Source organism: Dactylosporangium sp. NPDC050688 (assembly GCF_040654515.1).
GTDB lineage: Bacteria > Actinomycetota > Actinomycetes > Mycobacteriales > Micromonosporaceae > Dactylosporangium.
On the sequence record NZ_JBFAIC010000012.1, the window covers coordinates 1 to 165407 of the forward strand.

Consider the following 165407-nt stretch of genomic DNA (forward strand, 5'->3'; position numbering starts at 1 on the left):
CGCCGGCTAACGTACGAAACGCTCGATCGACTCCAGGCGGCCGGGAAGCTGGCAGCGACCGCTCCGGCCCGGGCCGGAGGCACGTCAACGCCGGCAGCGCGCGCGGTGCACGAAGGCGGGCGGGAGGTTCGACCACACCATCGGCGTGCGCTCCAGCGTCTGGAAACCGCGCCGAGGTCGGCGGTGAAGTCCCGCGCCGGCACGGTCCACGCCGGCGCCCGCTTGTCCGAGGTTGGCAATCTGTTGTTGACCGACCTCGACATGAACACCGAGTCGGTGCGATTTCGTGGCAAGGGTGCGAAGGACCGGCGGCTGCGGTTCGGGCCGAAGACCGCCCGGGCCTTGAGTAAGTACCTGCGGGCCCGGGCGAAGCAGAGCACCGGCCGCGCGGCCGAGGACACCGCAGCCACCCTCACGTAGTCGCCGGGGCCCGTGCCGACCCGCTTGCACGGTCGCGGATCGTGTTTTCCGCTGTCATGACGCCAATTGGGATTGCCGCCCACCTCACTCTTTGCGGGTGGTTTCGCGGTGGTCGGGTCGACGAACCGTTGAACGTGGTCCGACGGAAGGAGTAGCACCCGAGGAGCAGCACGGAGGAGCAGGCATGAGTACCGCAACCTTTACGCGCGCAGACGCCGACATCGAGCGGGACGTGATCGAGGAACTGCGGTGGGATTCCCGCCTGCAGCCCAATGCCATAGCGGTCGGGGTGCACCACGGCGTGGTGACATTGGCCGGATGGGTCGACAGCTATCAGAAGAAGTTGGCCGCCGAGCGCGCGGTGCACCGGATCCGCGGGGTGAAGGCGGTCGCCAACGACATCGAGGTCCGGTTGCCGATCTCGGCGCAGCTGCCGGATTCCGAGATCGCCGCGTCAGCCGTCCGCGCGTTGGAGTGGGACGCGTTCATCCCGATCGAGCGCGTCGAGGTGACGGTGTCCAGAGGCTGGGTCACGCTGCGTGGCGAGGTCGAATGGGAGCATCAGCGCAGGGCCGCGCAACGCGCCGTGGACACGCTACCCGGTGTGCGCGGAGTGACCAATCTGCTCTCGGTACGTCCGCGCCCTCGTGTGCAGCCATCACCGAGAGACCTGCGCACGCGGATCGAGGAGGCACTGGTACGCAGCGCCGAGACCGACGCTGAGCACGTGAACGTCGACGTGCAGAACGACAAGGTCGTGCTCACCGGTCAGGTCCGTTCGTGGGCCGAGCGGGAGGAAGCCGAACGCGTCGCCTGGTCGGCGCCGGGCGTGACCGCCGTCGAGAACCGCATCGTCATCGCCCCGTGAGGTGGATCGCCGCAGTCGCGGTCGTGGGCCGCGATGCAGACCGCGACGCATCGAGTCCGGCAGGGTCGGTGGCGCATGACGACATTTGTCGAAGCGCCGACCCCTGCGGTCGTCCGGGACCAGGGAAGCGGATTTACCTGCGTCCGGACAAACGTTTGGGAACGCCAGCACTCGCGCTCGGAAAGGAAACCGATCACGATGACACTCGCACCTTTCTCGTCCTGGCAGCGCCGCGGCGGGCCGCTGGCTGGCACGCTGGCGTACCGCTGGAATCCGCGCCGCGAGGTGGACGAGCTCAACAGCAGGTTCGGTCAACTCATCCAGTCGCTCATCAGCGGTGAAGCCGGGATCGGCGGATCGGCCGGCTGGTCGCCGCCGGTCGACGTGGAGGAGACCGAGGACGCCTATGTCGTCGACGTCGACCTGCCCAACGTGAGCCCGGAGGACGTCAACCTCGAGATGCGCGGGGAGGAGCTGCGGATCTCCGGCGCGTTCCAGGAGCGCAGCCGGGGTGGCGTCGTGCGCCGCCAGGGGCGTCAGACCGGTGAGTTCGAGTACATGATCGACCTGCCCAGCGACATCGACAGCGACCAGGTGCAGGCCGCCTACAGCAACGGCGTGCTCACGGTGACGGTTCCGAAGGCCAGGAACGCGCAGCCGCGCCGGATCGAGATCCAGGCGCAGGGCGACCAGCAGGGCAACCAGCGACTGAGCCAGCAGCAGACAGGCCAGTCCGCCACGGGACAGCAGCAGGCGGCGCAGCGGGGCACCCAGCGGTCCGGATCGCAGCAGTCCGGCGGCCCGCAGCGAGGCGGGCAGGATTCAGGCCAGCGGAGCTGACCGGGCCGTGCCGCCGACGTACACCGACATGGTGTGAAAGCACGGCGCGAGGGCACCCCGGCCGACGTGGCGCGACCTCACGCAGGCCGGGGTGCTCACGGGCCGCAGCCGGGCCGACGCGCCCGTCAGCGGCCTCAAATCCGCCGCAGCGAGCCGTGTCCGCGCGGCGGATGGGCCAGAGCATCAGCCATCTGCGTCGGAGGAAAGCGCTCTACTGCAAGCACGGCAGGCTTTCGGCGACGCACCAGTCCCATCCCCGAGAAGGAGCCGGTCATGGCCAGAGCTGTAGGTATCGATCTCGGCACGACCAATTCGGTGATCGCCGCGTTCGAGGGTGGCCAGCCGACCGTCGTGCCGAATGCGGAGGGCAGCCGGACCACGCCGTCGGTCGTCGCGTACACCGACACCGGTGAGCGGCTCGTCGGTCAGCTCGCCAGGCGGCAGTCGGTGCTGAACCCCAAGGGCACCGTGTACTCCGCGAAGCGGTTCATCGGCCGGAAGTTCGACGAGATCACCGAAGAGGCCAGGACGGTCACGTACGACGTCGTGCCCGGGCCCGACGGGATGGTCCGGTTCGACATCCGCGGTAAGCAGGTTTCGCCGGAGGAGGTCTCCGCACAGATCCTGCGCAAGCTCGCCGATGACGCCGCGAAGTACCTCGGCGAGAAGGTCACCGAAGCCGTCGTCACCGTCCCGGCCTACTTCAACGACGCCCAGCGGCAGGCCACCAAGGACGCCGGCCGGATCGCCGGCCTCGAAGTGCTGCGGATCATCAACGAGCCCACCGCGGCCGCCCTCGCCTACGGCCTGGACAAGAAGGGCCACGAGACGGTCCTCGTCTTCGACCTGGGTGGCGGCACGTTCGACGTGAGCATCCTCGACGTCGGCGACGGCGTGGTCGAGGTCCGGGCCACGTCCGGTGACACGCACCTCGGCGGCGACAACTTCGACCACCGCCTGGTCGACCACCTCGCCGATACGTTCCGCAAGGAGCAGGGCATCGACCTGCGTCAGGACCCGCAGGCGCTGCAGCGGCTCACCGAGGCCGCCGAGCGGGCGAAGATCGAGCTGTCGTCGGTGACGCAGGCCCAGGTGAACCTGCCGTTCATCACCGCCGACGCGTCCGGCCCGAAGCACCTCACGACGACGGTCACCCGCTCGACGTTCGAGGAGCTCACCCACGACCTGCTGGAGCGTACCAACGGCCCGGTGCGCCAAGCGATGAGCGATGCCGGCGTCAAGGCCGACGACCTCGACGAGGTGATCCTCGTCGGCGGCGCGACCCGGATGCCGGCTGTGCAGGCGCTGGTGCGCCGGCTCACCGGTGGCAAGGACCCCAACATGACAGTGAACCCGGACGAGGTCGTCGCGCTCGGCGCCGCGATCCAGGCCGGGGTGCTCAAGGGCGACGTCCGTGACGTCGTGCTGCTCGACGTCACCCCGCTGTCGCTGGGAGTGGAGACCCTCGGCGGGCTGATGACGAAGATCATCGACCGGAACACGACGATCCCGACCCGCCGCACCGAGACGTTCTCCACAGCGCAGGACAACCAGCCCGCCGTTGACGTGGTGGTGTTGCAGGGCGAGCGGGAACGCGCCGCGGACAATCGGGTCCTGGGCCGGATGCGGCTGGAGAACATCCGCCCAGCTCCGCGCGGCGAACCACAGATCGAGGTCACCTACGACATCGACGCCAACGGCATCCTCAACGTGTCCGCACGCGACAAGGACACCGGCGCCGAGCAGAAGATCACCGTCACCGAGAGCGGCACGCTGGACAAGGGCGAGGTCGAGCGGATGGTGCGCGAGGCCGAGCAGCACCGCGCCGCGGACCAGCGGGCGCGTCAGGAGATCGACGCCCGCAACGACCTCGACAGTGTCGCGCACCAGGTGCGGCGCAGCCTCGACGAACTCGGTGACCAGGTCCCCGAACATGAGCGGGCCCGCGCCGACCTGCTCGTGCAGGAAGCCCGGCAGGCCGTCGACGGGCAGGCGCCGATGGATCAGGTGCAGAACCTCACCAACGACCTCCGGCAGATCCTGTTCGCGCTGCAGTCCGCCGCGCAGCAACCGGCCGGTGGGGGACAGCCCACGGGCCAGGAAGCAGGGCAGGCCGCTGGGCGGTCCGGCGGGTCGGCTCCGGCCGATGACGTCATCGACGCCGACTTCAGCGGAGGGTGAGCCATGGCCGAGCCCAACGGCGAGAGGATCCACGCCGCCACCGATGACCCGGCCCCAGAGGCGAACCGGCCCGGGACCGAGGCGGCGGACCGGCCGGAGGACCCGGTGCTCGCCGAGGTGCGGGAGCGGGCGCAGCGGGCGATCGCCGACGCCGACAACGCCCGCAAGCGGGCCGAGCGGACGGCCGCCGAGCGGGTCACCGCCGAGCGGCAGCGGGTCGCCGCGGCGTGGCTGCCCGTGCTGGACAACCTCGACCTCGCGCTGCGCCACGCCGGCGCGGACCCCGAGGCGATCGTGCAGGGCGTGGCACAGGTCAGGGAACAGGCTGCGGACGTCCTGGCCCGGCTCGGCTTCGGCCCGGTCGGTGCGGTCGGTGAGCCGTTCGACCCGGCCCGGCACGAGGCGGCCGAAGCGGTCGAGGAGCCGGACGTACCGGCCGGCACGATCGTGCGGGTCATCCGCCCGGGCTACGGCGGCGACACGTTCCTGCTGCGCCCGGCCGTCGTGGCCGTGGCCCGCGCCGGCGGCGGGGGTGCCGAGGGGGCAGACCCGGAGCGGGGCTCCGATGGTGGCTGACCGGCGCGACTTCTACGAGGTCCTCGGCGTCCCGCGGACTGCGGCGGCGGAGGACATCCAGCGCGCGTACCGCACGCTGGCCCGCCGCAACCATCCGGACGTCAACAAGGAGCCGGGCGCCGAGGACCGGTTCAAAGACATCACCGAGGCCTACGACGTGCTCTCGGATCCGAAGAGCCGCCGCAAGTACGACCGGTTCGGCGCCCAGTGGCGGCAGGTGCCCGACGACGTCGAGCAGCGCGCCGGGGCCCGGCAGCGTGCGTCGGCCGGCGCCGGGTTCGCCGGTCAGGGCGCCGGCTTCGGCGGTCGGAGCGGCATCGGCGAGGAAGTCGACCTCGAGGACCTGCTCGGCAGCATCTTCGGCGGGGGACAGCGCCGTGGCGGCGACCGTTTCGGACGTGGGCCGGTGCCCGGCGCCGACACCGAGGCCGAGATCACCATCAGTGTCGAGGACGCCTACCACGGCGGCCGGCGCAGGATCACGCTACCCGGCGCCACCGGTGGCCGCGCCCGCGAGTACGAGGTGAACATCCCGGCCGGGGTCACCGAGGGGCAGCGGATCCGGCTCGCGGGCCAAGGTTCCGGCGGCGCCCGCGGCGGCCCGCCCGGCGACCTGTACCTGGTGGTACACATCGCGCCGCACGCCCGGTACAAGGTCAGCGGCCGCAACATCACAGTGGAGACCCCGGTGGCGCCGTGGGAGGCGGCGCTGGGCGCCACGGTGCCGGTCGAGACGCCCGGCGGCGCCGTGCGGGTCGAGGTCCCGCCAGGCACGTCGTCCGGGCGGCGGCTGCGGCTGCGCGGCCGGGGCCTGCCGAACCCGCGCGGCGCCCCCGGCGACTTCTACGCCGAGATCAGGATGATGGTGCCGGCACAGCTGAGCGACGCCGAACGGCGACTGTTCGAGGAACTCGCGACGGTGTCGTCGTACAACCCGCGAGGTGACCGATGACCTACGCCCTGATGTGCCGCCCCTACCTGTCCACGGACGCGTTCGCCGCCGCCGCCGGCCTGCACCCGGACCTGATCTCCCGGCTGGTCGCGCTCGGCCTGCTGGAACCACACGTCGACGAGCTCGGCCGCCGCTGGTTCGCCCAGACGCAACTCAACCGGCTCGCCCGGATCCGCCGGCTGCACGCCGGACTGCCGCTGAACTACGCGGCGGTCGGCATCGTGCTCGACCTGCTCACCCGCATCGACGAACTTGAGGCGCAACTCAGGAGGCGGACATGGACCTGAACCGACTCACCGAGAAGTCCCAGCAGGCGCTGCACGACGCCCAGACGAAAGCGATGCGGCACGGCCACATCGAAGTCGACGGCGAGCACCTGCTGCTCGGCCTGCTCGACCAGCCCGACGGTGTCACGGTGCGGCTGCTCACCGGCCTGGGCGTCGACATCGAACAGCTGCGCGAACGCGTCGAACGCGACCTGCGGCGCCGGCCGAGCGTGACCGGGCCCGGCGCGCAGCCCGGCCAGGTGACGGTCACCCGCCGGCTCGCCGCGGACCTCGACGCCGCCGAACGTGAGGCCGGCCGGCTCAAGGACGAGTACATCTCCGTCGAGCACCTGCTCCTGGCGCTCGTCGACGAGGGTGCCTCCACCGACGCCGGCCGGGCCCTGCACGACCTCGGTGTCACCCGGGAGCGGCTGCTCAACCAGCTCACCCAGCTGCGCGGGGCGCAGCGGGTCACCTCCGCGAACCCGGAGGTCGCCTACGAGGCCCTCACCAAGTACGGCCGGGACCTCGTCGCCGACGCCCGCGCCGGCCGGCTCGACCCCGTCATCGGGCGGGACGAGGAGATCCGCCGCGTCGTGCAGATCGTGTCGCGTAAGACGAAGAACAACCCCGTCCTCATCGGCGACCCGGGTGTGGGCAAGACTGCGATCGTCGAGGGCCTCGCCCAGCGGATCGTCAACAACGACGTGCCGGAAGGGCTGCGCGACAAGACGGTCTTCGCGCTGGACATGGGCTCCCTGGTGGCCGGGGCGAAGTACCGCGGCGAGTTCGAGGAGCGGCTCAAGGCCGTGCTCGCCGAGGTGACCGCCGCACAGGGCCGGATCCTGCTGTTCGTCGACGAACTGCACACCGTGCTGGGCGCCGGCGCCGCAGAGGGGTCGATGGACGCCGGGAACATGCTCAAGCCGATGCTCGCCCGCGGCGAGCTGCGCATGATCGGGGCGACCACCCTCGACGAGTACCGCAAGCACATCGAGAAGGACGCCGCGTTCGAACGCCGGGTCCAGCCCATTCTGGTGCCGGAACCCAGCCCGGACGACGCGGTCACCATCCTCCGCGGGCTGCGGGAACGCCTCGAGGTGTTCCACGGCGTACGAATCCAGGACGGCGCCCTCATCGCCGCGGTCCAGCTGTCCCACCGGTACATCGCCGACCGGTTCCTGCCGGACAAGGCCATCGACCTCGTCGACGAGGCCTGCGCGATGCTGCGCACCGAGATCGACTCACAGCCGGCCGAACTCGACGCGGCCGCCCGGCGCCTGCTGCGGCTGGAGATGGAGGAGACCGCACTGTCCAAGGAGGACGACCCGGCCAGCACCGCCCGGCTGGACCAGATCCGGCGGGAGATCACCGACCTGCGCGGGGAGGTCGATGCGATGCGCGCCCAGTGGAACGCCGAACGCCAGGCGATCCGCAAGGTGCAGAGCCTGCGCGAGGAGACCGAGCGGATCCGGCGGGAGGCAGAGGCGGCCGAACGGGGCTACGACCTGGATCGCGCCGCGGAGCTGCGCCTGGGCAGGCTTCCGGAGCTGGAGCGGCGGCTGCGCGCCGAGGAGGAGCGGCTCACCGCCAAGCAGAGCGGGCACCGGCTGCTGCGCGAGGTCGTCACGCCCGACGAGATCGCCGGGATCGTGGCGCGCTGGACCGGCATCCCCGTCAGCCGGCTGCTGGAGGGGGAGCGGGACAAGCTGCTGCGCCTGGAGGACATCCTGCACGAGCGCGTCATCGGCCAGGACGAGGCCGTCCAGGTCGTCGCGGACGCTGTCATCCGCGCCCGCTCCGGAATCAAGGACCCGCGCCGCCCGATCGGCTCGTTCCTGTTCCTGGGCCCCACCGGCGTCGGCAAGACCGAGCTGGCCAAGACCCTCGCCGCGGCGCTGTTCGACACCGAGGACAACTTGGTCCGGCTCGACATGAGCGAGTACCAGGAACGGCACACCGTCTCCCGGCTCGTCGGCGCGCCGCCCGGCTACGTCGGCTACGAGGAGGGGGGACAGCTGACCGAGGCGGTGCGCCGCAAGCCCTACTCGGTGCTGCTGCTCGACGAGATCGAGAAGGCGCACACCGACGTGTTCAACATCCTGCTGCAGCTGCTCGACGACGGACGGCTCACCGACGCGCAGGGGCGCACTGTCGACTTCCGCAACACGGTCGTCATCATGACGAGCAACCTCGGATCGCAGCACCTCCTGCAGGGCGTCACCCCGGATGGACAGCTGACCGACCAGGCCCGCGCCGCGGTCATGACGGCGCTGCGCGAATACTTCCGCCCGGAGTTCCTCAACCGCATCGACGAGACGGTGCTGTTCAAGCCGTTGACCCTGCCGGAGATCGAGCGGATCGTCGACCTGCTGCTCGACGACCTCCGCGCCCGCCTTGCGGACCGGCGGATCACCGTCGAGGTCACCGAGGCGACCCGGCGCTTCATCGCAGAGGCCGGGTTCGACCCGGTGTTCGGCGCCCGCCCGCTGCGCCGCTTCCTGCAGCGCGAGGTCGAAACCCGCATCGCCCGCACCCTGCTGACCGGCGACGTCCTCGACGGCGCGACCATTACCGTCGACCGAGGGCCCGACGGGATCGACATCGACTGGACCAACGAGCCGGCAACGACCCCGGCGGCCGCCTGACCGTCCGGCTCGCGGCCTGATGAGCAGCGAGGATTCTGGACCGCCACCTGATGCCGCAACACGAGCAGTTCGACGTCCTTCGCGCCGCCGTCCCGGGCGAGCTGGGTCAGCATCTGCAGGATCTGACGTAGGAGCAGGTACACCAGCGAGGCTGCCACGCCCTGGATCATCCCCCTACCCCGTCTCGCAGACTTCAGCCGTACCCGAGAATCGGCAGGTCACAGCCTATGGATGGGGTTCTCGGCACCCACACGGTTGCGGGTCGGGCGTGGGTGCAGTCCTACGTCAGCGACTCGTGGAAGACGCAGCCGAGCCGGGCGCCGTGGCCGACCGAGATGACCCCCTCGTCGGTCGCCTCCTGCGCGCGGATTAGGCAGCCCGCGTAGCCGCCGGGCCCGGCCAGGGTTTCGCCGGCCACGAAGACGCCCCAATTCAGCACGAGGTTGCGGGCAGGGCCGTCGGCCGGATACTCCTCGACGCTCGGCCTGACCCGCTGCTGGAGGATGTACGGGCCGCCGACGGCGCGCTCGACGTGCGCCAGCCACTCGGCGGGATCGGTCTGCCAGCCCAGCAGGACGCCCTGCCCGCCGTGCAGGTTGGTGGGTTTGAGGACCAGCTCGTCCTGCCGGGCGCGGGCGTAGGCGACGAGGTTGACGCCGGAACCGCCGGGATCGGTCGAGTGTTGCCTCATGTACCGAGTCCACGGCAGGAACCGGTCGACGCAGTCGAGCTCGTCGACGCTGAAGTGCTGCCGATGTTGGTTGTCGGACAGCACGGCGAGGGTTCCTTTGCTGCCGTACAGTTCCGCGTCCAGGCCGCTGCACATCTCGACCTCGCGGGCGGCGACAGCCCGAACCACCGGCGTCAGCTCGTCGCCGAGGTCCGGGTAGGAGAAGTCGCCGAGCATGAACTGCCGCAGGATACCGTCGACGCGGCGGCCGTCGATGTACGGGTGGCCACCGCGATACGTCAGCTCGGCCGGGTGGCAGGCGCGGCCAAGCACGCCTTCGGCCTCCAGCAGCGTCGTGAGCCCTTGCAGGGTGCCGCCGCCGGCGGGGATATTCTTGGCGAGGTCGACGACGGCGAACAGCGGGTCCGGGGTGTCGCGGGCGCTGCGGCAGGTGGCGACGAGCGTGCGGGCCAGAGCCGCGACCGGGTCCTGAAACTGCAGCCCGCGGGCCTCGACATGGGCTCGCAGCGGCTCCTGCCGCAGCAGTGCCCGGTTCACCCGGGCCACCTCGAGGCCGCCGAGTGCGGTCGTAACGTTGAGCTCGAGCAGGCGGAAGTGTTCGCCGTCGTGGTACAGGTCGGCCCGGGCGTAGGGCAGCAGCGGCCCGGCCGCCGCGGCCGATGCGATGAGGGCGGCGTCGCGGTCCTCGAACCCGACGCCCCGCGCCATCGCCGCGACGCTGCCGTCGAACAGGCGCTCCGGCAGCGACCTGGCGAGAGCAAGCACCGTCTGCAGGTCACGCGTCACGGTGCGGACCTCGGTGGCGCTGAGGTACGCGGGCGCGGCGAGCAGCCGGTCGGTGAACGCCGTGTCGAGGATCGGATCCTCGCCCGGCGCCGGCAGCTGCGTGCGCGGCCCGGGCAGGAAATGCGTAGCCATGGATGAGATCCTCTCCGATTCACAGGTGCGTCACTGGGTTGCCTCACAGAGCGAGCCTCGCCCTGGTGGCGGCGAGCGCGTCCAATCCGACCGGGGCGGCCACCCACGGCCGGGCGAGGTGGTCGCCCGCCAGCCGCGGCACCAGGTGGACGTGCAGGTGGAAGACATCCTGCCAGCCTGCGGCGCCGTTGGCCTGGAACAGCGTCAGGCCGTCGGGGCGCAGCACGTTGCGCAGGCGGCGCGCCATCCGGTGGACGGTGCGCATCACCGCCACCGCGTCCTCCTCGTCGGCATCCCACAGGTCGGTGCAGTGTCGGCGCGGGATGACCAGCGTGTGCCCGTCCATGACCGCCGTGATGTCCAGGAACGCGACGGTGTGGTCGTCCTGGAACAGCACTGCGGCGGGGTGTCGACCGTCGGCGATGGCGCAGAACACGCAGTTGCGCACCGGTGCGTCCATGTCAAGACCGTCCGGCGAGCAGTTCCGCGGACAGTTGGCGCAGGCTCGCGGCGGTCCGGGACAGCGGGTAGTGGGCGCTGTTGGCGAAGCCGGCCTCGGCCAGTTCGTCGAGCGAGGCTGGGGCGCGGCGCAGCCGCTGGAGGGCGGCGGCGAGCGCGGCCGGGTCGGCGAAGTCTACCGCGACGGCGCTGTCACCGAGGATCTCAATCAGGCCGGGCACCGGCTGGTAGGCCACCGGCAGCCCGCACGCCTGCGCCTCGATCGCGACCAGCCCGAACGCCTCCAGCTTCAGGGAGGGCACGATCAGCAGGTCGTACCGCGTGAACTCCTGCCACAGCAGGTGTCGTGGCAGCCATCCGAGGTGGTGGACACCGACGAGGCCGGCGGTCTCGGCGAGCCGGGTGAACTGCTCCGGCGGCGCGGCCACGCTGAGCTGGACCCCGGCGACGCCGGCCGTCGCAGCGATGATTCGCGAGGTGATCTTCTCGCCGCTGAGGCGGCCCGCGTACAGCACGCGCAGGACGTCCGGGCGGCGGGGAGCCCGCCGCGGCCGGTGGGTCAGCAGGTGGTCGGGGACGCCCCAGGGGATGTGCACCAGGCGCCCGGCCGCCGGCGCGAGCCGCCGCAGCCGGTCAGCCATCGCCAGGGCCGGCACGACGACCGCGTCCGCCGCGGCCACGGTGTCGCGCAAGACCTGCGCCTGGGTCCGATCCTCGGCCGCGACCAGCAGGTCGGTGCCATGCACGAGCGCGATCGTCGCGGCGTGCGGCAGGGCGCTCAGCAGCGCCGGGGTGGCCCCGAACGTCAGATGCTGCAGGTGTACGACGTGGTAGTCCTCCATTGTGAAGGCCGCCCCAATCGACGCCTCCAGCTTCTGCACGTAGGACCGGAACGCGGGGCCAGACAGCGCCTTGTCGGCCGCCGGGAGCAGCCGGACGCCTGAGGTGTCGCTCGAGGTGGAGTCAGCGGCGGTGGCCGGCGGCAGCATGAATACGTCCGCCGGGACGAGCGGCGGCGCGCCGAGGTACAAGTCGCGCAGCAATTCGACGCTGCCTCCGGGGCTGTCGCACGGCAGGTCGATGCCGGTGAGGATCTTCACTGGAACTCCTCGTGCAGCCGGGAGACGTCGATGCCGTCGCTGCCGACGTACTTGCGGCCCATCGTCTGGTAGCTCTCGATCTCGCCGTGGACGCGCAGGAACACGAGCTTGCCGAACGTCATCCGGGGGTAGACCCGCACGGGCCGGATTGTGCGCATCTCGAGCGTCCAGCGGATCGCGTGCCCGACGTGCCCCAGCGGCGCCGAGACGTGCACCCAAACGCCGAGGGTGCCGATCGTCCGGTCGCCGTTGATCAGCTGCGCGTACCGCTCCGACAGCGTGCGTTCGTGGGTGACGCCGAGGTAGAGCGTGTCCGGCAGCAGGATCAGCCCTTCGGCCGGGATGACCTGCTCGGGTAGCTCGGAGGGGGTCGCGGCGTCCAACTCCGTCCGGCACACCCGGATGGCGTCGCCGAGGCGCCAGTCGTAGGCGTTGGGCGACAGCCGGCGCGGGTCGAACGGGTCGATCGTGATGTCACCGCGCCGCACCGCCTGGAGGATCTCCGGGCCGGTGAGGATCACTGCCACACCGCCTTGTCCCGCCAGTAGCGCGACTCCTGCGGGCCGATGGCGCCCTGGTACTTGCCGCTGTACAGGTCGATCTCACCGAACGACGTGAAGAACATGATCTGGCCGATCCGCATGCCGGGGTACACGCGCAGCGGCCGGATCGCGGACAGCATGAGCGTCCACTGGCCGTGGAACCCGATGTCGCCGATCGGCGCGGTGATCTCGACGAAGAGCCCGAGCCGGCCGACGGAGGAACGGCCGAAGAGCAGGGGAACGTAGTGGTCGGAGCCCACCTCCTCAACCGTGTGCCCCAGGTAGAGCTCGCCGGGCTGCAGCACGAACCCGTCCGGCTCGATCTTGTTCACCTCAGTCGGGTTGGGCCGGTAGGCGTCGATGACGTCCCCGCTGTAGGTGAGCAGGGTCTCGCCGAGGCATATGTTGTAGCTGTTGGGATTCACCTGGTCCGGGCTGAACGGCGAGATGACGATTCGGCCGTTATGCGCGGACGCGACGATCTCCGGGCCTGTCAGGATCACGCGACCACCTCAGGCGCCGGCATAGGTGCGGAAGAACTCGGCCGACTGCGGCCAGTGCGTCTGCTGCCAGGTGCGCAGGTCCTGGTTGCTGGCGCCGGTGGGAACGGCGATCAGGCGCTCGTCGAACCAGCGCACGAGGTGGTCGCATCGGTCCCGGAACTCCTGGCGGGTGTCGCCGGTCACCACGACCTGGCCGACGCCCTGGATGGTGGTGGTCGTGTCCGGCACGACGGAGCCGAACGGCAGCTCGAGCCGCACGTGTTCGATCCCCGGCAGCTGCCGGATCTGCTCCGGCGACGGGTACCCGACGAGCACGCCCGGGCGGGTCGCCAGGAAGGTCGAGCCGACCACCCCAGGGCGGACTGCCGGTTTGATCATTGGGTCGGTGCCGAGGGCGCACAGCACGGACGCCTCGCCGAGGTCCACGCCGAACTTGCACTGCACGACCTCGTGGGTGAGGCCGCCGCCGCGCCGTGCCGCGCACTCCCCGAACACGACCGTTCCCGTGGCCGCCTGGTGGAACAGTTCCAGGTGGAACACGCCGTCGACCAGCCCGAGGGCGGGCAGCGCCCGCTCCAGCAGCGGGGCCACCAGACGGTAGACCGGCTCGTCGGCGACGGGGTCGAACCGTTCGCCTCGCATGACCGCGTCCTCGGTGACGATGCTGAGGCAGGGTGCGGAGTAGGCGCCGACGCAGAAGAACTGGATGATGCCGCCGAAGCAGACGCCTTCGACCACCCACTCATCGCCAGCGATGAACTCCTCCAGCACGAACGTGCGCGTGGGCAGCCTGCGGCGGCGGTACTCCGCGCAGGTGGCGAGGAACTCCTCCGTACTGCGCACGACGGAGGTGTTCCTGGTGCCGCCGCCGGCGATCGGTTTGAGCACCGCGACGTCGAACCCGGTGAAGGCGTCCGGGTCCGGCGCGTAGACGTCCTCGACGACGCGCGACCGGGCGACGGTGACACCGGCCGCCGCGACGATCTGCTTCTGCAGCCACTTGTCGCGGAAGTTGACTGCCGTACGCGGTGCCGGGCCCCGGATGCCGAGAATGTTCGCCAGTGCCGCCGCAGCCACGAGGCCGTGTTCGGAGTTGGTCTGCACGCAGCGGTAGTCGCGGTCGGCCGCGCCGGCCCGGTGCAAGCTGAACAGCAGGCTCTCCAGGTTGTCCGGGTCCTCGGCGAAGATGAGCTCAGCACTGTCCGGGATCGGAGCGTGGCTCCAGTCGTTGACGAACAGCCCCCAGTTGTTCTGCGGGCTGTGCAGCACGACGGGCGTGATGCCGTTGCGCAGGAAGGCGCGGATCGCATACGGGTCGGCGCCGATCAGCAGCGCAGACGGTTCGTTACCGGACATGTACACCCCCGTTGTCGATGGTTCAGAGCTGTCAAACAGGTCGCGGGTGGCCGGTGGTCAGCCACGCCGCAAGCAGCCGCTCGCATTCGCCTATGGACGCCAGCGCGACGGACTCATCACCGGCGTGCGCGAGTTCCGGGTCGCCGGGCCCGAGGTTGACGGCCGGCACGCCGATCGCGGCGAAGCGGGCCACGTCGGTCCACCCGTACTTGGGACGCACCGGCACCGCGGTGGCCGCGATGAACTCCTGCACGATCGGTTCGCCGAGCGCCGGGGCGGCGGCCGGTGCGGCGCGCACGAGCGTGACCTCGTACTCGCCGAAAATCTCCCGGATCCGGTGCAGCGCCGCCTCCGGCGTCTTGTCCGGGGCGAATCGGTAGTTGAGGCGGACCACGCAGCGGTCGGGTACGACGTTGTTGGTGCCGCCGCCGGTGATGCCGACCGCGAGGATGCCTTCGCGGTACCGCAGGCCGTCGACGGTGACGGGGATCGGCTCGTGCTCGGTGAGCCGCTGCAGGATCGGCAGGCTGCCGTGGATGGCGTTGTCGCCCAGCCACGCGCGGGCCGAGTGGGCGGCGCGGCCGGTGACCTCGACATCCACCCATAGGGAGCCCTGGCAGCCGGCCTCGAGCGTGAGGTCCGTCGGCTCCAATAGCACGGCCAGGTCACCGGCGAGTCGTCCGGGTGCGCGGTCGATCAGGCGCTCCAGCCCGCTGGGAACCCCGGCGACCTCCTCGTTGTCATAGAACACGTAGGTCAGATCGCGGCGCGGGTCGGTCACCGTCGCGGCCAGCCGCAGCAGCACGGCGACGCCGGACTTCATGTCGGAGGTGCCGCGGCCGTGCAGCCGGCCGTCGCACAGCCGGGCCGGGACGGAGCCAGGGACGGTGTCGAGGTGGCCAGCGAGTACGACGCGCTGCGCCCGGCCGAGCTCGGTGGCCGCGACGACGGTGTCGCCGTCGCGATGCAGCCGCAAGTGCGGCAGCCGCCGCAGCGCCGACTCGACGGCGTCGGCCAGCGCCCGCTCCTCGCCGCTGACCGAGGGGATGCCGACCAGCCGGGCGGTGAGGGCAGCGGCGTCCAGACCGAGGTCCAGATCGGGCTTGCCGGTGGAGATGGTCACGCCCCGGCCGCCAGGTCGTACTCGCGGACCAGTTCGTTCAGCGCGACCTTGTCCAGCGACTCGCCCTCCTGCAGGCGCCGCAGCACCAGTATGCACGGCATGGCGAAGTCACCGCCCGCGGACCGCTGCAGCCGGGACGAGCCCACGCTGACGGACCACGCGGGCAGCTCGCCGCGCGGCAGTTCCTCGCCGGTGGCGCGGTCGAAGACCCGGGTCGAGGCGGTCAGGATGGCGCCGGCGCCGAGCTTGGCGCCGCGCCGCACGCGGGCGCCCTCCACCACGATGCTGCGCGAGCCGATGAACGCGTCGTCCTCGACCACCACCGGCGCGGCGCTCTCGGGCTCCAGGACGCCGCCGAGTCCGGCGCCGCCGGGGTCCCCGGGTTCTCCTGGCTGTCGAAGGAGTTCCTGGCCGCCGAGGCGCGGACGGCGGGCTTCGGCCCGGTCACGACGTCGCACTTCGTCTACGACCGCCCCATCTCCGGCCCTCGGAACCGGGCAATCATGATCGCCGCCGTGGGCGCGGCCGCCGCGCCGCGGGGCATCCAAGGACGGGACACCCGTGCTGGTCTCCGTTGACCGGATCGCCGACCTCATGACGGACGCGCTGCGCCACCGCGGCTTCACCGCGCCCGACGCCGAGCTGATCGTCGAGGACTATCTGGGTGCGGAGCTGGAAGGCCGCCGCACCCACGGCGTCGGCAGGTTCGTCGTCATCGACCGTTACCTCGACGCACGGGCCGCCGCACCGGCAGTCGTGCACGATCTCGCCGCGGTGGCCGTGGTCGACGGCAACCGCGGCATGGGTCAGCTGGTGTGCCGCGAGGCGACGTCGATCGCGATCGGCAAGGCGCGCGTGTACGGCGTCGGCGTCGTCACAGCCCGCAACTTCACCCGCTTCTCCCGGCTGAAGATCTACGCCGAGCAGGTCGCCCGGGCCGGGCTGATCGCCGTCGCGGTCAACTGCGGCGGGGCGCCGCCGCTCGTGCCGGCCCCCAACACGACCCGCAGGGTCGTCGGCACCAACCCGATCGCCTTCGCGTTCCCGCGTACCGGCGGGCTGTGCTCCTTCGACTTCGCAACCTCCGAACACGCCTGGGGCCACGTCCGGCAGGCCGTCATCGACGGGACGGCCGTGCCGCCCGGATTTCTGGACGAGGAGGGCCGTCCGGTCACAGACCCGGCCCGCGCGGCCAGCATCCGTCCCGCCGGCGGCGGCAAGGGCTTCGCGCTGGGCTTCGCCATCGAGGTTCTCGCCGGGGTCCTGGCCGGCGCCGAGCTGGGCGTCGACCAGGCCAGCCACCTCGATCTGGGGTTCGTCGTCATCGCGCTGGACCCGGCCGCGTTCGGCGTGGACACCGAGGCGGTGATGGCGAGCGTCCGACGGCTGAGCGACCAGGTGGCGTCCGCGCCGCCGGTCGCCGCGGACGGCCCGGTGCCCCGAGCGCCGGGTGACGGCTCCAAGGCCGCCGCGGCCGCCGCCCGCTCCGGCGGGGTGCTCGACCTGCGGCCCGTGGTGCTGGACAAGCTGCTGGAGATGGCAGCGGGCCGGGTCGCCGTTGACGACCTGCCCAAACTCGTTCCGGCCGACCGGCGCGGGCCGCGGGTCGATCGTGGCTGACCGGCCGGATCACCTCGTCGCCCTGTCCGGGACGCGCTGGGCAGTGTGGCGTGACGTCGCGCTGCGCAGCGCGGGCTTTCCCGCCGCCCGTATCGACGGGCTCTGCGACCCGGCGCTGGCCGCGGCCGCCGACAGCGGCGACGACGCCCTGGAGGCAGACTTCGCCCGGGCGACGGACGCGCTCGCGCGGTCGTTGCGCGCCATCGCCGGTGAACCCCGGTTCCGCGAGGCGGTGGCCTGGCAGAACCCCGACCTGGTCCGCACCTGCCTGGACCGGCAGACGTGGGACGGGCCGCGCAACGCCCGCCGCCGCGGCCATGAGCAGACCGTCGCCACCTACTTCCAGCGGTACTGCCTGAAGAACGACACCATCGGCTTCTTCGGGCCCGTCGGCTGGGCCACCGCCGCCGGCGACGGCCTAGGGCTGCAGGTGCGACCCGGCGCCGCGCTGGTGCGCGGCACCACCGTCTACTTCGAGGCGTGGGCGGTGCAGGAGCTGGCCCGCACCCTCGCCGACGACCCCGCGGTTGCCGGCTGGCTGCGGCCGCGCCGCCATACCGCCGACGTACTGATCGGCGACGAGCTGCACCGTCCCGCCGCCCCGCCGGTGCGGCTGGACGCCGGCGAGGCGGAGATCCTGCGGCGCAGCGACGGGTTGGTCACCCTGACCGAGTTGACGCGCCGGCTGACGGGTCCCCTGTTCGCGGACGAGGCCGAGGTACGCAAGGCGGTGACCCGGCTGCGCGACGCGGGTCACCTGACCCTCGGCTTCGACTGCCCGGTGCAGACCTGGCCGGAACGGGACCTGCGCCGGCAGCTCGACCGCATCGGCGACCCCCGGGTTCGAGCGGCCGCGACAGCGCCCCTGGACGGGCTCGTCGCCGCCCGCGACCGGCTGGCCGCCGCAGCGGGCGACGCCGAGCAGGTCATGCGGCACACCACCGCGCTCGAGGAGACGTTCCGCCGGGCCACCGGGCAGGCGACGACCCGCAATCACGGCCGCACCTACGCGGGGCGGACCCTCGTCTACCCCGACGCGTTGCGCGACGTCGACGTCCGGATCGGGGCGCCGCTGCTGGACGCCCTGGCCGGCCCGCTGGGCCTGGTGCTGGACAGCGGCCGGTGGCTGGCGCGCACGGTGGGCGAACGCTACCGCGACGCGTTCACCCGCCTGCACGAGGCCGACGGCACGCCGCTGGCCGCCCTGGTCGGCAGACTGTTTCCCGACCTGACCTCGGTGTCGCGCGAAATGCAGCCCGTCGTCGCTGGCGTGGTCGCCGACTTTCAGCGCCGCTGGCAGCACATCCTGCGGGTTCCGGCCGGCGTCCGGCGACACGCGGTGCGCACCGAAGACGTCGCGGCGGCCTCCGCCGAGCAGTTCGCGGCCGGGCCAGCGCTGTGGAGCGCGGCGCGCACGCACTCGCCGGACCTGATGCTCGCGGCCGCGGACGAGGCGGCCGTTGACCGCGGCGACTTCCTGCTGGTGCTCGGCGAGATCCACCTCGCGTGCACCACTGTGGAGAGCCGGCTCTTCGTCGAGCAGCACCCCGAACCAGCCCGGCTCCTGGCCGCCGCCGAAGCCGACCACGGCGACCGGCGCATCTACGGGATCGAGCCGATGACCTCGCGTTACGTCACGTCGCGGGTCAGCCCGCCGTCGGGGGCTGTTGTCGCCGCGGTACACGTACTGGTCGTGGTCACAGGACCCGGACTCGATCGTCCCGCCTGCGCCCACCCTGCCGGCGGCCTCGCTGGTCGTAGACCGCGACGACGGCTGCCCCGGCGGCCTGGTGGTGCGGTCGCTGCGCACCGGGCAGCGGTTCGACCTGCTGGAGGTCGTCGGTGAGCTGCTGACCGAGGCGGTGGTCAACGCGTTCAAGCCGCTGCCGCCGGGCTCGCACCAGCCCCGGATCACGATCGACCGGCTCGTCCTGTGCCGGGAGGCGTGGACGTTCGACGCGGCCGACACGGCGTGGGCCTTCGCCGCCGACGAGCGCCGCCGGTACGCCGCAGCCCGGCGATGGCGCATCGAGCACGGCCTGCCGGAGCGGCTCTTCTGCAAGGTGCCGACCGAGAAAAAGCCGTTCGCCCTGGACTTCCGCAGCCTGCCTCTGGTCAACCTGCTGGCCAAGACAGTCCGGCAGACCGCCGGGGCCGGTCCGGGCACGTTCACCGTCTCCGAGATGCTGCCGGAGTCCGACGGCCTCTGGCTGACCGACGGCAGCGGCAACCGGTACACCAGCGAACTGCGATTCGTGGCCGTCGACACCGAACAGTCCCTCGCCGCACACCATCGGAGCGACCCATGCAGCCCACCGTCATCGATGCACCGCTGACCGCCGAAAAGGTGGACGCCTTCTGGGAGGACGGCTACCTGCTGGTGCCCGGCGTCCTGAGCCGGGAGGAAGCCGCGCACTACGGCGGCCTGATCCTGGACCTGATGCCCCGGGACCTGCACGTACCGGATCACTGGGAGGCCAACGACGGCCGGTTCAAGCCCTTCTACACCCGCGGCAACGACCGGTTCGACGGACCTGAGTTCATCCCGCTGTTCCAGCACGAGCGGCTGTACCGCGTCATGGCGCAGCTGCTCCGGTCGCCCCGACTGTTCGTGCGGGACGGCTCCGTCGCGATCACTATGCGCACTGACACACCGCACGATTCTGAGCTCAGCCAGCCGCTGCACCTCGACCCGGCGACGCCCGGCAATCGCGACGAGTTCCTCTTCACTCTGCCCGAGGTGGAGATCGGCGGGTGCTACTACTTCACCGACGTCGAGGTCGGCGGCGGTGGCATCCACGTGGTGCCCGGAGGGCACCGGGCAGTGGAGCGGGAGGCGCGGGCCGTGCCGCGCGGGCGTCAGCGCTTCAACCGCTGGCGGGAGTTCGCGCACCTGTTCCCCGAGACCGTCGAGGTGCCCGGCAACGCCGGCGACTTCGTGCTGATGCACCACCTGATGCCGCATGCCGCGTCGTACAACCGCCGGTCCCGGACCCGCCTTGCGCAGTTCTTCCGATACTGCCGCGACGACCAGCCGTACGTCATCGGGGAGCGACCGGGTGACCAGGCGGCGAACCGGGTTTACGGCGACCTGCAGCTGGCCGCGATGACCCCGCTGGGCCGCAAGCTGCTCGGCGTCGACCCCTGGTGACCCGCCCGATCCGCACAGAAAGGACCGCAGCGTGACGGCTGACGACCTGGCCGAGATCTTCGGCGAGATTTACGAGCGCGACGACTGGACCCTGGTCGACGCCGACGACGCCGTGTCCCGGTCGGGGCTCGGCTCAAACCTCGAACAGACACAGACCCTGCGCCGCGAGCTGCCGCCGCTCCTGCGCGAACTCGGCGTCCGCAGCATGCTCGACATCCCCTGCGGCGACATGTTCTGGATGTCCCGGGTGGACCCCGGCGTCGACGCCTACATCGGCGCGGACGTCGTGCCGGCCGTCGTGGAGCGCAACCGGCGGCTCTTTGCCGGGCCGGGCCGCGAGTTCAGGGTCATCGACCTCGTCCGCGACGACCTCCCCCTGGTCGACCTGATCTTCTCCCGCGACTGCCTGGTGCATCTGAGCAATGACCACGCTAAGCTGGCGCTAGCCAACGTCAGGCGCAGCGGCGCGGAATATCTCGCCGCCACAACCTTCACCGAACGCACCTGGAACCGCGACATCGCGGCCGGTGACTGGCGCCCGATCAATCTTTGCAAACCGCCGTTTAATTTGCCGGATCCGATCCGTCTGCTCAACGAGCGATGCACCGAGGTGTATTTTGTCGAACGGGATGGCAAAACGATCGAGCTTCGTTTCCCGGACAAGTCGATAGCGGTCTGGCGAATCGCCGACATCTGAGCAATGAAATGAGGCAGACGACGACGATGCCCCTGAATTCAGCTGGATTCGCGCAAACCGTGCGTGGTCTGCCGACGGCGTTCTGGTGGCTGTGGATCACCACGCTGATCAACCGTGTCGGCGGGTTCGTCTCGGTCTTCCTCATGCTCTACCTGACCCTGGACCGCGGGTTCACCGCCTCGACCGCCGGCCTGGTCATCGCGCTGTGCGGGCTGGGCGGCACGGCGGGCAACTTGCTCGGCGGCGTGCTGACCGACCGCGTCGGCCGGCGCCCAGTGCTGATGGGCGCGCAGCTGCTCAACGCCGCCACCACGCTGCTGCTCGGCTTCGTCGAGCCCAAGGCGGCGATCGTCGTCGTCGCCTTCTTCGCCTGCCTCACCGCCAACGCTTCGAAGCCGGCGATGATGGCGATCGTCGCCGACATTATCCCGGAGCAGGATCGCGGCCGGGCCTTCTCGCTCAACTTCTGGGCGATCAACATCGGGTTCGGCGTCGGCGCCACGGTGGCCGGTCTCGCCGCCGAGTGGGACTATCTCGTGCTCTTCGTCGCCGAGGCGGTGGCGACGGTGATCTGCGGGGTCGTGGTCTACTGGAAGGTGCCGGAGACCCGGCCGGTCGCCCTCCCGGCCGAGGAGGGCACCGCCGCGCCGGCGCGCATCGGCATCTTCCGCGTCCTGGCCGACGGCCGCTTCGTGGCGCTGCTGTGCACCACCGCCGCGCTCTGCCTGCTGTACCAGCAGGCCAGCACGACCCTGCCGGTGACCATGGCCCGCACGGGGCTGACCCCCGCGCAGTTCGGGCTCGTCATCGGTGTCAACGGGCTGCTCGTCGTGGTGCTGCAGATCCCGGTCACCCGGATCGTCGCCACCGCGAACCGTTCGGTGCTGCTGGCACTGGCGTCGCTGCTCAGCGGGTGGGGATTCGGCCTGGTGGTCTTCGCGCACACAACGTGGTTCTACGCGGTCACGGTCGCGGTCTGGACGGTCGGTGAGTGCGTGCTCGCCCCGGTCGCGGTCGAGATGGCCACGAGGTTCGCCCCCGACACCGCCCGCGGCCGGTATCTCGGCCTGTACTCGATCGCGACGTCGTCGCTGCCTGCGATGGTGGGCCCGGCGCTGGGCGGGCTACTTCTGGACCGCCTGGGCGCCGACCCGTTCTGGCTCGGCTGCGGCCTTGTGGGCACCGTCGCCGCCGTCGCCTACGTGCTGCTGACGCGGACGCCGGCCGGTGCGCCGCAGGCCGAGCCTGCGCCCGCGCTGAGCGGGTCGCCGGTCCCGGACTGACCGCACCGTCAGCCGTGCGCACCGTCGTGCCGGATCCGCTCCAGCTCCACGGCCTCGTACAGGGCCCGGATGTTGGCGCTGCCGAAGGTCTGTGCCCCGAGCCGCTCGATGACCTCGAAGAACAGCGTCCGCCGCGGATGGGTTGACCGGGTGAAGATCTGCAGCAGCTGCCCCTGCTCGTCCTCGTCGATCAGCAGGTCCCACTCGCGCAACTCGGCAACGGTGCGGACTTGGGCGTGACCCGCTGGGTGAGCAGCTCGTAGTACGACCCGGGCGCCCGCAGGAACCGCACGCCGCGGTCGGTGAGCGTCCGGACGGCACTGACCGCGTCGTCGGAGGCGAACGCGACGTGCTGGATCCCGTCGCCGCCGTGCTGCTTGAGGAAGTCGTCGATCTGCCCCGGAACGGCGTCCGGCTCAGGCGCGATGATGGTGAAGGTGACCAGCCCCGACGGGCTCTGCACGACCCTGGACCGCATCGCCTGCGGCCCGACAGTGATGAACTCCTGGAAGATCTCGCGGAAGCCCAGCGCGTCGCGGTAGAACGCCACAGCCGCGTCGAGCCGCGAGCTGGCCAGGCACACTGCGAAGTGGTCGACCCGCGTCAGCCCTGGCCCGGCGGCCTCGGGGGTCTGATCGTCGTGCAGCAGCGCCGCGGCCACCCCGGTCACGTCCCGGGCGGTCGCATCGTCCACATAGGAATGCACGACGTCGCCGAAGGCGGCGACGCAGAGCCCGGCGCGCGACCCGCGCAACGAGTCGAGCGCCGGTGCGGGCCGGGCGCCGGCGGCCAACGACGCGGCGTGTGCGGCGTCGGCATCAGGTGTACGCAGCGCGATGTGCGCCACCCCGGTCCCGTGCAGGCTCACGTACAGCTGCGCCGGGTGCTCGTCGAGGAATCCCTGAGTCAGGACGAGCCCGATCCGTCCCTGCCGCAGCGCCGCACTGGCCCAACCACCCGCATCGCATCTGGCGGTCGCCACCTGTCGGAAACCGAACCCATCCGTCCATTCCTGGACGCTGCGCTTCAAGTCGTCCACGTAAATCTCGACAAACGCCGTTTCCATACCGCCCCCGTCGTCAGTCCGGCATTTACCATTTATCCAAGTATATAGCCGTGGTGGCATCTGTCGACCTTGTCGCCGGCGGCGAATTCCTGAAGCAGCCCTCGGCCACCCACCCGTGCGCGGGTCTGCAAGCGTGTTTCCGGATAGGAGGTGTGGTGGAGGCTGAGGAGTCGTTCCATGCCTATGTGTCGGGTCGTTTGGCGGCGTTGTCGCGGATGGCGGACCTGCTGTGCGGTGATCGGCACACCGCGGAGGACCTGGTGCAGGTGACTTTGGTCAGCGAGTTGGGCGAGCAGATGCCACCCGCCCGGCTGCCCGAGGATCTCTGGCGGCGCGGGCGACGGCAACGACACCGGGGAAAGGTCATCGCCGCCGTGGTCGCGGCACTGTTGTGCGCAACCGTGGCCGTCGTGCCCGGCCTGCACCTCGAGCCCCAACCGGCCGAGGGCGCCCGACCATCCCCCGCAGCGTCGAGATCCCATATCCCTGGCAGGCGACGGTCGACATGGCGCCGCCCGGCCCGGCCACGGTGCTGTTCGGCGGCGACAGTTGGGGGCTGACCAGCGACCCCTACCCCTTCGAGGAAGAGGGCGGCAAGCTCGCCGTCGTCGGCCGCAACGGCGCCTACCGCATGCTGCGCTATCCGGACGATGGACTGCGTGCCGGGCACGATGTGCGGCTGTCTCCGGACGGCAACCTCGTCAGCTCCGTCGACATTGCGCAGGACCTGCTGCGCGAGGGGCGGTTCGGCGGCTCGGTGCCAGCGCCGGCGGCGCTGCCGGCCCGCTGGTCGGTGATCGCACAGGGAGCGCTGTGCCTACTGGTGCCGGTGCTGCTGGCGACAGCCGTCGTCGTCCTGATGGTCCGTGCCGTCCGTCGGCGCCGCGTCGCAGCCCGGGTATAGCCGAAACCGCTGGCCGGGCAGGAGCTGCCCGGCCGGCGGCGGCGCGCACATCGGCATGTGTGCGCGCCGGAGACCTGATGACACCAGCTACGCAACGTAGCCACGGCGGGAATCTGTTCGATCGTGCTGGGGCCGAACATGACCGTTCCGGCGGTGCTGTTCTCGTCCGTCACTCGGCACGAGTGGGTGTGATGGACCGCTGGATGGTGTCGAGTCAATGGTCAATCACTCGTTTGGGGGTTCGGGCAGTGTGGATCCACGGCGTAAGTCTTGACGATGCAGCCTTGGCGGGACAGGGCATGCGCTGCCGGAGTTGGCACCCTATCGGCTGGTGTCGCGGGTTCGTTCGGGGCGGCCCGGCACGAGGCGGCACAGCATCGCCGCGACGGCGCCGGTGACCGCGCCGACGATCGTCCCGGTGACGAGGCTGGACACCGCGGCGGCGGTGCGGACGATGCCGCTCTGCACCGTGGGGTCGACGTCGGTGAGGTTCCCGCCGAGGGGCGGGGTGTTCCCGTCGAAGGCGGTGTCCCACAGCAGTTGATGGCCCGCGGCGAGGAACACGCCGTAGAGCGCGCCGATGACCAGGACGGTCACGAACGGGTGCGCCGGCCGCTTGAACAGCACTGCGGCGATCCAGCACAGCGGTGGCAGGAAGACGAACATTCCGTTGACGAAGCTGCCTTCCTCGATGACGCCGAGGTCGTGCAGCGCGACCCGGGGAGCGGCCAGTGCGGCCAGGCCGACCAGCACCAGCCAGGAGAACCCGAGCGCGCGGCGCGGCCGGCTCATCGCGCGGCCTCGGCGACGGCGGCCGCGCGGGCCGTGTCGCGGGTGAAGCGCAGCAGTGCGGTGAAGGCGAGCGCGGCGGTGGCCGCGCCGCCGGCGAGGCGCACCCAGTGCCCGGCGACGAACTCCTCGGCGACCTGCCGCAGGTACTCCGGGGAGTGGGTACCGACCGGGTCGACGAACATGATCTCGTTGCGCGGCCAGAAGAACACCACGGAGAACGCGAACTCGCAGGCGATGAAGACGCCGGCCGCGCCGGTGACCCACCACCGCAGCCGCGGGTCGCGCCACGTGAGCAGCACCGCGGCGAGGCTGCTGAGCACCACCGTGGCGCCCAGCGGCGGGAAGTAGTCGCTCGGGCCGCCCGCGACCATGAACTCGCGGGCTCGCTCCAGCGAGGCCGGGGCGTCGCCGAAGATGTTCGGGTAGAGCATCACCGTCTCGGCAGCAACGCCGCCGAACGACAGCATCGCCGTCCACACGAGCACCACCAGCACGATCCAGGTCACTTTGGTACGCGACACGTTCGAGACCTCCTGCGTCGGTGCGCGCCGTCCCAGGCGCGGTCCATGTGGTCGTCAACCATGCTGCGGTCCGTGAGCGTTGCCGTCTGCCGCCTGCAGGAGCGGACCGGAGTCGCTTCCTGGCGTACGCGGCGCCGGGGACCTGACGCTCCACGGCGACAGCGCAAGCACGGCGCGCCGTTCTACGCTGCTGGTGTGCGTAGCCGACCTAGCCGCACCGATGCGTTGCTCGGTGTCGCCACCTTCTGCCTGGTCGCGGCGGCCGTGGTCACCGACGGCGGGCCGCCCGGCCGGGCTGTGCTCGCCTACGGCTTCGCGGTCGGCTTCGGCGCGCTGCTGCTGTGCAGCCGCCAGTGGCCGGTCCCCGCGCTGCTGGCCACCGCGGCCGGCATCGTCGTGTACTACTCGCTGGATCTCCCGGCGATCGGCCTGGCAGCTCCGACGGCCGCCGTGCTGTACACGGCGGCGGAGTGCGGCAGGGTGTTGCCGGCCGCGGTCGTCGGCGGCGGCCTGCTGGCGCTGTCGGTGGGCATGCGGCTGGTCGAGGGCGACGACGTCTCGATCGTCGTGGGCTTCGACCTCGGCTCCGAGGCCGCGCTGATGCTCGCCGTCATCACCCTCGGCGACGCGGTCCGCAGCCGCAGGTCGCTGCGGGCCGAGATGGCCCGGCAGGCCGCCGCCGCCGCCGAGGACCGTCGCCGGGAGGCCGCCCGGCAGGTCGAGGCCGAGCGGCTGCGCATCGCCAGGGAGGTGCACGACACCCTCGGCCACACAATGTCGGTCATCACCCTGCAGTCGGCGGTGGCACAGGAAGCCCTCACCGACGACAAGCCCGATCAGGCCAGGACCGCCCTCGCCGCGATCAGCTCAGCCGGCGGCAGCGCGATGGCCGAGCTACGCGCCACCCTGCAGACCCTCCGCCACGACTCCGGCACCCGCGAACCCGCACCGGGCTTCGACCAGCTGCACACCCTCGTCGACGGCGTGCGCCACAGCGGCCTACCCGTCGAACTGCGCGTCACCGGCCACGTCGACGCGTTGCCCGCCGTCGTGGCCACGACCGCCTACCGGATCGTCCAGGAAGCGCTCACCAACACCCTGCGGCACGCACACGCCAGCCAGGTGCACGTCACCGTCCAGGCGACAGGACCCCGGCTGTCGCTCGAGATCGTGGACGACGGCCGAGGCGCACCGCCCGGCGCACCGCTGGACACCGGCGGCGACGGGTTGCGTGGGATGTCCGAACGGGTCTCCCTGCTCGGCGGTACCGTCGAAGCCGGCAACAGCGAGCACGGCGGGTTCCGCGTGCACGCACGCCTGCCGCTGGCCGGGAGCCGGGCATGACGGACATCCGGGTGGTCATTGTCGACGACCAGCACCTCGTCCGCGCCGGGCTCCGCGCGCTGCTCGACCGCGCGCCGGACATCACCGTCGTCGGCGAGGCCGGTGACGGTGCAACGGGTCTGGACACCGTCCGCGCCGAGCGACCCGACCTGGTGCTCATGGACGTGCGAATGCCCGGCACGGACGGCATCGAGGCCGCCCGGCGCATCCTGACCGACCCGCAGCTCACCGACGTCCAGGTCGTCATGCTGACCACCTTCGACGACGACGAGTACCTCTTCGAGGCCATCCGCGCCGGCGCGGCCGGCTTCCTTCTCAAGGACACCCCGCCCGACGCCCTGCGTCACGCCGTCCGCACCGTGGCCGGCGGCGACGCACTGCTTTCCCCCGCCGTCACCCGGCGCGTCCTGGCCGCCGCGGCCCGCTCCCCCATAGCGGACCCCCGACGGCTCGCCGGGCTCACCGAACGCGAACGCGACGTCCTGACACAGGTCGGCACCGGACGATCGAACGCGGAGATCGGCGCCGAACTGCACCTCAGCCCGGACACCGCCCGCACCTACGTCAGTCGCCTGCTGACCAAGCTCGACGCCCGCGACCGCGCCCAACTCGTGGTCATCGCCTACGAAACTGGACTCGTCACCCCCGGAAGCACCTGAACCGGACATGCCATGCGCCTGCACAGCACCCGAAGTCGGCGTCCGTTCACCAGCCCACTGGCGACGTCGACCACCTGGCAGCCGGCAGAGCCAGCGTCCGGCTCACCAGAGCCGCCACTGTGCGCGCCATGTTCTCTGGCTGCCCGATTTGCCGGCCAGGGATGGACCGGCGGCGATCCGCTGCTACTCGACGAAGTCCGGGCCGAGGCTGCGGGCGGTGGCCCGAGTCATCTCGCTGACCACGAAGCCCGACGCAGCGATACCGGTGGTGGTGCCATGCGGGCCGAATTCCAGGTGAGCTTCCCCCGGCAGACGGTCGAGCCGGTGGCCGCGCAGGTGGACCGAGACCGCACCCGGCGCCTCTGGCACGACGGCGGTCACCCGGAGCCGGTGGTACACCGACCGCCAGACCGGCATGCCGACCCTGAGGACCAGCACCGCGACCAGCGTCGAGCCGTAGGCGGACCACCAGAAGACCCGGGCCGGCGCGGACGCGGTGAAGTCGGCGCCGGTCCACGGCTGATGCGGCAGCACGAGACCGACACCCAGATACGCGTACAGGTCGATGAGATGCCAGGTCTCGTACCGACCGTCCCGCACCAGGGCCGAGAGACCCGTGGGCCGGCTGGAAACGCACTATCCGCAGGGCGGTGGCACGCGTGACGCGGTCGGGAGTTGACCTCACGCCTCGAAACACAGACCGCATCTGAGCTTCGCGTTTACTTACGCCTGAGTAAAGGACAGATTGATCGGATGGTAGTCGAGGAGTCGGGCGATTCCGTCGACGGCTCGGGAGATCGGGGTGAACGAGCTGACGTTGCGGAACTGGGTGAACGCGTATCGGCAGGCGCACGCCGGCGAGGAGCCGCCGTTGACGATTTCCGAGCGGGCGCGACTGCGGGAACTGGAGAAGGAGAACCGGGAACTCAAGCTGCTGGAGCGTGAGTTCCTGGGAACGTCCCTTCGCTGCTCTTGCTGGGGCGGTGTCAGGGTCGGGCGGTGTCAGGCAGGTGTTCGACGTGTCGCCTGGTACCGGTGCTGTGCTGCGGTGAGTTCCGCTTCGGCTTCGGCACGGTCTCGCCAGCCGCGGACGTCGGTGTGTTTTCCCGGTTCCAGGTCCTTGTAGATCTCGAAGAAATGGCCGATCTCGCTCAACAAGAATTTGGGCAGGTCGGCGAGTGCGCTGATCGCCTGCCACCGGGGGTCGGCAGCCGGCACGCACAGCAGTTTCGCGTCCGGGCCGTGCTCGTCGTGCATCCAGAACAGCCCGATCGGCCGCACCCGAACGCTGCAGCCGGGGAAGGTGGGCGCGTCCAGCAGTACCATCGCGTCGATCGGGTCGCCGTCCTCGGCGAGGGTGTCGAGGATGTAGCCGTAGTCGGCCGGGTATGCGGTGGCGGTGAACAGGGTCCGGTCGAGCCGGATCCGTCCCCGCTCGTGATCCATCTCGTACTTGTTGCGCGACCCGGCCGGGATCTCCACAACCATGTCGACGTCCATGGGACACCTCCACTCGGCGAACGCACTCACACGGTGGTGCTGGCTGCAGCCACAGCCACCTGTCGGCGTCCCTGCGCCAGCGCGCGTGACGCCCTGACCCGGACACCCCAACGCGGTCCGGCTGCCCCCGGCTCGCCGCGGCGAGCAGGGGCCGCTGATCCCAGGCGTGCCCGCCTGCGCCGAGTGGCGGCCGGCCAGCACGGGATCGGCGATGTGGCCACGGTCGCCTCGTCGTCCGGGACCCCGGTGCTGGCGCATGCCTCCGACCGTTGCCGCTCAGCGGGCCCTCCTCGTCGCCCGCTTGCGGGGCGGCGTCAACAGGTCGGCGATCGCCGCGATCGCGGACGGCACGAGGCGGTAGTACGCCCAGACGCCGCGCTTCTCGCGCTCGAGCAGGCCGGCCTCCGTGAGGATCCGAAGGTGATGACTCACGGTCGGCTGGGAGAGGCCAAGCGGCGCGGTGAGGTCGCTCACGGACGCCTCGCCGTCCGGAGCGGACTGGATCAGACTGAGCAGTCGCAGCCGGGCGGGGTCGGCGAATGCCTTCAGCACTCCCGCGAGCTGCTCGGCATCGGCACGGTCAATCGGCTCGCCAGCAAGTGGCGAGGTAGCAGGCATAGTAGTTTTCGCAGTTCCCACGCCTTCCATCGTTCCACCAACACCGTCGATAGGCCGGTGGAACGGGACCATTACCCCGGTCGCGACGTGCTCCGCCGGTCGCGTGACCGCCGCCGTCAGCCGTTGGTACCCGGTGGGGCCTGTCACCCGGTGGTATCCGCTGGCAGGTGACCTGGGCTCGCGGCCTCGGTCCTGACCAGCATGGATGACGTTTCAGCGAGCGCAAGGTTGGCGTCCGAGGAGAACCCGCGGTCGACCACGGTGATCGCCCGGTCCAGCCGTCATCCCGCAGGTCGTCCTGTACTTGCGGGATGACGGTCGCGTCGGCGGTATTGCCCGGCCATAGCCAGCAGCGCACCGGGATGCCCTCGCGGGTGACGGTCAGGCCGATGACGACCTGCGGCAGATCCGGGTGGGTGGTCCTTGTTCTTACCGAACCGGCGCAGCGTCGACACGGTCGCGGCCTCGGGGTCGTCTTGGTCGTCGCTGCGTCAGGCGGCGCGTTGTTGCAGGCGGCTGGCTGCGTGGGTGATCATGGCGACGCCGCGTTGCAGTTCGATTGCTGGGTCGACCTCGGTGCCGGTGGCGTGTCTGGCGGTGACGATGCCGTCGATGACCCATTGCCGGACCAGGGTGGACCAGGCGACGCCCTGGGCTGATGCGAGTGCGACCGGTTCCTCGAGCACGTCGGTGGGCAGGCGCAGGGATCGGCTTACCATCACCTCGGGGATGACTTCGATTGGTTCGGCAATTGGGCGGCCGGGATGCGGCTCTGCCTCCCGGCCGCTGGGTCTCGATGGGCCTGTCGCCGTTTTGGGTGCCGCAGTACAATCCGCGCCGATGGATGAGCTGACGGAAATGCATATACGGCTGCGCCGGATCTTTCGCGGTGAGGAACAGTACTGCTTGGGTCGCCCGGCCGAGCAGGCCCGGCAGTTCCGGCTCGCGGAACTGCTGCCGATCACCATCGAGCACGCCGTGCGCAATTCCGCCGGCGACCTGCCCCGCGGCCCGGTCGACCTACTGGTGAGCCTGTCGGGCTTCTCGCCGGAGACCACGATCCTGGCGTTCGAGTTGCTCAAGCCCAAGCGACTGATGATCATCGGGTCGGAATCCACGCGGGCGAGCATCGACGTGATCCTCGAAAAGATCGACCTGCCGGTATCACGGACGTATATCGAGGACTGCGATCCCACCAATCCCATGGGCATTTATCAGGCGGTGCAGAAGGCCGCCCGGATGGTGCCTCGGCAAGCCGGCCCAGGCCAGGTGATCATCGACATCACCGGTGGCAAGAAAGTGATGAGCGCCAGTGCGGCGCTCGCCGCAGCCCAGTTGGACCTGCCACTGTGCTACGTCGACAGCACCTTCGATCCGGAGCTGCGGCAGTCGCAGCCCGGGACCGAACGGCTGGTGATCGTGCCCAACCCGACGGCCCTGTTTGGCGACCGTGAGCTCGACGACGCGCGCATCGCCTTCCGGCACGGCGCCTACGCGGCGGCGCACGACCGGTTCACCAAGGTCGCCGACGCGGCCTATGAGCCCGCGCACGCCCGGTTCCTCCGCGACCTGTCAGCCGTGTACCGGGCCTGGTGCGACCTCGACTTCTCGTCCCTGCGCGAGCATGCCGCCGTGCTCCGGACCCGGCTGACCGACCCGGGGCATCGGCCCGACGGCGGCGTCGTGAGCCGCCTGCACGAGCAGCTGGACTTCGTCGAGTCGCTCGTCCGGCTGCACGAACGCAAGGCCGAAGGTCCACCGACGATGCTCAACTTCTACCTGCTCGGCGAGCACTACCACGGGATCGACCGCTTCGACTTCGCAGCGCTGCTGTACTACCGCACGATCGAGAGCGCCTTCGCCAACCGCCTGGTCCGGCGGGCGCCGGGGCTCGTCACCGGCAAGCCGGACTACTCGCTGCTGTCGCCGGACGTCGCGCAGCTCACCGCGCGGTATACAACGGTCGCGGAGCGGGTGCACGGCCGTCCCTTCGCGGCCCTGCCGCACGAGATCGGGCTCACTGACGCGGCGCTGCTGCTGTTAGCGCTCGACGACCCGATGCTCGACCTGCTGCAGATGGGGCGCCCGTCCGGGTTCAAACGGCTCACCGGGCTCGTCGGCGCACGCAACCACTCGGTGCTGGCCCACGGCACCACCAGTGTCAACCCCAAGCTCGCCCGGAGCCTGGGTGATTTCGCGTTGCTGGCCATCGGCGCGTTCTGGGAGCTGGAGGCCGACGGCGGCGTGGTCGAGGAGCGTATTGACCGGCTCCGCTTTCTGGTGGAGGCGTGAGCGCTCCGCTCGGCCTGCCGCCGCGGTGGGTCGACGAACTGCGTCGGCAGCGGATGACAGGGCTTCCAGAGTATCTGTACCTGAGCGAGCTGCGCGGAGGCGTCACCCTGCCGCCGGGTACGTCCCTGCGGGACGTCGAGGCCGACCTCAATGAGGGCGCCTGGCTGGTTGCCGACCAGCGGCGGCAGCAGCGCTATCGCCTCGGCGGCGCCCGGTTCGAGGTCGCCCTCCGGCGGCGACCGGCCGAGCAGAGCCGTGAGCCGCTCGCGGTCGCCTACGAGGTGCGGCCCATCGCCGAGGTCCCGCCGAGCGTCCGGCTGCGGGCGACCTGCGCGTTCGTGAGCGTCTTCGACGAGGTCCCGTGCGACCTGCAGGAGGTGCTGGCCCGGCTACACGCGGCCGACAAGGCGGTCGACGATCTCTCGCGCGGCCGGCAGCCGCTGTCCGTGCAGCGGCACGGGCGGCTGCGTGCGGCGGTGACCCGCGCCTACGGGCAGCTCGGCACGCTGCTGACGGTGCTGGAGGAGCGCGCGGACCGGCAGCCCGACATGACCGGCGGCGGCGTGGTGCTGCCGGGCGACCGGATCCGCGTCGAGCTCGACGCCGCAGCGCCCGGCCTGTACCGGCGCCGTGTCACCGTCACCGCCGACGGCCTCACCGACGAGCACCGCACGTCCGTCGGCCGCGTCAACGGGCGCGTCCTGGACCTCGAGCCGATCCCCGGCTGGGAGGTGCCGCCCGGGACCCGTGTGGAGGTGACGGCGGCCGCCCGGTTCGCGATGCGGCAGAACGCGGATGCGCTGCAGCGCTTTCAGCGCGACCACATCGAGGGCAACTGGGAGGACCTGGCTACCCTGCTGTGCGACCCGGGCCGGCTACGGACACCCGAGCAGATTCCGGAGCCGCCGCGGTACTTCTGCGACACGGACCCGGAGGCCGAGCCACTGAACGGGGCACAGCGCGACGCGGTCGCCCGCGCCCTGGCCACTCCGCACGCCCACCTCATCCAGGGCCCGCCCGGCACCGGCAAGACCACCGTGATCAGCGAGCTGGTCCAGCAGCTGATCGCCCGTGGCGAGCGGGTGCTGCTGCTGGCGCCGAGCCACGTCGCCGTCGACGAGGTCTTGATGCGCGTCGGTGCCAAACCGGGAGTGCGGGCCCTGCGCATCACGTGGTCCGCGGACAAGGTCGGCGCCGGCCTGCACCCGTACCTCTTCGACCACGTCGGCCGGGACCTGGCCCGCCTGGGCCTGCGCGACGGCGCGGTCCGCCGGGCCCGCTGGGGGCACCGGCTGGGCGAGATCGACCGGGACACGGCCGCACTGCGGGAGCTGCGCGCCGCGGCTGTGGACCTGGGCGATCGGCTCGCCGCCGAACGGTCGGCGCTAGACGCGCTGCGGCGGGCGCGGGCCTCGGCCGATCTGCGGCGGGTCGCCACCGAGGGGTTGGTCACGCGCGTGACGACCGAGCTGCGGACGCTGCGGCGGCAGGAGCCGGAGCTGGTGGCGGCGCGGGACCGGGCCGACGAGGGGTTCCGGGCGCTGCGGGCGACCCTGCTGCCCCGGCTGCTGGCGCTGCGCACGGCGGCCCTGGCGATCGAGCCGGCAGCCGAGGCGGCCGACGCCGCGGCCGGTCGCGTGGCCGACGCACGGAGTGCGGTCGACGACTGGTCGCGGTCGGTCGCCGAGCTCACCGACCGGCTGCGGCAGTGGCGGGCCGCCGCCGCCGCGCAGGAGCAACTCGTCGCGGCGAGCCTGGCGGCCATCGGTCCGAAGCTCGCCGCGCGGCAGGCCGCGCTCGCGCGGCGGCGGGAGGGCTGGCTCGGCCGGATCGGGCTGGCCGACTTCGGCCCCGAGCACCGGGAGGTTCGCCGGCTCGAGGACGCGTGGCGGCGATGGAGCGAACGGCGTGCCGAGCTGGAGCGATCCGCTGAGCGGGCCGCGGCGGACGAGCGCCGGCTAGTGGAGTACACCGGCAACCGCGACGCCTGGCAGCGACTGCTGCTGGAATGTCACACCGCCCTCGTCAGCGCTGAGGCCGCGTGGGACGCCGCCGTCCGGGACCTCGCCGCCCGGCTGCCCGGAGGGCGCGGGCCCGACCCCGGCCGCGCCGCCTGGTTGGGCGCGGCCCGCACGCTTGGGGCCGTTGTGCAGGCCCACCTGGAGGACCCGGCGTCTGCGCGGGCGCCGGCCGACTGGCCTGCGCTGGGCGGGCTGGACGACGAGCTGGCGGTGTACCGCGCGGCGGCGGCGTTGCGGGCCGAGACCGCCGACCGGCTCGGCGTCATGCACCGCCGGCTGGCGGACGGCGAGCGCGAGCTGCCCGTTCACCGGGAGGCCGCGGCCCGGGCGGACGCCGCCGCCGGGGCGGCCCTGCGGGCCCTGTCCGAAGCGGCCGACGAGCACGCCGCGGCGGTGGCCGCCGCGCGTCGGCGTCTGGCGGCGGCCGGACCGTCAGCGCCGCCGATGCCGTCCGGGCCTGACACTGGCGCCGACCTGGCCGCGGTGGCCGGTGAGGCGGAGCGGCAAATCGCGGGCCTGGCCGGGGAGCGGGAGCGGCTGGCGCGATACCCGGCGCTCCGGGACCGCTGGGAGTCACTCATCGCCGAGCACAGCACCGACGACCTGGTCGAGGACGTGCGCACGTCATTCGTCCGGGCGACGAACCTGGTCTGCGCGACGACGAAGGGCATCGTCAGCCGGGGCAGCGCGCCGGTGCGCGACACCGACTACGACACCCTCATCGTCGACGAGGCCAGCCGGGTCACGGAGAGCGAGTTCCTCATCGGCGCGGTCCGGGCCCGCCGCTGGATCCTCGTCGGCGACGAGCACCAGCTGCCGCCGCACGTCGACGGCGAGGACGAGCGGCACCTGCACGCGCTCACCGCGATCCACCGGGTGGAGCGCGGCGCCGCGCCGACGCTGGAGGCCGCGGTCGGCGACCTGGCCGCGCTGTGGCAGGAGGACGACGAGCTGCGCCAGTTTCGCCGCCGCGAGGTGACCGAACAGGCGACGACGCTGCTGAGCACCGGCGAGTGGGCCGAGGGGTACCGTGAGACGTTCCAGGAGGCGCACCGGCACTTCACCGACAATGGTGAGGCCGACGCCGAACTGCTCCAGTCGATGCGCCGGCACCTGGTGCACAGCCTGTTCCAGCAGGCGGTCGGGCCGGTGCGGCCGCAGCTGCGCACGGCGCTGGAGGAGCAACGGCGGATGGTGCCGGCCCTGGCCCGGGTGGTCCGTGAACCCGTCTACGGCGGCCGGTACCGCGACCCGGAACCCGCCGAGTTCGAGCGCCTCGGGTTGCAGGCGCTCATCACGCCGACGTTCCCCGCGCCAGTCGTCCTGCTCGACACCAGCCGGTACCAGGACAGGGCCCGCGACGAGCAGGTCGGCCACGGCTTTGTCAACCGGCTGGAACAGGACGCGATCGTGCAAGCCCTGGTGACGTTCGACCGGGAGCTGTTCGACGCGAGCGTGCCGGCTGCCACGGTCAGCGTGCTCGCGTTCTACAAGGCGCAGGCCGAGGCGATCCGGCGCCGGACCGCGAAGCTGCGCTTCCAGGTACTCGAACTCGGCGTCGTCGACGTCATCGACGCCATCCAGGGCCAACAGGCCGACATCGTGATGCTGAGCTTCACCCGCACCCGCACCGGCGGCGTGCGGCCCGGCAGCAGCTTCGGCCTGTGGCTGCAGGACGTCCGCCGGCTCAACGTCGCCTGCACCCGGGCACGGCGCAGCCTCGTGCTCGTCGGCCACGGCGACACGCTGCGGCGGCTCAACGGGATCGACGCGGCCCAGCGCTTCTACGCGCACCTGTTCGAGCTGTTCGCCACCGACCCCGACTTCCAGGTCAAACCGCGCTTCCAGGTCGGGAGGCGGTAGCGATGGAGCACCGCTGGGAAGCCGCCCCGCCGCGCCTGCCGAAGGGCGCCACCGCCGAGGTGGTGGAGGCCCTGCTGCCGATGCACCTGTGGCGGGCGCCGGTGCTGCGGCTGGTCACGCACGGACTGTCGGTCGTCGAACGGTTCATCATCGAGGCCGCCGTCGAGCTGCGGGCGCTCACGGCGCAGGACGTCGGCGCGGTGACCGGGCTCCCGACTGAAATCACCGCCCGGGTGATCGCTCAGCTCACCGCGGCCGGGATCCTGTCGGTGCGCCCCGACGGCGCGGCCGAGCCGGTGTTCCCGGCCGCGACGGACACCCTTGAGCGGGCCGAGCTCTACGAGCTGCGCGAGACCTGGCTGACGTTCGCGTATCTGCCCCGCACCGCCGACCTCATCGCTTTCGACGGTGGGCCCGGCACGGCGGCAGCACCGCAACTGAACCGGCTGGCACCGGCGTTCGAGGCGCCGATGCCGGCGGACGTGGCCGGGCGGCCCGCCGCCGAGTTCCTCGACGAGCGCATCCGCACTGGAACGGTCACCGGGATGCCGGAGTGGCTGCACGCCGCCGTCGCCGACGGCGCCACCCTGCCGGCGACGTGCCCGGCGTACCGCTGCGTCGGGCATCTGCGTCGTGGCCAGCCGCCGAAACTCCGGCTGGTCGACGCGAAACGGCCGGAACGGGCCCAGCCGCTCCCGGTCGCCGACGCCGCGACAGGCCTGGCCGAGTGGCTCGCCATGCTCGGCGACGCGGTCGACGGCGCCTTCGACCGCTGGGGCCGGCTCGCCCGCGAGTCGCCGAACGGCCCGCACCGCACCTTCGCCATCGGCGCCGACCTGGCGCGGGCCGTCATGCACGACGGCCTGCCGCTGAACCGGCCGTGCGGGCTGATGGTCCGCGACGAGGAGGCCGTCGTCACCCAGCCTGTCGGCCTCACCCCGGCGGACCCGGCGGCCGAGGCCGTGTTCACGCTCGACCACGCCGTCGCGTCGGTACTCGCCGAACCGCTCGACGGCCTCGGCCTCCACACCCTGGCCACGGCGGGCGCCCTGGCCGCGGCCGCCTACGGCGCCGAGCCGGAGGCCGAGGACATCCGCGCTGAGCTGTGGCGGCGCCGCCACTTCGTCCACGTCTACCGGTTACGGGCCGCCAATGACTTCGCCTACGACTGACCTCGGTGCGCTCACGGTGCCCGGCGGCTACTTCGTCCGGCGCCGGTCGCCAGCGCGGACTCCGTTCCCACCGGCCGAGGACACGGACACCGGACCCTACCGGCACAGCGTGACCTACAGCGGCGGCGGCTCGACCACCCGCGCCGACGTCCTCGACCTCATCGACGGGGCCCGGGAGAAGGTCTTCGTCGCCAGCTACTTCATCGGCGACGAAGACCTTCGCGAAGCGCTCTGCCGTGCCGCCGCCCGGCTGCGTGGTGGCGTGTACGTCATCTCCGCGATGACCGAGCGGGACCTGGAACGGGCCATCAATGAAGTCGGCGAGCACCGGCAGGTCGACGAGAAGATCGAGCGGAAGCGGTTCGAGGAACTGACCCGGCACGGCATCGCGGTACGCGCATACGAGGGCTGCCACGCGAAGTTCGTGGTCGTCGACGACCGCCGGGCGCTCGTGTCCAGCGCGAACCTGACGACCGACGGCCTCGACATCACGGGCGAGAACGGCGTGGTCATCGACGACCCGGCCGACGCCGCAGCGGTCGCCCGCCTCTTCGCCACCCTCTGGCACGGCGCGAACTACGAGGTGGCGATGACCGGCGTGCCGGACGTGCGGCGGCGCACCGCGGCCGGTCCTCCGGTGACACTGCCCGAACCCGCCACGGAAACCGGCCCGATCTGGACCCTGCACCAGCAGCACCACATCCTGGACACGATCCACTCGGTCATCGCCTCGGCCGAGACGTCGCTGGTGCTCGCCACATTCAGCCTCGACGGCCTCACCGGGCGCCCGGACCTGCTCGTCGACCCGCTGCGGGCGGCGATCGACCGTGCGGTCGACGTACGGCTGCTGCTGCGTGGGCGCAACAACATCCAACGGCACGTGACCGATGCGGCGACCCTGCACGAGCTCGGCGTCCGCCTGTACCCGTGCCGGCGCAACCACGCCAAGGGAGTCATCGCCGACGGCCGCCGCGGCGCGCTGTTCTCGGCGAACTTCGACGCCACCCACGGGCTGGTGAGCGACGTCGAACTGGGCATGCGACTCGACGGCACCGCAGCGTTGGCGGAGGCGCTGCGATACTTCGAGCACGCCATCGCCGAACGCGACCTCGACTACGTCGTGGACCCGCCAGCCGCCCTGCTCGCCGAGCACCTCCACGCGCACCAGCTGCGCCGCTGGCCGCTCGGCGCCGAACTGACCCTCACCGGGCCACCGCCCGAGCTGACCACCGGCCCGGTGCTGTTCACCGGTTCGAAGGACCGCCTGACCCTGTACGCCGGTCGCCGCAGCTGGAACCTGGTCCCCGACGGCGACGCGTACCGCCTGAAGCCGGCCGAGGCATCCCGCCGCTCCGCCAGCGAACGGCTGTCGAGCTGGCTCACCGACCGAGGCGACCCCCCGGAACCCCGCGGCATCTGCCCCGCCCGACTCGTCGCCGCCGGTGACCCCGAGAACAGGATCGCCGGAATCCGGCGGTTCGACAGCTTGGACTGAATGTCCGAGTTCACGGTCGAACCATCAACGGTTGCCTACCGAGAACCAACCGGACCTCGACGCCCACGGGTGGTGCTGGGGCAGCAACAACCCGGGGCAGCTCGGCACCGGCGGCAGCGCCGCCGCCTGGTCCGCCGTGCCGGTGCCGGTCGCCGGCGGCCAGGCATTGTCGCTGCTGTCCAGCGGGATGGTGCACGGCTGCGGCATCAACAGTGCCACCAATCTGTACTGCTGGGGCTTCAACGCCGCCGGCCAGCTCGGCATCGGCACGACCGCCACGAAGAACCTGCCGCAGCTCGTCGGTGCCGACTGGTGGAGAGCCGTTGTGGCCGGCGACAGCCACACGTGCGGCCTGACCGTCGCCGGGCTGCGGTGCTGCTGGGGCCTGAACATCGCCGGGCAGCTCGGGACCGGCGACTTCACCGACCGCAAGGTGCCCGCCAACGTGCCAGGGGAAGGCGTCTGGGCGGCGCTCGCCGTCGGCACGTACCACAGCTGCGGCATCCGCAGCGGCGCGGAACTGTACTGCTGGGGTGACAACCGGTTCGGGCAGCTCGGCACGGGCACCACGGCGCTGTCCAGCGTTCCGCAGCCGGTGCTCTGAGCGCTGCGGGGTTCGAGGCGTCGATCATCTAGGATTCGCGCGTGACCAGCGACCGGTGGGCCGTGACGGACCGGCTGCGCCGGTCCGTCGGCGTCCTCACTCTCTGCACCGTCCTCGTCACCGGGGTCGCGGCCTGCACCCCTGGCGAGGGCACCACCGCCGGCCCGGCCCCGGCCGGGTCCAGCCCGTCCCCGAGCGCCGCGCCCGCGACCGGGTCGCCGGTCGGGTCGCCGACCGGGCCGGTGAGCGCCGAAGCCCAGGCGGCGCAGGCCAGCGGCGCGCCCGCCACGCCTGCGGCGACCAGGACCACCGGGCCGGCCAAGCCGCCGGCGCAGACGACGGCGCCGGCGCAGGGCGGCGGCGGGCACGTCACGAGCGCCTCGATCAAGCTGTTGCAGAACCGGTCGGGGGAGCCGGGCGACTGGTGCACCTCCAGGACCGACGCGGTGGTGCAGTTCCGCCTCGTCTTCGACGGGCCCGGCACTGCCAGCATCCTGGTGCGCAACAGCGACGGCCTGTCCAGCGCGATCCGCGACCTTCGCAGTCTCCGCGGCGAGTCGCTGGGCGGCGGCGGGCACTACGCCATCAGCATCAGCAAGGACCAGCTGCACCGCACGGTCCAGTTCTGGGTCGAGGTCACCTCGCCCAACCGTGTGACGTCCCCGCGCGCCACGTTCACGGTCGACTGCGCCGGCTTCGTGGATCGCTGACACCCCCGGGGGACGGGACCGCCCGGGGTGCGGCCGCGAAGGGCCCCGGCTATGGGCCGGCGCGCAGGTACGCCAGGGTGGCCAGCACCCGCAGGTTGACGCTGCGGCGGTCGAGGTCGGTGGCGTCGGTGAGCCCGAGCTTCTCCGCGATGACGGTGAACTGCCGTTCGACCGTACTGATCTTGACGTTGAGCTCCTGGGCGATCCTGCGGTTCGAGCGGCCCTCGGCGACCATGCTGAGCACGCGCCGCTCATGCGGCGTCAGGCTGTCCAGCGGGTTCGCGGCCCGGTGGCGCCCCATCAGCCGGCTGATGACGGACCAGGCCGCGCCCTCCCACCATGGGCTCAGCGTTCCAGCAGGGTGGCGAGGAACTTCGCGTGGTCGTAGCCAACGGTGATGAGGACGCCGGAGCCGGGTGCGAGCCGCGATCCCCACGCCCCGCGTTCGCGGTACAGGTCCACCTCGGCCCACTGCGCGATCGACGGGTCGATCGCGCAGCACGCCGCGAGCGGGTCGTGCAGCATCTTGCCGTGCGGGTCCGCCGACTCGCGGTGCTCCCTGGCCGGTGGCATCGCCCGGCAGACCGGCACGGCGTGGGCGGTGACCGCGACGAGGTCGAGACCGCGGGCGGCGGCGCCGGCGATCGCGTCGTCGCGCCCGGTCAGGGTGAGCGTGCCGTCGTCGCCGGCGAGTCGTACCTCGGCGGCGGTGATCGCCGTGTTCCGCGGCGGTGCGGGGCGCGGGGCATGGCTGTCCAGGTATTTGTCCATGCCCTGCCAGATCAGGCCGAGGGAGGTGGCGCGGTCGCGCACGGCGGCGACCTCGGCGTGCAGCGCACGGTCGTAGACGACGCCGTGGCAGACGTTCTTCGACACGAACCGTTTGCGGCCGATCGTCTCCGCCGCGATCACCGCGAGCGCCGACCTGCTGTCGCCGTTGAGGTTGTACGAGGGGCAGGTCGCCAGGCCACGGAACTTGTCCAGCTGGCGGTCGGACGGCACCACGCCCGCACCGGCGAAGCCGCCCTGCACGACGACCTCACCGAGCTGGAATCCGGGCAGCTTCAGCGCGCCGCCGAGGTTCTTCAGCGGCGCCCCGGTGACGAGGGTGCTCGAGGGGCCGCACAGGTCGCGGAGCAGCTCAGGCCCCGGCGCCGCGTCGGTCGACGGCGGCATGTCACCGAACGCCGCGTAGTGCCACGACGAGACGCAGGCGCCGCGCTGTCCGTGCCGGCCCTGCCCCGGGTCCCGGACCGTGTGCGCGAGGTTGAACGCACCGACCGGAATCGAACGACCGAACCAGTCCAGCGCCCGCCTGACCACCCCGACCTGGTCCGGCGTCCCCGGCGTGACGGTGACACCGACCAGGTTCACCCGCGGATGCCCGAGCAGGAGCAGCAGCGTGATGAAGTCGTCCGGATCGCTGGTCTCCATGTCCCAGATGAGGTCCATCCGCCGCCCCCGCTCGTCATGCCCCGCCGACGCCGTCGGGGCACCTCAGGGTAGGCACCTTGTCCGAGCCCGTCATGCGCATTCCGGCGGCGTGCTCTGGCGACCGGGTGGATCTGTACTTGTCGTCGCCGTTGCACGTCGTGCCGACGTCGCTGCGGATGTAGCGCCAGACGATGCTGACGCCCGTGACCTCCGGCGCCAAACGCAACAGCGCCCTCCTGCGCTAGGACAGGGCATCGACCCTCGGCTGCTTGGCGGGGAGGGCGACGGCGGGGATGACCGCGACCGCGGAGATGCCGATCGCCCACCAGAACGCGCCCCGGAAGGCGTCCGTGGCGCCGTGCTCGACGAGCGACTGCAGCACGACGGCGACGATCGCGGTGCCGAACGAGGCTCCCACCTGCTGCACGATGCGGGTGTTCATCGTGGCGTGCGGGATGCCGCCCGGCTCGATGTCCTGGTAGGCGACGGACATCGGCGGGATCAGCACCGCCCCGATGCCGAGGCCGCGGATCAGCAGCACGGCACCCAGCCACCACAGGCTGGTGCCCGGCCCGGCCAGCGCGAACGGGACGGTGGCGGCGGTGGTGAGCAGGAACGCGCCGATCGTCACGGTGCGTGCCCCGAGCCGGTCGACCAGCTTGCCGACCAGGAAGCGGGCGGCGAGGGCGCCGACGCCCTGCGGGATCAGCAGCAGCCCGGCGTCCAGGACACTGTCGCCGCGCAGCTGCTGGTAGTAGAGCGGCAGGAGGAACATTGCGGCGTACATCGCCGCGCCGGCCGTGAACAGGACCGCGGAGGCCGTGCCGAGCGACCGCAGCCGCAGCAGCCGGATGTCGACGATCGGCTCCCGGTCGCCGGGTCGCAGCGCCCAGGCGATGAACGCGGCCAGCAGCGCGGTCCCGGCCAGCAGTGGCACCAGCACCCTGGCGTGGCCGATCCCGCCGTCCGCGGACAGCTGCGAGAGCCCGAGCAGGATCCCGGCCAGGGCGGGCGCGAGCAGGCCCAGGCCGAGCCAGTCCAGACGGCCGCGCCCGGCTCCGGCCGCGGGGCGATCGGCCGGCAGGTGCTTCCACGCGAGCAGCAGCCCGACGGCGATCACGGGCACGTTGACGAGGAACAGCCAGCGCCAGCTCAGCCAGTTGAGGATGAGGCCGCCGAACACCGGGCCGAGGATCGGGCCGAGCGCGATCGGCAGGCTGACGGCCGCCATCAGCGAGCTGCTGGCCCGCCCGCCCGCGGCGCGCACAGCGAGCGTCTGCATCAGCGGGAAGATCAATCCGGCGCCGAAGCCCTGCAGCACCCGGAAGCCGATGAGGCTGGCGTCGTTCCACGCCACCGCGCACAGCACCGAAGCGAGCACGAACAGCAGCAGCGCCGCCATCCAGACCCGCTTGCCGCCCCAGCGGCGCTCGGCCCACCCGGTGATCGGGATCGCCACGGCCATCGCCAGAAGGAAGCCGGTGGTGACCCACTGGATCGCGCCGGTGCTCGAGTGCAGCTTTACGACCAGCGTGTGGATCGCCAGCGTCACCATCGTCGAGTCGAGGATCGCCGCGATCCCGCCGACGAGCAGCGCCAGCAGCGCGTACTTGACCTGCGGCGACAGCGTCGCCGGAGGGGCCTCCGTCATGGTCATCGTCTCGCCCGTCGTCTAAGAGAGGAATGCATCTCTTAGAGAGGGTAGGGTCGCGCGATAGGGAATGCAAACCTTCCTTATACTGTGCTTATGACCACCTCTCGCCGACGCGGACCCGAACTCGAGGCCGCGCTGCTGGACGCCGCCTGGGAGGAACTGGTCGAGGCCGGCTACGTGAAGCTGACCATGGAGTCCGTCGCCTCCCGGGCCGGCACCGGCATCGCCGTGCTGTACCGCCGCTGGGCCAACAAGGACGAACTCGTGCTCACCGCGATCGAGCGCCACCGCACCAGCCACCCGGTCGAACTGCCCGACACCGGCACCCTGCGCGGCGACCTGATCGCCGCGCTGACCGGCATGGGCCAGACCCGCGCCACGTTCTTCGCCGTCACCGCGGCCGCCGCCTTCTCGGGCCTGCTGGCCGGCACCGGACTCACCCCCGCCGAGGTGCGCGACCGGATCCTGGGCAATCAGCCGCTGTTGCGCAGCCGGACCATGTACCAGCGCGCGCACGACCGCGGCGAGATCAACCTGGACCGGATCCCGGCCGCGGTCCTGCGCATGCCGTTCGACCTGGTCCGCCACGACCTGTTCATGGACCTCAAACCCGTGGAGCCGGCCCGCATCCGCTCGATCGTCGACGAACTGTTCCTGCCCCTCGTCCGGGTCATGCGCTAGATCGGCCAAGGCGTCTCGTACCGTGTCCCCGGCCGCAGCCGAACCGCCGGACTTTGGACGGACGGCTGCCGACTCCTGCTCTGTGGCCACGCCGATCCGCGACTGCGTTGCAGCGTGGGTACGGGGTCGGGTGGTGGCGGTCGCGGCCGCCGGAGACGATGGCCGTCCGCTGGCGGCGGCCGTCGGCGACGGCGGGGATCGGCTGCTGGCCTGGGACGTGGTTGCGGACGTGGTGACCGCGGTCGTGGTGTCCGACGCGCGTTGCGTGGCGTTCGGGGACACCGCCGGCGGTCCGGTGCTGGTGACCGGACATGCCGACGGTGCGCCTCGGTCGTGACGCCGGCGCACTGATGCGCTGCCACCGCGTGTGCGCCGTCCGGCGCCGTGAAGCCACCGAGTGTCTGGCCGAACTCATTGCCGTCATGATCGTGCCAAGGGTGATGGTCAGCGCCGTCCTTGTCAGCGCCACGCTCCGTGTATGACGTCGTGTACGGTCTGGTTTGTGGTGGGCGGGAGCACCTGTGGACGGATGAGGGCCTTGCTGTCGCCCGTCGTCGCAAGGTTGCCCTCGAGGAGGTCGATCAGGCGCTGCACGCTCCGCCGGGTCTGCGGTTCGAGCGGCGGATCGGCGACCTGCTGCTCGTCGTGATGGGGATGGCCGGCAGCGGCCGCGTTGTCGCGGTCGTCTGCGAGCAGATGTATCGCACCACGACGTATCGGATCTTGAGCGTGAAGGCCCTAGCGGGTGCGGAGTTGGATGAGTGGAGGAGGCGAGTGCTGTGAGCGGTCCTGACTTCGAGCGGATGTCCAAGGACGAGGTTGTCGCGTGGTTCGACGCCTCGGAGGATGTGTCGCCGCTGCTGTCCGCGGTGGAGCCGGTCGCTGATGGGGTTGTCTCCCCGGCGGCGGACGGGCCGATGGCGATGATCAGCATTCGGCTGCCGGTCGCGATGGTTGAGGAGTTGGACGGTCTGGCGGACGCGCAGCAGGCGCGGCGGTCCGATGTCATCCGGGAGGCGCTTGCGGCCTACATCAGGGAGCGGACCGCGCCGGTGGGTCCTGACGATGCGCAGCGGGCGCTCGAGGTGCTGAGGAAGGTTGTCGCCGGCAGGTTCGGCAACCAGGCCGAGGCGGCATAGCCGCAGGGGCTCTCGGCGTGGACTCCTATACTTTGCCTGTGGTGACCTGGGAGAACGTGCTTGAGCATGTCGCTGGGGCCTCCGACGACTGGGGTCAAGGGGTCGTGGGTTCGAATCCCGCCGTCCCGACAATCTGAGGGTTTCTGCAGGTCAAGCCACCTGCAGAAACCCTCATTTTATTCTTCTATTTGAATGTCGGGTCAAGCATGTAGCTGCTGGACCTCTTGACTTGGCTTGTTCGGTTCCAAACGACCTGGAATCGGTGCATGTTCTTGCTGGTTAGGGGCTTGTGCTCTCGTGTCTGCCTTCGCGTGGCCTAATGATCAGACACCTTGACGTTGCGCCCGAATGGGTCAAGGTGTCTGGCCCCGCCGGATCATGACTTCGGCAGATGGTGACCCAACATGGCGTTGGTGAACCGTTGCGGGCACGCACCGCCCTCGATGAGATCCTCAACTCGCTCGCCGACCACCTCGCAAAGATCACACCGCCAGCCAACAACACATGACAGCAATCTAGACACGCCATTCAGGCGCAATTCAGCAACCCGAGTGGGACACCAGGTGGCCGGGCTCAATCGGTCGTGCGCGGCGCCTGCTCCATCCGATCGACCCGCGCCTGCAGGTCGGCGAGCTGGGCCGACTCGGCCCGGGACTGGACCTCTGGCCCGGCGCGGGCCTGCGCCCGCCGGTGCCGCAGGATCAGCCAGGTCAGCGTGATGGCGAGCCCGGCCAGGATCCAAATGAGGGCGATCAGCTCGTAGAACTTCACCGTTGTCTACCTAACTCGCCCGGAGGCGTAGCTCGCGAGGGAGGAAGATCCGCTTTCTGCCGGAAAAGTAGGACATGCCCGCTACCCATTCAATCGGCCCGATCCGGCACCTCTCCCGCCGCCTTCGGCTCCGGCCCCCGGCGACGGAGCCTGCGAGGGCGGGGGCAACGGCGCCGACGATCGCGGATCTGTGGCGAGCAGCGTCCGGGCGGCAGCCACCAGGGCCATCACACCAGCTGGCAGCGCCAACTCGATGCTCGGCGCGAAGGCCGGGCTGTGGTTCGTCGGCAGGTTGCCGAGCTTCTCGGCCGCGCTCGCGCCGGGCGCGGCCCGCCACTGGCGTGGCCCGACGGTGCCGAGCATCCAGTAGCTGCTCGGCATCCCCCCGGCGGTCAGCAGCGGAAAGTCCTCCGACGCCAGGGAGGGCGGCCACCAGCCGACCCGCTCCGGCCCGAACACCCGCTCGTGGGCGGCCCTCACCCGAGCGGTCGCGGCCGGGTTCCCCACATAGGCGGGGGTACGCGAGACGACCCGTATCGTCGGCTCGCGCGGGCTACCGGCGGCCTCGCAGGCGGCCCGGACGGTGCGGTTCACGCTGCTCAGCACGCGGTCCAGCGTCGGCTCGTGCAGCGCCCGGATCGTCACCCCGAGGGTGGCGTGCTCGGCGATGACTCCCGGATGATGGCCGGCACGCAGCGTACCGACGGTGAGCGCCACCTGGTCGGCCGGGCTGACCTGCCGGGCCACCACGGCCTGCAACTGCATGACGATGTTCGCGGCGAGCACCACTGGGTCCACGCAGAGGTGCGGGGTGGCGGCGTGTCCACCCCGTCCGGGCACGCTGATGTCCAGGGTGACGCAGCCGGCCGTCATCGGCCCGGTGCCGTGGGCGACCATGCCCGCCGGTAGCGGGGCGGCGTGCTGGGCAAGAAGCAGGTCGGGACGGCCGAACCGCTCGTAGAGGCCGTCGTCGAGCAGCGCCGCCGCACCCCGCATGGTCTCCTCGGCCGGCTGCCCCAGGATCAGCAGCGTGCCCCGCCAGCCGTCCCGGTCCCGGGCCAGGTGGCCGGCGGCGCCGACCGCCGCGGCCAGGTGCAGGTCATGCCCGCAGGCGTGCATGACGGGTACGGTCCGGCCGTCGGCGTCCACGCCGGTGGCGGTGCTGGCGTACGGCAGGCCGGTCTCCTCGGCGACCGGAAGCGCGTCCAGCTCCGCCCGGATCAGCACGGTCGGGCCGGCCCCGTTGCCAAGGACGCCGACGACGCCGTGTCCGCCGACTCCGGTCGTGACCTGGCAGCCGATCTCCCGCAGCGCGGCCGCGACGCGGGCGGCGGTGCGCTCCTCCATCCCGGAGAGCTCCGGATGTGCGTGCAGGTCACGGTAGAGCCGGGTCGCGTCGGCGACGATCTCCGGATCGACCGTCGGGCCGGTGGGGTGGGTGGCGCTCTGTGCTCCGGGTGGTGCCATGGCGTCAGCCAAGCCCAGGCCGCTGTCACTGCGCTGACATCGGATGACAGCGGTTTGCGACGGTGACCGTGGGCGATCGGTGAGCGCGCTGGGGTGTACTTGCGGCGGGCCGGACGAGCCGGCCGGACACCAACTGTTAGGAGCCACCATGGCGCCCGAGACCGACCTCAACGCCCTCGCCAAGGAGATCCTGGAGCTGGAGTCGGAGACCTTCGCGATCTCCGACTACGCCGACGCGTCCGAGGCGATCCTCGCCTCCTGCTCCTCGTCGGGCACTACTTCGACCTGCAGCAGCACCACCTCCACCACCAGCTGCTCGGCCTGAGCCACGGCGGCGAGACGTCGGGCCGCCCGTGGGCGGACCGACGTCTCTGCCTGCCCAGCGCGGTGCCCACCACCGGCGCGGACCCGCCTGTGCGTCCCGACGAGGCGCGATCAGGATCCATCCAGCAGGCCGTCGCCGGAGACCTCGCGGGCAAGGCTTCAGGCCCACTCGCGACACCGGCGCTATGGGAAGGGATGCGGTACGAGGCGGAGGTCGGCGTCGGCGAGGTCGGCGTCGGCGAGGCCCGCCGCCGCAGGCGCGGTTCGCAGCCGCAGCATGTGCGGAGCCCGCTGCCGGATCCAGCCGAAGTCGATCGGGAGCAGGCCGGGCACGATCATGCAGACCGAGCGGAGCCCGACCGCCTCCTGCTCCGGCGTTGTCTGGTCGACCATGACTGCCTCGAATCCCCGCATGCCCAGCAGATCGAGCACCCGGTGCAGGTCGTCGCGCAGGTCCCGGGTGCCCGGGGGCCGGTATCCGGCGAACACCTGCCCGGCGGGGAGCGTGTCACCGCCGTCGAGGTAGCTCTCGGCGTGCACCGCCATCTGTGGCAGGCCGAAGAGCGCCGAGTGGTCCGGCAGCCGGCGGACCAAGGTGTAGTCGTCGGCCATCCGCTCCAGCTCGGCCCGGCGCCGACGCACCGTGCCGGGCTGGTGGGGGATGTAGGTGAGTGTCTCGGCGAGCGCGCCGGCGACCGCCTGCTCCGGGTTGACGTGCGCCGCGGCGGCGAACGACAGCAGACCGGGACCGCCGTCATGGCGGACGGCGAGGCTGGTGACCACGGGTACGTCGAGGTCTATCCGGTTGTCGAAGGCGTAGAGGCGGTAGCCCTGCAGCTCGGCACGGTCGGCCATCGCACGCACCGCCGGCGGACAGGTGTCGAGGTCGATCCGGGGCAGCGTCAGGTTGCCGTACCAGGCGAGCAGGAACGCGTCGCGCTCGATCAGCTCCAACAGCCCGAACAGGGCGGCCTCCTCCAGGCAGCTGCCGGTGGCGCAGCCGCTGGAGGAGGAGAGCTGGAAGGTGTCGCCCGCGGCCGGCGAGCTGTAGAAGCAGAGCCGGCGGGGCACCAGCAAAGGCTTGCCGGTGTGCAGGTTCTGCCCCCACACCCAGGGGATCGGCCGCTGCGGGTCGAAGCGGCGCAGGATCGGGTCGGCGTCGTACACCGCGTCGGGGTAGCTGCCGCAGCGGTCCGGGTGCAGCGCCTCCGCACCGAGGTCGACGTACGCGGCGACGACCGGGGTGACGTTGCGCCGCCGGTGGGTGCCCGCGTAGCGCTCCAGCCCTTCCAGGTAGGCCAGCGAGCGGCTCGCGTCGTAGCCGCTGGACTGGCCGCTCCAGGAGACGTCGAGCAGCCCGCCGTAGCCGCGGATGAAGACGCTGCCGGTCACCGGCGCGGTGGTCGGTGAGGTGATGGTGAGCTGGGTGCCCGCGCCCAGCGCGCCGCAGACCGGGTTGACCAGTGCGGCCTCCGGCAGCGGATAGCTGCCCGGGGCGCGCAGCCGGTACGCGTCGGCGCGCGGCTTGGGCCGCGGCTGTTGCGCAAACACCGGACCGTCGTCGGGGGTGTCGGGCTGAGGGACGGAGCAGCTGGGGCAGCACGGCTCGGCCAGCACCGGGTAGCTGCGTACTCGCAAGCTGCCCAGGTCGAGCTGGCTGACCCGGGACAGCGGGGTGCTGTGCCGGTCCCAGCTCGGCGGCGGCGGCAGCGGCGGGCCGGCGTGAACGGCGCGGTAGAGGTCCCAGACGGTGTCGAGCTGGTAGGCGGTCAGAGGCGGCCACGGACCGGCGGCGGTCATCTGGTCACCGACCTCCAGGGCGTCGCGTTCGCTGCGGGTGCGCAGCCGCTGCCACCGGATGGCCAGGCAGTGCCCGCAAGCCCGGCCCGCCACGCCGCCGGACGGGCCGATCAGCACGGCGGTAGCGCTGAGGTGCACGGTGGCGTCGCGCCGGTCGAACTCGGCCGCGGCGGGTGCTGCGAACGCGTCGGCGTCGCCCAGCGTCACCACCCGCGGTTCGCCGCCCACCGGCTGCGCCGTCCAGCGGCGACGCAGGTGCACCCGCAGCCGAACCGCGGCGGCGGAGAGCGGGGCCGGGCGCGCTGCTGCCGCCGCGGCGGCGGTCATCGGTCGTTGCTCCAGCGGAAGGTCCGCACCCCGATGACCACGAACACGGCGGCGAAGGCGACCAGCGCGGCGCAGGAAAGCAGGTAGTCGTTCATGGTGCCGAAGCTGGTGAAGGCGTACGCCATGCCGTCGTTGACGTAGCGCAGCGGCAGCGCCCGGGAGATCCCCTGCAGCCAGCCCGGCATCAGCTCGAGGGGGTAGAACGAGCCGGAGAGGAAGGCCATCGGCACCACGATGCAGTTGGCGATCGCAGCGACCGCCTCCGGGGTGTTCGCCCGGGAGCCGACGATCAGGCCGAGGGCGAGGAACGCCGTCACCGCGAGCAGCATGATCGGGATGGAGAGCGGCCACGTCGAATCCGGGCGCATGCCGAAGACCGGCAGCATGGCGACGCCGACGAAGAGCAGGCTCTGTGCCACCCCGATGCCCAGCGCAACGACGTAGCGGGAGCCGATCACCGACCAGATGCTGGTCGGCGAGAGCCGAATGATGCGCAGCAGGTCGTCGTTGCGCCACTGCATCAGGGTGAACGACACCCCGAAGAGGGCGGCGCTGGCCAGACCCCAGGAGAGCACGCCCGGGGCGATGTAGTCGACGTAGCCACGGCCGGTGTCGCCAACCTCCTGACCACGGAAGATCAGCCCGAAGATGACCAGGAAGACCAGCGGGAAGGCGAAGGTGAAGAAGAGCGTCGTGGCGTCCCGGACAGTGGCCTTGTAGGTGGCTCGGGAGAGTGCGGCGTATGCGCTCATGCCTGCGGCGCTCCGATCAGTTCGAGGTAGACGTCTTCCAGGGTGGCCGGCCGGGTCTCCACGTCGTCCAGGTCGGCTTCGGCGCCGAGGGCGGCGAGCACCCGGGCGGCCTGCGTGGTACGCAGCACGAGCGCGTCGTCCTCGACGCCGACTCCGTCGACGCCGTCGAGGCTGCTGGCCTGCTCAGGGCTGAGCCGGCCGGCGGGGACGACCAGGCGGGTGCCGATGCCGGAGCGGGCGATCAGCTCACGAGGGCTGTCGAGGGCGAGGACTCGTCCGGCGGAGAGGATCGCGACCCGGTCGCAGAGCCCCTGTGCCTCGTCGAGGTGGTGGGTGGTGTAGACGATGGTCTTGCCGATCGCCTTGAGCTTGCGCAGCATCTGGCCGAGGTCGCGGCGGGCCTGCGGGTCCAGCGCGGCGGTGGGCTCGTCCAGGAAGATCACCTGCGGGTCGTGCACGAGCGCCGAGGCGATGGCGAGGCGCTGGCGCTGACCACCGGAGACGTTGGTGACCCGGACGTCGCCCGAGTTGGTCAGCCCGACCAGCTCCAGCGCCCGCTCGGCGGCGGTCTGGGGGAGACCGTAGAGGGCGGCGACCGTCACCAGATGCTCGCGGGCGGTCAGCCGGGTGAAGAACGCCGAGCGCTGGGTCTGCACACCGATCAGGGGCAGCAGGTCGAGGTTGCGCGGGGCTGGCGACATGCCCAGCACGGTGACGCTGCCGGTGTCGGGAGTACGCAGGCCCTCGATCATCTCGATGAGTGTGGTCTTGCCCGCGCCGTTGGGGCCGAGCAGACCGAAGAACTCACCGCGGTCGATCGAGATGGAGATCTCGTCGACCGCCCTCACCTCGCCATACGACTTGCTCACAGCATCCAGCACAATCGCTGGACCGTCGGTGGGTGACATCGGCTCGCCTTTCACTGGTTGTCCTGATGGAGTGGTTGCGGCGGGGTCCGGTCCGCGGTGCGTTCCCGACGTGGCCGGGCCAGCCAGCCGGCGATCGTCAGGCCGACGATCGCGGCGGGCGGGACGTAGGCGAGTGCGCCGAAATCGGGCTGGAGCAGAGCGCCCACGAAGAAGATGACGACGCCGGCGACCACGGCGACCGCGAGCAGCCACCACACGGCGAAGAGTCCGAGGCAGACCGCGGTCCGTCGCGGGTATCGCGGGCCGGGTCGGCGCAGCAGCCGCCGGGGCGCCGTCGTCAGGTAGCGGCGGCTCTCCGGGGCCAGGTTCAGCAGGCCCAACAGGTGGCTGACGATCTTGTAGCCGTCCAGCGGCGGCAGGGGAATGACGTTGACCAGGGTCTGGGCAGCGCCGACCAACACGTACGCGCTGAAAAGCCGGTCGGCAAAGGCACCCGGCAGCGCCGTGAGGACCGCGCCGACGAGCAGCAGGACCAGCCCGTTCGCCACCCCGCCGGCCGCCGCGATCATCACCTGTTGAGACCGCCGCGGAAGGTAGAGGTAGTCCTCGATCTTGCAGGTGAGGGTGATCAGGTTGATCCGGCTGACGGTGGCACCGAAGTGGACGGCAACAAGCGCGTGGGCGAACTCGTGCAGTGCCGCGCCGAACCAGGCGAGCAACGCCAGCGCGACCAGGCTGAGCGGGGCGGTGAAGGCGGGGCGGGCAGCCTGCCAGAGCGGGTCGAGTCGCAGCCCGGCCACCGCTATCAGGGCAGCGACGAGCACGGCGAGCAGCGCAAAGACCGCCGGGTGCAGCAGCCACCGCAGCCGGCGCGCCCACCAGGCCAGCGCGGCGGGCCGCACCTGGCGGGCCGCCGCGCGCTCGTCGCCGCCGGGCGCGGCGCCCGGACCGGCGGGGTGCGCAGACAGCAGATCGCGCTCGTGCAGCAGCCACAGCAGCCGGGTCCAGTGCTCGACGCCGAGGCGGCGACCGTACTCGGTTGCGTACTCGGCGCCGACCTCGGCGAGGGACCGGACGCCGTCGAGGCGGCGCATCAGGAACTGCTCCTTCGGCGTGATCTCGAACGCCCGGCCGCTGCGCCGGTCCTTGACCAGGTAGACCGTGTCGGGGCCACGCTGCAACGGCCGCGAGAAGATCAGATCTTCGCGCAGCCGGGGGCGCTTGGCCAGCACGCCAGAACCGGTCATGCCGGCACCGCTTCCTCGCGCAGCACCCGGGCAAGCAGATACGACAGGTATGCCTCGTCGCGGATCGTGGCGTGCAGCCGGTTGTTGGTCATGTGCAGGTAGGGCGAGAGCAGCGACGCGATCGCCTCCCCCGGGTCGGTGATGACCCGGTCGCCGCCGCTCCACGCGCTGACGGTCAGCTCACCGGCGGCGGCCAGCGCGAGCACCTTCTCCCGGAGCTGGACGGCGTGCTCGGCCCAGCCGCGCAGAAACCCGGGCAGGCGCTGGGTCTCGTCCTGCGCGACGAGGGCGAGGATCTGCCGCACCCGGCGGCCGAGCTCACCGGCGACACTGTCGTACATCCGGGTGTACTCGTCGACGCCGATGAGGCTGGTGCCGGCGAACGCCCGGTGCCAGAAGTGGTGATACCGGTCGAGGAACCCGACCAGCTCCTCCCGGTCGGGCAGAAAGGTGCCGGCGAGCACCGTCATCAGCTGCGCGGCGGTACCCAGCAGCACCGGGCGCAGGTGCAGGTTCATCGACGAGATGGCCCGCAGCACGATGTCGCTGGAGTGCTGGAAGTGCCACTCGGCGACCTCGATGCCCGCCGGCCCGCCGTACTTGCCGTACTCCGGCTCGTAGGGCCGGTAGGTGTAGGAGTTGTTGGGTTGCAGCAACATCTGCCCGTTCGCGTCGACCAGCTCCGCCGGCCGCCCGTCGGGAAACTCCAGCGCGAAGAGGATGTCGTAGAGCTCCCGCAGGTAGCCGGTTCCCATCGCGTACAGCGCGGGGCGGGTGGCGAGGAACCGGCTGACCGCCGCCTCGGCGCACGCCCGTACCGCCGGCTCGTCGGCCGGGGTACGCGGCCGCAGCCGCAGCCGCACGTGTGGCCCCTCCAGCCAGTAGTTGATGAAGAAGTGGCCGGCGAGCAGGTTCTGCTCGGTCAGCTCTCGGATCAGCGGCGCCACGCACTCAACCAGCAGCGGCTGCGGGTTGGCCGCGTAGAAGACGTGCAGCGCGAGCCACTGCCCGCGCGGGTCGGCGGCGTGCTCGGCGCCGGCGGACGCGGTCATCGGGTCTGCCTCTCCTCGGTGTGGAAGGTCTCCACGGCCAACTCGCTGACGTGCCCGCCGCGCTCGCCGTGAGCGGCCAGCTCGTCGGCGGCGGGCAGCAGCTCGCGCAGTACGACCCGGTCGCCCGGCCCGTCCAGGGCGGCCCGCAGCGCCTGCATCGACAGCGGGCTGCCGAAGTCGACGTACTGCGGCTTCGGGTTGCTCACCAGCCGGCCCGGGTCTGCCGGGTAGGTGGTGGCGAAGACCTGCTCGGGCACGCCGTGCCGGGCCCGCCACCGGCGCCAATCGAGGAAGGCCGCCGGATCGGCGCCGGGGTCGCCCGTGTCCGGCAGGTCGCGTACCCGTACCGACCAGCTGCGGCGGCTGAGCACGACGTTGCCGGCGCGCAGCCGGGGCCGGGTGGTGACCCCGTCGGCGGTGGCCGCAACGGGCACCCCGCGCCACACATCGAGGCGCACCATCGACGCCGGCGACAGCAGCAGCAGAGTACGCGGGATCTGCGGCAGCGCCATCGGCACCAGGTAGCCCAGGTAGACGGCCACGACCTCCTTGTCGAGGCGGGTGGAGCGCAGCACGATCCGGTCGGTTTCCGGGTCGTGCACCAGATAGAGGTCGTCGAGGGTGAGCTGCCGTTCGATCGGGACGCTGCTGGTCTCGCCGGGGCAGACGACGACGTAGTCGGTGAGCCTGGCGTGCAGGTTCAGGTTGGTGGTGGCCGCGCCCCCGGTCAGCTCGGCGAAGACCACGCCCGGCGGGGCAACCTCGGCCGCCTGGGCGCGCAGCCGCTCGGCGAGGGTCGGGGTGTCGGCGTCGAAGCAGTGGGTGAACCGGCTGAACGGGAAGGAGAGCCCACCGAAGGACTGGTTGAGCACCAGCAGCGGGTCGGGTTCGCGCAGTGCCAGCTGGACGAAGTGCCCCTGCGGGTGGACACCGCGGGTGGTGTCGCCGAGCAGCGCCCCTACCTCGTCGAGCAGCTCGGCCGGCAGCAGCAGCTCGGTGCGCTGCGGGTCGGCGGCGGCGAGCGCGGCCAGCCGCCCGGCGAAGAGCTGCCGGGCCTGGTCGAGCGCGGTCATCTCGGGTCGGCCCAGCCAGTTCTCCTCCGGGGTGTAACTGCCGTCGTCGGCGAATGGGCGGCGCCCCGCGGTGTAGGAGGAGTACTGGTCGTAGAGGTCGTCGTGGAAGTCCTCGACCAGCCGCAGCAGGTCGTCGCAGCGGCCGCCGACGCCGAACCGGGCCAGGAAGAACCCGTGGAACATGATCCGGTGCGGCAGGTTCTGGTCGAAGGCCGGCAACACCCGCTCCACGGCGGCGAGGTCCGCGCCGATCAGCCGCTGCCAGGGCCCGGCAGCGACGGCGACGGGTTCGCCGGCGACCCGGCTGTCCTCGTAGAGCAGCGTCTGCGGCAGGGTCGGGTTCTCCTCGCCCAGCGACTGCATCGCCGCGCGCAGCGCGGCCCGCAGCCGGTGCAGCAGCTCGCGGCGCTGCCCGAGGTCGCCCTGCCGGTAGGCGTCGACCAGCTCGGTGATCTCGTGGATCCGGCCGGCGAGCCGCTCGGCCCACGGCCGGTCGAGCTGCCTCAGGGTGCCGGCGACCACCCGGATCGGGTCCGCGACGTGTACGTCGGTGTCGAGGCCGACAAGCCGGAGCATGCCCAGCCGTAGCAGCGTCGACAGGTACGCCTCGCCGGCGGGTCGCTCGGCCCCGGTCCACGCGCAGAGCCGGTCCACCAGGTCGGCGCAGCGAATCGCGCCGCGCTCCTGGAGCAGGGCGGTGAGCTCGTCCAGGATGCCGCTGCGGCGCAGGAAGAAGAGCCCGTCGCGGACCGAGTCGAAGCTGACCGCGGCGCTGTCGTCGCCGGCGGTGACCCAGTGCCGCACGTAGCGGATCCGGTCGGCGTCGCGGCGCCACCCCGGGCTCAGCGCCACCGACAGGTCGCCGCGCCGCTGCGGGTCAGCGCTGATCAGGTCGGCGAGCCGGGCGACCAGGACGACGTTGAGCCGGACGTGCCGCTGCCACTGCTCGCTGACGGTGCACCCCAGCCCCGACCCGGTGTCGGCGAACCGTCCCAGGGCGACCGCGGTGAAGGTGCTGAACGGGCTGGTCTTGCACGCGGTGCGGTACAGGTAGGAGAGCAGCGAGCGCTCGACGCGGCGGGTCCGCTTGTTGGCGGGCCGGGTCAGGTCCGGCGGGGCCCCGGCGGCGAGTTGCTCGTCGAGGGTCGGTGAGGCGAGCTGGAGCCCGCCGCGCAGGCGCGGTTCGTCGGCCAGCCGCCACAGCTGCGCACGGGCCCGGTTGACGTCGGCGGCGAAGATCGAGCCCCCCTCGTCGTACCGCCGCGCGAGCCGCGCCCGTTGCTCCAGCCAGCGCTGCACGACGGGCAGGGCCTCCGGTCGGGTCTGCTCGACCGCGGCGAGCGCCGGCTCGGGCGCGGCCGGCAATACGTTGTTGAAGATCTGCCGGCGCAGCGTCAGCAGCCGCCGCCGGACCGACTCGTCCTCGTTGTCGTTGACCAGCTCGTAGAGGAGTTGACTGAGCTGCGCCCCGTCGGCCGCGAGCCGGTGCTCCAAGGCGAGCACATCGTCGGCCCAGGTGCACGCCGTGGGGCAGCGCAGCGGATCAACCGTCGACAGTGGCAGGCCAGCGATCCGGGCGGTGAAGTAGGCGCCGGTGCGCCACCCGGCGGGGGCAGCGCTGCGCGACGGGCTCTGCGACAGCATGGCCGGGGTCACCTCAGCTCGTAACGGTAGTCGCCGAGCTGCCCGCGGTCGTTGCCGGCGAGCATGATGAGCAGCGGGAACTCGCCGCTGCCGGTGAGCCCCAGCTCCTCGATGTAGGAGACGCTGTCGAATCCCAGCGCGACCCCCGCGCCGAGGCGCAGCGCGGCGGCGGCGGTGTAGAAGGTCTGGGCGATCGCGCCGACGGTGGCGTTGACGAGGTTGTAGCCCCGGTCCCCGGTGGCGTCCAGCACGGCGTGCGTACGCACCGTCGGGACGAGCACGACTGCGGCCTGCTCCAGGTTGTAGTTGGCCAGGAAGTAGTTGCGTTGCAGGAACGCCCCCGGCGGGCCACCGGTGACGGCGACCAGGCTGTGCTCCTGCGGGTCGTACACGTATTCCCCGGCGGGCACGCCGGTGACGTGGTTGACGAAGGCGTAGATCCGGGCCAACGCCCGGTCGTCGGGACCGTCTATCTCGGACCGCACGGTGCTGGCGGCGGTGGCGCGCAGCAGCGCGGCGAGCTGCTCCGCCGCCATCGGCCGGTGGGCCAGGAACCGGCCGAAGCTGCTGCGGCGGGCGGTGAGGGCGGCCTCGACGGGCAGCGTCATCGGCGCGGCGGTGGGCAGCGGCAGGCGGGTTCCACCCGGCGGCGCCGGGTGGGCGGCGGCGGGCGCCAGCGCCCCGGTGGGCGGCCGATCGACCGCCGCAGCGGTGCTGCGGTTGATCTGCTGCAGGGTATCGAAGCGGAGCACGGTCCGCGACCGTTCCTGGTCGCGGTGGCGGACCCGGACGGTCGCCGGCTGCGGCGCCGGCTCGCCCAGCCCGGCCGGGGCGGGCGCGGCCCAGGTCAGGGGCACGACGGCGAAGAGCGCCTCGTCGTCGGGGGCGAGCCCGAGCAGTTCGGCGACGGGGGCCTGGTCGAACCAGAGGACCGGCCGGATCTGCCGGCCTTGGGCGCCGGCCCAGAGCCGCCAGGTCTGCAGCGTCGTGCCCACGTCCATCGACACGGCGTGGTACGAGAAGTTGTTGTACTTGAAGGCGTTCTGCCAGTACTTCACCCCGATGACCAAGAACTGGCTGGCGGGGCGGGGCGGGTCGACGGCCACGTTCACCCGGGCGCTGACGTCGCCAGTGAGCAGCCGCTGCATCGCGTGCCGGGCGTGCGCGTAGTAGTAGACGCCCGGGGTGACCCCGGCGCCGGGCCCGGCGATCCAGTAGACGCTGCACGGGTAGAGGCCGCCACCGGAGGCGGTGCCGCGGTGCCAGTTGGCGTGCGCGTATGACGGCAACGCGGCCAGGTCGGTGTTGGCCTGGATGCCGAGCCGCCGTCCGAGCAGCCCGTAGGAGTGGTGCAGCAGGCCGGCCAGCAGCGGCAGCGTGAACGGCTCGTCGGCGTCGCCCGGACCGCGCAGCGCGGTGTCCAGGTCGACGCCGGCTCTCGGCGGGGCGGGCAGCCCGAAGGTGCTGGCCTGCGGGTAGTACTTGCTGCGGCGGGGTGCGTCGTCCCAGTTGGGGGTGAAGTCGACCGGAGGCATCGGCTCACGGCCGCGGCGCAGAATCGCGGTCGCGTACGCGTGGGCGAGGCCGGGATTTTCAGGCGTCATGGCAGCACCTCACGGGAACGGGTGGGGAACGGAGTGGAGCTCGTCGTCGCGCAGGTCGCGGTCGAGCAGCCCGGCGGTGCGGAACGCCGTCCGCAGCCGCCGCGCGTGCGGGGCGCGCTGGCGCAGCCAACCGAAGTCGATCGGCAGCAGTCCCGGGACCACCACGCTCGCCGTCGCCAGGCCCAGATCGCGCTGCTCGGGGGTGGTCTGGTCGACGGCGATCACGTCGAAGCCCTGCGCGGTCACCGTCTTCAGGCAGCGTTCGAGGTCGTCGCGCAGGTCGGCGGTGACCGGCGGGGCGGGGCGGTCCCGCTCGTACAACTGCGCCATCGGCACCGGCTGGGGGCCGCGCTCCAGCAGGAACGCGGCGTGCCGCGCCATCTCCGGCAGGCCGTAGAGCAGGGGATGGTCGTGCAGGCCCTGCACCTGGGAGAAGTCGGTCACCATGCGGCGCAGCCGGGGCTCGTCGGCGCCGGCGCGGACCCGGACCATGACCGAGTCGGTGGCGATCTCGCAGAGCGCCGCGGCGATCGCGGCCTGCGGGTCGAGGCTCGCCCCGCCGCCGAAGGCGAGGGTGCCGAGGCCGCCGTCCTCGCGGACGGCCACCGCGGTCACCACCGGGATGTCGAAGGTCATCCGGGTGTCGAAGAACCGGGCCCGGTAGCCGTACATGGCCAGCCGGTCGATCATCATCCGGGTCTGCGGCCGGTTGATGCTGACCGGGTCGATCTCCGGCAGGGACCGGCCGCCGTACCAGGCCAGCAGGAACGCGTCGCGCTCGATCGCCTCCATCAGGCCGTGGTAGACCGCCTCCACCAGCGATCCGCCGGAAGCGCAGCCGTTCGAGGTCTCCTGGACGAAGCGCTCCTCGACGGTCGCCGCGTGGTAGTAGACGAGGATCTCCGGCACCAGCAGCGCGCGCTGGTCGCGCAGCGACCAGCCCCAGACCCAGGTGATCGGCCGGTCCGGGACGAACCGGTGGAGGTATGGGTTGGCCTGGTAGAACGCGTCGGTGTAGAGCCCGCACTCGCGCGGGTCCAGGGCGTCGCCGCCCAGCTCCCGCAGGGTCGCGGTGACCGCGGTGCGCTTGCCGCGCGGGCGCAGGCCGGCGGCGCGCTCCAGCCCTTCCAGCACCGCGATCCGGGCGCTGCGCCGGTAGCCGTCGGCGTGCCCGCCGTACAACGTCTCCCGCAGGTAGCGGCCGCTGCGCAGGGTGAACGAGCCGACCGCCGGGGAGGTGGAGAGCGAGGTGATGTCCTGCCACACGGTGGCGCCGAGCGCGCCGCACACCGGGTTGGCGAAGGCCTCGACGTTCAGCGGGTAGTCGTCCAGGTCCCGGCAGCGGAAGGTACCCGGCGCCGGCTTCGGGGTGGCGGGCAGCTCGATCGCGGCCAGCTCCGGCGCGTCGGCGACCCCGCCGCCGCAGCTCGGGCACTCCGGGTCGGGCAGCAGCGGAGTCCGGCGCACCCGCAGGGTGGACAGGTCGACCTGGAGCACCGTGCCGACTCCTCCTGTCACGGCGCCGGAAGTACCGGGCCCGCCCGGCGCAGCGCCGGCGGCGCGGTGCGCCTCGATCAGGCCGTGCAGGAAGTCCGCGACGAACGGGGTCGCATACGGCCAAGGGCCCGCCGCGACGGTATCGCCGCCCAGCTCGACCGCGTCGCGCAGGTCGCGGTGGCGCACCGCCTGCCAGCGGCGCGCCAGGCACGTCGGGCAGGCCGCCGCCGGCGGCATCGGCCCCAGCAGTGCCAACTGCCCGTAGAGCAGTACCCGGGGGGCGCGCGCCGGCCGGGCGGTTGCGCTCAGCTCGTCGCGCACCCCCAGCGCGACCACCTCGGCGTCGCAGCCCCGCTCGGCGAGCAGCCGGGCCAGCCCGGCGCAGACCAACTCGTCGGTCGCGGACCCGCCGCCACTCATCGGTCGTCGCCGACGGACAGCAGCACCTTCACCGCGACCAGCCCACCCGCGGCCAGGTCCGTGCCGCCGACCGGTGCCACCAGCACGTCGTGCCCGTGCTCCCGCAGCCGGTCCAGCACATCGGCCCAGCGGTGGACCACCCCGGCGGCGTCTGCCTCGCCGTGTACCGGTACCGTGCCGGCGTCGAAGTCGACGAGCACGGGGTCACCAGTGTCCGGCACCGTGCCAGGGTCCTGGGCGCGTAGCTGCACCTGGCCCAGCACGTCGCGCAGCACCGCCACAGCCGCCACCGTCCACGCTGGGTCGGCGGCCAGCGCGGACAACCACTGGCCGCAGGTCGGGTCGAAGGAGCGCGCCAGCAGCACCGCCGCCCCGGTGTCGGGCTGCCCGCCCAGGTCGAGCAGCTCCACGGCGACGCCGAGGTTCGCCGCCGACTTGGTCAGGAAGACCAGCTCGGGGTCGGTGCCGATGGTGTCGAGGCGGATCCGCCGGGCGGTGGCCCGGCCGGCGACGACCTGCCGCAACGCGTGTCCGGCGAGCGCCGAGGCGAGCCCGGACCGGACCGCCTCGGCGAGGTCGCCGCCCGCTCCGCCGCCGGCGCTTGTCGGCTCTGCGCCGCGACCGCAGTTGGCCGCCCCGAACGGCTCCAGCACCGCCGCTGGCACCGCCGCCGCCTCGCCGGTGAACAGTGACCGGGCCGCGGCCCAGGCGCCGGCGGCGATGTCGCCCCAACCCGAGGCGAGGCCGAGGCGGGCGGCGTCGACCTGCGGCGCGTCGTCGGGGGCGGTGCCGCCGACCGCGGTGTGGCCGGTGACGGCGACGGCCGCCACCCGCAGCGCCCGCAGCCGGGCCGCCGCGACGTGGTGGACGTCGAACGCGTTCACGGTGCGGCGTCGGCCGCTGCCGTCGGTGAACTCGACCGCGCCGATCTTGATCGGGGTCTGGTCCCACCGCTCGTCGTCGTAGCGGCGGAACACCCCTAGGTGCGGCTGGAGCAGCGGCTGGTGAGCGGCGAGCTGCGCCACTGCGGCCTGCGCCTGCGCGGACTGGTCCGCCGCCTCATCGGCCTCGACGGGCGCCGGGTCCAGTTCGACGGCGGCCCTGGCCAGCTCCGGCGGCTCCGGCGGCTCCGGCCGGCAGAAGGTGCACCGGGGATGCGGCAGCAACGGCTCCACCAGCACATCGAGCGAGGCGAGATGCTGCACGATCACGCTGCCGTCGGTCTCGGCCGGCAGCGCGCCGGTGGTCAGCCGGAACACCTCGTATGCCAGCAGGTTGCCGATCATCGCCGCGAGCGGCCCGTCCGGCTGGGCGGCGGCCGGCGCGGCCCCGGACGGTAACGCGGCGGCCCGCCACACCTGCCCGGCGGCGCCGGTCTCGTCGTTGTCGCCGAGCCGCAGCATCGCGCAGCACCAGCAACCGTTGCGGCCCGCGCCCTGCACCGGGCCGACCAGCATCCGCCCGCCGGCGACCCAGGCCGGCAGGAGCAGCCGGTCGGCGGGGATTCCGGCCGCGAGCAGCCGCAGGGTGTCGCGGGGCGCGTCGTCGCCGGCGGCCACCACGGCGATCTGCGCCGAGGCCAGCTCGGGCCAGCCGACCTCGCCGCCGGCGGCAGGCAGCGCCTCGACGGTTGCGACGCAGCCCGCCGCGTCCAGCTCGGCCAGCTCTGGCGCGAGCGCCGGCACGACCGTCGGCGCGACGGTCACCGTGGCGGCGCCGTTGCGCAGCAGGCCGGTGGCGCACGCGACGGCGACGGGGCCGGTGCCCAGCACCGTGACCCGGGTGGCCCGGAAGGCGGCGAAGCGCTGCGGCGCCCGGTCGATGTAGTGGTCAAGGTAGGCGATCTGGGTGGCGAAGTGGGCGGCCACCGCCAGCCCGAGGATCGCCGCCGGGTCGCCCTCCTCCTCGGAGACGTCGCGGGCGAAGCCACGCGCGTAGAGCGCGCTCACCAGCTCGCCGATCATGGCGCGCTGCGCGGCGGGCAGCGGGGCGCAGATGTCGGTGACCTGGTTGCGCCCGTTCAGGTGCGGGACCAGCAGCGACGCCAGCCGGTACGCGGTGGCGGAGGAGAGCCGGAAACCGCTGTTGGCGTTATGGAACAGCACTCCGTCCTCGGTGCGGGTGAACAGCACGTCATGGCGTATCCGCGGCCGGGTCTGCGCCACCGTCTCGTAGGCAGTGCTCATCACAGGGATCCCTTCGCTCGGTACGGGTGTGGTGGCGGGCCGGGAGGCGCGGACCGGTCGGCGGCGGCCCGGGCATGGCGTCGCAGCAGCCCTCGGATCCAGTAATGGTCTGCGGCCTCCTCGACCAGGCTGTGGTCGACCAGCCCATCGAGCAGATCGCGGGCCGTGGCCGGTTCGACGTCGAGCAGCTCCGCGGCCCGGTCCACGGTGATCGGGGCGGGGGCCGCAACGGCGAGCCGGACGAACGCCGTGGCCAGTGCCTCGCCGGTACGGGACAGCAGCTCGTCGAAGCGGTAGCCGAGCGACATCTCCGGCTCGCCCGGCAGGCTCAACCGGCCCAGCGGGTCTGCACGCAGCCACTCGACCGCCTCCGCGAGGCTCATCCGGGTGCGCAGCAGGATCCGGGTGGCCGCGATGCGCAGCGCCAGCGGCAGGTGTTCGCAGAGCACCGCGATCTCCGCAGCGCTCTGCGGGTCGGCGTCGACCTGCTCGGGCCCGAGCGCGGCGCCGAGCATCTGCAGCGAGTCGGCGGGGTCGAGCGGCTCCACCCGGTGCAGCCAGCCACCGAGCCGCGCGACCAGGCCGGAGAGACTCTGCCGGCTGGTCAGCAGCAGGGTGTCGCCGGGCGCCAACAGGGCGGGCAGGTCCCGCGCCTGGCGAGCGTCGACCACGTCGTCGACCAGCAGCAGCCGCCGGCCGCCGCGGGCGCCGGCGCCCCGGCCGAGCGCGGCGAGCAGTTGCCGCTCGGCGTGCTCCAGCGGCGACGCCGACCCGGTGACCGAGCCCATCTCCACCCGGAGCTGACCGCCGGGGAAGCCGTCCGCGACGAACTGCCCGACGTGCCGTGCGAGCGCGGTCTTGCCGACGCCGGGCGGGCCGCTGAGCGCCACGATCGGGCAGCCCGCGCGGAGCCGGTCGGCGATGGTACGCACGAGCGCCTCCCGGCCGATGAAGCCGGGCGCGACCGGGTGCTGGGTCGGCGCGGTGGCGGGCCGTGCCACCGGGCCGGCCAGGGTGGGCGGTTCGCCGCGCAGGATGGTCAGCTCCAGTGCGCGCAGCGCCGGGCCGGGGGCGACGCCGAGTTCGTTGCCGAGGTGTTCGCGGACCCGGCGCAGCTCGGCCAGCGCGTCGGCCTGCCGGCCGGTGCGGTAGAGCACCGAGACGAGCTGCGCGGAGAAGCGCTCGTTCGCCGGGTAGGCGCGGGTCGCGGTCCAGAGGTACACCAGCACGGAGCGATCCCGGCCGAGGCCGATCTTCAGGTCGCAGACCCGCTCGATCACCCGGACCCGCTCCTCGCTGATCCGGGGTACCACGTCGCGGTGCAGCGCCTCCGACGGCACGTTGGCCAGCATCGGGTCGCTCCACAGCGCGAGCGCCTCCTCCAGCGTGGCCAGCTCCGTCTCCGGGTCCGGTTCGTCGCGGGACCGGCCGATCAGGTCGCGGAAGCGCATCAGGTCGACGGTCTCGGCGGTGGCGGTGATCCGGTAGCCTCCCGGCACGGTCTTGATCACGCTGCCGGTGATGCCATGCCGGCTGAACAGCTGCCGCAGCCGCAGCGCGCAGGTCTGCAGCGCGGCCTTGGCCGAGGCGGGCCGCTCGTCGCCCCAGATCGCCTGCTGCAGCGCGCCGACCGACACCACCTCGTCGGGGTGCAGCAGCAGCGCCGCGAGCAGCGAGGTCACCTTCGACGGCGGCAGGACCAGCGCGTCCGCGCCGCTGGTGAGGGTCAACGGGCCGAGCACCCGAAACGCCGCGGGCCGGGCCGGGCGGTCGTACCCGGGTAGGCTCACCGCTCCGCGTCCCATCGCGACCTCGCCGTCCGGGCGGGCGCCAGGTGACCATCCAGCCCTGCAGCGCCGGCACACTGCGGATCGCGCGCTGCTGGCAGACCCGCTGCCCGATGGAGTCGGAGATCGCCTGCTCCGAGGCGATGGTGAAGACCGCGACCTCCACCACCTGTCCGGCGAAACAGCGCCTGGTTGTACGCCAGGGCGGCGACGTTGCAGGCGAGCCCGAGGTCGAACAGTTGCGCGGTAACCGCAGCGGGCAGCGCGTCGGTCATACCGCCGTCGACCACATCAAAGGTCACCGTCATCCACGGGCCCCTCCCGAGTCGTGCCGCTCGCAGTACGCACCCCGATCCCTCTATTCGAGATTAGATCGGCCGTTAACTATCTAATCTGGTCTGCCTGCTGCGTCAATGCCTTCCGGCTTCATGTAATTGTTCGACTGGTTTTTTGATCGCTGTGGTGTTTGGTCCTGGTGGCCGATGGAGGCATTTTTAATGACATGTCCGGTTCGCTCTCGATGGAGCAGTTGCTGCAGCGGCTGGCCCGGTTGGAGATTGCTCTCGCCGAGCGGGACGAGTTGATCGCCGAACGCGATGCCCGTATCGAAGTACTGGCCAGCGGGTGACCCGGCTGGAGTCGTTGCTGCGCAAGGACTCCCGGAACTCGTCGAAACCACCGTCGTCGGACGGTCCACGGAAACCGCCGCCGCGTTCACGGCGGGAGGTCTCGGGCCGCGCACCGGGCAGACAGCCCGGCACGCCCGGCACGACGCTCCAGCAGGTCCAGCGACCCGGACGCAGCAGGCGCGGCGCTCTGATGTCATCCGGGAGGCACTTGTGGCCTACGTCAGGGAGGGGCCGCGCCGGTTGGTCCTGACGACGCGCAGCAGGCGCTCGATGTGCTGCGGAAGGTCGTTGCCGGTCGATTCGGCAACCAGGCCGAGGTGGCGTAGCCGCAGGGCTCGCTGACATGGACCTGTGGGGCTCGTAAATCGGGTTTCGGCCATGCGGCCTGCGTGTATTCGTTGATCAGTGAGCAACGCCGCACGCGTGTGTCGGAGACCTGATCAACGAGGTGAAGAAAACCGTGCATCATTCCGACGGTGACACCACCAGACACTGAAGGGAACTACCATGACCCGCACTCGTAAGACCATCGTCGCGGCGTTCGCCGGCCTGCTCCTGACGCCGGCCCTCAGCGCCTGCAACCTCGTCTCGTCCAGCACCTGCGACGCGTTCACGATGGCCGTCGCCGGCAAGCCGGGCGGCAGCAGCGGTGGCGGCGGCAGCAAGAGCAAGTCGAAGACCGGATCGAAGCCGAAAAGCGTCGGCGGGCACTCCGATGACTGCGACTGACGACCGCGGCGTGACCGACACTCTCAGCCCTGCCCTCGTCGCGGCGTCGTTCCAGGCGTCGCGGGGCACCACCGACCGGCTCATCGCCGTCATGCGCGAGCAGATCGCCGCCGCCGAGGCGCGCCGCCATGCCGTCGAGCACGTGGCCGCGGAGTTGCTCGCCAGCGACTACGCCCCGACCGCCGCCGCGATCCAGCGGGCCGTGTTCTGCCCCGACCAGAAGCTCATCGACTACTACCGGCAGGAGCCCGCGTCGTGAACCACGACGAACGCATCGCCGAGGCTCTCACCGCCGCCGGCTTCGACCCGCCGCCGTTCGTCGGTGAGGACTGGATCGATCGTGGCGTGACGTGGTTGCCGGCCGGTCACCTGTCGATCGTGCGGATCACGCGGCTCGGCCCGACCGTCACCGGCGCGCCGGATCAGAAGGTTAGGGGTTCCAGTCCCTTCGGGCGCGCAAGATCGTCAGGGGCCTGAGCTGCAGCGATGCGGTTCGGGCCCTTTGTGTTGTCCGGCCTTTGTGGACGGTGGGTGTAACGTGGTTGCGTCTCGGGTGTCATTACCGTGCGTGACGGTTGGTGTGGCGTCAGCGACGTGAGCTGCGGTTCTTGCGCCTCCGGGTGGGCCGTTTGCCGGAAGGTGTCTGTTGTTCATCGCGGCAGCACCGGGGGCAGTTCGGCCCGTTCGGTGAGCTTGCGGAACCGGGTGGTGGCGTAGCTCGGGTTGATCGGCTCGCCGTCTTTGCGGGTGAACAGGTACCCGGAGTCGTGCCACACCTTTCCGGCGGCGAGGCGGCGGTCGCGGTGGGCGAGTTGGCGGCGGCGGTGCTCGCGCAGGATCTTGACGGTGTGCCGGTCCAGGGCGACGGCTCGTTGTCCGGCGGCGGTCTTCGGGTCGCCCTCGACGACCTCGTAGCCGGCGGTGGTGCGCTGGCGTTCGGCGCTCACCGGTCTGCTCCCAGTGCTCGATGCGGCCCTCGGTCCAGACCTGGGGGTGCGGGCGCCGGTAGCCGCTGATCTCGATGTGCCGGGCCGGGTTTGAGTCGATCAGTTCCTCCCGTACGGCCAGGTTCAACGCCGCCCGCAGCGTCGTCCGGAGGTGGTTGAGCGCTGACGGGGACTGCGGCTTGCCTTTTGCGTTGGTGGTGCCGGCGATCTGGGCGAACACCGTGCGCAGCAGCGGTCCGTCGAGATCGGCGAGCCGGTAGTGGCCCAGGTACGGGATCAGAACCAATTCGACGTCGCGGGTGTAGGCCAGGCGGGTGGCGGGCCGGATCCGGGTACGGGTGTCCAGCCAGTGCCGCAGCCACCGCTCCACGACGGTCCACGCCGCAGTGATAGAGCGTCGGGAGGTGCCCCGCTCGTCGGGAACCCCGCTGCAGGTCCACACCTACGTTGAGGGGCTGTGATGGACCTGAAATGCCGGCCGGGTTCGGCCGGATCACGCCGTTGCGCCGACGGCGGGTTCGCGTGCCGCACACTCTTCCGCTCGGCGTGCGCGGTGAACTCGTCGCCCAGAGTTGTTCGGTCTTCCCCTGGGTGAGGACGACCTCAACGTCGGTATCGTCGATGCGGCGAACCTCGGCTGGAAGCTCGCGGCCGTGGTACGCGGCTGGGCCGGCGGACATCCTCGACACGTACACCACCGAACGGCACCCGGTCGCGGCGCGCCCGCTGCAGAACACCCCGGGCCCAGATCGCCCTGATGCGACCCGACCCGCAGGCCAGGGCGCTGTGGGGATGTTCTCCGACCTGCTGGACCTCGACGACGCCCACCGGTACGTCGCCGACATGCTCGTCGGCATGGACGTCCGGTACGACCTGGGCGACGACCACCGGCTCGGCGGCACCCTGTGCCCGGACATGAAGTTGACGCTGGAGCGGCCCGACCCGGACGTCATCACCGCGGTGACCCGGTCGGGGGACCCTACTGCGTGAGGGGCCGTGGGCTCCTGCTCGACCTCGTCGACCGCACGGAGGTCCGCGACGGCGCGGCCGCGTGGACCGGACGGGTCAACACCCGGCACCGTCCGCACGGACCGGGTGAACGTCGACGCGTTGCTCATCCGGCCCGACGGCTGTGTCGCCTGGGCCTTGCCTACCGGGCAGGACCTCGACGCCACCACGCTGGTGCGTGCGCTGGGCACCTGGTTCGGCCAACCGGCCTGAGCGCCGCTTTAACAGTCGTCTCAGGTTCGCTCGGTACGAAGTAGGCATCAGATAAGCGATGTAACCCGTATGTAGGAGGCTAGTGATGGCAGTCAACGCAGCGCCGTCCGGGGAAGCGCCGGCCGGTCGGTTGGCAGGCCGGTGGGTGCCGTGGTTGGTGATTGGCTTGTGGGTGGCGCTGGCGGCGGTCATGGTGCCGCTGAGCGGAAAGTTGAGCTCGGTCACCACCGACAGCGCCGCGGACACCCTGCCGGCCAGTGCCGAGTCCACCAAGGTGGCGGTGCTGGAGGACAGTCTCCCCGGCGGTGACGACAACACGTTCGTCTTCGTGTACCACCGCGCCGGCGGCATGACCGACGCCGACCGCGCGACGGTCGAGCGCCACTACAACACCCTTGCCAAGCGGTACCCGCCGAAGGTGGCGGTCCCGGCCGGCGGCGAGGACGAGGGCCCACCGACGAGACTCTCCACCGACGGCAAGGCGATGATGTTCACCCTCGACGTGAGCACGACCTACGGCGCGCCGGAGGCCATCGTCGGCCCGTTGCGTGACGCCGCGAAGGACCGCCCCGCCGGCCTGGAACTCGACGTGACCGGCCCGGCCGCGGTCGACGGCGACATGGACGCCGTCTTCGACGGCATCGACATGCAGGTCTTCCTCACCACCGTCGTCGTCGTCACGCTCCTGCTCATCCTCACCTACCGCAGTCCGGTGTTGTGGTTCATCCCGCTGGTGGTCGTGGGCGCGGCCGCACTGACCGCGATGGCGACCGTCTACCTGCTCGTCAAGGGCTTCGGCATCGTGGTCAACGACCAGAACTCGGCGCTGCTGACGATCCTGGTATTCGGCGTCGGCACGGACTACGCGCTGTTGCTCATCGCTCGATATCGGGAGACACTGCACCACCACGAGAACGTCCGGGTCGCGATGGTCCACGCGCTACGCGGCGCGGCGCCGGCCATCGTCGCGTCCGCGGCCACCGTGGTCGCCGGCCTGCTCTGCCTGCTCGTCGCGGACCTGAACAGCACCAGCGGGTTGGGCCCGATCGGTGCGGCCGGCATCCTGTGCGCGCTGGTGGCCATGCTGACGCTGTTCCCGGCGGTGCTCGTGGTGCTCGGCAGGCGGATCTTCTGGCCGGCCATCCCGCAGTTCAGCACGACCGTGGAGGAGAAGCCGGGGCTGTGGGGACGGCTTGGCACCGCCATCAGCCGCCGACGGTGGGTGGCGACGCTCGGCTCGCTCGGAGTCCTCGGCGTGCTCGCCATCGGGCTGGCGGGCAACACCGGCGCCCTGCGGGAGCAGGACCAGTTCCTGTCCGCGCCGGAGTCGGTCACCGGCTTCACCGTTCTCCGCCAGCACTTCCCGGAGCTCGGCGGCCAGCCGATGACGATCTTCACGCGGCCGGCGTACCAGGAGCGGGTGCTCGACATCGTCAAGGGCACTCGCGGTGTGGCCCTGGCCATCCCGGGTCAGACCAGCGGTGGCTGGGCCGACATCTCCGTGTTCCCGACGGACGCGCCGGACACCGTCGCAGAGTACGACACGATCAAGCGGGTGCGCACCGCCGTGCACGCGGTGAGCGGGGCGGAGGCGATCGTCGGCGGGCCGAGTGCGGAGAACCTCGACACCGAGGTGACCACCAGCCGCGACGAGAAGCTGGTGATCCCGCTGGTGCTCGCCGTCGTCCTGATCGTCCTCGGGCTGCTGCTGCGCGCGATCGTGGCCCCGCTGGTCCTGATGGCCACCGTGATCGTCTCATTCGCCGCAGCCTTCGGCGGCAGCGTGTTCGTCTTCGACACGATCCTCGGGTTCAAGGGTATCGACTATTCGGTGCCGCTGCTGGCATTCCTGTTCCTGGTGGCGCTCGGCGTCGACTACAACATCTTCCTGGCCAGCCGGGCCCGGGAGGAGACCGTGCGGCTCGGCACCAGAGAGGGCATGCTCAAAGCCCTCTCCGCCACCGGTGGCGTCATCACCTCGGCAGGCCTGGTCCTGGCGGCCACGTTCGCGGTCCTCGCCACACTTCCGCTGGTGATGCTGATCGAGGTCGGGTTCCTGGTCGCCTTCGGCGTGCTGCTCGACGCCCTGCTGGTGCGGTCGGTCCTGGTGCCCGCCCTCACCCTGCTGATCGGCCGGCGGATCTGGTGGCCGAGTCGGCTGTCCCGTCCGACGGCGGAGCCCCCGGACGGGCAACAGTCGCTCGCCGACGACGAGGAGCTCGCGCTGCAACGGTGAGCGCGGCGGCACGGACGAGATTCGGGACGGGGATCCAGGCCCGTCCCGGATCTTTTCATGGGCCCGACGGTCGCCGCCCCTTTGGTCCTGCGCCAACGCGCCGGGGCTGGGGTCAGCGCACCGCGGTGTCCTCCCCGGCGGTGAGCCGCGCGATCGGGGCGGGCGGGGCCGCGGCCGGAAGGTCGACCCGAAGCAGCGCGCCACCGCGTGCGGAGCGGGCGACGGTGGCCCGGCCGCCGTGGGCGTCGACGACCCGCTGCACGATCGACAGCCCTAGACCGGATCCCGGCAACGCCCGGGCGCTGTCGGCACGGTAGAACCGGTCGAACACCCGCGGTACGTCGGCGGCGTCGATGCCCGGCCCGGCGTCGTCGACCTTGAGCACCGCCGACGCGCCCTCGGCACGGAGCCGGATCTGGACCGGCTGGTCCGCGGGGGACCACTTGCCGGCGTTGTCGATGAGGTTGAGCACCGCCCGCTGCAGCGCAGCGGGACGCCCGCGCACCCACACGGAGGTCACGTCGAGCGCGACTTCGATGTCGGGCATGCGGGAACGCGCCCGGGTCGCGGCGGCCACCACCACGTCGGCGAGGTCGAGCAGCTCGGTGCTCTCGTCGCTGACGTCACCGCGCGCCAGGTCGGTCAGCTCGGCGGCAAGGGTGCTCAGCTCGGCCACCTGGGCGCCGAGATCGTTGAGCAGCCGGGTCCGGCTCTCCGCCGGCAGTGCGCTGTCCAGGGTGCCGCGCCGATCGAGCCGGATCAGCAGCTCGACGTTGAGGCGCAGGCTGGTGAGCGGGGTCTTGAGCTCGTGGGCGGCGTCCTCGGCGAGCAGCCGCTGGGCCCGCCGGGAGTCCCGGAGCGCGGCGAGCATGTCGTTGATCGACTGGATCAGCCGCCGGATCTCCCCACCGCCCTCATCCGGGATGTCGGCGTCGAGATCCCGGGTGTGCGCGACATGTACCGCGGCGGCGGTCAGCCGGTCGATCGGCGCCAGCCCGGTCCGCGCCACGGCCCGCCCGACAAGGGCGCCGCCGACCACGCAGAGCAGCCCGATCAGCAGCATGCCCAACCCGAACCGGTTGATCGGGCTGTCGTCGGCGACGCGGGCCACCTGGACCGCGCCGTCGCCCGCCCGCAGCGTGTAGATGAGGTAGCCCTCGTCGTCGGTGTCGTTCGACTCCATCAGGTCGGCCGACGCGCCCTGCGCCACGCGCCCGGCGTGCTCGCTGACCGGGGGCAGCGCGGGTTGGCCGGCCGGCGTCCGGGTCGAGCCGTCGGGCAGGATGACCCGCACCAGCCGACCGGATCCGGGATACGGCGGTAGCTGGACCTGCGCCAGACCGGCGCGCTCCGCGTCCGTCGCCAGGACGCGGGAGTCGGCGCGCAGCTGATCCTCGGCGGTGTCCCGCAGCTCCCAGTCCAGGAGCTGGCTGGCCACCTGGAAGGCCACGAACACGCTGACCGCGATGGCCGTCGCCGCGATCACCGTCAGCCTGGTCCGCAGGGACCGCCGGCGCCACCATCGGGTCAGCCGGCGCGGTTCCCGGCGGGCGTGCCTGCTCACGGAGGAGTCTCCCGCAACGTGTATCCCAGGCCGCGCAGCGTGTAGATCAATCGCGGCTCACCCTCGGCCTCCATCTTGCGGCGCAGGTAGCTCACGTATACCTGGAGGTTGTTGGCGGTGGCGCTCATGTCGAAGCCCCAGATCGCCTCGAACAGCGCGTCGCGGGTCAAGACCCGGGTCGCGTTGCGCACGAGGACCTGCAGGAGGGAGAACTCGGTTCGGGTCAGGTGCAGCGGCCGCCCGCCACGCCACGCCTCGAACCTGTCGGGATCGAGCCGGACGTCGGCGAACGACAGGATCTGCGACTCCCCGTCGGTCGGCGTGCGCCGGCGCAGCAGGGCCCGCACCCGGGCCAGCAACTCCTCGGTGGCGAACGGCTTGGGCAGGTAGTCGTCGGCGCCCGCGTCCAGCCCCGCGACCCGGTCGGAGATCTGGTCACGGGCGGTCAGCATCAGCACCGGCAGATCCCGGCCCGCGGCCCGCAACCGCCGGCAGGTCTCCAACCCGCCGAGGCGGGGCATCATCACGTCGAGAATCAGCAGATCCAGCGTGTCACCGCCGGCCCCACCGACCCCGTCGAGCACGGCGAGACCGTTGGCGACGGTCCTGGTGTCGTAACCCTCGACCTGGAGCACCCGCTCCAGCGACTCACGGATGGCCGCGTCATCATCCGCGATCATGATCCGCACGCCAGCCCGCCCCCTTCCAGCCGATGCTTTTGCCGCTCAGTGTCCCCGATCAACCTGAGGCCAGGATTAGCGCGTCGCTGGGGACCGCGCTCTTACGGATACCTAAGAATGGAACCTACCGTCGGCTCATGAGCAGGGGGAGGACGCCGGTCACGGGCGCTCGGCGTCCCCGGGTGGCTCCCGCGCCCAACCGTCATCATCCTGCGGCTGCTGCCATTGATCCCGGTGCTCCCGCCGACAACACCGCCGGGCCAAGGCCACGGCCTCCCGTCCCGGAGGACGCCACGCTGCCGTACCCGCAGCTCGCCGAGCGTCCGAGCATGCCGCACGCGGGCCGGCAGAAACAAAGGCCCGTCGCAACTGGGCCCGAAGTCACGCCCACGAAAGTCCGTCGGCGATGGACGGGAGCCAAACTCCCAGCTACAAATGGAACCGCCGATCGCGTTCAGAGCCACGTCGGTCTCGACGCCTGGGCGTCGATGCTTGGGGCCGTGCAAGGCTTCGCCAACAGCGCATCGTCGCGCTGGGCAGCGAACAACCGCCGTCGACCGGGACCGGACTGGCCACGACGTGGTCACATCACCGGGCGCATCGGGTTCTTCTCGGCCGCCCGTTGGTCGGTCGAGAAGATCGGCCTGACCCTGTTCGATCTGGTCCTGGCCAACCTTGTCCCAACGACGCCGATCTGTTGTTCGCGGTTGATGACACCGCGCATCGCCGTCGGGGTAAGAAAGTCCACGGCGCCGGGTGGATCCGGTACACGGTGTGGTGGAAAGTCGTGCGGCAGGTTCCGCCACGGGACGGCATGACGAACGCGCCGCCGAGGTCCTCGACCTCCGTGCTCCTGGCCTGGAACGCGGCCAGCAGCCTGTCCTCCTCACCGACGGCGCACACGCGTCCATCGCGCATTGCCAGCGCTGCCCGGGTCTGCCCCGGCCGCTCGGCCGGGGTAGAGGTGTGCGCCCGTGAGGATACGATTGGCAGGTTCGAACATGGCGAGTTCCCGTCAGCGGTCAGATCAGAACCGCGAGTATGCGTTACTTGGGCGAGGTAGCGGTCCAGGATGTTCGCCGCGGCCGCCAAGCCGAGGCTTGTGGTGCGTTCGGCGATCCGCCCACGATCGAGCGCGATCACGTCACCGCCCAACGTCGTAGAAGCGGCGCACCAGACACCGCTCGAACCGTGCCCCTACGCGGCCGCGACGGCTGGTACGACGAAAACAGCCCTAACCAGCGGTCACGACGACACGGTCACCGCGGGCAACGAGATGCCGGCACAGTTCCCGCCCGCCCCATGCCGGCCGGGCACCCAGGGACTCGCCCTTCTTCGCCACTTCGCCTTCGGCATTTCTCGGCTTCGGGGCGATCGTCCAGCTCATCGCGGAGCGGGCCCCGCCGTTCGGAGTGGAACTGCGACGCTACGACCCATTTGTGGATGACGAGCCGATCCGGGCCCGCGGCGTACACCCGGTCTCGTTCGACGAACTGTCGAGGAATCCGACTCCCTCGTCGTCCAGGCACCGCTGACCCCGGACACCCTTCACCTGTTCGACCGCACGACGCTCGCCCGCATGAAGCCGACGGCAATGCTCGTCAACACCGCCCGGGGCCCGATCATCGAGGACGCCGCGCTTGCCGACGCCTTGGCGGCCCGACAACGCGCTGCTGCACCTGCCGAACGCCGTCGTCACGCCGCACGCCGCCTACTACTCCGAGCAGTCGCTGCCAGCGGTACGGACCATCGCCGCGCAGGAGGCCGTCCGGGTCTTGACCGGTCGTCGTCCCCGGCCCCCAGTGAACACGATCAACCGACTCAGCTCTCTCTGGCAAGTTCCCCGGCGAGCTCCTCCTCATCGCTCTCGGACAGCGAGGTCTTGAGGATGATGCCGCCGAAAGGCCGCATGGCGCTTGCGAACCTGTCCTCGGTGATCTTCGAGGCCATAATCACCACGGCGGAGTGGCCGGGCTCGAGCAGGTGCTCCACGCGGTTGCGAAACTCGGCATCGATGCCCGACTTGTTGAGCTTGCCCATCAGCGCGCCGATCGCGCCACCCAGCAGCACCATGCCCGGCACGAAGAACAGGAGGCCGAGCAGGAGGCCAAAAAGCCCACCGGTAGCCGCGGACGCACCGACGATCCGCTGAGGTGTATCGACGTGAGTCTTACCGTCGGGGTCGACGTGGACGATGGCGAGTCCGCGTAGGTCGACGACGAAATCCTGCTGCAAGCGCTGCACTTGCTCGTACGCCTGTCGAGCGGTCTCCGGGTTCTCGTACCCGATCACGATCAGATCCGACATCTGCTTGCGCCTCCGTCCGCTATCCAAGGGCTTTGCGTCCCGGTACCCACCTCGCCCCGACTTACCGCTGGTCCGTAGGACTACGTTTTGCTGATTCCGCTGGTCCGGTGGGTCACCCGAACGGCCGACGCCCGGATACCACTTGATGCCTACCCCGACGACGATCGTGACCGCTGGTGTTGTGGATCTGTTGCCGCCGCCGCTCCAGTCGACGCCGCAGGCCGTCGAAGGGCCGCGCACCGTGTGACCCCGTCACCGTCGCCGGCGAGAGAGCAACCAGCGCGGCGGTCGCGCCGTCGCCGATCAGCCCAAGGTCCTCCAGCGGAGGTAGCCGTCCCGGCGCCGAATCGGGCGGAACGACGGTTCACGATCGAGCATGTCCTGGCCCCAATGGGTTGAGCCATGTCAGAACGACACGAGCACCTTCACAACATCGTCGAGCTTGCGGTCCGCGATGTCGAACGCCCGCTCCATCTCCTCGAAGGCGAAGGTATGGCTGGTCATGAACGTCGGGTCGACGCGCTTGCCCTCCAGCACCCGCAACAGCCGCTCCAGGCGCAGCCGCCCGCCCGGACAGAGCCCGGTCGCGATGGTCTTGTCCGCCATGCCGACACCCCACTCCACCCGGGGGATACGCACGTACTCACCCTCACCGAAGTACCCGACGTTCGAGATCGTCCCGCCCGGCTTCGTCACCTTGACCGCGGCCTGGAAGCTCGCCTCAGCGCCGAGCGCCTCGATCGCCGTGTCGACGCCCTCCCCACCGGTCAGATCGAGGATCCGCCCGACCGGGTCATCCTTGGCGAAGTCGACAATCTCGTCGGCGCCATAGTCTCGGGCGAGGCGCTGCCGGCGGCCGGCGGTCTCGACGCCGATGATCAGCCCGGCGCCGCGGAGCCGGGCCCCTGCGGTTGCCATGAGACCCACCGGCCCCTGCGCGAAGACCGCCACTGTGCCGCCGATCGGCACCTTGCCGTGCTCGGCGCCCATGAACCCGGTCGAGAGCATGTCGGCGCAGTACACGGCAGCCTCATCGGAAACACCGTCCGGGATCTTCGCCATGTTGGCGTCCGCCTCGTTGACATGGAAGTGCTCGGCAAAAACGCCGTCCTTGGTGTTGGAGAACTTCCAGCCGCCCAGCGGCGCCCCGGACTGCGACGCATGGCCGGCCTGCGCGGCCGGATCTCCCCAGTCCGGGGTGATGGCGCCGACGAGCACCCGGTCACCGGGCCGGAATTCTCGCACCTCACCGCCGACCTCGGCGACGACGCCGACCGCCTCATGGCCCAGCGTCAGGTTCTCCCGCGGCCCGATCCCCCCGTGCACCGTGTGCGAGTCGGACGTGCAGACGAGCGCCTTGGTCGTGCGTACGATCGCGTCGTTCGGCCCAGGCCGGGGCACCGGCTTGTCCATGAAGCCGACCTCACCGATTCGCCGCATCACGAAAGCTCGCATCGTGCCCCGCCCCTCGCAAACCCACCGTCGCGCCCCCGCCGGCGTTACCCGCCAAGGCGCCGCCCTAACTTGTGAAGGCGGTCAGGGAGCGGCCTGCGGCGCGTTGCCGCCGGGGGTGCGTGCGGAGGGTGCCGCTGCCCCGAAGTCGCGCTCGGCGACCGTGGTGAAGCGGCAGTTCCGCCGGGATGACCACGTCCGGCAGGCCGGTGCAGGCCGCGGCCTCCGACCGCCTAGACACACGCCCGTCACCAGCAGAGGGCGCATTTCCACACGTCACCCCCAGGTTCCAGCTCGCTGTCGCCGATCACCGGCCATCGCTCCGAGGTGCACGCGTCTACATGCAGTAACGTCTGGCGCGCGGCGGTCCGGCGTCGCGCCGACATGACCCCTGAGCGCACTTGAGGCGGCGTGCGGCCCACAGCCGGGCAGGTCGGGCGGTGGACCTGCCGGCGCAGGACCGCCACCTGGTGCCGCAGCACCAGAATTTCGCCGTCCTTGGCGCCACCGTCGCGGGCGAGTTGGGTGAGCATCTGCAGGACCTGGCGTAGCAGCAGGTACACCAGTGAAGCCGTCATGACCTCGGTCGTTGCGTTGCTGGCGGGATGGACGTCGGGCAAAGTCGCACGTCACAGCCCTGATCCGAGTTTGCGAGCCCCACAGGCCGGGACGGCTACCGGCTGCTCAAGGCGGTCGCCGACTGGCGGGCCCCTGACTGGCTGTGTGAGGTTCCCGCCGCCGATGTGCTGCGCCAGGTGCGGATCCACCAGTACCCCAGCAGTTCAGGTGACCGGACGGCAGCAATGATATCATGATATCATTGCTGTCTCAGGAGGTGTGCGATGCCCAACATCCTTATTCGCGACCTGAGTCAGGAAGCCGTCGATCGCATCGACGCGACGGCCGCCAATCTCGGCCTGTCGCGCAACGAGTACCTGCGCCGTAAGTTCGAGGAGGGCGCCGGTCCTGTCGGTGAGCGGACGGTCACCGCTGAGGACTGGCAGCGGTCTGCGGAAGTCTTCGCGGACCTGGCTGACCCTACGGTGATGGATGCCGCATGGCGGTGACGAGTTGGCTGATCGACAAGTCCGCGTACGTGCGGCTCCAACTCGGCCAAGTGGCCAACCGCGACGACTGGAGTGCACGCATCAGCCGCGGGTTGGTTCGGCTGTCCACGATCACCCGGCTCGAACTGGGATTCTCAGCGCGCTCCGGCGACACGGGTCGCCGGCAGTTCACACTCCCGCCGCTGTCCTTGATGCCGATTGAGCACCTGACACCCGCCATCGAAGACAGGGCCTTCGAGGTGCAGATGCTCCTGGCTGACCGCGGCCAGCACCGTGCCCCGTCAATTCCCGACCTGCTGATCGCGGCGACGGCCGAGAAGGCGGCGCTGACCGTCCTCGCAGTTGACAAGGACTTCGACCTCATCGCCGCGATCACGGGCCAACCCGTCGAGATTCTGGATGACTGAGCTGAGCGCCGTTGCGTTGTGGGACCGGCGGACTGAGCCCGTGCTGGGTTCGCGGTCAGATCGTTTGGGCGAGTTCGGTGAACGCGGCGGCGATCCGCGTTGCTGGCGGGGCGTCGACGGCGAGTTCGGAGTGCCCGCGTAGGTCAACGTCGGGCGCCGTCGCCAAGCGGCCGATGACCTCGCCGGGCTCATCACACCGGACCTCGACTCCGCCGTCGAGGCGCTGAGCGCAGCAAGGTGAGCGGTTGCCGCCCTCCCTGCATCTGCCGATCGCAGTGGGCGACATCGCAGCGACCAGCGACGGGGACCTGCTTGTCGCGTTCGGTACCGACGTTGCGAAGTTCCGGCCGCCGGCATGAAGACCCCCTTGGTTGCCGCCGGGGCGCCGTGGCGTTGTGGGACGTAGGTCTCGTCGACAATGCTCTTTGACCCTGTACCTGCTGAGCATGCCATACGGGCAGTTCAGGCGGTCGCGGTCTCGATGTGGGACGTCGTCACCGCCTATGGTCCCTACTCATGACCTTCGACGAGTTCTTCCGGCAGGCGACCGGCGCCCCGCCCGACCCTTCGCTGGCCGCGCTCGCCCGCGAAGGCCTCCCCGCCGACGTGGCGCTGCCGACCGGAGTGGACCGGTCCGGGATCGTGCTCGTTTGGCTTTGGCGGCGATGGTACCGGCAAGCTCCCCGACGCCTGATGTTCGCGCTGCCGCGCGGGTCGGTGCTGGGACCGGTCGCCGGTGAGATCGTCCGGTGGCTCGCCGCGACCGGGATGAGCGAGCGGGTCGCGGTCCACGTCGTCATGGGCGGCGCCGGAGAGGCCGACCGGCGGTGGCGGCTCGACCCGCACCGGCCGGCGATCGTCATCGGCACCGCCGGCGCGCTGGTGAGCAAGGCACTCAACCGTGGCCACAGCCTGTCCCGGGCGATGTGGCCGATCGACTTCGCGCTCGTCACCAACGGCGCCCACTGGGTCGTCGACCGGCCGCACCTGTCGCCCGCGGCGACCGCCACCCTGCGCCGCCTCGTCGGCTTCACCCGCTACTGGCAGACCGCGGAGCCCTTCTCGTTGACGTGCGTGTCGGCGGCAGCCGACCCGGACGGGCGGGCCGGCACCGTACCGACGCCGCCGCCGGACGAACGCGAGGTCCGGCGGGAAGACCTCCTGGCGTGGTTCGACACGACCGACGACGTCGACCTGACGGCGTTCGTGGGCGGGTCCGACGCGCAGGTGGCGTGGGCGCGCTGGACCCCGGCGGACGCGTCGGGGCGGCCGGCGCCCGAGGTACGGTGGCCGGAGCAGCGGTGGCGACGCACGGTGCCGTTCGAGGCGCTGCGGGCCTACGCCGAGCGGGTGGCCGTGTGGTGGCTCGACCCGGCGGAGGGCGCCTGGACTCGGGTGACGGCCGCCTCGCCCCTGCGCCCCGGCGACACGGTTCTGGTAGCCGCCGACCCCTTGCATCCGGGCCTCGCCCCCTTCGACCCACGGGCCGGACTCGACCCCTCGGATCCCGTGCTCGTGGAGCCGGCGCCGGACGTCGATCCCGTCCCCGTGGCGGTCGCCGCGCCCGATCCGGCCCGCTGGCTGTCGCTCGAACGGCACAGCGCCGACGTCCGCGACCAGGTCGAGGCGCTCCTCGCCGCGATCGACCCGCGGCTGCCCGCCGGCGCCGCGCGGGCGGCCGCCGTCGCCGGGCACGCCCACGACCTCGGCAAGGCGCACCCGACCTGGCAGGACGCGCTGTGCTGCCTGGCCGGCGACCCGGAACCGGACTGGGTCACGGCGGGCCGGCCATGGGCGAAGTCAGGCATCGATGCGCCGCTGCGGTTCCGCGACGACGTCGCGTTCCGGCACGAGCTCGGCTCACTGCTGCTGCTCGACGGCCCGCTACGCGGCGTGCTCGACGGCGTTGACGACCCCGACCTGGTCCGCTTCCTGGTCCTCGCCCACCATGGCAACCTGCGCATGCGGCTGCCCACACCCGAGGAGGTTGAGACGATCGCGGTGCCGGCGCTGCTCGGCCAGCCCGCCGGGACCCTGACCAACGGCGTACCGGCGCAGTGGACGCAAACCGCGACGGCGCTGCTCGACCGCTACGGCCCGTTCCTGCTCGCCTATCTGGAAACCCTCGTCCGGATCGCCGACTGGCGAGCCAGCGCGGGCCTGCCGTTGGTGGCGCAGTAGCGCCTGTTTCGCAAGGGATGGCCGACCCAGGCGGGTCGAAAGCCTCGCCTGGGCCGGCCCGGTCACGTCGGCTCAGAACGCTCTCTCTCAAACTGCCGAGCTCTGTGCTGTCGGGCGGGCGCCGTTGCGTTGTGGGATCGGCGGACGCGGTTGACCCGTATCGGGACGAACAAGCGAGGGTCGTCCTTGCCGACGTAGAACGGTCCGCGCCAGGCCAGCTTGTCGGTGTCGGTGTCGGGTGAGTCCGGCGCGCCGGCCCGCGGGGTGGCAAGGAAGGCGAGACCGCCCAGCAGCACGACCACACCGAACACGAGGAATGGCCCGTAGCTGCCGACATCCATCGATCATCTTACGTTCCGCCGTCGGCCGGAGGCCCGTTGCAGGGGTCACCAGCCGCATCGCTGCCATCAACGGCCCGTATCGCCCGGTAGTGAGGGCAGGCAGGGGACCCCGCCGGCCCGCCACCGCCTTCGTCCAACTGCTCGACGACTCGCTGCGGGTCCTCGGCCCGGACCACCCCGACACCCCGACCACCCGCAGCAACCTCGCCCACTGGCAGGCACAGGCGGCCTCCGCCCAACTGTGATCCGAAGAAAGTGCCAAGTAGATCCGGACACTTCCCGGCCGGACCATCCGGAGCCGGTACCTGCGTGCACGCAGCCGTCATCCTGGGTTCAGCTCACCGCAGTTGTGGCTCGCGCTGGTGGCGGCCGTCCCCGGCAGCGACCGCGAACGTGCCCGAGACCTGTGGGCCTTCGCGCACGGCATGAGCGGTGCTGAGCGGCTCAGTCCTCCTCGCCCGGCACGATGAGCCCGTGCTCGTAGGCGTAGACGACTGCCTGTACACGGTCGCGCAGGTCGAGCTTGGTCAGCACCCGGCTGACGTGGGTCTTCACGGTGGCGTCGGACAGGTGCAGGCGCTCGGCCAGTTCCTGGTTGCTCAGGCCGCGTGCGACCAGCCGCAGCACCTCCAGCTCGCGTTCGGTGAGCCGGTCGGCGGCCGCCCGCGCCGCGGTCGGCGAGGGCGGCACCCGCAGGAACCGGGTGATCAGCCGCTTGGTGACCGCCGGCGCCAGCAGCGACTCCCCGGCTGCGACGGTCCGGACGGCCTCGGCCAGCTGGCCCGGCGGCGCGTCCTTGAGCAGGAAGCCGCCGGCGCCCGCGCGCAGCGCCTCGTAGACGTACTCGTCCAGGTCGAAGGTGGTGAGCACGAGGACCCGGGGCGGGTCGGGCGCCAGGCGGATGCGCCGGGTGGCCTCGATGCCGTCCATCTTCGGCATCCGGATGTCCATCACCACCACGTCCGGGCGCAGTGCGCCGGCGCACCGCACCGCCTCGGCGCCGTCGGCGACCTCACCGACGATCGTGATGTCGGGCTGGGCGCCCAGCATCCCGGCCAGCACGGAGCGGATCAACGCGTGATCGTCGGCGACCAGGACGTTGATCATTGGGGCTCCCTCAGAAGTCGCGCGTGCACGGCGAAGCCGTCGCCGTCCGAGCCGGCGGTGACCGTCCCGCCGTAGAGCCGGACCCGCTCGCGCATGCCCACCAGCCCGCGCCCGCTGCCTGCGGTCCGTGCCGCGGCGCGCTTGCCGGGCGGGCCGGCGGCGTTGCGGATCTCCACCTCGATCCACCGGTCACCGTAGCCGATCCGGACGCTGGTCTCGACAGCTCCGGCGTGCCGGCGCACGTTGGTCAGCGCCTCCTGCACGATCCGGTATCCGGCCAGATCGACTCCGGCGGACACGGCGCCCCGCGCGCCGTCGGTGACCAGCCGCACCGGCAGGCCGGCCGCGGACACCTCGTCCACCAGGTCGGCGACCCGCTCCAGGGTCGGCTGCGGCGACAGCGCCGCGGCGGCGGCCGGCTCGCCTTCGCGCTGGACGTCCAGCACGTGGCGCATCTCGGTCAGCGCCTCGCGGGCCGTGCGCCGGGCCGCGGCGATGTGGGCGCGGGCGCTGTCGGGGTCCAGGCCGATCAGCTCCTCGGCGGCGCCGGCCTGGACCGCCACGATCGACAGCGAGTGCGCGACGACGTCGTGCAGCTCGCGGGCGATCCGCGCGCGTTCGGCCGCCACGGCCTCCTCCGCCAGGCGCGCGGAGTCCGACCGCGCCGCCGCGGCCTCCTCGGCCAGGCGCGCGGAGTCGGCGCGCGCCGCGGCCGTCTGAGCGGCGCGCAGGCGGACCAGCCAGCCGGCCACCCAGGCGCCGGCCACGAAGAAGCCGAGGATGAACGTCTGCCCGATGCTCGTCGGGCCCTCGTAGTAGCCGAGCGGGAACAGCGACAGCATCGTGAGCACCGGCGCGATCCCGGTCGCCACGGCCACCGCCCGGCTGCGGGTGTGCAATGCCGCTGAGAAGGTCGCCACGAGCAGGCTGGGGAACGGGAACGTGCTGTCCTCCTGCCCGGGGATCAGCAAGATCCGGACCATCAGCACACCGATCAGGACCGCCATCACGGTGACCGGGGCGCGCCGGCGCAGGACCAGCGGGAGGGTCACGCAGACCGCGAACACGACCCGCTGCCACAGCAGCCCCGGCCCGGACGCGGCGAGCGCCTCGATCACGGCCCACCCGAGCAGCAGGGCGGTGATCACGACGTCGACGCGCGTCGGGCGGCGCGGCACCCTCGCGATCGTCTCCAGCGGATCCACCAGCCGACCCTAGCCAGCCCGGTGGCGCACGGGCGTCATCCTCGCGTCGCATGATGATCGGTCGAGCGATGTAGGCAACGAGCGCCCGCCGTGGTGTACGGACCGGTCTGCGGGCCGACGTGCCCGGACCCCGCCCGCTCATACGGTCTTCTCCGTTGGCCGGCACGGTGCCGGCCCGGAAGGAGTGACCATCATGAGCAGCACCACGACGACCGCCCAGGCCGCCACCGGGACCCGCGCGGGTGGCAAGGGCGCCGGCTACGCCGCCATCGCCGGGGGTGCGGCCTCCGCCGTCGCCGGGGCCATGCAGGCGGTACGGACCGACGACGGCAACCCGATCGTCGGCGCCTCGGAGCACGTGATCCTCACCCTCATCGCCGCGGCGCTGGTCCTGTGGATGCCCGGCTACCTGGCGCTGGGCAGGGCATCGGGCCGGCTCGGCAGGATCGGCGGGATCACCGTGGTGGTGGGCACCGGGCTGCTGGCGTTAGGCATGACCTCGACGAACCTGCACGATCAGGACTACTCGTGGTTCCCGGTCGTCGCCGCGCCGGCGAACCTGGCCTGGCTGGTCGGCTCGGTGCTGCTGGCCGTGGCCACCTTCCGCACCGGGGCGCTGCCGCGCACGCTCGCGGTCTGCCTTCCACTGATCTGGCTGACGTCGATCATCCTGTCGCAGCTCGGCGGCAACCTCCTCGCCGGGGCCGGCTGGGCCGTGATCGGCTGGGTACTGACCGTAAACGCCCGGCAGGGCGGGCGCTGACGACCGGGTCCCCTCGGTGCGCTCGCCGCCGTGGCGGCCGGTGACGGTGGTGGTGAGCGCGGGACTGACGGTGGCGCCGTCGCCGGCGGTGCGTCCGGCGGCGGCCTCACCGTGATGGTGGCTCACAGACCGGGCCGCGACGAGACCATCGCTGTGCCGCCGCGAGGCCGGAGCTGCCCGCGAACCGGTTGCTGCTGAAAGCCGGCTGAGCAAGGGTTGGATATGAACCCTGATGTCGGCGGGGGTGGTCGCGGTGGAGTTCGCCGCCTTCTTGATCGTCCTGCTGGCGGTGGCGATCCTGTCGTCCGGTAGCGCCTGGATCGCCAGGCGCCGGAGCCGGGGGCCGCTCGGATTGCTGCGAGGCGAGCGGGCCGAGGCCGTGCTCGCCGAGTGGCTGCTCGCCGGCTGCCTGTCGGCCGAACAGTACCGGCGAGACATGGCCGTCCTTGCCGCGCGGGAAGCGCACCGCCATCCACCGCTCACCCCGCTCGACCCGTGACGGCAAGCTCCGGCCCTGACCCACGACGGCGCACAGCCCGCGAAAGCGGGAGTTCCATCAACCACCTCGCCACCACCCTGCCGGTTCGCCTGGCTGAGCAGCCGGCGCGACGCACCGTGCCGGTGAACGGATGCTCCGTGACGTACCCCATAAAACAGGAATCTCAAAGTCCTCTTTGGGTAGGGTCGCCCTGTGCGCCTCAACCGCTCCACGGACATCAGCCTGCGCATCCTGATGCTGGGTGCCACTCGCGAGGGCCTGCTCACCATCGACGAGCTCGCCGGCGCGGTCGCCGTGCCGCGGCACCATCTGGCAAAGGTCGTGCAGCGTCTCCAGCACCTCGGGCTGCTGGAGACCGTGCGCGGACGCAGCGGCGGGGTCCGCCTGACCACCGCGGCCCGGACGGCGTCCGTCGGCGGGCTGGTGCGTGAGCTTGAGGGCGAGACGGAGGTCGTCGAGTGCACCGGCGACCCGGCGTGTCCCCTGAGCCAGGCCTGCCGGCTGCGCGGAGCGCTGCGGCGCGCGCAGGAGGCCTTCTACGCCACCCTCGACCCGATCACGATCGATGACCTCACCGCGCCACCCGTGCGGCAGGTGCTGTTGAGCCTGGGCCGCTCCTGATCGCGCGGCCCATTCCCTCGTCTGGAGAACAACCATGCTGTCAGCCACGAATTTCCCGGTCGTCGAGGCGACCCTCCCGGTCGTCGCCGACCACCTCGACGCGATAACGGACGTCTTCTACCGCACGATGCTGGGCGAGAACCCTGACCTGCTCAACCTGTTCAGCCGCAGCGCGCAGGCCACCGGTCAGCAGCGGCAGGCGCTGGCCGGTGCGGTGGCGGCCTTCGCGGCGCACCTGGTCGGCACGGGCCCGGACGCCGTGACGTTCGAACACCTGGTGAACCGGATCGCGCACCGGCACTGCGCGCTGGGCATCCGCCCCGAGCAGTACACCGTCGTCGGCCGGTACCTGCTCGGAGCGGTCGGCACGGTGCTCGGCGACGCTGTGACCCCGCAGATCGCGGCCGCCTGGGACGAGGTCTACTGGCTGTTCGCCACCCGGCTGATCGGGCGCGAGACCCGCATCTACGCCGAGGCCGGCACGGACGGCGAAAACCCCTGGCGCGAGTACTTCATCGGCAGCAAGACCGCCGAGGCGGACGACACCGTCTCGTTCGTCCTCACACCGGCCGACGGCCGCCCGGCTTCCCGCTTCCTGCCCGGGCAGTACGTCACCGTCGCCGCCGATCTGCATGACGGCACGCGCCAGCTCCGCCAGTACTCGCTGTCGCAGGCCGCCGACGACCAGACCTTGCGTATCACTGTGCGGCGCGTGCGCGGCAACGGCGGGGCGCCGGACGGGGTCGTTTCCAGCTTTCTGCACGACCACACGGCCCCCGGCGACCGGCTGCGACTGAGCCAGCCGTACGGCGACCTCGCCCTGACTCCCGGCGACACGCCGCTGCTGCTGGTCAGTGGCGGGGTCGGCGTCACGCCGATGGCCGCCATCCTGGACCATGTGGCCCGCACCCAGCCGGCCCGGCATGTCACCGCCGTGCACGCCGACCGCAGCCTGGACCGGCACCCGCTCCGCGCCCACATGCACGCCAGCGCCGCACGGCTGCACTCCTTCGACTACCTCGTCTGGTACGAGCAGCCGACCCCGGACGCGTTCACCGGTCTGGTCGACGTGGACGCCATCCCGGTGCGCCCCGACGCCGAGGTGTACCTGTGCGGCCCGGTCCCGTTCATGCAGGTGGTCCGCGCCGGTCTGCGTCGCCGCGGCGTCCCCGACGAGCGGATCCGCTATGAGGTGTTCGGCTCCGAGCAGTGGCGTCCAGCACCGGTGCCGGCCAGCTGAACGGAAATTGGCCAAACCACCTGGCCTCTAGTTAGAGTGCGGCGATGCGACTCTCGGAGCATGTGCACCTGGTGGGGAGCGGCTGGCTCGGCTACTCGCTCTCCGACCGGCACGACAGCCATGTCTATCTGGTCGACGGCGGGACGGCGGCCTTCCTCGTCGACGCGGGATCCGGGCTCGACACGGCGAGGATCGCGGCCTGGATCGAGGCCGCGCAGGCGCCACCCGTGACACACATCCTGGTGACCCACGGCCACGCCGACCACGCCGCCGGCGCGGGTGCCCTCGCGCGGCTGCTGGGCGCCGAGATCTGGGCCTCGCCCGAGGTGGCCCGGATGCTCGCCGATGCCGATGAGGTCGCCACCGGGCTGGCGCCGGCGCGCTCTGCCGGCGTCTACCCGGCCACGCTGTCGCTGACGCCGACCGAGGTGCATCGGCGACTCGGGGATGAGACCTTCACGATCGGGGCCGCGACCGTACGTTGCCTGCCCACCCCCGGTCACGCGGTGGGGCATGCCAGCTATCTCGTCGATGTGGACGGTGCCCGCGCTGTCTTCACCGGTGATCTCGTCTTCGCCCGTGGGAGGGTCGCCGTGCTGGGCACCGCGGAAACCGACGTCGGCGCGCTGCGCGACAGCATCGCTGCGGTGGCGGCGACCGCACCCGGCGCGCTCTTTCCGGGGCACGGCAGCGTCGCGCTGAGCGGCGCGGACCGCCACCTTGCGGCCGCGCTCGACGCCTTCGACCACGGTCAACTGCCGCCGGGGCTGCTGCCATGAACGCCGTCCCCGACACGAGTGGTGCGCCGGAGCGGCTGCGGGTCGGCGTTTGCGGGTTGGGCTCCATCGGGCTGCGCCATGCCCGGCTGCTGGCGGAGTCGCCCGGGGTCCGCGTCGCGGCCTTCGACGCGGCGCCGCACGGGCTGCGGCTGCCGCCGGCGCTCGAGGCGAACCTGACGATGGTCCCCTCGTTCGAGGAGCTGCTCGACGCGGCGCCGGACGCGCTGGTGGTGGCCACCCCCGACGCCCTGCACGCGCCGCAGGCGATCGAGGCATGCCGGCGGGGGATCGCGGTACTGGTGGAGAAGCCGGTCGCCGACAGCGTCGCCGCGGCCGAGGAACTGGCCCGGGTCGCGGCGCAGAGCGGCGCACGGGTGCTGGTGGGGTACGTACTGCGTCACTACGCGGTGCTGCGACGGGTGCGGGAGCTGCTCACCGACGGTGCGGTGGGTACGCCGGTCTCGGTGCACGTCGAACTCGGCGCGTACGAGACGCTGAGGGTGGCCCGCAACCGGTTCTCCGAGACGGACCGGTACCGGCTGCCGTACGACTACAGCCACGAGTGGGACTACCTGCAGTGGCTGCTGGGCCCGGCGGCCGAGGTCGCCGCGGTCGGCCGCCTCGCCGGGGACCTCCCGCTGCGTCAGGATCCCAACGTCATCAACGGCGTTGTCGCCTTCGCCTCCGGGGTGACCGGGACGTTCCATCTGGACTACGTGCAGGAGGGGCAGGGCCGCCGGCTCGACGTCGTCGGAGACCGGGGCACCTTGCGGGCCGACCTCGCCCGGGGCCGCGTCACGGTGCGGGCCCACGCTGACGCCCTCACCCGTTCCTACGACTGTTCCGAGGAGCGGGATGTCGCGTTCGGCCGCCAGCTCAGCCACTTTCTGGACGTGGCCCGTGGTGACGCGGTACCGCTGGTGAGTGTCGAGGACGGGATCCGGGCGCTGCGGCTCGCCGACGCGGTCGTGGCCGCATGCGACGCAGCGGGTTGGCGGAGCGTGGACGCTCGCATCTAGTGAAACGGACCTTCCGCTACCTGAAATAGCGCCGTACCGTGGGGCGATGACGAACGAGTCGGTTGAGCGCGAACGGCGGGTCCTCGCGCGGATACCAGGTGGCGCGCAGCTGCTCTCCAAGCGGCCGGAACAGTTCGCGCCGGGCCAGTGGCCGCGGCACTACTCGCGCGCCAAGGGCGTGTACACCTGGGATCTCGACGGTCACCGGTACGTCGACATGAGCACCAGCGGTATCGGCACCTGCGTGCTCGGCTTCGCCGACGACGAGGTGGACTCCGCAGTCCGCGACGTCATCGCCAACGGTTCCATGAGCACACTGAACTGCATCGAGGAGCTGGAGCTCGCCGAACTGCTCTGCGAGCTGCATCCGTGGGCCGACATGGTCCGCTACGCGCGCAGCGGGGGAGAGGCACTCACCATCGCGGTCCGGTTGGCCCGGGCCGCCACCGGACGGTCGACGGTGGCGTTCTGCGGCTACCACGGCTGGCACGACTGGTATCTGGCCGCGAACCTCGCCGGCCCGTCGAGCCTCGACGGGCATCTGCTGCCGGGCCTGGATCCCAGCGGCGTCCCGGCCCAGCTCGCCGGCACCGCGTTCGGGTTCCGGTACAACAGGCTGGACGAGCTTGAGGCGATCGTCGCCGAGCATCAGCTCGCCGCGATCGTCATGGAGCCCGTCCGCGAGCATGATCCCGAGCCGGGCTTCCTGCCGGGCGTGCTGGAGCTGGCCCGCCGTGCGGGTGCCGTCCTCATCTTCGACGAGGTGACCTCGGGCCTGCGGGTCAACACCGGCGGCATCCATCTGCAGCTGGGGGTCGAACCCGATGTGGCGGTCTTCGCCAAGGCCATCGGCAACGGCTATCCGATGGCGGCCGTGCTGGGGCGGGCGGCCGTGCTGGAACACGCGCAGCGCTCCTTCGTCAGCAGCACCTACTGGACCGAGCGGATCGGGCCGGCGGCGGCGCTCGCCACCCTGCGCCGGCACCGGGCCAACTCGGTGGGAACGCGCCTGTCGGCGGTCGGCGCGGCCGTGCAGGCCGGCTGGCGGGCCGCGGCCGAGGAGGTGGGGCTGGACGTGCGGATCCACGGCATCGCGCCGCTGAGCCACCTGCGTTTCGTGGCGCAGCCGCAGCCCAGCGTCACCCTCTTCACCCAGCTGATGCTCGACCGCGGGTTCCTCGCCGGTGGTTCGTTCTATCCGTCCTTCGCGCACCAGGACGAGCACGTCGAGCAGTATCTGGCCGCGGTGCGCAGCGTCTTCGCCGAGATCCGCGCGGCCCAGGACGCCGGATCGGTGCAGGCCGCCCTGCGTGGACCGGTGGCGCACACCGGCTTCACCCGCCTGACCTGACCGTCGGACCGACCGTCGGACCGGCCGTCGGACCGGCCGTCGGACCGGCCGTCGGACCGGCCGTCGGACCGGCCGTCGGACCGGCCATGGTCACCGTGGTGCGGCGGCCACGCCGATCTCCGCGACACGGTGACCACCGATCGTCAGGGTGCGCTGGGCACGGCGTACGCGTCGGGCAGGGCGGCGGGCTGGCGGTCCGGGTCGACCGTCTCCGTCCGGCCGGTGAGCATGCTGAGCTCTGCCGCGGCCAAGGTGCCGCACACGACCGCGGCATCGTCGCAGGAGTAGGGCCAGGCTGCCCCGCCGCGAACCGCCGCGAGGAAGGCGGAGATCTCCCTGGCGTACATCGGCTCGTACTCCTGCTGCCAGTCACACAGGACCCGGGAGTACCCGTCGCCGAGGCGCGGCAGCGCGCGCTCCAGGGTGCCGGTCAGCAGGTCGAACCGGATGAAGCCGTGCTCGCCGATCGCCCAGCCCTGGCGCGCTGTCTGCGGGCTCGCCATGACCACCGTCAGCTGCCCGGTGGCGCCGGACGCCAACTCCATCTGCAGCGACCAGCTGTCGGCGCCGGGTAGGTCGAGGCCGCCGCGCCGGACCACGCGGCCCGAGACCGCCACCGGCGTGCCGAAGATGTGCTCGAGTGCGATGAGCTCGAACGGCACCATCTCCCGGGCCGGCGCGGTGGCACGGTGACGGGCGTAGTATTCGGCGCCCTCGCCCGGATGCCAGCTCGGCGCGTCGACCGACAGCACGTAGCCGTAGGCGTGCAGTATGCCCAGTTCCTCCCGGACCGCACGGCGCAGTTCCTGGACGAAGGGGTGGAAGTACAGGGTGCAGGAGGGGGCCGCGACCAGCCTGCCCGCCGGCCGCCGGGCGTTCGCCGCCGCGACCGCACGGGGATCGAAGGCCCAGATGTCGGCTTCGCAGAAGAAGTGCCGGCCGGTGTCCAGCGCCAGCCGCACGTAGTCGGTGTGCTGGTCGGGCGGGGTCGAGATGACCAGTGCGTCCGGCTCGGTCGCCATCGCCTCGTCGAGCGAGGCCGTGGTGGCGACGCCGAACCGGCTCGCCGCGGCGGCCCGCCGGTCGGCCCGCTGGTCGAACAGGGTCACCTCGACGCCCTCACACGCGTGCAGGTCACGAAGGCGCCGGGTGCCCATGGAGCCGGCGCCGATCTGCAGGATCCTCATCCCTGTCTCCCTTCTTGCGAACTTGAACTCATCGGTGTCATCAGCCGAAACAATGGCTGGTCCGGCGTTACCGACCTGACACCGCGCCGTCTGTCAAACGTTACGACAGATGGAATGCGGATTCCATCTGTTGACATGGTGCGTTCTGCGTCGCAGACTTCCGGCACGACGCCGTGACGACAGGTATGCGGGAGGGTCGATGACGACAGAAGCCGCACCGGCACGCGAGGGCATGGCACGCCGGCTCTCCCGCCGGGTGGACCGGCTCAGCGACCGCCGCTTCGCCCTGTTGCTGTTCGTGCCGGCGGCCGTGCTCATCGGCATGATCGTGCTTCCACCGATCGCGGCGGTCTTCGTGATGAGCCTCTACCGGATCGAACTGCTCAAGGACGGGCCGACGAGGTTCCTGGGTCTGGACAACATCACCCGGATGTTCAACGACTCGTTCTTCGTCGACTCCATTCCGCGCACCCTCTGGTTCGCGGTCGGCACCACCGTGCTCACCATCCCGCTGGCGCTGGCCACCGCGCTGCTGATGAACCGGCGGTCGCGGTTCGAGACGCCGCTCGCCGTCGCGTTGCTGCTGCCATGGGCGATCGCCCCGATCGTGACAGGGTTCTTCTGGCGCTTCATCTTCCAGCCCAGCTTCGGGCTGGCGACCCAGGTCAGCAACGGACTCGGCCTCACCGAGGGCGCGGTGCCGTGGCTGCAGGAGCCGACCACCGCGCTGGTGCTCGCGATGATCGCCACGGCGTGGCGGTCGGTGCCCCTGCTGGCCCTCATCATCCTGTCCGCGCTGAAGGCGATACCCAGCCAGCTCTACCGCGCGGCCCGCATGGACGGTGCCACGCCGTGGCAGGCGTTCCGGTCGATCACGCTGCCCAGCATCGGGCCCACCCTGCTGATCGCCACGATCCTGCAGATCATCGTCTCGCTGCAGGTTTTCGACCTGCTCTTCCAGCTCACCCGCGGTGGCCCCGGCTTCGAGACGACGACCATCACCTATTACATCTTCACCGCCGCCTTCGACAACCTCAGTCTCGGCTACTCGGCGATGCTGGCCCTGTTCCTCATGTTGATCATCGTCGCCGCGAGCGGTGCGACGCTCTACCTGCGTTCGGGCCGGGTCCTCCGCCGCCGCCAGGCGAAGGAATCCGCCGACGAGCCTGCCGGGCGGCTGCGGCTCGACGCCGCGGCGCGGTCGGACCAGTCGCCGCAGGAGTGGCCTGAGGACCCGCGCAAGCGGCGCCGGTGGACGCTGCCACCCGCCGTACGACGCGTCGGTTCGACGGTGGCGATCGGCGCGCTCCTCGTCTGGTCGATCGGCCCGACCCTGTGGATCGTGCTGGCCAGCCTGCAGCCGGAGTCCGCTGTCACCTCGGTGCCGCTGGACCTGACCGCGCGGCTGGACTTCTCCCAGTACGCCGACATCCTCACCAACGACAAATGGCTCTCCTCGATCTGGGTGAGCCTGCAGATCACGGTCGGGTCGACGCTGCTGACGCTGCTGGTCGGCGCACTCGCCGCGTACCCGCTGGCCCGGCTCGACCTGCCCGGCAAGGGCGCCGCGATCGCGGTGCTCATGTTCACCTACACCGTGCCGGCCATCGTCCTGCTCATCCCGCTGCTGTTCATCTTCAACGCGCTCAACCTCAACGACTCGGTGATCGGGCTGATCGTGGCCCACGTCGCCTTCGGGCTGCCACTGACGATCTGGTTGCTGCGCAACATTTTCGCAAGTGTCCCACCGGCGCTGGAGGCCTCAGCGCGGATGGATGGATGCACCAGGATGGGCACCCTGTTCCGGGTGACCATCCCGTCGGCTTCGGCCGGCCTGGCCGCCACGGCGATCCTGCTGCTCATCAGCGTCTGGAACGAGTTCCTGTTCGCGGTGGTGCTGGGCAACCAGGGCGCGGTGACGGTCACGCGGCGGATCGGCTACATCAACTCGCCGTCGGGGACCAGCGGCGAGCCACCCTACACCTACCAGGCGGCGGCGGGCATCGTCGCCGTACTACCCGTGATCGTTCTGGTGATCCTCTTCCACCGCCGGATCAGATCCGGCCTGAGCGAGGGCTACCTCAAGGGCTGAAGGGGCACAACCCATGAACCAGTTCGAATCCCGCGTCACCTCCCGGCGTACGCTGCTGCGAAGCGCCTTCGCCGTCGCGGCGGCCGCGCCGATCCTCTCTGCCTGCACCGACGACGACCCGACACCCACCGCGACGAGCCAGGGCGACGGGAAGTTTCCCGGGGTCACGATCAACGTCGCGTGCAACCCGTCCAGCGTGCAGGCGTGCACGGAGGCCGGCAAGCAGTGGGGCCAGGTCACCGGCGCCACGGTCAACGCCCAGGTGATCCCCTTCGCGGAACGGGCCACCAGCTACGCCTCGTGGATCGTCTCCAAGGACGCGAGCTACGACGTGCTCTACGGCGGCGTCGACTTCATCTCCAACTTCGGCGACAAGCTCTACCTGCCGCTCAAGGACATGCTCGGCGACACCGGCGACTACGTCCCGGCCGCGCTCGGTCAGCTCACCAAGGGCGGTGCGCTGCTCGCCGCACCGCTCTTCGCCGACATGCTGCTCTTCTTCTACAACAAGACCGACTGGTCCGCGGCGGCACTGCCGGAGAAGATCCCAGGAACGTGGGACGAGCTGTACGGGTACGCGCCCAAGCTGACGGTGGACAACCGCGAGCCCTGCGTCATCCCGTGGAACAACAACGGTGTCCCGTTCTGGATCGCGTTCTTCAACTCCACCAAGGGGCAGCTGTTCAGCGACGACAAGAGCCAGCTGCTCTTCGACAACGACAAGGGCCTCGCCGCCTGGCAGGCGATCAGCCGCGGCTTCCAGGCGAAGTTCTTCGGGCTGGCCGGCGCCAACGCGGTGGGCGACCAGGACACGTCGTTGCTGTTCAACCAGAACCTGGCCGCCAGCCAGGTCGCCACCACCGGCTTCGGCAGCACGGCCGGCAGCACCGACCCGGCCAAGAAGTCGGTCATCACCAAGGCTGAGGTCGGCGTCAGCGTGATGCCGGGCATCACGGCCGGCACGAGCGGCAGCGTCATCGTGGCCGAGGGCCTGGGCATCAACAAGTTCACCCGGAACCGCGACGCCGCGCTGAGCTTCATCAAGTACACCACCGGGCCGGAGTTCCAGAAGCAGATGGTGCTCGGCAAGGCCGGTCAGGTGCTGCCGTCGAGCCGCCTGTCGGTCAGCAAGGACCCGGAGGTGGTCGCGGGCTTCCCACTCGCGGCGCAGCTGGCCGAGCAGGCGTCGGCGCAGCTGGCCTGGCCGGGCAACGCCCCGTTCAAATGGAACGCGCCGTTCCTGCTGGGGCTGACCAACCTGTCGAAGGGCACGTGGACGCCCGAGCAGGCCCACGAAGAGACGATCAAGTCGGTCAAGAAGCTGATGATCGCCCAACTCGGCTCGTAGGTTGCCTGGCTCATAGCTCACGGCGTTCGTTGCTTCTCGGAGGAGTTGGACATGGCGGGTGTGTCGCTACGGCTGGAATCGATCTACCGTCGCTACGGCAAGGTGACGGCGGTGAACGACCTGTCGCTGGAACTGCCGGCGGGCAAGTTCATCACGCTGCTCGGGCCGTCCGGGTGTGGCAAGACCACAACCCTGAACCTGATCGCCGGCCTGGACCAGGCTGACGGCGGCTCGATCCACATGGGCGAGCGTGACATCACCAGGGTGCCCCCGAACGAGCGTGGCATGGCGATCGTGTTTCAGAACTACGCGCTGTACCCGCACATGTCCGTCTTCGACAACATCGCCTTCGGGCTGCGGCTCCAGCGCCGCCCGAAGCCGGAGATCCAGTCCCGGGTCCGGCACACGGCAGAACTGCTCGCCATCGAGCACCTGCTGGACCGCCGGCCCGGGCAGCTCTCCGGCGGCCAGCAGCAGCGGGTGGCGCTGGGGCGGGCGATGGTGAAACGACCCGCGGTCTTCCTGCTCGACGAGCCGTTCAGCAATCTCGATGCGGCCCTGCGCGCACGCATGCGGACCGAGGTGAAGCACCTCCACCAGTCACTCGGCACCACCAGCGTCTTCGTCACCCACGACCAGGAGGAGGCGATGACCCTCTCCGACCTGATCGCGGTGATGCGCGACGGCAAGCTGGTCCAGTACGGCACCCAGCACGAGGTGTACGGCAAACCGCGGGACATGTACGTGGCGACCTTCCTCGGCAAGCCGAGGATGAGCCTCATCGAGGGAAGCCTGGAGCGGCACGCCGACGAGGTCGTGTTCACGGCGCCGGGCCTGCGCCTCGGACTCGGCACCGCTGCGTCCATCGGGCTGCACGACGGCGAGTGGCCGCGGGTCGCGGCCGGTCTGCGGGCCGAGGACGTGTCGCTGGGCGCGCCGGGCGCGTTGTCCTTCGACGCGCAGGTCGCCCTGCTGGAGCCGATCGGGTCGGACACGTTCGTGGAACTTGAGGTCGGCGGGGCGACGGTCGTCGCCCGGGTGCCACCCGAGGACCCGGTCGCAGTGGGCGACCGCGTCACCGCGGTGATCAAGCCCGGCCGCGTCCACCTCTTCGACCTCGACTCCACCGAGCGCATCGTCCGGTAGTGCGTCACGCTGGGAGCCCACCCCGGAGCCCACCCCGGGATCGTCCGGTCAGTGGGCGGTCCAGCCGCCGTCGACCATGAGGTTCACCCCGGTCACATAGCCGGAGGCGTCCGAGGCCAGGAAGACCACCGGGCCCTTGATGTCGTCGGGTCCGGCCAGCCGACCCAGCGGCGTGCGTTCGGCGTAGGCGGCGACGAATGCCGCCGGCTGGTCCGGGGTCGCCAACCCGCCCGGCGACAGGCAGTTCACCCGCACGCCGTAGGGCGCGTAGAAGCACGCGAGGTACCGGGTGAGGTTCACCATGCCGCCCTTGTCGAAGGCGTAGAAGGCCGGCGAGGTCATCTCGGTGCCCGCGTAGACGTCGAAGGTGGGCCCGACCACGCCGTAGATCGAGCCGATGTTGACGATGCTGCCCGAACGCTGGGCCATCATCTGCTCGCCGACATATTTTGTGATCAGGAAGAGCCCGGTGGAGTTCACCTCGCTGGTGGCGGTCCAGTCCGCGGCGGTGGTGCGGTCAGGGTCGCTGCCCTGGCGGTGCACCGAGCCGTTCACCAGCACGTCGATGCGGCCCAGCGACGCCACGACGGCATCGCGGAGCGCCACGATGGACGCTTCGTCGGCCTGGTCGAGCCGGTGCGCGCTGGCCTCGTGACCGTCCCGGCGAAGGGCGGCGGCGGCCGCCTCGCACGCGGCCACGTCGCGGGAGGTGACCACCACGTGCGCACCGGCCTCGGCCAGTGCGTAGCACATGTGGCGACCGTAGAGACCGGCCCCGCCGGTCACGATCGCGACGCGGCCGGTGAGGTCGTAGAGGCTGCTGATCGAGCGCGGTGCAGACAAGGCGATCCGGCCTTCCATTAGCGGAGGATGTCCATCGCGGCGGTGATCTGGTCGGCGGTGATCCGGGGCACCGGGTCGTCGCCGGCGAGCCGGGCGAGGGCGTCGGCGTCCTTGTAGCCGGCCCCGGTTGCGATGATCACCGCCCGGTCGGAGGGGTCGAGCCGGCCCGCCGCCGCGTCGGCGAGCAGGCCCGCGAACGCGGTCGCGCCGGCCGGTTCGACCAGGATGCCGTGCCGGCGGGCAAGGATACGCTGCGCGTCGAGGATCTCCTCGTCGGTGACCTCGGTCAGGTGCCCGCCGGATTCGTGCACCGCGTCGACCGCGCCGGCGCCGTCGAAGAGGACGGCGACCTGCAGCCCGGAGACGCTGGTGGTGCATGGGCCCCGAAGCCCGGTGAGGTCACCGGCCAGCGCCGGGCGCAGTGTCGGGCAACCGGCCGGCTGCACGCCGACGACCCGGGGGCGCGTACCGCCGGGGATCAACCCGCCCGCGGCGAAGCCACGGCCGATCGCGGAGAGCAGCCCGCCGCCGCCGACCGGCGCGTACACCACGGTCGTGGCCGGGGCGTCCTCGGCGATCTCGTACGCGATCGTGGTCGCACCCTCCATCGCCTCGGGGGAGAAGCGGCCGCCGGTCAGCAGTGGCATCAGGCCCCGGTCTGCGGCGATCGCGGCGATGGTGGTGGCCGCCGCGTCGGTGGCCGCGGCATCGTGGCCGAGGCCGTCGACGAGATGGACCCGCGCGCCGAGCGCAAGGATCTGGCGCAGCTTGGGCGCGGCGGTGTCGGCGAGCGCGAACAGCGCCGCCGGCACGCCGGCCCGGCTCGCGTAGGCGGCGACGGCCGCGCCGCCGTTGCCGGAGGAGGTGCCGACGCAGCCGGCGAGCCGGCGTTCCCGCACGATGGAGAGCGCGACCGAAGCGATGCGGTCCTTGAAGGAGCCGGTCGGGTTCAGATGCTCACATTTGACCTGCACGGAGGCGATGCCGGGCACGGCACCGGCCAGCTCCACCAGCGGCGTGGCGCCCTCGCCCAGACTCACGATGTTCGCCGGGTCGTGCAGCGGCAGCCGGCCCTGGTACCGCCAGACCCCGCGCCGCGCCGGGTCCTGCCAACCGTCGGGGGCGGCGGCGTAGCGCACGACCAGTTCGCCGCCGCAGTCGGAGCAGCGGTAGCGCAGGGATCCAGCTTCCCGGGACCTGCCACAGGTACGGCATTCCAGCCAGAACCGGCCGAACCCACCAGGAACGCTCATGGCTGCACGCCGGGACGGGTCGTGAAGGCCGTGGGTGGGAGGGTCATCGGCGTTGTGCTGCGGGGGAGTGAGGCCACGTCGACCGGGCAGGCGCCGGGCGTGGCGACCTCGATGACCTCGGCGGCGATGTCGCCGAACGCGGCCCGCCAGGCGATGGCGCCCTTGGCAACGATGATCTTGGCAGCGCGGGCGTCCACCCCGACGGAGGAGAGCTGCTCGGCGTGGAACGGCGGTGTCGGCCGCTCGGTCACCACGAGGGTGATGCCCTCGACGCGCAGCACGGCGGTGGTGCCCATGCTGAACTCGCGTCCGGTCATCCAGCTGCCCTGGGTACGGTAGCGGCCGTCGGTGACGGTGACGACCCGTCCGCGCACGCGCACCGGGTCGCCGTGCCGGCGGTCGGATTTCCCGCCGACCAGCGCTTCGATCTCCGCGCCGGTGCCGAGGTCCGCCGCCAGGCGGGCGACGTGCGCGTCGGCCATGGTCACCACGGCGTCCTGTGCGTGCTGGGCCAGCAGTTCGGCGAGCAGTGCGGTCCCGTCGCCCGGGCTGCCGCCGCCGATGTTGTCGGCGACGTCGGCGAGGACGATCGGGCGGGCCGAGCTGGCGAGCGCCCGGCGCACGGCCGTGGCGGCGTCGTCGCGAGCCACCATGAAGGCGCCGGTCTGTTCGGTGATGTCGGCGAGGGTCTCGGCGATCACGTCGCGCGCGGCGGCCTCGTCACCCTCGTCGTGGATGGCGAGCACGCTCATGCCGACCCGGTCGACGTCGCTGTAGGCGAAGCCGGCCGGGATGCAGATCCGCACCAGTCCCGCGGCGCGGGCCCGGGCGGCGGCCCGTCGCTGCAGCGAGCGCATCGGCTCAGCGTCGGTCGCCTGCGCCAACGGGCAGACCAGCAGCGGAAGCTTGCCGACGGCCGTGCGCAACCGCCGCCCGGCGAGCACGTCGGCGAGCAGCCGGGCCGCCTCGCGTCCCCGCTCGCGCATGTCCACGTGCGGGTAGGTGTCGTAGCTGACGAGGACCTCGCATGACTCGACCAGCTCGGGTGACGGGTTGGCGTGCAGGTCGAGCACCGCCGCCACCGGCACGGACCCGGCGGTCTCCCGGACCACCGACAGCAGCGCCGTCTCGGTGTCGGGATAGCCGTCGGCGACCATCGCTCCGTGCAGGTTGACGAGCAGCCCGTCGAGCGGGCCGGCCGCGCGCAGGGCCCGGCCGGCCCGCTCGAGCAGGGCCTCGATGGTGACCCGGTCGGCCGGGCCGCACGGCCAGGCGCCGGCCGCGAAGATCGGCACCAGCTCGTGGTCGGGGGAGTCGGCGAAGCCGCCGATGACCGATCCGGTGTCCACGTTCTGCTCGAGGATCTCGTGACCCTGCGCGAGCTCGAAGTCGGCGAAGTCCGCGAGGGTGGCCTGGTGCGTGGCGTAGGTGTTGGTCTCGTGCCAGAGACCGAGAATACCGACCCGCATGTGCCGAGGCATGTGCCGAGACTCCCTACGCGTCTGATTCGTTCAGCGCATCGTCCACGCGCTCAAGCGTGGTGGCGAGCTCACGCGGGCCGTGCGCCGCCGAGACGTACCAGATCCCCCGCCCGGCGACCCAGACCCCGTACCCCGCCAGTACCTCGGCGAAGCGGGCGTACCGGGCAAGGTCGAGCGTGCGCAGCTCGCGGTAGTCGGTGACCGGATCCGGGGGGCCGAACGAGGCGTGGAACGCCATCGGGACGCCCTGCACCCGCAGCGGCACCTGGTGCTTGTCCGCCAGTTCGAGGAGCCCGGCCATCAACGCCGTGCCGTGCTCGGCGATGCGCTCATACGGCGGGTCCGAGGTCAGCAGGTCGATGGTGGCGACCACCGCCGCGGCGGCCATCACGGAGCCGTTGAAGGTGCCCGAGTGGTTGACCTCGCCGGTGCCGAAGCGTTCCATCAGGTGGGCGCGGCCGGCCACGGCCGCGACCGGCCAGCCACCCGCCATGGCCTTGCCGTAGGTGGCGAGGTCGGGCGTGACGCCGTACCGGGCCGCCGCTCCGCCGAGGGCGACCCGGAAGCCGCTGATCACCTCGTCGAAGATGAGCACCACGCCGTGTTCGGTGCACAGTTCGCGGACGCGCTGCAGATAGCCGGGCCGGGGCTCGATCGTGCCGGCGTTGACCATGATGGGTTCCATGATGAGCGCGGCGATCTGGCCACGGTGCTCGGCCAGCGCGGCCGCGACGGCCTCCGCGTCGTTCCACGGCAGCACCACCGAGTCGGCGAGCTGCGCGCCGACCTGGCCGGCGCTGGCGGGTCCGGCGCCGGTGGCGTCGACGAGCACGTTGTCGAGCCAGCCGTGGTAGTGGCCCTCGAACCGGATGAACCGCCGGCGTCCGGTCGCCGCACGCGCCAGCCGCAGGGCCGCCTGGACCGCTTCGGTGCCGGTCAGGCCGAGCCGGACCATCTCGGCCCAGCCGAGCGCCGAGCAGATCCGCTCCGCGGCCTCGACCTCCAGCACGTGTGAGTTGCCGTAGAGCATGCCGCTCCCGCACGCGTCGTGGACCGCCTGGTTCACTGTGGCGTTGGCGTGGCCCAGGAAGCTCGGTCCTTGCCCCAGCAGGTAGTCGACGTAGTCGTTGCCGTCCACGTCCCACATCCACGCGCCCTGGGCGCGGCTGAAGAAGACCGGCGGCGCGGACAGCCGCACGTTGGAGTTGACCCCGCCCGGAAGATGACGGCTTGCTCGCGGCCAGTACTCCGCTGACTTGACCCTCGAGGCTGTTGACACCACTCGGCTCCCCTTCCGGTGTCCGCCGTGCCGTCCGCGTTCTACCCAGTGAACTTCGCAGACCGACAGTTGAAACTGTCACGACGGTAGCCGCCGCCGCGCCCGATGGTCAACACCGTGCGTGGGGATGGCGGAATGCTTGTGGAAGGCGCGCTTCAGGCGCTGGCGTGGTAGTCGCGCACGAGCTGCATCGCGGTGCGGCGCAGCGCGCGGGCAACCGTCTCGACCTTGTCGGAGGTCAGTCGGCGGGCCGGCGCGCTCACGCTGATGCCGCACAGGAACGGGATGCTCTCCAGCACGACCGCCACGCAGCGCCCGTCGGGCTGGTTCTCGCAGTCGTCGACCCCGTATCCCTCGCGCCGGACGCGCTTGAGCTCGGCCAGGTATCCCTCGACGGACGTGATCGTGCTGTCGGTGTACTGGAGCATCTGCTCGGCCGAGAGGATGGCGCGCACCCGGTCATCGGGCAGTTCGGCCGCGATCGCCTTGCCCAGCGCGGTGGCGTGGATGCTGCCCCGCTCGCCGACGCGCGCGGCGAGCCGCATCATCTCGTTGCTCTCCACCACGAGGGCGTGCACGATGTGTGCGCCGTCCAGCACGCCCAGGTTCGTGGTCTCGCCGAGCCGGTCGCGCAGCTTCTCCAAATGTGGCCTGGCCTGGTTGACGAGCACGTCGACCTGCCGGGTGTGCTGCGGCCGGAAGGCCAGGCCGAGCCGGTACAGGCTGTTGGCCGGATCGCGCTCGACGTAGCGGCGGGCCTCGAGGGCCGACAGGTAGCGATAGGCCGAACTCTTCGGCAGTGCCGTCACCTCGGCGACATCCGAGAGCGACGCGCCGTCGCGGGATCGCTGCAGTACGTCGAGAATGTCGCAGACGCGCTCGACTGCCCGGATCGGGTAGTTGGCGGCGGACTCAGCCGTCTGCTTCATCGGTCTGTCCTGTCTCGTGACAAAAGGGGACGGTGGCGCGGTGCAAGTATGGGGTCGCACGGGCGATGGTACCCCTGGTCGGACCCGTGCTGGCGCCTCATGGTAGTCGATTTGTTTCACCTGTCAAAACGCTCCGACCCGCCGGATACCCTGCGGCAGCAGCACGTGGCGAACATTATCGGAACGAGCGTTTCAGCCGTTGACATGACTTTGCGGCCGGGCTAATACTCAGTCACGCGTCAGAAGATCGCGTCCCGCCTGGTGGCGGGCGGCTTCGTCGAAGTGGGGACAGTCCAAATGTCTACGCGCCGCAGGGGAACGTACTCCCGGCTGGTCGCCGGTGGTGCCGCGCTCCTCATGATCACCGCCGCCGCAGCGTGCGGTTCGGCGGATACCCGCGACTCGGCCGGCGGCGGGACGCTGCACATCGCCGAGGGCGCCGAGCAGCCGACCCTTGACCCAGCCAAGAACATCCAATACCTCAGTGACGAGATGGCCGCCATCTACGACACGCTCGTGGTGGTCAAAGCCGACGGCACGATCGGCCCCAGCCTGGCCGAGTCCTGGACCGTCGAGGGCCCGTCGATCACGTTCAAGCTCCGCACCGGTGTCAAGTTCCACGACGGCACCGCGTTCAACGCCGCAGCGGTCAAGGCCGCGCTGGACCGGGTCGTCGACCCGGCCACCAAGGCGACCAACTCCAAGAGCGTTCTCGGCCCGTACGACAGCAGCCAGGTCATCGACGACAACACCGTGAAGGTGACCTGGAAGACGCCCGTGGGCGCGGCATTGATCAACCTCGCCAACGCCGACCTCAGCATCCCGTCGCCGGCCGCGGCGAGTGCCGGCACGCTCGACGCCAAGCCCGTGGGAACCGGACCCTACAAGTTCGTCAGCTACGTCAAGGGCGACCGCCTCGAGGTCGAGCGGAACAACGACTACACGACGATCCGTCCCGACCTGACGAACAAGGGCGCTCCGAAGTACGAGCGGATCGTCTTCCAGTACGTGACCAACGCCAGCACCCGGGCGAACCTGCTGACCACCGGGGCGGTGCAGGTGGCCCAGCTGACCGGGCCCGACGCCAAGCGGCTGGCCTCAGCGTCGAACCTCAACAACGCTTCCTTCCCCGGGGTCAGCGAGACCGCCCTGTGGATCAACGCGAAGAACGTGCCGGACCTCAACGTCCGCAAGGCGATCTCGGCGGCGATCGACCGTGACGCGCTCATCCAGGCCGTGGCCAGTGGCTATGCCGAGACCAACTGGAGCACGGTGCCGACCATCGTCCCCGGCTACGACAAGACCGTCGAGAGCGCGGTGACCAAGTACAACCAGGCCCAGGCCAAGTCGCTGCTCGCGACTGCCGGCTACACCCCCGGTGCCGACGGCGTCATGCAGAAGGACGGCAAACCGCTGACGCTGTCCATCCTGTCCGCGAGCGACGACCCGTGGCCCGCGATCGACCAGCTCGTCCAGGACCAGCTGGCCCAGGTGGGCATCAAGGCACAGATCAAGACCGAGGAGTTCGCCACGGTCACCCAGACCCGGCGCAAGGGTGACCAGTCCATCTACATCGGCCGCTACGGCATCCTGGACCCGGCCGGGTCGATGCGGATCCTCTTCGCCTGCGCCAACATCCCATCGGCGCAGGTGCCGCAGGGCACCAACCTGACGTTCAACTGCAACCCGGAGGTGGACGCCGCGCTCGATCAGGCGATCAGCGAGATCGACGAGGCCAAGCGCAACGCGCTCGTGTCCCGGGCGCAGCATCTCATGGCGGCCGACCACACGGCGCTGGTGCTCTACCAGCCGAAGAGCGTCGTGTTCTCGGCGAAGAAGGTCGGCGGGATCGGCATGCAGCCGGACGGCATCCTGAAGATCAACGACCTGGTGCCGGTCGGGTGAGCTTCGTACGATTCGTCGCGCGGCGGGTACTGGTGACAGTTCCCGCCGCGCTGGCGGTACTCGTGATCACGTTCGCGATGATCCGTCTCGTGCCGGGCGACCCGGTACAGGTCATCGCGGGCACCAACCTGGATCCGCAGGTCGCCGAGGAACTGCGCGAACAGCTCGGACTCAACGAGCCGCTGCTGGTGCAGTTCTTCACCTACCTGCAGAACGTCCTGCAGGGCGATCTGGGCACCTCGTTCCTCACCCGGCAGCCGGTGGCCGACATCGTCGCCGAGCGCCTGCCCAACACGCTGCTGCTGACGGCGGCCGGCGTTCTCGCCGGCCTGCTGCTCTCGCTGCCGATCGGTATCGCCAGCGCGCTGCGCGACGCGAAACGGCGCCGCGCGGGGCTGAGCTTCACCACCGTGACCACGATGCTGGTGGCCACACCCGACTTCCTGCTCGCCACGGTGCTCGCCACGGTGTTCGCGGTGTATCTGCAGATCTTCCCGGTGGCCGGCGCGGAATCCTGGTCCTCGATCGTGCTGCCCGCGCTGGCGCTGGGCATCCCGCTCGCCGGCATCCAGGCACGGGTCGTGCGGGCGAGCGTGCTGGACGCGGTGGGCCGGCCCTTCGTGCGGACGCTGCGTGCCGTCGGCGTGCCCCAGCGGCGGCTGCTCACCCGCAATGTGCTGCCCAACGCGTCCATCCCGGTGGTCACGCTGCTCTCGGTGGAGTTCGGACGGCTGCTGGCGGGCGCCCTCATCGTGGAGAACATCTTCTCCTGGCCGGGACTCGGCACCACGATCTTCGACTCGATCGGCCGGCGGGACCTGCCGGCCGTGCAGGGGGAGATCCTCGTCGTGGCGTTGTTGATCCTCGGCATCAACCTGCTCATCGATGTGGTCTATCGCATCATCGACCCCCGGATCGGCCTGTCATGACGACCAGATCCAGCGCGGCCCGCCGGTTCCTGTCCCAGCGACTGACCCAGGTGGGTCTGGTGCTGCTGCTGATCGTGGCGGTCGTCACCATCGTGGGACCATTGGTCTACGGTGCGTCACCGACCCGCACGCATCCGATGGACACCTACGCGGGTCCGTCCGCGACCTATCCGCTCGGCACCGACAACCTCGGGCGCGACATCCTCGCCCGGGTCCTGCACGCCGGCGTGCTGTCCATCCCGGCCGGCCTGCTCGCGGTCGGCCTGGGCGCGGTCGCCGGCAGCCTGCTCGGCATCGCGTCCGGCTTCATCGGCCGGACGTTCGACACCGTCGTGATGCGTGTGGTGGACGTGCTGCTGTCGTTCCCGACGCTGCTCACCGCGATCGTCGTGGTGGCGATCCTGGGCCCGAGCGTGACGAGCGCGGTGCTCGCGGTGTCGATCGCGGCGTTGCCGTCCTACGCCAGGGTCATGCGCGGGTCGGTCCTGCCGCTGCGCAGCGCGGCGTTCATCCAGGCGGCCCGGGTCAGCAACACCTCGCTGCCGCGGATGCTGCGCGTGCATGTGCTGCCCAACGTCGCTGACGTGCTGGTCGTCCTGCTGGTCATCGGAATGGGGAACGGGATCGTGGTGCTCTCGGCCTTGAGTTTCCTCGGCATCGGGGTACAGCCGCCGGAAGCGGACTGGGGAGTGATGCTCACCGAAGGGGTCCGGGCGATCTACACCGCGCCGGTGGCCGCGCTCGCGCCCGCGCTGATGCTGATGCTGACCGTGCTCGGGATCAACTTCGTCGGCGAGGGGCTCGGCGCCGCGCTGCGGGTCGACGTGTCCGGCAGGCGGCCGCGATGAGCCTGCTCTCGGTTCGCGACCTGACCATCGTCTACGACGACGTGCGGGCCGTCGCGGGCGCCTCCTTCGACGTGGCCCCCGGCGAGCGCGTCGGCATCGTCGGCGAGTCCGGCTCGGGCAAGACGACGCTGGCGCTGGCCCTGATGCGGCTCCTGCCGCCGTGGTCGAAACAGGAGTCCGGGTCCGTCACGATCGACGGCATCGAGCTGTCGGACCTGCCGGAAGAGCGGATGCGCAGGCTGCGCGGCAGCAAGGCCGGCATGGTGTTCCAGGACCCGCTCACCTCGTTCGACCCGCTGCGCACCCTCGGCGACCACCTTTCCGAAGGGCTGCGCGCGCACGGCGAGACCGACCGGGGGCGCCGCCGGGACCGGGCCGTCCAGGCGCTGCGGTCGGTGGGCATGCCCGCGCCGCGCAGCCAGCTCGCGCGGCGTCCGCACGAGCTCTCCGGTGGTATGCGGCAGCGCGGCCTGATCGCGCTGGGGCTGTCGAACAACCCGCTGCTGCTGATCGCGGACGAGCCGACCACGGCGCTGGACGTCACCATCCAGGCGCAGATCATGGAACTCTTCGCCACCATCGGGACGCCGGGCCCGCAGGCCGACATGGGGCTGGTCATCGTCTCGCACAACCTCGGCCTGATCCGCCAGCTCTGCACCCGGGTCATCGTCATGTACGGCGGCCGGATCGTCGAGGACAGCCCGGCGCCGGACTTCTTCGCCCGGCCGCGCCATCCGTATGCGGCGGCGCTGCGCGATGCGACCCCGCGCATCACCCTGCGGCGGGGAGAGGTTGCCAGCATCGCGGGCAGCGCGGTGGACCTCGCCGACCCGCCGCCCGGCTGCCCGTTCGAGCCGCGGTGCGCCTACCGGCTCGACGCCTGTGCGCAAAGCATGCCCGAGCTGTTGCCGATCGGCGGCGGGCATCGGGTCGCCTGCTTCAACCACGACGCGGTCGGGCAGGCGCCCGGCACGGCAGTCGCTGACGGCCCGGCACCGTCTCCCGCGCCGTTGCCGCCGGAGCAGCCCGTGCGGCAACCGGCGGCCGCCGCGCCGCTCGCGAAGCAGCCAGCGGAGGGCGCGCCACTCGTGCAGCAGCCAGCCGAGGGCGCGTCGCTCGTGAAGGAGCCGGTGGTAGGCGCGCCGCCCGTGCCGCAGCCGGTGGCCGGCGAGCCGCTCGTGGCTGTCCGTGCGGCGACCAAGGTCTACCGGGTACGCCGCAGGAAGCTGCACGCGCTGGCCGGCGTCGACCTCGACGTGCGGGCCGGCGAAACGGTGGCGCTCGTGGGCGAGTCCGGCTCCGGCAAGTCCACCCTGGCGCACCTCGTGCTGGGCCTGCAGCCGCCCACCTCGGGCACCGTCCGGGTCGCCGGCGACAACCCGGCCGACCCGCGCGGCGGCGTGCGGCGCCAGCAGCGCATGCAGGCCGTCTTCCAGGACCCGCACGGATCGCTCAACCCACGGCAACGAGTCGGCGACGCGATCGCAGAGCCGCTGGTCAACCTCGGCATGCCCAGGGACGAGCGCCGCCGGCGGGTGGCCGAGCTGCTCGACGAGGTACGACTGGGCCAGGTCCTGGCCGACCGGTACCCACATGAGCTCTCCGGTGGCCAGGCGCAGCGGGTCGCGATCGCCCGTGCGCTCGCCGCCCGTCCCGAGCTGATCGTGCTCGACGAGCCGACCGCCTCGCTCGACGTGTCGATCCAGACGCACGTCATCGCGCTGCTGCGGGACCTGCAGCGCGAGCACGGCCTCGCCTACCTGTTCGTCTCGCACGACCTGGTCGCGGTCCGGGAGCTCGCCACCAGCATCGCCGTGATGTACCTGGGGCGCCTGGTGGAGCTGGCGCCGTGGGAGCAGTTCTTCGAGCAGCCCCTGCATCCGTACTCGATGGCGCTGCTGTCCGCGCTTCCCCGGGTGGATCTGGCCCCAGGTGCGGCGGACCGGATCGTGCTGACCGGCGAACCGCCCTCGCCCCTGGACGTGCCACCCGGCTGCCCGTTCCAGCCTCGCTGTCCCGTGGCGCAGGGCATCTGCGCCACGAGCCCCCCACCGCTGTCGCCGGTCACCTCCGGCCGCCAGGTCGCCTGCCACTTCCCCGGATCGCTCACCAGTCCCGCAACGTCGCCCACCGCTCGCTAGGAAGGTCTCCATGACATCGCTTCGTGCCCCGGTACCCCCGCCGAACGCCGGCGTGATCGTGCCGATGATCACCCCTATGCTGCCGTCGGGTGCCCCGGATCTGGAGTCGCTCGACGCGCTCGTCGACCATCTCATCGGACAGGGAGTGACCGGGCTGCTCGTGCTCGGCTCGTGCGGCGAGAACGGCGCGCTCTCCCGCGACGAACGGCTCGAGGTCGCCGCCCGCGCCGTGGCCCGGGTCGACGAACGGACCCACCTCATGATCGGCGTGCCGGCGCTCGGCACCCGCGAGGCGGTCGCCGACGCGAAGGTGTACGCGCAGATGGGCGCCGACTCGCTGCTCGTGCCGCCGACGTTCGTCTTCCCGCACTCCGCCGCCGAACTCGGCGGGCACTTCCGCGCCGTGGCCGGGGCCGCGGGCTCGGTGCCGGTCCTCGCCTACAACATTCCCAGCCGGGTCACCGTGGTGCTGGAGCCGGACCTGATGCGTGAGCTCGCCGGCGAGGGAGTCGTGGCGGGGGTGAAAGACTCCTCGGGCAACGTGGAGGCCCAGCGGATGCTGGCCGAGGCGACGGCGGACATCGAGGGGTTCCGCCGCTACACGGGCAGCGAGTTCGCGATCGACGGGCTGCTGCTGGGCGGGTTCCACGGCGCCGTGCCGGGCCTGGCCAACGTCTTCGCGCCGTGGCACGTCGAACTCGCCGCGCGCGCGACGGCCGGGGACTGGAAGGGCGCGGCCGAGATGCAGGGCCGCATCGTGGCGTTCTTCAAGCTCTACCAGCACCCGATGCCGGGCGGCAGCTTCAGCGCCTCGGTCATCGCGTCGTTGAAGGAGGCCCTGGTGCAGCAGGGGGTCATCGCACATTCGACGACCGCGTCGCCGTTCGTGCAGGTCGACGACGGCATGCGGGCCCACGTGCGGGAGACGTTGGCGGCGGCCGAGATCGGGCGGCCGTGACGACACACCGGATCGACGTCGGCGAGGCCACGGTCGTGATCCGGGAACTGGCGGGCTCCTCCGCCGGCCCGACCGTGGCCCTGCTCGGCGGGGTGCACGGCGACGAACTGGAGGGCATCGCCGCGGTACGGGCGATCGTGGCGCACCTCAGCGCCGGCCCGCCGCAGTGGTGCGGGCGGATCCTCGCGGTGGCGGTCGCGAACCCGCCGGCCCACGAGGCGGGAACCCGGACCAGCCCCGTCGACGACGGCAACCTGGCCCGCAGCTTCCCCGGCCGCGCCGACGGCACGGTCACCGAACGGATCGCAGACGCCCTGGCGCAGCGCGTCATCCGCAACGCGGACCTGCTCATCGATCTGCACTCGGCGGGACTCAACTACGCGATGCCGTTCTTCGCCGGCTTCAGCGATCCGACCGGCGCACCGGCGGCGCACGCGTTCGGTGCGCCGCTGGTCTGGGCGCACGACCAGCTCAATCCGGGGCGCAGCCTGACCACGGCCTCGTCCTACGGCGTGCCGTCCATCTACGTCGAGGGTGGTGGCGGCGGCTCGTTGCGCCGCGCGGAGCTGCTCGGCTACCGCGACGGGGTACTGCGGGTGCTCGGCCTGCTCGGCATGCTCGCCGCCGCGGACGCGCCGGCGGCATCGGGGCGGCAACAGATCCTGCGCGGCGGCGACGGCGACGTCGACTCGTCGGTCTCCGCATCGGTGTCCGGCTGGTGCGTCACCGCGGTCCGGGCCGGCGACCAGGTCAGGCGCGGCGACCTGGTGGCGGAGATTCTCGACGGGGACGGGTTGCCGACCGAGGAGATCTCCGCCCCGCACGACGGAACGGTGATGATGCTGCGGCGCCGGGCCGAGGTCGAGCCCGGCGCCGGCATCGTCATGCTCGGACCCACCGCCGAGGAGGTGTCGTGGCAGTGACCGGCACCACCGGGTTGGCCGGGCGGGTGGCCCTGGTGACCGGCGGCGGGACCGGGATCGGCGCGGCGATCTCGGCCCGCCTCGCCGATGAGGGCGCGCACGTCCTCGTCGGTCAGCGAACCCCGCAGACCGCGGCCGCGGCGGCGAGCCGGCTCGCCGCGCCCCATCGCAGTCTCGACGTCGCGGTGGCCGACCTCGCCGACGCGGCGTCCTGCACGGCGCTCGTCGCGCGTTGCGTGGAGCGCTTCGGCGGCATCGACATCCTGGTGAACAACGCGGCGGTGACCGGGCCGGGCGCGTCGCGCCCGCTGCTCGACTGCGACGACGAGTGGCTGGACCGCATCGTCGGCGTGAACCTCACCGCAGCGTTGCGGTGTTCCCGCGAGGCCGCCCGCTACATGGTGGCGAGCGGCACGCCGGGCGTGATCATCAACATCGGCTCGGTCGCCGCGTATGCGGCCCAGCATCACGCGACCGCCTACACGACGACGAAGGCGGGGATGCTGGGGCTGACCCGGGGGCTGGCGTTCGAACTGGCCCCGCACAACATCCGGGCGGTCCACATCGCGCCGGGTGACATCGCGCTCGACGATCGCGCCGGCACCCCGGCGCCTCCGCCGGAGCTGTCCGAGCCGCAGCGGTGGTGGGAGCGGCACACGCCGCTGGGCCGCCGCGGCCATCCCGACGACGTGGCCTCGATGGTGGCCTACCTGTGCTCGGCCGAGGCCGGCTTCGTCACCGGCGCGAGCATCCTCGTCGACGGTGGATGGCTGTCCTACTGAGCGGTCCCGGCGCTCCACGGTGACCTCACCGTGGAGCGCCGGTGCAGCTCGTCAGGCGGGGTCGGGCAGGAGCACGACCGCGTCGATCTCGATCAGGAAACCGGGCAGCGGTACCGGGATCGTCGTGCGCGCCGGATGCGGGGTGGGCAGGACGTCGCGCATGATGTCGTTGAACTCCGCGAAGTCGTCCAGTGTGTGCAGGTAGGCACCGATGCGCAGGATGCCGGACAGATCCCCGCCGGCAGCCGTGATGATGCGTTCGACGTTGGCGAAGGTGGCACGTGCCTGGGCCTGGAAGGTGTCGCCGACGAGCTTGCCGTCGGCGTCGAACGGTCCTTGCCCCGAGACGAAGAGCAGGTTGCCGGCCCGGATCCCGGGTGAGTAGGGCCCGGCCGGCGGTGCGCCGCCGGCGGGGACGATCGGTTCCTTCTGCATGGTTGCCTCCTGGGGCGCGGTTATGCGATGCGGTAGTGGGACAGTGCGGTCTCGTCGATCTCGATGCCGAGGCCCGGCGAGTCGGGCACCGCGAAACATCCGTCCACCAGGGCCGGCGGGACGCGCAGGATGTCGCGGATGAACGGGTTTTCGCTCGTGTCGTATTCGAGCAGGGGACCACTCACGTCGCCGCCGGGCCAGGTGCCGTCGCCGGTGCGTGCGGCCCATGGCAGGACGGCGGCCAGATGCAGGGTGGCGGCGGCCATCACGGCCCCGTTCCAGGTGTGCGGCACGCACGCGATGTCATGCAGCGCCGCGAGCTCCCCGACGAACCGGGCCGCGGCGAGTCCCCCGCAGATCGCCGCGTCGGGCTGGATCACGTCGAACGTGCGGTGCTCGAGCAGCCGTGCGAACTCCGACCGCGTCCGCCCCATCTCGCCACCGGCGACCGGCACCGCCAGCCGCGCGGTCAGCTCGGGCCGGGTCACGGCAGTGGGCTCCTCGAACCACGCGACGTCCAGTTCGGCCAGGCGCCGGCCCACCCGCGCCGCGGTGGGTGCCGAGTAGGCGCCCCAGGCGTCGACCATGAGCATCACGTCGCCGGGGAGGGTGGTCCGCAGTTGCTCCAGCAGCGCCAGCTCCTCGTCGGGCCGGTAGCCACCCATGCGTACCTTCATGGCACGGAAGCCTTGCCCGTGCAGTCCGGCCGCCTCGTCCGGCCAGACGTCGGCGGGGTGGCGGCCCTCCTGGTAGAGGAAGCCGGAGGCGTACACCGGCACCCGCTGGCGTCGCGCACCGCCGAGCAGGGTGTGCACCGGCACGCCGAGCGTACGGCCGAGCAGGTCGTGCCAGGCGATGTCGACGGCGCCCAGGGCCAGCGCGGCGCCCACCTCGTCGAGGCCGGGGCGGCGGGGCCATGCGTGCGTGACGGGTGCGCCGACAAGGTCCGCGGCGAGTGTGGCCAGAAGGTCGCGGGTGCCGGGCAGGGCGTAGGTCTCGCCCCAGCCGACCGTGCCGTCGGAGGCGGACAGCTTCAGCAGCAACGTTTCGCGGTGCCGGTTGAACACGCCGGCCGGACCGGCCGCGACGGTGAGCGGTGCACGCAGGTGCAGCACGTCGGCGGCGGTGACGCGCACGGGGGCCTCCTTGACATCGGTGTAGGCGGCTGATTCTATCGAGCAAAACGCTGAGTTCAACAGATGAAACGACTGCCTCATACGAGGAGGAGACATGAGCGCTCCCACCGTGGTTGTCTATGACCCCATCACCACCCTGCGGTGGAACTATGACGTCGAGCGGGACATGCTGGCGGCCCGGGGCGTGGACCTGGTGCTGCCGGCCGACCTGGACGCCGCCCGCAAGGCGCTGCCGGCGGCCGACGTCGTCGTCGCGTCGGGCCGGCTGCCCCGCGAAGAGCTCGACCTGATGACGAAGTGCTGCGGCATCCTCTGCTACAGCGTCGGCATGGACGGCGTGGACGCGGCACGCGCGGCGGAGCTCGGCATCGAGGTCACCAACGTGCCCGACTACTGCACCGAGGAGGTCTCCGACCAGGCCATCGCACTGCTCATGGCGGTGCAGCGGGCACTGTTGCCGATGGCGAGCGCGGCCGCTGCCGGACAATGGGCGGTCCGTGACCGGCCGGAGTTCTACACGATGCGACGGGTGCGCGGTCAGCGCATCGGGGTGATCGGCCTGGGTCGCATCGGCACCCGTGTCGCCGAGAAGGCGCACGGACTCGGCATGACCGTCGTGGCCCACGATCCGTACCGCACCGAGGCGCCCTTCCCGCTCGTACCGTTGAACGACCTCCTCGAGGGAAGCGACGCGGTCGTGCTGTGCGCCGCGTTGACCGCGGGCTCGCGCCACCTGCTCGATGCCGAGGCGATCGGACGCCTGCGGCCGGACGCGGTGGTGGTGAACGTGGCCCGCGGCGGGCTCATCGACGAGGCCGCCCTGGCCGCCGCCTTGAAGGCCGGCCGGCTGCGCGGCGCGGGCCTCGACGTCCGGGAGGTGGAGCCACCACCGACGCCGGACCCGCTGGCCGGGCTCACGAACGTGGTACTGACCCAGCACGTCGGCGCGACGTCGGTGGAGGCGTTCGCCGACATGCACACCTTCTCGGCGGCCCGCATCATCGACCTGCTCGACCGGCACGGCCGGCTGGGGGCGGCGTCATGACCGGTTCGGAGCGCAGCGCAGGGCGCACCACCGGCGTCGGGGTGCTCGGCTCAGGCTTCATGGGACGCACCTGGTCGGAGGTGGCCGCCAACCACGTGCCGCAGGCGAAGCTGGTCGGCGTCGCCGGCGGCCGGCGCGCGCCGGCCCTGGCCGGGGACTACGGCTGCCCGCTGCACGACTCGTACGAAAGCCTCCTCGCCGATCCGGCGGTCGAGGTCGTCGTCCTGACGACGCCACCGGCCGGCCACGAGCAGCAGGCCGTCGCCGCGGCCCGGGCGGGCAAGCACATCCTGGTCGAGAAGCCGATGGCGCAGAACGCGGCCGAATGCGCCCGGATGAACGACGCCGCCGAGGCGGCCGGAGTGCGGCTTGCCGTCGTGTCGCAGCACCGGTTCCGCGCCGCACCCGCGTTCACCAAGCAGCTCCTCGACGACGGTGCGATCGGGCGGGTCACCATGGTGCGGGTGATCGGGCCCGAGACGGGCTTCTGGGACACCAGCAAGACGCAGGACCAATGGAAGCTCGATCCCGCCCAGCAGACCACCTACGCCTCGTGGGGCGCGCACGCCTGCGATCTGGTGCGCTGGTTCGTCGGCGACGAACCCGACCTCGCGTTCGCCGTCTTCGAACAGTACGGAGCCGCGGACCCGCCGATGCGCAGCGCGATGGCCACGTACCACTTCAAGGGCGGCGCGATGGCACAGTTGTGGATGAGCTACGACATCCCCGCGCCAGGCCTGGGCTCCGGGCTGCAGTTTCAACTGGTCGGCACCGAGGGCATGATCGACTGCGACGCATACGGAGCGGTGCGCCTCGGCAAGGGGGACGGCTTCTCGGTCGTCTTCGAGCAGGCGGCGTTCGACCCGCTCGACCCGGTCAGCGGGCCGCGCCTGGCGGCCTACGCGGCCGAACTGGCGGACCTGATCGGGGCGGCCCGGGACGGCCGCCCGCCCCTGGTGAACGGCGCCGAGGGACTGGCCACCACAGCGATGCTCGAGGCGGCGGAGCGCTCGGCCCGCACGGGCCAGGCGGTGCCGCTTCCCTGACCCGGTCCCGTACCGGCGGAGTGCGCAGAAGCTGAGCCCGGCTGACGTCCGCAGGCCTTTTCGCCTGGGACCAGAATGAGGCGCTGATCGGTCAACCGGCCCGCAGCGCGTCCCGGATCTGCGGGTCCGGCGGTGAGGTGACCGCCGGCGGTCGTCCGCGCACCGCGTCCCAGGCCGCCTTGCCGCTGGCGAAGTAGTCCCGCACCGCCTTGCTGGCCAGCAGGGCGGCGGAGCAGCCGCCGCAGCGGGCGGTCACGCCGTCGGCGTCGATGCCCACCTGCCGGCACAGTGTCACCGCCCGGGACAGGTGGTAGGCCTGGGTGACCACCAGGGCCCGGGTGACGCCGTAGACGTCCCGGGCCCGCACGCACGTGTCGTAGGTGTCCAGGCCGTGCGGGTCGGCCACGATGCGGCGCGGGTCGACGCCGAGGCCGGTCAGGTACGCGGTCATCACGGCCGGCTCGTCGCCGGACTCGCCGCCGCCGTCGCCGGATACCAGGATCACCCGGGCGCGGCCGCTGTCCACCAGCGCGGCGGCGGTGTCCAGCCGGCCGGCCAGGCGCGGCGCGGGCGTCCGCCGGTCCGCCGCCACCTCGCCGCCGAGCACGATGACGACGTCCGCGACCGGCGCGTCCGCCTCGTCGTGCACGTGGCCGCGCGCGGCGAGCTGTGTCCACAGCCATGGCGCGCTGGTGAGCAGCAGCGCGGCGGCCGCGCCGAGCACCACCCGCCGGCGCCACCGGCGCGCCGGTTTCGGCTGCTCCTGCGCGTCCGTCATGCGAAACACCCTATTCGCCGGGCGCAATGACACCGCCGGGGCCGGACCGGGAGCACTGGCCGCACCGCGCACCCCGCACCGCGGCACCCCAGCCGGTGTACCGCGTGGGTTGGAGGCCGCGCTGGCATACCGCTGCCGATGGAGGCGGACCTCCGCCCTGCGCGTGACGACATCGGCCGGGCCAGCCAGTAGCGTCGTGGGGATCTAGCACCTGAGGGGCCTGCTCATGGTTTCGCGAGCGATGTTCGGCGGTATGCCGTCACGTCTGTGGTACACGGCTTCGTGTGCCCCGGCGGCCGAGGCCGGGTGACGGTGACCGCCCCTGCCACCCAGGCCGAGGACCTCCGGCCGGTCCGCGGTGGGCTGGGCCCGCTGGATGTCGTCCAACTGCTGCTGGTGGAGTCGGTGGTCGTCGTCCTTCTGGTCGTCGCGGACCTCGGCTTCACCGCATCGGTGTTCGGGGTCGCCGTCGCGGCCGTCTGGACACTCTGGTGGGGGCGTCAACACGGCCGGACCAGGCTGGAATGGTTCATCGTCAAACGGCAGTACCGGCGGCGGCGCAGAACGCGGCCCGGCCACGGGCCGTCCGAGGACTGGCCGCTCAGCACCCTGGGTTCGCTCGCTGAGGGGTTGTGCGTTGACGAGGTGACGATCGCGGACGGGTCAAGCGTCGGCGTCGCCGTCGACGGTGCCGGCTGGTTCGCGGTGGCCGAGGTGGCGCCGCAGGCTGACCAGCCCGGCGTCCCGTGCGAGGTGCTGGTACGTGCGCTGGCGGGCACCGACTCTCCCGGCACGGCGCTCCAGGTCGTCACGCACTATGAACACGGTGAGCGTGCCGCGATCTGGGTGGCCGTACGGTTGGACGCGCAGAGCCTCGCCGAGGCCGGCGCGGAGGACCTCGACGGCGTGCCGGCCGCAGTGGTGGTGCTGGTCCGGCGCCTCGTCCGGACGCTGCACCGGGACGGGTTCTCCGCAGCGCCGCTTGACCGGACCGGGTTGCTCGCCGCCATGGCCAGATCGTGCGCGCTCGACCGCGTGCACGACACCGGGCAAGCACCACAGTTGTCGGAGGAGTGGCGATCCTGGTACACCGGCGACGTGGCGCACCGTACCTTCTGGGTCCGTGGTTGGCCACGGATCGCGGATGCGGGCGAGTTGCTGGCCACGTTCGGCTCCATGGAGGCGGTCCTCACCAGCGTCAGCATCGTGGTCGTGCCGGACAGCGACGGCGCGAACGTCCGGTGCCTGGCGCGTGTGGGCGCACGCCCCCGCGACCTCGACAGGATCTGTGACAACCTCGGCCTGAGTGTCCAGCACTTCCAGGCCACACTGTTCCAGCTGGACGGTGAGCAGGCCGCGGGCGCCTACGCGTCCGCGCCGACTGGGGGAGGCCCGCGGTGACTGAGCCGACCGCAGCACGACCACACCAGGAGGCAGCCGCGCCCCGGCCGGGCGAGGCGACCGAACCGGGGCCCCTCGCCGACCGGCCGGCCGGTGCCGCACGAGGAGAAGCCGACGAGGTCGGGCGGGGCGAGGCCGCAGCGGCTGCCACCGCGCAGTCGCTGGCCATGCCGCTCGCCGCGCGGGCCACGCCGCCGTCCCCGGTGGCGGTGCCGGTGGGTCAACCGGATGGTCCTGCCGGGGGCCCGGGCCGGCCGGGGCGGGCGCCGCAACGCCTGCGGATCGGCTGGCACCGCGGCTCACCCGAGGCACTCGCCCTGCTCGTCACCGCTGCCCGGCCGCGTAACGAAGACCTGACGAGCCGGGCCTTCCTTCCCGACAACCTGCCTGTGCCTGTGCCTGTGCTTGTGCCTACGCCTGCCGGGCGGCACCGGCCCGGCACCGGACGGTGGCGACCCGAGCCACCCGTTGCGTCGCGTCCGGCGCCCAATGAGGCCGCACTGCGGTTTGCCGCAGAGGTTCCGCCCGTGCAGGCGGACCCGGCGCCGTCCGGGCAACCGGCACCACCGCCGGACGGGCGCCGCCGCCGCACACCGGTGCTCGTCGCCTTCGCCGGAATCATGGTCGTCGTGGCCGGTGGCATGCTGTATCCCTCGGCCGGTGTCAGTGAGGACAAGCCGGCCGCCGCGGCGCCCGAGCCGTCCACGGAGGAGTCCATGACGTGGGCGGGTGAGCCGGCACCCGAACCTTCGCCCTCGCCGGCCGCCGTGCTCGCGCCGACCGTCGTGCCCACGCCGACGACCAGACCGCCGACCACGACGCCGCCGCCCCCACCCCGGACGACCACAAAGGTGACGACGAAGAACGCGACAACGCCGGCGGCCGGTCCGACCCGCGTCTGCGTGACGTCCAACTGCGAGGCCTGGGCGGCGTTCGACGCGTCGAACGACACGCTCCAGGTGTGTGACAACAAGGCCGACGGCCTGGCCGCGCTGGCTCAGTATTCGGTCGCGGGCGGGGCGGAGGTCTGGGTGTGGGCGAGCGGTGGCTCCGGCACCTGCACCTGGAAAGAGCTGAACCTGGCGAAAGGCACGACGATCTCGTACCGGGTGTGCAGCGGGGACCAGTCCGAACGGCGGGTCGACCGCTGCGGCGCCCGGACCACCAACTACGCGTGATCCGGGCGCCCCGCCCCGCGCCGGTGACGGCGTCACAGGCTGGGCGGGGTCCAGGCCAGTTGGATGAGGCGGGCGCCCTGGCGCCGGTTGATCAGCCAGGCACGTCCGGGCGGCAGCACCTGCGGGCTCATGGCACCGAAGATCGGACCCTCCTCCTTGGGGCCTGACATCAGGACGCCCGGTGACGCGAGCTCCCGGATGCGGCCGATCAGCGGGTCGAACATGGCGCGGCTGGCGCCACCGACGCGCCGGGTCACCACGAGATGGAGACCGATGTCGCGTGCCTGCGGCAGGAACTCGATCAGCGGCTCGAGCGGGTTGATGCCACCGGTGGCGATGAGATCGTAGTCGTCGATGAGGACGTACAGCTCCGGTCCCTTCCACCAGCTCCGTGACCGCAGCTGCGCCGGTGTCACATCATTGCCGGGCAGCCGTTCGCGCATCACGGTGACCACATCGGCGACGAGGCTCGCGGTCGTCGCCGCGGACGAGCCGTACCCGATGAGATGGTCGGTGTCCACGCAACCGAGCAGGCTCCGCCGCTGGTCGATGAGGATGATGCGGGCCCCGCTGGGTTCATAGGCGGAGGTGATGGTCCGGGCCAGGCCGCGCAGGAAGGAGCTTTTCCCGGACTCCACGTCGCCGAACGCCAGCGCGTGCGGCTCGGCGTCGAACTCCAGATACACCGGCGCGAGGTCGACCTCCGCGATACCGATGGGCAGCCTGCCGCCGGCGCCGCGCACCGGCGCCGGCAGTGCCTCGTACGGCAGCAGCGCGGGCAGCAGCCGGACCTGGGGCGCGACCGGCCCGGACCATCCGGCCCGGGTACGTTCGACCAGTTCGGCCAGCCCGTCGCTCAGCGTGTCGGGATCCGCTCGGCCGTCGATCCGGGGAAGTGCGGTCAGGAAGTGCTGGCCGTCCGGGGTGAGACCGCGTCCGGGCGCCTGCTCGGGCACGTTGACCGCCGCCCGCCGGTTGATGAGGGAGTCGGTCGGATCACCGAGGCGCAGCTCGAGACGGGTGCCGAAGGCGTCGCGTTGCGCTGCCCGCAGGTCCATCCACCGTGCCGCCGACCCGACGACGTGGATGCCGTAGCCCAGCCCGCGGGTGGCCAGCGAGGTGACCAGTGACTCGAGGTCCTCGAACTCGTCGCGCAGGGTCGCCCAGCCGTCGACGACCAGGAACACGTCACCGAACGGGTCCACCGGGGAGGGGCGCTCGCGCAGCAGCCGCCGATAGCCGTCGATCCCGTCCACCGCGCTGGTCGCGAACCACTCCTCCCGCAACTGCAGCAGGCCGTAGACCTCGGCGACCGTGCGACGGACCCGGTTGACGTCCGTGCGCGCGGCCACCGCGCCCACGTGCGGCAGTTCGGCCAGCTGCGCCAAGGTGCCGCCGCCGAAGTCCAGGCAGTAGAACTGGGCCTCACGCGGGGTGTGGGTGAGCGCGAGACCGGCGATGAGGGTACGCAGGAAGGTGCTCTTGCCCGTCCGTGCCGCGCCGACGACGACGAGATTTCCTCGTGCGCCCGACAGGTCGATCCACATCGGGTCACGCCGCTGCTCGAAGGGCTTGTCGACGACCCCCACCAGGCTGTGCAGGCGACCGAGCCGGTCCGGCTGTTCGACGGTGAGGCCGCGTTCGGGGGTGTCCACCGGCGGCGCCAGCAACTCGTCCAGCGTCAGCGGCTCCTGCAGCGGCGGCAGCCACACCTGATGCGCCAGCGGGCCCCGGCCCTGCAGCCGCGCGACGAGGGTGTCCAGGAGCGTCTGGCCGAGGGCGTCCTCCGGCTCCTCGATCAGGCTTGCCGGTTCATCCTCCACCGGTTGCGCCAGGTAGTAGGTGCCGAAGTCGCGCACCACGTCGGTGGCCCGCCCGGCCAGCGTGACGGTCCCGCCGTCGCGCTGGTGGCGCCCCGACACATACGCCGCCCGGAACCGGATCATGTCCTCGGTGCCGATGCGGAGATACCCGTGCCCCGGTGACCGGGGGAGCTCATAGGCATCCGGCACGCCGAGCACGGCCCGGCTCTCCATGGACGAGAAGGTGCGCAACCCGAGCCGGTAGGACAGGTGCGTCTCCAGGCCGCGCAGGCGTCCCTCTTCCAGCCGCTGCGTGGCGAGCAGCAGATGGATGCCCAGCGAGCGTCCGACGCGTCCGATCTGGACGAACATGTCGATGAACTCGGGCCGGGCGCTGATCAGCTCGCTGAACTCGTCGCAGATGAGCAGGAGGCTCGGCAGCGGCGCCAGCGGGACACCCGATGCCCGGGCTCGTTCGTAGTCGCGCAGGGAAGCATAGTTGCCGGCCACCCGCAGCAGCTCCTGCCGTCGCACCAGCTCACCCTGGATGGCGTCGAGCATCCGGTCGACCAGGGGCATCTCGTCAGCGAGGTTGGTGATGACCGCGCTGGTGTGCGGCAGCCGGTCCAGGGTGGCGAACGTCGCGCCACCCTTGAAGTCGACCAGGACGAAGTTGAGCGTCTCGGAGCTGTGGGTGACCGCGAGCGCGAGCACCAGGGTGCGCAGCAGTTCGCTCTTGCCGGAGCCGGTGGCGCCGACCAGGAGACCGTGGGGACCCATGCCGTCCTGGGCGGACTCCTTGAGGTCCAGCTCCACCCGCCGACCGTCCAGACTGACGCCGAACGGCACGCGCAGCCGGTCCCGGCTGGGCCGGCCCGCCCAGGTCCGGGCGGGGTCGAAGTCGTCGGGTTCGCCCAGTTCCAACAGCTCGGCCAGGCCGAGACCGGCGTTCATGGCGGTGACGTCCGTGGGCGCGGCCGACAGCCGCAGCGGCCCAAGTTCGCGAGCCAGCGCCTCGGCCTCGACCGGGTCGAGCTCGTCGGCGCGTCCCAGGTCCGTCGTGCCGTCCATGGTAGCCGCGGTCAGCCCGCCGTCGGCGTCCAGCGTGAGGACCACCATCGCCTCGCCCAGCATCCGCGGCGGCGGATTGGACAGGTCGATGACCGTGACACCTTCCACGCCGCCCTCGGTCATGATGTGGTCCGAACCGGTGATGCTGCCGCCGTCAATGATGACGACGAGGTGCGGTCCGGTGGACGTCTTCGCGGTGAGCGCCGGATTGAACCGTACGCGGTTGGCCAGGACGTCGTCGAGCATCGCCTCCAGGCCGGTGGCGGCGGCGGCGAACAGCCGCAGCGCACCGGCGGCGTCGGACTTCGCCGGGTGTTGCGCGTGGGGCAACCACTTGGCCCACTCCCAGGCGGGGCGTTCCGCGTCGCCGGCACACACCGCGATGAGAAGGTCGTCCGGCGCGTGGAAGGTCGCGGCCTGCGCCACCACCGCCCGGAGCAGGGCGCGGCCCCGATCGGTCGAACCGCGCAGGTAGACCCGGGCGAAGTCGCGCAGCGCGATCGCCACCGGCAGGTCCGGGACGACCGCGTAACTCACCACGAACTGCCGCAGTGCCATCGCGCACAACGGATCCAGCTCGTCCACCGGCCGGGTCTGCGGTGGGACGAGGGCGGTCGCGAGCGCCTGTGGTCCCACCCCGAGGCGGAGCACGCCGAAGTCGACGTCGCCGCGCCGGCGCTCCCACAGCCGTGGTCCGGTGACCATCGCCCACAGGTCGGCGGGCACGGGATAGCGATAGGCGATGGCTTCGCGCTGGTGCAGCGTCGTCTCGCGCACCTGGGCCCGGTGCTGCGAGAGCCGGCGCATGAACTGCCGGCGGACCTCGACCATCTCCTTCTTGCTCGGGCCGCTCTGGTTGACCAGCATCACCGCCATCATGCCGAGGATGGACACGCCGTACATCGCGCCGGCCACGTACATCAGCGGACCGGAGCGCCCGACCCCCATCATCAGACCCATGCCGCCGGCTCCCGCAGCCATCGGCAGCACCATCAGCAACCGCATCCAGCCGCGGCCGGACGGCGTCGGCAGGTCGGGGGGCGGCTCCAGGACCACCTCGCCGGAGGGCAGCACCGGGGCGGCGCGACGTGGTGGACGGTTGACGATCACCAGGCTCACGAACGCCGCCTTTCTCGGTCCGCCGTTGTTGCGAGTGCGTCGCCGAAAACCCGGGCGGAGTAAACCCTTGCGGTACACCGATGTCCAGGTCAACCCATCACGGTATCGACGGGCGGGAATCGACGACCCATAGTAGACCGGGGTTTCTGCAAGGCGCGATTGGCTGCGTGGACAGCCGCGGCGAGCCGGTGGAGGTGGTCGGTTGACAGCCCAGGGCAGTATCGGGCTGGCCCGGGTGACCGTCGTGACCGCAGCGCGCCGGTTCGACGTGGCGCTGCCCGACAACGCGCCGGTGGCCGAACTGTTGCCGCATCTGGTCCGGCACGCGGTGCAGGGACTGCCCGACGACGCGCGGAGCGACAACGGTTGGGTGCTGCGCCGCGCAACCGGCACGGTGCTGCTGGCCACCCGCAGCCTGGGCGCGCAGGACGTGCGCGACGGCGAGGTGGTGCACCTGGTGCCGCGCGAACTGGACTGGCCGGAGCCGGCGTATGACGACATCGTCGATGTGATCGCCAGCGGTGCACGCCGGATGGGGCGGTCCTGGGGCGGTCCGGCGACCCGCCGCACCGGTTTCGCCGTGACCGCCGCGATCCTCCTGCTGGGTCTGGTTGACGCCGCCGTCACCGGACCGCCCTGGTCACCCGTCACCGGGGCGTTGTTCGCCGTCACCGCGCTGCTCGTCCTCGCCGGCGCTGTTGCGGCACGGGCCTTCGCCGATGCCGTCGCCGGCGCGGTGCTGGCCGGTGCCGCGCTGCCCTACGCGGGGTTCGCCGGCGCCCTCGCGGTCGCACCCACGACGGTGAGCCTCAGCCGCCTCGGCGCGCCCAGCCTGCTGGGGGCGGCCGGGATGCTCGTCGCCGTGAGCGTGGTGTCCTACGTCGCGGTCACCGGCGCCCCGTGGTTGTTCCTCACGGGCATCTTCACCGGCCTCGCGGGAGCGGGAAGCGCACTGCTCGTCTTCGCCGGAATGCCGGCCACCGGCGCCGCGGCGACGATGCTGTCGCTGGTGATTGCGATGCTTCCCGGTTACCCGCTGCTGGCGAGTTCGTTGGGCAAGATCCCGGTGCCCGAGCTGCCCGACCGTGCGGAGGGGATTCTGGCGGACCGGCCCATGCCGCCGCGGGCGAGCGTCTTCGCCGCCGTGGCCCGGGCCACCGAGCTCCTCTCCGGCATGTTGCTGTCGGTCGCACTCATCGCCGGCGGCGCCATCGTCGTGCTCGTCGTTGACGGCGGCACGGCCGGGCGGCTCCTCGGCGCCGCCGCCTCGGTGGCGCTCCTGCTGCGGGCGCGGCTGTTCGCGCTGCCCCGGCAGCGGGTGCCGATGCTGGTGGGTGGGGTGGCCGGCCTCGGGCTGCTGGCGTTCGGGCTCGGGCCGGGTGATGCGGACCTGACGCTGGTGCGGCTGTTGCTCGTCGTGGGCGCCGCGATCCTGATCCTCACCGCGGCGCTGGCCTACAGCCGGCGCACACCGTCACCGTACGTGGGACGGCTGGCTGACATCGCCGACGTGGCGGCGATCGTGGTGCTCCTACCGTTGGCCTGCGCGGTCGCCGGGGTCTATGACTGGCTCCGGGACCTCTTCGGCTCCTTCGGCGGCTGAGCGGCGATGGCATCGCGCAAGGATCAACTGCACGCCTACCAGTTCCTGGTGCAGCGGGTCATCTCCGCGTTCGTCATGCGCGAGACCGATCCCGCGCAGTCGCCGTTGCGGCGTGGCGTCGGGGCCGTGTTCGCGGGTCTGATGGTCGCGATCGTCGTGGGCGCCGGCTATGGCGTGTACGGCCTGATCACCAAGGTGGGTGGGAACGGCTGGCGGGCTGACGGCGCGGTGGTGATCGAGAAGGAAACCGGGGCGAGCTTCGTCTACGTCGCCGGCCGGCTGCACCCCACGCTGAACTACGCATCCGCGCTGCTGCTGTCAGGACGCTCCGGCGCACCGGTGTTCCGGGTGCCGCGCTCCGCGCTGGTGGGCGTGCCCCGCGCGGTCACGGTGGGCATCGCGGGCGCGCCGAACTCGCTGCCGCCGGCCGCGAGCGCGGTCGGGCTGCCGTGGTCGGTGTGCACCGCCGAGGCGGTCGGCGCCTCCGGCGCTCCCACCACCGTGACCAGCCTCGTTGTCGGCCGCGAGCTCACCGGTGGCACGACCGTGGATGCCGGGCACGGGATCCTGGCGCGTGACGCCGTGACCGGCCAGCGCTTCCTGGTGTGGCGCGGCCACCGGTACGCCCTGGCCGAGGCGGTGGTGCCGGCGTTGTTCGGCGCGACGGCCAACTCGGTGCGGGTCGGGACGGCATGGCTCAACGCGCTGCCGGCCGGCACCGACATCGGCCCGATCGTGGTGCCCAGGCACGGCGAGGTCGCCGGCGCCGTGCCCGACCGTCGCATCGGCGACCTGCTCGCCGCACCGACCGCCGCCGGGCCGCAGTACTACCTCGTCTTCGACGACGGCCTGGCGCCATTGACCAGTCTGCAGCACGCTCTGCTGGCCGCCAACGCTGTGGTCCGGCCGATCGAGGTCACGGTCGCGGTCGCGTCCGCCGCGCCGCGAAGTTCCCTCCTGCCGGCCACCGACGGTGTGACGGCACCACCGCAGCGGGCACCGGTGCTGGTCCAGCCGGAGCCTGACGATCTGGTCTGCGCCAGCACGGTGAACGCCCGCGCCGAGCCGGTGCTGCATCTCGGTGGCACGCCCGCCGGACTCGACGCCGGCATTCCGACCGTCGGACGCTCCACAACCGGGGCGAGCCTGGCCGACCGGGTCGCTGTCCCGGCCGGCGCGGTCGCTGTCATCCGCGTGCTGCCCTCGCCGGACGCGGAGGCCGGAACCTACTCGATCGTGACCGATCTGGGGGTCCGCTACCCGGTGCCGTCCGCTGAGGTACTGGGATTTCTGGGCTACGACCCGGCCCGTGCGCTCGACGTGCCGGTCGCCCTGGCGCAACGCCTGCCGACCGGACCCACGCTCGACCCCGCCCAGGCCCTCCTGCCGGTCGTCGGCTGAGCCACCCGTGCTCAGCACGTGGGCCGTCGCTCACGGGCGTCGGGCGGGCGGCCCGCCGAGGGGCTCCTCCTCGAAGAGCGGCACCGGCGGACCCGGTGCCGCCGGCTCGACCGGTTGCGGCGGCGGCTCGGCGAGCGCTGAGCGCCAGCGCCGGCGCGAACCCCTGAGCACCACCGTTCGCCCGATCCAGATCGCCGCCGCCACCAGCATGAGCCCGGCGGTCAGGGCGATCGCGCGCCGTCGACGCTCCGGGCCGGCCAGGTCCACAGCAGACCCGGGCGGCCTGAACATCGGCAGGCCGGCCGATGCCGCCGGCGCGGGCAGCTGGTCGGTGACGGCGTTGTACGGATTGACGATGCCCGCGCCGTATTCGTGGCTCGGGGCCCGGTCCCCGGCCGGCGTTGCCGTGGCGGCCAGCCGGGCCGCGACGGCGTCCGGGCCCAGCTCCGGATGCGCTTCGCGCACCAGCGCGACGGTGCCCGCCACGAAACCCGCCGCCACGCCCGTGCCGTCGACCTCGGTCAGGCCGCTGAGGCGCTGGGTCGAGACGATGCCGTCGCCCGGCGCCACCAGATCGACGTACTCGCCGTGCTGGGAGCCGGCCCAGCGCCCGGCGTTCGCGTCGACCGCACCGACACCGAGCACGCCCGGGTACGCGGCCGGATAGGGGGTGGGATTGGCTGAGCCGGGGCCGCCCAGGTTCCCGGCCGCGGCGACCACGACGATCCCACGTGCGAGTGCCGCGGCCACCGCCGCCCGCAGCTCGGCACTGTCGGCGTAGGCCGGCACGGGCACGCAGATCACCTGGGCGCCCTGCGTGGCCGCCCAGGTGATGGCGCGGGCCAGCACCGCCGGGTCCGCCTGGTCCGGGTTGGCGTATCCACTGTCCGGCAGGATCCGCACCGGCAGGATCGTCGCGGCCGGTGCGAGCCCGCTGAAGCCTCGCGCCGCCGACGGCTGAGCCACGATCACTCCCGCGACCCGCGTTCCGGAGCCGGTGCAGTCGGAGTCGGCCCGCCCCTTCGCCGTCACCGCGTCGAAGCCCGCGGCGACCCGGCCCTTCAGCAACGCGTGCGCGGCGTCCACGCCGGAGTCGAGCACGGCGACGCGGACCCCGTTGCCGCGGGCGAACGGCCACACCCGTGCCGGAGCGAGCAGGCTCGTCGCCCAGGGCACCGGGGCATATTCCTGGCCGGGGCCGGCGCAGTTCGTGGGCGCCGCGACGACCGGGCCCGCGGCGGACGGACGGGCGACCGCCAGCGCACCGGTCATCGCGATCACACCGCTGGTCAGGATCAGGGCAGCCACGCCAGGCCGGGACCTCACCGCGGATCGTCCGCCGTTGGCTGGTCCGGGTCTGCCGGGACGAGCCGGCGCACCTGGGCCCCGGGCAGGGCCAGCTGCAGGGGTGTGCCCGGGTTGACCACGAGGGTGTGGCCCTCCGGCCAGGTGGCCGCGACGAAGGCGAACGCGACCGTCATCGACGGCGTCGCCGGTAACGCCTGCGTGCACCGGGCCGGTGAGGTGAAGACGCTGATCGACGGTGCCTGCGCCGTGCCGCCAGGAAGCCAGGGGAAGCGTTCGGTACTGACGAGGTGGGCCGCGTCCGGTGCGGTGAGATCGCGCCGGGTGGGCACCGTCACCTCGGCGGCCAGCAGCGCGCGCAGGTAGGTTTCGGCGTCGGCCGACGCGACCGCGGCGGCAAGGACCTCGTCGACCGGGTTGTGCGCGACCACCTCGAAGCCGTGCGGCGCGCTGAGCAGTTCGGACTCGCGTGCCACCGCGAGCGCTCCGCCGGCGGCCGCCGCGACCGCGTCGGGCGAGGTGTAGACGGCGAGCGGGAGATCAGGGTTGACGGCGAGGCGCCATTGCGGCCAGGGCCACTGCGCACGCAACTGCTCGCAGGCGACCACGCGGTAGACGTTGGCCAGCTCACCCAGCCGCGCGGTCAGCGCCTCGGCCGAGGTGAAGGCGAGCAGGTACGTCTCGCCGAGGAAGTCGGCGGTGACCAGTTCCGCCGGGCCGGCGTCAGACTCGGCGTAGCCGGGCAGATAGAGGTCGGCCCCGGCGAGCAGCCGGAAGTATTCGCGGCGGTCGTCGACGTCAAGCGCTGCGGCCATGGCGTGTTCGGTCTCGTTGGCGGGCTGCCAGGCGGCCACACCCAGCTCGGCGGTCACCGTGGGCTGCCGATCCGGTCGGGACGCCGGCAGGTGCGAACCCGGGCCCGCGACGGCGAGCGGTGCCGCGGTCCTGGCGCAGCTGCCGTTGCCGGCGGGTTCACCGCGTCAGCGCCCGCGCGTAGGCGGCGACCGTGCCCTGGTGCAGTTCCAGGAGCGCGATCAGCCGCTCCCGGCGGAACTGGCCGGGGTCCCGGGCGTACCTGGCCGCCCCGGCCGTGGAGGTGAAGGACCCGGCCGGCACGGCTCTGGCCCCGGGTGGCACGAACTTGAGCACCTCTTCCAGCGCGGCCAGTCCGGTCCGCAGCAGCGCGTACTGCCGCGGCAGCAGGTGCTCCGGCACCTGGGCCGGATCTGGCGCCACGGTGGCCACCATGGCCCGGTAGTGGTCAAGAAACTGGGCGGGGTCGATGATGCGGGAGGGCTCGGCGCCACCGAACGCGGGCGACGGCGCGGGCGCCAGCGGGATGAGGAACCGGAAGCGCCGGCTCCGCCGGCAACCCGGGCAGTCGCCCTCGTAGACGGACTCTCCGCGCTCGTCCGGCTGGCCGGGATCGGGCACCGTGTAGTGCCTCGACCAGGCGAACCTCCGTTCGCCGCACTCGCACGGGTGCAGCGTCATGTAGAGCTGGCACTCCTCGGGCGACCTCGCCTGGAGCACTGTCATCGCCTCCCGTACGTCGAGTTCCGCCGGCGTCGGGACCTCGGGCGCGGGTGGTTCGTACGGCCTGGTCATGATGAACCCTCCGTCCCCTCGGGAGAGGCCAGTTCGGTGAGGTACTCCAGCAGGGCGGGATACGAGTCCAGCCACGCCCGCTGCTGCGGTCCGAGCGATTGAAGGAAGCCGGTGGCCAGGGCGTGTCTCGTCGGTTTCGCCACCTCAGCCATCCAGAAGCGCACCATGTCGGCGAGGAGTTCGGCCCGATGCAGGAAGGCGATGTCCGCGCCCGGGTACTGCATGCTGTCCGCCGAGTGTGCGACGACCCGGGCCAGCAGCCATCCCGACGCCTGCTCGTCCGGCAGCGGGGCGGCCTGCCGCAGACGGTCCCACCATCGCGGGTGCTCGGGCTCGCCGTAGATCGCGTTCAGCCGAGGGGCGACGTCGCGCAGCATCGGTCCCCGCAGGGCGGTCGCCCACCCTGCCGAGTGCGGATCGGGCAGGCCTGCGGCCGTCATGGCCTGGGCGAGCCACATTGCCGCGCTCAGCCACGGCCAGTCCAGTTCGGGCTGTTCAGGCAGCGCATCGACAGCCATCCGGACCTCGGCGAGCCGGGCCGGATCCGGTCCGGCCTGCGGTCGCCCGGCGTGCGCCACGGCGGCGATGGTGCGCAGGGCCGAGTGCGGGCCGGCGCCGATCTCGCTTCGATGCACCGGATGGAGTGAGTCCAGGAAGCCGGCCGCGAGCGCTTGCTGCTGCACCGCCGTCAGATCGCGGTGGCGCAGCAGCCCCGACACCACCCGGGCGCGCTCGGTGAGCAACCTGGTCGCCGACCACTCCCTCGATCGGTGCTGGGCGGCCCCCGCTCGGGCGGCGATCTTGCGCGCGGCCCGCCAGGCTGCCCGCTGTCCAGGCGGGAGCGAGCCGGGGTCCTGCAACAACCGCAGCAGTGGTGCCGGGAGGTCGGCCGGCAGCGACCCGTCCCCGATGGCGGTTGCCGCGGCCGCCACCTCGAACGCGGCTTCCAGCCAGGGCCACGTGAGTGTGTCGCCGGGCGGCAGCCGGCGAGCCCAGTCGCGAAGGAGCTCCTGCCGGAACCATGCGTTCTCATCGAGCACAGGTTGGTCCAGCAGCCCGGCCCGGATCAGGCGGAGGGCGGTGGCGGTGAGCGCCGGCAACTGCCGCGGGTCGAGTCTCGGGGTGAGGTTGATGCGGAAGTCGCGCCTGGCGTTGCGCTGGATCCCCACCGGGGCGTCGGGAGTGCCGTGGTAGACCGCGAGCTGGATGCTCACCGGTTCGTTCTCGGTGAGATCCAGGTGGACGGTGGGCCAGTTCTTGCCGTCCGCCAGGTGCTCCTCGGCGGCCTGCTGCCACCGGATGAGATACCGCGCCCGCTCGGCCTCATCGAGCAGCGCGCCGCGCAGATGCGGCGCCAGTTCGCGTTTGTTCGGCAACGGCAGGAAGTCCGACCGCAGCGTCGAGCCGGGGACGTCGTCGATGTGCAGCGTGCTGTGCGGAAGCAGGTTCGCGTCCCGCCACAGCTGCAGTCGAGGCTCCGGGCCGGGACCGCTGGGGCGGATCAGCCGGGTGGCCGTCCAGCCGGGCTCGGCGAGCACCCGTGCGCCCAGCCAGTGCGGGGTGTCGGAGGCCGGCGGCCAGATACCGTCGCCTGTCCGCCAGCCCAGCTGGATGACCCGCGCCAGCGGCACCACGGCACCCGCGGCGAGCGCTATCCCGATCTCGCGTACCTCGGTGAGCAGGGAGCGCAACTCCGGCAGGCTGGCGCCCTGATACCCATCGGGGGCGATGCCCCGCTCGACGGCCGCTACCGCCCGCGCCAACAGGTCCTCCTCCACCAGCAGCCGCTGCCGCAGCGGCGCCGGCACCGGCCGGTCGATGGCCCAGCCGATGGAGTTGGCATCAATGCTGTCGGGGTCGGCCCGCACCTCGACCACCCCGAGCGTGGCCAGGCGATCCTCCACCGTGCGGTCGAAGGAGTCGAGGAAGTTGGCCGCGTCGGGCCCGGTCGTCGTCTCCCGCCGATACGTCAACAGGCCGTCGTCGCGCACCAGCAGGCTCCGTACGACCGTGCCGGTCGTCCCCTTCTCACGATCAAGGACGTCCATTCCGACCACGACCCGGTCCTGGCCGATGTACGCGTTCCGGACCGTCACCTTGAAGGGGTAGTAGTAGGTGTCGAGCACGTGACTGACGAGTGAACGGCTCGCGGTCGCCCGGTCCTCCGGTGGCAGGGTCCGGAGGTAGCTCTGTGCGACAGCCATCGTCGCCGGCCACCGCCAGGAAAGGTTCTTCAGCACCTCCGCCAGGCCCTTCGCCCGTATTTGGATCTGGCGCGACAACGCGTCCATCGGCCTGACCTGGATGGCAAGATCATGCACGGCCTTCCCTACCGCCTTCATCTGCCAGGACTGATCCGGATCGTCCGATTCCAGGCCGCTGCCGCGGTCCAGCAGGGCGAACGCCGCGATGACCAGCTCCGGGTGTTGCGTGTAGGGCACCACCGACCTTCGACGGGCACTACGTTCCACGTCGAAAATGCCGTCCTCCATGTCCAGGGCGGCGAACTCGTACACCGCCCGCAGCCACGGCCAGACCTGCTCCGCGGCTGCCGGATGGTCCTCGGGGATCGCCAGCACCTTCCGTGCCAGGTCGTCGAACTCGCCCGCGCGCCCCTCCTCATGGGCCGCCTCGAAGGACGCGGACAGCTCGCTTGCCGCCTCGGAGGACGTTGACAGTTCGCGGGCCCGGATCTCGCGCAGCTCGTGCGTCAGCGCGCGGGGGATGTCCACCGGGTCGGTTCCCTCGCTCACCGTGACACTCCATTGGGGAATGTCGGTCGGGGACAGCGAAGGCAGGCGCTCGGACATCGCCGGTGGGGGCACCGGACGGGTGGGGTGGGACAGGTCGCCGACCCCGAGGAAGAGCCGCGCACGCACGCCGTCGAGGTGCACGTCGAACGCCTCGAACGCCGTGTCGTGGCGCTGTACGGAGCCGGACGCGCCGTACAGATCGGCGACGACCTCGGCGAGGCTTCGCCACGCGGTGGCCCGGACGATGATCCGCCACGCGTTGGTGACCTCTGACCTCACGTCGCCGCGGAACAACGAGCGCGGCACCGCGGCGGCGGCGATCGTGTCCGTCTGGTTGTCCGACGGGGTGTCCGTCGGGGGTGTCCGCATCGCGTCGTTCCACTCGGCATGACCGGCCTCGTACAGTTGCGTCACACGCGCCCGCAACTGCGGCTCCGGCAGCCCGGCGAGGTCGGCGGCGAGCTGTTCGTAGAGCTCCTGGAAGTCCTGGCCGGTGAGGCCACGGATGCCGGCCGGAAGTTCGGAGCCCGTGGCGGCACGGTAGGCGTCCCAGCCGCCGAGGTCCGCTGCTGCCGGGCCGTTCCCGGCCGCCAGCCGGCTCCGTACGGCGGGCACGCCGGCGATGTTCACCATCACCTCGCGCGGGTAGCCGACGCCCTTGCGTGCGGCCAGATCGCTGAGCGGTTGGGCGAGTGGATCGGGCGGCGGCGGTCCGGGCTCCAGGATGCGGGTGCCGAACCACGGATTGAGGAAGAAGAGCGCGCCGAGCTGGAGCTCCTCGACGGGACGCAGATCCAGTGCGTCGAACAGCTCGGTCAGCTGTGCCAGGTCGCCCGGGTCCGCGTCGAAGACCCGCCATCCGTCGATCCGCTGTGGCGGCAGGTGGCGCTGCGGGTCGAGCGTGCTGCCCGGCGTCGCGGGCGCGAGAGGCTCGGTCCCGGCCCGCAGCGCGGACCGGACCAGCGCGGTCATCAGCGTGACGCGGGCCTGGACCACGCCCGGGTCCAGCGAACCGTCCGACGATCGGAACTCGACATGATCGCCCGGTCCGCCGTCGACGTTGGCGAAGCTGAGGGCCGAGCCGCGGGGGCGGTCGGCGATGACCCAGGCCAGGTCCTCCGGCGTCGCCGGGTGTGGGGCCGGCTCGCTGCTGCGCAGACCTCTGTGCCGGTCAGCCAGCGGGTTGGTGCCGATCCGGAGGATCGACTCGAAGAAGTGGTCGTGGCGTTCGGCGAGGCGCCGGTACAGCTCGAGATCGTGGTGGAACAGGGCGGTGCTCACGTGCACGTGACCACCGGCCCGCCAGGTGATCTGCGCGCCATGGGCGACCAGGATCTCCAGCACCCGGGCGACCGCCCGCCATGCCTGCGGGGAGTCGGTCAGCACCGGCGAGATCACTTCACCGTCCACATCGGCGTCGTACTCGAATCGCCAGCCGTCCACATCGGTGGTCGGCTCGGTCGCGGAGTGGTACGGCTGCTGCATGGGATGGCGGGTGAGGCCGGCGGCGTGCAGGTCCCGGCCGATCGCACCCAGCCGGACGTGCTTGGGCGCACCCCGCCAACGTTGATCAGGGCCGTTGCCCAGGTTGAACTCGAGCTCGATGCCGAAGGGGGGACCCCCGGCCTGTTCGCCGGCGCCGTCCTCCACCAGGAACGGCACCGGTGACCTGCCCTCGCCGATCCTGCGGCGGACCCAGTCGGGCACCGCAGCCAGCGTCGCCGGGGCGGTCGCCATGACGTCCGCCGCTCGCTCCGCCGTCTGCGGACCGGCGACCAGCCAGGCGGGGGCGCCGGGGCCGTCGGGATCGGCGGGCAGGTCCGGCGGGGTCCAGAGCACCTCGTCACGGGCCGCCTGCGCCTCGTGCGGCGGGAGCGAAAGGCGGTCCAGCACGGCGTCGAGCGCCTGTTGACGCGCGGCGAGCACGGGCGCCAAGGCATCGTCTTGCGTGGCGCTGAGCCGGGTGTATCCACTCTGCGCGCGTGCCGCCGTGGCGAGCTGCCAGGGCGTCCAGCCCACCTCGACCTGGTCCAGCAGGTCGAAGGCCCGCTGGACGGCCTCCGGATGACTGACCTGATCGAGGACGTCCTGCCGGTTTCGGGCCCGCGCCGCCGCGTCACCCGGGGCACGGTCGAGCGTGACCAGTTCGAACAGCGACTCCATCCAGCTGCCGACGCTGGCGCCGGACTGTTCGGCCACCAGCCGGTTGAGTTGCAGCGCCGTGACCTCGAACTCCGCCGAGACGCCTCCCTGGTGCGCGGCCTCCGGCGCCAGCCCGCGCTCGCGGAGCACGATCTCCCGGAGCTCATGGCCGAGATTCCGCGCCACCAGGGACGGCTTGATCCCCGCGTTGATCCGGACCTGCCACTCTGGTCGCGCCCCGCCCGCCACCCGGACGGATTGGGCCGGTGCCGGCGCGGCCGAGCCGTCGACGACGGTCGTGAACTCGCCGGCGCCGACGTGCAGCCGCAGCGGCACACCGTCACCGTCGACGTCGAACACGCCATCCGGCTGCCCGACGACGGGCCTCACCACGGGGGGCGTGACGAACAGCTGGTCCGCGACGTCGGCGAGGAACGCGCGGGCCAGTTCCCCGATCGCATCGACGTTGTCCGTGCCTGGCGCGGCCCAGTCGGGGCGGTTGATGCCGTACGCGGTGTGCAGCGAGTTGATCGGCCGCGAGGGGGTGCCGAAGGCGTCGCCGTCGGCGTGGACGCGGCCGTTGGGCATGGCGAAGTGCCGCCGCACCTCGCCATCGGCGAAGCGCACGTCGAAGACGACCACCGCCCCTGTCTCCCGGGCCAGTTCGGCGCCGAGGTCCAGCGGGTTCAGCGGGGCCGGCGCCGCGTCGACCACGGGTTCGACGTGAATGACCCGGGGTGGGGTGCGGACCGCGCCCGGGACGGCGCCGCCCGGTCCCAGGGCCGGGCGGGCCAGCTGCTCGAGGGTCAACGGCGCGGCACTGCTGCCTGCCAGGCGCCGGAACATCCGGCGAAGCGCCCGAGGCGTGTCCGGGCCGACCGAGCCGGGGGACACGGGTTGCCCGACGTCGGCGAGCAGCGCTTGCCACGCGCCGCCGCCCTGCCGTTGCCGGCCCATCTCACTCAGATGTGCCTTGGCCACGGTCATGTACGCACGGCCGCTGCCGGCGCCCGGAAGGAAGACCGTCCTGACCGGGGCACCGCCACGACGGCCGTCGCGGTAGACCTCGAACATCACGTCATGATCGACCCGGACGGCGATCAGCGCCCCTTCCGTGACGTAGAGGACGGTCGTTTCATCCCGGTCGCCGACCTTCTCCGTGTGCGTCACGTCGTATCTACGCTCGCGACTGCGGCCGAGTTCCACGCCGAGCGCGCCGATCTTCACGCTGTCCACCTTCGCCGTCCCGCCGCCATGGGCGTGCTCGGCGATGTGCTCGATCCGGTCGATGTCGCCGATCCGTACGTCGCCGCGTTCGGTGACGACGACGAGTTCGGAGATCCGGGCCCGCACGATGACGTCGACGGACATCTTCGGCCGGCCCGGAACCGGAAGCTTGCCGATCCTGTGCCCGGTGGCGGCGCTCATCCGGGGCAGCTGGACCCGATACGAGGAGGGGCGCAGGGCGGAATGGACAATGTCCGCGACCTCGTGGGCCCGCCTGCCCAACAGGTCGCGCCGGCCCAGCCGGCGTACGATCGCGTCGGCGACCGGGCCGATCTCGACCGTCTCGACATCCAGCGAGTGCGGCAGCGAAACGGACGTCGGATCGGCGGTGACGGGCTGCGCCGGATTGTGGCTCGGGCCACCCGCCCATTCGATCTCGTCCTCGGAAACCAGCTGGAGCACCGTGCCGGTGAGCGTGGCGGACTGCTGACGCGGCGCCGTGTTCCGGCCGGGGATCAGGTTGACCGCACCCCGCACCGCCTTGTCCAGGCCGGGCAGCGGCGTGGAGGGTCTGCTGACCGTCAGGGTGAAGGTGATCGGTCGCCGCACCCGTGCGACGGGCGTGAAGCTCGCGCCCTGGAACAACCGGGTCAGCTGCTCGTTGTACGACGCCGAACCGGACCTGTTCCTCGTCGAGGTCTCCCCGTACTTGAACGACAGCGGCCATGGCGCGCCCGCGGTGACCTCTCCCGATCCGGAGGTGTTCCGCGACCCGCCCTGGTTGGACTGTTCATAGTGATAGTTCTGATGGATCAGCGCGATCGCGCTGTCGATACCGAGAACCTCACCGTCCTCGAGCCTCACCGCGCCCAGCTCGACGGCGACCGCTTCGCGCCCGTGCCCGCTTTCCGGAACGATCTCGACATCGGTCCGCCACAGGTTGCCGCCCATGCCGTCTTCGAGGACGTTGAGCCAGCGGCCGTCGGCGAACCGGTTGTACAGGGCACGCCACAGGCCTGGCGTGCGGTCGATCGCGCCGGATGCGACCTGCTCGAACAGGGCCGTCACCTCGTGGAGGACGTCTGCCACCGGTTCTCCGGTCGCGGTGCGCAGATCGACGCCGTAGATGGGGCTCTGTCCCACGCCGTGGTTCAGGTGGGCGGGTGGTTTGCCCTGCCGGGCCATCGGCGGGAGCTGACCGCTGCGGTCCAGCGGCGTCAGCACCTTGAGCAGATCGACGGTGGAGGCGTTCCTGCGCGCGGCGCGGATCGCCGGCTGGTCGGCGAACTCCTGCCGCAGCGTGCGGGCGATCCGGCCGGACAGCTCGGGGACCAGGCGGTTGACGGTGGGGGCGAAACGGGGTTTCCCGGGCAGCTCCGCGACATCGTCGGCCAGCTTCTGGACGATCCGGAGGAACGACAGCCGATCAAGAGCAAGGTCGCCGGTGACGTACCGTGCGACGGCGTCGACGACGAGATCCAACGGCATGCTCACGGTGCCGGCCGCGTACTTGTCGAGTTCCTCCGGCTCGGGCACGGCATAGAGCAGGAGGTGATCCTTGCTGACCTGCGCCGGGGCCACGGTCGGCGGCTGCTGCGGGCCCGGGCGGGCCGTCACGGTGACGTTGAAGGTGACCTTGGCGGTTCGGAACACCTGCTGCCCCAGCTCAAGGATCAGCACCTCGTCGCCGACGATCTGCGACGAACTCCGCGACGTGTTCCGGGCATGCGCCAACGTTCCGGAGGCGCCGACCACACCGAGCGGGAAGGCGCCGTGCGCGGTGCCCGAGCCGGACCAACCGGCGCCGGCCGAGTCTCCCACCGAATGCATGCCGAAGAGGATGTCGGCGCGCACCATCGGACCGGCGCCGACGACGGTCGACGTGCCCATCTCACCCTGGATCTTGATGGTGATGGGCACCGCCTGCCCGTCTTGAAAGGCGACGCCGTCCACCTGGTGCCCGATTCCGGTGAAGAGCGTAGGACCCGCCGCGATGAGGCTGCGCAGGTTCAGGCCCGCGGACATCGCGAGGAAGGCGGGCGAGTGGGGATCGACGGTCAGGCCGAGCTTCTTGATCCCGGCAAGCACCGTCTCCCGTGTCCGGCCGTCCAGGTGCACGATCGACGCCTTGCGCAGCGCTTCGCGTGCGCGATCAGCTTTCGACACGTCCGCAGGCTGCGCCGGTGACGAGGAGGGCAGTTGCGTCGGTCGGGCGTCCGGGAGCAGCGCGACCGGAAGGACGACCTTCGCGGTGGCACCGGTGCTGGTGGCCAGCACGCTGGGGGCGCCGTTCACGTCCATGGAGACCGTGATGTCGAAGGTGTCCTTGAAGACCGCGCTGCCTTCGGCGCCGGCTTCGAAGAGCACGCCACGGTTCAACCATTCCGACGTGTTCGCCGCGGCGCTGCGCGACCAGCCGCCGCCGAAACCGCCGCCGAGGCCGATGAGGTCGTCCCACGTGAGCGACCCGTCGACGCCACCCGCTCGGGCCAGCTTGGCACCGGCACTGCGCGCCGCACCACCGGAATGAATGTCGAGAGCGACGAGCGTCTGTTTGTGCGTGTACCCCAGATAGTTGGAGCTCACGCGCACCGCCTGCACGCGAAGGATGCGCGTCTCGCCCGCCGGGTTCGTCACGACGACGTCGACGCCGTCCTGGAACGACTGGTCGTAGCCCGTCTCCAGGCGGAGCGCGGTCAACTCGTCGAGCAACCCGTGATCCTCATCGGCGCGGATGAACCCGGCATCCTCGAGCTTGCGCCGCACCTGGTCCCGCAGCGGATCCGGCCCCTCGACACCGGTGAGATCCTGCACGAGCGCCGGACCGGCGCCGTCGGCACGGCCGCGTTGGCGCCAGGACGGGTTCTCCGGCTTCCGGCCCGGCGGGGCGCCCAGGATCAGATCTCCGTCGAGCACCGGTTCACCGCTGGCATCGCGGATCGTTGTGCCGCCGGCATCCTTTCGCACCGCGTCCGCGGCCACCGGGAGCCCGGCCGCATAGGTGTACGTCTCCGGCGCGGCGACCACCACTGTTCCCGACGCTGCCGCCGGAGTCGTGCGCTTGCCCTTCCCGAGTGAGATCTCCGCCTCGTGGTTCACCTGCATCTCGAGGACGGCATTGGCGCCGGCGAAGCGTTGCACGACCGGATGGATCGCCTCGGAGCCCGCGTTGAAGGCGCTGCTGCGACCCCAGCTGGTGTCGTACCGGCCGCTCACCACCGCCACCTTGGCGTTCCGCCCGATCTGGCGTGGCCAGGACTGGGAGTGGCCGACCTTGGCCTGGGAGAACCCGACCCGGAGCCACTCCAGGTAGAGTTTGTCGCCTCTGCTGCCCAGCACTCTCGCCGTCGTGGAATCCACCGTGGTGCGGAGGGCGACTTCGGCGACCACTTTGCCGTCGTTGCTGATCTGCCAGGTCACCGGACCTTGCGCCGTTTGGCGTACCCGGGCGGGATACACCTCGAAGATGATGGTGGCCAGCTGCGCGCGGGCCGTGCTGCCGATGGGCGTCCTGTCGCCGAGCTCATCCAGGATCTTGTCGTACAGCTGGACCAGGCCGGTCATGCCGACCAGCGCGTGCTCGGGCAGCGACGTGAACTTCGTCCCCTGCTTGGTGATCATGTTGGCGGGCGGGTCCGCCAGCGGGTCGGCCAGCCACACCGGGGTGCGCACGTGCTGCCGCGCCGGATCCAAGGGCAGTGGCTGCCACGCGCCGGCGTTGCCACCGTTGCGCTTGATGGTCCCGGCGGTCCGGTACGCCAGATCCAACTCGCCGGCCAGGTCGAACAGCGTCGACGGACCACGGTTGTCGAGCACCCCGCCCGGCATGCCGAAGTCCGCACCGGTCACGGACTGCGACCACGAGTGCCCCCAGCTGGGCGCCACGCCAGCTTCCACCTTGAACAACTTGAGCAGCTTGGAGATGGGGCCGAATGCGGGCACCGTCAGCGACGTCTGCGAGCCGCCACCCACCATGTGTTGCCAGATGTTGCTGCCGTGGGCGTAGTACGGGATCTGGCCGATCATGATTTCGTCGGCATTGAGATCCGGTGCGGGCACCTCCACCGCATCACCGGGTCGCAGGCGTACCTTGAACTCCACCGTCTTCTTCCCCGTGCCGAACTGGAGCATCGCGCCGCCGCCCACCGTCCAGCGCCACTCCGATCGCAGCATCCGGTTCAGTTTGTCCGGCGTGGCGAGCTCCGGATGCTCGTCCCGGGGATCGACGCCCCACTCCTCGCGGAGCCGGGCGTTGATCGCCTCCGCGAGCTCGTCGATCCACGGCAGTCGCTGGTGCGGCACGCTCGTGGCCAGCGCGGCCTTGTCGGGTTGCAGGGCACGCACCGCCGCGTCGTATTTGGCGAAGAGATCGAGCACGTCGTTCGCGGCCGTCGCCAGCTGCGGCTCCGTCACGCCGCGCCGGCCCGGGGCCGGCTGAGCGGCCCGATGCAACGTGTCGAGCAGTGCGTCGACTGACTTCTTCGCCTGCTCGGCCGTGGTCGCCGCGTTCTCATACGCCTGCGAGCGGTTCTCGTGCCGACGGGCGATCTCGCCTTCCTGGTAGGCCTGGATCCGCTCCTGCTCGGCCGCCCTGGTCTCGGCGAGCCGGTCACCGGACTTGCGCGCCTTTTCTGCCGCTGTGCCGGCCTTCTCGGCTTCCTTCTGTGCCTCGGCCCTCTTCTTCGTGTGGTGCTTCGACCGTTCGGTCAGCGCGGCATTGGCGTCGCCGAGGTAGGACACCAGCGGTGTCAACGCGGCCGTCGCGCTGGCCAGCAGCTCGGGGGTGTTGACGACGTTGCTGTCGGCGATGTCCGCCAGCGGCCGCAGGTCGGCGCTGTGTGCCCCGGGTCGCAGTGGCAGGTACGGGTCCACCTCGACCGGCGCAGCCGCCTCGATGAGCGACGACGCCGCATCGACGAGGTCGCGTACGGACTTCGACACGCCCGCAGCGGCACGTCCGGCCGATCCGTCGGCGGTCAGGATCTCGGCCGCCACCGTGACGGCGGCCGCGGCGGTGGGCGATCCCACGTCGGGATCCGCCGCGTCGCCACCCTCGGCCTGCCAGAGCTCCGCGAGCGCGAGCAACGCGGAAGCCGCCGGCGGCAGCGGCGTGTCCCGGCCGACCAGGGCCGCGACCACCGCGCGGCTGCGCGCAACCGCGTTGACGCCGCCGGCGAGTCCCGCCGCGATCGCGGTCGCCGCCGCGTTGACCAGCCACTGCTCGGTCTGCGGCGCGGTGCCGGTGCGTTGCCACAGCTCGGGGCCCACGATGGACCGCGCGATGGCGACCGGAAGCTCCGTTACCCGGTTCGAGGGCAGGTCGGGGTCGCCCAGCAGGCCGGCCAGCTCCGCCAGGTCCATCCGGTCGAATCGCCCGTCCACGTCGGCCGCCCAGGCCTCGCGCCGGCGTTCAACCTCCGTCCAGTGCTCGGCGGCTCGCGCGAGCTCCTGCACGATGGGGCGCAAGAGGCGGTTGGCGTCGAGCCGGTGGTCGTTCGCGCCCCGGTCCGCCGCATGCGCCTGCCGGCCCAGCTGCGCCACCCGCGCACGCTTGTTCGGACTCATCGGCAGCTGCTGTTCGGTGCTGCGTTCGGCCCGTCGTTGGGCGGCTTCGGCGCGCCGTTGCGCGGCCAACCGCTCGGCCCGGCTGACCCCGACCCGGCCGGGCTGACCGGGTTGGCCGGTCTCCCCGGGACGGGGCTGATGAGCGGCTGCCGTGGCGTCGGCGACTGCTTCGAGCCGCTGGACCATCTCGGTGTGTTCGGCGATGCGGTCGCGGTACCGCCGCGGCTCGCCCAGCCCCTGCGCGAGCTGAGCGGTCAGCAGGTCACGCGCGTCCTTGTGGAAGTCCATCAGGTCGACCAGGGCGACGGCCAGTGCGTCGAGGGCGGCGGTCTCGGCCGCGTCCTGCTGGGCCCGGTCCTGTGCGCGGTTGTGCCGCAGGATGTTCTGGTACTGCTCGTACGCCTCGATGAGCTTGGTGGCGGCACCGGGGCGGCCGGAGCCCCGGACCGCGGGCAACGAAGGCGCCGGACCTGCCTGACGCGGGGACCCGCCGCCCGGGCCGCCCGAGGGCCGGCCGGTTCCGCCGGCCGGGCCGGCCGCGATAAGGCCAGGCCGCAACTGCGGCAGGGGCACGGGGTTTCCCGCGGCACCTGGCAGCAGGGGCAACTCCTGCGGACCGTACGCCGGGGGCAGCGGCATCTCCTCGCGGTGCCGTCCGGCGTCGAGGACCTCGAGCGGGATGTCGTCGGCGGTGACCCGGACCTCGGGCGGCACGTCGGCGCCGGGGACGGGCACCTCGGCGGGGACCGGTGACCCACCCGGCGTCTGCGGTCCGGCCGGAAGCGGCACCTCGAACGGGACGGGCCGGTCGGCCCCCGGCAGCCACGGCACGCCGGGCTGGGTCGGTGCGGGCAGTCCGTCCGGCGCCGGATCGGCGGCTCCCGGGCCGTGCTGATCGGGCTCGGCCGGGACGAGCTTGGGCGGCGTGTGCGTCGGTTGCCCGGGCGGCCCCGGTGGTTGCGGTGGAACCGGTGGGGCGGCGACCGGCGAATCGGGGGGCAGCGGCTGCTCGGGCAGCACCGGATCGGGAGGGACCGGCGCGAACGGTGCCGGTGGTGTCGGGGTCAGCGGCGGCGAGTCCGGCAGCGTCAGGGGCGCCGGCTCGGTGGGTGTCAACGGCTGGTGCGGCGGCAGCGGCTGCATCGGCAGCGCCGGTGGTGCGATGAACGGCGGCAGCGGTGGCAGGAGCGTCGCGCTGAACGTGTCGGTGGTGACCGCGCTGACGGGTGCCCCGACCCAGTGGTCATTCACCGGTCCCCGCGGAATGAGCTGCTCGCCCGTGGCCGGGCCGGGCCGTAGGGTCGGCTCGGCCGGGACCGGCGGTCCGGGTGGCCGGTGACCGGGGTTCTCACCGGGGAACGTGGTCGGGGGAGCGCCACCGTCCGTCCGTGGGCCGCCCCCACCGGGCGGCGCGGGTGCGGGTGCCTCAGCACCAGGGCGTTCCGCCTCGATCAGCGTGATCCGCACCGGTTCACCGGTCGTCGGCCGATCCAGTGTGGACACCGGCCCGTCCGATGCGGATCGGTCGGGCCGCGGACCCTCGCCGGGCTCGACCCGGGCCTGCGGCGAACCAGGATCCGGTCGGCCCGTCCCGGTCTGCCCGTCCGGCTGTGGCAGCTGGGCACTGTCGGGTTTGGGGAGGACCTTCGGCGTCCCCGTGTGACCCGACTCGGCAGCCGCGCGGCCGCTGCCGCTCGCTGGGCCACCGGAGCCGGTGCCGGTGCCGGTGCCGGTACGGCCCCCGTCCTGCGGCTCGGCCCGGCCGTTGCCTGGCCGGTGGTCGAGGTTGGGTTCCTTGACGGTCACTTCGACACCGTCGCCGCCGCGCTTCGCCGCACGGAGGAGGTCGGAGGTCTTCACCTCCCGTACATTGGACAGCTCCGCAACCGGCCGGGAGACCGATCTCATCCCGTCGCCGCCGACGACGTCGGTGCCGACGCGTTGCCAGCGGTCACCCGGTAGCGTCGTGCCGCGGGACGGCGGCTGCCGGCCGACCGTGGCGATCGCGCCGAACGCGCCGCCGATCACGGCGCCGTGGAGCAGCCCGCGCCCGGCGTCGCCGAGCCAGTTGATCGTGTTCCGGGAGGTCGGGTCGGTGAGCCAGCGGTAACCGTTGTCGACGACCGAGGCCCCTACGCCACCGATGCCGCCACCGACGACGTGCCCCAGGAAGCCGCCGCCCATCGGCGCCAGGAAGACGGCGCCGGTGGCGGCGCTGCGGATCACGTCGCCGCCGTCCAGCATGGTCCGGTTGCCCATGACGATCTGGCCGTACTGACCGATCAGGTTGGTGCCGCCCATGATGCTGGCCCCCAGCCCCGCCCGGGTCGCCAGTCCCGGCGCCATCCTGGGGACCAGGCCGGCAGCGGCGGCGAGCAGGCTGGTGCGCTGCCGCAGGATCGACGTGGAGGCTCGGGCCAATGCGGCGCCCACGGCCGTCCACGACAGGCCTACGGTCTGCAGCATGGACATGATCGCCGCAAGCACCGCGATGGCGAGCATGAACAGGTTCATGGCGATGTTGAACTTGGTCATCTCGATCTTGTTACCGAAGCTCTGCACGCCCTGCTGCAGCCTCGTCATGTCGCGGACGACCTGACCGAGGGCGGCGACCGTCCGGTTCCACTGGATGAAGAACGTCATGGCCGCCGAACTGCGCCAGTTCTGGGTGATCGGATCGGCGGAGGTGACCAGGGAGGCGGACGCGTCGGACATCATCGTCGCGACTTCGCCCCACACATCCGCCAGCGCGTAGACGTCGACCTCGGGCACCTTCGGCCATTTGCCGATGACGATCTCGTAGACCTTCCCGCCGATGCCGGGAATCCAGTCGCCCAGATACTCGAACCAGTCCAGCAGTTCGGCGAGAACGTCGTCGGCATTCACCGGCCTACTCCATGACTGCCATGAACGAACCGCGCGTGGTGGTGTCCGGGTGACGGGTCACACGATGGTGACGCCGGTGGCGGCCGCGTCATCCTGGGCCATCAAGGTCTGCACCGAACGCGCCGCGTAGTCGCCGGATCGCATCGCCACGTCGGCGAGCTGGGACGCGTTGCTGAGCGTCGCCTCGCTCGACGGCATGTAGTTCGCGTTGAACGTCACCGCGTAGTCATCCACCGGCGCGAGGGCCGTCGCCTGGGCGGCCATGACGGGGTTGCAGGAAAGCCGGGCCTTCAGCGCCTCTGCCTCCGCGCGCAGCCGGTGGGCCGCACCGATCACCTCGCCACCGTTGTCGATCTCCACATACGTGCCCACGCGTAGCTCACTTCCCCGTCACCGTGAACCGGGCCGCTTGCGCAGCTCGGCGTCACTTCGGTACATCACGTCGGCCAGGTCGTCGCCGCCGATCCGGGTCAGTCGCAGGTCGGCCGGCATGCTGTCGTCCACGATCCGGCGCGACCGTTCGTTGAGCTCGGCGACCGCGCGTTCCGCCGCGCCCAGGATCGATGTCGCCAGTGCCTTGGCGTTGGGGCTGCGGAACACGCGCGGGTCGATGTCCAGCTCCACGAGCTGGCCGCGGGGACCGACCATCACCCTGATCAACCGGTCGTCTGACCACGCCTCGCCGCTGAGTTCCATCATCTGCCGCTGGACGTCGGTCAGGCCGGTCAGGGCGTTGCGCAGGTCCGCGACGAGCGCACCCATCGCGTTCCAGTTCGGCCGGTCCGGCATGTCGTCCATGGTGAAGGTGCCCGCTACATGCCCGCGGCGAGCTTGGCGTCGGTGTCCTGGAGCCTCGTCGCACCATCGGCGAGCCGGCTGCCGACCATGCCGAGGGCGAGCTTGATCTCGTTCGCCCCCTTGTCCCAGGCCTGCCGGGCCTCATCACACGCCTGCCCCGAGGCACCCTGCCAGTCGTCGGCGAAGAGTGTGGTGAGCTGCCGGTAGAGCCCGGCGAGCGAAGTGTCCATGTGGGACTCGAACGACTTGATCGCGGCGGCGACGTCGTGGATCGCGCCGAAGTGGTACTTCAGTGGGCCGGTCATGCTGTCTCACCAATCTTCGAGGGCTGCGGGTGTGCGCGACGGCGGCTATCCGCGCAGGGACGCGATCACTGTGCCGCCGAAGTCGCCGGCCGTGTCGATGGTTCGCGCGACGTCGCTGTCGTCGGTGGAGAGCTCGCTCGCCGCGTTTCGCATCTTGCCGGCGAGTACGCCGAGCGCCTGGGTGATCTGCAGCATTCCTTGATGGAGACGCTGCGAGGAACCCTGGAGGGCCTTGTCCGCCATGCCGGCCAGCCCGGTGCCGCTGAGCCCTTCGATCTGCCCGACGAGGGTCTTCATGCGTGCGACGAGATCCTCACTGATCCGATCGCATTGCTGTGCTTGCGCCACCATCTGCTCCGGGCTCGCCAGAAGTCCAGCCATGACGTCGCTCCAAATCCTCAACGCGCCCCGCCGAGGGGCCCGACCCGGGCGACACGATCGCGCGCCCACTGTGGATTCGCCGACCGTAACCGCTGGCAGGCCGCTCGGCCAGAGCTGTTCGCCACAGTCATACCGGCGCGGTCGGCCACGGCCGCGGCACATACCACGATGGGTGGAGAGCCGGTTGTCCGTACCACCAGGGTTCGTCTGGGGAGTCCGTCCAGCGATCGACGCCCGTAGTTTTTGCATGACATACCGTCGACCGGGGGCATGCGACGCGACAGCGAGGTGAGCATGGCGGGCAGCGACAAGGTCGAGGTGGACCTCGACGATCTGGTCGACTACGCCAAGAAGCTCGGTGACGACTCCAGGGACGTCATGAGCCGGGCGGCCGGCGGCATGACCTCACTGAGCGCGCTGCCCATGCGCGCCTTCACCGGCCCGGTGCTGACCGAGGCTTCGCTCGCCCAGGTCGCGCTGGTGCACAACGCGACCGAGCTGAGCGTCTACCTGGTGAACCTGGGCCAGGCGATGTTCAACATCGCGTCCGCGGCGCAGACCATCGCGGACTCATACGGTGGCTCCGACGGCTCAGCGGCGGTGTCGATCGACGCGGTGAGGTTCGCCTTCGGCGATCCCACGGCGGCCAGACCACCCGGGCTGCCGACCAACTTCCCCGTCACCACCTACGAGGACCAGCAGAACGCCGATGACGCGCCCGCCGCCGACACCGGAACCTGGACCAGCGCTCCGCCCGTCGCCGGACCGTACGGTGTGACCGAGTACGTCTCGACCAACTCGGCCACCGGTGAACGGCGAACGATGCTCGAATGGCGCGATCCCGCCACCGGAACGATCGTGCGCACGACCACCAGCTCGAACGGCAGCGTCACGGTCTCCCGCACCACCACGACGCAGACCGGTGACCGCACCGTGACCCGCACCGAGACGGAAGTGCGCGCGAAGCCGGGCGCGAAGCCCGTCACCAGCAGCCAGACGGTCGAGCGGTACCAGGACGGCGGCTCGGTGCGTACCGACTACGACGACGAGGGCAGGAAGACCCGCGAGCAGAGCGACACCAGGAACGCGGACGGCACCTGGACCAACAAGACGACCGTCTACAAGGACGGAAAGGGCCAGGTCACCGGGCAGTACCACACCGAAGCACACACACCGGGACCGAAGCCCACCGACCCGTACGCCGACGCGGCCAAGCCGATGGGCAATTGACCCGTGGCCGAGGACTACTGGGGTGGCGGCCTTGATCCCGTGGTCGGTGGCCCCAACGGGGAGGGCACCAGCTACAACCCGGTGCCCGAGGTGGGCGGTGAGTTCACGCCCCGGACCGCGGGTGACGGCACCACCGGCGATGACATCAAAATGATCTACGACAAGATCATGAACCAGCATCCGGAGATGCTCACCGCGCTCGCGCAGCAATGGAGCCAGACCTACACCACGCTCGAGGGGTTCCGGACCAGGCTGCTGGAGCGCAGCAACACGCTGCGGAAGACGTGGAAGGAGTCCGCCGCAGGCCCGGTGTTCATGCGGACCGGGCCGGGTCGCACGCTCACCTACCTCGACGACTGGATGCGCGCGGCGAACAGCAACAGCACCGCGGCCAACGCCCTGGCCCAGATCGTCACGACCGCCCGCGCGGACATGCAGCGGCTGTGGCAGGAGTACGAGCAGGCGATCGACAACGTCCTGAACCCGCCGTGGTACGACATCGCCCCCAAGGGCTACGGTGCGCCGACCCAGGCTCAGGAGCTCCTGTGGGCGCGACAGCGCTACACCAAGCGGGCGCAGGCGCTGGCAGCTCGGGTCGCGGGCCAGATGCTCGACGTGTACCCCACCCTGACCGCCGGCCGTGGTCAGCCGTTCTTTCCCCCGAACGCGGTGCTCAACTCCCCCGGTCACCCGCCGCTGCCAGGTGGCCAGCCCGGCGCACCGCCGCCTGGCCCGCAGGGCAAGCCACCACCGGGCAAGCGGCCACCACCGGGCAAGCGACCGCCGCAGGGCGAGCGACCGCCGCAGGGTGAGCAGCCGCCGCAGGGCGGGGGCATACCGGTACCGCCGCCGCAGGGTGGGGCAGTGCCGGCACCGCCGCCGCAGGGAGCGCCAGCACCGGCGCAGACGCCACAGCCCGCGCCGGTGCCACCGCCGGCGCGGACTCCACCAATGCCCGCCCCGCCCGGTGTCGCGCCGGTGCCGGCCGTGCCGTACGCCCCGCCGGCACTGCGGACCATCGGGTTGCCGCCGGCACTCGCGGCGTCGTCCGTGGTGCCCACCGGCCTGCCAGAACGCGCCGCCGGTGCGGGTGCCGGTGTTCCGCGGCCGGCGCCCGGCCTGCCGGCCAATGGCGTGCTGGGCGCCGGCCAGAGCCGGACAGCGGCGGGCGCGACGGGTCCGGCGACCCCGATGGCCTTGCCGCCGCCGAACGGGCAACCGCGCGACGACACGCCCGGAGCCCTGCCGCGACCGGTCACGAACGGCGTCGGCACACCGTTCGCGCCACCGATGCCGAGTACGCCGGGGGTGCTTGCCCGGCCGGCCCGGCACCTGGCTGACCGGGGGGCACCGCCGCCCAGCGCCACGCCGGCCGTGCCCGGCCTCGCCGCGTCCGCTCCGCCGGTCCTGGCCGCTCCGGCCGCTCGTCGCCCGGCCCCACCAGGCGTCTCCCGATCCGGCTCACGCCCGGGTCCGGGGGCCTATGAGACCCGGTCGCGGGACGGCCGGAACGCCGCGTCCGACTGGCTGGGTATCACGACGGCCCAGGCCGATGCGACCACGCCGGTGCTCGACCGCCCGGCATCGGCGGCCCATGGCGACGACGCCGGCTCGATCGTCCACGCCGCGGGACAGCCCAGCACCGGTACCGCGCCGGCGGTTGGACCACGGCGACAGCCCGTCACCCCGCCCGAACTGACCGCCCGGCACCTGCAGCGGCGGGCTGCTCCTGCCGACCGGAGCGAGGACGGGAGCACCGGAGCCGGCACCGGACGGTGGGAGGTGCCCACCCCGGGTGGCGGTGTCGTCGGCCGGGAGGAGGAGACCGGCTACCGCGAAGAACCGCGGCCGACGCTGCGCGGAAGCTGACCGGTCGCGCTCAACAAGTCATCCAGGACGAGGGTGCGCAGGTCGTCCCGGTCGGGCATGCGGCCGCTCGCCCGCAGGCGCCCGGCCTGGGCCTTGCGCATGCTCTCCAGCAGCTTCCGTGCCTCGCGCGCGTTGCCGAAACTGCGGTCCCGCTCCGCCTGCGCGAACCATTCGAGCAGCGCCCCGTCGAGCCCGGGCTCGAACTGGTAGTCGTCGATGCGGGCGATGCGTTCGATGATGAGCACGAGCTCCGCGGCGGTGTAGTCCTCGAACTCGAGGGACTTGGTGAACCGGGACGCGAGGCCCGAGTTGGCGTTGAGGAAGTCCTGCATCTCCGAGGTGTAGCCGGCCACGATGACCGCGATCTCGTTGCGGTGGTCCTCCATGAGCTTCACCAACGTGTCGACCGCCTCCTGGCCGAAGTCGGCCGAGCCGCCGGAACGGGTGAGCGTGTAGGCCTCGTCGATGAACAGCACCCCGCCCAGGGCGTCCTCGAAGACCGCGGTCGCCTTCTCGGCGGTGTGTCCGATGTACTGCCCGACCAGGTCGCGCCGCGAGACCTCTTTGAACTTGCCGTTGGGCAGCACGCCCAGTGCCCGCAACAGCTGGCCGTACACCCTTGCCACCGTGGTCTTCCCGGTGCCCGGGGACCCGGCGAAGATGAGGTGATTGCCGACCGCGCCGACCGCGAGACCCGCTCCCCGCCGCCACTCGTTCACCTGGATCTCGTCGATGAGTCCGCGGACCTGGGCCTTCACCCCGGCCAGGCCGATCATCGAGTCGAGCTCGGCGAGCAGGACATCCACGGTCGGCGCACCGTGCCCAGCCGTCGCGCCCGGCGTGATGACGCTGGCCCGCCGATCCGGACCGCCGGCGGGGGAGTTGTGCACGGTCGCAGTGGCGCCCGGGTCGACGACCACGGGCGGGCCCGCGGTGTGCTCGATCCGGCAGTCGGCGACCGTGCCGCGGCAACCGGCCCCGACCTGTATACCCGGGCCCTGCGTGTCGTGGACCCAGCAGTTGGTCACCTCCGGCGCGCTGTGTTCGGTGATGTGAACACCGGCCAGTGCGGTGGTGGAGATCTCGCATCGGGTGATGGTCGGCTGGCTCGCCTGGTAGACGTAGATGCCGCGCTGCCCGCACCGGATGACGGCAGTGTCGCGGATGGTCGGATCCGCCGCGAGCCGCACGATGATGCCGTCGCCGGTCACGTCCTGGACCGCGCACCGGTCCAGCAGCCCGGAGGATTCCTCGATGACGAATCCGTGCTGTCCGCCGGCCACCTTGACGTCCCGCGCCGTCAGGTGGGTGCCACGGAGTGCGGCAAGCCCCGCGGCGTAGCCCACCCGCAGCTGGCAGCCCTCCACTGCCAGCCTGGTGCCGAGTGCGTGAACGGCGGGGTAGTCGCCGGAGATGAGGACGAGCCCGCGCAACGAGACGTCGCCACCGGCACAGCGAAGCGCGCTGCGTCCCGTCTGCCCGGCGTCCACTGTGACCGAACCGTTCTCGCCCGCCGCGACCAGGCTCACCCGGCGACCGTCCAGACGCAACGCCTCCGGATAGACGCCCGGCGCGATCGAGATCACCGCACCGTCAGCGGCAACCTCGATCGCGTCGGAGATCGTGGGGAACGCACCCATGGTGTGCTGCGAAACGGTCAGCGTCTGGGACATAGCTCCACCGAGGTGAGGGATCGCCAACGTCGTCGCCAGCTTACGCGGCGACGCCGCCCGGCGCGGTCGTCGTCTCGGACACAAGCGTCGTGGTGGGAAGGGTGAGCACGACTTCGAACCCGCCCTCAGCGCGATGGCCGGCGGTCAGTGTCCCGCCGTAGAGCCAGGCCCGTTCGCGCATGCCGGACAGTCCGAGTCCCACCCGTTCCCGAGGCGCCTGCTGCGGCGGGCGCGCCCGGCGGCCGTCGTCGGTGATCCGTACCGTCAGTTCGGACTCGCCGTACGTGAGTGAGATGGTGGCCCGGGCCGGTGCCGCGTGTGCGAGCACATTGGTCAGCCCTTCCTGGATGACGCGATAGGCGCACAGATCCGCTCCCGGCGCCAGCGGCCGTTGCCTGCCGGCGACGACGACATCGACCGGCACCCCCGCCGCGCGTACCCGGTCGGCCAGGACCTCCAGGCGGCCCAGCCCCGGCGCCGGACGGATGGTGGACAGGCCGGGATCGTCGGGACGTGACGGCTCGTCCGGGTCGATGCGCAGCAGGGCGAGCATCCGGCGCATCTCGGCCAGCGCCTCCCGGCTGGTGTCCGACACCGTGTTCAGCGCGGCGTGCGCGGTGTCCGGGTCGCTGGTCAGCACGTACCGGGCCAGCCCGCTCTGGATGGAGATCACTGACATGTGATGCGCGATCACGTCGTGCAGCTCACGCGCGATCCGTACCCGCTCCTCGACCACGGCCTGACGCGCCCGTTCCTTCTGCTCGACGTGCAGGCGTGCGGTCATCGCGGCCAGCATGGCGTTGCGTTCGGCCAGGCGACGCGTCTGGGTCCCGACGAGGACCGCCGCGAGCGGTGCGATGAGCGCCTGGATCACGGCGAGCGGGAGGGGCAGTTCGGCAACGACCCCGTTGTGCAGCACGGCCGCGCCCGTGACCACCCAGCCGAGGACCACCGCGCTGCCCGTCCGTGACGCGGACACGAAGAACAGTGCGATGACCGGGCTCCAGAAGTTCAACGACGGCTGGTAGCCGGCTGCGATGTACCAGATGAACGCCGCGTTGGACACCAGGAGCACCGCCACGGGGAAGCGTCGCCGCAGCGCCAGCGGCAGGCTGATCACGCAGGTCAACACGTAGGCCAGCAGGTCGAACCCGACCGAGTCCTCGGGATGGTACTGATGGCCTGCCAGGCAACCCGCAGCCGCCAGTGTGACCGCGATGGCCGTGTCGACGACCAGTGGATGGGTCCGCGGGAATCCTCGGATTGACGCAAGACGCATCGGCGCAGCGTAGCGCCAGCACCACGAGGCGACGAAGCGCCGGACAGGACCACTTCGTCACGCGGACGGTACTGTGGGCGGCCTGGACGGGTGGCGCCACAACTGGAGGTTTCGATGACCCGGGTGTTGATCGTCGACGACCAGGTGCTGATCCGGGCCGGCCTGGCCGCGCTCATCGCCGCCGCACCCGAACTGGAAGTGGTGGGTCAGGCCGCCGACGGCGTCGAGGCTGTCGCACTCGCGGCAGGCACCCGGCCCGACGTGGTGCTGATGGACATCAGGATGCCCGGCCTCGACGGGATCAGCGCGACCGAACAGATCCTGCGTGAAGTCCGCTGCGCCGTGCTCATCCTGACCACATTCGACGTCGACCAGTACGTGTACGCGGCGCTCCGCGCCGGTGCGAGCGGGTTCCTGCTCAAGGAGAGCCCCCCGGAGCGGCTGCTCGCCGCCATCCACACCGTGGCCGCGGGCGAGATGCTCTTCGCCCCGACCGTGACGCGCCGGCTCGTCGAGGCGTACGCGTACCACCAGCGACCCGTGGTCGACATCCCCCTCGACCTGCGCGAGCTCACCGCACGGGAGCTCGACGTGCTGCGGCTGGTGGCTCGTGGCATGACGAACGCCGAGATCGGCAAGCACCTGTCGGTGAGTGAGGCGACGGTCAAGACCCATCTGAACCGCAGCATGGCCAAGCTCAACCTGTCCAGCCGTGCCCAGGCCGTCGTGATCGCGTACGAGAGCGGGCTCGTGACGCCCCAGCGCGCCAGCCCCGGTCCTTCTGACGGTTGAGGTGCTGCCCGGCGCAGGGCCGGCGGTCAGTCGCGCAGGACCTGGGCGAGCTGGCTGCGCTGCCGGATGCCGAGCTTCTCGTAGGCGCGCTGCAGGTGGTTCTCCACCGTGCGGACGGACAGCACCAGCCGGTTGGAGATCTCGTTGTTGCTCAGGCCGGCCGCGGCCAGGGCGCAGACCTCGCGCTCCCGGCGGGTGAGGCCGGCGGCGGGCGCCGGTTCCGCCAGCCACCCCGGCCGGTGGCCCTCGCAGCGGTCCCGCAGCTCGGCGATCCGCCGCGTCAGCCGCGTCGCCGTGCGCTGGTCCGCCTCCGGGCAGGCGAGCCGCGCCCGTACCGCAGCCTCCAGGGCGAGCACGAGATACCGGCGGTGCTCCCAGGAGAGGCTGATCGCTTCCAGCCGGCCGGGATCGGCGTCGGCCAGGGCGTCGGCGTAGTCGGCGTACCAGGTGAACAGCGGGCTGTCGGACATGCCTGCCACGTTCCTGATCTCGGCGGCCACCTCGGCCGACGGCTCGATCCGCGACCACAGGTGCAGGGCCTCCATGGCGGAGGAGACGATGCCGGTGCTGGTGAACCTTCCCGCGAGTTCGCGCAGGTGGTCCACCGCCGCGGACAGCTGGCTGGTGCCCGCCAGCACCAGGGCCTTCGCGAGCTGGGCGTAGTCGCCGCTGCGGCTGTCCACCGGCAGCAGGTCCTCCACGGCCGCGATCGCCTTCCCGGCGTCCGCTGCCTGGCCGCGATGGGCGGCCCACCACGCCTCCATGCTGAGGATGTTGGCCCGGATCGGGAAGAGCGTCCGGGCGTCGGTGACCGCCAGCGCCTCACTGGTCCACCGGGCGGCCTCGACGACCCGGCCGCTGTCGCCGGCGCAGATGCCCATCATCATCGCCAGCAGGCCCACACCGTCCTGGTCCCGGTGGGCCACGGCGTCCCGGTAGTACCGCTCGGCAAGGACCGCGGCCTCGTCCAGCCGGCCGCACATCACCAGTGCGTGGATATGGCATGCCTGGGTGGCGGCCCGCATCGTCGGCCAGGTCGGCTGCAGCGACGCCTCGTTGGCGAGCTCCGCCGCCGCCTGCGCGGGGGCTCCCACGTAGACCAGCACGTGCGGCAGCAACGGGCTCAGCGCGACGGCAAGAAAAGGGTCCTGCGGCGGTTGCTGCAGCGCGGCGGCGACGGTGGCGGCGGCGTTGATGTCGGAGCCGTAGAAGACCGCGATGCCGGCCTCGGCGACCAGCATCTCACCGTGGACGCTCTCCGGCAGCTGCCGGTGCGCCTCGTCGAGCACGGCCAGCGCCACGTCCGGCTGCCGGAGCCCCCAGAACAGGTTCAGGGCGCGCAGTGCCGCCGCCCGCGCCCGGGTGACCGGGTCGTCGAGCCCCGCGTACGCGGCCGCCAGCAGCGGTTCGGCGTCGTGCGGCCGGCCCAGCGCGACCTGTGCCCGCGCCGTGTGCCACGCGCCCGCCGGCCCGGGGACGCTGCGGGCCAGCCGATCAGCCAGGGACGCACCGCCCCGGACCAGCGCGGCGTCGGCCGCGGCGAGGACCGCGTCGGGGTCGACCGGCAGGCCCGCCTCGCAACGCCAGGACATGAGCCGGATGCGGTCCTCGACCGACATGTCGTCCGGCTGCATGGCCTCGACGAGTTGCCGGAGCAGCCGCCGGCGGCGCAGCGGCTTCGTGCGGGCGCGGACCGCCTCGCCGAACAGCGGGTGGCCGAGCCGCACGAGCACGTCGGCGTCGCGCTGCACCAGCCGGATGAGGCCGAACTCCTCCAGCCGCTCGGCCACCGGCGCGGCGACCAGCCGGTCCAGCACGGCCGGTGACAGCGGCTCCGCGAACGCCACGAAGGCGAGCGCGGCGGCCTCGTCGTCGGTCAGGACGCCGACGGAGACCTCGACCGTCTCGTACAGCCGGCGGGTGGAACGGCGGCCGGGCCGCCAGTTCCAGACGCCGTCCTGACACACGAGGGTGGCGTCGGTCATGGCGGCGCGCAGGGTCTCCCGGACGAACAGGGGATTGCCCAGCGTGATCCGCCAGAACGTGTCGAGGGCCAACCCGCTGACCGGGCCGCCGAGCACGGCGGTCACGAGGGCGTCGTGGCCGGCCCGGTCGAGTGCGCCCACGTCGATGCGCTCCAGCGCGCCGGCACGGCGCAGCTGCGCGACGGCCGGCGCGTTGACCACGTTGTCCCGGACGGTCGCCAGGACCTTGACCGTGCCGTCGGCGAGCAGTCGCTCGAGCAGGGCGGCCGTGGCGTCGTCGAGCCAGTTCGCGTTGTCCACGCCGACCAGCACCGGACCCGCCGGGGAGACCGCGGCGAGCTGCTGCTTCGCCAGACGCAGCGTCTCGGTGAGACCGGCGTCGGCCGGCGGGGCGAACTCGGGGACGGCGCCGAGCGGCACGTCCTGCCAGGACGACGTGGCGGTGATGTGCACGACCCGGGCACCGCCGCGCTCGACGTTGTCGAGGGCGGCACTGAGCAGCCGGCTCTTGCCCACACCGGCCTCGCCCGCCAGCAGGACCCCCGAGGTGGCGGTGGAGGACAGCGCACGGGCGATCGCGGCAAGTTCGGCGGACCGGCCCACCAGCCACTGGTCGCGCGCTGTCGGTTCGCCGTCAGTCGTGCCCAAGCTCGCTCCTCCTGGTACTCAGTCGACGCCGCGGTGCCGGGCCGGGTGCGCCGGATGGGCATCCGCACGGGCGCCGACCAGCACCGGGAGCGTCGGCCTCCGGGTATACACCAGCTTGTCCACTTCCTAGCCGGATGACGGTCGCCGGCCGATCCGATTGAGTACCGGCTACTCAGGACGTCAATTCGCGTGATGGCCAGGCTGTTCGTACTCGGGTCCGCCGCCCCGCTGACCGGTGCGCCGCATCGACGGCAGGGATTGGCCGGAACCGTCGTGAATCCGACTGATCGTGGTACAAGGAGATAATCGCGATGAACCGCGTTGAGGGGAACGCCGGCAATCTGGACGACCTGACAGTGGCCGCGTACCGCCAGCTCGTGGAGACCGGTGACTGGGACGTCGACAGTCTGCACGCCGCGACGGGTGCGCCGATGGAGGAGCTCGACGCCGTGCGCCGCAGCCTGGCGGCGCTGCGGGTCATCGAACCCAGCCAGGATCAGGACTGCGGCTGGACCGCGGTGTCACCGCACGTCGCGATGGCCCGTCTGGTCACGCCGATCGAAGCCGAGGCCCGGCACCGCGCCGCGCACGCGGCCCGGCTGCGCAACCAGTTGCAGCGGCTGGTGCCGGTCCACGAGCAGTCGCTGCACTCCAGGTACGGTCAGGCGCTGGAGGTCGTCTCCGACGAGGCCGCGCTCGCCGACCTGCTCGACGACGAACTGTCGCAGTCCGTGGCGAGCGTGTCGGTGCTGGTGCCCGACGCGACGCACCTTCCCGCGCGCCGGTACGCCGACGCCTGCGCGCGCGGTGTGCGGGTCCGGGTGGTCCACCGGCACGCCGTCCGGTACCACCTGCCGACCGCCGTGGTCATGGAGACGCTGACCGGTGCCGGGGCGGCGGTCGGCACGGTGGACGAGCTGCCGCTGGGGCTGCTCACCTTCGACCGCCGGACCGCCGTGCTGGTCACGGCGGAGGGCGGGCCCGACCCGGCGGCCCCGGCGGCCGGGCTGCCGCACGGTGCCGCCGTGGTGGTCCGCCAGCCGCTGCTGGTGGCGATGCTCGCGGACCTGTTCGACAGCACCTGGCACCGCGCGATGCTGTTCGAGCCCGCCGACCCGCAGCCGCACTGCGTCCCGGACGACGTCAAGCGGGCGATCCTGCGGCTGCTGGCCACCGGCGCCAAGGACGAGGTCGTGGCGCGCCGGCTGGGTATCTCCGTGCGCACCTGCCGGCGTCACATCTCCGACGTCATGGACTCGATCGGGGCCACGAGCCGCTTCCAGGCCGGCGTGCTGGCCCGCGCGTCGGGGCTGCTCTGAACCCCGCGCCGGTGACCGCCGCCGGGCGGCAGGAGGCGGCGGTACACGGCGGCGTACCGGTCGGCGGCCGTGTCCCACGACCAGGACGAGCGCATGACCCGGCGGCGCACCGTCGCCGCCGGGCCGGTGGCCAGCCACTCGAGCGCCGCGTCGACGGTCTGCCGGACCGAGGCGGAGGTGTGCTCCGGGATGTGGAAGCCGGTGCCGTGCTCCGGGTCGTGCCGGAGGTCCACCACCGTGTCCCGGAGCCCGCCGACCGGGCGGACCACCGGCACGGTGCCGTAGCGGTAGGCGATGAGCTGGTTGAGGCCACCGGGTTCGAACAGCGACGGCATGACGGTGAGGTCCGCCCCGGCGTAGGTGAGCCACGCGACGTCCTGGTCGAACTGCGGCACGTGCGCCAGGTACCCGGCGGCGGAGCGGCCGAGCCGGCGCAGCTCCTCGTCGAGCGGTGCGGCGGCCGGGCCGACCAGCACCAACCTGACGCGGCCGGCCCGCACGGCCGGGCTGAGCGCGGCGATCAGCAGGTCGGTCCCTTTCTCGGGGACGAGGCGTGAGCAGACACCGATCACCGGCACGTCCGCGTCACCGGCCAGCGACAGCCGCTGCCGCAGCAGGAGCTTGTTGCGGCGCTTGCCCTCCTCGGCGCTGTCGGCGTCGTACGGCACTGTCGCGCGGCCGGTCGCCGCCGGGTCCCACAGCCGCTCGTCGACGCCGAAGATCACGCCGGAAAGCCCCGAGGCGCGCAGTGCGGCGCCCAGCGCGTCGGCGGGTGGGCGGGCCAGCAGCTCGGCGGCGTAGGTCTGGCTGCAGGTGAGCGTCGCGTCGGCGGCCAGCGCCCCGGCGAGCAGCAGGTTCGGCCGTCGCGGCGCGGCCATCACGAGCCGGTGGACCTGCCGTGGCGGCAGGCCCAGGTCGGCGGGGTCGGCCCGGAGCACACCCTCGTACTCGGCGTTGTGGATGGTGAGCAGCTGCGGCAGCCGCGGGAACCGTTCGCGCAGGTGCGCCATCGCCGCGCCCGACTGCCAGTCGTTGCCGTGCACGAGGTCGTACCCGGGACCGCCGGCGGCCAGCCAGTCCGCGACGCACCAGCCGAAGAACGCCGCCCGTTCGGCCTCGTCCGCGAACGGGCCGTAGGCCGCGTCCCGGTAGATGCCGTCCCGCTCGTACCAGGCGTCCGCCCGCACCAGGTACACATCTGCGGCGTCGCCGCCGGGCAGCAGCCGGTGTACGGTGGCGGCGGAGCGGACCCCGGCGACCAGCCGCTCCGGCAGCCGGCAGACCTCCTGGGTGCGCAGCGAGTGCCGGCGGACCAGCCACGGGTAGTAGGGCAGCACGAGGTCGTGGCGCAGGCCGTGCCGGCGGTGCAGGGCGGCGGGCAGGGCCGCGCTGGTCAGTCCCAGGCCGCCCTCGGCGAACAGCGGCGCGTACTCCTGGGTGATGAACAACGCCGTCATGGCCGGCGCCGGCCGGCCGTCGGCGAAGCCTCGTCCAGGCACGCCACGAACCGGCCCAGCAACCGCTGCTCCGTGGCGCGGATGCCGTCCAGCAGCGGCTTGGCCTCGGTCATGAAGTCGCCGGCCTTGTGCCCGGCGGCATGGGCCAGCATGAGGGTGCGCAGCGTCCAGGCCTGGCGCTCGACCTGCTTGTACGGATCGACGAGGTCACCGACCGGCGGCACCAGTTCAGCGCAGCGGGCGAGCCGCGCGACCATCATCCGCTTGTGCTCCCACAGCACCTGGAGGTTGCGGATGTCGTACTCCACCGAGCCCGCGTGGTACTCGTCGAGGTAGGACTGGAGCACGTCGTAGGTGGCCATCCCGTAGGCCCGGTCCCACCAGGGATCGCGCAGTGACTGAAAGTGGGCCGAGCAGTTGTGGGACTCGAGGTACTCCTCGATGCTGTCGGCGACGAAGCGCAGGTCGAAGGTGTACTCGCCCCGGTCGTTGTAGCGGTACATGGTGAACGGCACGTCGTAGTACGGGTCGCTGCCCATGCTGGTGTACGCGGTCAGCAGGTCGTCCTGCGGCAGCCGGGTGGAGCGGTACATGATCTCGTGGTCGAAGCCCAGGACGCTGTAGGTGCCGTCCTGGTCGTCGACGCCGTAGATCATGATGTCGTGCGGGTAGTCCTGGGCCCGGTCGTAGGCGATCCGGTCGGGGATGTACCTGAAGTTCAGCGTCAGGTAGACGTAGAAGTCCCGGTCGATCGCCTCGCGGACGTAGTCGTCGATGGTCCGGCCCGGCGTCGACGTGCACCACTCACGGTTCAGCCGCAGGGTCTCCAGCCAGGGACTCTGCGAGTAGTCGTAGGTGTAGAAGGCGAACGGCACGGGCGCGGTCTTCCACGAGTGCTCGTACACCACGTTGACGTAGTGGCTGAGCACCCAGTCGCTCGCCTTGGCATGGTTGGCCAGGATGGTCAGCGGATAGGCGTAGAACTGGTAGGCGTAGGCGAGCGGCATCTGCACCGGGAGAAGCTTCTTCAACGCTGACGGGCCTTTCCGTGACGAGGGGGATGCGCTTGTTCAGTTGCCGGTCGACCGGTAGGCGGCCAGGCCGCGCGTCCAGGCGGCGAGAGCGACCGCGACGGCCCCGGCGGTGACCACGGGCAACCAGACGAGTTGCCCGGGCTCGCCGGACAGCAGGTATGCCACCGGCACGGTCGCGGTGAAGGCGAAGGGCAGCACCCAGGTCAGCACCCACTGGAACGGTGCCGGGTAGAGGCCCACCGGGAACCCGGCGAACTCGGCGACCTGGTTGGCCGCGTGCATCGTGGGATGGCTGATCAGCACCCAGAACGCCAGCGACGCGCACAGCAGTTTCACCGAGGCGTAGATCAGCGCGCCGCACAGCACGCACAGCGGCGCCACCACCAGCGTGCCGGCCGACCACAGCGGCACGTCCAGCCGGTGCCCGGCGTAGCCGACGAGGCTGATCCCGACGATGAGCTCCGCGGCTCCGTCGGGCCACAGAAACCGTTCGGCCACGATCGAGTACAGCGGCCGCAGCGGACGTACCAAATACCGGTCGAACTCTCCCGTGTAGACCAGGCGGCCGGCCACGAACCACAACCAGTCGGTGAACAGCCGGTCCAGCCCGCGCGGCAGCAACGCGAAGCCGAACAGGAACAGCACCTCGTCCCTGGTCCAGCCGTCCAGCGTCGGCACCCAGTTGAAGACGATCCCGATCAGCAGGCACTGGACGCCGGTGCGCACGACGAAGCCGATCGCGCCGAGCAGGAAGTCCGCCCGGTACGTGACGAGGCGGCGCAGGCTGACCCGGCACAGGAACCAGGTGAGGCCGGCGTAGTAGAGCAGGCCGTGCAGCGTGGCCGGTGCGGTGGCGGCTCGGTTCATCCGCGCAGCACCCCGATCCTGACGACCAGCCGGCGCCACAGCAGCGCGCACAGCAGTACCGTCCCGGCGGTCCACAGCGCCTGGTGCGCCAGCAGGCGCAGCGCGTCGGCCGTGGTGTCGTAGCGGCCCAGGAACAGCCGCACCGGAGTGTCGATCATGCTGCGGAACGGCAGCAGCGCCGCCGCGTGGGCCAGCGGTGCCGGCATCGCGTCGGTGGGCACGAGGCCGCCGGAGAACAGCCCCACCACGGTGGTCTTGAGCAGCGTGACCCCCCAGGTGTTGGTGGTGACGATCGCGTGCATGCCGGTGATGAGGTTCACCGCGAAGGCCAGCACGACGGAGCAGGCCGCCGCGACGGCGAACAGCGCCAGGTCGGCGGCGCCCGGCCACCGCAACGGGAACAGCCAGGCGAACAGCGCGAGCACCGGCAGGGCGACCAGCAGCAGGTCGGCGACGATCACCGGGACCGCCAGGCAGAAGCGCATGAGCGGGTAGCGGGCCGGGCGCGCCAGCGCCACGGCGATGTTGCCGGTCATGATGTCGTTGGCGAACTCGCTGTCCACCCGGTTGTCGTGCAGCCGGATCAGCAGCTGCGCCACCAGCAGGTAGGTGGTGATCGTCGGCAGGGTGAACCCGCCGGGCGCGGGGTGCGACGGGTGCTGGTACACGGCCCGCCACAGGAACACCACGACGGCGGTCGTCGTCGCGGTGGTGGCCACGCTGACGAAGAAGCTGGCGCGGTAGCGCAGCACGCTCTGGAAGCCCACGCCGACGAAGGCGAGGTACCGCACCACTGAACCGGCCATGTGCCCTCGCACCGCTCCGGTCATGTGCGCACCGCGCGGGCGTCGTCCGGGGTGCCGCCGGCGTACAGTTCGCCGAGCACGTCCTGCAGGTCCGGCTCGGGGGCGTAGCAGTCGGTGACCTCGAAGCGGGTCAGCAGCGTGGCCAGCACCTCGCGCGACGACCAGCGTGCCACGTCGTACCGCAGCCTGATCCTGCCCTCGTCGGCGGCGGTCGCGGTTACGCCGGGCAGCGCCTCCTCGACCGTCCGGATGGTCTCCGCGGTGCCGAGCGTCCCGGCGTGGCCGAAGATGGTGTACCGGTGTGCCGCCCGGTCCAGCAGCGCCCGCAGACTGCCCTCGTGGACCACCCTGCCGCCGCTGAGTATCACCGTGGAGTCGCAGATGGCGGCGATGTCGTTGAGGTCGTGGCTGGTGAGCAGCACGGTCGTGCCCAGTTCCCGGTTCGCCCGGTTCAGCAGTTCGTGGACCGCCCGCTTGAACGCCAGGTCAAGCCCGATCGTCGGCTCGTCCCAGAACACGACGGCCGGGTCGTGCAGCAGGCTGGCCGCGATCTCGGCGCGCATGCGCTGCCCCAGGCTCAGCTCGCCGACCCGGGTCGTGCCGAGCGCGTCGAGGTCGAGCAGCTCGCGGAACAGGGCCAGGTTGCGCCGGTACACCGGGTCCGGCACCTCGTAGATGCGCTGCAGGATGCGCAACGCGTCCGGCACCGACAGGTCCCACCACAGCTGGCTGCGCTGGCCGAAGACGACCCCGATCCGGCGGGCGTTGCGGCGGCGGTGCCGGTACGGTTCGAGGCCGCCGACGGTGCAGCGCCCGGAGGTCGGGGTGACGACGCCGGTCAGCATCTTGATGGTGGTCGACTTGCCCGAGCCGTTCGGCCCGATGTACGCGACCTTGGCGCCGGCCGGCACGGTGAACGTCACCCCGTCGACGGCACGGACCAGGCGGTGCTCCCGCCGGAACAGCGCGCCGAGCCCGCCGAGCAGGCCCGGCTTGACGTCGTGTTGTCGGAACTCCTTGGTCAACGCCTCGGCGCGGATCATGAGCGGCTGTCTCCCGGTGCGGCGGATCGGTCGGGTGCGTCAGGACAGTTGGTCGAGCACGCGCAGGTCGTTGCGGAGGAACCAGCGCACGTCGCCGATGCGGTGGCGCAGCGCCAGCACCCGCTCCAGCGAGATCGACAGCGCGACACCGTGGAAACGGTCGTCGACCCCGACGCTGCGCAGCACCTCGCGGGTGAGCAGCCCACCGGAGCCGATCTCGACCCGGGCGGTGCCGAAGCAGAAGTCGCAGCCGTCGCCCCGGCACAGGCGGCAGTCGAGCTCGACGGCGAGGCCGGGCACCACGTACGGCACGGCCCGGTGGTACCGCAGCCGGGGCGGGCCCGCCCAGTCGAGTACCTCTTCCGCGAGGCTCTCGATCAGGCCCTTGAGATCGCTGAGGCGCACCTGCGGCCCGGTGGCGACCGCCTCGACCGAGTGGAACTGGGTGAGCTGCCGCACGCTGGGCACGGTGTTGCGGTAGCAGGCCCCGGTCACCACGAACCGGGCCGGTTCGTGGTGTTCCCGCAGCCGTCGCAGGGCCGAGGCGGTGGTGTGGCTGCGCAGCAGCCTGCCGTCACCGATGAAGAACGTGTGCCGGGGCGTGCGCAGGGGCGCGTCGTCCGGCACGCCGAGCAGGTCGAAGCTGTGCCGGAGGTCCTCGAGCTGGCTCGAGTCGTGCCAGGCGAACCCGTGCCGGGCCAGGTGCCCGACGAGCTGCTCCGTCAGCGTGGTCAGCGGGTGCGGGCCACCCGGCGGGGGCGCCGGCGGCGGGCAGGTCAGATCGAACCCGCCGCCGGCCGCAACGTCGGACATCGGCCTCGTCGCCATCCGTCAGGGCGCCGTCGCCGCGCCGGCCGGCCCCCGCCAGGAGACCTTGGCGTACGCGGCGTGGTTGTGGATGCTCTCGTCGTTGACGACACCGACGGCGCCGGCGACCACGCGCGGGTCGTCCCGCAGCGCGACGACGACGTTGCGGGCCATGTCCTCGACGAAGACCGCGTTGTCGTAGGCGGCCATCGTGACGTGCCGCTCGTCGGGACGCTTCAGCAGGGCGTACAGCGGCGACGACGCGGACCGCTCGGCGATGTCGACGAGCTCGTCGAACCACAGGCCGCCGCCGGTGTCACGCAGCTGCACCTCGATGGTCACCCGGCCGCGCTGATTGTGTGCGCCGCGGTCGCTGATCGCCTTGCTGCACGGGCACACGCTGGTGACCGGCACCTCGGCGCGCAACCGCACGGTGCTGCCGTCCGGCCCGGCCGTGGCGGCGACCCCGCAGCGGTAGTCCATGAAGGACACCGCACCGGACACCGGGGCCCGCCGTTCCAGGAAGTAGACGAAGGACGCGTCGACCTCGGCGCGGTCGCTGCCCATCCGCCGGCGCAGGTCGTCCGCGACGCCGGCGACGCCGGCGGCACTGAGCTGCTCCCGCCAGTCGTGCAGGACCTCGACGAAACGGCTCAGGTGCGCGCCCTTGACGTCGCGGGCGACGTCGACGGCCATCCGCATGACCGCCACGGTCTCGCGCTTGGCGCCCTGCCCGTCGCAGACGAGCACCGGGTAGTGCAGGCCCTCCACGCCGACGGAGTCGAGTGCGACCCCGCGGGTGTCCGGCAGTGCCTGGACGTCGACGAGTGTCATGCCTGCCCCCGGTACGTGCAGGCCGAGGTGCACGTCTCGCGCACCACGACGGCGGACAGCGGCAGTTCGGCGGCGAGCCGGTGCCAGGTCCAGCGCGCCAGGTTCTCACTGGTCGGGTTCTCCAGGCCGGGTAACTCGTTGAGGTACCGGTGGTCGAGCTCGGCGACGACCGGCGCGACGGCGGCCTTGATGTCGGCGAAGTCCATGAGCCAGCCGGTGTCGGGGTCGACGTCGCCCTGGACGTGGACCTCGAGCCGGTAGGAGTGGCCGTGCAGGCGGCCGCACTTGTGCCCCTCCGGCACCCGGGGGAGCCGGTGTGCGGCCTCGAAGGTGAACTCGCGGTAGATCTCCACTATGCGATCCCTAGGTACTTGTGGGTCTGCAGGCTCAGCTGCCACTGCGGGTGGGTGAGGCAGTAGGCGACGGCGGCGGCCGTGTTCGCCTCGCGGTCCGGGCCGTCCATCGGCTGCAGCATGAACCGCTTGAAATCCAGATGTTCGAACCGTTCCGGCGGCGCGTCCGGCTGCGGATAGACGAGCTTGAGATCATCGCCGCTGGTGATTACGAGCTCCGCGGTGCCCTTGGGGCTCACGCACAGCCAGTCGACGCCGCCCGGTGCGGGCCGGGTCCCGTTGGTCTCGACGGCGACGTCGAAGCCCCGCTCGTGCAGGGCGGCGACGGCCGTGGAGTCCAGCTGCAGCAGTGGTTCGCCGCCGGTGCAGACCACGTTGCGGCGGGCGCGTGGATGATCCGCGCCCTGCCACGCCCGGTCGACGGCGGCGGCGAGCTCGTCGGCGGTGGCGAACCGGCCACCACCGGGCCCGTCGGTGCCGGTGAAGTCGGTGTCGCAGAACCGGCACACGGACCGGTGCCGGTCCCGTTCCCGGCCGGTCCACAGGTTGCAGCTGGTGAAGCGGCAGAACACCGACGGCCGGCCGGCCTGGCTGCCCTCACCCTGCAGGGTGTAGAAGATCTCCTTGATCCGGTACACCGTCAGCCGACCGGTCGCAGCGCGGGATCGGTGACCCCCACTTCGGCGAAGCCCCGGGCCCGCAGCAGGCACGAGTCGCAGCTGCCGCACGCTCGCTCGGCGACCGGGTCGTAGCAGCTGTGGGTCAGGCCGTAGTCGACGCCGAGGGACAAGCCCCGCTCGATGATCTGCGCCTTGGTGAGGTCGATCAGCGGGGTGTGGATGCGCAACCGGGTGGTGCCCTCGACACCGGCCCGGGTGGCGAGGTTGGCCATCCGTTCGTAGGCCGCGATGTACTCCGGCCGGCAGTCCGGGTAGCCGCTGTAGTCGAGCGCGTTGACGCCGATGAACACGTCGGCGGCGCCGAGCGTCTCGGCCCAGGCCAGCGCGAACGACAGGAAGATGGTGTTGCGGGCCGGGACGTAGGTCACCGGAATGTCCGCGGCGACGTCGTCCGCGCTGTCGTGGTGCGGGACCGCGATCGAGTCGTCGGTCAGCGCGGAGCCCCCGAAGGCCCGCAGGTCGATGTCGGCCACGACGTGCGCGCTGACACCGGCCGCGGCGGCCACCCGCGCCGCGGCGTCGAGCTCGACGGTGTGGCGCTGACCGTACCGGAAGCTCAGCGCATACGGGTCATGACCTTCGGCGCGGGCGATCGCCAGCACCGTGGTGGAATCCAGCCCTCCGCTGAGGAGGACCACTGCCTTCGGCTTGCTCATCGGCCACCTTTCGCTCAGCACGGCCGCCGGCTGGCGTGCCACGCGGTGTGGTGCGGCGTATCGGTCGGATGCGGCGCAACCCGAGGCTAGGACCGCGCGGTGCGTGCGGGCGAGGGGTTGCCGGCGGGGATTAGCTGCCATGCCGCAACAGCACAGGGGCACAAATCGGATGCGTACCGGGCCGGCCCGCCCACCGTTGTCCACAGTGGACGGGCCGGCGGTGCCGCGGTCAGTCCGGGGCGGGTGCGCTGCCGGCCTGTGCCCGCTCGTACAACTCGACGATCGTGTCGAGCGTGGCCACCGCGTCGCCGGCCGCGGACAGCATCGGCTCTCCCGTTGCGACGCTCCGGCAGAAGTCGGCGATCAACCGGCGGTGGGAGGTGCCGTAGTACGCCGGTCCGGGCGGCTCCTCGGCGAGGCTGCGGTCGCGTTCCGCACCGGCCAGACTGTCGAGCCGGGCGCTGCCGCCCCAGTCGTGCACCCGGCCGGGATGATCCAGGTCGAACACGATCCAGCCGAGGTCGCCGACCAGCTCGATGCGGCTGCGCCACTCCTCGCTGCTGCCGACGGTCACGTTGAGGGTCACCGGGGTTCCGCCGGCGGACAGCAGCCCGCTGAGCGTGTCCTCGGTCTCGATGACGTCGCCGAGCACCCGCCGGCCCGCGAGCGCGCCGGCCACGGTGACGTCGCCGCAGATCCAGTGGATGGCGTCGAGGGCGTGGTAGCCCTGGTTGACCAGCGCCGAGCCGCCCTCGCCCGCCACGGTGCCGCGCCAGTAGCTGCCGGTGTAGTAGTCCGCCGGGCGCCGGGCCTTGAGCTGCACCGCGCCGAAGACGAGCCGGCCGAGCTCACCGTCGGCGACCCACCGCCGCACCGCCAGGACCAGCGGGTCGTAGCGGTGCTGGGCCACGACGGCGAGCACCAGCCCGTGCTGTGCGGCGAGTGCGGTGAGCCGTCTGGCCTCGGCTGGGTCCAGGCAGATCGGCTTCTCCACGAGGACGTGCTTGCCGGCCCGCAGCGCCCGTTCGACGAGCGGGCCGTGCTGGGCGTGGTCCACCGCGATCGACACGCTCGTCACGCCGGGGTCGGCGAACAGCTCCTGCGGGTCCCGGGCGGTGCGGGGGATGCCGTGCTCGGCGGCGAACGCGGTCACGTGCGCCTCCCGGTCGCACGCGGCCGCGACCGACCAGCCGGGCACGCGGGCGAACCCGTCGACGTGGTTGGGCGCCACCCGGCCGCAGCCGATGATCGCGTGCTGGAATCCGGTCACGTTGCTCTCCTTTGTCGTACGGTCCGGCTCCTGGGTCCGGCGCTGTCGGGTGTGCCGGGTCCGGCGCCCGCCGGTCACAGGTAGCCGTAGCTGAGCCAGCCGCCGTCGACGACGAGGGTCTGCCCGGTGACGTAGGCCGCCTCGTCCGAGGCGAGGAACAGCACCGGGCCGGTGATGTCGTCCGGGCGCCCCCGCCGGCCGATCGGGATCCGGCGTAGGAACTCGTTGCCGCGCAGGTCGCCCTCGGCGAGCGCCGGGTGTGGTGTCTCGATCTGGATCATGCCGGGGGCCACGGCGTTGACGGTCACGCCGCGCCCGGCCCACTCCACGCCCAGCACCCGGGTCAGTTGCAGGACGGCGCCCTTGCTCGCGGCGTAGGCGGCGCGGCCCGGGAACGCGGTGAACGACAGCAGCGACGCGAAGTTCACGATGCGGCCGCTGCCGCGGTCGAGCATCGAGCGGCCCACCGCCTGACACATGAGCATCGTCCCGACGGTGTTGGTGTCGAGCACGGTGCGCAGCTCGGCCTCGTCGATCGACTCCGACGGGCCCATCGCAAACACGCCGGCGCAGTTGACCAGCACGTCGACGGGGCCGTTGCGGCGGACGATCTCATCCACGCCGGCCCGCACCTGCTCGGCCCGGGAGATGTCGAGCGGCACGCACAGCGGCCGGGGCGAGCCGCCGGCCTGGACCTCGCCGGCGACCTGGTGCAGCTGGACAGCTGTGCGGCTGGCGATCGTGAGCCGGGCGCCCTCGCGGGCGAACGCCAGCGCGACCGCCCGGCCGATGCCGCGCCCGCCGCCGGTGACCACGACGTGGCGACCGGCGAAGCGCTGCCGGGCCGGGGCCGCCGGTGCATCCGTGGCGCTCACCGGCGGGTGAAGACGCCGAGCCAGTGCCACTGGTCCGGGCGCTTCTCGGTCGGCAGGTTCCGGAACCGCCGCAGTTCCTCCACACGGAAGTACGGCAGCAGCGGCTCGAGGATGTCGTCGGAGGTCAGGCGCAGGGGCCCGGTCCCGCTGCTCATCCGGTCGGAGAACCCCACCATGACGAGCAGCCCGCCGGGCCTGGCCAGGCGGGCCGTCTCCGCCGCGTAGGCGGCACGGGCGTCCGGCCGCACGTTGTGGTAGACGAAGGAGTCGTGCACGACGTCCGCGCAGTCGTCCGGCAGCGGTACGGCCAGGATGTCGCCCTCCACGAAGGTCACCTCGCTGCCGTAGAACCCGGCCAGCTGGCGGGCCTTGGCCAGCGCGACGGGCGACCGGTCGACGCCGGTCACCCGCATGCCGTGCCGGGCGAGGAAAACGGCCTGCACGCCGGGCCCGCAGCCGAGGTCCACGACCCGTGCGCCCCGGGGGATGCCGGCGTCGATGACCAGCTGGGCCAGCGGCGGGCTCACCGCCGTGGTGACCCAGGAGATGCCGGACAGTTCGCGGTCGTCGTAGTGCACCTTGAAGTCTCGGGCCCAGTGTTCGGCGAAAGCTTCCACGTCTTCGTTCCCGTCCTTTTCACTGTGGAGGTTGCGCCGCCGCGGCCGAGCGCGGCGGCTGGAGGTTGCGCCGCCGCGGCCGGGCGCGGCGGCTGGATCAGCCGGCTCGCGCCGGTAGCACGTCGGCGGCGACGAGGTGTACGTACTGCGGGACGGCCCGGCTCGCGCCGGCACCGAGCCGCAGCCGGCGGACCCCGCCGTCGGCGCTGTCGTCGCCGTCGTCGGCGAACCCGGCCAGCCGGTAGACGACGTACATCGGCCGGTTCACCTCGTTCGGCAGGAAGTCGGCGGTGAGCTGGACCCCGGCGGCGTCGCACTGCTGCGCCAGCCAGGCCAGCACCACCCCGCCGACGTTGCGGCCCATCACCCGGCACGACATGAGCAGCAGCCGGATACGCCACTCGTCGCGATCGCGGGCGAGCAGCACCAGGCCGACGGTGCCGTACGAGCCGAACCGGTCCTCGAGGCCGATCACGAGCAGCGTCTGGCCAGGATCGGGCAGGACGGCCGCGAGGTCGGCCGCGGAGAACACCAGCCCGGTGGTGTTGAGCTGGTGGGTGCGTTCGGTCAGCTCGGCGGCGCGCAGCAGGTCCTCGGGCACGGCGGGCGCGATGGTCAGCCGCAGGCCGAGCGAGGCGAGGAAGTCCGAGCGCGGGCCGCGGAAGTCGTCCTCGTAGCGGCGCCGGACCTCCGCCTGCCGGTACAGTTCGCGGCGGCGGCCGGCCTCGGGCGTGACGACGGCGTCGAGCTCGGGGCGGGTGAGCAGGTCGTCGAGCGCGGCGGCGTCGACGCAGCGCACCTGCGGGTGGGCGTGGGCGACCTCCGCGCGTTCGAACGGCGAGTCGTCGATGAACAGCAGCGTGTCCAGGCCGATGTTGAGCTCGGTGGCGACCGCGCGCACCAGCTCGGACTTGGGCAGCCAGGAGATCTGCGGGTGCAGGAAGAACTCCTCGACGCCGAGCTGCCGCAGCCGGGCGATGGCCCGGTCCGGATCGTTCTTGCTCGCGATCGAGTGCAGCACCCCCCGCTGGTCCAGGGTGGTGAGGATGTGGCGGACCTGCGGCCGCAGCGGCCCGGCGGATCCTTCGGACAGCGTCCCGAGCCACAGCGTGTCGTCGAGGTCCCACACGACGCACTTGACCCGGTCGGCGGGTTCAGCGGGCATCGGCTCCTCCTTCCGGGGGCGGTACGGCGGCACGGTCGCGGAAGCGCGCCAGGAGCTGTTCGGCGACCATGTGCTGCAGCAGTTGGGTGTTGCCTTCGATGAGCTCCATCACCCGCGCGTCGTGCAGGTGCCGGTCGACGGCGCCGCCCTCGACGAGGCCGTCGGCGCCGTGCAGCTGCGCGGCGGCCGCCGCCGCGGTCGACGCGGCGCGGCTGGCCGCGAGCTTCGCCGCCAGGACGTGGCCGACGGCCCACTCGTCGCCCCGGTCCAGGGCGTCGCCGGCGCGCCGGCACAGCAGGCCGGCTGCCTCGACGGCCAGTCCGGCGTCGGCGAGCAGTCCGCGTACCAGCTGCAGCCCGTGCAGCGGGCCGTCGAACTGGTGGCGGGTCACGGACCGGCGCAGCGCGGCCGACAGCGCGGTGCGGGCCAGCCCCCAGGCTCCGTAGGCGACGCACAACCGGCCCAGAGTCAGCGCGTCGGTGGCGATGTGCGTCAGGGCGGTCCCGGGCCGGCCGAGCAGCCGGCCGCGGTCCACCGCGCACTGCGTCAGTCGCAGCTCGGCGAGGCGGGACGCACGGAACCCGCTGGCCGGCGCGGCCGCCCGCACCTCGACGCCCGGGTCGTCGCGCCGTACCACCAGCGCCAGATCCCGGCCGTCGGCCACCGCGAAGACGAGGAACACGTCGGCGACCTGACCGAACGTGACCCAGGTCTTGCGTCCGTCGAGCACCCACCCGCCCGGCGTCGGCCGGGCCGACGTGCTGATGCGGCGGATGTCGCTGCCGGCGCCCGGCTCGGTCAGCGCGAACGCCGCGACGCACCGGCCGGCGGCGAGCATCGGCAGCAACTCCTGGCGCAGCGCGGCGTCGCCCCACCGGGTGACGGCCCGGCTGACCATGCCGTGCACGGTGAACAGGCTCTGCAGCGCGGGCGACACCTCGGCCACGGTGCGGTTGACCTCGCCGAAGGCCGCATGGCCGAGCCCGGCCCCGCCGTGGCGGGCCGCGATCATCCCGCCGGGCAGGCCGGTCGCGGCGATCTGCCGCACGAACCCGGCCGGGAACCCGTCGCGATGCGCTCCGGCCTCGTCGACCTGCGCCAGCAGTTCGGTGAGCGCCGGCGCGGCGGCGGCCGGTGCCGGCGAGCAGGTGCCGCTCATGCCGTCACCTCCGCTGCGCTCCGGCGCCGGCCTGAGCTCCACCCTGAGCTGCTGATTCGCGGCCCTCCGCTGCGCTGCGGCCCGCTCATGCCGTCACCTCCGCTGCGCTCCGGCGCCGGCCTGAGCTCCACC

At 71.8% G+C, this 165407-nt stretch carries 145 protein-coding genes and 4 pseudogenes; 71 read left to right on the top strand and 78 right to left on the bottom strand.

Going from position 1 to position 165407, the window contains the following annotated elements:
• The 8 genes and pseudogenes from AB0H83_RS14090 to clpB form a co-directional block, all read left to right on the top strand.
• Window positions 1-420, top strand: a pseudogene (locus AB0H83_RS14090) (hypothetical protein); the annotation flags it as partial.
• A 184-nt stretch (window positions 421-604) separates the two neighbouring features.
• On the top strand, window positions 605-1288 hold the full coding sequence (locus AB0H83_RS14095) for a BON domain-containing protein (RefSeq protein WP_360092238.1): 684 nt from the start codon (window positions 605-607) through the stop codon (window positions 1286-1288).
• A 198-nt stretch (window positions 1289-1486) separates the two neighbouring features.
• Window positions 1487-2128, top strand: coding sequence for an Hsp20/alpha crystallin family protein (locus tag AB0H83_RS14100; RefSeq protein ID WP_360092241.1), 642 nt, complete (start codon window positions 1487-1489; stop codon window positions 2126-2128).
• 273 nt (window positions 2129-2401) lie between these two features.
• Complete coding sequence (gene dnaK, locus AB0H83_RS14105; protein WP_360092244.1) at window positions 2402-4309, top strand: molecular chaperone DnaK; 1908 nt, start codon at window positions 2402-2404, stop codon at window positions 4307-4309.
• Window positions 4310-4312: 3 nt separating this feature from the next.
• Window positions 4313-4885 (top strand): nucleotide exchange factor GrpE, encoded by a 573-nt coding sequence (locus AB0H83_RS14110; protein ID WP_360092247.1) that lies wholly within the window; start codon window positions 4313-4315, stop codon window positions 4883-4885.
• Complete coding sequence (locus AB0H83_RS14115; RefSeq protein WP_360092250.1) at window positions 4875-5837, top strand: DnaJ C-terminal domain-containing protein; 963 nt, start codon at window positions 4875-4877, stop codon at window positions 5835-5837. The genes AB0H83_RS14110 and AB0H83_RS14115 overlap by 11 nt, the downstream gene beginning before the upstream one ends.
• A complete protein-coding gene (locus AB0H83_RS14120) occupies window positions 5834-6124 on the top strand; it encodes a chaperone modulator CbpM (RefSeq protein ID WP_360092253.1) in 291 nt (96 codons plus the stop codon). Before AB0H83_RS14115 ends, AB0H83_RS14120 begins: the two co-directional genes overlap by 4 nt.
• Window positions 6115-8751, top strand: a complete 2637-nt coding sequence (clpB, locus tag AB0H83_RS14125; protein ID WP_360092256.1) for an ATP-dependent chaperone ClpB — start codon at window positions 6115-6117, stop codon at window positions 8749-8751. Before AB0H83_RS14120 ends, clpB begins: the two co-directional genes overlap by 10 nt.
• A 280-nt stretch (window positions 8752-9031) precedes the next feature.
• Here clpB and AB0H83_RS14130 read toward each other — a convergent pair whose 3' ends face one another.
• The 8 genes from AB0H83_RS14130 to AB0H83_RS14165 are packed head-to-tail and all read right to left on the bottom strand — an operon-like array spanning window position 9032 to window position 15901.
• Window positions 9032-10360, bottom strand: a complete 1329-nt coding sequence (locus AB0H83_RS14130) for a hypothetical protein (protein WP_360092259.1) — start codon at window positions 10358-10360, stop codon at window positions 9032-9034.
• A gap of 43 nt (window positions 10361-10403) precedes the next feature.
• Entirely contained in the window at window positions 10404-10820 is a 417-nt protein-coding gene (locus AB0H83_RS14135; protein WP_360092262.1) for an HIT domain-containing protein, read from the bottom strand.
• 1 nt (window position 10821) lies between these two features.
• A complete protein-coding gene (locus AB0H83_RS14140; protein ID WP_360092265.1) occupies window positions 10822-11919 on the bottom strand; it encodes a glycosyltransferase in 1098 nt (365 codons plus the stop codon).
• Window positions 11916-12446: a deoxycytidine triphosphate deaminase gene (locus AB0H83_RS14145; protein ID WP_360092268.1), complete on the bottom strand. Its 531-nt coding sequence runs from the start codon at window positions 12444-12446 to the stop codon at window positions 11916-11918. The genes AB0H83_RS14140 and AB0H83_RS14145 overlap by 4 nt, the downstream gene beginning before the upstream one ends.
• On the bottom strand, window positions 12437-12964 hold the full coding sequence (dcd, locus tag AB0H83_RS14150) for a dCTP deaminase (protein WP_360092271.1): 528 nt from the start codon (window positions 12962-12964) through the stop codon (window positions 12437-12439). The genes AB0H83_RS14145 and dcd overlap by 10 nt, the downstream gene beginning before the upstream one ends.
• Before the next feature lie 9 nt (window positions 12965-12973).
• The gene (locus AB0H83_RS14155; protein ID WP_360092274.1) at window positions 12974-14320 is read right to left on the bottom strand and encodes a hypothetical protein; all 1347 of its coding nucleotides are present in this window, start codon (window positions 14318-14320) and stop codon (window positions 12974-12976) included.
• 31 nt (window positions 14321-14351) lie between these two features.
• Entirely contained in the window at window positions 14352-15443 is a 1092-nt protein-coding gene (gene dapE, locus AB0H83_RS14160) for a succinyl-diaminopimelate desuccinylase (protein WP_360092277.1), read from the bottom strand.
• Entirely contained in the window at window positions 15440-15901 is a 462-nt protein-coding gene (locus AB0H83_RS14165; RefSeq protein WP_360092280.1) for a DapH/DapD/GlmU-related protein, read from the bottom strand. Before AB0H83_RS14165 ends, dapE begins: the two co-directional genes overlap by 4 nt.
• Window positions 15902-16004: 103 nt before the next feature.
• On the opposite strand from AB0H83_RS14165, the gene AB0H83_RS14170 reads away from it, so the two are divergent.
• The 6 genes from AB0H83_RS14170 to AB0H83_RS14195 are packed head-to-tail and all read left to right on the top strand — an operon-like array spanning window position 16005 to window position 22194.
• A complete protein-coding gene (locus tag AB0H83_RS14170) occupies window positions 16005-17063 on the top strand; it encodes an Ldh family oxidoreductase (RefSeq protein ID WP_360092283.1) in 1059 nt (352 codons plus the stop codon).
• Entirely contained in the window at window positions 17056-18909 is a 1854-nt protein-coding gene (locus AB0H83_RS14175) for a lantibiotic dehydratase (protein WP_360092286.1), read from the top strand. The genes AB0H83_RS14170 and AB0H83_RS14175 overlap by 8 nt, the downstream gene beginning before the upstream one ends.
• The gene (locus AB0H83_RS14180) at window positions 18854-19399 is read left to right on the top strand and encodes a hypothetical protein (RefSeq protein ID WP_360092289.1); all 546 of its coding nucleotides are present in this window, start codon (window positions 18854-18856) and stop codon (window positions 19397-19399) included. The genes AB0H83_RS14175 and AB0H83_RS14180 overlap by 56 nt, the downstream gene beginning before the upstream one ends.
• Window positions 19369-20214, top strand: a complete 846-nt coding sequence (locus AB0H83_RS14185; protein WP_360092292.1) for a phytanoyl-CoA dioxygenase family protein — start codon at window positions 19369-19371, stop codon at window positions 20212-20214. The genes AB0H83_RS14180 and AB0H83_RS14185 overlap by 31 nt, the downstream gene beginning before the upstream one ends.
• 31 nt (window positions 20215-20245) lie before the next feature.
• Window positions 20246-20911, top strand: coding sequence for a class I SAM-dependent methyltransferase (locus AB0H83_RS14190; protein ID WP_360092295.1), 666 nt, complete (start codon window positions 20246-20248; stop codon window positions 20909-20911).
• A 59-nt stretch (window positions 20912-20970) separates the two neighbouring features.
• Window positions 20971-22194: an MFS transporter gene (locus tag AB0H83_RS14195; protein ID WP_360092298.1), complete on the top strand. Its 1224-nt coding sequence runs from the start codon at window positions 20971-20973 to the stop codon at window positions 22192-22194.
• An 8-nt stretch (window positions 22195-22202) separates the two neighbouring features.
• On the opposite strand, the gene AB0H83_RS14200 is transcribed toward AB0H83_RS14195, so the two are convergent.
• Together AB0H83_RS14200 and AB0H83_RS14205 are read right to left on the bottom strand one after the other, a co-directional pair.
• Window positions 22203-22406: a hypothetical protein gene (locus AB0H83_RS14200; RefSeq protein WP_360092301.1), complete on the bottom strand. Its 204-nt coding sequence runs from the start codon at window positions 22404-22406 to the stop codon at window positions 22203-22205.
• Complete coding sequence (locus tag AB0H83_RS14205; protein ID WP_360092304.1) at window positions 22385-23320, bottom strand: VOC family protein; 936 nt, start codon at window positions 23318-23320, stop codon at window positions 22385-22387. The genes AB0H83_RS14200 and AB0H83_RS14205 overlap by 22 nt, the downstream gene beginning before the upstream one ends.
• Before the next feature lie 445 nt (window positions 23321-23765).
• Here AB0H83_RS14205 and AB0H83_RS14210 point away from each other — a divergent pair, with 445 nt between their 5' ends.
• Window positions 23766-24164 (top strand): hypothetical protein, encoded by a 399-nt coding sequence (locus AB0H83_RS14210; protein WP_360092307.1) that lies wholly within the window; start codon window positions 23766-23768, stop codon window positions 24162-24164.
• 321 nt (window positions 24165-24485) lie between these two features.
• Here the strand turns inward: AB0H83_RS14210 and AB0H83_RS14215 are convergent, their stop codons facing one another.
• Window positions 24486-24956: a hypothetical protein gene (locus tag AB0H83_RS14215; protein ID WP_360092310.1), complete on the bottom strand. Its 471-nt coding sequence runs from the start codon at window positions 24954-24956 to the stop codon at window positions 24486-24488.
• Complete coding sequence (locus tag AB0H83_RS14220; RefSeq protein ID WP_360092313.1) at window positions 24953-25477, bottom strand: DUF1772 domain-containing protein; 525 nt, start codon at window positions 25475-25477, stop codon at window positions 24953-24955. The genes AB0H83_RS14215 and AB0H83_RS14220 overlap by 4 nt, the downstream gene beginning before the upstream one ends.
• A gap of 195 nt (window positions 25478-25672) precedes the next feature.
• On the opposite strand from AB0H83_RS14220, the gene AB0H83_RS14225 reads away from it, so the two are divergent.
• Entirely contained in the window at window positions 25673-26821 is a 1149-nt protein-coding gene (locus tag AB0H83_RS14225; RefSeq protein ID WP_360092316.1) for a sensor histidine kinase, read from the top strand.
• Entirely contained in the window at window positions 26818-27480 is a 663-nt protein-coding gene (locus AB0H83_RS14230) for a response regulator transcription factor (protein WP_360092319.1), read from the top strand. The genes AB0H83_RS14225 and AB0H83_RS14230 overlap by 4 nt, the downstream gene beginning before the upstream one ends.
• 183 nt (window positions 27481-27663) lie before the next feature.
• On the opposite strand, the gene AB0H83_RS14235 is transcribed toward AB0H83_RS14230, so the two are convergent.
• Window positions 27664-28080, bottom strand: a complete 417-nt coding sequence (locus AB0H83_RS14235) for a hypothetical protein (RefSeq protein WP_360092322.1) — start codon at window positions 28078-28080, stop codon at window positions 27664-27666.
• A gap of 181 nt (window positions 28081-28261) precedes the next feature.
• Here AB0H83_RS14235 and AB0H83_RS14240 point away from each other — a divergent pair.
• Window positions 28262-28432: pseudogene (locus AB0H83_RS14240) on the top strand (transposase); the annotation flags it as partial.
• Window positions 28433-28482: 50 nt separating this feature from the next.
• On the opposite strand, the gene AB0H83_RS14245 reads toward AB0H83_RS14240, so the two are convergent.
• The 3 genes from AB0H83_RS14245 to AB0H83_RS14255 all read right to left on the bottom strand — a co-directional run bounded on the left by AB0H83_RS14245 (window position 28483) and on the right by AB0H83_RS14255 (window position 30317).
• On the bottom strand, window positions 28483-28980 hold the full coding sequence (locus AB0H83_RS14245; RefSeq protein WP_360092325.1) for an inorganic diphosphatase: 498 nt from the start codon (window positions 28978-28980) through the stop codon (window positions 28483-28485).
• Window positions 28981-29256: 276 nt separating this feature from the next.
• The gene (locus AB0H83_RS14250) at window positions 29257-29628 is read right to left on the bottom strand and encodes a metalloregulator ArsR/SmtB family transcription factor (protein WP_360092328.1); all 372 of its coding nucleotides are present in this window, start codon (window positions 29626-29628) and stop codon (window positions 29257-29259) included.
• A 461-nt stretch (window positions 29629-30089) separates the two neighbouring features.
• Window positions 30090-30317: a hypothetical protein gene (locus AB0H83_RS14255; RefSeq protein WP_360092331.1), complete on the bottom strand. Its 228-nt coding sequence runs from the start codon at window positions 30315-30317 to the stop codon at window positions 30090-30092.
• Window positions 30318-30438: 121 nt separating this feature from the next.
• Here AB0H83_RS14255 and AB0H83_RS14260 point away from each other — a divergent pair, with 121 nt between their 5' ends.
• From AB0H83_RS14260 to AB0H83_RS14285, 6 genes are all read left to right on the top strand, one after another.
• Window positions 30439-31890 carry a TIGR02710 family CRISPR-associated CARF protein gene (locus AB0H83_RS14260; protein ID WP_360092334.1) on the top strand — a complete coding sequence of 484 codons (1452 nt, stop codon included), beginning with the start codon at window positions 30439-30441 and terminating at the stop codon, window positions 31888-31890.
• Window positions 31887-35774, top strand: a complete 3888-nt coding sequence (locus AB0H83_RS14265) for an AAA domain-containing protein (RefSeq protein ID WP_360092337.1) — start codon at window positions 31887-31889, stop codon at window positions 35772-35774. The genes AB0H83_RS14260 and AB0H83_RS14265 overlap by 4 nt, the downstream gene beginning before the upstream one ends.
• A gap of 2 nt (window positions 35775-35776) precedes the next feature.
• The gene (locus tag AB0H83_RS14270; RefSeq protein ID WP_360092340.1) at window positions 35777-36946 is read left to right on the top strand and encodes a hypothetical protein; all 1170 of its coding nucleotides are present in this window, start codon (window positions 35777-35779) and stop codon (window positions 36944-36946) included.
• 109 nt (window positions 36947-37055) lie between these two features.
• A complete protein-coding gene (locus AB0H83_RS14275) occupies window positions 37056-38441 on the top strand; it encodes a phosphatidylserine/phosphatidylglycerophosphate/cardiolipin synthase family protein (RefSeq protein WP_360092343.1) in 1386 nt (461 codons plus the stop codon).
• 31 nt (window positions 38442-38472) lie between these two features.
• Entirely contained in the window at window positions 38473-39045 is a 573-nt protein-coding gene (locus AB0H83_RS14280; RefSeq protein WP_360092346.1) for a hypothetical protein, read from the top strand.
• Window positions 39046-39086: 41 nt separating this feature from the next.
• On the top strand, window positions 39087-39755 hold the full coding sequence (locus tag AB0H83_RS14285) for a hypothetical protein (RefSeq protein ID WP_360092349.1): 669 nt from the start codon (window positions 39087-39089) through the stop codon (window positions 39753-39755).
• A gap of 49 nt (window positions 39756-39804) precedes the next feature.
• Here the strand turns inward: AB0H83_RS14285 and AB0H83_RS14290 are convergent, their stop codons facing one another.
• The 3 genes from AB0H83_RS14290 to AB0H83_RS14300 form a co-directional block, all read right to left on the bottom strand.
• On the bottom strand, window positions 39805-40056 hold the full coding sequence (locus AB0H83_RS14290; protein WP_360092352.1) for a helix-turn-helix transcriptional regulator: 252 nt from the start codon (window positions 40054-40056) through the stop codon (window positions 39805-39807).
• A gap of 44 nt (window positions 40057-40100) precedes the next feature.
• On the bottom strand, window positions 40101-41207 hold the full coding sequence (locus AB0H83_RS14295) for a nucleoside hydrolase (RefSeq protein WP_360092355.1): 1107 nt from the start codon (window positions 41205-41207) through the stop codon (window positions 40101-40103).
• A 223-nt stretch (window positions 41208-41430) separates the two neighbouring features.
• Window positions 41431-42840: an MDR family MFS transporter gene (locus tag AB0H83_RS14300; protein WP_360092358.1), complete on the bottom strand. Its 1410-nt coding sequence runs from the start codon at window positions 42838-42840 to the stop codon at window positions 41431-41433.
• Window positions 42841-42936: 96 nt separating this feature from the next.
• Here AB0H83_RS14300 and AB0H83_RS14305 point away from each other — a divergent pair, with 96 nt between their 5' ends.
• The 4 genes from AB0H83_RS14305 (at window position 42937) to AB0H83_RS14320 (ending at window position 44663) form a co-directional block, all read left to right on the top strand.
• Window positions 42937-43524: a TetR/AcrR family transcriptional regulator gene (locus tag AB0H83_RS14305; RefSeq protein WP_360092361.1), complete on the top strand. Its 588-nt coding sequence runs from the start codon at window positions 42937-42939 to the stop codon at window positions 43522-43524.
• Window positions 43525-43657: 133 nt separating this feature from the next.
• Window positions 43658-43861 carry a hypothetical protein gene (locus AB0H83_RS14310; RefSeq protein WP_360092364.1) on the top strand — a complete coding sequence of 68 codons (204 nt, stop codon included), beginning with the start codon at window positions 43658-43660 and terminating at the stop codon, window positions 43859-43861.
• A gap of 137 nt (window positions 43862-43998) precedes the next feature.
• Complete coding sequence (locus tag AB0H83_RS14315) at window positions 43999-44307, top strand: hypothetical protein (RefSeq protein WP_360092367.1); 309 nt, start codon at window positions 43999-44001, stop codon at window positions 44305-44307.
• The gene (locus AB0H83_RS14320; protein WP_360092370.1) at window positions 44304-44663 is read left to right on the top strand and encodes a ribbon-helix-helix domain-containing protein; all 360 of its coding nucleotides are present in this window, start codon (window positions 44304-44306) and stop codon (window positions 44661-44663) included. Before AB0H83_RS14315 ends, AB0H83_RS14320 begins: the two co-directional genes overlap by 4 nt.
• Window positions 44664-45236: 573 nt before the next feature.
• Here the strand turns inward: AB0H83_RS14320 and AB0H83_RS14325 are convergent.
• Both AB0H83_RS14325 and AB0H83_RS14330 read right to left on the bottom strand, forming a co-directional pair.
• Entirely contained in the window at window positions 45237-45434 is a 198-nt protein-coding gene (locus AB0H83_RS14325; RefSeq protein WP_360092373.1) for a hypothetical protein, read from the bottom strand.
• A gap of 189 nt (window positions 45435-45623) precedes the next feature.
• A pseudogene (locus tag AB0H83_RS14330) lies at window positions 45624-46901 on the bottom strand (amidohydrolase); the annotation flags it as partial.
• 148 nt (window positions 46902-47049) lie between these two features.
• On the opposite strand from AB0H83_RS14330, the gene AB0H83_RS14335 reads away from it, so the two are divergent.
• A complete protein-coding gene (locus tag AB0H83_RS14335) occupies window positions 47050-47226 on the top strand; it encodes a thiazolylpeptide-type bacteriocin (protein ID WP_360092376.1) in 177 nt (58 codons plus the stop codon).
• A gap of 182 nt (window positions 47227-47408) precedes the next feature.
• Here AB0H83_RS14335 and AB0H83_RS14340 read toward each other — a convergent pair whose 3' ends face one another.
• The 11 genes from AB0H83_RS14340 to AB0H83_RS14390 are packed head-to-tail and all read right to left on the bottom strand — an operon-like array spanning window position 47409 to window position 63791.
• The gene (locus tag AB0H83_RS14340) at window positions 47409-49352 is read right to left on the bottom strand and encodes a TOMM precursor leader peptide-binding protein (protein ID WP_360092379.1); all 1944 of its coding nucleotides are present in this window, start codon (window positions 49350-49352) and stop codon (window positions 47409-47411) included.
• Window positions 49349-50104, bottom strand: coding sequence for an ABC transporter permease (locus tag AB0H83_RS14345; RefSeq protein WP_360092382.1), 756 nt, complete (start codon window positions 50102-50104; stop codon window positions 49349-49351). Before AB0H83_RS14345 ends, AB0H83_RS14340 begins: the two co-directional genes overlap by 4 nt.
• Window positions 50101-51027, bottom strand: a complete 927-nt coding sequence (locus AB0H83_RS14350) for an ABC transporter ATP-binding protein (protein WP_360092385.1) — start codon at window positions 51025-51027, stop codon at window positions 50101-50103. Before AB0H83_RS14350 ends, AB0H83_RS14345 begins: the two co-directional genes overlap by 4 nt.
• The gene (locus AB0H83_RS14355) at window positions 51024-52220 is read right to left on the bottom strand and encodes a peptidase M50 (RefSeq protein WP_360092388.1); all 1197 of its coding nucleotides are present in this window, start codon (window positions 52218-52220) and stop codon (window positions 51024-51026) included. Before AB0H83_RS14355 ends, AB0H83_RS14350 begins: the two co-directional genes overlap by 4 nt.
• Window positions 52217-53272 (bottom strand): thiopeptide-type bacteriocin biosynthesis protein, encoded by a 1056-nt coding sequence (locus AB0H83_RS14360; protein WP_360092391.1) that lies wholly within the window; start codon window positions 53270-53272, stop codon window positions 52217-52219. Before AB0H83_RS14360 ends, AB0H83_RS14355 begins: the two co-directional genes overlap by 4 nt.
• Window positions 53269-55989 (bottom strand): lantibiotic dehydratase, encoded by a 2721-nt coding sequence (locus AB0H83_RS14365; RefSeq protein WP_360092394.1) that lies wholly within the window; start codon window positions 55987-55989, stop codon window positions 53269-53271. The genes AB0H83_RS14360 and AB0H83_RS14365 overlap by 4 nt, the downstream gene beginning before the upstream one ends.
• An 8-nt stretch (window positions 55990-55997) precedes the next feature.
• Window positions 55998-57593 (bottom strand): nitroreductase family protein, encoded by a 1596-nt coding sequence (locus tag AB0H83_RS14370; RefSeq protein ID WP_360092397.1) that lies wholly within the window; start codon window positions 57591-57593, stop codon window positions 55998-56000.
• 9 nt (window positions 57594-57602) lie between these two features.
• Entirely contained in the window at window positions 57603-59510 is a 1908-nt protein-coding gene (locus AB0H83_RS14375; RefSeq protein WP_360092400.1) for a TOMM precursor leader peptide-binding protein, read from the bottom strand.
• Window positions 59507-61696, bottom strand: coding sequence for a TOMM precursor leader peptide-binding protein (locus tag AB0H83_RS14380; protein ID WP_360092403.1), 2190 nt, complete (start codon window positions 61694-61696; stop codon window positions 59507-59509). Before AB0H83_RS14380 ends, AB0H83_RS14375 begins: the two co-directional genes overlap by 4 nt.
• A complete protein-coding gene (locus AB0H83_RS14385) occupies window positions 61696-63501 on the bottom strand; it encodes a BTAD domain-containing putative transcriptional regulator (protein ID WP_360092406.1) in 1806 nt (601 codons plus the stop codon). The genes AB0H83_RS14380 and AB0H83_RS14385 overlap by 1 nt, the downstream gene beginning before the upstream one ends.
• Window positions 63483-63791 (bottom strand): hypothetical protein, encoded by a 309-nt coding sequence (locus AB0H83_RS14390; protein ID WP_360092736.1) that lies wholly within the window; start codon window positions 63789-63791, stop codon window positions 63483-63485. The genes AB0H83_RS14385 and AB0H83_RS14390 overlap by 19 nt, the downstream gene beginning before the upstream one ends.
• A 194-nt stretch (window positions 63792-63985) precedes the next feature.
• Here AB0H83_RS14390 and AB0H83_RS14395 point away from each other — a divergent pair, with 194 nt between their 5' ends.
• The 5 genes from AB0H83_RS14395 to AB0H83_RS14415 all read left to right on the top strand — a co-directional run bounded on the left by AB0H83_RS14395 (window position 63986) and on the right by AB0H83_RS14415 (window position 65318).
• On the top strand, window positions 63986-64111 hold the full coding sequence (locus AB0H83_RS14395) for a hypothetical protein (protein WP_360092409.1): 126 nt from the start codon (window positions 63986-63988) through the stop codon (window positions 64109-64111).
• Window positions 64108-64362: a DUF6444 domain-containing protein gene (locus tag AB0H83_RS14400; RefSeq protein WP_360092412.1), complete on the top strand. Its 255-nt coding sequence runs from the start codon at window positions 64108-64110 to the stop codon at window positions 64360-64362. Before AB0H83_RS14395 ends, AB0H83_RS14400 begins: the two co-directional genes overlap by 4 nt.
• Before the next feature lie 257 nt (window positions 64363-64619).
• On the top strand, window positions 64620-64841 hold the full coding sequence (locus AB0H83_RS14405) for a hypothetical protein (RefSeq protein WP_360092415.1): 222 nt from the start codon (window positions 64620-64622) through the stop codon (window positions 64839-64841).
• Window positions 64842-64851: 10 nt separating this feature from the next.
• Window positions 64852-65100: a hypothetical protein gene (locus tag AB0H83_RS14410; protein ID WP_360092418.1), complete on the top strand. Its 249-nt coding sequence runs from the start codon at window positions 64852-64854 to the stop codon at window positions 65098-65100.
• Window positions 65097-65318 (top strand): hypothetical protein, encoded by a 222-nt coding sequence (locus AB0H83_RS14415; protein WP_360092421.1) that lies wholly within the window; start codon window positions 65097-65099, stop codon window positions 65316-65318. The genes AB0H83_RS14410 and AB0H83_RS14415 overlap by 4 nt, the downstream gene beginning before the upstream one ends.
• Before the next feature lie 173 nt (window positions 65319-65491).
• Here the strand turns inward: AB0H83_RS14415 and AB0H83_RS14420 are convergent, their stop codons facing one another.
• The gene (locus tag AB0H83_RS14420) at window positions 65492-65788 is read right to left on the bottom strand and encodes a hypothetical protein (protein ID WP_360092424.1); all 297 of its coding nucleotides are present in this window, start codon (window positions 65786-65788) and stop codon (window positions 65492-65494) included.
• Between the two features lie 572 nt (window positions 65789-66360).
• Here AB0H83_RS14420 and AB0H83_RS14425 point away from each other — a divergent pair.
• From AB0H83_RS14425 to AB0H83_RS14440, 4 genes are all read left to right on the top strand, one after another.
• On the top strand, window positions 66361-66546 hold the full coding sequence (locus AB0H83_RS14425) for an FAD-dependent monooxygenase (RefSeq protein WP_360092427.1): 186 nt from the start codon (window positions 66361-66363) through the stop codon (window positions 66544-66546).
• A 34-nt stretch (window positions 66547-66580) separates the two neighbouring features.
• On the top strand, window positions 66581-66778 hold the full coding sequence (locus AB0H83_RS14430; protein WP_360092430.1) for a hypothetical protein: 198 nt from the start codon (window positions 66581-66583) through the stop codon (window positions 66776-66778).
• Between the two features lie 6 nt (window positions 66779-66784).
• Window positions 66785-67009, top strand: coding sequence for a hypothetical protein (locus AB0H83_RS14435; RefSeq protein ID WP_360092433.1), 225 nt, complete (start codon window positions 66785-66787; stop codon window positions 67007-67009).
• A gap of 157 nt (window positions 67010-67166) precedes the next feature.
• Window positions 67167-69245: an MMPL family transporter gene (locus AB0H83_RS14440; RefSeq protein WP_360092733.1), complete on the top strand. Its 2079-nt coding sequence runs from the start codon at window positions 67167-67169 to the stop codon at window positions 69243-69245.
• A gap of 112 nt (window positions 69246-69357) precedes the next feature.
• Here AB0H83_RS14440 and AB0H83_RS14445 read toward each other — a convergent pair whose 3' ends face one another.
• Complete coding sequence (locus AB0H83_RS14445) at window positions 69358-70809, bottom strand: HAMP domain-containing sensor histidine kinase (RefSeq protein WP_360092436.1); 1452 nt, start codon at window positions 70807-70809, stop codon at window positions 69358-69360.
• Window positions 70806-71498, bottom strand: coding sequence for a response regulator transcription factor (locus AB0H83_RS14450; RefSeq protein WP_360092439.1), 693 nt, complete (start codon window positions 71496-71498; stop codon window positions 70806-70808). The genes AB0H83_RS14445 and AB0H83_RS14450 overlap by 4 nt, the downstream gene beginning before the upstream one ends.
• A gap of 491 nt (window positions 71499-71989) precedes the next feature.
• Between AB0H83_RS14450 and AB0H83_RS14455 the strand changes: the two genes are divergently transcribed.
• Entirely contained in the window at window positions 71990-72307 is a 318-nt protein-coding gene (locus AB0H83_RS14455) for a hypothetical protein (protein ID WP_360092442.1), read from the top strand.
• Window positions 72308-72993: 686 nt separating this feature from the next.
• Window positions 72994-73155 (top strand): annotated as a pseudogene (locus AB0H83_RS14460) (NAD(P)-dependent oxidoreductase); the annotation flags it as partial.
• 155 nt (window positions 73156-73310) lie between these two features.
• Here the strand turns inward: AB0H83_RS14460 and AB0H83_RS14465 are convergent.
• The 3 genes from AB0H83_RS14465 to AB0H83_RS14475 all read right to left on the bottom strand — a co-directional run bounded on the left by AB0H83_RS14465 (window position 73311) and on the right by AB0H83_RS14475 (window position 75868).
• The gene (locus tag AB0H83_RS14465) at window positions 73311-73796 is read right to left on the bottom strand and encodes a DUF1269 domain-containing protein (RefSeq protein ID WP_360092445.1); all 486 of its coding nucleotides are present in this window, start codon (window positions 73794-73796) and stop codon (window positions 73311-73313) included.
• Between the two features lie 405 nt (window positions 73797-74201).
• On the bottom strand, window positions 74202-75236 hold the full coding sequence (locus AB0H83_RS14470; protein ID WP_360092447.1) for a zinc-binding dehydrogenase: 1035 nt from the start codon (window positions 75234-75236) through the stop codon (window positions 74202-74204).
• A gap of 260 nt (window positions 75237-75496) precedes the next feature.
• On the bottom strand, window positions 75497-75868 hold the full coding sequence (locus AB0H83_RS14475) for a hypothetical protein (protein ID WP_360092450.1): 372 nt from the start codon (window positions 75866-75868) through the stop codon (window positions 75497-75499).
• A 222-nt stretch (window positions 75869-76090) separates the two neighbouring features.
• On the opposite strand from AB0H83_RS14475, the gene AB0H83_RS14480 reads away from it, so the two are divergent.
• From AB0H83_RS14480 to AB0H83_RS14490, 3 genes are all read left to right on the top strand, one after another.
• The gene (locus AB0H83_RS14480) at window positions 76091-76315 is read left to right on the top strand and encodes a hypothetical protein (RefSeq protein ID WP_360092453.1); all 225 of its coding nucleotides are present in this window, start codon (window positions 76091-76093) and stop codon (window positions 76313-76315) included.
• The gene (locus tag AB0H83_RS14485; protein WP_360092456.1) at window positions 76306-76722 is read left to right on the top strand and encodes a PIN domain nuclease; all 417 of its coding nucleotides are present in this window, start codon (window positions 76306-76308) and stop codon (window positions 76720-76722) included. Before AB0H83_RS14480 ends, AB0H83_RS14485 begins: the two co-directional genes overlap by 10 nt.
• A gap of 516 nt (window positions 76723-77238) precedes the next feature.
• A complete protein-coding gene (locus AB0H83_RS14490) occupies window positions 77239-78903 on the top strand; it encodes an HD domain-containing protein (RefSeq protein ID WP_360092459.1) in 1665 nt (554 codons plus the stop codon).
• A 62-nt stretch (window positions 78904-78965) separates the two neighbouring features.
• On the opposite strand, the gene AB0H83_RS14495 is transcribed toward AB0H83_RS14490, so the two are convergent.
• Window positions 78966-79244 carry a hypothetical protein gene (locus AB0H83_RS14495; protein WP_360092462.1) on the bottom strand — a complete coding sequence of 93 codons (279 nt, stop codon included), beginning with the start codon at window positions 79242-79244 and terminating at the stop codon, window positions 78966-78968.
• 89 nt (window positions 79245-79333) lie between these two features.
• On the opposite strand from AB0H83_RS14495, the gene AB0H83_RS14500 reads away from it, so the two are divergent.
• Complete coding sequence (locus AB0H83_RS14500) at window positions 79334-79489, top strand: hypothetical protein (protein ID WP_360092465.1); 156 nt, start codon at window positions 79334-79336, stop codon at window positions 79487-79489.
• Window positions 79490-79688: 199 nt separating this feature from the next.
• Here the strand turns inward: AB0H83_RS14500 and AB0H83_RS14505 are convergent, their stop codons facing one another.
• Together AB0H83_RS14505 and AB0H83_RS14510 are read right to left on the bottom strand one after the other, a co-directional pair.
• Window positions 79689-80351 (bottom strand): response regulator transcription factor, encoded by a 663-nt coding sequence (locus AB0H83_RS14505; RefSeq protein WP_360092468.1) that lies wholly within the window; start codon window positions 80349-80351, stop codon window positions 79689-79691.
• Window positions 80348-81556, bottom strand: coding sequence for a histidine kinase (locus tag AB0H83_RS14510; RefSeq protein WP_360092471.1), 1209 nt, complete (start codon window positions 81554-81556; stop codon window positions 80348-80350). The genes AB0H83_RS14505 and AB0H83_RS14510 overlap by 4 nt, the downstream gene beginning before the upstream one ends.
• A gap of 193 nt (window positions 81557-81749) precedes the next feature.
• Here AB0H83_RS14510 and AB0H83_RS14515 point away from each other — a divergent pair, with 193 nt between their 5' ends.
• From AB0H83_RS14515 to AB0H83_RS14545, 7 genes are all read left to right on the top strand, one after another.
• The gene (locus AB0H83_RS14515) at window positions 81750-82319 is read left to right on the top strand and encodes a hypothetical protein (RefSeq protein WP_360092474.1); all 570 of its coding nucleotides are present in this window, start codon (window positions 81750-81752) and stop codon (window positions 82317-82319) included.
• Between the two features lie 253 nt (window positions 82320-82572).
• Window positions 82573-82818 (top strand): hypothetical protein, encoded by a 246-nt coding sequence (locus tag AB0H83_RS14520; protein ID WP_360092477.1) that lies wholly within the window; start codon window positions 82573-82575, stop codon window positions 82816-82818.
• Window positions 82819-83010: 192 nt separating this feature from the next.
• A complete protein-coding gene (locus AB0H83_RS14525; RefSeq protein WP_360092480.1) occupies window positions 83011-83439 on the top strand; it encodes an Rrf2 family transcriptional regulator in 429 nt (142 codons plus the stop codon).
• A gap of 34 nt (window positions 83440-83473) precedes the next feature.
• Window positions 83474-84679: a globin domain-containing protein gene (locus tag AB0H83_RS14530; protein ID WP_360092483.1), complete on the top strand. Its 1206-nt coding sequence runs from the start codon at window positions 83474-83476 to the stop codon at window positions 84677-84679.
• 44 nt (window positions 84680-84723) lie between these two features.
• Entirely contained in the window at window positions 84724-85458 is a 735-nt protein-coding gene (locus AB0H83_RS14535; RefSeq protein WP_360092486.1) for an MBL fold metallo-hydrolase, read from the top strand.
• On the top strand, window positions 85455-86477 hold the full coding sequence (locus tag AB0H83_RS14540) for a Gfo/Idh/MocA family oxidoreductase (protein ID WP_360092489.1): 1023 nt from the start codon (window positions 85455-85457) through the stop codon (window positions 86475-86477). Before AB0H83_RS14535 ends, AB0H83_RS14540 begins: the two co-directional genes overlap by 4 nt.
• Before the next feature lie 46 nt (window positions 86478-86523).
• On the top strand, window positions 86524-87828 hold the full coding sequence (locus tag AB0H83_RS14545) for an aminotransferase class III-fold pyridoxal phosphate-dependent enzyme (protein ID WP_360092492.1): 1305 nt from the start codon (window positions 86524-86526) through the stop codon (window positions 87826-87828).
• Here the strand turns inward: AB0H83_RS14545 and AB0H83_RS14550 are convergent.
• On the bottom strand, window positions 87812-87916 hold the full coding sequence (locus tag AB0H83_RS14550; RefSeq protein WP_360092495.1) for a PT domain-containing protein: 105 nt from the start codon (window positions 87914-87916) through the stop codon (window positions 87812-87814). The genes AB0H83_RS14545 and AB0H83_RS14550 overlap by 17 nt on opposite strands.
• 55 nt (window positions 87917-87971) lie before the next feature.
• Entirely contained in the window at window positions 87972-89015 is a 1044-nt protein-coding gene (locus AB0H83_RS14555; RefSeq protein ID WP_360092498.1) for a Gfo/Idh/MocA family oxidoreductase, read from the bottom strand.
• A 199-nt stretch (window positions 89016-89214) separates the two neighbouring features.
• On the opposite strand from AB0H83_RS14555, the gene AB0H83_RS14560 reads away from it, so the two are divergent.
• The 3 genes from AB0H83_RS14560 to AB0H83_RS14570 are packed head-to-tail and all read left to right on the top strand — an operon-like array spanning window position 89215 to window position 93601.
• Window positions 89215-91107, top strand: a complete 1893-nt coding sequence (locus AB0H83_RS14560; RefSeq protein WP_360092501.1) for an ABC transporter permease subunit — start codon at window positions 89215-89217, stop codon at window positions 91105-91107.
• 13 nt (window positions 91108-91120) lie between these two features.
• On the top strand, window positions 91121-92455 hold the full coding sequence (locus AB0H83_RS14565; protein WP_360092504.1) for an extracellular solute-binding protein: 1335 nt from the start codon (window positions 91121-91123) through the stop codon (window positions 92453-92455).
• A 51-nt stretch (window positions 92456-92506) separates the two neighbouring features.
• Window positions 92507-93601 (top strand): ABC transporter ATP-binding protein, encoded by a 1095-nt coding sequence (locus AB0H83_RS14570; protein WP_360092507.1) that lies wholly within the window; start codon window positions 92507-92509, stop codon window positions 93599-93601.
• 48 nt (window positions 93602-93649) lie between these two features.
• Here the strand turns inward: AB0H83_RS14570 and AB0H83_RS14575 are convergent, their stop codons facing one another.
• From AB0H83_RS14575 to AB0H83_RS14595, 5 genes are all read right to left on the bottom strand, one after another.
• A complete protein-coding gene (locus AB0H83_RS14575; RefSeq protein ID WP_360092510.1) occupies window positions 93650-94462 on the bottom strand; it encodes an SDR family oxidoreductase in 813 nt (270 codons plus the stop codon).
• The gene (locus AB0H83_RS14580; RefSeq protein ID WP_360092513.1) at window positions 94462-95697 is read right to left on the bottom strand and encodes a pyridoxal-phosphate dependent enzyme; all 1236 of its coding nucleotides are present in this window, start codon (window positions 95695-95697) and stop codon (window positions 94462-94464) included. The genes AB0H83_RS14575 and AB0H83_RS14580 overlap by 1 nt, the downstream gene beginning before the upstream one ends.
• Window positions 95694-97166 carry a M81 family metallopeptidase gene (locus tag AB0H83_RS14585; RefSeq protein ID WP_360092516.1) on the bottom strand — a complete coding sequence of 491 codons (1473 nt, stop codon included), beginning with the start codon at window positions 97164-97166 and terminating at the stop codon, window positions 95694-95696. The genes AB0H83_RS14580 and AB0H83_RS14585 overlap by 4 nt, the downstream gene beginning before the upstream one ends.
• A gap of 25 nt (window positions 97167-97191) precedes the next feature.
• Complete coding sequence (locus AB0H83_RS14590; protein ID WP_360092519.1) at window positions 97192-98376, bottom strand: aminotransferase class III-fold pyridoxal phosphate-dependent enzyme; 1185 nt, start codon at window positions 98374-98376, stop codon at window positions 97192-97194.
• A 236-nt stretch (window positions 98377-98612) separates the two neighbouring features.
• On the bottom strand, window positions 98613-99386 hold the full coding sequence (locus tag AB0H83_RS14595; RefSeq protein ID WP_360092522.1) for an IclR family transcriptional regulator: 774 nt from the start codon (window positions 99384-99386) through the stop codon (window positions 98613-98615).
• Window positions 99387-99683: 297 nt separating this feature from the next.
• Between AB0H83_RS14595 and AB0H83_RS14600 the strand changes: the two genes are divergently transcribed.
• From AB0H83_RS14600 to AB0H83_RS14630, 7 genes are read left to right on the top strand one after another with little or no spacing between them, the layout of a single operon-like run.
• On the top strand, window positions 99684-101291 hold the full coding sequence (locus AB0H83_RS14600) for an ABC transporter substrate-binding protein (RefSeq protein ID WP_360092525.1): 1608 nt from the start codon (window positions 99684-99686) through the stop codon (window positions 101289-101291).
• On the top strand, window positions 101288-102220 hold the full coding sequence (locus tag AB0H83_RS14605; protein WP_360092528.1) for an ABC transporter permease: 933 nt from the start codon (window positions 101288-101290) through the stop codon (window positions 102218-102220). The genes AB0H83_RS14600 and AB0H83_RS14605 overlap by 4 nt, the downstream gene beginning before the upstream one ends.
• Entirely contained in the window at window positions 102217-103068 is an 852-nt protein-coding gene (locus AB0H83_RS14610; RefSeq protein WP_360092531.1) for an ABC transporter permease, read from the top strand. The genes AB0H83_RS14605 and AB0H83_RS14610 overlap by 4 nt, the downstream gene beginning before the upstream one ends.
• Window positions 103065-105209 (top strand): ABC transporter ATP-binding protein, encoded by a 2145-nt coding sequence (locus tag AB0H83_RS14615; RefSeq protein ID WP_360092534.1) that lies wholly within the window; start codon window positions 103065-103067, stop codon window positions 105207-105209. The genes AB0H83_RS14610 and AB0H83_RS14615 overlap by 4 nt, the downstream gene beginning before the upstream one ends.
• 10 nt (window positions 105210-105219) lie before the next feature.
• Window positions 105220-106167 (top strand): dihydrodipicolinate synthase family protein, encoded by a 948-nt coding sequence (locus AB0H83_RS14620; protein ID WP_360092537.1) that lies wholly within the window; start codon window positions 105220-105222, stop codon window positions 106165-106167.
• Entirely contained in the window at window positions 106164-107090 is a 927-nt protein-coding gene (locus tag AB0H83_RS14625; protein WP_360092540.1) for a succinylglutamate desuccinylase/aspartoacylase family protein, read from the top strand. Before AB0H83_RS14620 ends, AB0H83_RS14625 begins: the two co-directional genes overlap by 4 nt.
• On the top strand, window positions 107081-107872 hold the full coding sequence (locus tag AB0H83_RS14630; RefSeq protein ID WP_360092543.1) for an SDR family oxidoreductase: 792 nt from the start codon (window positions 107081-107083) through the stop codon (window positions 107870-107872). The genes AB0H83_RS14625 and AB0H83_RS14630 overlap by 10 nt, the downstream gene beginning before the upstream one ends.
• A gap of 51 nt (window positions 107873-107923) precedes the next feature.
• Here AB0H83_RS14630 and AB0H83_RS14635 read toward each other — a convergent pair whose 3' ends face one another.
• A complete protein-coding gene (locus AB0H83_RS14635; protein ID WP_360092546.1) occupies window positions 107924-108307 on the bottom strand; it encodes a RidA family protein in 384 nt (127 codons plus the stop codon).
• Between the two features lie 20 nt (window positions 108308-108327).
• Window positions 108328-109443 (bottom strand): mandelate racemase/muconate lactonizing enzyme family protein, encoded by a 1116-nt coding sequence (locus AB0H83_RS14640; protein WP_360092548.1) that lies wholly within the window; start codon window positions 109441-109443, stop codon window positions 108328-108330.
• Window positions 109444-109537: 94 nt separating this feature from the next.
• Here AB0H83_RS14640 and AB0H83_RS14645 point away from each other — a divergent pair, with 94 nt between their 5' ends.
• The gene (locus AB0H83_RS14645; RefSeq protein ID WP_360092551.1) at window positions 109538-110488 is read left to right on the top strand and encodes an NAD(P)-dependent oxidoreductase; all 951 of its coding nucleotides are present in this window, start codon (window positions 109538-109540) and stop codon (window positions 110486-110488) included.
• Window positions 110485-111534: a Gfo/Idh/MocA family oxidoreductase gene (locus AB0H83_RS14650; protein ID WP_360092554.1), complete on the top strand. Its 1050-nt coding sequence runs from the start codon at window positions 110485-110487 to the stop codon at window positions 111532-111534. Before AB0H83_RS14645 ends, AB0H83_RS14650 begins: the two co-directional genes overlap by 4 nt.
• Before the next feature lie 91 nt (window positions 111535-111625).
• Here the strand turns inward: AB0H83_RS14650 and AB0H83_RS14655 are convergent, their stop codons facing one another.
• Window positions 111626-112312: an ElyC/SanA/YdcF family protein gene (locus AB0H83_RS14655; protein ID WP_360092557.1), complete on the bottom strand. Its 687-nt coding sequence runs from the start codon at window positions 112310-112312 to the stop codon at window positions 111626-111628.
• A gap of 306 nt (window positions 112313-112618) precedes the next feature.
• Here AB0H83_RS14655 and AB0H83_RS14660 point away from each other — a divergent pair, with 306 nt between their 5' ends.
• Together AB0H83_RS14660 and AB0H83_RS14665 are read left to right on the top strand one after the other, a co-directional pair.
• Window positions 112619-113713 (top strand): type VII secretion protein EccE, encoded by a 1095-nt coding sequence (locus AB0H83_RS14660; protein WP_360092560.1) that lies wholly within the window; start codon window positions 112619-112621, stop codon window positions 113711-113713.
• 527 nt (window positions 113714-114240) lie between these two features.
• A complete protein-coding gene (locus AB0H83_RS14665) occupies window positions 114241-114891 on the top strand; it encodes a hypothetical protein (protein ID WP_360092563.1) in 651 nt (216 codons plus the stop codon).
• A gap of 32 nt (window positions 114892-114923) precedes the next feature.
• Here the strand turns inward: AB0H83_RS14665 and eccCa are convergent, their stop codons facing one another.
• Window positions 114924-118883, bottom strand: coding sequence for a type VII secretion protein EccCa (eccCa, locus tag AB0H83_RS14670; RefSeq protein WP_360092566.1), 3960 nt, complete (start codon window positions 118881-118883; stop codon window positions 114924-114926).
• A gap of 202 nt (window positions 118884-119085) precedes the next feature.
• Here eccCa and eccD point away from each other — a divergent pair, with 202 nt between their 5' ends.
• Complete coding sequence (gene eccD, locus AB0H83_RS14675; RefSeq protein ID WP_360092569.1) at window positions 119086-120486, top strand: type VII secretion integral membrane protein EccD; 1401 nt, start codon at window positions 119086-119088, stop codon at window positions 120484-120486.
• Between the two features lie 6 nt (window positions 120487-120492).
• On the top strand, window positions 120493-121887 hold the full coding sequence (gene eccB / locus AB0H83_RS14680) for a type VII secretion protein EccB (protein ID WP_360092572.1): 1395 nt from the start codon (window positions 120493-120495) through the stop codon (window positions 121885-121887).
• 30 nt (window positions 121888-121917) lie between these two features.
• On the opposite strand, the gene AB0H83_RS14685 is transcribed toward eccB, so the two are convergent.
• The 8 genes from AB0H83_RS14685 to AB0H83_RS14720 form a co-directional block, all read right to left on the bottom strand.
• Window positions 121918-123195: a S8 family serine peptidase gene (locus tag AB0H83_RS14685; protein WP_360092575.1), complete on the bottom strand. Its 1278-nt coding sequence runs from the start codon at window positions 123193-123195 to the stop codon at window positions 121918-121920.
• 14 nt (window positions 123196-123209) lie between these two features.
• The gene (locus AB0H83_RS14690; RefSeq protein WP_360092578.1) at window positions 123210-124064 is read right to left on the bottom strand and encodes an SseB family protein; all 855 of its coding nucleotides are present in this window, start codon (window positions 124062-124064) and stop codon (window positions 123210-123212) included.
• A gap of 100 nt (window positions 124065-124164) precedes the next feature.
• A complete protein-coding gene (locus AB0H83_RS14695) occupies window positions 124165-124800 on the bottom strand; it encodes a hypothetical protein (RefSeq protein WP_360092581.1) in 636 nt (211 codons plus the stop codon).
• A complete protein-coding gene (locus AB0H83_RS14700; protein WP_360092584.1) occupies window positions 124797-139373 on the bottom strand; it encodes a hypothetical protein in 14577 nt (4858 codons plus the stop codon). Before AB0H83_RS14700 ends, AB0H83_RS14695 begins: the two co-directional genes overlap by 4 nt.
• 57 nt (window positions 139374-139430) lie before the next feature.
• Window positions 139431-139733 (bottom strand): hypothetical protein, encoded by a 303-nt coding sequence (locus AB0H83_RS14705; RefSeq protein ID WP_360092587.1) that lies wholly within the window; start codon window positions 139731-139733, stop codon window positions 139431-139433.
• Window positions 139734-139763: 30 nt separating this feature from the next.
• Window positions 139764-140162: a YbaB/EbfC family nucleoid-associated protein gene (locus tag AB0H83_RS14710; protein ID WP_360092590.1), complete on the bottom strand. Its 399-nt coding sequence runs from the start codon at window positions 140160-140162 to the stop codon at window positions 139764-139766.
• A gap of 23 nt (window positions 140163-140185) precedes the next feature.
• Complete coding sequence (locus AB0H83_RS14715; protein ID WP_360092593.1) at window positions 140186-140476, bottom strand: WXG100 family type VII secretion target; 291 nt, start codon at window positions 140474-140476, stop codon at window positions 140186-140188.
• 45 nt (window positions 140477-140521) lie between these two features.
• Window positions 140522-140857, bottom strand: coding sequence for a WXG100 family type VII secretion target (locus AB0H83_RS14720; RefSeq protein ID WP_360092596.1), 336 nt, complete (start codon window positions 140855-140857; stop codon window positions 140522-140524).
• A 270-nt stretch (window positions 140858-141127) separates the two neighbouring features.
• Here AB0H83_RS14720 and AB0H83_RS14725 point away from each other — a divergent pair, with 270 nt between their 5' ends.
• The gene (locus AB0H83_RS14725; protein WP_360092599.1) at window positions 141128-142087 is read left to right on the top strand and encodes a hypothetical protein; all 960 of its coding nucleotides are present in this window, start codon (window positions 141128-141130) and stop codon (window positions 142085-142087) included.
• Between the two features lie 3 nt (window positions 142088-142090).
• Window positions 142091-143956 (top strand): hypothetical protein, encoded by a 1866-nt coding sequence (locus tag AB0H83_RS14730; RefSeq protein WP_360092602.1) that lies wholly within the window; start codon window positions 142091-142093, stop codon window positions 143954-143956.
• On the opposite strand, the gene AB0H83_RS14735 is transcribed toward AB0H83_RS14730, so the two are convergent.
• Window positions 143917-145629 (bottom strand): right-handed parallel beta-helix repeat-containing protein, encoded by a 1713-nt coding sequence (locus tag AB0H83_RS14735; protein ID WP_360092605.1) that lies wholly within the window; start codon window positions 145627-145629, stop codon window positions 143917-143919. The two genes, AB0H83_RS14730 and AB0H83_RS14735, sit on opposite strands and share 40 nt — an antisense overlap.
• A 40-nt stretch (window positions 145630-145669) precedes the next feature.
• Complete coding sequence (locus tag AB0H83_RS14740) at window positions 145670-146908, bottom strand: sensor histidine kinase (protein ID WP_360092608.1); 1239 nt, start codon at window positions 146906-146908, stop codon at window positions 145670-145672.
• A gap of 114 nt (window positions 146909-147022) precedes the next feature.
• Between AB0H83_RS14740 and AB0H83_RS14745 the strand changes: the two genes are divergently transcribed.
• Window positions 147023-147700 (top strand): response regulator transcription factor, encoded by a 678-nt coding sequence (locus tag AB0H83_RS14745; RefSeq protein ID WP_360092611.1) that lies wholly within the window; start codon window positions 147023-147025, stop codon window positions 147698-147700.
• 26 nt (window positions 147701-147726) lie between these two features.
• Here AB0H83_RS14745 and AB0H83_RS14750 read toward each other — a convergent pair whose 3' ends face one another.
• Window positions 147727-150333, bottom strand: coding sequence for a LuxR C-terminal-related transcriptional regulator (locus tag AB0H83_RS14750; RefSeq protein WP_360092614.1), 2607 nt, complete (start codon window positions 150331-150333; stop codon window positions 147727-147729).
• A 311-nt stretch (window positions 150334-150644) separates the two neighbouring features.
• Here AB0H83_RS14750 and AB0H83_RS14755 point away from each other — a divergent pair, with 311 nt between their 5' ends.
• On the top strand, window positions 150645-151652 hold the full coding sequence (locus AB0H83_RS14755) for a LuxR C-terminal-related transcriptional regulator (RefSeq protein WP_360092617.1): 1008 nt from the start codon (window positions 150645-150647) through the stop codon (window positions 151650-151652).
• Here AB0H83_RS14755 and AB0H83_RS14760 read toward each other — a convergent pair.
• The 15 genes from AB0H83_RS14760 to AB0H83_RS14830 all read right to left on the bottom strand — a co-directional run bounded on the left by AB0H83_RS14760 (window position 151568) and on the right by AB0H83_RS14830 (window position 165275).
• Complete coding sequence (locus tag AB0H83_RS14760; RefSeq protein ID WP_360092620.1) at window positions 151568-153151, bottom strand: glycogen/starch synthase; 1584 nt, start codon at window positions 153149-153151, stop codon at window positions 151568-151570. The genes AB0H83_RS14755 and AB0H83_RS14760 overlap by 85 nt on opposite strands.
• Window positions 153106-154140 carry a hypothetical protein gene (locus tag AB0H83_RS14765; RefSeq protein ID WP_360092623.1) on the bottom strand — a complete coding sequence of 345 codons (1035 nt, stop codon included), beginning with the start codon at window positions 154138-154140 and terminating at the stop codon, window positions 153106-153108. Before AB0H83_RS14765 ends, AB0H83_RS14760 begins: the two co-directional genes overlap by 46 nt.
• Window positions 154141-154179: 39 nt before the next feature.
• The gene (locus tag AB0H83_RS14770; protein ID WP_360092626.1) at window positions 154180-155010 is read right to left on the bottom strand and encodes an ABC-2 family transporter protein; all 831 of its coding nucleotides are present in this window, start codon (window positions 155008-155010) and stop codon (window positions 154180-154182) included.
• Window positions 155007-155816, bottom strand: a complete 810-nt coding sequence (locus AB0H83_RS14775) for an ABC-2 family transporter protein (RefSeq protein WP_360092629.1) — start codon at window positions 155814-155816, stop codon at window positions 155007-155009. The genes AB0H83_RS14770 and AB0H83_RS14775 overlap by 4 nt, the downstream gene beginning before the upstream one ends.
• A 20-nt stretch (window positions 155817-155836) precedes the next feature.
• Window positions 155837-156859 (bottom strand): ATP-binding cassette domain-containing protein, encoded by a 1023-nt coding sequence (locus tag AB0H83_RS14780; protein WP_360092632.1) that lies wholly within the window; start codon window positions 156857-156859, stop codon window positions 155837-155839.
• Window positions 156860-156898: 39 nt separating this feature from the next.
• Window positions 156899-157672: a hypothetical protein gene (locus tag AB0H83_RS14785; protein WP_360092635.1), complete on the bottom strand. Its 774-nt coding sequence runs from the start codon at window positions 157670-157672 to the stop codon at window positions 156899-156901.
• Between the two features lie 18 nt (window positions 157673-157690).
• Window positions 157691-158500 (bottom strand): GTP cyclohydrolase FolE2, encoded by an 810-nt coding sequence (gene folE2 / locus AB0H83_RS14790; protein ID WP_360092638.1) that lies wholly within the window; start codon window positions 158498-158500, stop codon window positions 157691-157693.
• Window positions 158497-158853 carry a 6-carboxytetrahydropterin synthase QueD gene (gene queD / locus AB0H83_RS14795; RefSeq protein ID WP_360092641.1) on the bottom strand — a complete coding sequence of 119 codons (357 nt, stop codon included), beginning with the start codon at window positions 158851-158853 and terminating at the stop codon, window positions 158497-158499. The genes folE2 and queD overlap by 4 nt, the downstream gene beginning before the upstream one ends.
• The gene (gene queE / locus AB0H83_RS14800) at window positions 158853-159491 is read right to left on the bottom strand and encodes a 7-carboxy-7-deazaguanine synthase (protein WP_360092644.1); all 639 of its coding nucleotides are present in this window, start codon (window positions 159489-159491) and stop codon (window positions 158853-158855) included. Before queE ends, queD begins: the two co-directional genes overlap by 1 nt.
• Before the next feature lie 2 nt (window positions 159492-159493).
• Complete coding sequence (gene queC, locus AB0H83_RS14805) at window positions 159494-160189, bottom strand: 7-cyano-7-deazaguanine synthase QueC (protein WP_360092647.1); 696 nt, start codon at window positions 160187-160189, stop codon at window positions 159494-159496.
• A gap of 229 nt (window positions 160190-160418) precedes the next feature.
• The gene (locus AB0H83_RS14810) at window positions 160419-161459 is read right to left on the bottom strand and encodes a Gfo/Idh/MocA family oxidoreductase (RefSeq protein ID WP_360092650.1); all 1041 of its coding nucleotides are present in this window, start codon (window positions 161457-161459) and stop codon (window positions 160419-160421) included.
• Window positions 161460-161533: 74 nt separating this feature from the next.
• Window positions 161534-162334, bottom strand: coding sequence for an SDR family oxidoreductase (locus AB0H83_RS14815; RefSeq protein WP_360092653.1), 801 nt, complete (start codon window positions 162332-162334; stop codon window positions 161534-161536).
• Complete coding sequence (locus tag AB0H83_RS14820; RefSeq protein WP_360092656.1) at window positions 162331-162951, bottom strand: class I SAM-dependent methyltransferase; 621 nt, start codon at window positions 162949-162951, stop codon at window positions 162331-162333. Before AB0H83_RS14820 ends, AB0H83_RS14815 begins: the two co-directional genes overlap by 4 nt.
• A 97-nt stretch (window positions 162952-163048) precedes the next feature.
• Window positions 163049-164116, bottom strand: coding sequence for an HAD-IIIC family phosphatase (locus AB0H83_RS14825; RefSeq protein ID WP_360092659.1), 1068 nt, complete (start codon window positions 164114-164116; stop codon window positions 163049-163051).
• A complete protein-coding gene (locus tag AB0H83_RS14830) occupies window positions 164106-165275 on the bottom strand; it encodes an acyl-CoA dehydrogenase family protein (protein WP_360092662.1) in 1170 nt (389 codons plus the stop codon). The genes AB0H83_RS14825 and AB0H83_RS14830 overlap by 11 nt, the downstream gene beginning before the upstream one ends.
• Window positions 165276-165407: the final 132 nt, after the last annotated feature.

Bases quoted from the DNA above. Each gene is read 5' to 3' on its own strand.
- AB0H83_RS14290 (WP_360092352.1), bottom strand. From the start codon at position 40,056: ATGGGGCGCCACCGGGCCGCGAACCCGCTGGACAGCCTGACGCCGCAT.
- AB0H83_RS14550 (WP_360092495.1), bottom strand. From the start codon at position 87,916: ATGGCCGGTCCGACGGCCGGTCCGACGGCCGGTCCGACGGCCGGTCCG.
- AB0H83_RS14375 (WP_360092400.1), bottom strand. From the start codon at position 59,510: ATGAGTGGCGGCGGGTCCGCGACCGACGAGTTGGTCTGCGCCGGGCTG.
- queC (WP_360092647.1), bottom strand. From the start codon at position 160,189: ATGAGCAAGCCGAAGGCAGTGGTCCTCCTCAGCGGAGGGCTGGATTCC.
- AB0H83_RS14655 (WP_360092557.1), bottom strand. From the start codon at position 112,312: ATGACGGACGCGCAGGAGCAGCCGAAACCGGCGCGCCGGTGGCGCCGG.
- AB0H83_RS14360 (WP_360092391.1), bottom strand. From the start codon at position 53,272: ATGACCGCGTCCGCCGGCGCCGAGCACGCCGCCGACCCGCGCGGGCAG.
- AB0H83_RS14740 (WP_360092608.1), bottom strand. From the start codon at position 146,908: ATGCGTCTTGCGTCAATCCGAGGATTCCCGCGGACCCATCCACTGGTC.
- AB0H83_RS14645 (WP_360092551.1), top strand. From the start codon at position 109,538: ATGAGCGCTCCCACCGTGGTTGTCTATGACCCCATCACCACCCTGCGG.
- AB0H83_RS14115 (WP_360092250.1), top strand. From the start codon at position 4,875: ATGGTGGCTGACCGGCGCGACTTCTACGAGGTCCTCGGCGTCCCGCGG.
- AB0H83_RS14720 (WP_360092596.1), bottom strand. From the start codon at position 140,857: ATGGCTGGACTTCTGGCGAGCCCGGAGCAGATGGTGGCGCAAGCACAG.
- AB0H83_RS14305 (WP_360092361.1), top strand. From the start codon at position 42,937: ATGACCACCTCTCGCCGACGCGGACCCGAACTCGAGGCCGCGCTGCTG.
- AB0H83_RS14770 (WP_360092626.1), bottom strand. From the start codon at position 155,010: ATGAACCGAGCCGCCACCGCACCGGCCACGCTGCACGGCCTGCTCTAC.
- AB0H83_RS14260 (WP_360092334.1), top strand. From the start codon at position 30,439: ATGGATGAGCTGACGGAAATGCATATACGGCTGCGCCGGATCTTTCGC.
- AB0H83_RS14270 (WP_360092340.1), top strand. From the start codon at position 35,777: ATGGAGCACCGCTGGGAAGCCGCCCCGCCGCGCCTGCCGAAGGGCGCC.
- AB0H83_RS14430 (WP_360092430.1), top strand. From the start codon at position 66,581: ATGTTCTCCGACCTGCTGGACCTCGACGACGCCCACCGGTACGTCGCC.
- AB0H83_RS14110 (WP_360092247.1), top strand. From the start codon at position 4,313: ATGGCCGAGCCCAACGGCGAGAGGATCCACGCCGCCACCGATGACCCG.
- AB0H83_RS14380 (WP_360092403.1), bottom strand. From the start codon at position 61,696: ATGAGCACTGCCTACGAGACGGTGGCGCAGACCCGGCCGCGGATACGC.
- AB0H83_RS14300 (WP_360092358.1), bottom strand. From the start codon at position 42,840: ATGACGGAGGCCCCTCCGGCGACGCTGTCGCCGCAGGTCAAGTACGCG.
- AB0H83_RS14205 (WP_360092304.1), bottom strand. From the start codon at position 23,320: ATGCCACCACGGCTATATACTTGGATAAATGGTAAATGCCGGACTGAC.
- AB0H83_RS14100 (WP_360092241.1), top strand. From the start codon at position 1,487: ATGACACTCGCACCTTTCTCGTCCTGGCAGCGCCGCGGCGGGCCGCTG.
- AB0H83_RS14755 (WP_360092617.1), top strand. From the start codon at position 150,645: ATGAACCGCGTTGAGGGGAACGCCGGCAATCTGGACGACCTGACAGTG.
- AB0H83_RS14560 (WP_360092501.1), top strand. From the start codon at position 89,215: ATGACGACAGAAGCCGCACCGGCACGCGAGGGCATGGCACGCCGGCTC.
- AB0H83_RS14620 (WP_360092537.1), top strand. From the start codon at position 105,220: ATGACATCGCTTCGTGCCCCGGTACCCCCGCCGAACGCCGGCGTGATC.
- AB0H83_RS14565 (WP_360092504.1), top strand. From the start codon at position 91,121: ATGAACCAGTTCGAATCCCGCGTCACCTCCCGGCGTACGCTGCTGCGA.
- AB0H83_RS14230 (WP_360092319.1), top strand. From the start codon at position 26,818: ATGACGGACATCCGGGTGGTCATTGTCGACGACCAGCACCTCGTCCGC.
- AB0H83_RS14210 (WP_360092307.1), top strand. From the start codon at position 23,766: ATGGCGCCGCCCGGCCCGGCCACGGTGCTGTTCGGCGGCGACAGTTGG.
- AB0H83_RS14155 (WP_360092274.1), bottom strand. From the start codon at position 14,320: ATGTCCGGTAACGAACCGTCTGCGCTGCTGATCGGCGCCGACCCGTAT.
- AB0H83_RS14505 (WP_360092468.1), bottom strand. From the start codon at position 80,351: ATGATCAACGTCCTGGTCGCCGACGATCACGCGTTGATCCGCTCCGTG.
- AB0H83_RS14365 (WP_360092394.1), bottom strand. From the start codon at position 55,989: ATGCTGTCGCAGAGCCCGTCGCGCAGCGCTGCCCCCGCCGGGTGGCGC.
- AB0H83_RS14185 (WP_360092292.1), top strand. From the start codon at position 19,369: ATGCAGCCCACCGTCATCGATGCACCGCTGACCGCCGAAAAGGTGGAC.
- AB0H83_RS14095 (WP_360092238.1), top strand. From the start codon at position 605: ATGAGTACCGCAACCTTTACGCGCGCAGACGCCGACATCGAGCGGGAC.
- AB0H83_RS14545 (WP_360092492.1), top strand. From the start codon at position 86,524: ATGACGAACGAGTCGGTTGAGCGCGAACGGCGGGTCCTCGCGCGGATA.
- AB0H83_RS14485 (WP_360092456.1), top strand. From the start codon at position 76,306: ATGGCGGTGACGAGTTGGCTGATCGACAAGTCCGCGTACGTGCGGCTC.
- AB0H83_RS14345 (WP_360092382.1), bottom strand. From the start codon at position 50,104: ATGAGCGCATACGCCGCACTCTCCCGAGCCACCTACAAGGCCACTGTC.
- clpB (WP_360092256.1), top strand. From the start codon at position 6,115: ATGGACCTGAACCGACTCACCGAGAAGTCCCAGCAGGCGCTGCACGAC.
- AB0H83_RS14470 (WP_360092447.1), bottom strand. From the start codon at position 75,236: ATGCGGCGAATCGGTGAGGTCGGCTTCATGGACAAGCCGGTGCCCCGG.
- AB0H83_RS14480 (WP_360092453.1), top strand. From the start codon at position 76,091: ATGCCCAACATCCTTATTCGCGACCTGAGTCAGGAAGCCGTCGATCGC.
- AB0H83_RS14370 (WP_360092397.1), bottom strand. From the start codon at position 57,593: ATGACGCCTGAAAATCCCGGCCTCGCCCACGCGTACGCGACCGCGATT.
- AB0H83_RS14600 (WP_360092525.1), top strand. From the start codon at position 99,684: ATGTCTACGCGCCGCAGGGGAACGTACTCCCGGCTGGTCGCCGGTGGT.
- AB0H83_RS14775 (WP_360092629.1), bottom strand. From the start codon at position 155,816: ATGGCCGGTTCAGTGGTGCGGTACCTCGCCTTCGTCGGCGTGGGCTTC.
- AB0H83_RS14615 (WP_360092534.1), top strand. From the start codon at position 103,065: ATGAGCCTGCTCTCGGTTCGCGACCTGACCATCGTCTACGACGACGTG.
- AB0H83_RS14515 (WP_360092474.1), top strand. From the start codon at position 81,750: ATGAGCAGCACCACGACGACCGCCCAGGCCGCCACCGGGACCCGCGCG.
- AB0H83_RS14405 (WP_360092415.1), top strand. From the start codon at position 64,620: ATGACCCGCACTCGTAAGACCATCGTCGCGGCGTTCGCCGGCCTGCTC.
- AB0H83_RS14295 (WP_360092355.1), bottom strand. From the start codon at position 41,207: ATGGACCTCATCTGGGACATGGAGACCAGCGATCCGGACGACTTCATC.
- AB0H83_RS14135 (WP_360092262.1), bottom strand. From the start codon at position 10,820: ATGGACGCACCGGTGCGCAACTGCGTGTTCTGCGCCATCGCCGACGGT.
- AB0H83_RS14120 (WP_360092253.1), top strand. From the start codon at position 5,834: ATGACCTACGCCCTGATGTGCCGCCCCTACCTGTCCACGGACGCGTTC.
- AB0H83_RS14785 (WP_360092635.1), bottom strand. From the start codon at position 157,672: ATGTCCGACGTTGCGGCCGGCGGCGGGTTCGATCTGACCTGCCCGCCG.
- AB0H83_RS14465 (WP_360092445.1), bottom strand. From the start codon at position 73,796: ATGTCGGATCTGATCGTGATCGGGTACGAGAACCCGGAGACCGCTCGA.
- AB0H83_RS14575 (WP_360092510.1), bottom strand. From the start codon at position 94,462: ATGGAAGGCCGGATCGCCTTGTCTGCACCGCGCTCGATCAGCAGCCTC.
- eccB (WP_360092572.1), top strand. From the start codon at position 120,493: ATGGCATCGCGCAAGGATCAACTGCACGCCTACCAGTTCCTGGTGCAG.
- AB0H83_RS14245 (WP_360092325.1), bottom strand. From the start codon at position 28,980: ATGGACGTCGACATGGTTGTGGAGATCCCGGCCGGGTCGCGCAACAAG.
- AB0H83_RS14495 (WP_360092462.1), bottom strand. From the start codon at position 79,244: ATGGATGTCGGCAGCTACGGGCCATTCCTCGTGTTCGGTGTGGTCGTG.
- AB0H83_RS14745 (WP_360092611.1), top strand. From the start codon at position 147,023: ATGACCCGGGTGTTGATCGTCGACGACCAGGTGCTGATCCGGGCCGGC.
- AB0H83_RS14610 (WP_360092531.1), top strand. From the start codon at position 102,217: ATGACGACCAGATCCAGCGCGGCCCGCCGGTTCCTGTCCCAGCGACTG.
- AB0H83_RS14735 (WP_360092605.1), bottom strand. From the start codon at position 145,629: ATGTCCCAGACGCTGACCGTTTCGCAGCACACCATGGGTGCGTTCCCC.
- dnaK (WP_360092244.1), top strand. From the start codon at position 2,402: ATGGCCAGAGCTGTAGGTATCGATCTCGGCACGACCAATTCGGTGATC.
- AB0H83_RS14830 (WP_360092662.1), bottom strand. From the start codon at position 165,275: ATGAGCGGCACCTGCTCGCCGGCACCGGCCGCCGCCGCGCCGGCGCTC.
- AB0H83_RS14555 (WP_360092498.1), bottom strand. From the start codon at position 89,015: ATGAGGATCCTGCAGATCGGCGCCGGCTCCATGGGCACCCGGCGCCTT.
- folE2 (WP_360092638.1), bottom strand. From the start codon at position 158,500: ATGACACTCGTCGACGTCCAGGCACTGCCGGACACCCGCGGGGTCGCA.
- AB0H83_RS14250 (WP_360092328.1), bottom strand. From the start codon at position 29,628: ATGGAAGGCGTGGGAACTGCGAAAACTACTATGCCTGCTACCTCGCCA.
- AB0H83_RS14215 (WP_360092310.1), bottom strand. From the start codon at position 24,956: ATGAGCCGGCCGCGCCGCGCGCTCGGGTTCTCCTGGCTGGTGCTGGTC.
- AB0H83_RS14535 (WP_360092486.1), top strand. From the start codon at position 84,724: ATGCGACTCTCGGAGCATGTGCACCTGGTGGGGAGCGGCTGGCTCGGC.
- AB0H83_RS14695 (WP_360092581.1), bottom strand. From the start codon at position 124,800: ATGACCAGGCCGTACGAACCACCCGCGCCCGAGGTCCCGACGCCGGCG.
- AB0H83_RS14570 (WP_360092507.1), top strand. From the start codon at position 92,507: ATGGCGGGTGTGTCGCTACGGCTGGAATCGATCTACCGTCGCTACGGC.
- AB0H83_RS14585 (WP_360092516.1), bottom strand. From the start codon at position 97,166: ATGCGGGTCGGTATTCTCGGTCTCTGGCACGAGACCAACACCTACGCC.
- AB0H83_RS14725 (WP_360092599.1), top strand. From the start codon at position 141,128: ATGCGACGCGACAGCGAGGTGAGCATGGCGGGCAGCGACAAGGTCGAG.
- AB0H83_RS14340 (WP_360092379.1), bottom strand. From the start codon at position 49,352: ATGACCGCCGCCGCGGCGGCAGCAGCGCGCCCGGCCCCGCTCTCCGCC.
- AB0H83_RS14335 (WP_360092376.1), top strand. From the start codon at position 47,050: ATGGCGCCCGAGACCGACCTCAACGCCCTCGCCAAGGAGATCCTGGAG.
- AB0H83_RS14825 (WP_360092659.1), bottom strand. From the start codon at position 164,116: ATGCCCGCTGAACCCGCCGACCGGGTCAAGTGCGTCGTGTGGGACCTC.
- AB0H83_RS14395 (WP_360092409.1), top strand. From the start codon at position 63,986: ATGTCCGGTTCGCTCTCGATGGAGCAGTTGCTGCAGCGGCTGGCCCGG.
- AB0H83_RS14355 (WP_360092388.1), bottom strand. From the start codon at position 52,220: ATGACCGGTTCTGGCGTGCTGGCCAAGCGCCCCCGGCTGCGCGAAGAT.
- AB0H83_RS14255 (WP_360092331.1), bottom strand. From the start codon at position 30,317: ATGGTAAGCCGATCCCTGCGCCTGCCCACCGACGTGCTCGAGGAACCG.
- AB0H83_RS14635 (WP_360092546.1), bottom strand. From the start codon at position 108,307: ATGCAGAAGGAACCGATCGTCCCCGCCGGCGGCGCACCGCCGGCCGGG.
- AB0H83_RS14390 (WP_360092736.1), bottom strand. From the start codon at position 63,791: ATGACGGTGACCTTTGATGTGGTCGACGGCGGTATGACCGACGCGCTG.
- AB0H83_RS14540 (WP_360092489.1), top strand. From the start codon at position 85,455: ATGAACGCCGTCCCCGACACGAGTGGTGCGCCGGAGCGGCTGCGGGTC.
- AB0H83_RS14530 (WP_360092483.1), top strand. From the start codon at position 83,474: ATGCTGTCAGCCACGAATTTCCCGGTCGTCGAGGCGACCCTCCCGGTC.
- AB0H83_RS14650 (WP_360092554.1), top strand. From the start codon at position 110,485: ATGACCGGTTCGGAGCGCAGCGCAGGGCGCACCACCGGCGTCGGGGTG.
- AB0H83_RS14130 (WP_360092259.1), bottom strand. From the start codon at position 10,360: ATGGCTACGCATTTCCTGCCCGGGCCGCGCACGCAGCTGCCGGCGCCG.
- AB0H83_RS14715 (WP_360092593.1), bottom strand. From the start codon at position 140,476: ATGACCGGCCCACTGAAGTACCACTTCGGCGCGATCCACGACGTCGCC.
- AB0H83_RS14490 (WP_360092459.1), top strand. From the start codon at position 77,239: ATGACCTTCGACGAGTTCTTCCGGCAGGCGACCGGCGCCCCGCCCGAC.
- AB0H83_RS14780 (WP_360092632.1), bottom strand. From the start codon at position 156,859: ATGATCCGCGCCGAGGCGTTGACCAAGGAGTTCCGACAACACGACGTC.
- AB0H83_RS14385 (WP_360092406.1), bottom strand. From the start codon at position 63,501: ATGGGACGCGGAGCGGTGAGCCTACCCGGGTACGACCGCCCGGCCCGG.
- AB0H83_RS14595 (WP_360092522.1), bottom strand. From the start codon at position 99,386: ATGAAGCAGACGGCTGAGTCCGCCGCCAACTACCCGATCCGGGCAGTC.
- AB0H83_RS14580 (WP_360092513.1), bottom strand. From the start codon at position 95,697: ATGAGCGTTCCTGGTGGGTTCGGCCGGTTCTGGCTGGAATGCCGTACC.
- AB0H83_RS14710 (WP_360092590.1), bottom strand. From the start codon at position 140,162: ATGCCGGACCGGCCGAACTGGAACGCGATGGGTGCGCTCGTCGCGGAC.